This window comes from Chitinophaga sancti, from assembly GCF_034087045.1.
Taxonomy (GTDB): domain Bacteria; phylum Bacteroidota; class Bacteroidia; order Chitinophagales; family Chitinophagaceae; genus Chitinophaga; species Chitinophaga sancti_B.
In genome coordinates this window covers 1,614,110-1,844,795 of sequence record NZ_CP139247.1, presented here as the reverse complement: position 1 = coordinate 1,844,795, position 230,686 = coordinate 1,614,110, and the positions used below count along the sequence as shown (strand labels likewise).

The 230,686-nt window shown below is 44.6% G+C and carries 188 protein-coding genes and 3 tRNA genes (2 of these 191 cut by a window edge); 78 read left to right on the top strand and 113 right to left on the bottom strand.

Features of this window, described 5'->3' with window-relative positions; all coding sequences use genetic code 11:
* From SIO70_RS07760 to SIO70_RS07745, 4 genes are all read right to left on the bottom strand, one after another.
* Nucleotides 1–522 carry the start of a hypothetical protein gene (locus SIO70_RS07760; protein ID WP_320580369.1) on the bottom strand. Its footprint begins 1,497 nt before the window's first position, so the window shows 522 of its 2,019 coding nt (coding positions 1–522); the start codon lies at nucleotides 520–522; its stop codon lies beyond the left edge, outside the window.
* Nucleotides 523–546: 24 nt separating this feature from the next.
* Entirely contained in the window at nucleotides 547–2,280 is a 1,734-nt protein-coding gene (locus SIO70_RS07755; RefSeq protein WP_320580368.1) for an alpha-keto acid decarboxylase family protein, read from the bottom strand.
* Nucleotides 2,281–2,804: 524 nt separating this feature from the next.
* Entirely contained in the window at nucleotides 2,805–3,551 is a 747-nt protein-coding gene (locus SIO70_RS07750) for a response regulator transcription factor (protein ID WP_320580367.1), read from the bottom strand.
* On the bottom strand, nucleotides 3,523–5,247 hold the full coding sequence (locus SIO70_RS07745; protein ID WP_320580366.1) for a tetratricopeptide repeat-containing sensor histidine kinase: 1,725 nt from the start codon (nucleotides 5,245–5,247) through the stop codon (nucleotides 3,523–3,525). The genes SIO70_RS07750 and SIO70_RS07745 overlap by 29 nt, the downstream gene beginning before the upstream one ends.
* 591 nt (nucleotides 5,248–5,838) lie before the next feature.
* Here SIO70_RS07745 and SIO70_RS33380 point away from each other — a divergent pair.
* Complete coding sequence (locus tag SIO70_RS33380; protein WP_414017913.1) at nucleotides 5,839–5,991, top strand: DUF4372 domain-containing protein; 153 nt, start codon at nucleotides 5,839–5,841, stop codon at nucleotides 5,989–5,991.
* Between the two features lie 889 nt (nucleotides 5,992–6,880).
* Here the strand turns inward: SIO70_RS33380 and SIO70_RS07740 are convergent.
* The 3 genes from SIO70_RS07740 to SIO70_RS07730 all read right to left on the bottom strand — a co-directional run bounded on the left by SIO70_RS07740 (nucleotide 6,881) and on the right by SIO70_RS07730 (nucleotide 9,442).
* Nucleotides 6,881–6,954: transfer RNA gene (locus SIO70_RS07740), tRNA-Ala, on the bottom strand.
* Between the two features lie 77 nt (nucleotides 6,955–7,031).
* A complete protein-coding gene (locus SIO70_RS07735; RefSeq protein WP_320580365.1) occupies nucleotides 7,032–8,954 on the bottom strand; it encodes a gamma-glutamyltransferase family protein in 1,923 nt (640 codons plus the stop codon).
* Nucleotides 8,955–9,082: 128 nt separating this feature from the next.
* On the bottom strand, nucleotides 9,083–9,442 hold the full coding sequence (locus tag SIO70_RS07730) for a SnoaL-like domain-containing protein (protein WP_320580364.1): 360 nt from the start codon (nucleotides 9,440–9,442) through the stop codon (nucleotides 9,083–9,085).
* A 183-nt stretch (nucleotides 9,443–9,625) separates the two neighbouring features.
* Between SIO70_RS07730 and SIO70_RS07725 the strand changes: the two genes are divergently transcribed.
* The 8 genes from SIO70_RS07725 (at nucleotide 9,626) to SIO70_RS07690 (ending at nucleotide 17,164) form a co-directional block, all read left to right on the top strand.
* The gene (locus SIO70_RS07725) at nucleotides 9,626–10,630 is read left to right on the top strand and encodes an AraC family transcriptional regulator (RefSeq protein WP_320580363.1); all 1,005 of its coding nucleotides are present in this window, start codon (nucleotides 9,626–9,628) and stop codon (nucleotides 10,628–10,630) included.
* 28 nt (nucleotides 10,631–10,658) lie between these two features.
* Entirely contained in the window at nucleotides 10,659–11,831 is a 1,173-nt protein-coding gene (locus SIO70_RS07720; RefSeq protein WP_320580362.1) for a M20 family metallopeptidase, read from the top strand.
* Between the two features lie 64 nt (nucleotides 11,832–11,895).
* Nucleotides 11,896–13,080, top strand: coding sequence for an MFS transporter (locus SIO70_RS07715; protein WP_320580361.1), 1,185 nt, complete (start codon nucleotides 11,896–11,898; stop codon nucleotides 13,078–13,080).
* Nucleotides 13,081–13,180: 100 nt separating this feature from the next.
* Nucleotides 13,181–13,262, top strand: a tRNA-Leu gene (locus tag SIO70_RS07710).
* A gap of 173 nt (nucleotides 13,263–13,435) precedes the next feature.
* Nucleotides 13,436–14,818 carry a trigger factor gene (gene tig / locus SIO70_RS07705; RefSeq protein WP_320580360.1) on the top strand — a complete coding sequence of 461 codons (1,383 nt, stop codon included), beginning with the start codon at nucleotides 13,436–13,438 and terminating at the stop codon, nucleotides 14,816–14,818.
* Nucleotides 14,808–15,518 (top strand): ATP-dependent Clp endopeptidase proteolytic subunit ClpP, encoded by a 711-nt coding sequence (clpP, locus tag SIO70_RS07700; RefSeq protein ID WP_320580359.1) that lies wholly within the window; start codon nucleotides 14,808–14,810, stop codon nucleotides 15,516–15,518. Before tig ends, clpP begins: the two co-directional genes overlap by 11 nt.
* Before the next feature lie 131 nt (nucleotides 15,519–15,649).
* The gene (gene clpX, locus SIO70_RS07695; protein ID WP_320580358.1) at nucleotides 15,650–16,885 is read left to right on the top strand and encodes an ATP-dependent Clp protease ATP-binding subunit ClpX; all 1,236 of its coding nucleotides are present in this window, start codon (nucleotides 15,650–15,652) and stop codon (nucleotides 16,883–16,885) included.
* A gap of 75 nt (nucleotides 16,886–16,960) precedes the next feature.
* Nucleotides 16,961–17,164, top strand: coding sequence for a hypothetical protein (locus SIO70_RS07690; protein ID WP_083724144.1), 204 nt, complete (start codon nucleotides 16,961–16,963; stop codon nucleotides 17,162–17,164).
* A 297-nt stretch (nucleotides 17,165–17,461) separates the two neighbouring features.
* On the opposite strand, the gene SIO70_RS07685 is transcribed toward SIO70_RS07690, so the two are convergent.
* The 6 genes from SIO70_RS07685 to SIO70_RS07660 form a co-directional block, all read right to left on the bottom strand.
* Nucleotides 17,462–19,087, bottom strand: a complete 1,626-nt coding sequence (locus SIO70_RS07685; RefSeq protein WP_320580357.1) for an NADP-dependent glyceraldehyde-3-phosphate dehydrogenase — start codon at nucleotides 19,085–19,087, stop codon at nucleotides 17,462–17,464.
* 106 nt (nucleotides 19,088–19,193) lie between these two features.
* The gene (locus tag SIO70_RS07680) at nucleotides 19,194–20,333 is read right to left on the bottom strand and encodes an acyl-CoA dehydrogenase family protein (RefSeq protein WP_320580356.1); all 1,140 of its coding nucleotides are present in this window, start codon (nucleotides 20,331–20,333) and stop codon (nucleotides 19,194–19,196) included.
* Nucleotides 20,330–20,971, bottom strand: coding sequence for a helix-hairpin-helix domain-containing protein (locus tag SIO70_RS07675; RefSeq protein WP_320580355.1), 642 nt, complete (start codon nucleotides 20,969–20,971; stop codon nucleotides 20,330–20,332). Before SIO70_RS07675 ends, SIO70_RS07680 begins: the two co-directional genes overlap by 4 nt.
* A 27-nt stretch (nucleotides 20,972–20,998) precedes the next feature.
* Nucleotides 20,999–21,763, bottom strand: coding sequence for an MBL fold metallo-hydrolase (locus SIO70_RS07670; protein WP_320580354.1), 765 nt, complete (start codon nucleotides 21,761–21,763; stop codon nucleotides 20,999–21,001).
* Nucleotides 21,760–22,092: a hypothetical protein gene (locus SIO70_RS07665; RefSeq protein ID WP_320580353.1), complete on the bottom strand. Its 333-nt coding sequence runs from the start codon at nucleotides 22,090–22,092 to the stop codon at nucleotides 21,760–21,762. The genes SIO70_RS07670 and SIO70_RS07665 overlap by 4 nt, the downstream gene beginning before the upstream one ends.
* A 15-nt stretch (nucleotides 22,093–22,107) precedes the next feature.
* Complete coding sequence (locus SIO70_RS07660; protein WP_320580352.1) at nucleotides 22,108–23,661, bottom strand: response regulator; 1,554 nt, start codon at nucleotides 23,659–23,661, stop codon at nucleotides 22,108–22,110.
* A 293-nt stretch (nucleotides 23,662–23,954) separates the two neighbouring features.
* On the opposite strand from SIO70_RS07660, the gene SIO70_RS07655 reads away from it, so the two are divergent.
* The 10 genes from SIO70_RS07655 to SIO70_RS07610 all read left to right on the top strand — a co-directional run bounded on the left by SIO70_RS07655 (nucleotide 23,955) and on the right by SIO70_RS07610 (nucleotide 34,661).
* On the top strand, nucleotides 23,955–25,181 hold the full coding sequence (locus SIO70_RS07655) for an HD domain-containing protein (RefSeq protein ID WP_320580351.1): 1,227 nt from the start codon (nucleotides 23,955–23,957) through the stop codon (nucleotides 25,179–25,181).
* A 106-nt stretch (nucleotides 25,182–25,287) separates the two neighbouring features.
* Nucleotides 25,288–26,337: a UDP-3-O-(3-hydroxymyristoyl)glucosamine N-acyltransferase gene (gene lpxD, locus SIO70_RS07650; protein ID WP_320580350.1), complete on the top strand. Its 1,050-nt coding sequence runs from the start codon at nucleotides 25,288–25,290 to the stop codon at nucleotides 26,335–26,337.
* Nucleotides 26,338–26,418: 81 nt separating this feature from the next.
* The gene (locus tag SIO70_RS07645; protein WP_320580349.1) at nucleotides 26,419–27,834 is read left to right on the top strand and encodes a bifunctional UDP-3-O-[3-hydroxymyristoyl] N-acetylglucosamine deacetylase/3-hydroxyacyl-ACP dehydratase; all 1,416 of its coding nucleotides are present in this window, start codon (nucleotides 26,419–26,421) and stop codon (nucleotides 27,832–27,834) included.
* Between the two features lie 9 nt (nucleotides 27,835–27,843).
* Nucleotides 27,844–28,638 (top strand): acyl-ACP--UDP-N-acetylglucosamine O-acyltransferase, encoded by a 795-nt coding sequence (gene lpxA, locus SIO70_RS07640; RefSeq protein WP_083724126.1) that lies wholly within the window; start codon nucleotides 27,844–27,846, stop codon nucleotides 28,636–28,638.
* Nucleotides 28,639–28,712: 74 nt separating this feature from the next.
* On the top strand, nucleotides 28,713–29,330 hold the full coding sequence (locus SIO70_RS07635) for an ATP-binding cassette domain-containing protein (RefSeq protein WP_320580348.1): 618 nt from the start codon (nucleotides 28,713–28,715) through the stop codon (nucleotides 29,328–29,330).
* Nucleotides 29,331–29,382: 52 nt separating this feature from the next.
* Nucleotides 29,383–30,672, top strand: coding sequence for an MFS transporter (locus tag SIO70_RS07630; protein ID WP_320580347.1), 1,290 nt, complete (start codon nucleotides 29,383–29,385; stop codon nucleotides 30,670–30,672).
* A 13-nt stretch (nucleotides 30,673–30,685) separates the two neighbouring features.
* The gene (locus SIO70_RS07625; RefSeq protein ID WP_320580346.1) at nucleotides 30,686–31,525 is read left to right on the top strand and encodes an MBL fold metallo-hydrolase; all 840 of its coding nucleotides are present in this window, start codon (nucleotides 30,686–30,688) and stop codon (nucleotides 31,523–31,525) included.
* A gap of 57 nt (nucleotides 31,526–31,582) precedes the next feature.
* Nucleotides 31,583–31,963 (top strand): co-chaperone GroES family protein, encoded by a 381-nt coding sequence (locus tag SIO70_RS07620; protein WP_320580345.1) that lies wholly within the window; start codon nucleotides 31,583–31,585, stop codon nucleotides 31,961–31,963.
* 80 nt (nucleotides 31,964–32,043) lie between these two features.
* Nucleotides 32,044–33,597, top strand: coding sequence for a helicase HerA-like domain-containing protein (locus SIO70_RS07615; RefSeq protein WP_320580344.1), 1,554 nt, complete (start codon nucleotides 32,044–32,046; stop codon nucleotides 33,595–33,597).
* A 14-nt stretch (nucleotides 33,598–33,611) separates the two neighbouring features.
* A complete protein-coding gene (locus SIO70_RS07610; RefSeq protein WP_320580343.1) occupies nucleotides 33,612–34,661 on the top strand; it encodes a Gfo/Idh/MocA family oxidoreductase in 1,050 nt (349 codons plus the stop codon).
* Between the two features lie 16 nt (nucleotides 34,662–34,677).
* Here the strand turns inward: SIO70_RS07610 and SIO70_RS07605 are convergent, their stop codons facing one another.
* Both SIO70_RS07605 and SIO70_RS07600 read right to left on the bottom strand, forming a co-directional pair.
* Nucleotides 34,678–36,573 carry an ATP-dependent DNA helicase RecQ gene (locus SIO70_RS07605; RefSeq protein WP_320580342.1) on the bottom strand — a complete coding sequence of 632 codons (1,896 nt, stop codon included), beginning with the start codon at nucleotides 36,571–36,573 and terminating at the stop codon, nucleotides 34,678–34,680.
* Between the two features lie 13 nt (nucleotides 36,574–36,586).
* Nucleotides 36,587–38,695 (bottom strand): cation-translocating P-type ATPase, encoded by a 2,109-nt coding sequence (locus SIO70_RS07600; protein ID WP_320580341.1) that lies wholly within the window; start codon nucleotides 38,693–38,695, stop codon nucleotides 36,587–36,589.
* A gap of 178 nt (nucleotides 38,696–38,873) precedes the next feature.
* Between SIO70_RS07600 and tsaE the strand changes: the two genes are divergently transcribed.
* Together tsaE and SIO70_RS07590 are read left to right on the top strand one after the other, a co-directional pair.
* Nucleotides 38,874–39,299 carry a tRNA (adenosine(37)-N6)-threonylcarbamoyltransferase complex ATPase subunit type 1 TsaE gene (gene tsaE / locus SIO70_RS07595; protein ID WP_320580340.1) on the top strand — a complete coding sequence of 142 codons (426 nt, stop codon included), beginning with the start codon at nucleotides 38,874–38,876 and terminating at the stop codon, nucleotides 39,297–39,299.
* Nucleotides 39,300–39,371: 72 nt separating this feature from the next.
* On the top strand, nucleotides 39,372–40,589 hold the full coding sequence (locus SIO70_RS07590) for an alanine dehydrogenase (protein ID WP_083724108.1): 1,218 nt from the start codon (nucleotides 39,372–39,374) through the stop codon (nucleotides 40,587–40,589).
* 33 nt (nucleotides 40,590–40,622) lie between these two features.
* Here SIO70_RS07590 and SIO70_RS07585 read toward each other — a convergent pair whose 3' ends face one another.
* From SIO70_RS07585 to SIO70_RS07570, 4 genes are all read right to left on the bottom strand, one after another.
* A complete protein-coding gene (locus SIO70_RS07585) occupies nucleotides 40,623–41,870 on the bottom strand; it encodes a porin family protein (protein ID WP_320580339.1) in 1,248 nt (415 codons plus the stop codon).
* 26 nt (nucleotides 41,871–41,896) lie between these two features.
* Nucleotides 41,897–42,700: an undecaprenyl-diphosphate phosphatase gene (locus tag SIO70_RS07580; RefSeq protein ID WP_320580338.1), complete on the bottom strand. Its 804-nt coding sequence runs from the start codon at nucleotides 42,698–42,700 to the stop codon at nucleotides 41,897–41,899.
* Nucleotides 42,701–42,780: 80 nt separating this feature from the next.
* Nucleotides 42,781–43,044 carry a DUF3098 domain-containing protein gene (locus tag SIO70_RS07575; RefSeq protein ID WP_320580337.1) on the bottom strand — a complete coding sequence of 88 codons (264 nt, stop codon included), beginning with the start codon at nucleotides 43,042–43,044 and terminating at the stop codon, nucleotides 42,781–42,783.
* 20 nt (nucleotides 43,045–43,064) lie between these two features.
* Nucleotides 43,065–43,940: a cell division protein FtsX gene (locus SIO70_RS07570; RefSeq protein WP_320580336.1), complete on the bottom strand. Its 876-nt coding sequence runs from the start codon at nucleotides 43,938–43,940 to the stop codon at nucleotides 43,065–43,067.
* 121 nt (nucleotides 43,941–44,061) lie between these two features.
* On the opposite strand from SIO70_RS07570, the gene SIO70_RS07565 reads away from it, so the two are divergent.
* Together SIO70_RS07565 and SIO70_RS07560 are read left to right on the top strand one after the other, a co-directional pair.
* Nucleotides 44,062–46,971 carry a leucine--tRNA ligase gene (locus SIO70_RS07565; protein ID WP_320580335.1) on the top strand — a complete coding sequence of 970 codons (2,910 nt, stop codon included), beginning with the start codon at nucleotides 44,062–44,064 and terminating at the stop codon, nucleotides 46,969–46,971.
* Nucleotides 46,972–47,010: 39 nt separating this feature from the next.
* Nucleotides 47,011–47,679 (top strand): peptidoglycan DD-metalloendopeptidase family protein, encoded by a 669-nt coding sequence (locus SIO70_RS07560; protein ID WP_320580334.1) that lies wholly within the window; start codon nucleotides 47,011–47,013, stop codon nucleotides 47,677–47,679.
* On the opposite strand, the gene SIO70_RS07555 is transcribed toward SIO70_RS07560, so the two are convergent.
* A complete protein-coding gene (locus SIO70_RS07555; RefSeq protein ID WP_320580333.1) occupies nucleotides 47,668–48,960 on the bottom strand; it encodes a M28 family metallopeptidase in 1,293 nt (430 codons plus the stop codon). The two genes, SIO70_RS07560 and SIO70_RS07555, sit on opposite strands and share 12 nt — an antisense overlap.
* A gap of 92 nt (nucleotides 48,961–49,052) precedes the next feature.
* Here SIO70_RS07555 and ruvB point away from each other — a divergent pair, with 92 nt between their 5' ends.
* Nucleotides 49,053–50,069 (top strand): Holliday junction branch migration DNA helicase RuvB, encoded by a 1,017-nt coding sequence (gene ruvB, locus SIO70_RS07550; RefSeq protein ID WP_414017924.1) that lies wholly within the window; start codon nucleotides 49,053–49,055, stop codon nucleotides 50,067–50,069.
* A 151-nt stretch (nucleotides 50,070–50,220) separates the two neighbouring features.
* Here the strand turns inward: ruvB and SIO70_RS07545 are convergent, their stop codons facing one another.
* The 7 genes from SIO70_RS07545 to SIO70_RS07515 form a co-directional block, all read right to left on the bottom strand.
* Nucleotides 50,221–51,132 carry a bestrophin family protein gene (locus SIO70_RS07545; RefSeq protein WP_320580331.1) on the bottom strand — a complete coding sequence of 304 codons (912 nt, stop codon included), beginning with the start codon at nucleotides 51,130–51,132 and terminating at the stop codon, nucleotides 50,221–50,223.
* A gap of 80 nt (nucleotides 51,133–51,212) precedes the next feature.
* On the bottom strand, nucleotides 51,213–51,692 hold the full coding sequence (locus SIO70_RS07540) for a hypothetical protein (RefSeq protein WP_083724091.1): 480 nt from the start codon (nucleotides 51,690–51,692) through the stop codon (nucleotides 51,213–51,215).
* Between the two features lie 119 nt (nucleotides 51,693–51,811).
* The gene (locus tag SIO70_RS07535) at nucleotides 51,812–53,176 is read right to left on the bottom strand and encodes a HAMP domain-containing sensor histidine kinase (protein WP_320580330.1); all 1,365 of its coding nucleotides are present in this window, start codon (nucleotides 53,174–53,176) and stop codon (nucleotides 51,812–51,814) included.
* Nucleotides 53,173–53,865, bottom strand: a complete 693-nt coding sequence (locus SIO70_RS07530) for a response regulator transcription factor (protein ID WP_320580329.1) — start codon at nucleotides 53,863–53,865, stop codon at nucleotides 53,173–53,175. Before SIO70_RS07530 ends, SIO70_RS07535 begins: the two co-directional genes overlap by 4 nt.
* A gap of 71 nt (nucleotides 53,866–53,936) precedes the next feature.
* A complete protein-coding gene (locus SIO70_RS07525) occupies nucleotides 53,937–54,638 on the bottom strand; it encodes a response regulator transcription factor (RefSeq protein ID WP_320580328.1) in 702 nt (233 codons plus the stop codon).
* A gap of 77 nt (nucleotides 54,639–54,715) precedes the next feature.
* The gene (locus SIO70_RS07520; RefSeq protein ID WP_320580327.1) at nucleotides 54,716–55,507 is read right to left on the bottom strand and encodes a DUF3108 domain-containing protein; all 792 of its coding nucleotides are present in this window, start codon (nucleotides 55,505–55,507) and stop codon (nucleotides 54,716–54,718) included.
* Between the two features lie 8 nt (nucleotides 55,508–55,515).
* Nucleotides 55,516–56,385 carry a hypothetical protein gene (locus tag SIO70_RS07515; protein ID WP_414017912.1) on the bottom strand — a complete coding sequence of 290 codons (870 nt, stop codon included), beginning with the start codon at nucleotides 56,383–56,385 and terminating at the stop codon, nucleotides 55,516–55,518.
* A gap of 115 nt (nucleotides 56,386–56,500) precedes the next feature.
* Here SIO70_RS07515 and ruvC point away from each other — a divergent pair, with 115 nt between their 5' ends.
* Both ruvC and SIO70_RS07505 read left to right on the top strand, forming a co-directional pair.
* Entirely contained in the window at nucleotides 56,501–57,100 is a 600-nt protein-coding gene (ruvC, locus tag SIO70_RS07510; protein WP_320580326.1) for a crossover junction endodeoxyribonuclease RuvC, read from the top strand.
* Between the two features lie 143 nt (nucleotides 57,101–57,243).
* On the top strand, nucleotides 57,244–57,951 hold the full coding sequence (locus SIO70_RS07505; RefSeq protein WP_320580325.1) for a response regulator transcription factor: 708 nt from the start codon (nucleotides 57,244–57,246) through the stop codon (nucleotides 57,949–57,951).
* On the opposite strand, the gene SIO70_RS07500 is transcribed toward SIO70_RS07505, so the two are convergent.
* The 4 genes from SIO70_RS07500 to rsmA form a co-directional block, all read right to left on the bottom strand.
* Nucleotides 57,929–58,327 (bottom strand): HIT family protein, encoded by a 399-nt coding sequence (locus SIO70_RS07500; protein WP_320580324.1) that lies wholly within the window; start codon nucleotides 58,325–58,327, stop codon nucleotides 57,929–57,931. The two genes, SIO70_RS07505 and SIO70_RS07500, sit on opposite strands and share 23 nt — an antisense overlap.
* A gap of 83 nt (nucleotides 58,328–58,410) precedes the next feature.
* Entirely contained in the window at nucleotides 58,411–58,884 is a 474-nt protein-coding gene (gene greA, locus SIO70_RS07495) for a transcription elongation factor GreA (protein ID WP_320580323.1), read from the bottom strand.
* Between the two features lie 197 nt (nucleotides 58,885–59,081).
* Entirely contained in the window at nucleotides 59,082–60,011 is a 930-nt protein-coding gene (locus SIO70_RS07490) for an NAD(P)-dependent oxidoreductase (RefSeq protein WP_320580322.1), read from the bottom strand.
* Nucleotides 60,008–60,766 (bottom strand): 16S rRNA (adenine(1518)-N(6)/adenine(1519)-N(6))-dimethyltransferase RsmA, encoded by a 759-nt coding sequence (gene rsmA / locus SIO70_RS07485; protein WP_320580321.1) that lies wholly within the window; start codon nucleotides 60,764–60,766, stop codon nucleotides 60,008–60,010. Before rsmA ends, SIO70_RS07490 begins: the two co-directional genes overlap by 4 nt.
* 85 nt (nucleotides 60,767–60,851) lie before the next feature.
* On the opposite strand from rsmA, the gene pdxA reads away from it, so the two are divergent.
* Entirely contained in the window at nucleotides 60,852–61,916 is a 1,065-nt protein-coding gene (pdxA, locus tag SIO70_RS07480) for a 4-hydroxythreonine-4-phosphate dehydrogenase PdxA (protein WP_320580320.1), read from the top strand.
* A 168-nt stretch (nucleotides 61,917–62,084) separates the two neighbouring features.
* Here the strand turns inward: pdxA and SIO70_RS07475 are convergent, their stop codons facing one another.
* From SIO70_RS07475 to SIO70_RS07425, 11 genes are all read right to left on the bottom strand, one after another.
* Nucleotides 62,085–62,930: a class I SAM-dependent methyltransferase gene (locus tag SIO70_RS07475; RefSeq protein WP_320580319.1), complete on the bottom strand. Its 846-nt coding sequence runs from the start codon at nucleotides 62,928–62,930 to the stop codon at nucleotides 62,085–62,087.
* A gap of 154 nt (nucleotides 62,931–63,084) precedes the next feature.
* Nucleotides 63,085–63,678 carry a hypothetical protein gene (locus SIO70_RS07470; protein ID WP_320580318.1) on the bottom strand — a complete coding sequence of 198 codons (594 nt, stop codon included), beginning with the start codon at nucleotides 63,676–63,678 and terminating at the stop codon, nucleotides 63,085–63,087.
* Nucleotides 63,679–63,744: 66 nt separating this feature from the next.
* On the bottom strand, nucleotides 63,745–65,901 hold the full coding sequence (locus SIO70_RS07465) for a carboxypeptidase-like regulatory domain-containing protein (RefSeq protein ID WP_320580317.1): 2,157 nt from the start codon (nucleotides 65,899–65,901) through the stop codon (nucleotides 63,745–63,747).
* Nucleotides 65,902–66,069: 168 nt separating this feature from the next.
* Entirely contained in the window at nucleotides 66,070–67,647 is a 1,578-nt protein-coding gene (gene atpA / locus SIO70_RS07460; RefSeq protein WP_320580316.1) for a F0F1 ATP synthase subunit alpha, read from the bottom strand.
* 88 nt (nucleotides 67,648–67,735) lie between these two features.
* Nucleotides 67,736–68,296 carry an ATP synthase F1 subunit delta gene (gene atpH, locus SIO70_RS07455; RefSeq protein WP_320580315.1) on the bottom strand — a complete coding sequence of 187 codons (561 nt, stop codon included), beginning with the start codon at nucleotides 68,294–68,296 and terminating at the stop codon, nucleotides 67,736–67,738.
* 18 nt (nucleotides 68,297–68,314) lie between these two features.
* The gene (gene atpF / locus SIO70_RS07450) at nucleotides 68,315–68,809 is read right to left on the bottom strand and encodes a F0F1 ATP synthase subunit B (RefSeq protein ID WP_320580314.1); all 495 of its coding nucleotides are present in this window, start codon (nucleotides 68,807–68,809) and stop codon (nucleotides 68,315–68,317) included.
* Between the two features lie 173 nt (nucleotides 68,810–68,982).
* Nucleotides 68,983–69,255, bottom strand: a complete 273-nt coding sequence (atpE, locus tag SIO70_RS07445; protein WP_083724053.1) for an ATP synthase F0 subunit C — start codon at nucleotides 69,253–69,255, stop codon at nucleotides 68,983–68,985.
* Nucleotides 69,256–69,293: 38 nt separating this feature from the next.
* Nucleotides 69,294–70,424: a F0F1 ATP synthase subunit A gene (atpB, locus tag SIO70_RS07440; RefSeq protein WP_320580313.1), complete on the bottom strand. Its 1,131-nt coding sequence runs from the start codon at nucleotides 70,422–70,424 to the stop codon at nucleotides 69,294–69,296.
* A gap of 145 nt (nucleotides 70,425–70,569) precedes the next feature.
* Nucleotides 70,570–74,337, bottom strand: a complete 3,768-nt coding sequence (locus SIO70_RS07435) for a DUF3857 domain-containing protein (RefSeq protein ID WP_320580312.1) — start codon at nucleotides 74,335–74,337, stop codon at nucleotides 70,570–70,572.
* 54 nt (nucleotides 74,338–74,391) lie between these two features.
* Nucleotides 74,392–76,158 carry an ABC transporter ATP-binding protein gene (locus SIO70_RS07430; protein ID WP_320580311.1) on the bottom strand — a complete coding sequence of 589 codons (1,767 nt, stop codon included), beginning with the start codon at nucleotides 76,156–76,158 and terminating at the stop codon, nucleotides 74,392–74,394.
* A 145-nt stretch (nucleotides 76,159–76,303) separates the two neighbouring features.
* Nucleotides 76,304–78,478, bottom strand: coding sequence for a hypothetical protein (locus SIO70_RS07425; protein ID WP_320580310.1), 2,175 nt, complete (start codon nucleotides 78,476–78,478; stop codon nucleotides 76,304–76,306).
* Nucleotides 78,479–78,717: 239 nt separating this feature from the next.
* Here SIO70_RS07425 and SIO70_RS07420 point away from each other — a divergent pair, with 239 nt between their 5' ends.
* The 3 genes from SIO70_RS07420 to SIO70_RS07410 all read left to right on the top strand — a co-directional run bounded on the left by SIO70_RS07420 (nucleotide 78,718) and on the right by SIO70_RS07410 (nucleotide 81,520).
* Entirely contained in the window at nucleotides 78,718–79,473 is a 756-nt protein-coding gene (locus tag SIO70_RS07420; RefSeq protein ID WP_320580309.1) for a DUF1003 domain-containing protein, read from the top strand.
* 168 nt (nucleotides 79,474–79,641) lie between these two features.
* A complete protein-coding gene (locus SIO70_RS07415; protein ID WP_083724043.1) occupies nucleotides 79,642–80,325 on the top strand; it encodes a response regulator transcription factor in 684 nt (227 codons plus the stop codon).
* A gap of 88 nt (nucleotides 80,326–80,413) precedes the next feature.
* Nucleotides 80,414–81,520: a sensor histidine kinase gene (locus SIO70_RS07410; RefSeq protein ID WP_320580308.1), complete on the top strand. Its 1,107-nt coding sequence runs from the start codon at nucleotides 80,414–80,416 to the stop codon at nucleotides 81,518–81,520.
* Between the two features lie 90 nt (nucleotides 81,521–81,610).
* On the opposite strand, the gene SIO70_RS07405 is transcribed toward SIO70_RS07410, so the two are convergent.
* The 14 genes from SIO70_RS07405 to SIO70_RS07340 form a co-directional block, all read right to left on the bottom strand.
* Nucleotides 81,611–82,921 (bottom strand): porin, encoded by a 1,311-nt coding sequence (locus tag SIO70_RS07405; protein ID WP_320580307.1) that lies wholly within the window; start codon nucleotides 82,919–82,921, stop codon nucleotides 81,611–81,613.
* Between the two features lie 156 nt (nucleotides 82,922–83,077).
* Nucleotides 83,078–84,571, bottom strand: coding sequence for an MBOAT family O-acyltransferase (locus tag SIO70_RS07400; protein WP_320580306.1), 1,494 nt, complete (start codon nucleotides 84,569–84,571; stop codon nucleotides 83,078–83,080).
* Nucleotides 84,546–85,820, bottom strand: coding sequence for a GDSL-type esterase/lipase family protein (locus tag SIO70_RS07395; protein WP_320580305.1), 1,275 nt, complete (start codon nucleotides 85,818–85,820; stop codon nucleotides 84,546–84,548). Before SIO70_RS07395 ends, SIO70_RS07400 begins: the two co-directional genes overlap by 26 nt.
* Complete coding sequence (locus SIO70_RS07390) at nucleotides 85,792–87,243, bottom strand: hypothetical protein (RefSeq protein WP_320580304.1); 1,452 nt, start codon at nucleotides 87,241–87,243, stop codon at nucleotides 85,792–85,794. Before SIO70_RS07390 ends, SIO70_RS07395 begins: the two co-directional genes overlap by 29 nt.
* A 117-nt stretch (nucleotides 87,244–87,360) precedes the next feature.
* Nucleotides 87,361–87,888: a glucosaminidase domain-containing protein gene (locus SIO70_RS07385; protein WP_320580303.1), complete on the bottom strand. Its 528-nt coding sequence runs from the start codon at nucleotides 87,886–87,888 to the stop codon at nucleotides 87,361–87,363.
* A gap of 291 nt (nucleotides 87,889–88,179) precedes the next feature.
* Nucleotides 88,180–89,925: an aspartate--tRNA ligase gene (aspS, locus tag SIO70_RS07380; RefSeq protein ID WP_320580302.1), complete on the bottom strand. Its 1,746-nt coding sequence runs from the start codon at nucleotides 89,923–89,925 to the stop codon at nucleotides 88,180–88,182.
* Nucleotides 89,926–90,020: 95 nt separating this feature from the next.
* The gene (locus SIO70_RS07375; protein WP_320580301.1) at nucleotides 90,021–91,082 is read right to left on the bottom strand and encodes an FAD-binding oxidoreductase; all 1,062 of its coding nucleotides are present in this window, start codon (nucleotides 91,080–91,082) and stop codon (nucleotides 90,021–90,023) included.
* A gap of 145 nt (nucleotides 91,083–91,227) precedes the next feature.
* Complete coding sequence (locus SIO70_RS07370; protein ID WP_320580300.1) at nucleotides 91,228–92,580, bottom strand: alpha/beta hydrolase-fold protein; 1,353 nt, start codon at nucleotides 92,578–92,580, stop codon at nucleotides 91,228–91,230.
* A 177-nt stretch (nucleotides 92,581–92,757) separates the two neighbouring features.
* The gene (locus SIO70_RS07365) at nucleotides 92,758–98,853 is read right to left on the bottom strand and encodes an alpha-2-macroglobulin family protein (RefSeq protein ID WP_320580299.1); all 6,096 of its coding nucleotides are present in this window, start codon (nucleotides 98,851–98,853) and stop codon (nucleotides 92,758–92,760) included.
* A 250-nt stretch (nucleotides 98,854–99,103) separates the two neighbouring features.
* Nucleotides 99,104–99,985: a succinate--CoA ligase subunit alpha gene (gene sucD / locus SIO70_RS07360; protein WP_083729894.1), complete on the bottom strand. Its 882-nt coding sequence runs from the start codon at nucleotides 99,983–99,985 to the stop codon at nucleotides 99,104–99,106.
* 232 nt (nucleotides 99,986–100,217) lie between these two features.
* Nucleotides 100,218–101,021, bottom strand: coding sequence for an ABC transporter ATP-binding protein (locus SIO70_RS07355; protein ID WP_320580298.1), 804 nt, complete (start codon nucleotides 101,019–101,021; stop codon nucleotides 100,218–100,220).
* Nucleotides 101,022–101,031: 10 nt separating this feature from the next.
* Nucleotides 101,032–101,781, bottom strand: coding sequence for an ABC transporter permease (locus SIO70_RS07350; RefSeq protein WP_320580297.1), 750 nt, complete (start codon nucleotides 101,779–101,781; stop codon nucleotides 101,032–101,034).
* A gap of 177 nt (nucleotides 101,782–101,958) precedes the next feature.
* Nucleotides 101,959–102,990, bottom strand: a complete 1,032-nt coding sequence (locus tag SIO70_RS07345; protein WP_320580296.1) for a hypothetical protein — start codon at nucleotides 102,988–102,990, stop codon at nucleotides 101,959–101,961.
* A 56-nt stretch (nucleotides 102,991–103,046) separates the two neighbouring features.
* Nucleotides 103,047–105,323 (bottom strand): NADP-dependent malic enzyme, encoded by a 2,277-nt coding sequence (locus tag SIO70_RS07340; protein ID WP_320580295.1) that lies wholly within the window; start codon nucleotides 105,321–105,323, stop codon nucleotides 103,047–103,049.
* Between the two features lie 435 nt (nucleotides 105,324–105,758).
* On the opposite strand from SIO70_RS07340, the gene SIO70_RS07335 reads away from it, so the two are divergent.
* A complete protein-coding gene (locus tag SIO70_RS07335; protein WP_320580294.1) occupies nucleotides 105,759–106,202 on the top strand; it encodes a DUF4293 domain-containing protein in 444 nt (147 codons plus the stop codon).
* Nucleotides 106,203–106,260: 58 nt separating this feature from the next.
* Here the strand turns inward: SIO70_RS07335 and uvrA are convergent, their stop codons facing one another.
* Nucleotides 106,261–109,077, bottom strand: coding sequence for an excinuclease ABC subunit UvrA (gene uvrA / locus SIO70_RS07330; RefSeq protein WP_320580293.1), 2,817 nt, complete (start codon nucleotides 109,075–109,077; stop codon nucleotides 106,261–106,263).
* A gap of 398 nt (nucleotides 109,078–109,475) precedes the next feature.
* Here uvrA and SIO70_RS07325 point away from each other — a divergent pair, with 398 nt between their 5' ends.
* The gene (locus SIO70_RS07325) at nucleotides 109,476–110,048 is read left to right on the top strand and encodes an RNA polymerase sigma factor (RefSeq protein WP_414017911.1); all 573 of its coding nucleotides are present in this window, start codon (nucleotides 109,476–109,478) and stop codon (nucleotides 110,046–110,048) included.
* Nucleotides 110,049–110,113: 65 nt separating this feature from the next.
* Here SIO70_RS07325 and SIO70_RS07320 read toward each other — a convergent pair whose 3' ends face one another.
* Nucleotides 110,114–111,313 (bottom strand): acetyl-CoA C-acyltransferase, encoded by a 1,200-nt coding sequence (locus SIO70_RS07320; protein WP_320580291.1) that lies wholly within the window; start codon nucleotides 111,311–111,313, stop codon nucleotides 110,114–110,116.
* A 131-nt stretch (nucleotides 111,314–111,444) separates the two neighbouring features.
* On the opposite strand from SIO70_RS07320, the gene rlmN reads away from it, so the two are divergent.
* The 3 genes from rlmN to SIO70_RS07305 all read left to right on the top strand — a co-directional run bounded on the left by rlmN (nucleotide 111,445) and on the right by SIO70_RS07305 (nucleotide 115,035).
* A complete protein-coding gene (gene rlmN, locus SIO70_RS07315; protein WP_320580290.1) occupies nucleotides 111,445–112,488 on the top strand; it encodes a 23S rRNA (adenine(2503)-C(2))-methyltransferase RlmN in 1,044 nt (347 codons plus the stop codon).
* A gap of 32 nt (nucleotides 112,489–112,520) precedes the next feature.
* On the top strand, nucleotides 112,521–114,164 hold the full coding sequence (locus tag SIO70_RS07310; RefSeq protein ID WP_320580289.1) for a pseudouridine synthase: 1,644 nt from the start codon (nucleotides 112,521–112,523) through the stop codon (nucleotides 114,162–114,164).
* 124 nt (nucleotides 114,165–114,288) lie between these two features.
* Nucleotides 114,289–115,035, top strand: coding sequence for an RluA family pseudouridine synthase (locus SIO70_RS07305; protein WP_320580288.1), 747 nt, complete (start codon nucleotides 114,289–114,291; stop codon nucleotides 115,033–115,035).
* A 444-nt stretch (nucleotides 115,036–115,479) separates the two neighbouring features.
* On the opposite strand, the gene SIO70_RS07300 is transcribed toward SIO70_RS07305, so the two are convergent.
* Complete coding sequence (locus SIO70_RS07300; RefSeq protein WP_320580287.1) at nucleotides 115,480–116,115, bottom strand: peroxiredoxin; 636 nt, start codon at nucleotides 116,113–116,115, stop codon at nucleotides 115,480–115,482.
* Between the two features lie 392 nt (nucleotides 116,116–116,507).
* The gene (locus SIO70_RS07295) at nucleotides 116,508–117,095 is read right to left on the bottom strand and encodes a hypothetical protein (protein WP_320580286.1); all 588 of its coding nucleotides are present in this window, start codon (nucleotides 117,093–117,095) and stop codon (nucleotides 116,508–116,510) included.
* Between the two features lie 105 nt (nucleotides 117,096–117,200).
* On the opposite strand from SIO70_RS07295, the gene SIO70_RS07290 reads away from it, so the two are divergent.
* Nucleotides 117,201–118,202 carry a WYL domain-containing protein gene (locus tag SIO70_RS07290; RefSeq protein WP_320580285.1) on the top strand — a complete coding sequence of 334 codons (1,002 nt, stop codon included), beginning with the start codon at nucleotides 117,201–117,203 and terminating at the stop codon, nucleotides 118,200–118,202.
* Nucleotides 118,203–118,212: 10 nt separating this feature from the next.
* The gene (gene ade, locus SIO70_RS07285; RefSeq protein ID WP_320580284.1) at nucleotides 118,213–119,856 is read left to right on the top strand and encodes an adenine deaminase; all 1,644 of its coding nucleotides are present in this window, start codon (nucleotides 118,213–118,215) and stop codon (nucleotides 119,854–119,856) included.
* Nucleotides 119,857–119,982: 126 nt separating this feature from the next.
* Here the strand turns inward: ade and SIO70_RS07280 are convergent, their stop codons facing one another.
* Nucleotides 119,983–121,056: an anhydro-N-acetylmuramic acid kinase gene (locus tag SIO70_RS07280; RefSeq protein WP_320580283.1), complete on the bottom strand. Its 1,074-nt coding sequence runs from the start codon at nucleotides 121,054–121,056 to the stop codon at nucleotides 119,983–119,985.
* A 100-nt stretch (nucleotides 121,057–121,156) separates the two neighbouring features.
* Here SIO70_RS07280 and SIO70_RS07275 point away from each other — a divergent pair, with 100 nt between their 5' ends.
* The 5 genes from SIO70_RS07275 to SIO70_RS07255 all read left to right on the top strand — a co-directional run bounded on the left by SIO70_RS07275 (nucleotide 121,157) and on the right by SIO70_RS07255 (nucleotide 126,796).
* A complete protein-coding gene (locus SIO70_RS07275) occupies nucleotides 121,157–122,989 on the top strand; it encodes a vWA domain-containing protein (protein WP_320580282.1) in 1,833 nt (610 codons plus the stop codon).
* A gap of 144 nt (nucleotides 122,990–123,133) precedes the next feature.
* A complete protein-coding gene (gene upp / locus SIO70_RS07270; RefSeq protein ID WP_320580281.1) occupies nucleotides 123,134–123,787 on the top strand; it encodes a uracil phosphoribosyltransferase in 654 nt (217 codons plus the stop codon).
* 309 nt (nucleotides 123,788–124,096) lie between these two features.
* Nucleotides 124,097–125,116, top strand: a complete 1,020-nt coding sequence (locus SIO70_RS07265) for a PorP/SprF family type IX secretion system membrane protein (RefSeq protein WP_320580280.1) — start codon at nucleotides 124,097–124,099, stop codon at nucleotides 125,114–125,116.
* Nucleotides 125,117–125,325: 209 nt separating this feature from the next.
* Entirely contained in the window at nucleotides 125,326–126,105 is a 780-nt protein-coding gene (locus SIO70_RS07260; RefSeq protein WP_320580279.1) for an EI24 domain-containing protein, read from the top strand.
* Nucleotides 126,089–126,796, top strand: a complete 708-nt coding sequence (locus SIO70_RS07255) for an SAM-dependent methyltransferase (protein WP_320580278.1) — start codon at nucleotides 126,089–126,091, stop codon at nucleotides 126,794–126,796. Before SIO70_RS07260 ends, SIO70_RS07255 begins: the two co-directional genes overlap by 17 nt.
* Before the next feature lie 128 nt (nucleotides 126,797–126,924).
* On the opposite strand, the gene SIO70_RS07250 is transcribed toward SIO70_RS07255, so the two are convergent.
* Both SIO70_RS07250 and SIO70_RS07245 read right to left on the bottom strand, forming a co-directional pair.
* The gene (locus SIO70_RS07250; protein WP_320580277.1) at nucleotides 126,925–127,302 is read right to left on the bottom strand and encodes a hypothetical protein; all 378 of its coding nucleotides are present in this window, start codon (nucleotides 127,300–127,302) and stop codon (nucleotides 126,925–126,927) included.
* Nucleotides 127,303–127,316: 14 nt separating this feature from the next.
* A complete protein-coding gene (locus SIO70_RS07245) occupies nucleotides 127,317–128,693 on the bottom strand; it encodes a M20/M25/M40 family metallo-hydrolase (protein ID WP_320580276.1) in 1,377 nt (458 codons plus the stop codon).
* 249 nt (nucleotides 128,694–128,942) lie between these two features.
* Here SIO70_RS07245 and bshA point away from each other — a divergent pair, with 249 nt between their 5' ends.
* Nucleotides 128,943–130,091 carry an N-acetyl-alpha-D-glucosaminyl L-malate synthase BshA gene (gene bshA / locus SIO70_RS07240; protein WP_320580275.1) on the top strand — a complete coding sequence of 383 codons (1,149 nt, stop codon included), beginning with the start codon at nucleotides 128,943–128,945 and terminating at the stop codon, nucleotides 130,089–130,091.
* Nucleotides 130,092–130,199: 108 nt separating this feature from the next.
* On the opposite strand, the gene SIO70_RS07235 is transcribed toward bshA, so the two are convergent.
* The 7 genes from SIO70_RS07235 to porU all read right to left on the bottom strand — a co-directional run bounded on the left by SIO70_RS07235 (nucleotide 130,200) and on the right by porU (nucleotide 140,107).
* A complete protein-coding gene (locus SIO70_RS07235) occupies nucleotides 130,200–131,687 on the bottom strand; it encodes a murein hydrolase activator EnvC family protein (RefSeq protein WP_320580274.1) in 1,488 nt (495 codons plus the stop codon).
* A 22-nt stretch (nucleotides 131,688–131,709) separates the two neighbouring features.
* Nucleotides 131,710–132,540, bottom strand: a complete 831-nt coding sequence (locus SIO70_RS07230) for a DUF4292 domain-containing protein (RefSeq protein ID WP_320580273.1) — start codon at nucleotides 132,538–132,540, stop codon at nucleotides 131,710–131,712.
* A 16-nt stretch (nucleotides 132,541–132,556) separates the two neighbouring features.
* A complete protein-coding gene (locus SIO70_RS07225; RefSeq protein WP_320580272.1) occupies nucleotides 132,557–134,380 on the bottom strand; it encodes a tetratricopeptide repeat protein in 1,824 nt (607 codons plus the stop codon).
* A 2-nt stretch (nucleotides 134,381–134,382) separates the two neighbouring features.
* Nucleotides 134,383–134,826, bottom strand: a complete 444-nt coding sequence (gene dut / locus SIO70_RS07220) for a dUTP diphosphatase (RefSeq protein ID WP_320580271.1) — start codon at nucleotides 134,824–134,826, stop codon at nucleotides 134,383–134,385.
* A 28-nt stretch (nucleotides 134,827–134,854) separates the two neighbouring features.
* Nucleotides 134,855–135,355 carry a 2-C-methyl-D-erythritol 2,4-cyclodiphosphate synthase gene (gene ispF, locus SIO70_RS07215; RefSeq protein ID WP_320580270.1) on the bottom strand — a complete coding sequence of 167 codons (501 nt, stop codon included), beginning with the start codon at nucleotides 135,353–135,355 and terminating at the stop codon, nucleotides 134,855–134,857.
* A 108-nt stretch (nucleotides 135,356–135,463) separates the two neighbouring features.
* Nucleotides 135,464–136,651 carry a type IX secretion system outer membrane channel protein PorV gene (gene porV / locus SIO70_RS07210; protein WP_320580269.1) on the bottom strand — a complete coding sequence of 396 codons (1,188 nt, stop codon included), beginning with the start codon at nucleotides 136,649–136,651 and terminating at the stop codon, nucleotides 135,464–135,466.
* A 108-nt stretch (nucleotides 136,652–136,759) separates the two neighbouring features.
* A complete protein-coding gene (gene porU, locus SIO70_RS07205; RefSeq protein ID WP_320580268.1) occupies nucleotides 136,760–140,107 on the bottom strand; it encodes a type IX secretion system sortase PorU in 3,348 nt (1,115 codons plus the stop codon).
* Between the two features lie 350 nt (nucleotides 140,108–140,457).
* On the opposite strand from porU, the gene SIO70_RS07200 reads away from it, so the two are divergent.
* Nucleotides 140,458–142,008, top strand: a complete 1,551-nt coding sequence (locus SIO70_RS07200) for an SUMF1/EgtB/PvdO family nonheme iron enzyme (RefSeq protein WP_320580267.1) — start codon at nucleotides 140,458–140,460, stop codon at nucleotides 142,006–142,008.
* 142 nt (nucleotides 142,009–142,150) lie between these two features.
* Here SIO70_RS07200 and bcp read toward each other — a convergent pair whose 3' ends face one another.
* Both bcp and SIO70_RS07190 read right to left on the bottom strand, forming a co-directional pair.
* A complete protein-coding gene (bcp, locus tag SIO70_RS07195) occupies nucleotides 142,151–142,612 on the bottom strand; it encodes a thioredoxin-dependent thiol peroxidase (RefSeq protein WP_320580266.1) in 462 nt (153 codons plus the stop codon).
* Complete coding sequence (locus SIO70_RS07190; RefSeq protein WP_320580265.1) at nucleotides 142,609–144,297, bottom strand: peptidoglycan DD-metalloendopeptidase family protein; 1,689 nt, start codon at nucleotides 144,295–144,297, stop codon at nucleotides 142,609–142,611. Before SIO70_RS07190 ends, bcp begins: the two co-directional genes overlap by 4 nt.
* A gap of 85 nt (nucleotides 144,298–144,382) precedes the next feature.
* Here SIO70_RS07190 and SIO70_RS07185 point away from each other — a divergent pair, with 85 nt between their 5' ends.
* Complete coding sequence (locus SIO70_RS07185; protein ID WP_320580264.1) at nucleotides 144,383–145,459, top strand: histidine kinase; 1,077 nt, start codon at nucleotides 144,383–144,385, stop codon at nucleotides 145,457–145,459.
* On the top strand, nucleotides 145,456–146,148 hold the full coding sequence (locus SIO70_RS07180; protein ID WP_320580263.1) for a LytTR family DNA-binding domain-containing protein: 693 nt from the start codon (nucleotides 145,456–145,458) through the stop codon (nucleotides 146,146–146,148). The genes SIO70_RS07185 and SIO70_RS07180 overlap by 4 nt, the downstream gene beginning before the upstream one ends.
* A gap of 49 nt (nucleotides 146,149–146,197) precedes the next feature.
* On the opposite strand, the gene SIO70_RS07175 is transcribed toward SIO70_RS07180, so the two are convergent.
* The 4 genes from SIO70_RS07175 to SIO70_RS07160 form a co-directional block, all read right to left on the bottom strand.
* Nucleotides 146,198–146,995, bottom strand: a complete 798-nt coding sequence (locus SIO70_RS07175) for a TerC family protein (RefSeq protein ID WP_320580262.1) — start codon at nucleotides 146,993–146,995, stop codon at nucleotides 146,198–146,200.
* Between the two features lie 135 nt (nucleotides 146,996–147,130).
* Nucleotides 147,131–147,688, bottom strand: coding sequence for a TerD family protein (locus SIO70_RS07170; RefSeq protein WP_320580261.1), 558 nt, complete (start codon nucleotides 147,686–147,688; stop codon nucleotides 147,131–147,133).
* Nucleotides 147,689–147,696: 8 nt separating this feature from the next.
* On the bottom strand, nucleotides 147,697–148,422 hold the full coding sequence (locus SIO70_RS07165; RefSeq protein ID WP_320580260.1) for an HAD family hydrolase: 726 nt from the start codon (nucleotides 148,420–148,422) through the stop codon (nucleotides 147,697–147,699).
* Nucleotides 148,419–149,093 (bottom strand): TerD family protein, encoded by a 675-nt coding sequence (locus SIO70_RS07160; RefSeq protein ID WP_320580259.1) that lies wholly within the window; start codon nucleotides 149,091–149,093, stop codon nucleotides 148,419–148,421. Before SIO70_RS07160 ends, SIO70_RS07165 begins: the two co-directional genes overlap by 4 nt.
* A gap of 141 nt (nucleotides 149,094–149,234) precedes the next feature.
* On the opposite strand from SIO70_RS07160, the gene SIO70_RS07155 reads away from it, so the two are divergent.
* The 8 genes from SIO70_RS07155 (at nucleotide 149,235) to SIO70_RS07120 (ending at nucleotide 156,254) form a co-directional block, all read left to right on the top strand.
* Entirely contained in the window at nucleotides 149,235–150,152 is a 918-nt protein-coding gene (locus SIO70_RS07155) for an ATP-binding cassette domain-containing protein (protein ID WP_320580258.1), read from the top strand.
* A 14-nt stretch (nucleotides 150,153–150,166) separates the two neighbouring features.
* A complete protein-coding gene (gene eno / locus SIO70_RS07150; protein ID WP_320580257.1) occupies nucleotides 150,167–151,459 on the top strand; it encodes a phosphopyruvate hydratase in 1,293 nt (430 codons plus the stop codon).
* A gap of 184 nt (nucleotides 151,460–151,643) precedes the next feature.
* On the top strand, nucleotides 151,644–151,913 hold the full coding sequence (locus SIO70_RS07145) for an FtsB family cell division protein (RefSeq protein ID WP_320580256.1): 270 nt from the start codon (nucleotides 151,644–151,646) through the stop codon (nucleotides 151,911–151,913).
* Between the two features lie 231 nt (nucleotides 151,914–152,144).
* Nucleotides 152,145–152,294, top strand: coding sequence for a hypothetical protein (locus SIO70_RS07140; RefSeq protein WP_320580255.1), 150 nt, complete (start codon nucleotides 152,145–152,147; stop codon nucleotides 152,292–152,294).
* A 54-nt stretch (nucleotides 152,295–152,348) separates the two neighbouring features.
* Nucleotides 152,349–152,996: an endonuclease III gene (gene nth / locus SIO70_RS07135; RefSeq protein WP_320580254.1), complete on the top strand. Its 648-nt coding sequence runs from the start codon at nucleotides 152,349–152,351 to the stop codon at nucleotides 152,994–152,996.
* A gap of 3 nt (nucleotides 152,997–152,999) precedes the next feature.
* The gene (locus tag SIO70_RS07130; RefSeq protein WP_320580253.1) at nucleotides 153,000–153,713 is read left to right on the top strand and encodes a DUF2071 domain-containing protein; all 714 of its coding nucleotides are present in this window, start codon (nucleotides 153,000–153,002) and stop codon (nucleotides 153,711–153,713) included.
* A 118-nt stretch (nucleotides 153,714–153,831) separates the two neighbouring features.
* On the top strand, nucleotides 153,832–155,058 hold the full coding sequence (locus SIO70_RS07125) for an MFS transporter (protein WP_320580252.1): 1,227 nt from the start codon (nucleotides 153,832–153,834) through the stop codon (nucleotides 155,056–155,058).
* A gap of 2 nt (nucleotides 155,059–155,060) precedes the next feature.
* Nucleotides 155,061–156,254 carry a Gfo/Idh/MocA family oxidoreductase gene (locus tag SIO70_RS07120; protein ID WP_320580251.1) on the top strand — a complete coding sequence of 398 codons (1,194 nt, stop codon included), beginning with the start codon at nucleotides 155,061–155,063 and terminating at the stop codon, nucleotides 156,252–156,254.
* A gap of 74 nt (nucleotides 156,255–156,328) precedes the next feature.
* Here the strand turns inward: SIO70_RS07120 and SIO70_RS07115 are convergent, their stop codons facing one another.
* Entirely contained in the window at nucleotides 156,329–156,910 is a 582-nt protein-coding gene (locus SIO70_RS07115; RefSeq protein ID WP_320580250.1) for a DUF6134 family protein, read from the bottom strand.
* Nucleotides 156,911–156,997: 87 nt separating this feature from the next.
* Nucleotides 156,998–158,851, bottom strand: a complete 1,854-nt coding sequence (locus SIO70_RS07110) for a 2-oxoacid:acceptor oxidoreductase subunit alpha (RefSeq protein WP_320580249.1) — start codon at nucleotides 158,849–158,851, stop codon at nucleotides 156,998–157,000.
* A 275-nt stretch (nucleotides 158,852–159,126) separates the two neighbouring features.
* Between SIO70_RS07110 and SIO70_RS07105 the strand changes: the two genes are divergently transcribed.
* From SIO70_RS07105 to SIO70_RS07090, 4 genes are all read left to right on the top strand, one after another.
* Nucleotides 159,127–159,867 carry a Bax inhibitor-1/YccA family membrane protein gene (locus tag SIO70_RS07105; RefSeq protein WP_083723386.1) on the top strand — a complete coding sequence of 247 codons (741 nt, stop codon included), beginning with the start codon at nucleotides 159,127–159,129 and terminating at the stop codon, nucleotides 159,865–159,867.
* Between the two features lie 230 nt (nucleotides 159,868–160,097).
* Nucleotides 160,098–160,409 (top strand): carboxypeptidase-like regulatory domain-containing protein, encoded by a 312-nt coding sequence (locus SIO70_RS07100; protein ID WP_320580248.1) that lies wholly within the window; start codon nucleotides 160,098–160,100, stop codon nucleotides 160,407–160,409.
* A gap of 208 nt (nucleotides 160,410–160,617) precedes the next feature.
* Nucleotides 160,618–161,292 (top strand): RNA polymerase sigma-70 factor, encoded by a 675-nt coding sequence (locus SIO70_RS07095; RefSeq protein ID WP_320580247.1) that lies wholly within the window; start codon nucleotides 160,618–160,620, stop codon nucleotides 161,290–161,292.
* 5 nt (nucleotides 161,293–161,297) lie between these two features.
* Nucleotides 161,298–162,272: a FecR family protein gene (locus tag SIO70_RS07090; protein ID WP_320580246.1), complete on the top strand. Its 975-nt coding sequence runs from the start codon at nucleotides 161,298–161,300 to the stop codon at nucleotides 162,270–162,272.
* A gap of 156 nt (nucleotides 162,273–162,428) precedes the next feature.
* Here SIO70_RS07090 and SIO70_RS07085 read toward each other — a convergent pair whose 3' ends face one another.
* From SIO70_RS07085 to SIO70_RS07055, 7 genes are all read right to left on the bottom strand, one after another.
* Nucleotides 162,429–163,793: a 2'-5' RNA ligase family protein gene (locus tag SIO70_RS07085; protein WP_320580245.1), complete on the bottom strand. Its 1,365-nt coding sequence runs from the start codon at nucleotides 163,791–163,793 to the stop codon at nucleotides 162,429–162,431.
* An 18-nt stretch (nucleotides 163,794–163,811) separates the two neighbouring features.
* On the bottom strand, nucleotides 163,812–165,068 hold the full coding sequence (kynU, locus tag SIO70_RS07080; protein ID WP_320580244.1) for a kynureninase: 1,257 nt from the start codon (nucleotides 165,066–165,068) through the stop codon (nucleotides 163,812–163,814).
* A 593-nt stretch (nucleotides 165,069–165,661) separates the two neighbouring features.
* Nucleotides 165,662–166,447: a TIGR00266 family protein gene (locus SIO70_RS07075; RefSeq protein WP_320580243.1), complete on the bottom strand. Its 786-nt coding sequence runs from the start codon at nucleotides 166,445–166,447 to the stop codon at nucleotides 165,662–165,664.
* A 230-nt stretch (nucleotides 166,448–166,677) separates the two neighbouring features.
* Entirely contained in the window at nucleotides 166,678–170,217 is a 3,540-nt protein-coding gene (locus SIO70_RS07070; RefSeq protein WP_320580242.1) for an efflux RND transporter permease subunit, read from the bottom strand.
* Nucleotides 170,218–170,235: 18 nt separating this feature from the next.
* Complete coding sequence (locus tag SIO70_RS07065; protein WP_320580241.1) at nucleotides 170,236–171,342, bottom strand: efflux RND transporter periplasmic adaptor subunit; 1,107 nt, start codon at nucleotides 171,340–171,342, stop codon at nucleotides 170,236–170,238.
* A 34-nt stretch (nucleotides 171,343–171,376) separates the two neighbouring features.
* Nucleotides 171,377–172,741, bottom strand: coding sequence for a TolC family protein (locus SIO70_RS07060; RefSeq protein WP_320580240.1), 1,365 nt, complete (start codon nucleotides 172,739–172,741; stop codon nucleotides 171,377–171,379).
* A gap of 15 nt (nucleotides 172,742–172,756) precedes the next feature.
* The gene (locus tag SIO70_RS07055; protein WP_320580239.1) at nucleotides 172,757–173,365 is read right to left on the bottom strand and encodes a TetR/AcrR family transcriptional regulator; all 609 of its coding nucleotides are present in this window, start codon (nucleotides 173,363–173,365) and stop codon (nucleotides 172,757–172,759) included.
* A gap of 162 nt (nucleotides 173,366–173,527) precedes the next feature.
* Between SIO70_RS07055 and SIO70_RS07050 the strand changes: the two genes are divergently transcribed.
* The 7 genes from SIO70_RS07050 (at nucleotide 173,528) to SIO70_RS07020 (ending at nucleotide 181,362) form a co-directional block, all read left to right on the top strand.
* A complete protein-coding gene (locus SIO70_RS07050) occupies nucleotides 173,528–174,151 on the top strand; it encodes a DUF502 domain-containing protein (RefSeq protein ID WP_320580238.1) in 624 nt (207 codons plus the stop codon).
* A 2-nt stretch (nucleotides 174,152–174,153) separates the two neighbouring features.
* Nucleotides 174,154–175,098, top strand: coding sequence for a zinc dependent phospholipase C family protein (locus SIO70_RS07045; RefSeq protein WP_320580237.1), 945 nt, complete (start codon nucleotides 174,154–174,156; stop codon nucleotides 175,096–175,098).
* Between the two features lie 230 nt (nucleotides 175,099–175,328).
* Nucleotides 175,329–176,399, top strand: coding sequence for a 3-phosphoserine/phosphohydroxythreonine transaminase (gene serC, locus SIO70_RS07040; RefSeq protein WP_320580236.1), 1,071 nt, complete (start codon nucleotides 175,329–175,331; stop codon nucleotides 176,397–176,399).
* 165 nt (nucleotides 176,400–176,564) lie between these two features.
* Nucleotides 176,565–177,806 (top strand): DUF1015 domain-containing protein, encoded by a 1,242-nt coding sequence (locus SIO70_RS07035; protein ID WP_320580235.1) that lies wholly within the window; start codon nucleotides 176,565–176,567, stop codon nucleotides 177,804–177,806.
* Between the two features lie 57 nt (nucleotides 177,807–177,863).
* The gene (locus SIO70_RS07030; RefSeq protein WP_320580234.1) at nucleotides 177,864–178,937 is read left to right on the top strand and encodes a tetratricopeptide repeat protein; all 1,074 of its coding nucleotides are present in this window, start codon (nucleotides 177,864–177,866) and stop codon (nucleotides 178,935–178,937) included.
* Between the two features lie 84 nt (nucleotides 178,938–179,021).
* Nucleotides 179,022–180,680 carry a phenylacetic acid degradation protein PaaN gene (paaN, locus tag SIO70_RS07025; protein WP_320580233.1) on the top strand — a complete coding sequence of 553 codons (1,659 nt, stop codon included), beginning with the start codon at nucleotides 179,022–179,024 and terminating at the stop codon, nucleotides 180,678–180,680.
* Between the two features lie 19 nt (nucleotides 180,681–180,699).
* The gene (locus SIO70_RS07020) at nucleotides 180,700–181,362 is read left to right on the top strand and encodes a YceI family protein (RefSeq protein ID WP_320580232.1); all 663 of its coding nucleotides are present in this window, start codon (nucleotides 180,700–180,702) and stop codon (nucleotides 181,360–181,362) included.
* A 39-nt stretch (nucleotides 181,363–181,401) separates the two neighbouring features.
* On the opposite strand, the gene SIO70_RS07015 is transcribed toward SIO70_RS07020, so the two are convergent.
* Entirely contained in the window at nucleotides 181,402–182,919 is a 1,518-nt protein-coding gene (locus SIO70_RS07015; RefSeq protein WP_320580231.1) for a serine hydrolase, read from the bottom strand.
* Between the two features lie 71 nt (nucleotides 182,920–182,990).
* The gene (locus SIO70_RS07010) at nucleotides 182,991–183,359 is read right to left on the bottom strand and encodes a winged helix-turn-helix transcriptional regulator (RefSeq protein WP_083723420.1); all 369 of its coding nucleotides are present in this window, start codon (nucleotides 183,357–183,359) and stop codon (nucleotides 182,991–182,993) included.
* Between the two features lie 216 nt (nucleotides 183,360–183,575).
* Here SIO70_RS07010 and SIO70_RS07005 point away from each other — a divergent pair, with 216 nt between their 5' ends.
* The 7 genes from SIO70_RS07005 to SIO70_RS06975 all read left to right on the top strand — a co-directional run bounded on the left by SIO70_RS07005 (nucleotide 183,576) and on the right by SIO70_RS06975 (nucleotide 190,246).
* Nucleotides 183,576–183,911, top strand: coding sequence for a DUF1475 family protein (locus SIO70_RS07005; RefSeq protein WP_320580230.1), 336 nt, complete (start codon nucleotides 183,576–183,578; stop codon nucleotides 183,909–183,911).
* Nucleotides 183,904–184,686 (top strand): DUF1295 domain-containing protein, encoded by a 783-nt coding sequence (locus SIO70_RS07000; RefSeq protein WP_320580229.1) that lies wholly within the window; start codon nucleotides 183,904–183,906, stop codon nucleotides 184,684–184,686. The genes SIO70_RS07005 and SIO70_RS07000 overlap by 8 nt, the downstream gene beginning before the upstream one ends.
* A gap of 48 nt (nucleotides 184,687–184,734) precedes the next feature.
* The gene (locus SIO70_RS06995) at nucleotides 184,735–185,769 is read left to right on the top strand and encodes an SAM-dependent methyltransferase (RefSeq protein ID WP_320580228.1); all 1,035 of its coding nucleotides are present in this window, start codon (nucleotides 184,735–184,737) and stop codon (nucleotides 185,767–185,769) included.
* The gene (locus tag SIO70_RS06990; RefSeq protein WP_320580227.1) at nucleotides 185,766–186,884 is read left to right on the top strand and encodes an alpha/beta hydrolase; all 1,119 of its coding nucleotides are present in this window, start codon (nucleotides 185,766–185,768) and stop codon (nucleotides 186,882–186,884) included. The genes SIO70_RS06995 and SIO70_RS06990 overlap by 4 nt, the downstream gene beginning before the upstream one ends.
* Nucleotides 186,863–188,113 (top strand): NAD(P)/FAD-dependent oxidoreductase, encoded by a 1,251-nt coding sequence (locus tag SIO70_RS06985; RefSeq protein WP_320580226.1) that lies wholly within the window; start codon nucleotides 186,863–186,865, stop codon nucleotides 188,111–188,113. The genes SIO70_RS06990 and SIO70_RS06985 overlap by 22 nt, the downstream gene beginning before the upstream one ends.
* A gap of 77 nt (nucleotides 188,114–188,190) precedes the next feature.
* Nucleotides 188,191–188,943: a DUF1365 domain-containing protein gene (locus SIO70_RS06980; protein ID WP_320580225.1), complete on the top strand. Its 753-nt coding sequence runs from the start codon at nucleotides 188,191–188,193 to the stop codon at nucleotides 188,941–188,943.
* Between the two features lie 70 nt (nucleotides 188,944–189,013).
* The gene (locus SIO70_RS06975; RefSeq protein WP_320580224.1) at nucleotides 189,014–190,246 is read left to right on the top strand and encodes a cyclopropane-fatty-acyl-phospholipid synthase family protein; all 1,233 of its coding nucleotides are present in this window, start codon (nucleotides 189,014–189,016) and stop codon (nucleotides 190,244–190,246) included.
* A gap of 63 nt (nucleotides 190,247–190,309) precedes the next feature.
* Here SIO70_RS06975 and SIO70_RS06970 read toward each other — a convergent pair whose 3' ends face one another.
* The 20 genes from SIO70_RS06970 to SIO70_RS06875 all read right to left on the bottom strand — a co-directional run bounded on the left by SIO70_RS06970 (nucleotide 190,310) and on the right by SIO70_RS06875 (nucleotide 219,395).
* Entirely contained in the window at nucleotides 190,310–190,672 is a 363-nt protein-coding gene (locus SIO70_RS06970; protein ID WP_320580223.1) for a hypothetical protein, read from the bottom strand.
* A gap of 2 nt (nucleotides 190,673–190,674) precedes the next feature.
* Nucleotides 190,675–191,622, bottom strand: a complete 948-nt coding sequence (locus SIO70_RS06965) for a glycosyltransferase (RefSeq protein WP_320580222.1) — start codon at nucleotides 191,620–191,622, stop codon at nucleotides 190,675–190,677.
* Nucleotides 191,623–191,743: 121 nt separating this feature from the next.
* On the bottom strand, nucleotides 191,744–195,142 hold the full coding sequence (locus tag SIO70_RS06960) for an ATP-binding protein (protein ID WP_320580221.1): 3,399 nt from the start codon (nucleotides 195,140–195,142) through the stop codon (nucleotides 191,744–191,746).
* 18 nt (nucleotides 195,143–195,160) lie between these two features.
* Nucleotides 195,161–195,757 (bottom strand): DUF4194 domain-containing protein, encoded by a 597-nt coding sequence (locus SIO70_RS06955; protein WP_320580220.1) that lies wholly within the window; start codon nucleotides 195,755–195,757, stop codon nucleotides 195,161–195,163.
* A gap of 6 nt (nucleotides 195,758–195,763) precedes the next feature.
* Nucleotides 195,764–197,233 carry a DUF3375 domain-containing protein gene (locus SIO70_RS06950; RefSeq protein WP_320580219.1) on the bottom strand — a complete coding sequence of 490 codons (1,470 nt, stop codon included), beginning with the start codon at nucleotides 197,231–197,233 and terminating at the stop codon, nucleotides 195,764–195,766.
* Between the two features lie 54 nt (nucleotides 197,234–197,287).
* Nucleotides 197,288–197,533 carry an ADP-ribosylglycohydrolase family protein gene (locus tag SIO70_RS06945; protein WP_320580218.1) on the bottom strand — a complete coding sequence of 82 codons (246 nt, stop codon included), beginning with the start codon at nucleotides 197,531–197,533 and terminating at the stop codon, nucleotides 197,288–197,290.
* Between the two features lie 52 nt (nucleotides 197,534–197,585).
* The gene (locus tag SIO70_RS06940; protein ID WP_320580217.1) at nucleotides 197,586–198,674 is read right to left on the bottom strand and encodes a hypothetical protein; all 1,089 of its coding nucleotides are present in this window, start codon (nucleotides 198,672–198,674) and stop codon (nucleotides 197,586–197,588) included.
* A gap of 23 nt (nucleotides 198,675–198,697) precedes the next feature.
* Nucleotides 198,698–199,192: a class I SAM-dependent methyltransferase gene (locus tag SIO70_RS06935; RefSeq protein ID WP_320580216.1), complete on the bottom strand. Its 495-nt coding sequence runs from the start codon at nucleotides 199,190–199,192 to the stop codon at nucleotides 198,698–198,700.
* A gap of 2 nt (nucleotides 199,193–199,194) precedes the next feature.
* Nucleotides 199,195–200,157: a hypothetical protein gene (locus SIO70_RS06930; RefSeq protein ID WP_320580215.1), complete on the bottom strand. Its 963-nt coding sequence runs from the start codon at nucleotides 200,155–200,157 to the stop codon at nucleotides 199,195–199,197.
* 12 nt (nucleotides 200,158–200,169) lie between these two features.
* Nucleotides 200,170–201,270 (bottom strand): toxic anion resistance protein, encoded by a 1,101-nt coding sequence (locus tag SIO70_RS06925; RefSeq protein WP_320580214.1) that lies wholly within the window; start codon nucleotides 201,268–201,270, stop codon nucleotides 200,170–200,172.
* A 17-nt stretch (nucleotides 201,271–201,287) separates the two neighbouring features.
* Nucleotides 201,288–201,902, bottom strand: coding sequence for a TerD family protein (locus SIO70_RS06920; RefSeq protein WP_320580213.1), 615 nt, complete (start codon nucleotides 201,900–201,902; stop codon nucleotides 201,288–201,290).
* Nucleotides 201,903–201,907: 5 nt separating this feature from the next.
* Nucleotides 201,908–202,462, bottom strand: a complete 555-nt coding sequence (locus tag SIO70_RS06915) for a TerD family protein (RefSeq protein WP_320580212.1) — start codon at nucleotides 202,460–202,462, stop codon at nucleotides 201,908–201,910.
* Between the two features lie 3 nt (nucleotides 202,463–202,465).
* Nucleotides 202,466–203,299 (bottom strand): phosphoribosyltransferase family protein, encoded by an 834-nt coding sequence (locus SIO70_RS06910; protein WP_320580211.1) that lies wholly within the window; start codon nucleotides 203,297–203,299, stop codon nucleotides 202,466–202,468.
* A gap of 210 nt (nucleotides 203,300–203,509) precedes the next feature.
* A complete protein-coding gene (locus SIO70_RS06905) occupies nucleotides 203,510–205,948 on the bottom strand; it encodes a DUF4982 domain-containing protein (protein ID WP_320580210.1) in 2,439 nt (812 codons plus the stop codon).
* A gap of 9 nt (nucleotides 205,949–205,957) precedes the next feature.
* Entirely contained in the window at nucleotides 205,958–206,971 is a 1,014-nt protein-coding gene (locus SIO70_RS06900; RefSeq protein WP_320580209.1) for an arabinogalactan endo-beta-1,4-galactanase, read from the bottom strand.
* Nucleotides 206,968–208,029: a SusE domain-containing protein gene (locus SIO70_RS06895; RefSeq protein WP_320580208.1), complete on the bottom strand. Its 1,062-nt coding sequence runs from the start codon at nucleotides 208,027–208,029 to the stop codon at nucleotides 206,968–206,970. The genes SIO70_RS06900 and SIO70_RS06895 overlap by 4 nt, the downstream gene beginning before the upstream one ends.
* Before the next feature lie 17 nt (nucleotides 208,030–208,046).
* The gene (locus tag SIO70_RS06890) at nucleotides 208,047–209,618 is read right to left on the bottom strand and encodes a RagB/SusD family nutrient uptake outer membrane protein (protein WP_320580207.1); all 1,572 of its coding nucleotides are present in this window, start codon (nucleotides 209,616–209,618) and stop codon (nucleotides 208,047–208,049) included.
* 4 nt (nucleotides 209,619–209,622) lie between these two features.
* The gene (locus SIO70_RS06885) at nucleotides 209,623–212,565 is read right to left on the bottom strand and encodes a SusC/RagA family TonB-linked outer membrane protein (RefSeq protein ID WP_320580206.1); all 2,943 of its coding nucleotides are present in this window, start codon (nucleotides 212,563–212,565) and stop codon (nucleotides 209,623–209,625) included.
* A 31-nt stretch (nucleotides 212,566–212,596) separates the two neighbouring features.
* Entirely contained in the window at nucleotides 212,597–215,068 is a 2,472-nt protein-coding gene (locus SIO70_RS06880) for a cellulase family glycosylhydrolase (protein WP_320580205.1), read from the bottom strand.
* 142 nt (nucleotides 215,069–215,210) lie between these two features.
* A complete protein-coding gene (locus tag SIO70_RS06875; protein ID WP_320580204.1) occupies nucleotides 215,211–219,395 on the bottom strand; it encodes a two-component regulator propeller domain-containing protein in 4,185 nt (1,394 codons plus the stop codon).
* A 400-nt stretch (nucleotides 219,396–219,795) separates the two neighbouring features.
* Here SIO70_RS06875 and SIO70_RS06870 point away from each other — a divergent pair, with 400 nt between their 5' ends.
* The 4 genes from SIO70_RS06870 to SIO70_RS06855 all read left to right on the top strand — a co-directional run bounded on the left by SIO70_RS06870 (nucleotide 219,796) and on the right by SIO70_RS06855 (nucleotide 224,135).
* Nucleotides 219,796–221,073: an MBOAT family O-acyltransferase gene (locus SIO70_RS06870; protein WP_320580203.1), complete on the top strand. Its 1,278-nt coding sequence runs from the start codon at nucleotides 219,796–219,798 to the stop codon at nucleotides 221,071–221,073.
* Nucleotides 221,074–221,982: a DUF1574 family protein gene (locus tag SIO70_RS06865; protein WP_320580202.1), complete on the top strand. Its 909-nt coding sequence runs from the start codon at nucleotides 221,074–221,076 to the stop codon at nucleotides 221,980–221,982.
* Between the two features lie 456 nt (nucleotides 221,983–222,438).
* Entirely contained in the window at nucleotides 222,439–223,080 is a 642-nt protein-coding gene (locus tag SIO70_RS06860; protein WP_320580200.1) for a DUF4433 domain-containing protein, read from the top strand.
* Nucleotides 223,080–224,135 carry a macro domain-containing protein gene (locus tag SIO70_RS06855; protein WP_320580199.1) on the top strand — a complete coding sequence of 352 codons (1,056 nt, stop codon included), beginning with the start codon at nucleotides 223,080–223,082 and terminating at the stop codon, nucleotides 224,133–224,135. The genes SIO70_RS06860 and SIO70_RS06855 overlap by 1 nt, the downstream gene beginning before the upstream one ends.
* A gap of 449 nt (nucleotides 224,136–224,584) precedes the next feature.
* Here SIO70_RS06855 and SIO70_RS06850 read toward each other — a convergent pair whose 3' ends face one another.
* The 3 genes from SIO70_RS06850 to SIO70_RS06840 form a co-directional block, all read right to left on the bottom strand.
* A complete protein-coding gene (locus SIO70_RS06850) occupies nucleotides 224,585–225,940 on the bottom strand; it encodes a hypothetical protein (protein ID WP_320580198.1) in 1,356 nt (451 codons plus the stop codon).
* Nucleotides 225,900–226,385, bottom strand: a complete 486-nt coding sequence (locus tag SIO70_RS06845; RefSeq protein WP_320580197.1) for a hypothetical protein — start codon at nucleotides 226,383–226,385, stop codon at nucleotides 225,900–225,902. Before SIO70_RS06845 ends, SIO70_RS06850 begins: the two co-directional genes overlap by 41 nt.
* A 494-nt stretch (nucleotides 226,386–226,879) precedes the next feature.
* Nucleotides 226,880–227,458, bottom strand: a complete 579-nt coding sequence (locus SIO70_RS06840; RefSeq protein WP_320580196.1) for a type II toxin-antitoxin system antitoxin SocA domain-containing protein — start codon at nucleotides 227,456–227,458, stop codon at nucleotides 226,880–226,882.
* A gap of 266 nt (nucleotides 227,459–227,724) precedes the next feature.
* On the opposite strand from SIO70_RS06840, the gene SIO70_RS06835 reads away from it, so the two are divergent.
* Nucleotides 227,725–228,714 carry an agmatine deiminase family protein gene (locus SIO70_RS06835; RefSeq protein WP_320580195.1) on the top strand — a complete coding sequence of 330 codons (990 nt, stop codon included), beginning with the start codon at nucleotides 227,725–227,727 and terminating at the stop codon, nucleotides 228,712–228,714.
* A 183-nt stretch (nucleotides 228,715–228,897) separates the two neighbouring features.
* Here the strand turns inward: SIO70_RS06835 and SIO70_RS06830 are convergent.
* The 3 genes from SIO70_RS06830 to SIO70_RS06820 form a co-directional block, all read right to left on the bottom strand.
* Nucleotides 228,898–228,969, bottom strand: a tRNA-Arg gene (locus SIO70_RS06830).
* 65 nt (nucleotides 228,970–229,034) lie between these two features.
* Entirely contained in the window at nucleotides 229,035–229,646 is a 612-nt protein-coding gene (locus tag SIO70_RS06825) for a MarC family protein (RefSeq protein ID WP_320580194.1), read from the bottom strand.
* Nucleotides 229,647–229,840: 194 nt separating this feature from the next.
* Nucleotides 229,841–230,491, bottom strand: a complete 651-nt coding sequence (locus tag SIO70_RS06820) for a hypothetical protein (RefSeq protein ID WP_320580193.1) — start codon at nucleotides 230,489–230,491, stop codon at nucleotides 229,841–229,843.
* 89 nt (nucleotides 230,492–230,580) lie between these two features.
* Between SIO70_RS06820 and SIO70_RS06815 the strand changes: the two genes are divergently transcribed.
* Nucleotides 230,581–230,686, top strand: the beginning of a protein-coding gene (locus SIO70_RS06815) for a FadR/GntR family transcriptional regulator (protein WP_320580192.1). Its footprint extends 575 nt past the window's final position; only the first 106 of its 681 coding nucleotides appear in the window; its start codon is at nucleotides 230,581–230,583; its stop codon lies off the right edge, out of view.

Genomic DNA, 230,686 nt, shown 5'->3' with positions numbered 1-230,686 from the left:
AAGATTTTCAAGAATGGTAAAAGCCTGGTCAGGTGTGGCTCCAGCTCCAAAATTATTTATATTATAAGGGGCGGGATTGCTGGAAGTAATATCATTAATGTAAAAATTGCGTGAACGCAGATAAAATAATTGATTGTTGGTAACATTGAAAGGAACTGAATATTTGTCAAGTCCCAGATTTTCAATAGTTTTTGTTACCAGACGATGACCTGGTGCACGCCCATCATTTGCATGGGGAGATTTTTGATCCCAGAATGAATAACGCATTCCACCAAGTTCTACATAAGAGTTGTCCTTGTCATCTTTGTAATGCCAGGTGCAAATACGTGCCCCCGCAGCACGGGAACCAGGATGTGATTTTGAAAAATCGTACTTACCCCAGTCATATAGTTCAAGCACATCGCCTTTCGAGAGTTGCTTCGATTTGAATGTCGGGTCATTGGTCTTGCCTTCAAGCAAACGCCATGCGGTGTACAATCCTGCAGCTCCGGCTCCGAAAATGGAGTATGTTTTTGGGTTCATTGTATTATTGATTTAAAAGTTGAGTTATAAAGGCAGTGTTTCTTCTCCCAGGCGATTCATTTGTCCTGGCAGATCATTATATGGAATAATCACCTCAACCAATGCCGGTTTGTTCTTGAGGGCTTTCAGCTTAGGAAGTATTGATTTGAGATCGGAAACTGTTTCAGCACAAAAGCTTTCTGCACCAAATGCTTTAGCCAGTGCAGCATAATCCCATTTGGGAAGAATATCAAAGGCGTCGAATGGTACTCCCGAACTGGGTTGGAACGCTTTTACATCTACATACACCTGCTCGATCGCATAAACACCGTTGCTCATCACAAAGATGACCGCGTTTACATTGTTACGCGCAAGGGTTGATAACGATTGGCATACCATCATAAACCCTCCGTCTCCCGCAACAGTCCATGAACGCTTTCCGCTTCCGAGTTGGGCGCCAAGTGCTGCACCGGTTTCAAAACCTATGCATTGCCATGCTGCCGAACCGATGAAGCTACCTTGCTTTAATCCTGTTGCATTGGCAGCAACGTACAGCGAACAGCTTACACCAAACACCATGTTCACATCGTTCATCATTTTATTATCCTGCAGGAATTGCATCGTGTGCTGGAAGAACCTGTTGAAAGTGATCACTTCCGGTTTACTGTTGAATTTCGGATCGGAATTCGATTCCCATGGCTCAGGATATACTGGCCATTTGGGCGGGGTCATTTTGAGCGGATACTTCGGCTTCGCGCTTGTCTTGAATTTCCTGAGTAGTGCTTCCATGAAATCTTTCATCGTTATTTCCTGGTATTTAAAATATCCTGCACGAATCTGATCTGTGGACGCCAGTACCATGTATTCATATTTATTCTCCATGAACCAGAGGTAGTCATCCGTCAGAATTGTTCCGAGTGAAATGATACAGTCCGATTGCTCAACGATATCGAGTACGCTTTTTACTGAAGCCGCATCTGAATATGTACCAATGAAATTTTGGGGATCTTCATCCAGCACAGTTTTTCCAAGAGTAGTCGTCGTATAATAAATACCGCTTGCATCGATGATCTGCTGGAGCAAGCCTGTTAGTCCATGACGCAACACTTCCACGCCGGCCCAGATCAATGGATTTTTTGCATTGATAATAATCTGCCACGCCATATCAACTGCATTTTCAAGTGCAGCCGGTTCGCTTTTAATTAGCAATGGTTGCAACGGTTTTGCTGAAGGGCGTGGACAGGGCTGTTGCCACACTTCCTTGTAGCATGCAATATAAACCGGCCGCTTATGTGTAATTGCCTGAATTAGGAGATTGTCAATTTTTTCAGGTGCACCCACATTCGTACTCAATGTTTCCGCGGCCACTGTCACATTACTATACACATTCTGGTCAGCGAGCAGGTTCCCGGTGGAATGATGGAAGATCATTCCGTACCGATCTGTTTGGTTACGCATGTCCGCACCTGGAGCAGCACTAATCACTACTATCGGGCTTCTTTCCACATAAGCCCCCGCAATAGCATTAAGTGCACTGAATGTACTTACTCCATATTGCAGCGATACTGCTGCAAGACCCCTTGTTCTTGCATAAGCATCGGCGGCATAGGCGGCATCTAATTCATTTATTGCACCAATTGTATTTATTCCATTAAAGTACTCAAGAGCCTGGGTAAAATGCTTTACATAATCACCCGGAATCTGAAATACATCAGTGACATTTAATTGTTTAAGCCGTGTTAGCAAGTAATCGGCAACAGTGAATGTATTTGTAGACATATTACAAGTGCGTTAGTTTGATAATTATTGTTAAATAATGGCAACTAATTGGTATCAACCCAAACTCCTATCTGTGAGCCAATGTTTGTAGGTTCACCGCCAGTGGAAGCACTATTTGCTGCGGGGGGAAGATCCTGGCTATAGGGCACACCATCCTCATTCACAAAGTATAATACTTTGTTGGGGAGGCGTTCATAAATGCCAGCGAAAAAGGAACCCAATAATTTAAAGGGGATTGTAAGCGTTTTTCATCATAGCAATTATTTTTATATCGCTAATCGTAAGGCCATTCGGTTAATACCTCCCGCTGAATTAACTGAACGGAATCAGTTTTGTGGGGGGATATTTTTAATCATAAGGTTTGGAGATTTTTAAAAAATCCCATGTAATGTTATTGTGTAATTGGAATGTAAAGATAGGGAGGCTGCGAAGCCATTACGGGCATAATGACACAGAACCGGCTTTCATTGCCGGGAAGAGGCCAAAAAGAGGTATAAAAGGGGGCGAAGGGGGAACCGAATTGGCTATTTCAGGATATGAAATCGGCTTATAAAGTTCTTGTATGTATCACTTAACAGAACCTGATGATTGCCTTGTAAAAGGATAAGGTTATCGGCTGGAATGATTTCAATGATTTTTTCAGCATTTACAACATAATTCCGGTGGGTCTGGTAAAAGAGGGTGGTATCCACTAAGTCGAGGATTTTGGAAAGCGAAATCTGTACGAGAAATTTTTCTTTCTCTGTAATAATGTTACAGTATCTTTCTACTACTTCAATATAAATAATATCGCCTGTTTGTACTTTTTTCAGGGCACCTTTCTTTTTTATAAACAGGAAGTCTTTGCTCACTACTGCAGCTGGTTCTTCACTGGTAAATACCTGTTGTTGACCATAAAATTTCTCTACCGCTATTTCTATGGCATATAAGATTTCCAGCTCATTGAAAGGCTTTAATAAAAAACTAAAGGGATGGGCGAGTTTGGCTCTTTCGAAAATTTGCCGGTCCTTCGAGCTGGTTAAGAATACAAAGGGCCTGGCTGCGTTCGGAACGGTATTGATGGTTTCAGCAAACGTTATTCCATCGGGAATATCGTTTAAAAGTATATCAATAATTACCAAATCCACTTTGTTTTTATAAAACAAATGGATTGCTTCGGTATAACTGGCTGCTATTGCTGATATAATATAGTTGTGAGCTGTCAATACTTCTGCCAGTGTTTTACTTTGCTCCGGGTTATCCTCAACGATTAATATATGAATATTTTCCATGGGGCTGGTATGTAGGTAATGATACAAACACTTTGGTGCCTATTCCCTCCTGGCTTTCAATGGATACAGCGCCTCCGTTTTTTTCAGCCATAGATTTGCATAACTGTAATCCAAGGCCTGTTCCTGAATGCGGATGCCTGTTCTGGTGGGATAATGGATTCATGCCCGTTCCGTTGTCTTCAACTACCATGTTGTAAAAACCGCTTGCTGCTTCCTGCGACCATACTTTAATGATACCGCCTTCATGAGAGAATTTAATAGCATTGTCCAGTAAATTTCGTAAAATAACTTTTAAAGAATCCAGGTCGGCGAAAACAAAAATAACGGTATCGATAGTGCAGGTAAAGCTGATGCTTTTTTCTGTCATCAGGGGCCTGTAGTTATAAGCCACCTGCTCCACAATGGAATGCAGGTGAACAGATTCCTGGTGAAAATAAAGCTGTTTGGTTTGCAGTAATGCCCAGTTGAGCAAGTTGTCCAATAAGCTATAAGTGGCATTTGTAATAGCGCTGTTATTTCTCAATAATTGATCTAATGCGTTTATGTTTTTTGTTTCGAGACAGTCGATTAGTTTAGTATTGCTGACTTTCAGTGCGGCAACAGACGAGCGCAGGTCATGACTAACAATAGAAAATAATTTATCTTTTGCGGTGTTTAGTTCATCTACCTGTTGTTTTTGAGCAAGTATAATCTTATTGCTTTTAATTTTTTGTGTATAAAAGTAGCCTCCCGCTATCAGCAGAGACATGGATAATACCAATATGGCTAATAAAGTGTTCCGCTGGGCTGCTTTCAATTTGTTTTCCGCCGCCAGGAGATCCACTTCCTTCTGTTTTTGCATGACCGTCGCATTTTTCTCCATCTCGGCAATGGTCCATACTTTGTTCTGATCGTTAACAGAATCCTGCCATTGTTCAAATTCTTTCCTGTATTGCAAAGCTGCCAGAAAATCTTTCCTGTTCTCTTCCACTACTGCCATATTTTTAGCGGCCCTCCTTCTGAGCCCGAAATCGTTTGTTTTTTTTGACAACTGATATGCTTTTTGAAAATAAGGAATGGCTTGCTTATCCTTATATTGTTCGTAATAAACATTCGCAATATCCATGTAGCTGCCAACCATAAACAATGTGTCGTTTTGCTTCTGTTGCAATTTTACACTTTTAAAAAGGTAATCTTCTGCCCTGGCAAAATTCTTCAAATGCAGGTAACAGATCCCGATATCATGATAAACAGTACTTTTTTTTACATCATAGGAGCCCGTGTCTGGAAGATTTTCAATTTGCTGAAAGTAGGTTAATGCTTTGGAAAAGTTCTTGAGTTCTAATGCAATGGCGCCAAGTTTAAGTGTTACTTTATAAGCAAAAGCAAAGCGGGGAGAAATGAGACCAAGTTCTTTTTCTGCTTCCTTAAAAAGTTGTTTTTCCTTAAAGCTAATAGCCCGGCAGTAATGACTATAATCAATGATTTGGTGATCAGTATTTCCTTCGGCAATCACCTTCATGGAATAGATCAGGGTAGAATCCCAGTTATGTTGTAAAAAAAACACATAGGTTAAATAAAAATTCTCATTCGGTTTGGATTGCAGTGCCTTATTTTTTAGCGCAATAATAAATAAGCTATCCTGCTGACCCATCGAAAAAAGGGAAGAAGGTTGCCATGCTAACCATACAATAATGAAGATTTTTAGCCTGGTCATTTGTACTCAATTCTGTACAGTAGTTTCAGTGCCTCTTGATGTTTGCGGATCAGTGTTTGTTAGATATACCTGAACTGTATCGATAGGATTATCTGAATTTTGCATGAAAGTGAATTCAGAATAGTATAGATTAACAGTTTCGTTAGGGGAGGTTTCAGGGGGAGGCGTAAATTGGAATCGACAACTCATTATATTACCTGTGATTTCGGCATGTCCTGGCGAATATATTACATCGGAAGCCTGTACTGCGGTGTCTATTAATAAAGTGACTCTGACGAGTATAGTGTTTTCTGGACTAGTTAATAATTGGGCATTTATCAGTGGAGCGAATACGTAATACCTGTCTTTCGGGTCAGGGGATGGAGGGCTAGAGGGGGCAAGTGATTGCTGTGGAATGCATTGTAATGGCTGCAATCTTACATTTACTATACTCATTGTGTTTTAGATTTATTATATGAATGATAATAAAAGAAGGTATGACATGTTTAGCTAAAAGTAAGATATTTTGAAACAATCCAAGCTTTAAAATCACTATTGTCCGACTAAATAATCTTATAAACCTTTAAGCCGGTATTATCCCAAATATTAGATGTGATACCAGGTTCACTAATCAATGCAGCTGGAAGAAAACATACATCTAATCGATATTTTAAACGATTACCTCTACGGGTTCACTTGGTAAGCCTTTTATACGGTGTATTCAGCTATTGTAATGGGCTACGGGAGCTGAGTGATGGCTTTTAGCTTGTGAGACATAAAGAGCTTGATTTTGCAACTTTTAATATTAAGATAAATGCTGTTTCCAGCCAGATTTATGAGGCATAAAAAAGTAAGGGATGCATATGATTCAACCGTTATTACCAACAAGCCGACAACGGTTATTCCTCCTCCTACAGGTAAAGGCAAGTCAGACTCTGTAAAAATAAATGCTCCCAATATTGTAAACTTAGCTCTGGAGGTTTGGAAACCTAAGGCTAATTAAAACCCGTAAAAATCCAGCTAACACAACGTTATATAAAACGAAAAGCAGGCCGCGGGCAATCGGGGGCTTTGAAATCTACTATGCAGAATATAACAAGGTTTTAATCTCTTTGTTCAGTTGTAAGCTTTAAAAATCAAATTCTGACAGGTTGTAGTTTTCTAAATCGTACAGCTGTTTATTGTCTTTGACAAATGTACCCTGATCGAAAAATGGTCCTTTACGGTTATATCAACAAACCCAACCCAGATTGCAGAAATAGATAAAAGATTGAAAAGACTGCTGGAGCCTTATCCCATGGAGGAGTTAGACCGGGAAATGTATGAGGAATTTAAGTGGAAGCGATGAGAAGAACGTGCAACTTTGGCAAAAAATGGCTGAGATGAAGACAGGGTATCGAACCTTGAAGGCTGGTTAGATAAGATGATAAAATACGCTGCGAACCTTGCTGCTGTATGAGTTTCCAGCAATTACGCAGAAAAACAGAAGCTTCAATTCTCAGTATATCCGGAAGGAGTCTTGTATAACAGGGAAAACGACGAGTGTCGAACCCCAGGAAAAATGCAGTATTCCAGTGTATAGCCAAGCAGGCAAGGGTTTAAGTAGCAAAAGAAAGCGGGAACAATACATCTAACAGTAATGTTCCCGCTTTAGTGGAGAATACCGGAGTCGAACCGGTGACCTCTTGCATGCCATGCAAGCGCTCTAGCCAACTGAGCTAATTCCCCTGCAATCGAGGTTGCAAATGTAAAATATTATTTGAATTTGCCAACTTTTTTTTGCGATTGCCGACATGGCTGGAAATTTACCAGCCAATGCCATAATCCTCCCCATGGTTGCTGCTACCACCCCATAAACTACCATGTTCCCTATCAAGGAAAATAGCGTTTACCGGACCACTGGTACGCTCACCGTAAGTAGGCTTGTAACCCATATTGATCAGGGTCGTACGCACACTGTCAGGCGTGTTTTTATTCAGCAGGATCTCTCCTGGATGAGGGATACGATCTTTTGCCTGGGTACCACCGAGGGATAACCACAACTGGTTCGTATTGATATTCGCTGCTTCAGTCGCCTGTTGTACCGTCATACCAAATTCCACTATATCGAGGAAGAACTGTAGGAGGTTCTGATCCTGTGTGTCCCCACCCTGTACGGCGAAGGACAAAAACGGCTTACCATCTTTCAGTGCCATACTTGGTGTGAGGGTAACACGGGGACGCTTGCCGGGAGTCACCACATTGAACGGGCATACCGCAGAATCCAGCACAAATGATTGCATACGCTGACTCATACCTACCCCTGTATGACCAGCTATACATGCCGGTGTCCAGCCACCACTAGGGGTTATAGACACTACCCAGCCTTCGTCGTCGGCAGCTTCAACACTGGTAGTACCTCTCCATAATCTGTCCATATAAGCGCTATCATTTATCGCCATCATCTGATCGGTAACAGGAGTGTTTAAGATTGCAGCAGCATCATGCTTGGGCAGGAAACTTTTATTAAGATCAACAGACGTATCTGATAAGGCATTGTGCATATTCAGGAGGTCTGTAAACGGGTTCTTTTTGCCTTCGAAAGCATATGGATCACCCGGAGCCAATTTAGGCTCATTCCGGGCAGGATTAATCAGTTTTGCTCTTTCTTTTGCATAGGCTTTGCTTAGCAAACCATCCATTGGTAACTTAGGAGAAAAAGCAGGATCACCATAGTAGAAATCACGGTCTGCAAAGGCAAGACTCATGGTTTGGTATATGGTGTTGATGTATTGGGAAGAGTTGTAACCCATACTTTTCAAGTCGAAGTTTTCCAGGATATTCAGGCTTTGCAACATAGCAGGACCCTGTGTCCAGGCTTGTAATTTATATACTTCGATACCACGGTAATTGACATGTAAAGGTTCTTCTTCTACAGGCTTCCATTTTGCCAGATCATTCATGGTGATGAGGCCTCCCTGTTCCTGGCAACCTCTTACAAATTCCTTTGCAATATCTCCTTTGTAGAAACGGTCGTAAGCAGCCATGATCGCTTCCTTACGGCTTTTATGATTGCGCAGTGCTTCCTGTTCTGCTTCTACCATTTTGGTAAGCGTAGCCAGTAGATCTCTTTGTACAAAGATCTCACCTGCATCGGGTGCTTCTCTCTTTTCGCCAGGATGTGTAAGGAAAACAGCTTTGCTGTATGGCCAGCCTTTGATCCTTTCTTTTGCACGCTCAATGCTGTTGGCGGTCTGAGCTTCGATCGGGTAACCAGCCGCCATTTCCATAGCAGGTGCCAGTACTTCTTTCAGACTCAGTTTACCATAGTTCGCCAGCATGAGGCAAAGACCTCCGGGAGTACCAGGAGTAACAGCTGCCAGCGGACCATATTCAGGAGGGAAGTTGTAGCCTTTACCTTTGAAGAACGCTGGCGTGGCCCCGGTTGGCGCTACACCCAGCGAATTGATGGCAATGACTTTTTTTGTTTTTGGATTGTAGATGAGGGCCTGTGTTTCGCCACCCCAGCTAAGTACATCCCACATGGTACAGGTAGCAGCCAGCATAGCGCAGGCAGCATCTACTGCATTTCCTCCTTTCTGAAATATCATAGAACCAGCGGTAGCAGCCAGTGGCTTGCCGGTTACAGCCATCCAGTGTTTACCGTGCAAAGGTGGTTTTTGTGTTTGCTGTGCCAGCAAAGGCGAGGCAACAACAAAGAAGCATACCAGGAGGTATATTCGTTTCATAAGCAAATGCGATTTAGACAGTAGAACGGAAAGGTAATAAAAGAAAAAAGCCGAACCAATCGCTTTTATACCTGCGGTATAAAAGCGATTGGTTCGGCGTAATGGCTTGCAGCCGGCTGAAAAATTACTTAGAAGAAAAACTGTTCAGAAACAACCTTTCCATCTTTCACTTCATACACACAAATCTCTGCCATATTCATTCTTCCCTGTCCTTTCATATCCACATCCATGTCCATAGAAAAAGAAATAGCATTCGCCACGACCAATGGTTCAGACACTTTGATGCTATGCACTGCGTCTAATCCATCCATGAAAAATTTAATCTTTTTCTGTAACGCTGGCAAACCTTTAGTTTCCTTTGCAAAGTTAGGTGTAGAATAAGGTTCAATGCTTATGGCATTCTCGGCATACAGTTCAGTCTGAGCTTTCTCGAATTCTCCTTTAGCGCAATACGCCACCAGTTTCTGGGCGATCTCTTGTGTAGTCATAACGATTGGGGGTTTGGTTTCGTATAAAGCTAAGATAAGCATATTACCATAGTATTAAATGACCTGCCCGGCAGTGCTGCTACATAACAGGCTATAAGTATGCAGTGCCCCCGCAGTCATATTCGTTAATTTGCTGATACTAACCCAAGCTATTTACTCACAATCACACGTTAAACATTATACATGATGTCCAACCAATATCCCCCTGGGCTGCACTTCGGGATCCCTGAAAAAATGCAGCCGCATATCCGTATATCAACTCATCTGCCGGAGCAATTCAGGCAATATCTGCTATCACCTACCTCGGCCACCACTTATATAGAGGCCCCTTTCGGCAGCTATATTACCCAGGAAATAAAGGGACCAGACTGGATGATCAGCTGGCAACAATGTTTTATCCGGGAAAAAGTCCGGTTACGGCCTTCTACCCCATCGCCCATGCTGGCCATGTATTGCATACTGAAAGGTAATATCAGCTGTCGTCTTCAGGGACAAGGCAAACTAATGCTGATTGAAAAAGAATTTGGCATCTATTACATTCCGTCGCACTCTCAGAACACTGCCGATCTGCGGTCCGGAAATTATGAGATGATCTGTATTTCTTTTTCCCCCTCCTTTTTCAGCAGGTTCATTTCCCGTCACCCTTCGTTCGAAGACATCTATCAGCAACAGCAAAAACAGGCACGCAGAGGTACGACACTGCCCGCCATCAGAATGGAATCACCCGATCTGAAAGTACTGGACGACCTGCGGCAATGCCCCTTACAGGAAGAAGAAAAGCTAGCCTACATAGAAGAAAAACTGGAATCACTGCTCACGCTGTATTTCAATGCCCTTACGCCTAAATACCTACAAAACGGCGAACAGGCAGGCAAACTGAAACAGGTATGCCTGTACATTCAGCATCACTATCACCAACACCTTAACATTGCAGATCTGAGCAGGAAAGCAGATATGCATATCAACACTTTTGAACGGGCTTTCAAAGAGCTATTAGGGGTAAGTCCAAGAGGATATATCGAACACCTGCGTATGAAAAAAGCAGCCACGCTACTTTCTCAAACTACACTAAGCATCAAGGAAATTAGTTACAATACCGGCTACAGAGGGGCGAACTACTTCACGGCCGTGTTCCGGAAACGGTATCGCTGCTCTCCGAGAGAATATCGTAAAAACCGCTTATCTTGAGAGGATCATCTTAAGAAAAGTGGAATAAATGGACGAGCAATTATCAGCCAGACTTATACAGATCAGAAGACAGATTCATGCTAACCCTGAACTGGGTTATCAGGAAGAAAAAACATCTCAACTGGTAAAGCAGGAGCTTGACCAGCTTGGCATACCATATACTACCGGTGCTGCCCGTGGCACAGGTGTAATTGGAACCCTGCGTAAGGGTGATGGCCCTGTTGTAGCCATCCGTGCGGATATGGATGCCTTGCCTATGCAGGAGGAAACAGGTTTACCCTTTGCCTCCCTGACAGCCGGCAAAATGCATTCCTGTGGTCATGACCTGCATACGACTATGCTGATAGGCGCTGCGGCGCTTTTAAAGAATACAGACTTCCAGGGTACTGTCAGGTTCCTGTTCCAACCTTCAGAAGAAGGGCCAAATGGCGATCCTGAAGGAATGACAGGTGCACACAGAATAGTGGAAGAAGGTTACCTGGATGATGTACAGGCCGCTTTGGGGCTGCATGTAGATCCTTCATTACCCGTAGGTCAGATCACCTATGCACTGGGTCCTGCACTGGCATGTACCGGATTCTTTAGCATCGAAGTACTGGGCAAAGCGGCACATGCAGGTGCGGCACCCCAACTGGGTGTAGATGCGGTAGCTGTGGCGGCTCAACTGGTGACTTCTGCACAAATGATCGTAGCCAGGCATACTGCCCCTACAGAAACAGCCGTATTGTCCTTTACCAAAATCAATGGTGGCGTAGCCCCGAATGTGATTGCTGACAAAGTTGTGCTGGAAGGTACCATCCGGTCTCTGGACCTGGATACCTACAATGACATCATCAGCAGACTCAATAAGATCATTGAAGGACTGATGATAGCCTATGATGCAAAGATCAGGTTCGACCTCTACTATAACCTGCCAAGCGTACTGAACGACGGCAATGTACATGGCAAACTGGTACAAAGTCTCGATACCGTATTTGGTTCCGGCAATAGCAGGGAGGTTATACCGCTCCTGGCAGGTGAAGATTTTGCCCACTATTCCAGGAAAGTGCCTTCTATGTTTTACCTGCTGGGCGCACAGGATCCGACATGTGGCGGATACTATCTGCACCATCCCAAAGTAATCTTCAATGAAGGCGCTATTACCTATGGTGCTAAATTCCTTGCGACAGGGGCCATAGGTTTGTTGAATAATTACAGGTAATTATTGTCTAAATAAATACCGGGCCGGTTGGGTGTTGAATTAGTATAACTAATTTTACCCTGTCATGGAACAAAAGCACCTTGGAAAAGCAGACACCGCGTTTATGGCGGCCTGCACCGGATTGATCGTCGCTAATATATATTATTGTCAACCCCTGATCGTTCTGATCGCCAGAGAATGGGGGCTGAAAGAAAGCGCCGCCGGGCGTGTCACCTACCTTACCCAGATCGGATATGCACTGGGGTTATTACTCCTGGTACCGCTGGGCGATATCCTGGAACGTAAAAAACAGATACTGATCACCACACTGGTGGCGATAGGCGCCCTTTTGCTGGCGGCTACCGCACAGAACTTCTTTGTATTGCAGGCAGCGAGTTTGCTGATCGGCATTTCCTCTGTAGTACCACAATTGATATTACCACTGGCAGCTCACCTGGCAGCTGATCATAAAAGAGGGAGCATCATCGGTGCCATCATGGGTGGTTTGCTGGTAGGCATCCTGGCTTCCCGGTCAGTGAGTGGTACAGTGGGGGCCTTATTTGGCTGGCGGGAGATGTATTATATAGCGGCAGGCATCTGTACCGTGCTGATGGTATTGATGTACTACCGCTTTCCGGATAGTCAACCGACCCTGAAGAGTAACTATGGGGAACTGATGCGTACGGTGGTTCATTATGCCCGTACACATCCCCGGCTCAGAGAGGCTTCTGTAATGAACGCCCTTTCCTTTGCGGTGCTGAGCGCCTTCTGGGTGACCATGGTGTTGTTCCTTTCCAATGCTCCTTTTAAATATACCTCGGCACAGATTGGCTTATTTGGCATAGCGGGAGCAGCCGGGGCACTGGCGGCACCACTGGTAGGTAAGATGAGTGATGGCCGGGATCCGGGAAAGAACATTATTATCGGTCTAATACTGGAACTCCTTAGTTTTGGAGCATTTTACTTTACAGGGAGCAATATTATATTACTATTAGTCGGAATTGTGTTGGTAGACGTAGGTCATCAATCCATCATGGTAACGAATCAGACCATTATATACGCTTTGAAGCCGGAGGCGAGAAACCGTTTTAATACAGTTTATATGACCAGTACTTTTATTGGTGGGGCGGGCGGTTCTGCGATCGGTTTATGGCTCTGGAACCTTGGGCAGTGGCCGGTAGTATGCGCGGGCTGTACATTAATTATCCTGGTGAATGTAGCTTTATTTTATATGTTCAGGCCGGCTACCGTCAAAAAGGCACTGATTTAAGTGCAGACATTTTTTTTAAATTCATAAAAAACAATACCTTTGCCGTCCTTTCCACAGCATGTCAAGGCAGGGGGAAGTAGTTCTTTACACAATAGTGTATGCGGGTGTGGTGAAATTGGTAGACACGCCAGACTTAGGATCTGGTGCTTCACGGCATGGGGGTTCGAGTCCCTCCACCCGCACTTTTTTTATACATTTCGGCATACAGCTTATAAAAAATATTGCCATTAAGGCACTAAGTCACTTAGTAACTCCCACATAGCTGCCATTCCTTCGTGCCTTTGTGACTTCATGGCATATTCTTCGATTCAGGAATTATTATTGCTTCATACAAGAACATTTATTAAAATTAATTATGGCAACCGTTACCAGAGAAAACATCGGTTTATTGAATGATAAGATCACTGTGAAAGTGAGCCAGGAAGATTATCTTCCCAATTATGACAAAGCAGTAAAACAGCTTAGCAAAACCGCCAATATACCAGGCTTCCGTAAAGGTATGGTGCCAGCAGGGATGGTGAAAAAAATGCACGGTCCGGCAATCTTCGCGGATGAAATACTGAAAACTGTAGAGAAAGAACTCACTGGCTACCTTCAGAATGAGAAAGTTGAGATCTTCGCTCAGCCCCTTTCTCTGGAGAAGGAAGCTAAAAATTTTGATCATAACAATCCTACCGAATATAACTTCGATTTTGAAATTGGCCTGAAACCTGCTTTTGAAGTAACTCCACTGCAGGAAGGTAAAACTACCCTGAGCCGTTATAAAATTAAAGTGACCAGCGAAATGCTGGACAAAGAGGTTGACAACCTGCTCGAAAGAGGTGGCAAAAACGTAGAAACTGAAAAAGTATCTTCTGAGAATGATTTCCTGACTGTTAAGTTCGAAGAGAGCGATGAAGCAGGTAACGTACTGGAAGGTGGTATTCAGAAAGAAAACGCCATTAAGTTAAAGCAGTTCTCTGCTCCTATACAGGAACAGCTGAAGGGTAAAGGAAAAGGCGATAGCATCGTATTCTTCCTGGCTACTTCATTTGATGCAGCTGCTTTACACGACATCCTGCACGACCTTGGTTTCCATGGTCATAACGATGCGGATGCACAACGTTACTTCAAACTGACCATCGAGAAAGTTGAAGTAATTGAAAAGAGGGAACTGAATGAAGAATTCTTCAAAGAAGTATTCCCTAAGGATGAAGTAACCACTGAAGAAGCCTTCCGTGAGAAACTGAAATCTGAAATAGAAAAGTACTGGGATTCCGAGAGCCGTAATCACCTGCACAACGAACTGTTCGAGGTGCTGGTACACGAAACTCCTATTGAACTGCCCAAAGAATTTCTGAAGCGCTGGTTACAGCAGGGTGGCGAAAAGCCAAAGACTGCTGAAGAAGCCGAAAAAGAATATCCTGGATTTGATCATCAGTTACGCTGGACTTTGATCAGCGACAAACTGATCCGCGAAAATAAACTGGACGTATCCTTTGATGAACTGAAGGAAAGCGCCAAACAGAAAGTAATGGGCTATTTTGGTGGTGCAGCTGCTGCAGATGGTGCAGACTGGCTGGATAGCTACCTGGAACGCCTGCTGCAGGATGAAAAATTCGTAGATCAGACCTATCGTGAGATGGTGACTCAAAAACTGTTTGATTGGGCAGAACAAAAGGTAAATGTGAAGGAAGAGGAAGTAACAGCCGAAGAATTTGCTAAATTACCTAATAAACATCACCATCATGAACATTAATAACGAATTCAGGAAATATGCCATTCAGCATAGAGGGATCAGTAGCCTGGTAGTAGATAGCTATACCCGTCACCAAATCAATGCCTTAACTCCCAACATCATCGAGGAACGCCCGATGAACATGGCGATTATGGACGTGTTTTCCCGTTTGATGATGGACCGCATCATCTTCATGGGCGATCCGGTAAATGACTATGTAGCTAATATTATCACAGCACAGTTGCTGTTCCTCGAATCTACTGACCGTACCCGTGATATACAGATGTATATTAACAGTCCCGGTGGTAGCGTATATGCTGGTTTAGGTATCTATGACACCATGCAGATCATCGCTCCTGATGTAGCGACAATCTGTACAGGTATGGCCGCTTCTTTTGGCGCCGTACTGCTGGTGGCTGGTACTAAAGGCAAACGTACTGCGCTGAAGCACGCTCGTGTAATGATTCACCAGCCTCATGGCGGTGCTGAAGGACAGACCTCAGATATCGAGATCACTGCCCGCGAGTTCGTAAAGCTGAAAAAAGAGCTGAACGAAATCATTGCCGGACACTGCGGACAGCCTGTAAAGAAAGTTGAAAAGGATTCTGATCGTGACTACTGGATGACTGCCGATGAAGCAAAAGAATACGGTATCATCGATGACGTACTCACCAGAAATCCTAGAAAACAACAGCAGCAGGACGGTACTACGCCTCAATAATTAGTTGTAAATTCTATAGAAGCAAAATTTAGAAAGAGAACCCGTGTCTTCAAAACCGGTTTTTCTTTTTAACTTTTGCTTTTCTTTTTTAATGACACCCTTTCCCCCTTTAATTTGTACCTTTGTAAGCTATGAAAGAGTCCAAAATACGTTGTTCATTCTGTAATCGTTCGAAAGATGAAGTGCAGATATTGATAGCTGGTGCAGATGGCCATATTTGTGAGAACTGTGTGGCCAACGCACAGGAGATCATAGAACAGGAATTGTTTCAACAGCAGGGTAAAAAAGCCCCTTCCCACTTCGTTCCAAAAGTGGCCAAACCCCAGGAGATCAAGAAATTCCTTGATGAATATGTGATCGGACAGGATGATGCAAAAAAAATACTGGCAGTTGCCGTTTATAACCACTATAAAAGGCTGAACCAACAGGTAGGAGATGACGATGTGGAAATCGAGAAATCCAATATCATCATGGTAGGTGAAACCGGTACTGGCAAAACCCTGCTGGCTAAATCTATCGCCCGTCTGCTGAATGTTCCTTTTACTATCGTAGATGCAACCGTGTTTACCGAAGCCGGTTACGTAGGTGAAGATGTGGAAAGCATTCTGACACGCCTGCTACAGGTATGTAACTATGATGTAGAAGCTGCTGAAAGAGGTATCGTATATATTGACGAGATCGATAAAATCGCACGTAAGAGCGATAACCCTTCCATCACCCGCGATGTGAGTGGGGAAGGCGTACAGCAAGGTCTGCTAAAACTGCTGGAAGGTACCGAAGCACTCGTTCCTCCACAAGGTGGTCGTAAACACCCTGAGCAGAAACTGATCAAAGTGAATACACAGAATATACTGTTTATATGCGGTGGTGCATTTGATGGTGTTGATAAGATTATCAGCCGCAGAGTACAGACGCATTCTATCGGGTTCACGGTGAACAAAGAAAGAGAAGAAGAAAACAAGAAGCATATACTCCGTTACATCAACTCCCAGGACTTAAAAGCATTCGGTCTGATTCCTGAATTGCTGGGACGTCTGCCTGTTGTAACTTACCTGAATTCTCTGGACAACGAAGCGCTGAAAGCGATTCTGACAGAACCAAAGAATGCACTGATAAAACAATACAAGAAACTGTTCAAAGTAGAAGGTATTGACCTGGTAATAGAAGATGATGCAGTAGATTATATCGTAGAAAAAGCAATGGAGTACAAACTGGGTGCACGTGGTCTTCGCTCCATCTGTGAAGTAGTATTGAGCGATGCGATGTTTAACCTGCCTTCTTCCAACGAAAGCTCCTTTGTATTGACAAGAGCATATGCAGAAGAGAAATTAGATAAATCAACCCTGGTGCAGCTGAAAGTTGCGTAAGGTGTACATGATATTTTGAAAAGGGCGGACGATGATCGTTCGCCTTTTTTATTACCTTTAATTCAAATAATAAATATGGACCTCTTAAAAGAATTGAAAGAAAGAGCCGGTCTTAGCAACGAACAGGCTATCAAGACCTTTGAGATACTGAAAGAGTATGTAGGTGGAAAGGTGCCCGTATTCCTGGCAGGTACTGTCGAGAAATGGTTTAATGACATCGAAAAGAAAGCCGAAGCAGCTGGCAAAGAAGAAAAAGAAAACGATTTTCTGGAGCACTAAGCAAAAGACATTGGCACAATAAAAAAGGCATCCTCTGAGAGGATGCCTTTTTCTTTTGGTTGCGTAAAAGTTGTTTCGATTGTCTTTTCTTTTTGTAGGAGGTTGATAAATTGGTAAAGAGTGATGAATTAACCCAAATTTAACGTTCTTAATTCAAAAATCCAGCACCTTATTTAGTTTATACTCACTTTTTTATCAAAAAGTTTAGACAACATCAATACATTAAATTTTTAGCATATAGCTAAAAACCTTACAAATAATATTCTAACTCAAAAATCAACACTAATAGAATCTTGTTTAAAAGATATATTTTGTTGACAAAAAGTTTGAACGCTGCTCACTTACGATCTCATTCAGGAGAATTTTGTTCTCTTCCGTCACTTTAGTAGCCACCATTGTACGAATAGAGAATGCACGTAAAGCATCCGGAACACTCAATGTTCCTTCAGCAGAATCCTTCCTGCCTGTGAATGGGAAAATATCAGGGCCACGCTGACATTGACAATTCAGATTCACCCGGCTTACCTGGTTTACCAGCGGATCAATCAACGAAGCCAGTTCGTCTGCATCATTGCTGAAAAGACTCACCTGCTGTCCGTGAGATGATTCAATCAGATAATCGATCGGTGTTTCTATATTGTCAAATGGCAAAATTGGAATGACAGGACCAAATTGCTCCTCCCTATACAACTTCATTTGATTATTCACAGGGTATAACACCGCCGGGTATACAAATGATTCGAATGTAGTACCGCCATTTTCGTTCATCACCTTCGCACCATTAGTGATAGCATCTTCAATACATTCCTGCAGATAAGCCGGTTTCTGTGGCTCTGGCAGTGGTGTAAGGAATACATCCTTCTCCCATGGCATGCCTATTTTCAGTTTGCCTACAGCAGCACTAAACTTTTCAATGAATGCATCTGCTACGTCTTTATGCACATAAATGATCTTTATAGCCGTACAGCGCTGCCCATTGAATGAAAGTGAGCCCAACACACATTCTTTTACTGCGAGGTCTAAATCGGCTTTTTCTGTGATAATGGCGGCATTCTTTGCATCCAGCCCCAGAATAGCACGCAGGCGATTTACCTTCGGGTGCATCTTCTTCAGCTGGTTAGCTACTTTGCTGCTACCGATCAGGGTGAGTACATTGATCTTGCCAGACTCCATGAGCGGGGCTATGATCACATTTCCACGACCATAAATGGTATTCACCACGCCTTTTGGGAAACAACTTGCAAAAGCTTCCAGCAGTGGATAGTGCAATAACGTACCGTGCTTGGGAGGTTTGAACAACAAGGTGTTGCCCATGATGAGAGCTGGAATCAGGGTGGTAAAGGTTTCATTCAGCGGGTAGTTGAATGGTCCCATACAGAGTACTACACCTAATGGTGAACGGCGTATTTGTCCGATAATACCTTGTTCAATTTCGAAACGGCTGGAATTGCGATCAAGATCTTTCAGTGCATCGATCGTAGCGTTGATATACTCAATAGTACGATCAAATTCCTTTATAGAATCTGCATACGATTTCCCGATTTCCCACATGATCAGTTTTACAATCTCATCTTTCTTTGCAATCATCTTGCCAGTGAACTTATCCATGCAGGCGATCCTTTCAGCTACCGGCATGGTAGGCCATTCGCCACGACCATCATTGTACGCGAGTACTGCTGCATCGAGTGCAGCAAGGGCTTCTGTTTGTGTGCACAGCGGGTAAGAGCCAATTACTTTTCTTTTGAGGCCTTCTGGAGTCTGGACAGCTACCGGGGAAAGAACGGTGTGGACATCACCGTTCCAGGGTTTCATTTCACCGCCGGAGAGATATTCACGCTGGTGAATCTCCTCCGGTAGCAGGAATTGCGCCGGGATGGCGTCTGCTGTCGGGAACATTTGATGTAAGTGTTCTTCAAAGGTCATGACATAGTAGTTTATATAGATGAAAGATAGTAAATAGGTTATAAAAAAAAGACTGATCGCACTTCTGGAGCGGATCAGTCCTTTAGTATGTTTTTAGATAGTTGCGTTACTTCAGGGCCTCACGGGCAATGACGAGCTTCTGAATCTCGGAAGTCCCCTCTCCTATGGTACATAATTTCGCATCTCTATAAAACTTCTCTACAGGAAAATCCTTCGTGTATCCATAGCCACCAAATACCTGTACGGCTTCGTTCGCCGTTTTTACTGCTACTTCCGAAGCATAGTATTTGGCCATTGCCGCCTGCTGGGTCACCTTTTGTCCTTTACTCTTCCCCGAGGCAGCCTGCATGGTCAGCAGCTCAGCAGCCATAATCTCTGTAGCCATATCAGCCAGTTTAAAAGAGATACCCTGGAAGGCTGCAATAGGTTTATCAAACTGATGCCGTTCCTGTGCATATTTCAGGGCTGCTTCGTAAGCACCTTTGGCAATGCCTAAAGAAAGTGCGGCAATGGAGATACGACCTCCATCCAGTACTTTCATTGACTGAATGAAGCCTTCACCTTCATTACCCAGCATATTGGCAACCGGTATCCGGCAATTATCAAAGATCATTTCGGCAGTTTCCGAGGCACGCATACCCAGTTTATTTTCCTTTTTACCTCCGCTGAAACCGGGTGTACCGCGTTCTACCACAAAGGCGGTCATACCATGACTATCTCTTACATCGCCGGTACGGGCTATTACCACTGCCACGTCCCCGCTTTTACCATGGGTGATCCAACATTTGGTACCATTGAGCACCCATTCGTCACCGTCTTTCTTTGCCACACACTTCATGTTCATGGCATCAGAGCCGGTATTCGGTTCTGTGAGGCCCCAGGCACCGAGCCATTCGCCACTGGCGAGTTTAGGGAGGTAACGTTTCTTTTGTTCTTCAGATCCGAATTGTAAGATATGACCGGTACAAAGAGAATTGTGCGCTGCTACACTAAGGCCTATTGCGCCACAGAAGCGACTGATTTCGCTGACTACAGTAACGTATTCAAGATAACTGAGGCCACTGCCGCCATATTCCTGTGGAACTAACACCCCCATTAAGCCTAATTCGCCAAGTTGTTTAAAGAGTGGTGCCGGAAAGGTTTGGGTTTCATCCCATTCCATAACGTTTGGTTGAATGTGCGATTTACCGAAATCCCTGATCACCTGGGTAATCTGCTGCTGCATTTCTGTAGGTTCGAAGTTCATATTGGGGGGTTTTCTGTTTTGATGTAATGTTCAATTTTACGATAAATACTATCATCTACCAATGGTATGCCAAGAAGGTCAGATGGTTGCTGGAAAAGCCCGTTGTTGCTGCGATACAGGACAATTAACCGCGCCAGTTTGTACCTTATGTAAGGATGTTGGGCCAAAGTTTGCTCATCTGCGGTATTGAGGTCCAGTTTTTTTAGTGAAACTGCATTCAATCGCAGGTAAGGTTGAATTTTGTTAAATGTGCTATCCGGCAGGCCGTAAGTTTCCCTGATCTGGGAAATGGCATAAAAACCGCCTAGTTTCTCTCTAAAGCGGATAATTCGTGCAGCCAGCACAGGTCCTATTCCTTTCAATGACTCCCAGGCTGCAGAATCAGCCTTGTTGATGTCGATGTTGATTACTGATTGCCTGGAACGGGAAAAGGTAATATGTTTTTTAGGTGGAGGCGGAGCTTTTTTCAGAGAGGATTGAAAAGCCGCAATATCTTGTTGTAGTAATGTATCCCTGCTGGTTTGCAGTGGAAAATAGTGCGCGACTATCGCTGGTGTATACATGCTGATAGCAGTGAGCAGCAGCAATGCTATGATGCCTCTTCTTTCAAGCGCTGTGAATTGCCAGAATGGTTTCATAGGTTAACAAATAAATGGATGGATGAATTACAATGTCACTTCAAGCCCATCGTAGGCCAGCGCCATACCGGCAGGCAGCTCCTGCGATACTTCGGCATGTAGTCCCATCTGGTGACTGATATGCGTGAAGTATACCTGTGGAATAGCCAACTCCTGTGCCAGGGCAATCGCCTCATCCAGGGTGAAGTGAGAAATGTGTTTCTCCCTGCGCAGGGCATTAACTACCATTATGCGGGAGCCCACAATTTTTTCTTTTTCTTCAGGTGCGATAAAATTCGCATCTGTAATATACGTGAAGTCGCCAAAACGGAAGCCCAATACCGGCATTTTGTGGTGCATGACATTGATCGGCGTAAACAGCATTCCATTTACATCAAACGGATCATTGCCAATGGTAAGGAGATTCAGCTCCGGAATACCCGGATATTTATGCTCTGCAAAAGCATAGGCAAATTCACGCATAATACCTTCCTGTGTGAACGGTGTCGCATAAATATCGATCGCTCGCTGCTGAAAATAATTGAAAGCACGGATGTCGTCCATCCCTGCTATATGATCTTTATGAGAGTGGGTCACTAATACTGCTTCCAGGTGTTTCACTTCTGCTCTCAGCATCTGGTAGCGGAAGTCTGGTGTCGTATCGATAACGATATTGCCTGCAGGTGTATCAGAAATGAGGATACTGCTGCGCAGACGTTTATCATGCTTATCGGTAGAAGTACATACCCTACAGCCACAAGCTATAACGGGTACGCCCTGAGAGGTGCCTGTTCCTAAAAAAGTTACTTTCAAATCTCTGAAGGTGTTTCTGGTGAAGGAGGAGTGGATTCTTCGTCGGCCGCATCAGCAGCGGTATTCCTGTTTTCCACAATCTGCTTGTATAGCTTCAGGGATTCAGGAGTCAGCACACTTTCATCCAGTTCCATCGAGCCCAGGATATCAAGGAGCGTATTGATACGTCCTTCCAGGTTCAGGAATTTATTAACTACCACGACCTTTTTATGTTCGAGTACACAATAGCCTGAATTAAACGTTCCTTTTTCAAAACGCAACTCATACTTAGCCTCTCCAAAGATTTTTTCAAGGCGGGTCAGGTTATTGGGTGTCACTTTGAAGTTCATGACACAAAAGTAAGATTATTTACTCACCAACCTTGCGACAGGTACGATCACCTCCTCCAGCGAAATTCCACCATGCTGGAAGGTATTGCGGTAGAAATTGACAAAGTAGTTGTAATTATTCGGATAGCAGAGGTAGCCATCTTCTTTTGCAAAGATATAAGAGGAGTTTACATTGGGTTTGGGCAGGCCTGCTTCGCGGGGATCCCTGAAGGCCAGTACTTCCTTGGCATCATAGTTCAGGTTACGACCATGTTTATAACGCAGGTTGGTAGTGGTTTGCTTATCTCCTATCACCTTTACCGGTGTCTTCACCCTGACATTACCATGGTCAGTCGCGATGATCAGGTTGATCTTTCTGTCTGCCACTTTGCGCAGTGCCTGGTGCAAAGGTGAATGTTCAAACCAGCTGGCGGTGATAGAACGGTAAGAAGTTTCATCCCCTGCCAGTTCTTTCAGCACTTCCATTTCTGTACGGGCATGGCTGAGCATATCCACAAAGTTGTATACTATTACGTTCAGCGGATAGGCTAGCAGGTTATGTATGTTGTTCACCAGGTGCTGACCATCATTATGAGTGGTCACCTTAGTGTAAGAGAAACGGGTATCCAATTTCAGACGTTTGAGCTGATCAGCGAAGAATTCTTCTTCGTACAGATTCTTCCCTCCATCTTCATCGTCGTTTTTCCATTGTTGTGGAAAACGGCTTTCTATATCTATTGGCAACAGACCGGCAAAGATCGCATTGCGGCTATATTGAGTAGAAGTAGGGAGTATACTGTAAAAAGTATCTTCGGTGACCAGTCTGAAGGACTCCAGGAAGATAGGCAGGATCGCCTTCCACTGGTCCAGACGCAGGTTATCTATGATAATGAAGAAGTTAGGCACATCATTGTCCAGCTGAGGCACTACCTTTTCTTTAAATACGGAGTGCGACATCACAGGCGCGTCCTTCGCTTTCGGAGCTACCCAGCTGGAATAGTTGCGGGAGATGAATTTGGCAAACTCCGTATTGGCCTCCGCCTTTTGGGTGTTTAATACCTCCATCATCTCTGGATTGTTGGTTTTAGCCATTTCCATTTCCCAGTAAACCAGCTTCTTATAAATATCCATCCATTCATTGAAGTCCGGACCTGAGTTCAGGGCCATGAAGAGGGAACGGAAATCCTGCTGGTAACCGATGGTGGTCTTTTCGGCCACAAGCCTTTTATTATCAATGATTTTCTTCAGAGAAAGGAGTACCTGATTCGGGTTCACGGGTTTGATCAGGTAGTCGGTGATCTGGGAGCCAATAGCTTCGTCCATCACATTTTCCGCCTCATTCTTGGTGATCATGACCACAGGAATCTGCTGGTCGATCTCTTTGATCTTGGCAAGGGTTTCGAGTCCAGTTATACCCGGCATAGACTCATCCAGCAGCACAACATCTACCAACTGTTCCTTCAGAAATTCCAGGGCGTCATATCCATTGGTCAGAGCAGACACCTTGTATCCCTTGTTTTCAAGGAACATGATTTGCGATTTAAGTGATTCTATTTCGTCATCTACCCAGAGTATATTTATTTGACTCATGCAAGTATTAGTTAGGAGTAAAATTAATAAGTTTCACGCGGCAACTATTTGGCCAAGATACCATTCTCTACTGTCAAAAAATGTTCCCTATATGCGATATTGGCACAATAAATTGTTAAATAACAGTTGATTTGCTGTAAGTTGTCCAAATATTATCAATTTTTGCAATAAAAATAGGAAAATCGAGGCAGATATAGGGGAAGGAGGTTCAGGTGGCGTCTTATACATTAGAAAAAGTTAAAGATAATAATTCCTTAACGTAGCTTTGCCCAAGCTAAAGGGTAACGGTAAAAATGGCAGAACGCAAGAGAAAAATTGTAAATGATCCGGTGTATGGCTTCATAACGATAGATCATCCGCTGATCTTTGCCTTAATTTCCCATCCTTACTATCAGCGCCTACGTCGTATTCATCAGATGGCCCTGGCACATCTGGTCTATCCGGGAGCGATGCATACCCGTTTTCATCACAGTATGGGAGCTTTTCACCTGATGAGCTGCGCACTGGCAGAGTTGAAAGGGAAAGGGGTAGAAATTACGGACGAAGAGGAGATAGCCACTAAGATGGCTATTTTGCTGCATGATATAGGTCATGGACCTTATTCTCATGCCCTGGAAAATGGAATTATCGAAGGGGTATCCCACGAAAAGATCAGCCAGTGGCTGATGGAGGAGTTGAATAAGGAGCTGAACGGAGCCCTGAGCCTGACAATAGAAATCTTCAACGGGCGTTATCATAAAACGTTTCTTCATCAGCTGGTGTCGAGCCAGCTGGATGTAGACAGGATGGATTACCTGAATCGTGACAGCTTTTATACGGGGGTTTCTGAAGGAGTAATTGGTTATGACCGTATTATAAAAATGCTCACTGTGCAACGGAATGAGCTGATGGTGGAGGAGAAGGGGATTTATTCAATAGAAAAGTTTATTGTGGCCCGGCGATTGATGTACTGGCAGGTATACCTGCACAAGACAGTATTAAGTGCAGAGAATATGCTGGTCAAAATACTGAAACGGGCTAAAGAACTGGCACTGAGGGGAGTATCACTGTTTGCCTCGCCGGCATTAGAATATTTCCTGTACCATACTATTACAGCTGCCAACTTTGAACAGGAACCAGCTTGTCTGCAACAGTTTTGTCTGCTGGATGATTACGATATTTTAAGCGCGATAAAGGTATGGGCCACCCATACGGACCCAGTCCTTTCCTTGTTATGTAAATGGTTGACAAACAGGCATTTGTTTAAATGCCTGCTCAGTAATGAGGCTTTTGATACCTCGGCCATAACTTTATTGAAAACACAGGTGCAAGAAAGATATGGCATTTCTGGCCATGATCTTGATTACTTTGTCTTCACAGGAACAGCTAGTCTGAGCGCGTACAACATTAATAATGAAAGGATTAACATCCTTTTTAAAGACGGGACCGTCAAGGATATTTCGTCAATCGATAATGCACTGGTTAGTCATACACTGGCTATACCCGTAAAAAAATTCTACATTTGTCATCCAAAAATCTAAGCAACACAGGATTATGAATGATAGATTGTAGGTAATGTATAACTAGATGGCTGTCAATTAAATCATAAAACTGGTACCGCCTGGATAACTATATTAATTATTAACTATGCAGTTTAGCGCATTACAATTGGCTACCATGTTGGATGGTAAGCTGGAAGGCAACCCGGACGTAAAAGTGAATAACATCGCCAAGATCGAAGAGGCTGGTGAAGGGATGCTCAGTTTCATTGCCAATCCCAAATACGAAGAATTCATCTACACGACCAATGCTTCCATACTCATTGTGAACGAAAGCCTGGTGACAGAGCGTCCTGTAAAGTCTACCCTGATCAGGGTGAAAGATGCTTACAGCGCATTCGCCCAGCTGCTGGAGCAATACAAACAGCTGGTAGGTAACAAAACTGGTATTCAACAGCCATCTTTTGTACCTGCTTCTGTAAAAACAGGCACCAATGTATTCATTGGCGCATTTGCTTACCTGGGAGAAAATGTCGTACTGGGCAATAATGTGAAGATCTATCCGGGTGTATATCTGGGTGATAATGTAGTGGTGAGCGACGACACTGTGATATTCCCAGGTGTGAAAGTTTACGAGAACTGCGTGGTAGGCAAGCGGGTAATCCTGCATGCGAACTGCGTAATCGGTGGCGACGGCTTCGGCTTTGCCCCTCAGCCTGATGGTAAATACAAGAAAGTTCCTCAGATCGGCAACGTGGTGATCCACGACGATGTGGAAATCGGTGCAAATACGACTATCGACAGAGCGACAATGGGCTCCACTATCATTCGCCAGGGTGTAAAACTGGATAACCTGATCCAGATCGCGCACAATGTGGATATAGATACAAATACCGTAATCGCGGCACAGACTGGCATCTCCGGTAGTACCAAGATCGGAAAGAACTGCGTGATTGGCGGCCAGGTAGGGCTGGTAGGCCATATTCAGCTGGCAGACGGCACCAAGATCAACGCGCAGAGCGGTCTTTCCAAATCCATTACCGAGTCAAACACGGCTCTGATGGGCTCTCCTGCTTTTGACTACAAAAGTTCACTGAAAAGTCAGGCAATTTTTAGAAATTTGCCGGACCTGGAAAAACGTGTTAAGGAGCTGGAGGATATGGTAAAACAGTTACTTTCTGTAAGAGAAGGTGTTTAATATACCTGTAGTTTACTACGCCACAATCATTTGCGAAATCGTAGACCCTTACGAGACAACAGAAAAATTAGTTAATAAAATATGATGGAGAATCAACAGTCGCCCAATCAACACACGATAAAAACTCCTGCCACTATATCGGGTGTAGGTTTGCACACAGGTGCCAGCGTAAATATGACCCTCAAACCTGGTAATCCTGGATCGGGTATTAAGTTCAGACGTATTGATCTGCCCAACCAACCTGTAGTAAAAGCGGATGTGGATTATGTAGTAGATACTGCCAGAAGTACAACACTGGAACACAATGGTGCAAGAGTAAATACCATCGAACATATCATGGCTGCACTGGTAGGTACCGGTGTTGACAACGTAGAAATAGATATTGATGGTCCTGAAGTGCCTATCATGGACGGCAGCGCTATGTCTTTCATCGAACTGATCGAACAGGCAGGTGTAGCTGAACAGGATGCAAAGAAGGTATACTATACCATTGATACCAATATTACCTATTACGACGATAAAAAGAATGTGGAAATGGTAGCGCTGCCTGCAGTAGACTACCGTGTCACCTGTATGATCGACTTCAACTCGCCGGTACTGGGTACCCAGCACGCGAACCTGAACAGCCTGGCTGACTTCAGATCAGAGATCGCACCGTGCCGTACCTTCGTATTCCTGCATGAACTGGAGTACCTGATCAACAATAACCTGATCAAAGGTGGTGATATCAACAACGCAATCGTGATCGTTGATAAACCTGTAAGCGAAGAAGAACTGGCGCGTCTGGCGACCGTTTTCCAACGCAAAAATATCAGAGTAGAACAACGCGAAGGTATCCTGAACAATATTAAGCTGCGTTTCCCTAATGAACCTGCACGTCACAAACTGCTGGACATCATGGGCGACCTGGCACTGGTAGGTTATCCTATCAAGGCGCATATCATCGCCAACCGTCCGGGACATGCTTCCAACGTGGAGTTTGCCCGTCGCTTAAAACAATACATCAAGAAGAACAAGCATATTAAAGATGTGCCTGTATATGATCCTAATAAACCGGCTATATTTGACCTTCCACGTATAGAGCGGACCCTGCCACATCGTTTCCCAATGCTGCTGGTGGACAAGATCATTGATCTCACAGATACGCAGGTAGTCGGTATCAAGAATGTAACCTTCAACGAGCCCTTCTTCCAGGGCCACTTCCCGAACAATCCGGTAATGCCGGGTGTATTACAGGTAGAGGCATTGGCACAATGTGGAGGTATCCTCGCACTGAACACAGTTCCTGATCCTGAAAATTACGATACATACTTTATCAAGATCGACAACTGTAAGTTCAAGCAAAAGGTATTCCCAGGCGACACGATGATCCTGAAGATGGAGCTGCTGAGCCCTATCAGAAGAGGTATCGTGGAAATGCGGGGAACTGTATTTGTAGGTAACAAGATCGTTACAGAGGGCGACCTGACTGCTCAAATCATTAAAACAAGAGGCTAAAAAATAGCAATGATCCATCCGCTTACTTACATCCACCCTGACGCGAAGGTGGCACCAAACGTTAAAATCGATCCTTTCACTGTCATCCACAAGAATGTGGAGATTGGTGACGGTACCTGGATCGGGTCGAATGTCACTATCATGGAAGGGGCAAGGATTGGAAAGAACTGCCGTATCTTCCCTGGTTCCGTCATATCCGCTATACCACAGGACCTCAAATTTGACGGAGAAGACACCACCACTATTATTGGAGATAACACCACTATCCGCGAGTATGTAACCATCAACAGGGGTACTAAAGACAAATGGAAAACCGTAATCGGTTCTAACTGTCTGATCATGGCCTACAGCCATATCGCCCACGACTGTGAGGTAGGTAACTACTGCGTATTTTCTAACGACACGACCCTTGCTGGTCACATCACCGTGGGCGACCACGTAGTGCTGGCTGGTATGGTGGCTGTACAACAGTTTTGTAAAATCGGTGCACATGCTTTCGTAACCGGTGGTTCACTGGTAAGAAAAGATGTACCTCCTTACGTAAAAGCTGCACGTGAGCCACTGTCTTATGTAGGCGTGAACTCTATCGGTTTAAAAAGAAGAGGCTTCTCTCTGGAAAAGATCAATCATATCCTGGATATTTACCGCGTGATCTTCGTGAAAGGCTACAAACTGTCAAAAGCAGTAAGCATCATCGAAGCTGAATATCCTGCTACGGATGAAAGGGATGAAATCCTTGCATTTATCCGTGAGTCCGGTCGTGGTATCATGAAAGGGTATACGTCTCTCTCCAGTGACGAATGAAAATAAAATCTTTACAGGCAATACCATGTGTACGAAACTCGTGGTATTGCCTTTTCTATAAATAATGAGGACGAATGAAAATAACGCTGGACCAGACTGGTAAACGCTTTAACTACGATTGGATATTCCGTCGGGTCAACGCCACGTTTGAAGCGGGACAACGTTATGCCATACTTGGACCAAACGGTTCAGGTAAGTCTACATTATTGCAGGTGATCAGCGGACATTTGTTGCACAACGAAGGCACTGTCACCTACCACGATGTGAACACCCCCATCCCTGCCGATCGGTTTTTTGAATCCTGCGCTATCGCAGCCCCCTATCTCGAACTGATCGAAGAATTTACCCTTGCAGAAAGCATCAGTTTCCATCTGCAATTTAAGCAGTTCATACCTGGTATTACCCCGCAGAAAGCTGCGGAAACAGTCGGTCTGCAATCATCTATGCGTAAGCAGGTGAAGCACTTTTCTTCTGGTATGAAGCAAAGGCTGAAACTGGCGCTGGCCATCTTTTCAAATGTGCCTGTATTACTGCTGGATGAACCATGTACCAACCTGGATGCAGCTGGCGTAGAGCTTTACCAGGAGCTGATTACAACTTATGCAAGTAATCGAATGATCATTGTCAGTTCCAACGATGAGCAGGAGTATTTTATGTGTGAACAGCGTATGAGTATCTTGGACTACAAATGACGTGGGGATTAGTGCTTTAATCGTATATTGAACCCCATAATACGAGATGCATATGCAAAAAACTGCCAGTAAGAAAGTAATTAACGGGTGGGCCATGTATGACTGGGCTAACTCCGTTTACAATCTGGTAATTACTACTACCTTTTTCCCTATTTATTTTACAAGCGCTACAAAAGCGGCCTTCCACAGCGACCGCATTCCTTTCTTCGGAAAATATTTTATCAATTCTGCCCTGTATGACTACGCGATGGCAGCAGCGTTTCTGATTGCTGCGATTGCCTCTCCTATCCTGTCTTCTATTGCAGATACAAGAGGTAACAAAAAACGTTACCTGATGATGTTCACCTGGCTGGGTGGTATCAGCTGTAGTGCGTTGTACCTGTTCAACGGCGGCAATGTCGAATATGGTATCATCTTCTTTGTCCTCGCTACCCTCGGCTACTGCGGAGGACTGGTGTTTTACAACTCTTACTTACCAGAGATAGCAGCAGAGGAAGACCGTGACCGGGTGAGTGCCAAAGGCTTTGCCATGGGGTATATCGGTAGCGTACTGTTACAACTGGTTGGTTTTGCACTGGTAGCGCTGCTGCCATTTGGTATCACAGAAGGGCAGGCGGTGCTCATTACCTTCCTGCTGGTAGGTGTCTGGTGGATCGGCTTTGCCCAGATCACCTTTGCACGATTGCCTGCCTCCAAAGGAACAATTGCTGAACATAAAGCTGGTGTGTTCACAGAAGGCTTCTCTGAGCTGCGTAAAGTGTATGCCCAGGTAAAGACCATGCCTGTGCTGAAGCGCTTTCTGAGAGGCTTTTTCTTCTACAGCATGGGTGTGCAGACAGTCATGATGGCAGCAACCCTCTTTGGTGCACAGGAATTACACCTGCCTTCTACCACCCTCATCAGTGTAGTGGTAGTGATCCAGTTAGTAGCGATTGCCGGTGCTTCGGGCATGGCATGGCTCTCAGGCAAGTATGGCAACCTGCCTGTATTAATTGGAGTCATATTCGTATGGATAGGCATCTGCTTTGCTGGTTACCGTATGCAGACAGCTACCGACTTTTATATACTGGCCACAGCTGTAGGTCTGGTAATGGGAGGTGTTCAGTCCCTGAGCCGCTCCACCTACGCCAAGCTGATGCCGGAAACTGAGGATACCGCAAGTTTCTTCAGTTACTATGATGTGACTGAAAAGCTTTCTATCGTGATCGGTATGACCACCTTCGGGTATATCCATGAGCTGACAGGTAGTATGCGCAATTCTGTAATTGCACTGGCTGCCTTCTTTTTAATGGGCCTCGCTTGGCTGTTCTCCGCACGGAGAAAGCAAAAGGCACTACAATAGAAACCTCAATTGTATGAAACTATATACCGTAGACACAGGCTTTTTTAAACTGGATGGAGGTGCTATGTACGGCGTAGTACCAAAGAGTATTTGGAACAAACTAAGTCCATCAGACGAGAACAATTTATGCTCCTGGGCCATGCGCTGCCTGCTCATCGAAGATGGCAAGCGCCTGATCCTGGTAGATACAGGTATTGGTAACAAACAGGATGCAAAATGGCTTGGCCATTACCACCTGCATGGCGATGCAACCCTGGATAGCTCCCTGGCTAAACTGGGTTTTCACAAAGATGATATCACCGATGTGTTCCTGACTCACCTGCACTTTGACCATTGCGGTGGCTCCATTGTAAGACAGGGCGATAAACTCGTACCTGCGTTCAAAAATGCGACCTTCTGGAGCAATGAAGATCACTGGAACTGGGCGATAAAACCAAACGACAGGGAGAAAGCATCCTTCCTGAAAGAAAACATCCTGCCCATGCAGGAAAGTGGTCAGCTGAAATTTGTGGAAGTAAAGGAAGGCGTGAGCTTTACTGACAATATCAATATCCGGTTTGTAAACGGACATACAGATGCACAAATGCTGCCACAGATCAAATACAAGGATAAAACCATCCTGTATATGGCAGACCTGTTGCCTGGCATCGGACATATTCCACTGCCATACGTAATGGCATACGATATGTTCCCGCTGACAACCCTTCAGGAGAAAAAAAGTTACCTGACTGAAGCACTGGAGCAGCAGTATGTACTGTATTTAGAGCATGATCCGAAGGTAGAATGCCTCGTGCTGCAACAAACGGAGAAAGGCATCCGCGCAGGCGATACCTTCCCGTTGTCTGCGCTATAATGTATGCCATCTTGGCACGACACGTACCTGCTGCATACATTTTGTATTACATAGATCATGGCAACACACCTGACAATAGATAATAAATTGAAAAAGCTGATTGTTGTAGGCGACAGGGTACTGGTACAACCACTTACCCCCAATGAACGTACAGAAAGCGGGCTATTTTTGCCTCCCGGTATGCAGGAAAAGGAAAAGGTTCAATCTGGATATGTCATCAAAACAGGTCCTGGATATGCCCTTCCATTACCTTCTGAGGATGATGATGCCTGGAAGGGAGAAGATGAGAAAGTGAAGTATATTCCTTTACAGGTAAAGGAAGGCGATCTGGCTATCTTCCTGCTCAATGGCTCCACGGAAGTGTCATACCAGGGCGAAAAGTACTTTATCGTACCGCAGAGTGCGATACTGATGCTGGAAAGAGAAGAAGATCTCTAATGCTTTTTTCATAAAAATTTCAAAAAGGGCTGTAAGTGATTACAGCCCTTTTTTTATCTTCAGAGAAATTTTAATACCCCATGGCTGATAAAGAAGCATTTCTGTCGCATATCCAAAGTGGATATACCTTCAAGGGTGAACGATTTAAACTGGGCTGCGCCATGCTGGATGGCGATGTCGTGAGTGGTGCGGATGTGTTCCTGCCATTGAAAACGATGAACAGGCATGGATTGATAGCCGGCGCCACAGGTACAGGTAAAACCAAAACCCTGCAGGTGATTGCAGAAGGGCTGAGCGATGCCAGCGTACCTGTACTGCTCATGGATATTAAAGGTGACCTGAGTGGCGTTGCGGCCGCCGGCACTAACAGTGACAGGATCAAAGAGCGATATGAGAAAATCGGCGGCAGCTGGTCTCCTTCCGGCTACCCTGTAGAACTGCTTTCACTCAGTGATGAAAAAGGCGCGCGCCTGAGAGCAACGGTGAGTGAATTTGGCCCGATATTATTGTCCAGAATATTAGAACTGAACGATACACAGGAAGGCCTGGTGGCCATGATATTTAAATATTGTGATGAAAGTAAACTGCCCCTGCTGGACCTGAAAGATTTCAAGAAAGTATTGCAGTATGTGAGTGATGAAGGTAAGGCTGAACTGGAAAAAGATTATGGTAAGATCTCTACCACTTCAGCAGGTACTGTGCTCAGAAAAGTAATTGCGCTGGAACAACAGGGTGCTGATAAATTCTTTGGCGAAACCTCTTTTGAAGTAGATGACCTCCTACGCATCAGTGATGATGGCAGAGGAGTGATTTCCATCGTAAGAGTAGCGGATATCCAGGATAAACCAAAGCTGTTTTCCACATTCATGCTTAGCCTGCTGGCAGAGCTGTATGCTACATTGCCTGAAGAAGGTGATATGGATAAACCAAAGCTGGTACTGTTTATAGACGAAGCGCACCTGGTATTCCAGGAAGCCAGTTCTGCACTGTTGCAGCAGATCGAAACAATCATTAAACTGATCCGTTCAAAAGGTGTGGGTATCTTTTTCTGTACACAAAATCCAATGGATGTACCACCATCTATACTTGGACAACTGGGTATGAAAGTACAGCATGCACTGCGTGCATTTACTGCCAATGACCGTAAGACGATTAAGCAGACGGCCGAGAACTATCCGCTATCTGATTTCTATAAAACAGATGAACTACTCACACAGATTGGTATTGGTGAAGCATTGTTCACCTGTCTGAATGAGAAAGGTATACCTACGCCACTGGCTGCCACCATGCTGGTAACACCACGCTCCCGGATGGATATACTCTCTGCGGCAGAGATGGATGCACTGGTAAACAGCAGCAAAATCGCGCAGAAGTATAATCAGGAGATCGATCATGAAAGTGCATATGAAATCCTGACAGCAAAGCTGCAGGAAGCAGCAGAAAAAAGTGCCCCTGCAGCGAAAACTGCCGGAGGCAAAAAACAACCCGAAGAGAAGAGTATATTAGACACTGTACTAAGCAGTCCTATCGCCAAACAAGTGGGCCGAACAGCAACTACGATGATCACAAGGAGCCTGCTGGGCGCCCTGGGATTAGGCGGTAAGAGCAGCAAAAAAAGTAGTAGCTGGTTTTAATTAAAATCTAGGATATGGAGAAAATTATCAAAGCAGGGATTTGTTCCTATGGTATGTCAGGACATATCTTTCACGCACCGTTTATTCACACACATCCGGGGTTTACCTTCTATGCTGTAGTGGAGCGAAGTAAGAACCTCGCAAGACAGCGCTATCCCGATGTGAAAGTATATACCAGTGTAGCGGATATGATTCAGGATCCTGAACTGGATCTGATCGTAATCAATACACCTAACTATACCCATTACGAATACGCCAAGGCTGCGCTGGAAGCGGGAAAGAATGTAATAGTAGAAAAACCTTTTACAGTGCATGCTGCAGAAGGGGAAGAGCTGGCAGAACTGGCGGCTTCAAAAGGGTTGCTGTTAAGCGTGTACCATAACAGACGCTTTGATAGTGATTTTAAGATTGTAAAACAGGTGCTGAACAGTGGCGATCTGGGTGATTTGCTGGAAGCAGAGATTCATTATGATCGTTATCGTGAGGAGCTGAGTTATAAGAAACATAAGGAAGAGAAACTACCGGGTACTGGCGGGTTGTATGACCTGGGTTCACACCTGGTAGATCAGGCGCTGATACTGTTTGGAATGCCGGATGCAATATGGGCGGATATCAGGACGATCAGGAAGGAGTCACTGGTGGATGATTACTTTGAGCTGGTTTATTTTTATGAACATCTAAGAGTGAGGTTGAAATGCTCTTATCTCACCAGAGAACCGATTCCTTCTTATCAGTTTCATGGGCGGAAAGGTTCTTTTATAAAAACGAAAGCAGATACGCAGGAAACGATGTTGCAGCAGGGATTGATGCCGGGAGCGCCTGGATGGGGTGTGGAAGGGATTCATGAGTGGGGATTGCTGCATACAGAAAGAGATGGAAAGGTGGTGAGGGAATACCTGCCATCTCCAAAGGGAGACTACCTCGAATACTATGATGGCATATATGATGCACTCAATGGTAAAGGGCCGAATCCTGTACCTGCACAAGATGCGGTGAATGTGATCAGGATTATTGAGGCGGCATTTGAAAGTAGTGATGCAAAGAAAGTTATTGCTCTTAAATAATTTCGAAAGGCCGCTTTTACTTACGGTAAAAGCGGCCTTCTTCATCTCTTATAATAATTTCCTCACTGATCATAAATTGCGTCACCTCCATCAACTCCGCTTCATCCACCTCTTTTAGCTTATTCTGAATCACTTCCCATTCCATAGGAACCTCACTTAGCTCTGCCAATAACAACCCCGATATCGCCTTAAAATCTGCTGGCTTTTTCTTCTGCGCTATACATACATCACAGATTCCGCAAGGCTGTGCATCGTGTTCTCCAAAATACTGTACTAATAACTGTGTCCGACACTGCTTTTTATTCCGAACATATTCCAACATCGCATCCAGCCTATCCTTGTAAGCCTTCATTCTCGCCTTCACCCGTTCTGTATCTATCCTTAAATGTTGCGTAGATACCCGCTGCTCTACAAAAGATAACTGTGGTACTGTCTTACGTTGTTTATACCGGATTATCCCTCGCTGATGCAGCTGTTGTAATCCCAGTATCACCTCCTGCTCTTTGATACGCAGAATCCGCAGAAGCTGCCTTTCATACACCGGAACGGGATTATCAAAGATCCCTTCATAAGTGCGTAATAAAGTTTGCACCAGCGCAGACAACGCCGGTTGTGCGGCATCAAATGCAAACAACGTTTGCCTGTTAACAATAAATTCCACCATTGAAGGCATAAACACACTCTCACTCAGCTGCAAAATACCTTCCTGCTCCAATATGCGCAAGGCACTATATGCCACTGTTATATTCAGTTCGAATTTCTGTACGAAGTCATTGATATCAAAATCAAAGTACACACCTTCTCCTCCACCTACCGGTACCTGTAAATAATTCACCAGCGCCTGATACACACCTCTCACCTGATCCTGACCGGGAAACTGCAAGGCAATCATCTCCGTCATTCTATCCAGCTCTGAAGAATGGTACAACAATACAGCATATGCCTTCTGCTCATCTCTCCCACCTCTGCCAGCTTCCTGGTAATAACCCTCCAGGCTCTCCGGGGCATCTGCATGTATCACTACTCTTACATCCGGCTTATCGATCCCCATCCCAAATGCGTTGGTACACACCATCACCCTGATTTTGCCCTCTATCCACAATTCCTGACGGGCAGTGCGTTCCTCTCCTGTTAGTCCGGCATGATAATAACTGGCAGAAATCCCGTTCTGTTCCAGCATATCCGCCAGCTCACGGGTGCCTTTCCGATTGCGGCAATAGATGATGGCACTGCCTGGTACCCGCTGTAAGATGTGTAATAACCTGGGGTGCTTATCCCCTTCTTCAATCACGCTGTAGGAAAGATTGCTACGTACAAAGCTCTTGCTGAAAATAGCCGGCTTTTGCATGCGCAGCTTTTCGCAGATGTCCTGCTGTACCTTTGGGGTAGCCGATGCGGTGAGTGCTAATACCGGTACACCCGGAAACTGTGTTCTGATCTCTGCGATCTCCAGATAGGCAGGTCTGAAATCATACCCCCATTGAGAAATACAGTGTGCTTCATCTATCGCCAGCAGTGTAACCGGCAATCCATCGCAGTATTCTAAAAACCGGCGACTCTGTAATCGCTCAGGCGATACATAGAGAAACTTATACGTACCACGGCGTGCCTCTTCCAGCAACTTCTCCACATCCTGGTAATACATACCCGCATAGATAGCAGCAGCAGGAATATTCCGGCTACGCAAATTTGCCACCTGATCCTTCATCAATGCAATAAGGGGTGTGACCACCAGGCAAAGCCCTTCTTTCATGAGTGCCGGTACCTGGAAGCAGATGGATTTTCCACCTCCGGTGGGCATCAATGCCAGTGTATCCTGCCAATTGCAGACAGACTGAATAATGTCTTCCTGCAAAGGACGGAATTGGTCATAGCCCCAATATTTTTTCAGTATTTCTGTTGGAGTAGTCACACTGTAAATGTAACTATATTACTCTCTTGTACCGCAGGCGCACAGAATTCGCGGCCAGTACGATATCTGAAAGCGCCATCACACCCGCACCGGATATAGGGCTCAATACCCCAAAGGCAGCAAATGGAATGGCAATCACATTGTACAGGAATGCCCAGAAAAGATTCTGTTGTATAGTGAGAAAGGTATGTTTACCCAGCCCCAATGCTAGCGGCAGGGAAGACAATTTGCTATTTAATAAGATCACATTGGCACTCTGCATAGCAATATGCGTGGCATCACTTAGGGAGATACCAATCGTAGCCCTGGCCAATGCCGGTGCATCGTTGATACCATCGCCTACCATAGCTACCGGTGCGGCTTGCATAAGACGGTCTATTTGCTGTAATTTCTGTTCTGGTGTCTGGCTGGAGTATACTTCCCGGATGCCTGTCAACGCGGCCAGTTCACGACATTTACGTTCTGTATCTCCACTCAGCAGCACGGTTGTAATACCTCTGCTTTGCAACATGGCCACCATTTCTGCTGCATCAGGTCTTACTTCATCGATCAGGTCTATCCAGCCTGTCAGTTGACCATTCTTCAGCAGGTAGAGGTTATGGCTATCATCAGCAGTCGTATGTTTCGCCATTTCAAAGGAACCCAGCTGCCATTCATTGCCTGCGGAGTCTTTTGCCTGCATACCACGACCTTTTATTTCACGGATCTGTGTCAGCTTCACTTCTCCTTCTTTCTTCCAGATACTCACAAGTGAACGGGCAATAGGGTGAGAAGAGAATTTCTCCAGGCTATACACTGTCTGGGCAAATTCCCTTTCGGTCATACCTTCGTAGTGATAATTGCCCAGCTGCAGTTTGCCGGTAGTGAGGGTACCGGTTTTATCCAGTACTACGTATTTTATATCCTTAAAGGCTTCCAGGGTTTGGGCACCCTTGATGAGAATACCATTTTTTGCTGCTCTGCCCAATCCCACCATAACGGCTGCCGGCGTAGCGAGTCCCATGGCACATGGACAGGCGATGACCAGTACAGCGATACTCCGCATAATAGCGGCGCCAATGGTGATATGTCCAAATATCGCCCAACCTAAAAAGGTCAGTACTGCAATCCCTAATACCAATGGTACGAAGATGGCACTGATCTTATCAGCCAGTTTCTGCATGGGCGGTTTATTGCCCTGTGCCTGTTTTACGAGGTCGATGATGTAAGAGAGAACCGTATCTTTTCCGGTAGCGGTGATGAACATTTTGATACTACCTTCTTCCAGGATAGTGCCACCAATACCTTTATCTTTTTCGCCTTTACGTACAGGGGTGCTTTCACCAGTGATCATAGATTCATTGATGAGGCCACTCCCCCAGTAGATGGTGCCATCCATGGGAATCATATCGCCCGTGTTCACCAATACTTTATCACCAGTGCGCAGGGCCTGGTTGTCTACTACATGAATATGTTCATGATCACCGTGTTCTTCAATACGATTGGCGGTTGTTACCTGCATCTTTGCAAGGGCCGTAATTGCAGTAGTGGTTTGCTTTACAGAACGCTCTTCCAGCAGGTTGCCCAGGAATACCAGGGTGATGATGGCAGCAGCCGTTTCGTAAAACATATAGTCTGGCCCCAGGTGCAGGATTGTACCAGTAAGGCTATAGCCATAAGCAGCGATGGCACCCAAAGCAATCAGCACATCCATATTCGCCATCCCGTTTACAAGAGAGCGGATCGCACTCCGGCCAAAATGCCACATCCCCGTCAGAAAAACGGGTGTAGCAAGGCAAAGCTGTACAACAGGATCATGGAGCCATGCCCAGTGTACCCACATATGTAATAACAAAGGAGCTGTAAAGATGGCGCAGAAAATAAACTTAAATGTCAGTGTACGCAGAAAAGCCGCCTTGGGTTGAGGTTGGTTAGGTAATACCACCTGGTAGCCCAGCTGATCGATACCAGAGAGAATATCTTTGGGATTTGTCTCAATTCCTTCAGGCAGGGTAAAACTCAATTCCTCTGTGGCAAAACTAACATTCACATCCTGCATACCTTTGTGCTGAAGGTATTTTGATACCGTCAAGGCACAACTGGTACAGTTCATTCCTTTAACTTTACAACTGATCGTTTCCATTAGTGACTGATTAACGTTACAAAGGTATCCACCCCCGATTCATGTGAATAAAATATTAATGCAACGGAGTGGCAAGCCAATATGAAAGTAACAGAAAATCAATTGTTTCTGTAAAGTCTTTTATTAATGCAACGCAGTATCAACCAATAGATTACGGTTATTTAATTACATTTACGAGATGGAATGGACCTTTACTATTGAGGAGCTGCCCAAGGTAGCCCAAAGTTTCTGGGCACAATATGGAGCGCAACAGATTTTTACCCTTGAGGGAGCCATGGGTGCCGGCAAAACTACTTTTGTAAAGGCACTGTGTGCGGCAAAAGGCGTGGAGGATACAACTGCCAGTCCGACCTTCTCCATTATTAACCAGTACAACTATCGTACAAATGACGGTGTAACACGTAATATTTATCACCTGGATCTGTATCGGTTACGTGATGAGGAAGAGGCAATAGGCGCGGGTGTAGAGGATACCCTCTACCAGGAGGGCGCAATATGTTTTGTAGAATGGCCGGATATCATCCAGGAATTATTACCTGCAGACACCATTCGATTGCAATTGACAGTATTACCTGATCAGCGGAGACAGCTGCGGGTTTCCTGATACATTGCTTTGAACAAATAATGTATCTTTGATTACAAGGATAAATTCACCCGGATCAATTTTGACAACTATATGGAGCAAAGGCAAAAACCTGTTGTGAGTGCTGGCTTTACATATTCACCGCTGGAAGAAACGTTGGATATTCCGCAGAAAAATTCCCGTTTATTCATAGGTATTCCAAAAGAAACGTCCTTCCAGGAAAACCGCATAGCGCTTACACCCGATGCGGTAAGTATACTGGCCAGCAATGGTCATCATATCGTGGTAGAACATAAGGCAGGCGATGGCTCCCATTTTTATGACACAGATTTTTCAGAAGCCGGCGCCGAAATATTGTACGATAAGAAAGAAGTATACAAAGCGGAGATCATTGTAAAATCAGCCCCACTCAACGATGAGGAAATAGAGCTGCTGCATCCTCACCAGATCGTGATCTCTCCCATCCACCTGGCTGCCCTGAAAATAGAGCAGGTACAAAAGATGATGGAGAAGCGGATTACCCTGCTCTCGTTCGAAAATCTCAAAGACGATGCAGGCACCTACCCTATTGTAAGAGCTATGAGCGAGATAGCTGGTGGCGCTGTCATGCTGCTGGCCAGTCAGTACCTGAGCAACAGCAATAAAGGGAAAGGTATTCTGTTGGGCGGTGTAACGGGTATACCTCCTACCAAGGTAGTGATCATCGGCGCAGGCATTGTAGGCGAATTTGCAGCCCGTACTGCCATGGCCCTGGGTTCTTCTGTAAAAGTATTCGACAATAACATCTATAAACTGAAACGCCTGCAAAACAACATCGGCGTTCGTGTATTTACCTCCGTTATTCAGCCCAAAGTACTGGCAGAGCAGCTGCGGAATGCTGATGTAGCAGTCGGCGCTTTGTCTTCTCAGTCAGGCCGTACACCTATTGTAGTCTCCGAATCAATGGTGAGCAACATGAAAGCAGGATCTGTGATTGTAGATGTAAGTATAGACAGAGGCGGTTGTTTTGAAACATCAGAGATCACCAGTCATGAAAACCCGATATTCAAGAAGTACGATGTAATTCACTATTGCGTACCTAATATTCCATCAGGATTTGCACGCACAGCTTCTGAAGCTATCAGTAATGTACTGATGCCATTATTGCTGGAAGCAGCAGATGATGGTGGTTTTGAGAACCTGGTGTGGATCAAGAGAGGAGTGCGGAATGGGATCTATCTCTATAAAGGGGCATTGACCAACTATCACCTGAGTGAAAAGTTCAAACTAAAATATACTGACCTCGAGCTGCTACTGGCAGTGAAGGGATAATAAAAAAGCTTCTGCCCTGGCAGAAGCTTTTTATTATAATCTTACTCCGGCAATTATCTGTAATGAATTGACCGGCATAGAGACCATTGCCGTTGGCATCCAGCCAGTCGTAGTAGCACCCCGAACTTCCAGCTGGAAGCGGCTTACCTTCACACCAACTCCGCCAACAAGAGATTGTTCCAATTTGCGGATATCACTCACAGCGTCACTATGTTCATCCCTACTTGCATCATAGTAATCATTCTTTTTCTCATTAATAAGCAACGCATTGCCTACACCAATATGAACAAACGGCCTTACGAGTCCTCTGGGATATATATACTGTGCCATGATATTTATCTGCACATAATTCAATTTAAAAGTAGTCACGTCACCTTCAAGTAGTCTGGACATGTCCATCTTCGCATCCGTGCTGTATGACTTAAAGATCAGTTCATTGTACAATGAAAACTTCCTGGTAGCACCCCCAAATGGAATATCCAGGAATAATCCTGCTACAGGGCCAACAGAAGAACTATAATCGCCATGCCGGTTATAATCTTCTCCGTTCTTCATTTTGAAGCTATTGAATGACGGACCTGCTACTATCCCCCAATAGACTGGATTCTTTTTGTTTTGCTTCACAGCTACCTTTTCATCCGGGTGCTGCTTTTGATGATAAGCAACAAATAAAGCAATCAGCTTATCATCGCGGTATTCCACATTCCTTGCCTGTCTGGCTATCTTGCTGTCGTCCTTGAACAGGGTGGACAGTTGCTCCTGATATTCCCTCTTTTCATAGAGTTTGGATCCCTCAGGAGCAGGTACCAATGTCTTGATGTACTTGAGTTCCTGGATTTCCTGTCCTGGCACACCATACATAAAGTGTACGCGCTGGTATTTATCAGTATAAGTATACAGGTTATAATCGCCCACTACAAGTTGCTGAATAAATACGGTAGAATCCATCAATTCTGTTTCTGGTTGTGTCACCCTTTGTGTGGTAGAAACAATATATGGTGTTACATCCAGCAGCAAATGCTTCGACACGTATATAATTTCTCCATTCGACTGCATGGTAAAACCACTGATCTGGTCAGGAGTGTACTTAGTGACGGTTCCATTTTGAGTACTTTTGAAATGAATTTCTCCCGGGCTGCTCGTCCAGTTTTTGAAATCAATAAATCCTCTCAGGGAATCATCTTGTTGAGGAATAGCTACTGTCCCGGGAACATAATTTTGCTGTCCATAGGTGGCCATTGCCACCAGGCAGCCCATCAGGGGTAATAAAACCTTCTTCATGTTGGATATAGGAATAATTTACTTTCTTAGCCTACGGTCAGGTTGTATCCCATCGCCATAGCTGCCAGGATAGCACCTCCTACAAGTATGCGGTATACACCCCATACACGGAAACCATATCTTTTCAATACGCCGATAAAGAACTTGATGGCAACTAATGCTACGATAAATGCAATGACAAAACCAATGATCAGCAGCTGGAAATTGCCGGTATTGCTTGCCAGGGCATCTTTGCTTTTATACAGGTCATAGCAGGTTGCTGCGAACATGGTTGGTACGGCCAGGAAAAACGAAAATTCAGCAGCAGCATTGCGGGTCAGCTTTTGCTGCATACCACCTATGATGGATGCGGCACTGCGACTCACACCCGGAATCAACGCCAGGCACTGGAAAAAACCAATGCGGATAGCCCTGAAATTGTCCACCTGTTCATCCTTGTCAATGGTTGGATTCTTAAACCAGTTGTCCACAAACAATAATACAATACCACCCAGGAACAGGCTGGCCGCAACCACTGCAGGAGAACCCATCAGGTCCTTGATCTTGTGATGGAACAGGAAACCCAGGATCAGCGCAGGAATGGTAGCCAATACCAGTTTGAGATAAAAAGGAATGCGGTTCTTATCGAACACAAAGAATTTTTTCCAGTACAAAACCACGACAGCTAATATTGCCCCCAGCTGTATTACAATCTCAAACAATTTAGTAAACTCGTCGTCCCCGATACCCAGTATTGCACTGGTAATGACCATGTGACCAGTAGACGAAATGGGTAAAAACTCGGTTAATCCTTCAACAATAGCAATGATAATGGCATCCAGAATGCTCATGGAAATAGCTGATTTATCCGTTTAAATAAAAAAAAGCGATGAATCAGTATCATCGCCTGTATTATAATAAGTTGCAGGTATTATTGCTTTGGTTTACGCATTATCGCAAAAACCTCTACTGCCAGACCCAGCAGGATCACGATAGGCGCCAGGGTAATACGCTGGAAACTATACACTTCTTCTGGTTTGAATTTGGTAGCATCATCATTGTAACCACCAGTCATCAGCAGAAAGCCGATTACAGTGATCACCAGACCCGCTATCATCAATTTATAGTTATCTTTTGCAAAAACAGGGCGGCTATCAATGACTGCCTTATCTGCTTGTTTGGTTTCTTTAATCATATGATGTAGAAAATTATCAATCAATATAAATCATCCAGTTTCAGTCGCAGGTATTTCATTACCGAACGATGCGTACTCACCAGCGAGATAAAGATACCTATTACAATCATGCCTATAAAGAGGACAGATGTCATAAAGTAATCCCGCATGGCACTAAGCTCTGGAAGTAACTGGTCTGCAAAATAGAGAATCCCTATCAAACCGGCAATAGCCAATATGGCACTCAAGGCCCCATTGATGATACTACGCAGGTCGAAAGGCTTGGCTATGAACCACCTGGTGGCCCCTACCATCTGCATGGTCTTAATCAGGAAGCGGTTGCTGAACATGGCCAGACGTATCGTATTGTCTATCAGCACGATGACTACCAGCGCAAGCATAACTGAGATGCCGAGGATCACGAACCCGATCTTACGCACATTCTCATTCAGCTTGGATACCAGCCCTCTCTGGTAAGAAATTTCTCTTACTATACTCTGCTGACCCAGATTTGCCTCAATCACTGCCAGGCTGTCCGGATTTACATACCGGGCGTTACCTTTTACATTGATACTGGCATACAATGGGTTATATTGCAGCAGGGTGATAAAATCCTCTCCAAACTCCTTTTTAAAGCGCTCGGCCGCCATATCTTTGGATACATATTCGATCGACTTGACATAAGGCCTGCCTGCAATGGAATCACGAAGAGCGATCGCCTGCTCTTCTTTCACGTTGTCCCTAAGGATCACCTGAATTTCAATGCTTTCTTTAAAATATTCACTGAGCTTATTGGCATGGATCACTATGAGACCCAAGGTTCCCAGCAGGAACAGGACAAGTGCCACTCCAATAATGGAATACAAATAAGAAGGTTTGGATTTTTTTGAAGATGATTTCCCGGGTTGCTGCGCCATTAAACTACCGTTTATAGGCGAAAATAATAAAAATTAGCAGTTATGTTTACTTTTGTCATCCTTTAACGTTATTTTAAGTCAACTAGGGCGTAGCGTTACGTCCGGTTAATTCAACAATTATATGGAATATAATTTCAGGGCTATTGAGAAAAAGTGGCAGGACTCCTGGGGCAGCTCGAATGCTTACAGGGTTAGCATCAATAGCCAAAAGCCCAAGTGTTATGTACTTGATATGTTTCCTTATCCTTCAGGAGCGGGCCTCCATGTAGGCCATCCGCTGGGATATATTTCGTCTGATATCTATGCTCGTTATAAAAGACTAAAAGGCTTTAATGTGCTACATCCCATGGGCTGGGATGCCTTCGGTCTGCCGGCAGAACAGTATGCCCTGGAAACAGGTCAGCACCCCGCAGTGACTACTGCCGAAAATATTGCGGCCTTCCGTAAACAACTGGGGAACATCGGGTTTTGCTTTGACTGGGAAAGAGAGGTGAATACCAGTAATCCCGATTACTATAAATGGACACAATGGCTCTTCCTTCAGCTGTTCGATAGCTGGTTTGACCGTAACGCCCAGAAAGCCAAACGCATTCCAGAACTGACCGCCATCTTCGAAAAAGAAGGTAACAATGCCCACGAATGCCCTGGCGATCGTGCCCTCAACTTTACAGCTGAAGAGTGGAAAGGTTATGACGAGGCCCATCAGCGTGAGATCCTCATGCATTACCGCATCGCGTTCCTCGCTTATGCAGAGGTGAACTGGTGTGCCGCACTGGGTACCGTTCTGGCCAATGATGAAGTAGTAAATGGTGTAAGTGAACGTGGTGGTTTCCCTGTAGTAAAGAAGAAAATGCGCCAGTGGTTCCTCCGTATCACCGAGTATGCAAACCGCCTGCTCGAGGGTCTGGAAACTGTGAACTACAGCGAAGCTATGAAGGAAATGCAGCGTAACTGGATCGGAAAGAGCCAGGGTGCTGAAATCACCTTCAGGTTTGATGGTAACGAAAATGAAGGATTAAGAGTATATACCACCCGCCCCGATACCATTTTTGGTGTGGACTTCATGGTAGTAGCTCCTGAGCATGAGCTGGTAGCTAAGATCACAACTCCTGAGAATAAAGTAGCCGTAGATAAATACCTGGATTATGTCCAAAGCCGTTCTGAACGTGAACGTATGGCAGAGGTGAAACAAATCACCGGTTGCTTTACAGGTGCCTATGTACTGAATCCATTTAATGGCAAACGTATCCCGGTATGGATCTCTGAATACGTACTGGCAGGTTATGGTACAGGTGCGATCATGGCAGTACCATGCGGTGACCAGCGTGACTTTGGCTTCGCAAAACACTTTAATATTCCGATTACGAATATCATCGGTGATGCATTCAATGGTGCTGAAGCAAATCCAACCAAAGATGCAGTACTGCAGAACAGCGACTTCCTGAATGGCGTACCAATGAGGCAGGCAATGGAGCTGGTAGCTGATAAGGTAGAAGCCATGGGTATCGGTAAAAAGCAGACCAACTTCAGAATGCGTGATGCCGGCTTTAGCCGTCAGCGTTACTGGGGTGAGCCATTCCCGATCGTATACAAAAATGGTATCCCATATGCTGTAGACGAAAAGGATCTGCCTGTTGAATTACCACACGTAGACACCTACAAACCAGGTGAAGATGGTGAGGGCCCGCTGGCCAACATCACTGACTGGGTAAATATAGATGCAAATACCAAACGTGAAACCAACACCATGCCTGGCTATGCAGGTAGTAGCTGGTACTTCCTGCGCTATGCAGATCCTTCCAACAAGGAAGAGTTTGCAGGTCGTGCAGCAACCGACTACTGGAACCAGGTAGATGTGTATATCGGTGGTACAGAACATGCGGTAGGTCACCTGCTGTATTCACGTCTGTGGACGAAAGTACTGTTTGACCTGGGTTATATTGGTTTTGATGAGCCTTACAAAAAGCTGATCAACCAGGGTATGATTCAGGGTTCTTCCAGGTTTGTAAAACGTTTAAGATTCATCCACAGCGACCACCATGTAGGTGCTGATGAAATTGAACCTATCACACTGCCGGATAACAAACAGGTATATATCTCTAATAGTTTTGGCGATATCAAAATCAAAGAAATCATAGAGCTGATCAGGGCACAGGATACTTCGTTAGCCGAGTTCCTGGATTCTATGCATGTAAACTATGTGATCGAAAGCTATATACACGTGGATGTCAACTTCGTTGATGGTGTGATATTGGATATAGACGCAGCCAGAAAATGGAAAGCAGATTTTGCAAACGCAATCTTCTTAACACAGGATGGTCAGTTCACATGTAAATCTGAAATAGAGAAAATGAGTAAGAGCAAGTACAATACCGTCAACCCGGATGTACTTGTTGAAAAATACGGCGCCGATACCTTCCGCATGTACGAAATGTTCCTCGGGCCTGTAGAGCAGTCCAAACCATGGGATACCAAAGGTATCGAAGGTGTACACCGCTTCCTCAAAAAACTCTGGCGTCTCTTTGCTGATGAACAAAAAGGCCTGATCGTTAAAGATGGTGAAGCAACGCCTGAAGAACTGAAGATCCTGCACAAAACCATTCAGAAAATCGATAGCGATACTGAAAACTTCTCTTACAATACCGCTGTAAGCCAGTTTATGATCTGTGTAAATGAACTGAGCAGTCTCAAGTGCAACAAGCGTAGCGTACTGGAACCAGTACTCATACTGCTTACACCTTATGCACCGCATATCGCTGAAGAGCTGTGGCACCTGCTGGGTAACACAACCACTATCCTCGATGCACCATACCCTGTATTCGAAGAGAAGTATGTAAAGGAAGACGCATTCAACTACCCAATCGCAGTGAATGGTAAAACCCGCACAGAACTGAGCTTCCCGCTGGATACAGACAACGCAGCCCTCGAACAGACTGTACTGGCCAACGAGGTCGTACAAAAATGGATAGAAGGCAAACCTGTGAAGAAAGTAGTGATTGTAAAAGGAAGAATGATCAATATTGTTGTTTAATTAATAAGGGCTGGCGAAATGCCAGCCTTCTTTTTAACTATGTTAACCGAGATCTTACAACGCCATCAACCGTTTCAGCCGGTCGTACTCTTTGATCCCACACAGGATCACCTGTACCCAATGGATTTTACTGCCGCTAATACAGCGCTTACACCGGACATGCTGGACGATGAACACCGATTCAGTGACTACGTCTCCCAACTATTAGCCAAACACAATGCTATATTCGGTATAGGCGGATATAACGAACACAGAACCATCTATTCCCGTAGTGCACATTTCGATACAGAAGGCGAACCACGCCGCTTACACCTGGGTGTGGATATCTGGGGACCTGTAGGCACACCTGTATATGCACCACTAAATGGGCGTGTACATAGTTTTCAATTCAACAACCAATTGGGAGATTATGGGGCTACGATCATCTTACAACACGTGCTGGACAGTGTCACTTTTCATACCCTTTACGGGCACATGAGTGTAGCTGATCTGGAAGTATTAAAACCCGAGGCTCCAGTGGCGGCAGGTCAGATCATCGCCCACTTCGGGCCACTGACAGAGAATGGCCATTGGCCTCCACACCTCCACTTCCAGCTCATCATCGATATGGAAGGGAAGGCGGGAGACTATCCTGGCGTATGTCGTTATAGTGAAAGAGAAAGATACCTGGCTAATTGCCCTGATCCGAACCTCATCTTAGCGTTTTAAAACGCCTTCTTTATCTATTCTGGTTGGAGCATCTGTGCCATCTACAATGCTACGCGCACTGATGGCAATAGCCTGTATAGTTGAAGTGATATTCTTAATGTCCAATGAACTGACTTCATCACCTACACTATGATAGAGCTTATCTGTATCAATCTGGTCAGTAGAAATGGTATGCGCCGGTACGCCCTGTCTGGCTAGGGTTGCATTGTCTGAACGATAGAACAGTTGCTGGTCTGGATAAGGATCCGGGTAAAAATGGAAGGCGGAGTGCTGCAGGTTCTTTTCAAGGATCTTTCCAAAATCAGAGCGCTCATAACCGGTTATAAATGCACTGTTCTTACCGAACTTGGATTCCTTACCGATCATCTCAATATTGAACATCGCTACTACCTTTTCAGGATCCTGCTGCTGGGAGAAATACTTAGAACCATATCCGCCCATTTCTTCCGCCGTAAATGCAACAAAGATGATGGATCTGGCTGGCGGATGCTGTTTGTAATATTTCGCAAGCATGACCACCGCTGTTACTCCACTGGCATCATCATCTGCTCCATTGGCAATGCTATCCGTCCCCACTGGTTTTACAATACCCAGGTGATCGTAGTGACCGGAGAAGATAACATACTCATCTGGTTTTGTTTTCCCCTTGATCATTCCCACAATATTACTGAGGTATAAAGGAGTGACCTGCTGATTAGCTTTCACCTGCCAGTTTTTAATATCTTCTCCCTGTTTGAGTACTAATACTACCGTAGGCAGGCTATCCTGAAATTTACCGCCTCTTGACTGTACATTCTCATAGAACTTTTTAAAATCTTCTGTATGCGCAGAATCTACCCATACAATAGTATTCCTTTTTACATCTCTGACTTTTCTCAGCGATTCATAAAATTGTTCGGAAGCCGGCAGCGATACAGCTGCTACATCACTCTTTTCGTTCCAGTCAATATTCGTAGTTACACCAATTAGGATCACTCTGCCATCATGCGCTCTTGCTCCGTTCAGGTACAGTTCCTGTGTACCGGGAGTAGTATTGAAACGATGAAATGCCTGGCGGAAATTGGCAGCGCCTGTCAATGGTTGAAGACCGGCTTTACTATATTCTTTTTCAAGAAACTGAGCCGCTTTTTCAATACCGGGCTCGAAGGTTTTACGCCCCTGCATATCATCGGCGGCAAGAGTAGTAATAATACGTTTTACTTCCTGCTCCTTAATGTCCTGGGCGTATGTGGCAAGGGTGGAGACACTGAAAAGGAGGGTTAAAATGCGCGTGTGTTTCATATTGAGAGGTTGCTAATTATCAAATATAACCGAAAATTCGAAGCTGCCACAGGCGATTTTTTGGTAACTTTCACCCTGATATGTCGAATCCGATAAGACCAGATGAAGTCCGCCAAAGTGCGGCAGAAAAGGAGTTTGAAAACAGCATCCGGCCCAAAGAAATCGTCGATTTCTCGGGACAGGAGCAGATTATTGAGAACCTCAAGATCTTTATCAAGGCCGCCAAACTGAGAGGCGAAGCGCTGGACCATGTGCTCTTTCACGGCCCTCCCGGATTGGGTAAAACAACGCTGTCCCGGATTGTCTCCAACGAAATGGGGGTCAACATCCGTGAAACCTCCGGCCCTGTAATTGAGAAACCTGGTGATCTTGCCGGTCTGCTCACCAACCTCGAGCCAAAGGATGTGCTGTTCATAGATGAGATTCACCGGCTCAGTACCGTGGTGGAAGAATACCTTTATTCTGCCATGGAAGACTACCGCATCGATATCATGATCGATACCGGTCCAAGCGCCCGCGCCATCCAGATCTCATTACACCCGTTTACACTCATAGGGGCTACTACCCGTTCAGGGTTACTCACTGCTCCCCTGCTCTCCCGCTTTGGTATCAAGTCAAGGCTGGAATACTACAACTCCGCTACCCTGCAAAAGATCATCTGGCGAGCTGCCGGCCTGCTGGAGACAAAGATCACCAGCGAGGCTGCAATGGAAATAGCGCGGAGATCAAGAGGTACCCCCCGTATTGCCAATGGCTTGCTGAGAAGGGTAAGAGACTTTGCACAGGTAGTGGGTAATGGTACTATCGATATGGATATTGCTAAATTCAGCCTGAAAGCACTGAACGTAGATGAATACGGGCTGGACGAAATGGATAACCGTATCCTGCAGGTCATTATCGAAAACTTTAAAGGTGGCCCGGTGGGTATAACCACCATCGCTACGGCTGTAGGCGAAGAAGCCGGCACACTGGAAGAAGTATATGAACCATTCCTCATACAGGAAGGGTTTATCAAGCGTACCCCACGTGGAAGGGAAGTAACTGAGAAAGCATATGTACACCTCGGCAAAACACCCAGAAGTGGTGCCAGCGGTGGCTTACTATTTTAATTAAAATACTAAAGGGCTGACCATTGTATCGCTGGCCAGCCCTTCCTCCTCAAAACGGTGATCAGGGAGTTTGTTTAATCTTTAACCAAACTTTTCTTCTTAAATTTTACTCCCCCTCGTACCAATCAATCTTTACCAATATATATAACTACTACATCACATAATAACTGTACACGGGCGGTGTTTCCGGTACATGATTGTCATTCAGCATCTGCCGCAGATCCCTTTCAATAGTACGCGCAATGGCCGTCATTGGTGTATCAGTTGGTTTGTTGTCAAACGGATCCTGCAGGTGTATCGCCATCTTCTCAATCAACAGGAAAGACGCTGCAATCGCACCTACCAGCGGCACTGCCGCGTAACCAAAAAACTCTATCACTCCAAACGGTAATAACATGATAAAGAAGTTCAATGCAAAATGTATATACAAGCTGTAGGTTGAAGGAAATACTGTATTCTTAATACGCTCACACTTACCCATGCTATCACTGAACTTATTCAGTGTAGAATCTATCTGCACCTGCTGATAAGCATTGATCCAGTCACGTTGCAGCGCTATCTGCAAATCCTTTGCATGCAGCTCCAGCAATGCCATCGGCACATTTGCAAAGCGCGCTACATAAGCAACTTCTCTCTTAGGAATCAGTCGCTCCAATCCTTCTGTTGCAGACAATCCTCTCAGTTGCTGACCCAGAGAATAACACCATGCCATCTGTCTGCGGATCATTCTTTCACGCAACCGTTCTGCCTCTTCCGGAAATTCATTGCTATGTATAAAAGTGAGTACTTCTCTTGTAAAGGAGCGGGAATCGTTCACGATTGCGCCCCACACTGTACGTGCTTCCCACCAGCGGTCATACGCCTGGTTAGACCGGAATGCAAGCAGCAATGATATTACTGTACCCATAATCATTGGTACACTCAATGGGATGTTGATAGTTTCTTTCAGATTGAACCGGTCATGTATTAACACTATCACAAGAGTATATAATACAACCAACGCGATTTCATATTTTATCTTCCCAAACACATATCTAAAGGGTATATTTTTCTTGAGTAGCATAAGACCTGTAGTTTTAGAGTGATTTACAAATAGCGCTCCCCCCTCCTTAAAGGGAAAGAGCACTACTCAAACAGACACATCTATATTTCAAATAGTTCGGACATTGCCGACACCAGCATCCGCTCTTTCTTCTTCAGCGATACATGGTGTACGGGTAGGTTGCTCTTCCTGATCAGTGCTGCCGGATCATAACTGTTGGGTGATGCCTTGCGGAAATTAAATTCAGCAGGACATACAATCGCATCAATATTGTGGTACAACAAAAAGTTGCGAAACACACCATTGCTGCGGCCCATCAGAAACTCGGTTTTCAGCGACCGGATGGCTGAGCCATATTTATTCTTTAATATTTCACTGGCCTCCTTATAATCTTCGGTGATCAGATCATAGTGTGATGACCTCCTTGACAACATCATCAGATCCATGATAGAACCCGGCATCTGCAGTGCATGCATCATCACAATATTCAAGGGTTCACCAGCCCCAAAGCGATCTACAACATGATGAACTACACGAAGAGACCTGATGGAAAAATCTGTAGGGATCAAAATATGTTTCATGTGCTTTGATTTATAACACAAAGCTATTTCCACGAGATTAGGAACCCGTAAACAGAAGATAAAAGAAGATTAAAAATGTGGTAAGAATCCGGTAAAATGGGGTAAGAATCCGGTAAGAACTACGCTACCGGCAGGGTGATCCGTATCTCTGTTCCCTTGCCTTGCTGGCTGTTTACAATGATATTGCCCCCGTGCAGACGGATGATATTACGGGATAATGGCAACCCGATACCATATCCTTTATAACCACTAGTATTAGACGCGCGGAAGAAAGGATCATAGATAAATGGCAATTCAGATGCAGGAATACCTATCCCCTGATCCTGGATCAACAGGATAATATTGGTATCAGTAGCGGCCAAAGCCACACTCACCGGGTGGTTATCAGAATACTTGCAGGCATTCTGTACAATATTGCTGAATGCCAGGTGCAATAACTGCGCATCTCCCAGGATGAAAAGCTTTGCCTCATCTTCCGGCAACATGGAATAATCTATTTCTACTTGATTTTCAGGATTGATCTGGTCGATGGTATCTTTTACAGAGAAGATCAGTTCATCCACCCGTATCCGTTCGCGTTGTTGGCCTTTACCACCAAACCCTGTCTGGGCAAGGCGCAGCAAGCTCTTCGTAATGTGTTCCAGGCGTTCAGCTTCTCCCAGTATTACTTGTATAGACTGCCTGTATTCCGCATCTGAGCGTTGCTTATTCAGTGCCAGTTCCGCTTCTCCAATGATAGCGGTGAGCGGTGTTCCCAGTTCATGAGAGGCATTACTTACAAAGTTGTTCTGTGTTTCGAAAGCCGTTTCCAGCCTGTCCAGCATGTTATTGAACGTCTGTGCCAGTTCGAACATCTCATCGTTACTATCAGGCGGATCCAGCCGCAGGTGAAGGTTATGGGCCCTGATATTTTTTACCTGGGCAGTCATGACCCTTACGGGTTGCAGAATGTATCTTGAAAAGAAGAACCCCGCTGCCAGCACCAGTATACCGGCAGTACCCAGGCAAATGGTCAGTACGTGCTTCAGATCCGCCATGTAACGGCGGCCAAAGTCATTGCGGGCAGAGACAATCACGATATAGCGGTCAGGATCTGAGCCAAATTCAACACCAGTAAAGAACATATCACCACTACGATGATTCGCTTTCCCCTGCAACTGTACCATTTCAAAGAAGGAACCGGGCAGGGAAGCCAATGAAGTGGGGCGGTTAAAATGCCCTTCCTTATCCAGTTTCAGGAAGTATTCTTTTTCATATGGCATACGTTCCAGGTGCTCATTACGGATTTCCGTATAGGTAGCACTGTTATCTCTGTCTTTGATCAGGGCAGCACGCGCAGCAACGATGGCGCGTATTTCAAGACGTTTATAAAAGTCAGTAAAAGAGTATTGATTGGCGAGAAAGTAAGCACCACCAGCTATCAGCGTGATAATAAAAACTGTCAGCGCAGTAAAAAGGATCAGTATTTTGACACGTATACTCATGCTTCTTCTTTCAGCATATAACCCATACCAACCACAGTCTGGATAAGGGCTGGCAGGTCTTTGCGGTTTACTTTCTTGCGGAGGTAATTCACATATACATCCACTACTTTGGTATTCATATTAAAGTCGATGCCCCACACATTTTCCAGGATCTCCATTCTTGACAACACACGACGGGGATTGCGCAGAAAATATTCCAGCAACCGGTATTCTGTAGCAGTGAGCGTGATACTTTCCCCGCTACGGCTGGCGCTTTTAGTATCTGTATTCAGTTCCAGGTCAGCGAGTTTAAGCAGGTTGGCAGCAGGTAGAACGGCGACAGTATTGTCCGGTTGTCTTCTTAATAAGGAGCGGATCCGGGCCAGCAGTTCCGCCTGTTTGAAGGGTTTGATCAGGTAATCATCTGCCCCGCTATCCAGTCCGGATACTACATTCTCCGTAGAACCCAGTGCGGTGAGCATCAGGATGGGGGTCTTATTTTGTTGGGTGCGCAGCTCCTTGCACACGGCAATTCCACTCATGCCCGGTAGCATCACATCGAGTATGATGAGCTGAAACGGATGTTCTAAGGCCATTTGCAGACCGGTAGGCCCATCCATGGCTACAGTCACATCATATCCTGCTTCGGTAAGATATCGGTGTATGAAGGATACAACTGCCGGTTCGTCCTCTATTAACAATAATTTCATGCGCTATCAAAAATAAGGCTGACTGAAAAGATACGAATCTTTTCAGTCAGCCTCAGAGCTATTTTAAAGTCTTAATCTTTCACCACCAGGCGGAAACCATTACCATGAATGTTCACGATTTCAATATTCGAATCTTCCTTCAGGTATTTGCGCAGCTTGGCGATATACACGTCCATACTACGACCGTTGAAATAAGTATCGCTGCCCCATATCTTTTTCAGCGCCAGTTCACGCGGCAGCAGGTCATTCTTATGCTCGCACAGCATGCGTAACAGTTCGTTCTCTTTTGGAGAGAGCGTATGTGTTTCGCCATCGCGGGTCAGGGTACGCAGGCGGGCATTGAATTCGTAACGGCCTATTTTAAATTCGTGTACCTCTTCCTCTTTGCTGTTCAGTTCCTGGTTTCTTTTCAGGATCGCTTTGATCTTCAACAGGAGTAGTTCGCTGTCAAATGGCTTGGCAATATAGTCATCAGCACCCAGCTTATAACCCTGGATGATGTCTTCTTTCATTGTTTTGGCAGAGAGGAAGAATAAAGGAATATCCGGATCTACATCCCGGATTTCCTCGGCTAGTTTAAAACCATCCATATTAGGCATCATGATATCCAGCAGGCAAATGTCAAATTTCTCCCTTCTGAAGGCAGCCAGCGCCAGAATGCCATCACGGCACAGCTCCACGTCATAATCGTTCAGTTCAAGATAATTTTTGAGCACCATACCCAGGTTGGTATCATCTTCTGCCAGTAATATCTTTGGTTTACGTTCTTCCATATATAATAAAGTATTAATGTACAAACAAATATAGTTAGTCAGATGTTCACATAAAGTTAAAATAAGCCCAAATGGGATTATTTTGAGATGAGAGAGGAAAATGGATAGCGAATATTCTTGTACCCGATCATATCTACCTTAATACTACCCACGGAAATGGGACTATCAATACGGAGGGGGATCTTATTGCCATCGTCACTTACCCATACGCTCATTTTCTCTCCGCCTTCGAACATGGAACCTTGCAGCAGCAGGGGGGCGAACCGGATAGCCCGGAACTTACCGAACTTGGTTTCGACGATTTCCTTACCAATATAGCGTACATAGATGTTGTACACCTTGTCATCGAGGAACATATTGAAAGGGATCTTATCGCCTGGCTTATATTTATTAAAATCAATATTACGGGCGTAGTAGATAGCGCTGATCACGTCCTGCACACAGGGGGGCACCTTGTAACTGCCTTTGGTGCTGACTGCGGTATGCTGTGCCTGATAAAAGGTTACATCATTGTGGAGCCGGTACCCGCCTTCCTCTACATCGCGGAGGAACTTCATGGGCATCATATTGGCAGTATCTATAAAGCTCTGGTATCTGTCGCGGACCTTAAAGAACCAGTCGTAGGTTCTGTAAGTCTTACCTTCTGCGGAGATGTGGTAAACGTCTTTGCCGTTGAACTTTTCTAGATTACAGTTAAACGTAGCTTCACCTGCACCAATATATACTCTTCCCAGGGTATAGAAAACTTTGAACGTGATACTCTCGCCTGCTTTAAAGCTGGTATTCGTGATACCGCAAAAATCGTTTTGGGCATACAGGGGGCGGATAATGGCCAGACTAAAAACAACTGTGAGTAGAATGAACCGCATTGACGAAGCTATTTTTCCTTAAAAATCTTAATTCCCAGCAACAGCACACTACCTAAAACGGCCGGCAGCACAAGGTTGACCAGCCAGATAATGACGGTTGCAGCTATGATAGCAGGACTGTTCATACTGAGGAATCCCATGAAATACAGGCTTATTTTGCCTCTCAGACCCAGTTCCGCGATGGCGATGGTTGGAACCATAGCCATAACGAGATAAATGACAGCGTTCATCAAAAATCCTTGCCACCACAGCATTTCAACGCCCAATGTGTTTAGCAAAATCAAATACTGTGCCGAGAAGACCACATACCGTAAGGCCGAGAGGAGCAATAAGTGTTCGAGGTCTGTATTGGAGTAACGAACAATTATTTGGACAAAAATCCGGGCCTTCCTTAACAATGGTATTCTTTCAAAGATTGATAGAATAATCTGCAGCCGAAAATATAACAATATGATCAAGCCACAAATTATCAGGAGCACTCCAAACGATATTTTTTCCCATATGGAATAGCCAGTACTATGCTCAGCCCTGACTGGCGTGAAGTTAGCCACAAAGTAAATAAAGCCAGTTAACCCAAAGATAATAGTAACTATGAGCTGGCTAAAGCTGCCCACCATTGTTGCAGCAATTGCCTTTAATTTGCTTCTATTATTACGGACATAGAGTACCCGCCCCCCATATTCTCCGATTCGGTTAGGTGTGTTGATGGAAAATGAGACTCCGGAAAGTATAGCCCTGAACGCACGAAGGAACGACATGGGTTGAAGAGGTTTGATCAGCATTTGCCACTTGCGGGCTTCCAGCCCCCAGTTGACCAGCATGCCTACCAATACCACCAGCATGGCCACAACGCCTTTACGCTCAAGGGTATCTACCATTTGCTGAAGAGAACTCTTTAAATTAGGTTGGTGGAGCAGTTGGTTATAAATGGACCAGGCTAACCAGGTAAAAAGGACTGCCCCCAGCAGGTAATTGAGAATTATTTTGGTATTTTTGTTCAGACATCAAGATTTTGGCAAAAATAAACTGTGGTTGGCAAACAAGTCGAAAATAATTCTCGGTATTGATCCGGGTACATTGGTAATGGGCTACGGGCTCATTCTGGTGGAAGGGACGAAAGCCAGCCTGCTGGAAATGGATGTGTTAAAACTATCCCGTCACAAAGATCACTACGAACGGTTGCAATTGATACACGCCCGTGTAAATGAACTGATACGCTTGCATAAACCGGCTACCTGCGCAATCGAGGCCCCTTTCTTTGGTAAGAACGTACAAAGTATGCTCAAACTGGGCAGGGCACAGGGGGTGGCTATCGCTACTGCCATGCAGGCCGGCGTACAAGTAACTGAGTATTCACCCAAAAAAATAAAACAGTCCATTACCGGCAACGGTAATGCTGGTAAAGAACAAATCTGGCAAATGCTCCAAAGAATCCTGAAATTTTCGGAACGCCCTGATTATCTGGATGCTACAGATGCTGTCGCAGTGGCCGTCTGCCATTTTTTCCAGGAGTCCAGCGTCATGCCCGATACCAGCAAGGCAAAGGGTTGGGACGCGTTTCTACAAAAAAATCCTGGTCGGATAGTCGGTTAATTATAGGGATTAGCGTATAGGTTTTTCCAGAAGTTAATAAATTGTATTTACTTTGAATCAAAATCTTCATAACTCGCTCCCCCTGACGACACATGGAGCTATACACCATAAACTATGGTATTTTATATAATCAGCATCAAGCTATGAAAGCAAGAATCCTATTGGTGGAAGATGATCAAAATGTTGGTGCGGTAACAAAGAAGCGGTTAGAAGAAGCAGGCTACGATGTGGTACATAGCACAGACGGACAAATGGCCTGGGAGCAGTTCCAGTTACGAACCTTTGACATATGTTTACTGGATGTGGTAATGCCCAAAAAAGACGGTTTCACACTGGCAGAACAAATCCGGAGAAAAAACGACTTCATTCCTATCCTCTTTCTCACCTCGAAAGCAATGGATGAAGATAAAATTAAAGGATTTAAAACAGGAGCTGACGACTATATTACCAAACCATTCAGCATGCAGGAACTCTTGCTGCGCATTGAAGTATTCCTGAAAAGAACCAAGAGTGCCGTAAACACTACGACAGAGAAACGCACGCAGTATAACATCGGCAAACTCACCTTTGACTATAATGACCTCATTCTTCGCGAAAAGAACGGAGAGGTTTCCAGCACGCTTACACAAAAAGAAGCTGACCTGCTCAAATACCTTTGCGATAATGCTAACAAAACGCTGAAAAGAGAAGAGATCCTCTTCCACGTTTGGGGCAAAGATGACTATTTCCTGGGCCGAAGTATGGACGTGTTCATTACCAAGCTGAGGAAACATTTCAGAACAGATCCCGCTGTAAAGCTGGAAACCCTCCATGGTGTAGGCTTCCGCTTTAACGTGCCAGGACAGCTGTAATCTGCTCCTGAATAGCCTTGAACGCTGCTTCTGACAGCTTGAGCTTAGGACGCTGGAAGTTCATGTCGTCAATTGAATTAATAGGTATCAGATGCATATGCGCATGCGGTACTTCCAAACCAACCACACTCATACCTACACGATTGCATGGAAATGCATGCTCTATCGCCTGCGCAATTGGCTTAGCAAACAACAACCACTCGCCCAGCAAATCATCCGTCACATCGAAGAATTTGTCTATCTCCACCTTTGGAACAATCAATGTATGCCCCTTCACTAATGGAAAAATATCCAGGAAAGCATAAAAACTATCATTCTCAGCTATACGGTAGCTGGGAATTTCACCGTTGATGATTTTCGTAAAAACAGATGACATAATGCGGGTTTTTAAAGAACCTTAAAGGTAAAAAAAAAGCCTTCCGCATGATTCGGAAGGCCCTGATATCTTCAGAGAGATAATTATATTGTAATATCCTCTACTTTGAATTTAATGACACCATTAGGAGTAGAGATTTCTGCAACATCACCTATCACTTTGCCTAGCAATCCCTTCCCAATGGGAGAAGTCACTGAGATCTTGTTCGCTTTCAGGTCCGCCTCTTTCTCCGAAACCAACTGATAGGTCACGGTTTTCTTAGTACCTACATTTGTAATAGTCACTTTACATAAAATAGATACTTTGGAGGTATCAATGGATTCTGCGTCTACTATTCTGGCAGTAGCGATCGCATTCTCTAGTGTGGCCAGCTTGGCCTCATGTAAACCCTGCGCCTCTTTTGCTGCGTCATACTCCGCATTTTCCTTCAAGTCACCTTTCTCTCTGGCCTCCGAAATAGCCCTGGCAATTTCTGCCCGGCCTTTTGTTTTTAGGAAATTGAGCTCTTCACGCATCTGGTCCAGGGTCTCCTTGGTAACGTAGTTAATACCAGACATAACGTTATTTAGTTTAAGAATAAAGAAAAAAAATCAACGCCCCCGTTTGCACAGAAGCGTTGTAAATTTGTATTAAAGCAAATATAACGAAAAAATGCTGAATCCCCTAAAGAATGTCACATATAGGGTAATCCTAATACATGAATCTGCCACCCCTGAATTGTAAGCATTCCTAATGACAAATTCTCCCTGCAGGCCTATATCACATGCAATTTCTCTAACACAATCCTGGCCATATTAATGCTCGCCTCATGCGTATATCCCGCTATGTGCGGAGTCATCACTACATTCGGGTTATTCAGCAGTTTTTGCAGCTGATCTTTCTCTTCCTGACTGTAAGTAGCCAGCTTTTCATTCTCCTGTACATCCAGTGCCGCCCCTCTCAGCAACCCCTCTTCCAGCGCCTGGATCAGATCCGGTGTGTGCACGATCTTCCCCCTCGCCGCATTCAGGAACCAGATAGGTTTGTGGAAGGAACGGAAAAAGGCAAGGTTCGCAAGGTGTTTGGTTTCCGCTGTCAGTGGCAAGTGCACACTCACAATCTCAGCTTCGGCAAACAGTTGCTCCATTGTCGCTTCCTGTACATAATCGTTGCTGAAACCGGTTTTATATTTATCATAAGCCAGGATCTTTGGCTCAAAGCCTCTCAGCTTGCGTGCATAAGCACTGCCAGTATTACCATACCCAATAATGCCTACCGTGCGGCCTCCTATTTCAAAACCCCTGTTCCCATCTCTTTCATAAATGCCCTGGCGCAATTCCAGGTTACTCTTCAGCACATTGTTCATCATACACAACAGCATACCAACCATCTGCTCACCTACCGCTTCCCTGTTTCCTTCCGGACTGCTCGCACAATGAATACCCTTGCTCTCCGCATACGCTACATCGATCAGTTCCATACCGCTGCCCAGTCGCCCGATCCATTGCAATTGCGATGCACGGTTTATAACAGGCTGGTCTATCTTCATGCGGGTGGTTACAATCAATCCTACGTATTCGTGAATAGCTCCAAGTAGCTCCTCGTATGTAATGGCAGGCTGGTAGCTGACCTCAAATCCCTTCTCTTCCAACCTGTCAATTAAGTAATTGTGCGCTTTAGCTGTAATTAATACTTTCCTGCTCATATCATCTTGTGGGATAATGCTACAAAATCTGCTACGGTCAGCTCTTCTGCCCGTTTGGTAAAGATGCTGTCCTGTAGTACTTCCTTATCAAATAATGTTTTTAATGGATTCCGTAATTGCTTACGACGCTGGCCAAAGGCAGTTTTTACCAGGTTCTTAAATTTCCGTTCATTCTGAATATCATAATTCTCATTTTCTTCCAGCCTGTGCAATCGAATCACTGCCGACTTCACCTTCGGAGGCGGATTGAAACAGCTCTCACTCACCTCAAACAGGTATTCTACCCTGTAATAAGCCTGAATGAGCACACTCAAAATGCCATAGTCCTTATTCCCATGCTTTGCAGCTATACGCAAAGCCACCTCTTTCTGAAACATTCCGACCACACAGGGTACCTGTTCCTTCCAGTCCAGTATGCGAAACATGATCTGGGAAGAAATGTTGTACGGGAAGTTGCCAATAACATTGAATTTCCCCTCAAAAGGCGGCTTCATATCCAGAAAACTCTCATTAATGAGCTTTCCCTGAATAGCCGGATAAGTCTTCTGGAGGTATTCTACCTTTTCAGTGTCCAGCTCTACAGCCCTGAAAGATGTATCTGGTAGTTCAAGAAGGTATTTTGTGATGGCGCCCGCACCAGGCCCCACTTCCAGCACTTGCTGATCCGGAATTACAGGTAGTGAATCAACAATCTTTCTGCAAATGTTATCGTCCTTGAGAAAGTGCTGCCCAAGCGATTTTTTAAGTGTATACATGTTCAGGTGTCAAAATTACGGAAATCAGTTTGAATAAGTTTCTCCCTTAATTCTTGTTATATTTGCCCATTATTCTCAAAAACGCATGAGTAGCAACGCCCAGACAAACAAGCCGGTAATTGGTATCACCGTTGGTGATATTAACAGCATTGGCGCCGAATTGATTATCAAGACCTTTGCGGATAACAGAATGCTGGAGTTTTGTACCCCGGTGATATTTGCTTCCAACAAGACGATCAACTTCTATCGCAAGTTGATGAATGAGAACAACTTCAACTATCAGAGTCTGAAAGAATTCTCCAGGCTGAACCACAAGCAGGTGAATGTATTCAACTGCTGGGAAGAAGAAGTACAGATCACACCAGGTATACTGAATGAAACAGGCGGTAAATACGCTGCCCGTTCCCTCGCAGTCGCCATCGAATGCCTGAAAAATGGTGAAATAGATGGTCTGGTGACCGCTCCCATCCACAAAAAGAACATACAGAGCGAGCAATTCAATTACACTGGTCACACACCTTACCTCAGAGATGCCTTTGAAGCAAAAGATGTGCTCATGTTCATGACTGCCGATAATATGCGTGTAGGATTGCTCACCGAGCATGTACCTATCCGTGATGTAGCAAAATATGTGACCCGCGAAAACATCCTGGCTAAACTGGCTATGATGAAAGATAGCCTGATCAGAGACTTTGGGATCGACCAGCCACGCATTGCAGTACTGGGTCTGAACCCACATGCCGGCGATGATGGCCTGATCGGTGACGAAGAACTGAGAGAGATCATCCCTGCTATTGACCATGCAAAGAACCATGGTATACTTTGCTTTGGTCCTTATAGCGCCGATGCCTTCTTCGCAAGGAACATGCACGCCTCCTTCGATGGCGTACTGGCTATGTACCACGACCAGGGACTGATCCCATTCAAGTCACTGGCTACCGGCGAAGGAATCAACTTCACCGCAGGTCTGCCTATCGTACGCACCTCTCCTGACCATGGTACTGCATTTGATATTGCAGGTAAAAACCTGGCAGATCACTTCTCTTTCCGCCAGGCAATCTTCTCCTGTCTGGATATTATTGAGAAGAGAGAACAGTATGCGGAGAACACGCAGAACCCACTCAAGAAAATAGAATTAGCTTCTGAATAACATAATAAACGGAGGGCGTATCTTACTTAAGATACGCCCTCCGTTTATTCAGATGCCTAATTGAGATAGATAGTCCTTACTTCTGAGGAGGTTTATTTGTGTTTGATACACTCCCTTTTCTTTCTGACACCTGGTGATGCCCTGTCATTTTATTTTTGGAATGCTTCCTTAAATATGAAAGGCTGCCATTTCCAGCAACCCCTCTCCCCTGCTCCTGAACCACTTGTTATACCCATACAATACATATTCCGTTGCCTGCATGTCATAAACACCCGTTATTTCCGCTTCTAACAGTGAGAGCAGATTCATTACCTTTTTACGGCTATAGGCCCGTGTATAAGCCCCAATATTGTTTTCCATAATATCTGACAATGCCCTTGCCCGGGAAATAAAAGAAGCCGGCATCTCCTCCTCAGGAATCGTATAATCCATAATCACCGCATTGTTCCGCCCCCTGGAACAGAAACAACGCATCACTCTCAGAAAATGCTCTTCAGGAATATAATGCATGATACCTTCAAATACGATAAGGGTAGGCTCATGTGGCCTGTAGCCTGCGGCTATCAGTAGCTCCATCATTTGCTGTGTGTGGGTAATGTCTGCATGTAAAGTATGCAGGCGTGCGTCATTGTAGGATACGGCGGCATAGAGCGCCTGTTTTTCCTGCATATGGCAGGTATCTACTTCATAAATGCTGGTAAGCTGTTCGGGAAAGTATTCTGCGATCTGCAACCCCAGGGGGTCCAGACCTGCTGCTAATATGCATACCTGCTGATAGGGATGTTCTATCATGAGCTGTTTGATCAGGTAGCGCACCATCTGTTTGCGCAGCAATAATATCTCACTGAATAAAGGCGTGATCCTTGACAGCTCTTCTGCCGGTTTTTCTACAGCACTGAAATCGATGTGTGATAAGTATTCATGTCCCCAGCCATCCGTGTACAGGCTTTTTACTACAGAGAGTAATAAGGCGGAAGAAGAAGCCACGGAGAGTTTATTTTCCACGGTTTTCATGGGGTTCAGTTTTAAGTTAACGTGTGTTTTAAAGTTAACTGTAAAGACTGAAATGTAATAACAGGGAAACAGCCAAACAGGGAGGAATGGCTTGGCCATTCCTCCCTGTTTACATTCATCATGCAGCGGCGTTCACCGCTGCATGATGAATGATCTATTTTGCTAACAACTGCCTGGTATACTCCTCTCCCCAATGTGGCGCAATCCCGCTTGCCGGCTTGAATGCTGCAAACTTCTTCAGCGCTACTGTAAATTTCTCTTTCGCTTTCTCTTTACTACCACCAAACTGTTCTGGTGTGTAGTACAAAGACTGTCCCTGCAGCATATCTACACGTGGATTATCTTTATTGATCTGCGCAGCCTGTTCCAGCCAGGTAGCTGCCTCCGTACCATACTGCATACCTCTTGTTTGCGGATCCACACCAATACGTGCAGTAGCAATCAGTGACCTGATGCAATAGATCTCATCATTCTTAGGACTCAGCGCGTCTGCCTGCAGAATAGCAGTCTGCGCCTTATCATCGATCACATCTACCTTGCTCTTATCTTTCTCCATCAGTGCATTCATTACATAGCAATAAGCTGCATAGTAATAAGGTAACCATTGTGTCTTTTCAGCAGCAGCAATACGCTCAAATGTGTTGGCAATTTCCTGCATCTTCTCTGGCCCGCGGTTGGCTGGATCATCGAGCAGTGCAATCTGTTTGTTCATGGCTGACTCATATTGCGCGCTCTGCGCAAAAGTCATAGAAAATGTAGTTACTAAAAGGCAGAAGGAGAGAACAAAAGTTTTCATCATATACAAGTTTAGGTTTTATAAGTTATCAATCGTTTCCTGACGCCTGTCTATACCAAAGCTCATAAACATACCCAGGTAAATAAAGCTGGGAATATTCGGTGTGATCGCTTCCCTGCGCAACCCATCTGTTGAATAATGATAGCCATATACCTGTTTGAAATTACCCAGGTTATTCACAGATAATACCAGGATGGTAAAGGCTTTGTGAATAGATGTCAGATAACTGACACTCAATCCGACTGAATTATAATCGATGGTCTTTTGCGACATAAACTGGCTCACTGGCAGGTTCGGATTATAATAAGGACGACCTGTAGCAAAGGTGTATGTCAAACCAATATTAGTAGTGATAGAAGAAATATAGTATTTGGTCACTACGCTGAAAGTATGCTTCGCTGCGAAATCCGGCTGTACTTCATATGGGTAAGTGAGATAGTTACGCTTGGTATCGAGATAAGAATAAGACACCCAATAGTCAAGGTTCTTCACACTCTTACGATCACGCCAGAAGAGTTCAATACCTTTTGCATAACCAGTACCATTAGTAGCTGTATCCGGACTTGTCTTCACAAGGTGATGATACTTTTTATAGAACGCTTCCACACGCAGTGTATAGTTATTGGCTACCCGCTGAAAACTGGCAATGTAATGCGTAGCCTTCATGTAATCCAGGTCTGGTTTGAATCGCAGGTATTGCTGCTCCGGCTTTTGATAGTAATCACCATAAGCTAATGACACCTGGCTATTCTGATCTAACTTATATGCTAATGATACACGCGGTGCCAGATTCATTTTACCAATCTTCGATGAGTATTCCATACGCCCCCCTAAACGACCTACGAATTGTGGTGTGAAGTAGATATCACCTTCTGCAAATGCAGCAGAATAATTATCTGTATAGTTCGCCTTGTACCCATTGTATTCAGCGTTTTCCACGGCATACTGATACTCACCACCAAAGCGCAGTGCGGAGAAATTACCAATGTTCTTTGTAAGCATCCCTCTACCCTGTGCCAGTTGTGAAAGGTTATGGATCTTCATCGGGTCGGGGTTCTTCGGCATCGTATCTAAAGTGATCCTATCTGTATTCGTACTAAATGATACCCCTGCATTTATCTTCCAGTCATTATTTAATAACTCCTTATAGCTTAGATTCGTATACACATTCTGATTTTTCATTTCAAACAACTCCTTATCACCTGCATATTCAAAGCTGGGACGAATACTCCCCATATGTGTCCAGTTGCTATATCCATAAAACTTGAGCATACCTGTAGCAGATGTTTTCCTTCTGAAATTAGCAGAAGTACCAATGATCTCAGGATTCACACTCGGCTCAAACTTAGGCTTAATCACATTCAGATAAGGACCCAGGTTGGTGTAGTCTGCTTCTATACCAAAAGAGCCTTTCTTATCTTTTGCCAGTTCATTCAATCCACCACTCACACCAATCGGAGATACACCCAGTGTATAGGAAGACCGTTCCGGCAGATCCTGTGATTCCAATACCAGTGCAGAAGATAAACCCTGTCCATACTGAGCAGAATACCCTCCACTGCTAAAGGTCGTTCCTTTAAACAGGAACGGTGAAAAACGGCCTCTGCCCGGCATATCAGGCAATCCTGAATAAAAAGGATTACGCACCAGCAATCCGTCTATAAATGTCTGTGTTTCGTAACCGGTACCACCACGTACAAAGAGGCCTTCCTTATCATTGGTTTGCTGTGTACCCGGCAATGTCTTTAATGCACTCACAATATCTGCCATCGCACCACCAGTGGTCACGATATCCAGGGGTTTCAGTACCGTATTATTCTTCTCGCTGCTGGCTTCAATACTACCAGCGGAGATGGTCACGATTTTGAGCTGGCTGATATCATTTCTTAAAATGATATTCAGTGTCACGGGACTTAAGAGATTTACTTTTTGTTCCTGTGTCTGATAAGTGGCTAAACTGAAAATAACACTTTGTTCGCCGGTGGCGTCGGTAGTAAATGAGAAGGTACCGTCGGCGGCACTGGTAGCGCCGTCGTAAGCGTCTTTAATGGAGATATTCACTCCCTGTAATGGATGATTTTTCTTGTCGGTGATCTTTCCACTGATGCTTGTTTGCGCCTGCAGAACAGCCGTCGGGATGGTTGATAAAAACAGAATTAGGTAAAACTTACACATAGGGGGTGATGAATTTTTAACAAAGCTACATCGGGGCCGGGGGGCTATCAATCCATAAAAGGCAAATGTAGGGAGTATTGCCGGTAAAAGCGGGTGAACAGTCGGTAAAAAAAGAACGGCCTCACCCAAAGGGAGAGGCCGTTCTTTTATATTCTTACCTTGACAGGCTTATGCAAATCTTGGTTTCAGTTCACTAGCCAGCGCAACCATTTTCTTCAGACCTTCTTCAGGCAGGTTACCTTTCTTGAACTCAGCCATTACATCTGGCAGACGAACGTCCATTTCATTCAGGAAAGCCTCTTCAAAAGCCCTCACATTCTTAACCGGAACTTCACGCAGCAGACCGTTTGTACCCAGATAGATCATTGCTACCTGTTTTTCTACGGTGTACGGAGAGAACTGAGGTTGTTTCAGGATTTCCACGTTGCGGGCACCTTTATCAAGTACCTGCTTGGTAGCAGCATCCAGGTCACCACCGAATTTAGAGAACGCTTCCATTTCACGGTATTGCGCCTGGTCCAGTTTCAGGGTACCAGCTACCTTCTTCATGGATTTGATCTGAGCGTTACCACCCACACGGCTTACGGAGATACCTACGTTGATAGCCGGACGGATACCAGCGTTGAACAGGTTAGACTCCAGGAAGATCTGACCGTCAGTGATGGAGATTACGTTGGTTGGGATGTATGCAGATACATCCGCAGCCTGCGTTTCGATGATTGGCAATGCTGTCAGGGAACCACCACCTTTTACCAGGTGCCTGATTGATTCTGGCAGGTCATTCATCTGCTGAGCGATTTCATCCTTGCTGATGATTTTCGCTGCACGCTCGAGGAGACGGCTATGCAGGTAGAATACGTCACCAGGATAAGCTTCACGTCCAGGAGGACGACGGAGCAGCAGAGATACCTCACGGTAAGCAACCGCCTGTTTAGACAGATCATCGTATACGATCAGTGCAGGACGACCGCTATCGCGGAAGAACTCACCGATAGCAGCACCAGCAAATGGCGCGTAGAACTGCAAAGGAGCAGGATCAGCAGCAGAAGCAGCTACGATAACAGTGTAAGCCAAAGCACCTGCATCCTGCAGGGTTTTCATTACACCTGCGATTGTAGAGGCTTTCTGACCGATCGCTACATAAATACAATATACTGGCTTGCCAGCTTCATAAAATTCTTTCTGATTGATGATGGTATCGATACAGATGGCAGTTTTACCAGTCTGACGGTCACCGATCACCAGCTCACGCTGACCACGACCTACAGGGATCATCGCATCGATCGCTTTGATACCAGTCTGCAGTGGTTCTTTTACCGGCTCACGGAACAATACACCCGGAGCTTTACGTTCCAGTGGCATTTCATACAGTTCGCCAGTAATTGGGCCCTTACCATCGATAGGAGCACCCAGGGTATTTACTACACGACCTACCATGCCTTCACCTACATTGATAGAGGCGATCTTACCGGTACGACGTACTTTATTACCTTCTTTAATGTCACCCGATTCACCCATCAATACCACACCCACGTTATCTTCTTCCAGGTTCAGCGCGATCGCCTGAACACCATTTTCGAATTCTACCAGTTCACCGGAACGAACGTTGTTCAAACCATAAACACGTGCGATACCATCTCCCACCTGCAATACGGTACCAACCTCTTCGAGGTCAGCAGCAGCATTGAAGTTGCTTAGTTGCTGGCGTAATATCGCCGAAATTTCATCTGGTTTTATCTCCACCATAGTGATATACTTTTAGAAAGAGTCGTTAAATAAATTGATGTATAACGACAACAGCTTTGCGGGTACGCAGCGGCTGCTGTAAATTGTTTTATTTCAGTTCAGGAACATAGATGTTACCTGCAAATTGCTTTTTGATGTCATTCAGATCACGCAGTATTGATGCATCAAACAGTTTGTCCTCTGTTTCCAGTACAAAACCACCGATCAGGTCAGCATCTACTGCTGATTCCAGTTCGATCTTCTTGTCTGAACCTGCTTCTGCTTTCTGCCTGATCACATTCAGTACGCTTGCATCTACTGGTACAGCAGTGGTGATTTTCACCTTACTGATACCTTTCAGTGTATTGTACTGACGCAGATATTCACCTGCGATCTCAGGCAGATTGCTTTCCCTGCCCTTGATTACCAGCAACTTCACAAAAGCGGAAGTCATGGCGCTCACACGGCTGTCGAAGATGGCAGCGAGGATCTGTTGTTTTTTATCAGGCTTGATGATGGGACTTTTCAGCAAATTCACCACATCAGGATTTGTTTTTGAGAGCTGCTGCAGGAAGAGCATATCTGCCTGTACAGCCTCCAGCTGTCCTTTTTCAGCGGACAGATCTATCAAAGATTTTGCATACCTGGATGCTAAACGAGGATTCCGCATATATGTAGCGATTAGCTCTTAGTTTAATTTAATGTCTCCTGCCAGTTCTTTAATATAACCTTCCTGAGCTTTTTTGTCAGACAGTTCTTTACGCAGCACTTTCTCAGCTACTTCAATAACCAGTTTACCAACCTGATTTTTAACATCAGTCAGGGCAGCCATTTTCTGGTTGTCGATAGCAGTGTAAGCTTCGCTGATGATCTTCTTAGCTTCAGCCTGAGCTTGTGTCTTAGCTTCAGCAATGATGTGATCTTTAGCGTCTTTAGCTTCTTTCAGGATTTTGCTCCTTTCAGCTTTAGCTTCTGCCAGTACGTGCTCATGTTCAGCTTTCATCTGAGCCATTTCCTCTTTTACTCTTTCAGCAGCTGCGATTGAGTCAGTTATGGAGGTTTCTCTTTCCTTCAGGATAGAGAGGATCGGTTTCCATGCAAACTTCTTCAGGATGATGAATAGAATGATGAATATAACTAATGAGAAGGTAAACAAGCCTAACGCGGGCTGCAACAGATCCATGATTATTAGAATTTATTTGGTTCGCATTATTTTTTTCTTGCTGATGATGCCAGTGTACCAATGCAATACACAAACATTTTTACCGGTATACTGCCAGATCAGCGATCCTTTTTAAAGATAGAGATTACTGCATCCATTGCCCTGTGCGCCGGATGCAGTAATAAGTTTTGGCCTTACAGCACTACTGCCAGCAGACCTGCGATAACGCCGAACAGGGCAACACCCTCTACCAGCGCCGCTGCCAGGATCATGTTAGCACGGATGTCATTTGCAGCTTCAGGCTGACGAGCGATAGATTCCAGCGCGCTCTTACCGATGTTACCAACACCGATACCAGCTGCGATAGCAGCGATACCAGCACCAACAGCACCACCAGCTTTTGCCAGACCAGCAGCAGAAGCAGCTGCTTCAGTAGAAGCCTGCAATAAAACAGTTAAAATTGCCATGATAAATGTGTATTTATTGTTTAATACGAATTTTGATCTTAGTGGTGTTTTGCCTCATGGTGATCATCATGACCGCCTTCCATTGCCTGACCGATGAATACAGCTGTCAGGTTAGCGAAGATGAAAGCCTGGATAAAAGCAACCAGCAATTCCAGCATCATCATTACGATATTGAATATAATCGTAATCGGTGCAAAACCGAAACCAGCAAGTGGCTGCAGTGAACCAAAGATGAATACCAGGGAAATAATGCTCAGGATGATGATGTGACCTGCCAGGATGTTCGCAAAAAGACGAATCATCAGAGACACCGGCTTAGTGAAGATACCGATGATTTCTACTGGCACCAGGATTGGTTTTACCCATCCCGGAACAGGAGGATTCAGGGTGTGAGCCCAGAAATGCTTGTTAGAACTGAACATCGTTGCCAGGAAGCTAATCAGTGCCAGCGCAGCTGTTACTGCCAGGTTACCGGTTACATTCGCACCTCCGGGTAACAGCCCCAACAAGTTGTTGATCAGGATAAAGAAGAAGATTGTGAGAATGAAAGGAGTATATCTTTCATAAGCACCTGGAATATTTGGCTTGGCAACTTCGTCTCGCATAAAGATGATCACAGGCTCCAGCAGGCTTTGCATACCCTTTGGCGCTTGCTTGGAACCCCTGACACGATAAGCTTTCGCTACACTTGTCATAATCCAGATCAGCAGAATAGCACCGATCAGCATAGAAGTCAGGTTCTTGGTAATCGACCAGTCATAGATCTCTTCATTCGTTGGATTGTCATTTGCATCTACTGCAATGACTTTACCAGGAACGTACTTGTTAGCAGCCAGACCCTTTTCTTCCAGGTAGTGCTCGTTTACCAGGCGGTAACCGTCGTGCGAAGCATGTCCATGGTGGAATTGCGAGCTCGAGAAAGTGGATAACCCTCTTTCCTTGCTATAAATGATAACAGGTAAAGGGATCGTTACAGGAGTGCCTGCAATGTCCAACAGATGCCAATCATGGGCATCCTTAACGTGGCCAAGGATCACCTCTTTGGCATTAAACCCTTTCTTTTCATGAGGCTCGCCCTCAGTCGGGTTTGCAAACGTACTATACCCACTCATGCAGAAAACTGCAATAAGTGCTACCAGCTTAAGTTTAAACAGTTTGGAGGAAATCACCGCTTTCTGAAATTTTGCGCAAAGATAACCAGAATTATAATTAAACAAAGGGGACGACGAAAAAAGGAAAGCCGGGAAAACAATGTCACATTACATATTAATGCAATAATACATTGCCAACCCGACTTTCGTCATACCGTTTATCCTATTTAAAGGAAATATATTTTTGTTCTGCGTTGACTATCAAGTTGAAAAAATCTTTCATCTGACCAACCTCAGATGCCGGAATGTTGTCCATGATGTTCGTCATGAACGACCTGTTTATGATCAGTTTGCCCGGTGCTACCTTATGGTAGGTGAGCTCATATTTCATATCCTTGAAAGTCGCTTTTACATCCGAAGGTATCTGGTCGAAGGTTTTTCCCGCTGGCAGGTCCAGCTCTATCTCACCTGTGTAACGATCTGTATTTTCGTACAACCAGTACTCAAACGGATACTGGCGTACCTCATTGTTGAATACATCGCTGGTAGCCACCACATCCATGAACGGTGGCTTGATCATGTTGATATCTCCTACCCCAATCACCTCATTCTTAACGGTATAGGCCGTACTGATCGTTACGGAATCCTCCAGGTTATCCAGGTTCGCCACTTCAAAACTATCCAGGGTCACCGGGTTCTTATAATGGCTGGCGGCACTCTGTTGCAGGGCCTTCCTCATTTCCTCCTCATCCTTGTCCCCAAAGCGGCCACGCATATTGGAAGCCAGCTCTCCATTCACAGTCATAGATGTCTTTACCTTCAGATCCGTAGCACCCACGGCTATTTTTGTCTGGCGGTTCAGCTTCACATCATATTTATCAGTAGGCTTTAGCAGACTAATCGTCTCCTTCGTATCGTAATTGAATGGAATATTCAGGATCTGCGCGCTGATATCATTCTGAGGTAGCGCATGATAAGGTAACTGGTTATCGGTCAGTTCCAGGTAGCGATAACTCTCCCCATCCTTAAACCGGGCTATACAGTGGTTGAACTCCATAGATGGAAGCACCATACCCTGCTGACCATTGCGACGGGTACTCACCAGCACCAGGTTGGCATCCAACCCTACTTTGCGGGCCAGGGATACAAAAAGGGTGCTCACATCCTTACAGTCTCCCAAACGGGTGGCAAGGGTCTTACTTGCCCGCTGTGGGATATATGCCCCCTGCCTGAAAGCCACAGAGCTATAACTGATATTCTGCTCAATAAAATTGTAAATACGTTTTGCCTTCTCATCATTGCTCAGCTTCTTTTCTTCACCGTTCGGGAAGATCTGTTGCAACGTCTTTAGCACATCGAAGTTCTCTTTGGATTGCTGACGGGTCACATCACTATACCACTCCGCAATCACATCCCAGGATTTTACAGTTGATACATGCAGCACCTTTCCGATATCACCCAGTGAGGGACTGTAAGATTCGTCTTTGAAAGCAGGCACGTTCTTAATCTCCCAGGTATACATGTGGAAATCTTCGTGCTGACTTTCTACAGGTTTCACATCATCTGCATTCTTCATCACGTAGTTGATGCTGAGCGGCGCTGCCACCATCAGGCTATAACGAGCAAGCCTGGTAGGCACAGTCGCCTGGAAGTAAAACTTATCCCAGTACTCACGTCCTAAACGACCAATCCCAAAGTTGGCCACCTTGTAGTTATAGTAAATCACATCACCTGGTTCCAGACGGGTGAACACAATATCATTGTCGTAAGTTTCTGCAGATATCTTGGTACCATTCGCTTTTACCACTTCTGCTTTGATAATGGTCAGGTCTGAATAAGTACTGTTGTAAGGAATGGAAATTTCTTTCCACTGATCAATCGCATCTTTCTTGTTGATGTAGATAGCGGTATTCGTCACCTGCTCGCTGGCGCCTTCTGCATAGAGTACTACATTCTCTTCATCGAAGATGTAGTAATAGCTCTTCGCTGTATCCTGCGGCGCTTTCAGGTCCTTGTTGATAGCTGCGTAATAATCCATTTTGGGGAAGTAACTGAATACATCCGGCTTATTCTCCAGCTCACGAATCTTCTCTCTGTAAGTCGTACCACCTGCAAAGAGGGCCAGTGCCTGTTTGTAATAATCCAATGCTTTTTCTTTATTTCCCTTTTGCAGATAACAGGCAGCTATAGTGCCAAGTGGACTTGAATTGTATGGGCTGATAGCATGTTCTGTTTCCAGGTAGTGAATGGCAGAATCATATTGCTGTGCGGCAAAGAAGTGCGTGATAATTGGTGAATACACATACAGTTCATACGGCGCCGTCCTGATGATATTACGTAATACAGCCAGCCCTTTCTCAGGTTCTTTCTGCTGAAAGTAATCCTCTGCCAGTTGTTCCTGCACCTTGGTATTGTTGTGGCCAGCTACGTACTTCTCCAGTATTCTCATGGCTTCTGCCGGGTCTCTCACCATCTTCTGGTTGTATGCATATATGCCACTTACCACATCATATTCATCCGGGTACAGTTCATATGCTTTCTTCAACATGGCCACCATGCTGTCTACGTGTTGCAGATTTGCATGCAGGTACATTTTCTTGGAGATCGTCCACAGACTTTGTCCTTCGCGGGCTTCAAGTTTATTCACTACTTCCAGTGCATCATTCCATTTCTTTTCATCTTCCAGTTCTGACTCATGTCCCTGCAATACGAGCGTGTTTTCAGGATCTATCTGTTTCAGCATTTCTACCAGTGCAGAGATGTCAGTTCTATCGTATTTGGATGACAGGCATTCCAGGTATTGATAAGCCAGCAGTGGGTCCTGCGGATCCTTTTCAAAAAATTTAAACAATGCATCTTTTGCTTTATCATACTGCTGGTTACGGTTGTACACTTTAGCCAACAGAATAGCATAAATAGGATCGTTCGGATATTTCTCTACCTGCTTTTTGAAATATGCTTCGGCAAAGTGTGGCAGCAATTCCGGTATATCCGTACTTTTATCTATAGGGTAAGTTTCTACCTTATCGGTTGTGGTAAGTCCTTTCAGGGTTTCGTACTTATCATCAGTAAGACGAACGATAAAGTTGGAACCTGGATTCGTAAAGCCTATCTGCACCAGTACACGGTTGTAACCTTTCTTCAGGTGTACACGTACATTGAATTTATCCAGCTCTGTGGCAATTTCATCTTCCTGTGCAATCAGCAATTTATCATTCAGCCAGGCCTTCAGACTACCATTGCCACCCAGGCAAAGGATCGCATCCTGATCTACCGGCGAATTCACAAAAGTCTGTGCATACCCAACTGAGTTGGCAGCAGGAAATAGTGTGCCTACGAACAGCCAGCCGGCACTATCCGTCACTGCTGGTTTGAACCAGTCTATATGTGTGTTATTGTAAGAGGTAAAGCCTTTTCCGGTATTAGGTTCTTTCAGCGGACCGTAGTCTTTGTTAAAACCACTGCCGCTGATGTTGTCAAAAGAACCAACGAACTGCCAGTTGCCTAAGGCGCCGATCTGGCTGTACATATTACCGGATTCCTTTAGCTGCATACCTATCAGGTGATGGAGCCCTTTGTAATACTTAGCCGCAGCATGTAGCGAACCGTTAAAGCGGTTGTCGGTAATAACCGTGTTCAGGTTATCCAGTTGCTTTCCCTTCTTGATGCCATAAGCGCCGAAGATGCCGTCAGTGAACCATAAAGCGTAGGTATACGGGTTAAGGTCGGTGATCACTGTAAAAGGCGAAGGATACCTGTCGAGGAATGTATCCCCTCGCCCATCATAGCTTTCCAGCAGAATCAGGGCGGCAATAGCGTTTTGTTTGTGGGCCGGGTCACTCTTCAGTACTTTCCGGAACAGTTCATAAGCATGTACTTTGTCGTTTTTGTGCAGTGCCTCCCACGCTTTTTCATAATCGCCAGCATGGGTTTGGGTGGTGACAGCTACGAACGCAATACAGCATAATAGCACTCTCATCGTACTTCTCATAAATAGGTAGGGGAGTTTATTTAACTAAAAATAACAAAAAACGGGGTTAATTCTTTATATCGTATCCGGCTGTTTAAACTGCATACTATGCAGTTTAAAATAGAACCCTTCCAGCTTCAGCAACTCTTCATGTGAACCCATTTCCTTCACCACTCCTTTGTCCAGCACAATGATCTTGTCTGCCTTGCTGATGGTAGACAAACGGTGTGCAATCACAATAGAAGTACGGTCGGAAATCAATTTATCGATAGCACGCTGGATCAACATTTCAGACTCCGTATCTACTGATGACGTGGCTTCATCCAGTATCAGAATAGCAGGGTCATATAATAATGCTCTTACAAATGATATCAACTGACGTTGTCCCAGTGAAAGGGTACTTCCCCTTTCCATCACCTGATAATCATACCCTCCCGGCAACTGCATAATGAACTCATGCATACCGATGAGGCGGGCAGCCTGCTCTACCTGCTCCCTTGAAATGTCGGGGTTACGGAGTGTAATGTTTTCATAAATGGACCCGGCAAAGAGAAATACATCCTGTAGTACTACCCCAATCTTGCTGCGCAACGACTGCAGGCCATACTCCCTGATGTCTGTCCCGTCTATGCGGATAGCTCCCTGCTGAATCTCGTACAAACGATTCAGGATACTGATGATGGTCGTCTTCCCTGAACCCGTATGCCCTACAATGGCAATTGTCTCACCCGGTTCTGCGTGGAAGTTGATATCCTTCAATACATATTCCTGGTCCTTGTAAGCAAAATAGACATGATCAAACGTGATCGCACCGCGCATCTTCGCAGCACTCTCCTGTCCATTATCAGGAATATAGTCGTCGCTATCCATGATCCTGAACACACGTTCACTGGCTACCATCCCCATCTGCAAGGTATTGAACTTATCTGCCAGCATACGCAATGGACGGAACAGCATGTTCAGGTACATAATAAAGGCAATCATCACCCCCTGTGTCACTTCGTAATTCAGTACCTTATTTGCACCCCACCACACCATTAATCCAAGGGAGATGGCGAGGATAATTTCTACTACCGGAAAGAAAACCGAATAGGCGAAGATCGCATCTACGTTGGCCTGTCTATGTTCTTTATTGATCTGTTTGAACCGTGCAAACTCTCTTTTCTCTGCGAAAAATGCCTGTACTATCACAATCCCTGTCAGGTGCTCCTGCACATATGCATTCAATGCTGCCACCGCATTTCGAACACGGAAGAATGACTTGTTCACGCTTTCCTTGAAGATATATGTGGCAATGATCAGGATCGGGAATGGAGACAGACTGATCAGCGTGAGACGCCAGTCTTCGTAAAACATCACACCCAGGATAGCTACGATCATGAGCATATCTGCGATGATGGAAATCAATCCTTCGGAAAATACATCGTTGATGGCTTCAATATCGTTGATGGTGCGGGTGGTAAGCGTGCCGATGGGGGTCTTGTCGAAGAAGGCGAGGTTAAGATGAACGATCTTTTTGTACACTGCTACACGCATATCTTTCACCACCGATTGTCCCAGCCAGTTGGTCAGGTACGAAAAGTAGAAACGAAATACGGTTTCCAACAACAATAAACCAACCTGGATGATGGAGATGGTAATCAACATTTGCATCATCTGATTGGCAATGTACTTATCGACAGTAAGCTGGATCAGGTAGGGTCGCATAGGCGAGATCACTGCCAGTAATACCGTCAAAAACATTGAAATGTAAAAGGAACGTCTGTAAGGAAATGTGAAACTGAATATGCGCCTTAATAGACTGACATCGAATACTTTCTTCTTTTCCGCTGATTTTTCCACCCTGATATCGCTTTACAGTAAGCAAACCTACAGCTTTTTTAAGGAATAATCTACCATGAACGGTTCTGCAGCAGCAGAAGCGTTCATGGTAGCCCCACAAAAGAAAAGCTCCTGCCGGCGGCAGGAGCTTTTCTTTTGCATTCTATTATAATTTCTCGTATTTCATTATCTGCTTATACGCCTTTATGAATATCGCCCCCAGGTTCTTATGGGGCGGCACATAATCACTAAACAACTCCTTATTCCTCGCATCGCCTGCAAACTTCTTAGCCAATACACTCCACATATCCACCCAATCCACATTCTTTCCTACTCTCAGCGTTTCATCCAACTGACGAATGATCGGCTCATTCACAAACCTGGTACCCACCTGCTTGGAAGAAATAATATGCGCCTCAGGTGACTTCTCCAACACGATAGCCAGGTTATGATAACCACCACAAGACCCCAATACCACTATCTTAGCAGTCGCCTGCAAATTATCCAGCGTAGTATTCACATGATAACTATGCCCACGGTGAATGAACACAGTCGGATGAATATCATTTTCATCCAGGTACTCACTCAGCTTTTCAATCGCTTCCTTATCCGCCGGCTCTTCCAGTGGCAGGTTCGCATAGATAGTAATTGGCTTTCCCTTGATAGAAGTGATCACTGTCCAGTATTTACCCTTAGTCACTCTCCACTCACCGGATGGGAAGTTGCCCATAAAGCTTACATAAGAGTCATGACCATCTTTATCTCCATAGAAAAATACCTGTTGTATAATTCTGCCGCTGTCATTGAGCAGACTATTATAAGTCACGAAGTTAATGGGAGGCAGTTTCAGCTTGGTCGCCATTTCAGACGCTTTGGAAGAATCACTGGTCTTCTCTGTTTCAGTGTCGAACAGACTACCCAGCAGTTCATAGATCACCATCCCTCTTCTATCTTTTTTCTTAGACAGGTAAGCATAGTTCTTAGCAACCTCTTCGCGCAGGAAAGCCAGCAGCTTTGTATCTCTGATACTACCGAATGAGTTAGCCACATCCACTGCATCTTCCAGGTCTTCTGTTTTCTCCAGGCTGCTCACATATTTCTTCATCAGGTAGTTGGCATTTGCCGGATCCATGGATTTCAGGAAGTTATCCAGGGTGTTATAACCAGCCGCCATAGCGATGAATTTCTTAAAGCGGTCAAATTCTACCAGCATCAGCAAACTATCACCACGCGGCGGTTTCATACGCGCCATCATCTGGTCGTACAGACCTGCGTTGTTATGGTTGGTGTAACTGGAAGTATATAACTCTTCCTGACCGTTTATGATCAGGTAATACAGTTCTTCTGGTGTAAAGTTCTTAACGATGGCAAAACGTACATTAGCAGGCTCTTCATGCAGGTCATCCACTTCGCGGATATAGCGGAGGGACTTGGCTTGCAGGTTCTCCATCATCGCTTTCAGACCCAGTACCTGTTCTCCGTTGTTACGGCGGTGTTGCAAAGCGATGGCGCTCTTCACCAGTTGTTTGAAGTAAAGGTCTTCGTTACTGATTACAGTCGTGAGTTTATCCACGGTAGTAGTACCGGCCATCAGTTCATCGATGAATGGCAGGATCAGGGTAGGCTGACTCGTTTTACCGATGGCTACGATCTGCTGTACAATCGGATCCGGGTTCTTACGAATGCTGGCTGCTATCGGTGTGTACGAAGTAGCGTAAGTCAATACCTGGTTAGGATATTTACGTGCTACTGCTGCAATCACGGAGTCGGTGATAGGGTATTCCAGGTAACCGGAAATCTCTGTCATCACAGTTTCAAGGTGATTGAAGGCATATTTACCAAAAAGTATTTCCCTGGCGTCTTTATAACCAGGGTTATCCTTGAATACTTCGATCATTTTCTCACCTGCGTCGAACGAAAGGTCCTGCAGGTAAGGTTTGATGCTCTGCCCTTTGATATCGGCAGCCATCATATTCCTGTAAGCTTCTACCATAACAGGGGCTTCTTCAGCCTGTATTTTATGGTAAGCACGTTTCACATTATAATCGTGCAGCATAACATATAGCCCTGACAGGTACTTGATTTTCAAACGATGATCGAGTGAAGAATCCAGTTCTATCTGGGTTTGCATATCATCCACCTGCCTGATCAGGGCATTGGTTACCTGTAGGTTGATCGTTTGATCATCCGACACCTTTACCAGGTCGTCCGCCTTGCCATCAAATTTTAGTGCTGCTGCCTGTTCTTTGTCGATATTATCATGGAATCCGATACGTCCGATAGGGATGTCTATCTTCTTAGTACTTTGTGCATGAACCAGACTGCCTTGACAGACAATCATTAACAGGACTATTATAATTTTTTTCATCAATACAACTATGCTTAATAAAGGCTAGTATAGCAAATTTACTACCAATTTCCTACAATGAGGGAGTTCTGCGCATTGGCCCCCTCGGATTGAGCCACCAATCGCTCCTGAGATACTTCTGCCTACAGCAATAGTATCTCAGGGGGGAATTCACCCCGGTGGAGGATGCTATTGTAATTTTAGTACCTTCATTCCGGAAATCCGCTTTGTTTATGCAAAACTTCATCAGCGATCTTTCAGGCAAAGAATTCCCAGCCAATGAAAAGATCCATTGCCGTAATGTTCGTAAGTCAGTCCTCGACCTGATCCGCAAGGACCATCCCAACCTCAGCATTAAATCAAAGATCTCCCTCTCTGAGCTCAACAAATACAGGCAACACTATTTCGAGCACCTCTTCGCCAAGGAAATCGGAGAACTTACCGAAATGGAGAAAACCGTCATCGAAAAGCTTCGTGACCACGACACACTTACAGACAAACTGGAGGACGGCGATGGCAAACCACTCACCTTCGGTCAGCGGATAGCCGATAAAATTGCCGAATTCGGTGGAAGCTGGACCTTTATTATTTCATTTCTCGTCTTTATCCTCCTCTGGATGGCGTTCAACGTTTTCTGGCTTTTCAACAAAGGCTTTGACCCCTATCCTTTTATCCTTCTCAACCTCATCCTCTCCTGCCTGGCGGCCTTACAGGCCCCTGTCATCATGATGAGCCAGAACCGTACGGAAGAAAAGGACAGGATCAGGGCAAAAAATGACTATATGATCAACCTGAAGTCCGAGCTGGAAGTCAGGATCTTACATGAAAAAATCGATCACCTCATCATTCACCAGCAGCAGGATATGATGGAAATGCAGCAAACACAGATCGAAATGCTGTCCGAAATGTCGCAGGCAATCAAAAAACTCAGTGGCGAATGGAATGGTAATCACAGGGAAGGAAATGCCAATATCAAAAAAACAGAATAGGCTGCCATCCGAATCCCCTGAAAATGACGTAAATTCATATGTCTTAATTTTCCCGTATACCGGCTATGGGTGTGCCATACGTCCGAATTAACAATTAGATAATATTAACTTTTCATTAATAGCGGGGCCGGCGATATAATTTTGTGCCGTCTAAAAAAGTCAAACTATATGATGGACCAAGCGGTAGCAGGTAAGATTTTAGTGGTGGATGATGAGCTCGATATCCTTGAGATTATCAGTTATAATCTTAAGTCTGCAGGATATGATACAGTAACTGCCAAAGACGGTATCGAGGCGATTCAGAAGGCGAAAGTGTTCCGTCCGGACCTGATTATGCTGGACATAATGATGCCTAATAAAAACGGTATCGACACTTGTCGCGAGATCAGAAAAATTCCTGAATTTAAAGACACCATGGTGCTCTTTTTGACTGCCCTCAATGATGAAAAATCGGAGGTAGACGGACTGAACATGGGTGCCGACGACTATATTGCAAAACCAATCAAGCCAAAGTTGCTCGTAAGCCGTATCAATGCATTGTTCCGCCGTCTGCACAAGACCGAAGAAATGCAGGTACACCTGGGTGACCTGATCATCGACAGAGAGAAGTTTACAGTGACATACAAAGGACAGGAGATTATCCTGGCTAAGAAAGAATTTGAATTACTGCAACTGCTGGCTTCTAAACCAGGCCGCGTATTCCTTCGCAACGAGATCCTTAATCAGGTATGGGGTACTGAAGTCATCGTAGGCGACCGTACCATAGATGTGCATATCCGTAAGATCCGCCAGAAAATTGGTATCGATCTCATTACCACTGTAAAAGGCGTTGGCTATAAGTTCGAAATGTAAATTGTGTTGATAACGGCAGCAGGCCGAACCTGGCCGGATAGCTCATGCAATCATAGGTTGCAACAGCTATCCGGAGGAATTCCTTTGTATGGCAAGTGAAAAAATTGGATTAATTTCCCGGTATTATAATCATTACTCATTGTGGAGTATGTTCAAAGCCAAAAACCTTTCCCCGCAAAAATTAGCGGGTTTTACCGCACTGATTCTCGCAACGGTCATCACGTTGGGAACTGTATTAATTGATAGTAACTGGAAGATCATTGCCACGGCTTTCGTGCTCACCTTCCTCACGTCTTACTATCTCTATCTGTATACCTTACAGAACTTTATCTACAGAAAGATCAAGCTGATTTATAAATTCATTTACCAGACCAAAGCGTCTAAGAGAGAAGAGTTCTTCAACAAGAACATTCTTCCCCTAAAAACGATTGAAGAGGTGAGTGAAGATGTGGAGAAGTGGGCCAGTCAAAAGAAAGAAGAGTTGGATAGCCTGCGTAGAAACGAGGCATACCGTAAAGAATTCCTGTTGAACCTGAGCCATGAGCTGAAGACACCGATCTTCGCTGTACAGGGGTATATTCATACGCTGCTGGATGGTGCCATGGATGATCCTAAAGTGAATAAGCTGTTCCTGAAGAATTCTACAAAGAATATTGAACGCCTTTGCCGTTTGATTGATGACCTGGATGAGATCTCTAAACTGGAAAGTGGAGAAATGACGATTAATGCGGAGAACTTTGTGATACAGGAGCTGATCAGGGATGTATTCGACACCCTTTCGCTAAAAGCGAATACCAAAGGGATTAAGTTCAATGTGAAGAAAGGCTGTGAAGCACCAATACATGTGTTGGCAGATAAAGAAAAAGTAAGACAGGTGCTGATTAACCTAATTGACAACTCAATCAAATACGGTCGTACCGATGGACATACGGTAGCGAGTATCTACATTATGGATGATAAGCGCGTGCTGGTAGAGATCTCTGATGATGGGATTGGGATGGCTGAAGAGCATTTGCCACGTGTGTTTGAAAGGTTCTATCGTACAGATAGAGCACGGTCAAGAGATATTGGAGGTACCGGCCTTGGATTAGCAATTGTGAAGCATATTATAGAAGCCCATGGACAAACGATCAACATCCGCAGTAAGCCGGAAATTGGTAGTACGTTTGGATTTACATTAGAATCAGGAGAGTAATACACAACTACAAATACAATCAAACAAAAAAGCTTTTGCCTGCGGCAAAAGCTTTTTTGTTTGCAAACGGGCCTGCGGCCAGCTTGAATATTAAAACCTATATTGGATCCTGCACGTAAACACATTATCCTTCACATCCTCCGTATACCCGCTCAAAGCAGTCGTTTCATTCTTCACCCAATCATAATAAAACATCAGCTTTGTATTCGCATCAAAATAATGCACATAACCGGCGCCGAAAGTATTATACTTAATATCAGCTTTGGTAAAACCGGCATCTGTAGCACCAATCTGCGTGCCTTTCACGTCCCTGTTAGGATCATACCAGTCATATTTCAATACTATCAGGTCCTTGGGCGAACCTAAATTCTGCAGAAAGTAAAAGTAAGCTCCATCAAAGTTGCGAACGTATAACGGCGCATTGACTGTTCCATTCACAGGAATCGCATACAGGGATTCAGAAGAACTGAGCGTTGCTGTCTGTACCCCACGAATATATTCTGCCCTGAGCTCTGTAAATCCTCTTTTCTTCCCGTTAGGGATCTTCAATTGTGCATCTGCGCCATAATAGTGGCGGGGAGCGATCTTGCCTACATTGGCAGCAGATGAATCTACTTTGAACACATCGCCACCTACTTTATATATGTAGCTCGTGAACTGTTCATACCCTCCGTACAGGCACGAAATACTACCCGATAAAAGCCAGTTGGCTGCATTCAATCGCTGTGGTTTGACAGATACACGGGCAATGAGATCTTTATGGCTATCAAAGTCACTGCTGGCATTTAAACCCTGCCCATTGAAAACACCGGCATCTATACGCATAAAGCGGAAAGGATGATCCTGGCGGCGGGGTTCAAAAGTGACCATGGCACCCAGGTCTCTTTCCGTTTTCATGAGGATTTGAGACATACGCCCACGTTCCGGCGTTTCACGATCGCTGGAAGCGAGGTTGATTTCATACCCGAACGGGCGGGCGAACATACCGGTGGTAACAGAAAATACATCCCAGCGGTTTTCGAACAACCGCCCAAAGAAGTCCCGAATAAATACCCCTCTTTCTGTTCCGTCAAACTGAAAGGCGAACTGTACCACGGGCATGTGATTGGCATTGTATCGCTGGTAGTCAAGGCGGAAACGGCCACGACGAACCATGAAACGATTGTTTACATGATCCGGGAAATTACCAGCGGCGTAGGTTTCAATACCTTTGCCCTGGGCCAGCTGAAATTGAGGCTGGATGTAGCCGCTGAAACGCATGGCGTCGTATTTCTCGTAGAGAGAGAACATACCTTTGCCAAGGTTCTTGGTGGTATCAATCATGTCCATAAGGAACTGAGCCTTTGCAAGACTGGAAAGGAGAAGGAACACACCGACAATCGGCAGGAGCTTAAGCCGCATTCAAGTTGAAATTTGCGGCAAAGAAAGCAAAAATTTAACAATTTCTTAAATAAGCGAAGAGTTCTGGATTTTTCCTTCGGAAAAATCCAGAACTCTTCGCGGCGGTCGCATTTAGGGGCGCCGGAAAGGCGCCCCTAAATGCGACTAAAACTTAAACTAGAATTGCAGATATATCGGCAGCATCGTCTGTGAACTCTTCACCTGCGCCAACAACCAAATAAAAACCACCATAATCACCACATTCCCCACAACCGGCACCTTACTCAGCAAATTCTCTGTCCCCAACTCCATCTTCTTCGGCAGAAAATGCAGGAACATCCCCAGCAACATCACCCAGAACACTGCCGTATACCCATTGTACAACTCCAACCACACCTCCGGCTGGAAATCATACACTAACTGGTGTATCAACGCCCACGCATCTGAGAATGTGGAAGCCTTAAAGAATATCCAGCAGAAACACACAAAATTAAACGTCACCAATACCCCCACGACCTTCAACACACCTCCCCAAAAACCGGAAGGCCCGCCGCCTTTCTTCTTCAAATAATCAATCCTCACCTTATCTACCGCCAGCGCAGTACCATGCAACCCTCCCCAGAATATAAAATTCCAGCTCGCTCCATGCCAGAACCCACCAATCAACATCGTCAGGAACAAATTCACAAACTGCCTCACCTTCCCCTTACGATTACCCCCCAAAGGAATGTACAGGTAATCCCTCAGCCAGGAAGACAACGAAATATGCCACCTGCGCCAGAACTCTGTAATACTACTACTCTGGTAGGGAGAATCGAAGTTCGGCGGAATCTTAAACCCGGTCCACCGGGCTATACCTAACGCCATATCTGAATAACCAGAAAAATCACAATATATGATCAGCGCATATCCATACACCCCCAATAAACACTCTAATCCCGTATGCTTACTTGGATCATCGAATATATACTGCACAAAGTTCTGGTTTATAAAATCCGATATTACCACCTTCTTAAACAACCCACTCACAATCAGGTACATCCCTTTCCCAATATCCTCCCTATCCAACACATATGGCTTTTCTATCTGCGGGATAAAATCCGCCGCCCTTACAATTGGCCCCATCATCAGTTTAGGAAAGAAAGAGAGGAAGAACAGGTAGTCCATGAAATCGTCTACAGGCTTAAATTCCCGCTTGTACACATCGACGGTATAACTCAGGTTCTCGAATGTATAGAAGGAAATACCTATCGGCAGCAACAACTTCAAAGGATGTATATGCCCAAGTTCCAGGTCATTGATCATCCCGATAAAGAAGTCGGTATACTTAAAGTAAAACAGCAATCCCAGGTTCAACACGATACTCAATATAAGCAACCGCTTCCTGAACCCGGCTTTCTCTGACTTGTATATCCACCTGGACAAATTGAAATCCACAACCGCCGACAACAATACCAACCCTACATACATGCCGCAGGCCATGTAAAAGAAGTACAATGAAAATACGGTGAACACTGCCACCCTGGCCCGTTTATTACTACTCGCCGCCAGGTAAAACAGCAGGAACACGGCAAAGTAATACATGAAAAAGGCACTGTTAAACAGGATAGGATTATCCTTATTATACGTCAGTAGACTTATGATTTTATTCAGCTCTATCGTCATCTTCATTCACGTTGTAGTGTGCGGTAGCGTACTTTTTATATTTTAAATAACTCTGGTGTAATGCTTCGTACAGTAATTTCCCCTGCAACTGGTATCCACGTACATTGAAGTGGATATGATCCCCCGACCAACCGCCTGCGAATTCTGCATTTCTGAACCTGTTCTCCGCATTAAAGTTCCAGCAGGCTATCCCTTTCTCTTTACCATAACTCATGATCTGTTGGGTCACGACCGCTATGTAAGGATTAGGATAATAGGAGATCTTATAAAAGGTTTTATACTTTTTCCCGACTTTCCTTTTGAAGGCACGCTTACTCACCTTCTTACACTCCGGTGGCGTTGTCAGCAAAATACTCGCTCCTGGCTGATACCGGCGGATCACCGCCACTGTACTATCTATCTGATCCCTGAAATTGGTAGCATTCAACGAACTGTAAGCCTCATTTGTACCCAGAGAGATGATCACCAGTTGTGGTTTCAATACATCCATCTGTGCGATCAGGGTATTGTTGGCATCATTGTACTGGCTATACATGGCGCCGTTTATGCCAATAGCATTGTACTGTACCCCCGGCTTACCATTGAACAACAAAGCGCCGTAAAAATGAAAAGGCTGACTGCCCTTATCCTCCCAGCGAACCTGGAAGTTCTGTACCGGCTTTTCAAAATTCAGGGTGGCCACCTTCACCGTAGAACTTGCATTCCTGAAGGGAGGTCCGAAGATATTGATATCTGCTCCCGGCGCTACAACCGTAGCTTCTTCAGGTCCTGCGTCATAAAATAACTCTGCCTGGCTGATATCATTTTCCTTACTATCTTCTCTCCTGTTATAAGCCAGTGCCGGTGAGGACTGTGTAGAACTGATCACGATGGCACCCGGTCCTAATACAGAAGGTTTGTACTTGTCAATAATACGGTCAGCAGACCATCTGGCCGTGCTGTTCCAACGATAATCGGCAGGACCGTTGGTATTGGCCAGGTTCCAGGGAAAAACCCATCCCCTGCCGGCATCTCCGAAATCCCGCTGTAGCAGGGAGGCGGTCGCCTCAGGGAAAAATCCGGCCTGAATATGAGAGTCACCCAGGTGCAGTATGGATACCACCATACTATCGGACCTGTCCAGCGAAGCAAAGAACTTAAAAAGTGCGGAATCCTGTGCTATCCGGTTTGCCTGACCTGAGGCCAGACTGGCGGTTAACATAAGTATTCCTGCAAAGAATGTTGTTTTATTGAATTTCCACCTGCTTAAATTCATCCATCATAGCTTTATACAGCAGCGCCGCTACTTTGGCTGCCCCCTGTCTGTTAAAATGCGTATGGTCTTTCTGGGCTAACACCTGGTCACCGTCTACCCACTTCGCCATGGTACCCTCACCACCCATCGCAGCATACAGGTTCCAGTAAGCAGTACCATGCTGCTTAGCCAGCTCATGCTGTTCTTTGAGTAAGGCCATTACACCCGGCGCAGTCACCCAGTCACCACCATTTTTATATGATTTATCAGCTGTGCTTACAACCAGGAATGAAGTACCAGGCATCTCTTTTCTCAAAGAATCAATCACCTTCTTCATGGGTCGCGCATACCAGCTGTAGTCAGTCAACTTTGGTTTGAACAATATATTAGCGCCATACTGAAGTATGACAAGGTCATAAGGATGTTCACTCTGCATCTCCTGCACCAGTGATTTTGACAACTTGCCCAGTTCAATCCCGCTGATACCACGGAAAGAGAAGTTGTCTACATACACTCCACTATCGCCTTCAAAAGACACGCCATAAAATGGTGTAGTCGTACCCCCCGCCCACTTGATCGTCACATTGTTCTGTGCCGGATCCTGTGACCATACAAAACGGTTAAGCGTATTCTGCTCTTTCAATGTATATGCCTTATCGTTGATGGTGATATTCGCATCGCCGGCAGGACCATAGAAAAGCGTGACGCGCTCAAACTTGTCCAGGCGTTTTTTATGTACCGGCGTGTAGCGTACATAACTGTTGCTACCGGGTACAAATGTGTGTCCTGAAATACCGAGTTTGATATTGGCAGGTGGCTGTTGTTTATAACTGTAATCTTTCCAGTCTTTGGAAAAAGTATGTGTGATTGTGGTTCTGAAACCCGCTACTACCGAAGTGATCGGCACAAATCCTACCCCACTGCCACCGAATGTTTTTTGCAGACTATCGCGCAGGTCTTCTGTAAGCAGGTCGCCTTCGATCATGGAGTCGCCAAAGTAGGCGATACGTACTTTCTTACGTTTGCCTTGTTTCAGCTGGGCCAGTGCATCGAGGAAATGCTGGAGCCCGGCAGCTGCCGTATCGGCAGTCGGAGGCAGGTTATAGCTGATAATGCCTTTATAATCAGTAAAATCGAGGTGATTGTCAGGATCCGGAACGTCTGCCATCGCTGTAGCTAGGGTAGAATCAGCAACCTGTTCAGCAGCAGTTTCTGTGGAGTCTCCTTCGTCAGGGATCTGGGGTATCATGGAACTATCGACTGGTGCATCCTCATCTTGTTGTTTCCGTAAAGAATCAGGTCGCAGATCCGCCAGCATATCCAGCGAACGGGTTTTGAACCCTGCGTAAGACACAATGTTGTCAAACTGTGATAATGCTACCAGACACACTAAAGCCCCCGTAATGATATAAAAAGGATAGGCAGATTTGTTATTGCCAGACATGAATTACTCTGATTATTGGATTGGTCTACTAAAGCTAATAAAGATAGCGCTATTCCTTAACATAACTAAACGCATCTACCAGAGGCAGATGCGTTTAATTCGTCTTTTTAACAAAATTTATTTCTTTGAATAAGCCATTTGCTCATCCAGTTTGTACAGCTTATATCGGCTGATCATGCCTGCTACTCTTCTCTCCCATTCATGCCCTGCTGCAGAGTATCCGCTATTGTTCATATGCTTCAGCCAGTCCTTATATTTCGTATCCCCCTTCATTTTGGAGTAATACTTCTTCTTCATGACCATTTTGGCAAAGTACTGGAAAGACGCATCGTCAGATGCAAATTCCCTGTACCGGGACCGATAGGTCACTCCCTTCTTCTTATGCAACTTGTTGCTGCCCACAATACCAAAATGGTTGTGGAGCATACGGGCATTTTTGCTGGTTCCCATACCTGATTCCAGCATCGCAATCCCTAAGATCACACTGGCAGGGATACCGGTCTCGTTCATCAATGCAATCGCCGTCTCACTGTATTTTGATACATAACGGTTCTTGCTTTGGGAGTATGCACTGTTGCCAAACAGTAAGAGCATGCATAGCACTGCACAAAACCAACGGCTGCTGAACATCTTGTTCAATGTCATGGCAGTAATTTTTCTTGTACTGAATAATGTATGTGTTATCAATCTCATCATTATCGGGCGCCAGAAACATTCCTTCTTACCGGCAATATAGTTTAAAAGATTCTATAATGTGATTTTTATATGTTAAAATATTGTAGGAATGAGGGGCCATACTTACATAAGTCTTTGGGATTCAGTAAATAATGTGCCTCTGATAGTTTGCAACAATCCCCCTTGATACCGCATTTTTCACAGTTTCAAGGGGGATTTTAGTTGTTTAACTGCATGCTGCCTTTGGCAAATACCATGCCATTACTTCAGGGCTATCTGCAGCTCGTCCAGTTGTTTCTGGTCGATTGAGCTTGGGGCATCCAGCATAACATCGCGTCCGGAGTTGTTTTTCGGGAAGGCGATAAAGTCACGAATGCTCTCACTACCACCCAGTAAAGCACAAAGCCTGTCAAAGCCCCATGCCATACCACCATGTGGTGGTGCACCATATTCAAAGGCACCCAGCAGGAAGCCAAATTTGTGATTGAATTCTTCTTCGTCCATACCCAGCGCAGCGAACATCTTCTCTTGCAGGTCACGTTGGAAGATACGGATAGAACCACCACCTACTTCGGTACCGTTCAGTACGATGTCGTAAGCATTGGCCTTAATATCCGCGTATTTAGACAGATCGTTCATCCAGCTGATCTGTTCTGGTTTTGGAGAGGTAAACGGATGGTGTTTAGCTACCCAACGTTTATCTTCCTCATCATATTCAAAGAGCGGGAAGTCTACCACCCATAACGGTGCATATACATTTTTATTACGTAGCCCCAGCCGCTCACCCATTTCCAGGCGGAGCTCGCTCATCGCTTTGCGGGTACGCTCTTCTTTGCCAGCCAGCACCAGGATCAGGTCTCCCGGTTGTGCACCGGTTTTCTCTGCCCAAACTTTCAGCTTGCTTTCGTCAAAGAATTTATCTACAGAACTCTTGATGGAGCCATCTGCTCCATATCTGGCGTAGATCAGTCCGGTCATGCCGATTTGCGGACGTTTTACCCACTCTGTCAGTTCATCCAGTTGCTTACGGGTATATTCAGCACAACCTTTTGCACAGATCGCTACGACCAACTCAGCTTCGTCAAATACTTTGAAGCCATTGCTTTTTACTGTATCGTTCATGTTCACCAGTTTCATTTCGAAACGGATGTCCGGCTTGTCATTACCATAATATTCCATCGCATAGTCGTAAGTCATGCGTGGGAATGCTTCGTTGAACTCGATGCCCTTGATCTCTTTGAAGATGTACTTCAGCATCTCTTCAAAGTTGCTCAGGATATCTTCCTGGTCTACAAAGCTCATTTCACAGTCGATCTGTGTAAATTCCGGCTGACGGTCAGCACGGAGATCCTCATCTCTGAAGCACTTTACGATCTGGTAGTACCTGTCGTAACCACTCACCATCAGCAGCTGTTTGAAGGTTTGCGGAGACTGTGGCAGCGCGTAAAACTCGTTAGGGTTCATGCGGCTTGGTACCACGAAGTCGCGGGCACCCTCAGGTGTAGACTTGATCAGGAAAGGCGTTTCTATATCCATGAAGCCTTTGCTGTCAAGGAAGTTACGTGCTGCTCTATTAACACGATAACGCAGCTCAAGGTTCTGTCTTACTATATTACGGCGCAGGTCGAGGTAGCGGTATTTCATACGCAGCTCATCTCCACCGTCAGTATCATCCTGGATGGTGAAAGGAGGCGTTTGCGCCTTGTTCAGGATGGTGAATTTGCCTACTGTGATCTCTATATCACCGGTAGGAATGTTTTTATTTTTATTAGAACGCTCAGTTACGGTACCTTCTGCCTGTATAACGAATTCACGGCCCAGGGGCTGCTCATCCAGTTGTGGATTGAGGGCTTCGCTAAACAACAATTGCGTGATACCATAGCGGTCACGCAGATCCACGAAAGTAATGCTTCCGAATTTCCGGACTGTCTGTACCCAACCGGCCAGGGTTACGGGTGATCCTATATTCTCCAGTCGTAACTCGCCACAGGTGTGCGTTCTGTACATATACTATACCTTATGTGTTGCTCTTAAATATCTTTTCAACCGACCCGGCAGTTCGCTGGGACGGTCGGCAAAGATAACGTTTGCCGCCAGCATTTCTAACCTTTATACCTGTTAAAAAACCGTTTTATATCGGTTTCCTGCCACAGTGGGGCATTGCGTAGCAAATGAGCCGTCATTTGGGCCGCCATGGCTGGTGCCAGGCTGGACCCTTTGGTTCCCAGGCCGTTGAATAAGCCGAGAGAAGGCATTTCAGGGTGCATACCCAACATAGGACGGCGATCTGTGCCGCTTGGCCTTACTGCCGCCTGGTGATCCAGCACCTCATAGGGAACTTTTAATAATTGTCGGAGTCCATTTTCGAGAAAAGCCCGCTTTTCGGCTGTTGGGTTTTCATCCGGATAGTCCCAGGCAAATGTGGCACCTACCCAATAGATGTCGTTTTGACCAGGTATGGGCACCATTGATATACTTCTCTTTACGATATCTGCTGTTTCAAATCCGGGTACCCGCACTGTCAGTACCTCACCTTTATTCAGGAGAAAAGGGATTGAACTGAACCAGGGATTATGGGTAGTCTGGGCCCCGTCGCAAAAGATCATTGCCCTGGCGTGAATGTCGCCATAAGTGACACTGGTTGACTTTGCCTGTAACCGGGAAGGCAGGAAACGCTCTTCCAGCAGGGAATTATGTTTCTTCAGGTATTCTCTCCAGATGGGCAATAACTGTTGCAGCAGCACCGTACCCCCCTTTATAATGGCTGCGCCAAAAGGCTGATCCAACCACTGGTCATAATGGGCTATAGCAGCGTCCGATGGCCGTCGCATATAATCCAGACCTGTCGTTCTGTCAAAGAATGCCGTCTTCAGCTGTTCTGTAGGCAATACTGTCCACAGATCCCGTTCTTTATATACTGGCAACCCCAGCAAACCCTCCATTTCACGGTAAGTGCGCAGGGCTATCGGGTAGATCTCGTCGTACAACCACGCCACTGTAAAACGTCTGCCCGAAACCGGATTTACCACACCTGCCGCCACACGGGAAGAACTGTTTTCCTTGTATTCGTCTATGACGAGTACAGAAGCTCCAGCCTGCATCAGGCTGTAACTTAGCATCGTACCTGCGATGCCCTGACCTACTACCAGATAATCTACATTCATTTGATATGCAAAATAATACGAAAATCGCTAGCTCGTAATGATAGTGGTCAATGGAAGAAATGACTTATTCTGCACGCAGACTCCTGACAAGGCCCGGCAGTACCGCAATAGCCAACAATTTTAAAAAATCTTTTTGCTCAAAACTTCAATGATGAGGGTACAGTACGGCAGCTGGCAGTGGGCCTGAATCAGGGCTTGCAGGCGTGATCCATTCTATACGGGGTGCTGCACCTTTGTAAGAAATTTTCAACGGATAATATCCCTTTTGTAAGGGCACGATAAAACTTTGCTTATCAAAAGTTACATTACTCATTGCATTGCCCAGAGATATTTTCACACTGTCTTCTGTATCGATAAAAAATACATAATAACCATCTGTATCAATCCTGATCCCGCCTTTTAATAATCCCGGCAAAGTATCCAGGCCACCGGATTTCAACTGCTTTGGCAATGGTTCAGATTTCAATGTCGTTCCTACTTTAAAACTACCACGTATCGTATCACTATATTCATCTCTCACACATATAGACTTGATGGTAAATTGTACAGGTATCGTCAGATCCAGTTTACCGGTAATGCGTGGTGATGCTGCTGTAGGCACCGTACCATCTGTGGTATAATGCCAGTCAGACCTTTCGTCCGGCCAGATGTAGAGCGGGAATGATTTATCTTTCAGCACAATACCCGTCATGGGATGGTATCTTGGTTGATCTGTAGTATACCCTGCCCACGTAAATTTCAGTCCATCGAACACGGTTTTAAAGATCATACTATTATGCGTCTCTCCTGCATAGGGTGTTACTTTCCAGTGTAATGAAGCCGGTGCTTTTCCCCTGAAAATAGAATCCAGCTGAGATACCCCCATATCACGCATCGCTGCTCCTTCCCTGCCGGTAATGTATAGCGATGCATGTACCTGGCTCATACCCGCCAGTTTCTCCCCTGTTTCTTTAAGCAGCAAACCATTGTCCCACCACATCGCAGGGTCTGAAATAAGGTAAGACTCAAACAACATCGGGGCATGCAGAAAAGCGTAGATCCCAAATAAGCCAGCCAGCGATGAGCCTACATATACCCTGTTGTCCGCACGGGCAGGGTATTTTTTTTCAATGTAGGGCATCAGTTCAGTCTTCATAAAGGCGAGGAATTTATCGGCTCCGCCTGAGCGGGAATTGCCTTGCAAACGGCTGGGTGTAAAATCCCGGTCACGCACTCCCATGTTTTTCATACTGACTACGATACAGGGAGGTACAAATTGAATTTGTACAAAACGCTGCATGTGTGCAACGATGTCATTGTTCCATTCGCCATCCGTCACATAGATCACTTCATACTTTTTTCCTGAAGCGGGATCATAATCATCCGGTAGTTCTACTTCAATCTGACGCATCTCTTTCAGGTTGTCAGAGTAAAGGGAATCACTGATGATCTTCATTTGTTGTGCGGTGACATTGGCCGCCAGAAACATGACAAGGAGAATACTGATGGTTTGCTTCATGACCCGGAAATCTTGGTGTGGACTAAAAAATACCACTTTGTGATAAAATTGATTTTCAATAGTTTAGACAATTCTGGAAATTCAATATTGTCCCGATTTTGTACATGGGATGTTCACTAACGAAAAACGGCTGTCTTAATATAAAGACAGCCGTCTGGCAAAAAGGTTGCATTCTTTTTACTCTATTACTTTCACCCGGATTCCTTCACTATGTGCACTGAATTCAGGCGCATACATACACTGTACAGTACTGATACCGTTACTGAAGTCTCCATTGTGTGTTACGAACATGCTGTATTCAAACACATAAGTACCTTTTGGTAAACGGCTGAAGAAGAAATTAGTAGACGCATCTTTCGTGCTCTGGTAATAACTTACTCCATTCTGCCACCCACTCTGACTAATCACATTCGTAGGTTCAAAACATGCGGCACGCATATCTTTCAGGTGTACATATTCCATGTCACGGTCTACCTTCATCACGATACGTGCTTTTACCTTATCGCCTACTTTCAGTTGATTCCCATCTTCGATAGCTGTCAGCACAGGACCATTGTCATTTGTCTTCTCGATGAAGAGCTGTTTCTGCAGGGTCATTGGTGTAGCAGCAGAGGTGATTTTGTCCAGCTGCTCAAAGTATTGCCAGTACACAGCGCCCCATGAAGGCTGACCATTACTGCCATCTACTTTTACTTCAATTTTACCCATCGCAGGTTTTACTTCTTCATTGTTGAATTGTTTTTTGAAATAACCGGTACCTGCTTCTTTCTTTTCTTCCTTCACAGTTGTTTTGCCCAGCTGGATGGTGATTTCAGGATTTGCAGTCAACCAGTTGCCCCCACCTAAGAGCATTGCATAACACGCGTCGGCAGTTGCTTTGGTGGTATGCCAGTTATTGGTCTGCTTGTTCTTCAGCAACCATGTTTTCATATCGCCTACGGCTCCAGAATCATGACTTACACGCTGGAATGCTTCTATGAGCATGGCCTGTGTTTCAATCGGCGCCTGGTACCACCAGTAGCCAGCAGTTACACTCTTCCAGTACATGCCCATCTCTGCATTGTTGGTGGCGTTTTCTTTCAATGATTGGATAATGCCCTTATCATTTAATACAATCGCCAGCATTGCCTGCGTATAAGTGCTCTGTTGCAACCAGAATTTCTTAGCCTGTGCCAGGTAGAACTGGTAGGATTCTTTGTACTTATCTTCTACTGGTTTGTTCAGCAGACTACGCATATACAGGTAGTGCGATTCGATGTAACCAATATGTTGTTTGTTCAGATCAGCTTTGTTACGTTTCAGCTCATGGTACCAGTCGTCCATCTTCTTGTCTACATATGCTAAGCCTTTGGTCACAATCGCATCCGCATCCGGGCTATTCACAGCACCTACCTGTTGTAAGCGACCTACACCAGCCAGAATATACTGTGTTACAAACTGATCTTCCCACATACCATTGAACCATGGGAAAGCACCATTTGGCAGCTGTTTCTGACGCAGTTGCTCCAATGCCTTCTGTTGTTCAGCACTCATCTTGTTCAGATCGAAGAGCAGGGCAATATTGCGTTTTTGTTCTGCTTCATTTTTAGCAGCCAGCACCCACGGTGTTTCCTGTAGTAATACACTCTTCAGTTCTTCATTCTTTTGCAGGTTGCTTTGCAGTGCAGCGGTATCAGTTGTCTTCCATTTTTCGAACATGCTTTTTACACCGGGCAGTTTATTCACGATGTAGGTAGCCAATGTATTTGCATAATAACGGTTGAATACCTGTTCGGAACATTCGTATGGAAACTCCATCAGGTAAGGCAATGCCTGTACTGCGTACCAGGTAGGATTACCGGTGTATTCAACTGTCAGAGCATGCTGCTGTAAAGTTTCTGAAGCATCGCTCTTCAGTAATTTTTCGAAAGTAAATTCTTTCTTTCCATCACCTCGCATCGTCAGTGGCAGTGTTTCTGTCACCAGCATAGCGTTGGTCAATACAGGTACGGCGTTTTCTTCGCCATCGCTGAATTTGCCGGCAGTTGCCACTACGCGATACAACAGGGAGCTACCAAATTTATATGGTATCTGTAATGGGAAGGTAACAGCGGTGCTTTGTCCTTTTGATACAGTGAAGTGCTGTGCAGGATAAACATTCTGGAACCAGCCGTCTACAGGTTTCATGGTAGTTGCATCCAGCAGTTCAAGACGTGCTTCGCCAGTCAATGCACTATCAGCAAGGTTGCTGATCTTAGCAGAGAAGATGATCTTATCGCCTTCTCTCATAAACCGGGGGGCATTGGGCTGTACCATCAATGGTTTCTGTGTGATTACACTGCTTTCAGCATAACCAAATGCAGCGTCTTTTGTATGAGCAAGGCTCATGAAGCGCCAGCGGGTAAGGGCTTCCGGCACGGTAAAGCTGAAGGTGATGTTGCCATTTTCATCAGTGCGAAGGTCAGGGAAGAAGAAAGCGGTTTCGTTGAAGTTGGTGCGGGGGGCGACTTTCTCAACGCTTTGCGCTGGTTCAGCAGTTGCTGCATTTTGGTTTACCATAAGACCAGCAACTCTTCCTTGTAAGGCAAAGAACCCGTTACTGTCCGACACCTTGTCTGCTTCCATCATTGGTGCTGCAAGTGCTACTGATGGCGCTGGCGCAGCCACTCCTTTTTTCATTTCCCTTGCCTTACCTCCGGGCGCTGAGTCCCTGTACAGCATAAACCTATAATTGTAAGACTGTCCATAACCCGTCAATTTCACTACCTGCACACCACGCCCCTCTCCAAAATCAATCACAGTTACACCAAACTGCTGTGCACTAAACCAATTCAGATCATCATAAGAAACATTCACATCATCATAATGCGTATCATTCTCAACGAAGTTGTAAGTCTCTGCATTTACCTGCTTAAAGTTTGTATGACCATCCCAGTTTGCAGGTCTTGATGCACTTGGATATAAATCAGGCAGTCTCCACTGGTTTGCCCTGAATGCATCCAGCGATGCATCGTACATGGCAGCCAGCAACTCCGCACCTATCTTATCACGTTTTTCACCTTTGATCTGTATGCGCCATTCTTCTTTTGCACCAGGTAAGATCTTATCACGATGTGACTGAATAGTTACATCCAGTTCCTTATTACTCCATGGAACAACGATGGTTCTTTCTTCAGTAAAAACACGATTATCTTTTACAAATGCATACTGCACATTCACATTCCCCCTGTCCGCTTCTTTCACATCATACTTTCTGTTAATAACACTATTATTGAAAGAGAAATCACTACTTAAAGAAGACTGAAGGTTGGTACTGATCGTTTCAATTATATGCAGATCTGTAGCAGAAGAACCTAGCAGGAAATGCGCTGTCTCTCCCGGTTTCACTGTTTTATTGTCTGTATAAGACCAGCTATAAACAGGATACGATAAGCGGGTTGCTTTTGCATCCACCAGTTCAAAGGTTTTCTTCTGAATCACCTTCTCACCGAATTTATCAGTCGTGCTTACTTCCAGTTCATACCAGCCCGGCGCCAATGATTTAGCATCGAGTTGCACATTGGTATTTGCTTCTGTTTTGAGTTGTTTACTGAAAACAGTATTACCTCTTTTCCAGGTATCCTGCTCATCTTCTTCATTGTAGATATCATGCGGGAATGCCTTTTCATATTCTTCACGGGACAGAATGAATTGATCAGGTTTCTCCCAATAACGACTACGCAGTAAGCGACCCGGGTGTTGTAATGGTTTCAGGGTAATCGCTACATCAGCAGGTTCAAATACACCATTCAGGTTCTCAGTCACAATATTTACCTTTTGCAGGTCCTGTGGCAATACACGGTCTGTCAGCCCAATGCTGATTTCCATAGCCTGGTAGCCTACACTCACACTTTGATTACCGGTACGGGTTTCGCCATTCACATCGGTGATATCCGCTTCGATAGAATAAGTAAAGACTGGTTTCTGCGAAGCAGCAATGCTCAGGTCAGGCAATGCAGGGAAACTTACTTTAAAGCTACCGTCTGCTGCTGTTTCTGTAGTACCTGTTGCGATCTGACGTGCAGGGCTATAAGCAGGCGCTTTCCTTGACATCCACCAGTAAGGGAAACGGGCTTGTCTCATCACACGGTAAGTCACCTTCGCACCATCGATATTATTACCAGCATAAGCCAGTGCATTACCTTTTACAGTAATCGTATCATTCAGGCGATAAGTACCACGCAACGTATCAAATTCTACATAGAATTTAGGACGTTTGTATTCTTCCACGCTGAATGAAACACTGCCACCATTGTTATTTTCATCGATACGGAATACACCGTTCAGCTGGTTTTCCGGTAGTCTGAATTTACCGGCATAAGCACCATATTCATTGGTCGTTAATTCCATTGAATCGACCTTCTGACTATTGCGGTCTACCAGGCGTACAGTTACTTTATAATTGCCCAATACCTTTCTGTCGGTATCTACGCCCGCCTTGTGGCTGACTACAATCCCTTTGAAGTATACCAGCTGACCCGGACGGTAAATACCCCTGTCTGTGAAGAGGAATGTCTGGTGATCAGGAGTATTTGTGTTGTTATTAGAATAGTCGTATCTGTATAAGTAATTGTAATCATCCGGAGCCAGTGTATCGGCATTCAGTATCAGCTCATACCTGTTAGTACTGTATTGCTTTTCAGCCTTCAGGGCTACGGAACCATCGTTTGCTGAAATGGCTGATTGCGTCATCTTCAGTTTGCCATTGTTCTGCTGTTCATGCACATTGAATTTCACACCCTGTAATGGTGCCCCCGTTTTCCTGTGCAATACAAACAATTCCTTTCCGTCACCAGCATCATAAGAAGAGCGGGCGATGTAGCTTAAGTTGGAAACGTGTATGAACTGTAGCGCGAGAAGGTTCTGTTCTTTTGAAAAGGTACTGTTCATACTACCGACCAACATATACAGACCTAACGGCAACGCCTCTATTTTTGCTTCAACAGTATGTTGCCTGTAATCCTCTGTACCTGGCAAGGCAATGTCCCATGTACGGTCAGCTTTCTTACCCAGGATCTGGTTCCAGTACTTTTTATTACGCTCTTCATATGCCTCATTTGATTCCAGCTGTGCCTTTAATTTAGTGCGGAAGCTCTCATCAATTTTCACCAGTCTGAAGTACAGTTTATTCACGTTTTTATAGCCGATCAGTGCGCGGAAAGGTTCATCTGGCAGGTTCACCTGTTCAGTAGTGACTTCGATAGATTTTTCCTGTATGCTTTGCAGCAGTCCCCTGCAATTGTTTGCACCAACGGAAACAGGCACTTGTTTGATGGCCTGCTCACACAAAGCCACAGCTTGTTTCATAGCGGCAGAAGGTGTCAGTTCGCCAACATTCTCTTTGCCGTTTCCTACCCCCTGGTAGTAAAGTGCTACCAGGTACATCACCTGAGTCACACCTTTTTCACCAGCATAGGTTTGCTGCATTGCTTTGATCTGCTTTACATACAGCTCCTCTTTGTCGGGCATCACAGCTACATCCTTCATATAGGCGATACGTTCGAGGTCTACATCCAGCAGGGCAGCTTTGTCATTTGCATGAAAGCGGATCAGGTCCTGCAGCAGTAAAAGGGCTTTATACTGATAAGAAGTAGTATCAGCTGATGTAAATGTGTGTGCAGCAAAAGTAGCAGCAGGTGCAAAAGCAGCGGGGTCCAGCAGTTCGAACTGTTTGGCAGCCTGTCTGAAATTGTACTCTCCTGACTTGAAATAATCTAATGCGCGGTGTGCAAGCAGATCATATAATGTAGGGCGAAGATTTTCGCTGTTCTGGCCCTTTTCGATGATGACTGCAAAATCTTTAACATTCACTTTTTTGAGCAGTTCCACATCTTTCAGGGAAGAGAGGTAAGCTGCTGCAATCTCTTTATTAAGCCGGTCTGAGGTCCAGGTACTGATATCAGTAGAAGTGTCGCTTTCTATAGCAGTACGGCTATAGAGTTTACTCCTGTTATTCTCCAGGTAATTGTGGAGCAGTTCCGCCCGCATACTTTGCAGGATGGCGCGGATAGCTGGGGTAAAAACGACGTTTTGTTCATCTACTACCTTGAAGTTATCGTCGGTAGCAGGGTTTTCGTTCTTTACGTTTACATACTTAATGCGGAAGATCAGGGTTTTTAGCAGCTGACCTTCATGTTTTTGTTGCAGTGCATTCTTATAGATTACATTGACTTCTTCCAGGGCTGATTTGGGGAGGCCCTTGTCATCTAACTCCTGGACTTTTTTCCAGTGGATGTCATAGTTAAACTGAGCCATGGTACTATTTGTACTAATGAAAAATAGAATGAATAAAGCTACGATCAGGCGCATATGTGGATAGCATTTATATGAATAACTGGTGTATTTCCGTCACAGATAGGATGCAGGTGAGGGGTCCTATTCCATAAAGGTAATTATAAAAATATAGGTCTTATGCTGGCAAGAGCCACGGGCTTCGGGCCAAAAAAAAATCCTCCTGCTGGCCACAGCCCGACAGGAGGATAATTATTATACAGTTAGTTAATTATTAAGCTTTTACAGCTTTCAGCACTTCTGCCATTGTTTTACCAATGTTTGCAGGGCTTTCTACTACGTGCACACCACACTCTGCCATGATCTTCATCTTAGCAGCAGCAGTATCGTCAGCACCACCGATGATTGCACCAGCGTGACCCATACGACGGCCCGGAGGCGCTGTCTGGCCAGCGATGAAACCAACTACTGGTTTAGTACCGTTTTCTTTAATCCATTTTGCAGCGTCAGCTTCCATGCTACCACCGATTTCACCAATCATGATGATACCTACGGTTTCAGGATCGTTCATCAGCAGTTCAACCGCATCTTTGGTAGGGGTACCAATGATTGGGTCGCCACCGATACCGATAGCTGTAGATACGCCCAGACCAGCTTTTACTACCTGATCAGCCGCTTCGTATGTCAGCGTACCGGATTTGGATACGATACCAATGTTACCTTTCTTGAAGATAAAACCTGGCATGATGCCTACTTTAGCTTCTTCAGCAGTGATTACACCAGGACAGTTAGGACCGATCAGGCGGGAAGAACGACCTACCAGGAAGTTCTTTGCACGAACCATATCCTGTACGGGAATACCTTCTGTAATACAAACTATCAGTTCTATACCTGCTTCAGCAGCTTCCATGATCGCATCTGCAGCAAATCCTGGTGGTACAAAAATGATGGATACATTGGCGCCGGTTGCTTTTACGGCATCATCTACCGTATTAAAAACCGGACGATCCAGGTGCTTGGTGCCGCCTTTCCCCGGCGTAACGCCGCCTACTACCTGCGTGCCATACTCTATCATCTGTGTGGCATGGAATGTGCCTTCTGTACCGGTGAAACCCTGTACAATCACTTTGCTGTTCTTATTAACTAAAACACTCATCGCGCTTGGTTTATGTGTTTGTAATGTTATTGGCAAAAATAACCCGCTAATCCCACATTCCCAATCAATAATTTACTGATTGTGGTCGTGTTCACGTTTTTTTAATGTCCGTCGTCATGTTTTGGCAACTTTTATCTCAGGGCGGGTCAAATTGCCCGGTCTGGCATCGGCCATTCTTCCTTTTCAACATTCACACTGTTCAATTTTCTGCCTACCCTGTTCAGTTCCAGCCCTACTCCTTCTTCAGTTTACTTCTCCAATCTTTCTCCTGGAACATCTCCATTTGCCTCATTTCCTTCGCATCACGCAGGAAGTCAGATGCAAAAATGAAGTCATTCAGCCGCTCATCTTTACTGAAAATGATGTCTCTATTGCTGCCTTCCCACTGTTTTTTACCCTGGTACATGTATACGATGTGATCTCCACTTTCCATTACCGTATTCATGTCGTGTGTATTGATGACCGTGGTCATGTTAAATTCGTGTGTGATTTCCTTAATCAGCTTATCGATGAGCAGGGAAGTTTGCGGATCCAGCCCGGAGTTGGGCTCATCACAGAATAAGTACTTGGGATTCAAAACGATAGCACGTGCAATACCTACCCTTTTCTTCATACCTCCACTGATCTCTGCCGGAAATTTCTTAGCGGCCTCCTTCAATTGTACCCTTTCGAGGCACTCCATCACACGGGCTTTCTTTTCCTTTATTGATTCTTTAGAGAACATATCGAGCGGGAACATCACGTTTTGCTCTACTGTCATACTATCAAATAGTGCAGATCCCTGGAAAAGCATCCCGATCTGGCGGCGGATATTTTTTCGTTCATTTTCAGGCATATTAGTGAAATCCTGTCCATCGTACAGGACCTTGCCACTGTCTATTTCCATCAAGCCTACCATGCACTTCATCATTACCGTCTTACCACTGCCACTGGAGCCGATGATCAGGTTCACCTTGCCCGTCTCCATAATTGCCGACACATCTGGCAGGATCACCTTTTCCCCAAAGCCTTTCTTTATATTAACTATTTCGATCATGTTGTCCAGGTTAATTTTGCAGCAATATTGCCGCCAGTATGTAGTCCATGAATAATATCAATACACAGGTTACCACCACGGCACGGGTACTTGCCTTACCAATTTCGAGCGCACCACCCTGTACATAATATCCATAATATGATGGTACACTGGATATGATGAACGCGAATACGAATGATTTAAATAGTGCGAAGAAGATATTATAAGGTTTCCATTCCTGTCTTAAACCCTGCCAGAATTGTTCTGCAGAAAGAATACCGCCCATTTCACCGGCTTTGAGACCACCCCATATACCCAGGAAACCAGCGATACAGATCAGACATGGTATCATGATCAGTGAAGCGATGATCTTTGGCATGATGAGGTAACCACGGGTGTTGATACCCATAATCTCCTGTGCATCAATCTGCTCAGATACACGCATGTTACCCAGCTCAGAGGCAATTTTGGAACCGACTACACCGGCCAGTACGATACAGGTCAATGTAGGGGCGAATTCGAGGATGATGGTATCCCTCACCACCTGGGCTATTGTAGCTTTGGGAATGATAGGGCTCACCAGCTGGTAGGCAATCTGTACAGTGGTTACAGCTCCCATAAAGAGGGAGATGATGAATACAATACCCAATGAACCAATACCGATATCCACACACTGCCTGATGAACTCTTTCCAATACATCTTCATGTTTTCCGGGCGGGAAAACATTCCTTTGAGCATAAGCAGGTAGCTTCCGAAATGATGAAAGAATCTAAATTCCATAACGGGCCAAAGATAATGTATCCATTTAAATAATAATTAAATCATTAAGGAGCCAAAAAACGGCGGTAAGGCCTGCGGCAGCTAAAGAAAACGGTTTTTGCAAAGAACGCTTTTGCTTACGGCCGGCTAAAGATATTGCTCTTTTCAAAGAACGCTATTACCTGCTGCCGGCTGATTTTATTTCAAACTCTTTACCAATAATCTTTTCAAACTCCGCTCAATGATCTCCCCCATCGTCTTACACCTCCCAAATACCGCATCATCATAATACAGCGCCAGCTCCTCTCCCAATTGCGTAATCTTCTCAGGAAACGACACCTTATCCGTCATGATCACATCCCTCAGGTCCTTGATCCGATGTCTGTGCGCCTTTATCCTGCGGGCTATCAGCGATCGCTCCTCCTGCTGATACTGCTTTACTACCTCGGCATTTAAATGTTTGATGGCCAGCTCTACGAAAATCCTGTTCTCCTTAAAGTACTGCGGCATGTACAATGTGCGCTTTCCCTCGTAAAACTGCTGATCAAAATCAATCGCCCTGATCCTGAATTGTACATCATCAAAATCAGGTGTGATATCAAATACAAAATTGTACGATCGCATATCACCCAACAAGCGGACAAAACACCGTTCATTGAACTTTACAAACTCCTTTGCTATACGCTTAGGGTTAAACTCCGGCCGCTGTAAATACTGGTCTATAAACTGATCGCCCGGTACCCCCGCAATATGCTCCTCTACCAGTGTATTGCCATCTACAATGTAACTCATCCAGTAAGGAGACAAAATATGTTCCAGTTCTAAGCCGTAAATGCGAGAAGCATCGGCCGTCTTGATATAAAAATAATCGTAAACTTCGTTGTAAGTATTGACAATCCTGATACGGAAAGGGTGTGAATTCCCAAATGTGCAGTAATCAATCCGTTCTACCTGCAAATGCTCTTCTGCAGCCTGGTCACCACCCGCCTTGAGGATGGAGTAAATTCTTTTGAGGCCCGCTTTTAGCTGACCATACATACTATCAGGATAAAATACAGATTCCCAGAGGGTGTCCTTCCCGTCTTTGTCATACACAGGAATGGAGGAATCATAATAGCGGAGCTCTTCGTAAGATATCGGCAACCGGATCTCCCGCTCGTACAATTTGAGGTACCCGCGAAATGCAGGATTCAGTGGAAAGAAGGTCTTTTTCCGGGAGATGTGCTGCATGCTTTTTACTATAAAGATACAGATCTCTGTCCGTGGACAAAGACCTGTAAATTATATTATTTGCAGCATTTATGTTGTGCTTCTACTACAGCGATATTCACCATGTTCACTATCTGCCTTACGGTACTACCCAATTGCAGAATATGTACTGGTTTTTTGATACCCAGCAGGATAGGCCCGATAGCATCAAAGCCCGCAACTTCCTGCAACAGGTTGTATGCTACGTTGCCCGCAGTAAGGTTCGGGAAGATCAGGGTATTTACTTCCTGGTCTATCAGCTCACTGAACGGATAACTATCCTTCAGGATTTCTCTATTGAACGCCATCGCCGCCTGGATTTCACCATCTACGATCAGTGACGGTTCCTTCATTTTCACGATCTCTCTTGCCTTAGCTACCAGCTGCGCCTCAGGGGTTGGACTGGAACCAAAGTTGGAATAAGATACCATCGCAATGCGAGGAGTGATATTGAATTGTCTTACTTCCTCAGCAACCAGCAGTGTGATTTCGGCCAGCTCTTCGGCAGTAGGATTAAAGTTGACAGTCGTATCGGCCAGGAACAGCGGACCACGCTTGGTATTGATGATGTACATACCTGCCACTCGCTTTACGTTGGGCGCAGTACCAATTACATGCAATGCCGGACGGATGGTATCCGGATAGTTACGTGTCAGACCAGAGATCAATGCATCTGCCTCACCAGTTTCCACCATCATACAGCCGAAGTAGTTACGCTCACGCATTACCTTCTTCGCTTCGTACTGGTTAAAGCCTTTACGCTGACGTTTCTGGAAGAACAATTCACCATATTCATGGCGTTTCTCTGTCATCTCATCGCTCTTAGGATCGATGATCACAGTATCTTCCAGTTCGATACCATTTTCTGCAGCGAGGTTCCTGATCCTTTGTTCATTACCCAGCAGGATCGGGTAAGCGATACCTTCGTCTCTTACTACCTGTGAAGCTTTTAGTACCTTCAGGTTATCTGCTTCTGCAAATACCACCTTGCGTGGATCCTGACGGGCTTTGGTACCGATCACGCGGAAGAGCTGGTTGTCCAGTCCAAGGCGTTTGTTTAGTACATTCGTATACTCTTCCCAGTTTGCTATTGGTTGCTGCGCAACACCACTTTCCATCGCTGCTTTTGCCACTGCAGGTGCTACATGACTGAGCAGGCGAGGATCCAGGGGTTTTGGAATGATATAACGGGGGCCGAAATAGATATTTTTTTCATTGTAAGCCAGGTTCACGATATCTGGTACCGGTTCCTTCGCCAGTTCTGCCAGTGCGTTGACAGCAGCAAGTTTCATGGCTTCGTTGATCTGTGTGGCACGTACATCCAGCGCACCACGGAAGATGTATGGGAAACCCAATACATTGTTCACCTGGTTAGGATGATCGGAACGACCTGTCGCCATGATCACATCAGGACGGGAGGCAATCGCCAGCTCATAAGCAATCTCAGGATCGGGGTTCGCCATCGCGAATACGACCGGATTTTCAGCCATTGACTTGATCATTTCCGGTGTTACCACATTACCTACTGATAAACCTACAAATACATCTGCCCCTTTCAGCGCATCTGCCAGAGAGTTTACATTCGCTGTTGTTGCAAACTGGCGGTGCAGTTCTGACAAACCTTCGCGACTGGTGCTAATCACACCATCCTTGTCGAACATGATGATGTTCTCTTTTCTTGCACCCAGGGATACGTACAATTTTACGCAGGCCATCGCTGCCGCACCGGCGCCATTGAAAACAATCTTTACTTTCGTAATATCCTTCTTCACAAGGTCCATGGAGTTCAGCAAAGCAGCACTCGAGATGATGGCAGTACCATGCTGGTCATCGTGCATGATCGGGATCTTCAGTTCCTTTTTCAGGCGGTCCTCGATTTCAAAACACTCAGGGCTCTTAATATCTTCCAGGTTGATCCCACCGAAGGTAGGTTCCATGGCCTTTACCACGTTCACGAATTCATCTACATTCTTGGTATTCAATTCAATATCAAACACATCAATATCTGCGAAGATCTTGAACAATACCGCCTTTCCTTCCATCACCGGCTTACCTGCCTCAGGGCCGATATCGCCCAGACCCAGTACAGCAGTTCCATTGCTGATCACTGCTACCAGGTTGCCCTTGGCAGTATATTTATAAACATTTTCTACGTCTTTGTGAATTTCCTTGCAGGGCTCTGCTACTCCAGGAGAATAAGCGAGTGAGAGGTCCCATTGTGTTTTGGTGTTTTTAGTAGGTATTACTTCGATCTTCCCAGGCCGACCTAAAGCATGATAGTCTAAAGCATCCTGCTTGTTCTGTTTTCTTGCCATAATTCAAAATGAGATTGTTCTTGGGCGTCAAATATACAAAGTATTGGAGGAAAGGATGCTGTAATATGTCAGTATTATATGTATGGATGACACTTTTAACAACATTATTATACCGGTCGGTATTTTATAAATATGGCCACATCCCTATTTCCCATTAATCACCTGCTTTGAAAACCCTTATCCTGACTACATCCTATCGGGCTATCCCAGCTATACCACGACTATAGGCATTTTCCGGGGATATCCCGCCTATAACCCGCATATAAGCCGCCCATAACCCGCCAATAACCCGCATTTATAAAGAGGCGGGATATGTACGGGTTATTGATGGGTTATGAACGGGTTATCCATATTTTCATCCTATGGTTGCCCGGGCTCGCCAGCATAAATGAAATATTTACTTACTTTTACCGCGTATTAATCTGCCTGAATAACATGATACAACGCATTCAAAGTCTTTACCTTCTGGTAGCTGCCGGAGCTGCTGTAGGAACATGGTTTCTGGATATCTTCAAAGTGACCCTGAGTAATGATCAGGTACCTAAGTATTTCAATGCCCAGTCAAATTTTATGATATTTGTAGTCTACATGCTGATTGTAGCGCTATCCGTGTTCTGCATTTTCCTGTTTAAAAACCGGAAACTACAGTTCAGACTGACGGTGTTGGATATTTTTCTGGCGATAGTGGCGATCGCGTTGCAGTACTTTAAAGTGCAGGATTTTGTAAATGCATTCGAAACAGCAGGCAAAACGATTGCTTCGTCTAATTACCTGCCAGGTGCGTTTTTGCCGGTGTTGATCCTGATCTTCCTGATCATGGCAGCGAGAGGTATATATAAGGATGAAAAACTGATTAAATCTCTGGATAGATTGAGATAACATAAAAAACGGCAGACCATCTGGTCCGCCGTTTTCTTTTACTAGTATTGTCTTTCTTTTATAAATATTGCCCGGTATAACTTTCTTTTACTTTTTTGAGTCCGTCCGGTACTCCTGCATATAGCAATTGCCCGCCACCGGCCCCGCCTTCAGGTCCCAGGTCTATGACCCAGTCAGCACTTTTTATCACATCTGTATTGTGTTCGATCACTATGACTGAATGCCCCTGTTCGATCAATGCATTGAATGATCCCAACAGCTTCTTGATATCATGAAAGTGCAGACCAGTGGTCGGTTCATCGAATATAAAAAGGATGTGCCCCTGTGCCTTGCCCTTACCCAGGAAGGATGCCAGTTTTACACGCTGTGCCTCACCACCACTCAGGGTATCGCTACTCTGGCCCAGTTTTACATAACCTAAACCTACATTGCTGAGCGGACGGATTTTATTCACTACATCCTTCTCATCTTTGAAGAAATCCAGCGCTTCGTCCACTCCCATTTCCAATACGTCGTAGATGTTCTTTCCCTTGTACGTCACTTCCAATACTTCGTCCTTGAACTTACGACCACCACAGCTTTCGCATTGCAGGTGCACGTCTGCCAGGAATTGCATTTCTACTACTACTTCCCCTTCCCCTTTACAAGCATCACAACGGCCACCGTCTACGTTGAATGAGAAATGTTTTGGCTGAAAACCACGCATCTTACTCAGTGGCTGACGGGAGAAGAGATCACGGATCTCATCGTAGGCTTTGATATAGGTAACCGGGTTGGAGCGGGATGACTTACCGATCGGGTTCTGATCGATCATTTCGATCTGAGTGATATCGTCCAGTGCACCTTTCAGCGCACGGTGCTGTCCTACCCTTTCTGCAAATTCGCCTTTCAGTTTCATGAGGGCCGGATACAGGATCTGCTTTACCAGCGTGGTCTTGCCGGAGCCACTCACACCACTTACTACACACAATACTTCCAGGGGGAAATCCACATCTATGTTCTTCAGGTTGTTTTGTTTACAACCTTCGAGGGTGATAGATTTCTTCCACTTGCGGATACGGGCAGGTGGTTCTATAGAAAGCTGCCCGCTCAGGTACTTGCCGGTCAGGCTGTTCGCATCTTTTAGAATAGATGGATAGTCACCGGCAAAGATCACTTCTCCCCCCAGGTGACTGGCCAGCGGTCCCATATCGATGATATAGTCCGCTTCTTCCATCATCTGTTCGTCGTGTTCTACCACCACTACGGTGTTGCCCAGATCACGCAGTTCCTTGAGTACACCGATCAAGCGGTGGGTATCGCGGGCATGCAGACCTATGCTGGGTTCATCCAGTATATACATGGAGTTGGTAAGGTTACTACCCAGGGAGCGGGTCAGCTGTATACGCTGGCTTTCGCCACCACTGAGGGTATTGGCCACACGGTTCAGGGTGAGGTAACCAAGCCCTACGTCAAGCAGGGTTTTGATGCGGTGGTGAATTTCAAGCAGGATACGTTTACCCACCTGTTGGTCGAATTCGTTAAGTTGTAGCTGGTTGAACCAGCCGTACAGGTTTTCCACCGGCATCTCTACCAGGTTGGCGATGTTGGCACCGTTTATTTTGATGTACAGCGCTTCCTTACGGAGGCGGCCACCGCCACATTCAGGGCAGGTAGTACGCCCACGGTAGCGGGATTGTAGTACACGGTATTGAACTTTATAGAGGTTTTGCTCCACCATTTTGAAGAACTCATTGAGCCCGTAGAAGTGCTCATTGCCTGTCCAGAGCAGGTTATACTGATCTTCAGTGAGGTCGGTGACCGGTTTGTGGATGGGGAAGTTGAACTTGCGGGCCGCCTTGATGAGGGCTTCTTTGTATTCACCCATCTTTTCGCCTCTCCATGGAGCGATTGCACCTTCGAATACACTGAGGCGCTTGTCTGGAATGACAAGGTCAGCATCGATACCCAATGTCTGACCAAAACCTTCGCATACAGGGCAAGCCCCGTATGGGTTATTGAAGGAGAAGAGGTTCGGTACCGGCTCTTCGAATTGCAGCCCATCCAGTTCAAAACGGTTGGAGAAGTGCTGTATATCGCCACCGTCTGTCTCTACGAGGCAGTCGCCTTCGCTTTCGTAAAAGGCCGTCTGCACAGAATCCGCGATGCGGTGCAGGTCGTCTTCTTCGAAGTCTTTGGCTACAAGGCGGTCTATAAGCAGGTAAGTTTCTTTGGGCAAGGCTGGCTTTTTTTCTTCCAGCAGTTCTTCAATACGGAGGAGTTTTCCCCCTTGCTTGTCTTTCGCATAAAGACGGGAGAACCCTTTCTGCATCAGGATCTGCAGCTCTTCTTTTACGTCCCTTTTTTCGTGACGGCGGAAGACGACCAGTATCTGGATCTTAGTGCCATCAGGTAATTTATTGATATAGTCAGTGACGTCGCTTACTTCGTGTTTCTTTACCAATTCGCCGGAGATCGGTGAATAAGTTTTACCGATACGGGCGAACAGGAGACGGAGGTAATCGTAGAGTTCTGTCATGGAGCCTACGGTAGAACGGGGGGTACGGGTAATGACCTTTTGTTCTATGGCGATGGCCGGGCAGATACCTTTGATATAGTCTACGTCTGGTTTGTTCATACGCATCAGGAACTGGCGGGCGTATGCAGAAAGGCTTTCCGCGTAGCGGCGCTGGCCTTCGGCGTAGAGGGTATCCATGGTCAGGGAAGATTTGCCTGATCCGGATACGCCGGTTACGACTACGAGTTTATTGCGGGGAATGCCTACACTTACATTTTTTAGGTTGTGAACCCTGGCTCCTTTTATATATATCTGATCTTGCGTATTGATGGGGGCATCGTCGGCAATAATTTCCGGTTTCTTTGATTTTGTAGCCATATTCCAGCGAGTTGTTATTTTGCCAAAAATTTTAGCATTACGAAGGTAAGGGATTTGAAACAAATGAAAATCTTCAGCTTGTTATGGTAATTTAAAATGGCCTGCGGCGGCATGAAACAAGGGATTTTTTCTTTTTTTAAAGTACCCATTTTATTTCCGCCTTGATACTCAATATTAAATCTTTCAATAATGACAAATCACTGATGTCAGGGGGTTGTTTAATTCAACTTTAACATTATATTTGCATTACTACCAGAATAGTGAGCATAGGCTGAAATAACTATCACACATAAAAACTTCCTATTATAGCATAAACTCTACACATTTTTACCTACAGCAGACTTGAATAAGTCGGTTTCTTTATTATAAACCCGCTATTGTAGACGTTTATGCAAATAATGTACAAACTCAGCGACGAGCAATTAATTACCCTATTTAAGAAAGGGCATGCCAATGCATTGGAAGAACTGGTGCATAGACATAAAGACAAGCTCTATACCTCTATCTTTTTATTAGTCAAGGACTCATTCCTGGCTGAAGACATTTTTCAAGACACTTTTATTAAGATCATCGATACTATCCGGGCTGAACGCTATACGGAGAAGGGTAAATTCCTTCCCTGGGCAATGCGTATCGCACACAACCTGTGTGTAGATTACTTCCGTAAGATCAAGCGTACACCGATCATCAAAACCAGCGACGACAAAGACATTTTCAATGTCCTGAGCTTTAGCGAAAGCAGTGCAGAAGAAAAGATGATCACCCGTCAGAGCCACGACCGGGTGCGTCGTATGCTCGACATGTTGCCTGAGGAACAACGCGAAGTCATCATCCTGCGTCACTATGCGGATCTTAGCTTTAAAGAGATTGCTGATCTCACGCAGGTGAGTATCAATACAGCATTAGGCCGTATGCGTTATGGCCTGATAAACCTCCGGAAGATGATGACGGAGAAACAAATTTGTTTGTAATCCTTTCTTGCTTGCCATAAAACGGGCGACCGATTATTATGATCGACCGCCCGTTATTTTTGCATTTACAGATTTTCGAAGATCATAGCGGCTCCCTGTCCTACCCCCACACACATGGTGGTCAAACCGTATTTCACTCCCTGCAGGCGTTTCATTTCGTGCCCCAGGGTGCCTACTATCCTTGCGCCCGTACATCCCAGCGGATGGCCCATAGCAATGGATCCACCATTTACATTAATCTTTGACGGATCCAGCCCTAAGTCCTGTATACAAGCCAAGGCCTGTACGGCAAAAGCTTCATTCAGTTCTATCAGATCCAGCTGACTGGCAGTAATGCCTGCGCGCTTCAGTGCTTTTTCTGTAGCCGGTACCGGGCCTATGCCCATTATAGCCGGGTCCACACCCGCTACTGCCATGGATTTTACCTGCATGAGGGGCTTGAGGTTATATTGCTTCAAAGCCTGTTCGGATACTATCAATACAAGGGCAGCGCCATCGTTGATACCGGCACTGTTACCCGCTGTGACACTACCTTCTTTTGCAAAGGCAGGACGTAACCCGGCTAATTTTTCTAATGAAGTTTCCCTTGGATGTTCGTCATTGGTGATCACCACCTGTTCCTGCTTATTGGGAGTAATGGGTACGGGAATGATTTCTCTTGGCCAGATACCTGCATCCAGTGCGGCTTTGTACTTTATCTGGCTGGCAAGGGCAAATTCATCCTGGGCTTCGCGGGAGATCTTCCAGCGGGTAGCAATATTTTCCGCAGTTTCGCCCATAGAATAGGGATAATACATATCCGCCAGCTTCTTGTTGGTAAAACGCCAGCCTATGGTAGAATCTACTATTTCTGTTTTACGGCTGTAGGCGGCATCGGGTTTGGGCATCACAAGGGGAGCACGGGTCATGCTTTCGACCCCACCAGCCAGGTACACATCTCCTTCTCCACACATAATCGCCCTGGCAGCATCCATCACCGCCTGCATACCGGAGGCACAAAGCCTGTTCACGGTATTGCCTGCTACTGATACCGGCAATCCTGCCAGTAGTGCAGACATTCTGGCCACATCCCTGTTATCTTCCCCTGCCTGGTTGGTAGCCCCGGCTATCACATCTTCGATGCTGTTGGGGTCCAGGGTGGGATTTCGTTCCATCATCGATCGGATAAGGAGGGCCAGCATATCGTCGGGCCTAATAGTGCTTAACACCCCGCCATAGCGGCCAATTGGGGTACGCACTGCGTCTACTATATAAGCAGCTTGCATTGCTTGGAGGATTGCTTTGGTTAATAAAAGGTTGTAAATGTAGGGGATTTTTGGACGATAAAAATTTACGTATCTTCGCAGATTAATACCGACTGCCGTAAGGCAGACATTATATCACATAAAGGTCAGGAATGAAATTGGGCAAAACGAATATCCGGCAGCTGAGTCTGTCAGAGATACAGGAATACTTCGGGTCTATTGGGGAAAAGCCCTTCAGGGCCAAACAGGTGTATGAGTGGCTGTGGCTCAAACATGCAACCAGTTTTGACGGAATGACCAACCTTTCCAGAGAGCTACGCGCCAAGCTGGAAGAACACTTCACTTTACCTGCCGTACAGGTCGATACCACCCAACATAGCGAAGACGGCACTATCAAAAGTCGATTCAAATTACATGACGGTCACCTTGTAGAAGGCGTACTGATACCTACTGATACCAGGCAAACTGCCTGCGTATCCTCACAGGTAGGTTGCAGCCTGAGCTGTAAATTCTGTGCTACAGGGTATATGGATCGTAAACGTAACCTCGAATTCGATGAAATCTTCGATGAGGTAGCCCTTCTGAACGACCAGGCCATGAGTGCCTACGGCAAGAAACTGAGCAATATCGTATTTATGGGTATGGGTGAACCCCTGCTCAACTACAAAAATGTACTGGCGAGCATCGAGCGCATCACCAGTCCGGATGGATTGGGGATGTCTCCAAAGAGGATCACCGTATCCACTGCCGGCGTATCCAAGATGATCCGTCAGCTGGGAGACGACAAGGTGAAATTCAACCTCGCCCTGTCCCTGCACGCCGCCAATGATCAGAAGCGCAGCCAGATCATGCCTATCAACGAAACAAATAACCTCAAAGTACTGATAGAGGCGCTCAACTACTTCTACAAACAAACACAAAGCCAGATCTCCTTCGAATATATATTGTTCAAAGACTTCAACGACTCCTTACAGGATGCCGATGAGCTGATCCGCATCTACAGACAGGTGCCGGCCGATCTGGTAAATATTATAGAATACAATCCCATCTCCAATGCGCGCTTCCAGAAACCGGAAGAAGAAGTGGCAGATGCTTTTATGGAATACCTGGGTAAAAACCGGGTCAATGCCCGTCTCCGCCGCAGCCGTGGTAAAGATATTGACGCGGCTTGTGGTCAGCTGGCAAATAAAGGCTGATCTCCTCTTTTTTTAAATTTTAATACTAACAGATGAAGAAAAATACACCTGCTAAAAAAGGATTCTCTCCTTTCAAGGAAAATAAATCCAGGGCAAAGGGAAATGATTCCCGCCCGGCGAAACGTAGTGCTGCTGGCGGACGTCCGCCACGCAAAGAGAATGATGGAGAATTTCGTCCGCGCAAGAATGATGGAGAGGGTTTCCGTCCACGTAAGAATGAGGGAGAAGGTTTCCGCCCTCGTAAGAACGATGGAGAAGGTTTCCAGGCACGTAAGAACGATGGAGAAGGTTTTCGTCCTCGTAAGAACGATGGAGAAGGTTTTCGCCCTCGTAAGAACGATGGAGAAGGTTTCCGTGGTCGTAAGAGTGATGATGGAGAAGGTTTCCGTGGCCGTAAGAGTGATGGAGAAGGTTTTCGCCCTCGTAAGAACGATGGAGAAGGTTTCCGTGGTCGTAAGAGTGATGATGGAGAAGGTTTCCGTGGCCGTAAGAGTGATGATGGAGAAGGTTTCCGTGGTCGTAAGAGTAATGATGGAGAAGGTTTCCGTGGCCGTAAAAGCGATGAGCGTCCTGCACGCCGCCCCGCTGGCAAAGACGAAAATGGTGAACCACTTCCTGCATTTAAAAAGAAAGATCAAACTGATGGCGAGGATGCTTCCCGCCGTAACAGAATAAAACCAGCGCTAAAAACTGCCAATGGCAGAACACCTTTCAAACCTAAACCAGGTGCGAAACGTGATGACAGCGCCTTCCATGGTACTGATCGTAGTGACAGAAAAGGTAAAGATGAGCGTGAAACCCCAAGTGGTTTCAACCGCAAGAAATATTTCGACAATACCAATGAGCGTTTTGCGGCCAGACAGGAACGTAAAACTGCTGCAAGACGCGACCGTCAAGGATCTTCCACAGGTTCTTTCGGCAAAAAAAGCGACAGAGAAGAATCTGGTGTAGCGATCGAAGGCGAAATGCCACTGAACAAATACATCGCTCATTGCGGCCTTTGCTCCCGTCGTAAAGCTGTAGACTATGTAAAAGAAGGTAAGATCACTGTAAATGGTACCGTCATCACCGAACCTGCCTTCAAAGTCACTAAGAGAGACGAAGTAACCATCCTTGGTAAGAAAATGCACATCCAGAAAAACCTGGTGTACATTCTCCTGAACAAACCAAAAGGCTACATCACCACTACTGACGACCCTGAAGGCCGTAAGACGGTGATGGAACTGATCCAGGATGCTACCGAAGAAGAAAGAGTATACCCTGTAGGTCGCCTGGACCGTAACACCTCTGGTTTGCTCCTGCTCACCAACGATGGTGAACTGGCACAGAAACTCTCACATCCTAAGCACAACATCCGTAAGATCTATCACGTGGGACTGAACAAACCCCTTACCAAAGCACACTTTGAAGCCATCCTGGCAGGTGTGACCCTGGAAGATGGTGTGGCGAATGTAGATGTACTGGGATATGTAGACAACGCTGATAAAACACAGATAGGTATCGAAATTCATAGCGGCAAGAACCGTATCGTTCGCCGTATTTTCGAACACCTGGAATATGAAGTGGAGAAACTGGATCGTGTGACTTACGCGGGATTAACAAAGAAGAACATCAACAGGGGCCACTGGCGCTACCTGACCGAAAAGGAAATCATCCTGCTTAAGCATTTTAAATAAGGTTCCGCTGCGGTGTTTGCCTGAAAAGGAGTTCACTCTGCCCAGGCATTACAAATAACGAACTGCTGCGATACCTGACTTAAAAAGAATTCATTCGGCTCAAGCATTGCATTTTAAATAAACTATGCGCATTAACGACCTGATTATAAAAGAAACGCCGGACTATGTGATCATCAACAAACCGGCAGGTGTGCTGACCATTCCGGACAGGCACGACAACCAGCTGTCTTCTATTCAGGGACTGCTGAAAAAGCACTATGGTAATATCTTTACCGTACACAGACTGGACAAGGATACAAGTGGAGTGATCCTCTTTGCTAAAAACGAAGTGGCACACAAGTATTACTCCCAGGCATTCGAAGGCAGAAATGTTCAGAAGTTCTACCTGGGGCTGGTGAACGGTCAGCTGACGCCAGCTACCGGCACCATCGAGGAAGCCATTGCTGAACACCCGATCACAAAGGGTAAGATGGTGACCGCTAAAAAGGGTAAAAACGCCCACACGGATTATGAAGTACTGGAAGCATTTGGCCTGTATAGCCTCGTAAAACTTCAGATTCATACCGGCCGTACCCACCAGATCAGGGTACACATGAAGCATATAGGCCACCCGATAGCAGTAGATGAGATGTATGGTACCAATACTCCTATCCTACTGTCTGCTATCAAAAAGACCTATAAGCTGGGTAAGCATGATGTGGAAGAACGCCCATTGCTGAGCAGATTAGCCTTGCATTCCTTCCAGCTGCACTTTACTGATCAGCAGGGAGAAAAACAGGTAGCAGAGGCGCCATTGGCCAAGGATATCCAGGCGGTGGTGACACAGCTGCGCAAGAATAGCAGCGGGTATGTGCCTAAGCTGGTGTTGTAAGTGTTTTGATGTTTTGATCTTCAGATCTTTTGATATTGAGGCTGCTCTGACCAGGGGCAGCCTTTTTTTATGAAATGTGATTCATGCCTGTTGGTAAATCCCCCCATTTCATGAATGTTTTTCCTGAAAATTGGGTTCATCCTCGTTGGTGAATTACCTCTTTCATAAATTTTTTTCCTAAAAATGGGGGTTTATCCTCGTTAGTGAACTTCCTCTTTGATGAATGTTTTTTTCTAAAAATGGAGTTCCTGCCCGTGATGAATTCCCTCTTTATGAATGTTTTATGAATATATATGGGTACATGAGGGCATATATGGGCATAAAAAAACGGGGAGAAATCCCCGTTTCGTAAAAATCAAAAACCAACCATTAAAAATTCTTATCAATAAAAACCTGTCCCACAGTGTGGGCAGGTTTTAAAAGTTTCTTATGTATGTTCCTGCCTTATTTGTTTGGCTGAGGTGTTGTTCTCAGATAAGGCTTGATGATCTTGTGGCCTTTAGGGAAACGGGCAGGAATGTCTTCCGTTTTCACTGCGGCTGTTACGATCACATCTTCACCATCCTGCCAGTTTGCTGGTGTAGCTACCTGATAGTTAGCTGTCAGCTGCAGGGAGTCAATTACGCGCAATACTTCGTGGAAGTTTCTTCCTGTAGAAGCCGGGTAAGTGATGATGAGTTTTACTTTCTTGTCCGGGCCAATGATAAACAGTGACCTAACGGTGAAAGTTTCAGAAGCATTTGGGTGGATCATATCGTACAGGTTAGACACTTTCCTGTCTTCGTCTGCTATGATAGGGAACTCCACTTTGGTGTTCTGGGTTTCGTTTATATCATTGATCCAGCCGAGGTGTTTATCCACGGGGTCAACACTGAGTGCAAGCACTTTAACGTTACGTTTAGCGAATTCATCTTTCAAAGCCGCGGTTCTACCTAATTCGGTAGTACATACCGGGGTATAATCAGCTGGATGAGAGAACAATACTCCCCAGCTATCGCCCAGGTATTCGTAAAAATCAATTTCGCCTATCGATGTTTTAGCCTGAAAGTTTGGTGCTATATCTCCGAGTCTTAAGCTCATATTTTATTCTTTTTACGGTTACGTTACCAAAAATAGTTATTTCCTACAAATATTATAGACTTTGCTGTTAAATTTTTGAAAATAAAGGGGTGCGGCACTTTTTGGGGGATAAACGGCACGCTCCGGCGATTGCCTTGGCTATTATCTACCGCGTCGTGGTAAAGGTACCGATGGATATTGAGAGATACCGCCAGCTACAGGGTGTATAATTACAAATCTGAAGGAAAAATTTACCAGAATAGCTCCGCAAAAAAATCCCTGCCTGGGAAACAGGCAGGGCTGAGGTCAAAACAAACAACTGAGAACAAAGGTATTAGGGATAACACGCTTGAACGATTGCAACAATCATAGGGGTCAGGATCGGGTTTTTAGAGGGTAGTTTAGAGAATAGCTTATATCGTTCTTTCCTTCCATGCGTAGTAAGCAAGGGTATATTTGAGATCATCACACAGATCAGCTTTCTGACGGGCGCCATCCTCGTCGAAATCCAGTTCCAGATAGCCCAGATACAGTTCATAGTTCATATAGAGCATGTCCATGCACTGTCCTATCTTCATTTCATACTGGTGATTCTTAACGGGGATGGCCGGGGTTACCTGCTCAATATAGTAGCATTCCCCGTCAGTATATTCTATCCACTCTCCCTGCTCACGAAAGCCGGGGCGGGTTAACAAAAAGTTCATATTGTCAAATACAACAACACTGCCCAGTTCCGCCTCCAGATCGATGATTTCCGGTATTTGCTGCATATCTTCCAGCTTCTTTACAATGGTCATCTGAACAGCATCATTCCTGTCCTGAACGTAGCGTAGCATGGTATTCAGCACTTCGTAAGTGGTCACAAAATCGCATCGGGTCCAGTCGTCACCCTGCTGCAGATTGCCCCACATAGTGATATAGTTAGAGTCATCCAGGATGATCTGTCCTACTGATATTGCGGGGCATGTATTTACTGAAGGCGTTGTTTTAAACTGTTTCATATACATCTCGTGTTATTGACTATACAAAAGTAGATGCACTACGCGCAGAGGATTTGCGTACCGTTAAAATCAATTTCATTAATTTTAGCACCTAAATAATATTGCATGCCGAAGAATAAGGATGCTGTTTCCCGTTATCGCTGGATTGATGAGCGGTTACGAAATAAACGTCTGAAAAAACCCACCCTCGATGACCTTATTGAGTTTGTCTCCCGAAAAATGGACAAAAGCATCTCTGTACGTACTATCCAAAAGGATATACAGGATATGCGCCATGACCCGGAACTGAATTACCACGCCCCTATTGTATATGATAGGTCGAGTGGTACGTATGCGTATGAAGATGAGACTTACTCTATCAACAATATTCCCATCGAGGAAGCAGACCTGGAAGGCCTGGAAATCGCTATTGGTATATTGGAGCAGTTTCGCAGTCTGCCTGTGATAGAGCAGTTTGAAGATGCGATCCTGAAAATAGCCGCCAGTCTGAAACAAAACCGTGAAGTGCTGGAACACAAAGGCATGATCCGCTTTTCGCGCGCTACACAATACAAAGGAGCATCGCATATTCCTTCGATTGTAGATGCTATTAAGAACCTGGATGTGATCAGGATATCGTACCAGAGCTTTGACCGCAATGAGCCGAAAGAGCACTGGGTAGAGCCCTATCATGTACGTGAATATCAATCCCGCTTTTACCTCGTGGGTAAGAGTCAGAAAGCAAAGGGCGGTACGCTGCTTACCTTTGCACTGGATCGTATCATGGATCTATGGCCGACTGACAAGAAATTTGATGCAAAGAACTTTGATGATGCCAGTTATTTCCAGCATGCTATTGGTGTGACGGTACCACAGGGAGAACCTGAAAAAGTGCTCCTTTCTTTTACACCTCACCAGGGTAAGTATATCAAGACACAACCCATCCATCCTTCACAACAGATTGAATCTGATACGGCAGAAGAATGTCTTATCTCTATCAATGTAGTGATCAATAAGGAGCTGACGATGCTGCTGATGAGTTACGGTGCAAATGTAAAGGTGCTACAGCCTGCACCACTGGCGGAACAAATAGCAGCAGAAGCAAAAGCAATGTTAGAACGTTACTAAAATCAGAACCATGGCACAAAACTTCCAGATATCTGGCAATATCATAGACATTTCTGCACAACGTATATATCCGGGTACCATCACTGTAACGGATGGAAAGATCACTGGTATCAGTGAGGATCACGGTACGTATCAGCAATATATTTTACCAGGGTTTGTAGATGCACATGTGCATGTGGAAAGCTCTATGCTCACGCCTTCGGAATTTGCGAGACTGGCGGTGGTACATGGTACGATTGCGACAGTATCTGATCCGCATGAGATTGCGAATGTATGTGGTGTTGAAGGGGTGAAATATATGCTGGATAACGGGAAAACAGTGCCTTTCAAATTCTGTTTTGGTGCGCCTTCCTGTGTGCCTGCTACTGTATTTGAAACTGCGGGTGCTACGGTAACGGTGAGCGATGTGGAAGCATTGCTTGCATTGCCTGAAGTATTATATCTCACAGAGATGATGAACTTCCCGGGTGTGTTGCACAATGATCCGGATGTGATGGCAAAGATTGCGGCGGCAAAGAAAGTGAATAAGCCTGTAGATGGCCATGCACCGGGGCTGAGAGGCGATGCAGCGAAGCAGTATATTGATGCGGGAATCAGTACGGATCATGAGTGTTTTACTGCCGAAGAAGCGTTGGATAAATTGAAGTATGGGATGAAGATCCTTATCAGGGAAGGAAGTGCCGCGAGGAATTTTGATGCACTGGTAGGATTGCTGCATGCTCATGCAGATAACATGATGTTTTGTAGTGATGATAAGCATCCGGATAATTTAGTAGAAGGACATATCAATGTGTTGGTGCGAAGAGCATTGGCGTATGGTGTGGACCTGTTTAAAGTATTGCGGGCGGCGTGTATTAACCCGGTGGAGCATTACAAGATTCCTGCTGGGTTGCTGAGAGTAGGTGATGCAGCGGATTTTATTGTAACGAATGAGATTACGGAGTTCAATATACAGGCGACTTATGTGAATGGCGAGAAAGTAGCGGAGGGTGGAAAGACGCTGATCACGGCACCGGTGGCGCCGGTGATTAATAACTTTGATTGTAAGCCGGTATCGGTTGATGATTTACGTATAGTGGCAGACGGTAGTACTGCTACGGTGAAGGTGATTGAGGCGCTGGATGGTCAGCTGATCACGAATACATTGATAGAAGAGTTGCCGGTGGTGGATGGTGCATTGCATAGTAATGTGGAGAGTGACGTATTGAAATTAGTGGTGGTAAATAGATATCATGCCGCACCGGTTGCCCTGGCGTTTATTAAGCGGTTTGGATTTAAGCGGGGGGCGATAGCGTCTTCTGTGGCGCATGATAGTCATAATATTATTGCAGTGGGTGTGGATGATGAGAGTATTGTAAAGGCTATAAATGCGGTGATTGCATCACAGGGTGGAGTGAGTGTGGTGGATGGTGGCGAGGCAAGGGTGTTGCCGCTGCCGGTGGCGGGGTTGATGAGTAACCTGGATGGGTATGAAGTAGCGGAGCAATATAGTCAGTTGGATAAGGCGGCGAAGGGATTGGGGAGTGAGTTGGGAGCGCCGTTTATGACGTTGTCATTTATGGCGTTGTTGGTAATACCGCATTTGAAATTGAGTGATAAGGGGTTGTTTGATGGGGATAGTTTTAGTTTTACTTCGTTAATAGAAAATAAATAAACGCAATTCCAATGACTTTTGCCGAAGGCAAAAGTCATTGGAATTGCCAGTCTGCGTTTTGGCTTGCGCTTGAAGGCGCAAGCCAAAACGCAGACTGGCAAAAGCAAAGACCGACCAGGAAAGTTCTTAGTTGCTCCAAAGTGCACCGCCTACACTGTCGTGGTCTGCACCCGTTACGGAAGCGAATGCATTTGTTTCCTGTCTCCAACGCAATGCGCCTAATAATGCAATCATTAAAGCGGTACGGAATGTTAGTGTCTGTGCATCTGGTTGAGTAACCTTAAGCCCTGATTCTTTTATTGATTCTACGAGAAAGCTGTTATGCGCACCACCGCCGGTGAGTAATACTTCACCCACTTCGCCTTCTACCCCACCAATCAATTTTACTGCATTTGCAATCTGTATAGCAATATGTTTTGTGTATGTATTCAGCTTTCCCTGGGTAGACAGCTGATGCCCCTGCAACATTGGTAACACCGTACCGGTACCGAATTTATTCGTCAGCGTTTTTGGATAAGGCTGTGCATAATATGCCAACTCATTCAGCGCATCCAGCAATTTCGGATCTGTTACCCCACCAGCAGCCAATTGACCATTTTCATCATATACACGACCCAATGACTCTGCCAGACTATCCAACACATAATTGCAGGGACACACATCAAACGCTACCAACTCTCCCTCTTTCTGTGCAGAAACAGTCGCATTCTCACCCAGATTCACCCTATAAGCTACATTCGGGAACAGCAACTGCTCCGCCACCGGCAATAAAGGCGCACCCTTACCACCTAAGGCAATATCCATGGCCCGCAGATCACTGATCACAGACAACCCTGTTACCGCAGTAATCGCCGCCCCATCTCCCAACTGTGCCGTCATCTTTTGCGATGGCATATGGAACACAGTATGTCCATGGGTCGTAATAAAATGTACCTGGTGATCAAAACCATGGGTAGCAATAAAATCCTTTACCGCATGCCCGATATAATGTCCATATTCACTGTGTAGCAAAAAATAATCTCTTGCAGGCAGGTTCGCTGCACCTGACAGTTTTTCCTTCCAGTCTTCTGTATATGCTTTACGCTCAGCAGCCCTGATCTCGTACGTCCACTTACCCCTTACCTCTGTCAAAGCTACAAACACCAGGTCCAGCCCATCCAGTGAGCTCCCTGAAGTGACTCCTATTACATTGTATACCATGCCCTAAAATTTGTGCAAATGTATTCGATATTTTTTTTTCATTGGATTATGGAATCAATACCCTGACCAGCATCATATAGCCAGAATAAACTCAATGACTATGCTAAAGTACCTATTCCTGTTGCTGGCAGGGCTGATTACCCTTAATACACAGGCCCAGCGAACACTGACTGGTATTATCACTGATACAGACAACCACCAGCCATTACCCAGCGTTTCTGTACTGATAAAAGGTACCAGTATGGGCACCATTACGAATGCAAATGGTGAATTCCACCTCAAGGCACCGGCAGGGAACCTTACTTTAGTGATCAGTTTTATAGGTTATCAAACAAAGGAAGTCCTCGTTACTGGCAACCAATCAAAGATTTCTGCTTCTCTGGCGCCTGATAATAAACAGTTGAGTGAGGTAGTAGTAACCGGTTATGGTATCAGAAAAGATATGAGGTCTATGGGCTGCAGCTACTCTACCGTCAATAGTGAAGAGCTGGAAACCTACGCTCCTATTCACGACAACCGTTTCCTGGCGGTGAACCTGCACCCCCTCAGCACTTTCGCTGCCGATGTAGACAGGGCCGCCTACTCCAATGTACGTCGTTTCCTGAATGATGGAGAACTCCCTCCTGCCGATGCTGTAAGGGTGGAAGAAATGATCAATTATTTTGACTATCAATACAAACCTCCTACCGGCAATGACCCGGTAGCTATCTATACCGATATGACCGAATGCCCCTGGGAGCCTACTCACCAGCTGGTGAGAATCGGCCTGAAAGCAATGGAAGTATCTAATGAAAAATTACCCCCGGCTAACCTCGTTTTCCTCATCGACGTATCAGGGTCTATGAGTGCAGAAAACAAGCTGCCACTGGTGATCAAATCACTGAAAGTACTTACCCGGCAATTACGTCCTATCGACCATGTAGCCATCGTGGTGTATGCAGGTGCTGCAGGTGTGGTATTGCCATCCACCCCGGGTAGTGAAAAGATGGCGATCATGGATGCGCTGGATAAACTGGAAGCTGGTGGTTCCACAGCTGGTGGGGCAGGCATTCAACTGGCCTATAATACTGCCGCTGCCAACTATCTTGAAGATGGCAACAACCGGGTAATTATCGCAACTGACGGTGATTTTAATGTAGGTGTTTCCAGCGAAAGCGACCTGGAAAAGCTCGTTTCTGCCAAAAAAGAAAAGGGCATTTTCCTCTCCGTTCTTGGATTTGGAATGGGTAATCTCAAAGACAATAAACTGGAAATCCTGGCTGACAAGGGAAATGGTAACTATGCCTACATCGATACTTACGAAGAAGCCCGTCGCACGCTGGTGACAGAGTTTGGCGGCACTCTTTTTACCATAGCCAAAGATGTGAAACTGCAGGTAGAATTTAACCCTCATTTTATTGAATCTTATCGCCTGATCGGTTATGAAAACAGGATGCTGGCAGCAGAAGATTTTAAGGATGATAAAAAGGATGCGGGTGAAATGGGGGCAGGTCACACTGTTACTGCGCTTTACGAAGTGGTGCCTTCCAAAGACGACGATGCTACCTATCCATTGAAGTATTACCAGATGAATCCATCCAATGCTTATTACAACGAAGAAGCGCTGACAGTGAATGTTCGTTATAAAAAGCCAAAATCCAACAGTAGTAAGGTTTTTACACAAACCATGCGCTGGAATTCGCAAAAGGTAACCCGGATACCAGACGACTTCAAAATGGCTACTGCTGTTGCAGCATTTGGTATGCTGCTCAGGAACTCAGAATTTAAGGGGAAAGCCACTTATGAACAGGTGCTAACCCTTGCTGAAAGCGCCAAAGGAGCAGATAAGGAAGGCTATCGGGCAGAATTTATTCAGCTGGTTAAAAAAGCGCAATTATTGAACAACGGAACCCCTGCTTATTCCAATGTGATGGCAGATGACGACAATCAGTAGCTGGCCTTTCATCCGTTGTTAACCAAAGTATTACTGCAAGGGGGAAATATTTTAAGCTCGAAAGTGCGCCTTATACCTATCGGGGCCGGTGTTTTTCCATCGGCCCCTTCTTTTTTGGATTGAAAAAATTGGTAATTTGCAGCCATGATAGTAAATCTGAGTAGTACCAATTCACTCGTAGGCGAATGGCTGAGTGAAATCAGAAGCATGGAAATTCAGCAGGACAGAATGCGTTTCAGAAGAAATTTGGAGCGAGTGGGAGAAATTGCAGCCTACGAGATCAGCAAAACATTGGAGTACGAGGAAAGGGAAGTGCAAACCCCTTTGGGTATTGCTAATTGCCGGGTATTGAAACAGCAGCCAGTACTGGCTACCATCCTGAGAGCAGGCCTCGCGCTGCACCAGGGTTTGGTTCATTACTTTGACAAGGCGGACCACGCTTTTATATCGGCTTACCGTAAACACAATCATGACGGATCGTTCGATATCAACCTGGAATATGTATCCAGCCCTACTATCGAAGATCAGGTAGTAATCATATCCGATCCTATGCTGGCTACAGGTGCATCACTGGTTAAAACCATCGAACACCTGCAGAGCATTGGAAAACCTAAACACATTCACCTGGTGGTAGCCATTGCTTGTACAGTAGGTATCGAATATGTACAACGAAATGCTGACAACAATATGACCATTTGGGCTGGAGATATTGATGATGAGCTCACCGCAAAAGGTTACATTGTACCTGGTTTGGGTGATGCAGGTGACCTTGCCTTTGGAAATAAATTGCAAAACTAAGAACTTACTAAAACGAGTATAGAGAGTGACCGGACCTGTATTAACCAGGTCTGGTTCGCATTGATTCGAACGGCGCCAGGAAAGGATTCCAGGCCATCATGACAGGACGTGCAACAATACAGCCAAAATAAGTAAACTACCCCGTTAATCGGTAGTTCTGTAAGGGAAAAATATAGTTAATAAACCAATAATTCTGAATGACTTAGAGGTTTCTCAGTGTTAAAGTTATATAATTTTAATTTGAGATATGACGAGCTTTGTGTACCTTCACATGTAGGCACGAGAAACCCTATACATAAGTATTGCTCTATGAAAAAAGTGTTGCTGTTTTTAACGACCACCCTTTATCTGATGAACCCCGCCAGGGCGCAGGATCCCCACTTTTCGCAGTTTTTTGCGTCTCCAATGACGTTGAATCCTGCTATGACGGGACTGTTCTCAGGTGACTACAGAGTATCCGGTAATTACCGTGAACAATGGAGAAGCATCTCTACCCCTTTCACTACCGGTACTGCAGCGATAGACTTCGGCATCCTCAAAAATGTCATTTCTTATACCGATATCTGGGGCGTAGGTCTGATGGCTATGTATGACAGGACAGGCGGCGGTGCACTCACCTCTACCTACCTGAGCTTTAGTACTGCTTACCACAAAGGTCTGGATCCGGAAGGAAACCATACCCTCGCTGTAGGTGTACAGGCTACATACGTTTCCAAAAGACTTGATCAAAGCAAACTGGTATTCGAAAACCAGATAGACAATAATGGTTACAACCCTGCTATCCCTAGCGGCGAAACCATTTCAAATCCGAACATTTCTTACCTGGATCCAAACATCGGTATCCTGTATAACGGTCTGGTCGGTGAATCTTCCAACATTTACGCAGGTGTTTCCTTATACCATATCACTCAGCCTACTGAAACGTTCATGCAACAGAACAATAACAGGCTCACATCCCGCGTAACTGTACATGGAGGTGGTTCATTCCCTGTAAATGGTACAAACCGTATCCACGCCAGTGCATTGTACATGAAACAGAGCACTGCCAGCGAGTTTACTTTTGGTGGTGCCTATGGCTTTGACCTGAGTGGCGGTATGGACGAAAATCCTACTGTATTCTACCTGGGTAGCTGGTACCGTCTGAAAGATGCGATCAATCCTTATGTAGGCCTGGAAATCGGTGGTTTTACCGTAGGTCTTACTTACGATATGAACGTATCTACACTGAAACCTGCTTCTAACTACCGTGGTGGTATGGAACTCTCAGTGATCTACATTCACAGAAGGAATGACAACAACAAGTATAAAACAAACTGTCCAAGATTCTAGTCTGACATAAACGAATATAAAAAGACCTGCCTGCCACAAACAGGCAGGTCTTTTATTTTACAGCCATACCTATTTTCAGGGATTTTATCACAAAAGGGGCCCGCAATTCCCGCTCAGCTCAATTTTTTAGGGTTTTTACAGTGATTTTTAGTTACTTACAATCCGATCAATGCGAAAAATGCTATAACTAATTCAAAAACACGAGAATTTTGTTTTCATTCAGAGAAGTACTGGCGGCCGTACAGGCCTATGGGAAAGCACATCAGTTTATAATGCAGCACAAGTTATGGAAGTGGATACTGATACCAGGCATTGTGTACTGCATACTGTTCATGACCGGGATCTATTTTGTATGGGGATATTCCGGGGACTTTGTTGAATATCTTTTTAACCTGCTCCCGGTAAAAGTATGGATCCAGGATCTCGAAAGCAGCTGGATCAGTTTCTTTTTTATCCTGCTGGGACTCTCCATCCGTATCATGATCCTGCTACTTTATTTTTCTTACTATAAATATCTGTTCCTGGTATTGGGCTCGCCCCTGTTTTCGTACCTGTCGGAAAAGACAGAAGCACTCATGGACAGGAAGGAATATCCTTTCAGCTGGCAACAGTTCTTTAAGGATATGATGAGAGGGATCAGGATGTCAATACGCAATAGTCTGAACCAGACACTGTGTGTGATTGCACTGATCGTACTGTCGTTTATACCAATAGTAGGATGGATCACACCCCTGTTTGCCTTTTTTATTGAGGCTTATTTCTATGGCTTTTCTATGGTAGATTATAGCTGTGAAAGACATAAACTGAGCACGAAGCAAAGTATTCAATTTATACGCGCACACAGAGGTATTGCCCTCGGCAATGGTATGGTGTTTTATTTAATGATGTTCATTCCTGTTTTAGGATGGATCATGGCTCCTTCCTATGCGGTAATTGCTGCAACTATTCATTTATCTGATAAACGCCTGTTACATGGAGCAACCTGGTAAAGTATACCTGATTCCTACTGTGCTGAGTCCTGAGGCACTGCACACCATTCCGCCTTATATAACGGCGGCTGTACAAAAGATCAGCGTATTCTTTGTGGAGAATGAACGGACAGCCAGAAGGTACTTAAAAGCGCTGGACCGTAGTATTAATATCGATAGCTTACAGCTATTGCTCATGCATGGAAATCATCCACCGGATACTAAACTGGCTAAGAAGCTGCTGCTGGAAGGGAAAGACATTGGTATCATGAGTGAGGCCGGATGTCCTGCCATTGCAGATCCCGGGCACCTGGTCGTAATGGCGGCACATACTGTGGATGCACCGGTCATACCTATGGTGGGACCGAATTCAATGCTGCTGGCATTGATCGCATCGGGTATGAACGGACAGAACTTTCAGTTTGTAGGATACCTGCCGGTGAGGCCACCTGAGCGCGTGAAAGCGATTAAAGAGCTGGAACTCGAATCGATAAAGAAACAACAAACACAGTTGTTTATAGAGACGCCTTACCGCAATAATCACTTGTTGAAAGATATTATCACTACCTGTAAAGAAACGACCCTGGTATGTGTAGCAGCGGATATTACAGGGCCGGAGGAGTATATTAAAACGAAAACGGTTAAAGAGTGGAAAAAGCAACTGCCGGAATTGCATAAGAAACCGGCAATATTTCTGCTGTTAGCACAATAAATTTAAAACGAGCGTATATCAAAAATAAATAAACCTCCCAGAAGTGCTTAAAGGACTTCCTATCTCCATTAGGTACCCGAAAATAAAACGAGGCCGTATCTTCTTGATATGGCCTCGTTTTAAATTTATTAATACACCGGATCTTTTATTGATAGCACACTATCTACGATAAAATTGCTAAACCCTCTCCAAGGCAGCGCACCGAGATATTCCCTGTAATGTAATTCTACAAACTTACCACTGCTACGCATCAACTGCTCCGCTACTCTATCGTTGGTCACTGAAAACCTGAACTCGTTGGATTGTAGCGCACCTGGCTGCCTGGAACGATAGCCACTCTGTATAAGCCTGCCTTCGTACGTCTTGAAGACATAACCTTTCTCTACAAAGTAGTTCAGCTCACCGGCTTTTACACCACGGCCAAACACGAAAAAATACCTGTAACCTACTACCCCCGCTATCAGCAACACCACCACTGCAATTACAGTAAAAAGGAACCTGCCCATAGTATGTGTTTTTATTAAAGTCCGTATTGGTCTATCAGGTACAATAAACCTGCCATGCTAAATGCTCCCAGTTCCAGCTCACGTTTGTTTACCTGTGAAAATACATCGTTCGCTGCATGATGCAGGTCGAAATATCTTTGTGAATCCGGCAACAGTTCTCCCATTGGAATACCCATTGCTTCTGCAATCTGGCCTACATCTACACCACCACCTTCTTCTGTGAAATCAGTCACATCGTAAGGGCGGAATAATGGCGCCCATGACAGGATCTTTGCTCTCTTTTCTGCAGGCATGGTAAATGCAAATCCACGGGGAGTAAAGCCACCTGCATCGCTCTCTAAAGCGAAGATATGCTGTTCATTTTTTGCTTTGGCTACTTCTGCATATTTTTTACCTCCACGGGTACCATTTTCTTCGTTTGCAAACAGTACGATCCTCAGAGTATGCTTTGGACGAATGCCCAGCGCCTTGAAAGTTCTCAGTATTTCGATGGACTGTACACAACCGGTACCATCATCATGCGCACCTTCATTTACATCCCATGAATCCAGGTGACCACCTACGGTGATGATCTGCTCAGGATGCTCACTACCTCTCAACTCAGCGATCACGTTGTGACCAATGGTATCAGGCAGCATCTTCGCATTAGTACGGAGATATACTTTCAGGTCCTTTTCATCTTTCAGGCGGTTGCTCAGCAGGTCAGCATCTTCCAGACCGATGGCTACTGCCGGGATCTTTGGGTACGCCTCGTCATAACTCATGGCACCGGTGTGCGGAAAGTTGTTAGCACCGTGCGACATAGAGCGAACGATCACCGCCGTTGCACCATATTTAGCCGCAGCGCTGGCGCCATGACCTCTGTACTTCACCGCATCGCCATATGATTGAAAGGTATGAATGAAGGTCGGATTGAAATGGTAGTTATAAAATACGATCTTTCCTTTTACCAGGTCTTTCTTTGCTTCCAGGTCTTCGAAAGAACTGACTTCTATTACAGGAGCTGTTACACCAGCAGGACCACTGCCTACAGAATTTCCAAGGGCCAGTACAGCCAGCGGTGGTATGTAGTCACGGCGACGGCTGATAATGCGGGCTTCTTCTTTTGCACCTCTTACCCAGTGAGGCACCATACATTCCTGTAAGTATACGGTATCAGCACCGGCTTCTTTCAGGGCCATTACCCCCCATTTTTCGGCCTTGACCATACCAGGTGAACCTGCCAGACGACCTCCTATTTCGGTTGTCAGTACTTTCAGGTTAGCATATGCCTTACTATTGGTCAGGATTTCGTTGGCAATATGACGGAAGGCCAGGGAATCGTCCTCTTTTTGTTGTGCTAAAGCCGGCAGTGTGCATGTAAGCAAAACCGGCAGGATGTATCTTCTCATAAACATATATACACTGTCAATTTAAGGGCTAAAACTAATCATTAGTACCTGTTAATTCAAAATTAACATAGATGGGCGGCTGTTTCCATGGAAGGAATACCCTATTTTGGATGCCGGCTGAAGCCGTTAATCCCAAATTCCCGATATGTCATCTTAAAATGTTATAATTTTGTGGTACCTGTAATGATGTAAGCCGTGTTCTGCAAGAAGCGTCCTGCAATCGGTGTTATCCATTCTAAAAAAATAAACATGCGTATAGGAATAGTATGTTACCCTACTTATGGGGGTAGTGGCGTACTGGCAACAGAACTTGGAAAGGCCCTGGCGGACAAAGGGCATATGGTACATTTTATTACGTATCAGCAACCTGTAAGGCTGAATGCTTTCCATGCCAATATATATTACCACGAGGTGCAGGTACCTACCTACCCTCTTTTTGACTTCCCTCCCTACGAATCAGCGTTGAGTAGTACCATGGTAGATGTAATTCTCAACCAGCAGCTGGATCTGCTGCATGTGCATTATGCGATCCCACATGCGTCTACCGCTTACCTCGCTAAACAGATTGTGAGTAAAACGGGTCGTGTGGTACCGTTTATCACGACACTTCATGGTACGGATATTACCCTGGTGGGCAAGGATAAGACCTATGCACCGGTGGTGACGTTCTCAATTAACGAGTCTGATGCGATTACGGCGGTGTCTAATAATCTAAGGGAGGAGACGTATAAATATTTTCAGATAGAGAAAGATATCGAGGTGATTTACAACTTTGTTGATACTGAGCGGTTTAAGCGTCGGGAAGCGGAGTTGAAGCACTTCAGGGATGCCATTGCGCCGAATGGGGAGAAAATATTGCTGCATGTGTCGAACTTCAGGAAGGTGAAGAGGGTGCCGGATGTGATCAAGGTGTTTGCACAGGTGAGAGAGCAGGTACCTGCTAAATTATTGTTGGTGGGGGATGGTCCTGACAGACCGGCGATTGAGTGTATGTGCAGGGAGATGGGATTGTGTAATGATGTGAGGTTTGTGGGCAAACAGGAGCAATTGGAGGATGTGATGTCGATTTCAGACCTGTTTTTGCTGCCTTCGGACTATGAGAGTTTTGGGCTGGCGGCGCTGGAGGCGATGGCAGCAGAGGTGCCGGTGATTTCTTCTGATGCGGGAGGGCTGCCGGAGGTAAATATACATGGGGAAACGGGGTATTTGAGTGCTGTGGGGGATGTGGATAGTATGGCGAAGCATGCGATTGAGTTGCTGAAGGATGAGAAGGAGTTGGCGAGATTGAGACGGGGGGCGTTGAAACAGGCGCAGCGGTTTCATATTAGTAATGTGATACCGCAGTATGAGGCGTTGTATGAGGAGGTGATAAACAGGTCGCTGGTAGAAGCAAAATAAATAGCTAAAAAAAGTGGTCAAAAGCGAGCTTTTGACCACTTTTTTTGGGAGCAAAAAGGAAGGAGGCAGTCTAATGACCGCCTCCTTCCTTTTTATTTGTTATATTTTTTACTTTCTGCGGATCCAGGATTCAGGGTTTTGTCTTACTACCCCTTTATAGATCTGTAATTCTACTTCACCTAAGTTTTCAAGTTCATTTGTACCGGCGGTACCTATCAACTGTCCTGTGGTTACTTTATCACCTGATTTTACGTTTACGGATTGCAGACGTGCATAGTTGGTAAAATACTGACCATGTCGGATGATGACGAGCGATCCACCACCAGGAATGACAGCCACCTTTCTGACTTCGCCGGTAAAGATTGCTTTGACAGGTGCGCCTTTGGCTGTACCGATGATCACCCCATCATTCTCTACTGTGATCCTTTCCATTACAGCGTGTTGCTGGCGGCCAAAGTGACCAATTACGTTTCCGGAGGCTACGGGCCATGGTAGTTTACCACGGTTACTTTCAAAGCTTTCTGACAATGCCAGGGCTTCTGGTGTCGCTTCGAGGACGTTTTCAGTACGTACTGGTTTATCGTCTTCTGCCGGTACCGGCGGCGGGGTCTTCACCACTTCTGGCTTAGGCTCTGGTGCCGCAGGCTTTGGTTCAGGTGTATTTTTAGCTGTATTATCGGCGGCCTTGTTGGCAGCCGCAGCTGCTGCGGCCGCAGCGGCTGCTTTACGGGCAGCTTCTTCCCGACGTTTCTTCTCTTCGGCTGCTTTACGTTTTGCCAGGGCTTCCTCTTCTGCCTTTTTACGTTCCAGTTCTATTTCACGACGGATTACCGCCTGGATAGCAGCCTGTACTTTCTGGGCATCCTTTTTATTCTTGTTGATATCCGCTACCAGTTCCTTTTCCCTTCCTTTCAGGCCGGTGAGCACCTCATCCTTTTCCTTTTTATCGGCTTCGAGAATGGTGCGCTGCTCCTGTTCTGTCTTCAGGGTACCAGAGCGTTTTTCTTTCTGTACACGGAGACTTTCAATCTTCTTGTTCAGCAGTACCTGGGTAGACAGGATATTGTCTGCCTGACGGCGACGATAATCACGGTATTGTTTCAGGTATTGATAGCGCTTGATCGCATCGTTGAAAGTCTGAGCAGAGAAAATAAAGTTCAGCATGTCGTAAGTGCTACGGTTTTTGTAGGCATATACGACCAGCTTTGAGTATTGTGACTTCAGGGTATCCAGGTCTTTTTCCAGGGTCTTGATGTCACGATAAGCTGTATTGATATCTCCATTAATGAAGTTGATCTCTTCGTTGATACTATTGATGAGGCGTGAGCGAAGGGTAATCTTTTCTTTCAGTGCTCTCAGCTGGCTTACGCTTTCCCTGGTAGACTTTTTAGTTTCTTTCAGGGCCTGGTTCGCTTCATCGATCTCTCTCTGCAACTCTCTTTTTTTATGCTCAAGTTCTTCCCGCGATTGAGTGGGCGCCTGTGCGTAGAGCAAGGCCGGTAGTAATCCTATTGCTAATACTAATGGGAGAAACTTCTTCAGATTTAGCATGATGATTTTAAAGATAGCTGCAAAATGGCAATTTACAAATTTCATGTACAATACAGCACATTACTGACTATTCCTTTGAATAAGAAGCAGGGATTGTGAACGGATAGCTAACAGGTACGTCAAAATCAACCTTGTTAAATTCCATATTGATCTTTGTCACACCTTTGGCTTCTACAAAAACGCGGCGGCGGGTTGCAAACTTATGCCCACCCATTGTTTTGTATTCACCATAGGTCAGTTCGCAGGAACGTCCCTTCTGCTTGTCTTTATCCATTACCTTGCTCTGTTGCAACACATAGTCGTCTGCAAATACGTTGAACAGACTGGTAAATACTTCGCTTTCACAGCTGAACGAAATCACTGCCGGGGTCTTGACTACCTGGAAGATGGAATCTGTCAGGAAGATCGGATTGCCGACAATCATGTCCTGCAAAGTTTTGAAATCGAATGGAATATTGAGAAGATCCTGTGCGTTTTTTATATCGCGCAGGTACACCTTTTTATCCAGTTTGTTCACTGCCCTGAGGCTATCCGGTGTGATGATAGCGCGTGCTACTTCACCGATGATAGGTGCGGATACTGAGATCCAGATCACGCTATCCCTGGTCATGCGGATATTAGCTGTTACTTCAGGAGGTGATTTGGTATCGGATTCATAATCCACTTTCAGTTTGGCTGAAAAGGTGTTATAAGCAATAACATTGCTGTGGAGCTTATTCAGCAAATCTTTATTAAAAGCTGTGGCCTCTGCGTTGCTTGCGCTATCAGCTACAGTAGTATGTTTTGAAGTATCTGTGACAGGAAAAGACGTACTCGCTATCTGTCGGGTATGCCTGCATGAAAATAGTCCCGTGCTTACAATACCTAATGTTATCAATGCTAATGTTTGCTTCATCATGATCTTTTGTTATCCCTTATTCACGTTCTGTTGCCAGTATGTACCGCTTCTCTGCTATTTTGCGGGCCAGGCCTGTAGAGTTAGCGCCTTTTTCCTTTGCCAGGCGCCAGTATTCCAGGGCTTTGTCCACATCGTGGAGGTTGAACAGTATATCGCCATAGTGTTCCAGCATACCCGGATTGTCTTTTGCCTGCGGCGATTGCAGGGCCTTTTCCATCCATTGCTTTGCCAGTTCGTATCTGCCCATTCGGAACATCACCCAGGCATATGTATCCATGTAATTGATACTTGTTGGTTCCAGTTCCAGCGAATGACGGGACATCGATTCTGCTTTTTGCAATTGTTCACCTCTCAGTGACAGGTAATAGCTGTAGTTGTTCAAAACGGTGGCATCATTCGGTTTCAGCAACAGAGAGCGGTCGTAACTGCTGTCTGAATCTTCGTGCTGCCCCGTGGCATGATATGCATCTCCCAGCAGGGAATATACATCGGCCTTCATACTCTTGTCTACATTTCCGTTTATCAAAGCCTCATTGAGTGCTTCGATGCTTGCCGGATAATTCTGTAGCAAAAAGTTGGCCACCCCTTGAAAATAGTGCCCCATAAATTCCTTAGGGAAACGCTGAGCGACTACGTTACTCACTTTCAGTAAGTTAGCTGCATCATCTTTACGGCTATAAATCCACATCAGCTGGTACCATACGCTATAACGTGTGGAATCGAGTGACACTGCTTTCCTGTAATCATACAGTGCGCTATCCAGCATATTGGCCTGTGAGTACATATCGGCCTGCAGTGCATAGGCTTTAGCCTCTTCAGGGTGTGCTTCTATAACCAGCTGCGCAAGTTGTAATCCTTCTCTTAGCTTGGTAGTATCTGTTCCCTGCATTTGCAGGTATGGGTATACGTATGAAACCTTTTCGTCAATGCTGTAATCCGGATTGGCAAACGCCCTGGTGAGATAGCTCCAGTACTGCATGTGGTCCCCGTTCTTTTTTGCAGTGTTGGCCAGTGCGATCAGTGCTCTGGGGTTAGAAGAGTCCAGCTGCAGACTGCTTTTATACAGGGCAACTGCCTCCTCCTGCCGGTCATTGGCGTTATAAATATCCGCCAGCAGCAGGTAGTACCTTACTTCGCCGGGGTATTGGTTGACTAATTTGTGAATTTCTTCTGCGGCATCATCTACCCTGTCCAGCTTAAGTAACAACCGCTCTTTCTGAATAGCCAGCTCTTCTACGAGCCCTACTTTCTTTTCCAGTTGGTCAAAGACAGCAAGGGCAGCTTCAGGTTGTTCCGCTTTGGTGAGAAACATCCCTTTGTTGTAAAGATATTCATCATTATCAGGGTATTGAACAGACAGCTTACCGTATACGGCAGCTGCACTATCAAACTGACCGGCTATACCAAATGCATCGGCCAGGGTGATCTGGAACCACTTGTTGGTAGTATCCATACTGGCAGCACGCCTGGCAAAACCCAGCGCATACCCAGGATTACGGACTTCGATGAACAGTCTTGACAGCTCGTAATAAGCGGTGGGATTGGTTTTGATAAGGCGGAGGTAATCGGAGAACTGGGTAATAGCAGTACGGTAATCACCTAAGATTTTGGAGCGTTCGGCTGCAAAAAACAAACTGTCTGCACGCTGCTGCAGGATCGTAGGATCCTTGATATATACAGTTCCACTATTCCTTGCTGTAGTGGACTTGCTACTTTTGCAGGCACTTAAAAAGCCGGCTGCCAACAGTAAATATAACAACGCACCTGCAAAACGACTCTTGTTTAGCAAGTGGATTGTGCAGTGAGTGGCAGTTTCATTCTTTTTAAAAGACCTGTGCATTATTAAGATTTTCCGGTGTGTCCAAAACCACCGGCTCCGCGGTCGGTTTCGTTGAGCAGCTCTACGGCTTCCAGTGCGACCTGGATATAAGGTGCAATGATCATTTGTGCGATCCTATCTCCAGGTGCAACCACCTGAGGCTCGTTGGACAAATTGATCAGGATGATCTTTATTTCTCCTCTATAATCGGCATCTATTGTACCAGGTGTATTCAGAATAGTCAGGCCCTGCTTGAAAGCCAGACCACTGCGGGGTCTGATCTGTGCTTCGTAACCAGCAGGCAATTCCATAAACAGGCCGGTAGGCACCAGTACCCTTTCGAGGGGTTGCAGGGTGATGGCTGTTTCAAGATTTGCTCTCAGGTCCATACCAGCCGCTTCAGCTGTGGCATATGAAGGGAGTGGATTCGCAGATTTGTTAATTATTTTGACTGTAATAGCTGCCATGGAACAAAGATATTATTAATTATCTGGTTTAACGAGTATAAGGCACCTCCTCCTTCTCCAACAATACGGTCGCATAAGCGACTACGCCTTCTTCACGGCCTACGAATCCCAGCTTTTCAGTGGTAGTAGCTTTGATAGATACCTCTTCGGTAGTTAGTTTCAGGATATTGGCAATTACTTCCTGCATTTGCGGTACATAAGGTTTGATCTTAGGCGCCTGCAGGCAAAGTGTGCTGTCAATGTTTACCACCTGGTAGCCTTTCTCAGCAATGAGCTGCTGGGTACGCTGTAACAGGATCTTACTGTCAATATCTTTGTATGTATTGTCTGTATCGGGGAAATGAACACCAATATCACCCAGGCTGGCAGCTCCCAGCATCGCATCGCAGATGGCGTGCAGCAGCACATCGGCATCGCTATGGCCCAGGGCTCCCTGGTGGTGAGGCACAAGTACGCCTCCGAGCCAGAAATCTCTTCCTTCCGTCAATTGGTGAAAATCAACACCTAATCCAATTCTCAGTTTGCTCATAGTTGTCTTTATAATAAGTGGTTCTGGGTGCAAATTAAAAATCCCCCGGAAATATCCGAGGGATTTATATATTTTAAAAAAATATTAACTATTTCAGGATCAGCTATCTTACCATGTAGCCTCGTTCCTGTCGGCCTTGAAGCCAAGGTCAAACACAAGCGAGAAGCGGAGTGTATTGGATAACGGATTACGCTGGATACCATTTCCGGAAGGAACCAGGTAAGAAAAGTTCAGACCGAACATATTGTATTTAACACCTATACCGGCAGTTACATACTTACGGTTACCCTTGTTTTTGTTTTCGTAGAAGTAACCGGTACGTACAAAGAACTGATCGTTGTAGGAGTATTCACCACCGGCAGACACACTTACTTCCTGCAATTCTTCAGACATACCACCGGGTGCATCGCCAAAGGAGGAGAAGATACCGGAGATGACGCTCTTGTTCCTGTAATCGCCACTGCTGTCTGGCGTAGGTACCAGCAGTTTGTTGAGGTCCAGGGCCAGCATGATCTTGTTCATCTGATCCAGACCAAAGGTGTACGAAGTACCCAGGCCCATGTTGGTAGGAATAAAGTCCTTATTGGTAGCTGAGGATGTATAGGAGATCTTGGTACCTATATTGGTAAAGGCCGCACCTACATTCCAGGTATTTTTCACCCCGTCATCCTTTTCAAAATCTTTGGTATAGTACAGGGACAGATCCGTAGCGAAGGCTGTACCTGGTTTGATCACCTGACCGTTTACGTCGCCGCTGGCCAGGTTCGAATAGATGTAACGCGCTGCGATGGCCACGGAGAAGTTGTCAGACAACTTGCGGGAGTAACCTGCATCGAGGGCATACTCACGTGGACGGAAATCGGAGGTTGGTGTACCGTTGATGTCCGTAAAATTGATGGTACCGAGGGAGAAGTACCGCAGTGAACCAGACACAGTCTGGAACTCATCCAATTGGTAATAACCTGCTAACGTGGCAAGAAATACATCGTTCACCAGTTCTTTTAACCAGGGAGTGTAGGTAACAGAGATGGCAGATCTTGTAGTCGCAAAAGGCAGTTTAGCCTGGTTCCAGTAGATAGAGTTAGCATCAGGAGACGTGGCAACACCGACATCGCCCATAGCACCAGCCCTGGCATCGGGGGAGATACGCAGGAACGGCACCGCTGTGTTGATGGTGTTGGTACGACCATCCAACTGGCCGGTAGAAATTTGTGCTGCGGTTGATAAGCTAAAAAACAGGCAACAGATGAAAATCAGATTTTTTACTGTTACCGTCTTGTTCATGCAATTATACATGCAATAGTGTTTAGAACGAAATGTAAAAATAATTCCAAATTTAGAATAATCATTAACAGGGGCCTGGCTAGGGATTTGCGAATCTAGTCTATTCTTTTGATGCATAGGTCAATATAAGATCACTTTTCCACCTAAAATCTTCGTCTTGCCATTAGCATTTACCATGATATTATAGAAATAGATCCCAGGCGGCATTTTGGCTCCGGCATCGTTCCTGCCGTCCCAATTCGCCCCTAGATAACGGCTACCCGCTGTATTTATTGTATGGCGGATAGTTTTTATTTGCTGCCCTGCCAGGGTAAAGATCCTGATTGTTACATCAAGGTCTTCGCCCTGCTGATTATGCTCAAGCGTAAATGATGTCTGGTCATGAAAGGGGTTTGGATAGCACCCGGCACTCTGAAAAAGTACCTGCGATGATTGGACCACTTTGAACCGCAACGTGTAAGTACTGGAATTGTTGTAGGTATCCCATACTTTAATTGTTAGTGTATGCGACCCGGCGGTTAATCCATACAGCGGGTAGGTGACTGCACCCGACTGGTAGCTATCCGACGAAGCCTCAAAAAAGTTGTTCAGTATATAATACTGGTTGTTGTCTTCATCAAGGGTGGCTACTATATCATGGCCAATTCCATTTCCCGTGGTATTTATGCCATGAAGGTCGTAAAGCTGTAGGTATAATACCGGGTTTTCACTGGTAATATCTCCGTTGACAAATCCACTTCCATTGAGATAACCACTTATTGTAGGACCTTGGGTATCAGTATCCGTTTCCGTAGCACTGCCTGTAACCTGGAATGCAGCATACAGGCCTCCTGCTGTAGTCACACTATCTGTACCGAAGTAGCTGATGCTACCTGCTCCCGTGGTATAGTCAATATCCAGTGGAACTATAAAGGTACCGGAAATCTGGCCATTTTTTATCGTTTGCTGTCCGCTAAATAAAACATGTTGCTGCAAATAATAACTGGTTTTCGTACTTCCCGCATCATTAGCAAGGGTATATTGCCGTGCAGGTTTATCGTATACGGTAGTATACATTTTGCCGTTGTAATCGCTTACTACATTGCCCTGGGCGTCTTCCACATGTGCTTTAAATGTGTATTTTCCCATAGCCTTCATCGTATCGGCCACATTACCATTTGCATCCAGCAAAGAGTCTGTCACAACATGATATTGTGGAAAGGCAAGTGTGAGTGCAGGATCGCCCAGGAGCTGAAACTTCCTGTTATTGGGAATATCACTGTAAGTGCTGTAGGTCAGGTTCTTGGCCTCCATGGCTGCAGTGCCGAGGGTAGGCATTCTGCCATCGATACCGGGTGTAAGCAGTTTCGTCAGGTAGTTGGCATTCAATACTTTGTTTGAAGCCGCAAATACAGCCCTGGTAGTTGTCATCAGTGCAATACCACCACCGTTCTCCTGTAGTAATACCTGCTCTCCCAGCGAATTGTAGGCCGGATTGTCGAAAGGTGCAAAGTCGCAGGTAGCGGTGATGAATAATGGTAATTTCGTACTGTTCTTCCACGAGGCAAGGGAGGAAGCATCCATGATCACTTCTTCTGCCAGACGGGAATAATTGCCGTGACCTGTGTAATTCCAGATCAGTGTACCATCATACATATCTTCCGCAATGGCTGTATTCACAGATGGATAACGGCTACCACCAGCATCGGATACTTTTGTATAGGCATCCAGGTATATCTTATTGATCCTGCCTGCAGGCCATTGTTGTGTGGTAATGTCGCTCATGCTTTCTGCATCCTGTAAATGCAGGTTATCATCCCCATCGTCTGCCACAAAAGTGATGTGTTGTTGCCAGCGACCAAACCTGGAAGCGTTGTGGTAATTAATTATTTTATCAACTACAACATTGGCTTCGGTGGTGTTCTTAACCGGTAAGCGTCCCACTCCTACTACCATCTGATTCGCCATACCTGCATCATTAATATCATCGGCATCTGAGAGGAAACCAAAGAAATCGTCGGAAGGATACGCGTAAATAGGGTCTATAGAAATGGTGGTTTGCCATGTAGGGACCAGATTAGTATTGCCGTTAATACGATATTTATAATCATATGAAGCATCGCCAAATAATAATACGTATTGCAGCCCTCCCCTGTCATAACACATTTTAATAAAATCCCGGATAGCAACAGGATCACGATTTCCGGAGGCAAACTCTGTATAGATCTGAGACACATCTACCACCTGTACAGACAGACCATCATGCGATGTATGCCAGGTAGCCAATCGCTGTGCCTGAGCAGACAAGGTATTGGTTGTGACAATCAGCATATTCACACTACCGATGCCGTGTAAATCCTGGTTGGCGACTGTACCCATGTACACGGGTGTGAGTACCCCCTGATCTTCAAAGGCAACATATTCATGTAGAGAAGTCGCTGCACGTGTGAATGATAATGTGCTGCCACTCAGGCTGGTAGTAAGTTGTATAGGGGTTATGGGATCGGTAATATCCCAGATCTTTGTTTGTGCACTGGCGCTTTGCAGTAAAAACTTTGCGGTTTGACCAATTGAGCTGGCTTCTCTGAAGAAAAGCGGAGTATTCGTGGTTAATTGCAAAGGCATTCGTGCATTCAGGTTGATATTATCTAACCAACCAGTAGCACCACTGGCTCCCGGGGTAAAGGTAAATTTTACTGCCGCACTGGTACCCGCGGGGGTTGCGGTAAATGTATCGGAAGTAGTGGTGGCAAATGCTTCGAAGATATTGCCGGTGATGGCGCTGAGTGATAATGAGCCGGCAGTATTGCCATTGATAGCGATATCGAATTTGCTGGTGCCTCCACTACGCGCTCCTACTCTTGTATTGATACTGAAGGAGGTAGCTATAAAGGGCAGTGTAAAAGGAATGGTTATCGTAGTTTGGGTAGTGCTGAAAGCAGGTCCCCACCATTGTTTGCCACTCTGCAACAGGTTCAGACTATCATTTTCATAATAGTCGTGATAGTCAAAGCTCTGAATGGTACTTGTCGCCGTCGGTGTGGCAGCATCTGTGGCAATACGTTTTCCACCGCCGCCTACCTGTAAATAATAATAAGCGGTATCGCTATAAAGATTTAATGTATGCGCGTAGGTGCTACCCTGGTAGCTCCAGCTATGAGGGCCGGGGGCATAAAACAGCAGATAATTATCTGCCTGCATCAGGGCGACCTCGGGGAGGTCATCATATCGGGTACTGCCGACAGCCTCTGGTAGCATACGGCCACCGGTGCCATACAGGCGAATTTCTGCAGAAGGGTTGATACCCATGCTGTTCAGCAGCGTTTTATCGATCTTATAGATCCCCTCCGCTGGGATAGCCAGTTTGTACCATGTGCCGGAGGCAAGTACAGAATGGTCTGCATGGGGTAATGCACGGGCTGAAGAATGCACCGGCAAAAGCCAGGTCACCATACCTAACAGTATGTAATACAGTCCATAAAATTTCATGCAGGGAATTTGCGCAAACATAACAAAATTACTCTATATTTATTCCCTGAATCGACCAACCAGTAGATACTGGAAATAGGAAAAATTGCTTACCATATCACAGCATATCCTGAAAACCGTATATTAGTATACCAAAAGGGGAAAACCTTGTGAACAAAAGCAAATCATGGGACGCAGATAATATTAAATTAATACGTATGCCATGCCGCCTTAGAAAATACAAAGCATTGATTTAAAACATTATACGTCTAACTAGAACGCAAAGGTTTACAGATTAATTATTTTTACTATAAAATAAAATGTGCTAAATTTGCGTTTACCATAAATATCAAATAATAAAGTTGAATCGCATGCATAGATTAACCTCTGTCTCATTCCTCTTAGGCGCCAGTGTCATGCTGTCAATGACTGCCTGTAATAAGAATGGCGGCGGGGCCTTCAGTAAAAAGAAGGATAAATCCACCGCTACCGGCTGGAACTATAATGACCCAAAAATGGGTGGTTTCAGTGTGGCAAAAAATAAAGATCAGCAAACTGGCCCTGGTCTTGTATTCGTACAGGGTGGTACCTTTGCCATGGGTGCAACCGAACAGGACGTAATGGCTGACTGGAATAACATTCCACGTCGTATCACTGTATCATCTTTCTATATAGATGAATCAGAGGTAGCCAACGTACACTATCGTGAGTATCTGCACTGGTTACGTCGCATGTACAATGAGTCTTTCCCTGCTGTTTATCGTCAGGCACTGCCAGATACCCTGGTATGGCGTAGCGAGCTGGCTTACAACGAGCCGCTGGTAGAGTATTACTTCCGTCACCCGGCCTACAACGATTATCCGGTAGTAGGTGTGAACTGGAAACAAGCTGTTGACTACTGTAAATGGCGTTCTAACCGTGTGAATGAAAAGTTGCTGATCGAAAAAGGACTGCTGTCTAAAACAGATATGAACAATCAGGCCGATGACAATACATTCGATACCAAGTCTTACACGGCTGGTCTGTACGAAGGTATTCCCGGCAAGATGACAAAACAAACCAAAGAACAGTTCAGAAACTCGGATGGTTCTCCGCGTACTGCTCAGTTCGAGGATGGTGTAATGTTACCAAACTACCGTCTCCCAACAGAAGCTGAGTGGGAATATGCGGCACTGGGTTACATTGGCCAGAACCCTGGTCCTTCCAAGAAAGAAGGTAAACGTGGTGAAGAGTTGATCATGAACAAACAGGTGTATTCCTGGGGTACCAACAACAGCGGTTTGAGAGATATCCGCCGTGGTGCATGGCAAGGTCAGTTCCTGGCTAACTTCAAACGTGGTTCTGGTGATAACATGGGTATGGCCGGTGGTCTGAATGACCGTGCGTCTATTCCTGGTCCGATCACTGCTTACTTCCCGAATACTTTCGGTATCTATAATATGTCTGGTAACGTGAGCGAGTGGGTATTAGACGTTTATCGTCCGCTGAACCCAATCGACGGTGATGACTTCAACTACTTCCGTGGTAACAAGTTCCAGACTACTTATATGAATGGTGAGAATGAGCCTGAAAAGGATAGCCTGGGTCACCTGAAAATGCGTGATGTAACTGATGAGGAAAGTGCTAACCGTCTGAACTACCAGAAAGGTGATGTAATCAACTACCTGGATGGTGATACCCTGTCACAGGTTGAGTATGGTTATGGTGTAACTTCCCTGATCAATGATAAATCTCACGTGGTGAAAGGTGGTAGCTGGAATGACAGAGCTTATTGGTTGTCTCCTGGTACACGTCGTTACATGCAGGAAGATATGGCGACTAATACAGTAGGTTTCCGTTGTGCAATGGACCGTGTAGGTAGCCCTGAAGGTAATAAGTTTAAGACAGGTAACCTGTTTAAGAAACAACGTCAGAAGAGATAGTTTCAACTTATAAATAAATAAAAGAGGCGCGGTCGTATGACCGCGCCTCTTTTATTTACGCCCCAAAAAGACCCTGATCGCATAGCGATCAGGGTCTTTTTGGGGTATGCGGCTCCTGCGGAGGGCCCTTCATGCAAATTATTTATTTCCAGATTTCGAGGATTTCTTCTGTGTGATTCTTTGTATCTGGTTTGGAAATGATCTTATCAATCACACCGTTTTCATTAATGAGGAAAGTAGTTCTATGCGTTCCATCATATACCTTTCCCATAAACTTTTTCTCCCCCCACACACCATACTGCTCCACAATCTTCTTATCCTCATCTGCTAATAAAGGAAACGGCAGTTCATACTTCTCTGCAAATTTCTGATGGCTCTTTTCACCATCTGTACTTACACCGACCACTGCATATCCTTTCTGCAATAAAGCAGTATAATTATCACGGAGGTTGCAGGCCTGTGCCGTACATCCCGGTGTCATATCTTTTGGATAGAAATACAGTATTACTTTCTTTCCTTTCAGGTCAGACAGTGAAACCTTATTCCCTGACTGATCTACCCCTTTAAATACCGGGGCTTTATCTCCTTCTTTCAAATGTGTCATCTTGTAAATTTAAATGTATACACCGATGCATTACCGGCCAAATCTGTAACAGTTAATGTAAGCGTATGGTTGCCTGCAGGGCAGTGATTATCGAAGTTATATGTCAGTACATTGCTACGACGGGAGAACATCAGCCATTTGCCATCCAGTTCAGCACGGTAGCTCTTAATGCCATTTGCATCGCTCATAGCAAAAGACAGTTTAGTTACTGCAGACAGTTTTGCTCCACTCTTTAACCCACCAATGATCGTAATCTTAGGTGCAATTGTATCTACTGCCAGACGGAAGGTACCGAACTCCCTGAACTTACCTACATACCAGCCATTATCCATGGTCGTACCTGTGATGGTTTGACCCAAACCTTCTCTTACCATTACCACTTTGTTCGCCAGGTTGGCAGGCAGTGGTTTTTCTGGTTTCAGACGGAGGTTAAAAGGTGTGTGTACAGGCACCAGTGGCGTGTGCAGGCGGTAAGAAGAGAAGTCACTCTTACCATCCAGTTCTGCATAGTTGAAGCAGATCTTGTCGTACAGTGCTGTTTCATCCAGGTAGAATTCCACCTGGTTATTTTCAAAGATATTCCTCGATTCCGCATACATGGTGTTTGCACAGGAAGATTCCTTATCTGACTCACCACTCTGCTGGAGCGTTACTTTTACTACACTGGTATTGCCATAGGCATCCTTTACCTGCAGCTTTACAGGGTGTGGCTTGCCATCGGACAGGTCCAGTACTCCATCTCCCTGCATATCCTTGTAAATGCTTAGTTTATTGCCAGGCAGGGTGAATAACAGCTGTACCCAAGGGCCCCCGATTTTCCTCGTTTTGTAGTCTATATGTGCATTGATGTACAGCGACTCGTCAAAACCGATATTATCGATGGTGAAGCTGGTATTGGGTACATCCTCGTCGAATAATACCACCTGGTAAATACCATAGGTATTCGGCGCTGTAGGACTCATCTTATCCACCGCAGTCAAACCCAATCCTATGCTGGCGGCTTTTACTTTTACCACCGGGGCAGTAGTCACATATTCACCGCCTACTTTCTTTACAGGCAGTATAATGGGGGATTGATCATAGATACTCCGTTCCATATCGTAAATCGCAATGCGGGATACGACAGGTGCGGTGGCATCTGCTATGTCGAAACCGAATAATAACGGATTCAGTCCGTGTTCTGTCTGGGTGCTTCTGATCTCGAAATGCACATGTGGACCTGCGGAACCACCGGTATTACCACTCCATGCAATCAAATCCCCTTTCTTTACAGGAAACTTGCCAGCGGGGATCTTCAGATCCTGTACCCAGCTTTCTGCCGAATATTGCTGCTGCTTTACATATTCTTCCAGGGCGGGGAAGAAACGGTTCAGGTGACCATATACGGTAGTATACCCATTTGGGTGGGTGATATAGACTACATTGCCATACCCGGTGTGAGATACGCCTATGCGGCTTACATAACCATCTGCAGCGGCATGTACCAGCAGGTTTTCCCTTTGCTGGGTTTTGATGTCAAGACCCGCGTGGAAGTGGTTAGGGCGGAGCTCGCCAAAATTACCTGCCAGTTGGATAGGTATATCCAGTGGGTTGCGGAAGTACCCACGAGGATAGTTCTTCTCTGGTAATTGCGCATGTAACAACTGCGGCAGGAGGAAACAAAGTCCAAGGATTCGTTTGATCATGCTACAAAAATAAGGAGTCTGCGAAAAGAATGGCCTTTAGCTGGCCTATCCCAATGAAAAAAGTAAAAGTTTATATTTGTAATACATGACTTCAGTACTTACAGGCGATAAAATTAGACAGCTATTGATCCACATAGCCGGCTGCGTTACCTTCCTGGCGCTGCCCATTGTTTTTTCTCCTGATGCCAACAATCTATACGACCTGTTGCTGTTTCCGCCAGCTATGAAGGACTTTATCATATATGTGTTGCTACTGCTATTCTTTTACTTCAATTTCTTCTGGCTCATACCTACCTTTTACTTCCGCAGGAAGTATGTTAGCTTTTTTGCACTGGCTATTATTTGCTTTGGGTTGATTGTATTACTGCCCAATGCACTGATAGTGGGTGATAATGTATTTCATCAACGACCACCCGGCATGCCCCCTCCCCCGCCGGCATTCAGCCATTTCAGTGATCGTCCTGAGCCTCATAAACATTCCTTATTGATAGACATGGGGCACCAGATCTTCCTTTTTCTGGCCGTCTTCTTTTTCTCCCTGATCCTGAAAATCCGCAACCGCTGGAAACAGGCAGAACAGGAGAAACTCAATGCGGAACTATCTTACCTCAAAGCACAGATCAATCCACATTTTCTCTTTAATGTGCTCAATAGCATCTACTCACTGGCTGTGGTAAAATCTGATGAAACACCGACTGCCGTGATCAAACTATCCGGCATGATGCGGTATGTGCTCAATGATGCCAGTCATCACATGGTACCTCTTTCAAGAGAGATTGATTATATCCGCGACTATATTGAGTTACAGCGTATCCGTTTCGGCACTTCCCTGCCACTTGCATTTACCGTGAATGGTGCACCTTCCGGCCAGCTGATTGCGCCGCTGATACTAATTTCATTTTTGGAAAATGCCTTCAAATATGGCATCAATGCCTCTGAAAATGCGGATATAAAAATCGACATCTTCATTGGGGAACAACTATTGAAATTTCATGTATTCAACAAAAAAGTTAATTTCAATGACATCCCTGCTGCCAGCAGCGGACTGGGTATAGAAAATACAAAGAAACGCCTGGAACTCCTGTATCCCGGCAGGCATACACTGGATATCACTGATGCTGCCGATCACTTTTCCGTTTCACTTTCATTGCAACTCTTATGATCATACAAGCTATTGCCATAGATGATGAATTGCCGGCACTGACCCTGATCTCAAACTTCTGTGAGCGCATCGATTTTCTGCGTCTGCAACACACGTTCAACAAACCGGAAGAAGCCCTGCAATACATTTCTCAATCTCATGTAGATCTGTTATTTCTTGATATCAACATGCCTTCCATTCCAGGCACTGATCTATATAAATCTATTACCCAGCAACCCATGGTGATCTTCACCACTGCACATAGTGAATATGCGGTAGAGGGGTTTAACCTGAATGCTGTGGATTACCTGCTGAAACCCTTTACTTTCGAGCGATTTCAACAGGCCGTACAAAAAGCACAGGCCCAGCTGCAATACCAGCAAAGCCTGCAGAAAAATGATCAGCAACAACTGGTATTACGTGTGGATTATGGGTTAACAAGAATTGACCTGAAGGATATATTGTTTATTGAAGGTTTGGATGACTATCTGAAAATTCATCTCCTCAATCAGCCAGCACTTGTAATCCGAATGACAATGAAAGTTATGCTGGAAAAACTACCTGCACATGCCTTTGTAAGGGTACACCGATCGTACATTGTATCCTTATCAAAAATTGACCAGGTCAGGAATAAAACGATATTGATCGGCACCCAGGAAATCCCCATTGGCAGCAGTTACGAAGCGAACTTTCACACCCGGTTTAAATAGAAAAAGGCGCATCATCCGACACGCCTTTTCAATTTTTTCTATATACAGATTATTTAGTTTCTCCTAATGTATGTGGCTTAGGATATTTAAATAAAATACTTGTCAGAATTGGTACTAAGAAGATGCTTACTGTGATGATAGAAGTAGCCCAGTCAGCTTCGTGACTACCCAGGAAAGTTGCAAATGCATTGCCTTCGAAGAAGTGCTCATACACTGCCAGCAACAGTTTGATACCCAGTACGCCGATCACGAGGAAAGCGGCAGTTTCCAGGAAAGGATATTTCTCCATCAGTCGTACAAAACCCTGTGCTACAAATCGCATAGCCAGGATACCGATAAATACACCAGTCCATACCAGAACGATATTTTTGCTGAATGCCACAGCGGCAAATACGTTGTCGAGGGAGAAAGCCAGGTCCATTACTTCTACAACAGCCACAGTCGCCCAGAATGGGCCCATCCAGCCGATAGTATGTTTGTAAAACCAGTTTTGTGTTTTATCTACAGCTTCAGGTTCTTCATTTGATTCAGCCTGTTTTTTCTTAGCTGCTTTTTCTCTAAAATAATTAATAGTCAGGTACAACAGGTACAAACCACCTATTGGTTTCAGCCACCAGAACTGAATGAGGAAAGCGGCAAATGCCAGGCAGATACCACGGAATACGTAAGCACCTATAATACCATATTTTAATGCTCTGTTACGATCATCTTTAGGGAGGTCCATTACCATAGTCGCCAGTACTGCAGCGTTATCCACAGATAGCAGGCTTTCGATAATGATAAGGTTCCCGATAACTAATAAGGAAGGGATGGGATTATTAATGATCTCCTGGATAAATTCAGTCATGTTGCAAGTCGGTTTAAAGTTTCGCTTTAGGCTTGTAAAACTAACAGGTTTCTGCCATCCGTACAAGTGTTCCAAAAAAATCGCTGATACCAGCGCGGCATCAGCGATTATTCTAAATATTATATGATCCGGTTATTATCCGGCATATCGGTCTACGTATTCCTGCAGGCCGCCGCGCTGACCAGCGCCAACAGCTTCGAAACGCCATTTATTTTCACGTTTATAAATGCGGCCGAACTCTACTGCTGTTTCTATAGAGAAATCTTCTCCCAGCTCATAGCGCAGGATCTCCTGGTTGGTGTTTGCATCAAATATCCTGATAAAGCTGTTGCGTACCTGTCCGAAGTTTTGCTTGCGGCTGGCAGCATCGTGGATAGTTACTACTACACACAGTTCCTTGATAGCAGGGTTGATGATAGAAAGGTCTACCGTCAGTGTTTCGTCATCTCCATCGCCAGCACCGGTACGATTGTCTCCGGAGTGCTTTACCGACTTATCCGGCGATTCCAGGTTATTATAAAATACAAAATATTCATCAGCAGGTATCTTCCTGTTATCTCCCAGCATGAATACGGAAGCATCCAGGTCAAACTCAGCCCCGGAGTGCGATTCATTTACATCCCAGCCCAGTCCGATGGTGAACTTCGGTAATGCCAGGTCTGCTCTTTCACCTTTTTGCAGATTGATTGCCATAGTGCATTTTATTTTGCATGATCAAAGGCCGCCAGTTGTAATAGCTGATCCAGCGGCTGCTTTTCAATTGTTGTCAACGAGGCCGTCATTCCAGCGGTTGTAGCCCCTTCCACATCTGCCAGTGGATTATCGCCCAGGTGCCAGATATGGGCAGGCGATAACCCTGCACCATGCAGGTAGCGGGCCTTTTCCAGCAGTTGTGCAAAGAACTGTGGCGCTGGTTTGGAATGCCCGATTTCATCTGAATACAACTGGAAGGAGAAATATTGCTCCCATCCCAACTGCTGCATAACCCTGCGCAATGCCGGCCCCTGTATAAAACCGGTATTGCTAAGTAAGCTGATGGTTCGGCCAGTGGCCCTGATACCTTCGAACAGTGTATGCAGATTATTGTATAACGGTACGGGCGGATAATGAAAGAACAATTCTTCCAGCGCTGTATAGCAATCTAATAATTGTTTTTCTGTGATCCCTTTTATCTCTCTGCCCAGTTTATGCAGGCATAACAGGTATATTTCAAAGGTGTGCACATTCCTGCCCGTCACTTCATTCATATTATTTACCAGCACATCTACTTCCCGCATCGCGGATTGGACGGTAGCCGGGGAATGCTCGTCCAGCCGGAAATATTTACGGAATCCGGCAGCCCGCAATTCCTTGTAAGCAGGATTAGAACGGATGAGGGTCATCCATACATCCAGCGAGATATGTCTGATATTTTCTATCGCGATCAATACACGTAATTTTTCAGGATTTCCACAAAGCTATCATTCGGCTTTGGTTCACCCAGTGCCCTGAACTTCCAGGTACCGTCTTTACGATATACTTCGGCGAAGATCATTCCCTGCATATTATTATAAGCAGCATCACCCGAAAGGCTGAAGCGGGCAATCTCTTTACCGTTTTTGTCTACCGCGCGGATGAATGCGTTTTCTACCATACCGAAGTGCTGATTGCGCTGACGGCCCTGATAGATGGTAACGAGGAAAAGGATCTTGTCATACTTCTGATCCAGGCTGTCCAGTTTTACGATGATCTGTTCATCATCTCCATCCCCGGCGCCGGTACGGTTATCGCCAGTGAGCCAGATATGTCCCGAAGGGTGCTGCTGGCTGTTGAAGAAGATCACATCGCCCTGGTGGAGGCTGATGTTGCGACCATCATTTGTTTTCATTGTCCTGCCAAGATCTGCTACTTTTCCGTTCTTATCGAGCAGAAATGCGATTGCATCCAGATCATATTCGGCTTCTTTACTACCACCTAATAATTTCCCCAGAAATCCGCCACTGCTGGATTTGCGGATATCCCATCCCAATCCGATTGTTACAGCAGACAGATCGAAGCTTTCACCTTTGTCATTCTTGCGCAGGTCAATGGTTTGTCCCTTTACTAAATTTATTGCCATTTTAAATCCGGGTTGTTAGATTATACAATGTGCCCGTGAATATAAAGCATTCGCAGGTATTTTATGTTTATGTTAGGTTAAAATGGGGTGATACAAATTATTAAATTCCGTACTTTAGCCCCGCCAAACCGGAAAAACCTAATGTCAATCACAGTCAAACAACTCAGCAAAGTCTACGGAGAGCAACAAGCAGTCAGCGATATTTCCTTTACGCTGGGTAAGGGAGAGGTAGTTGGTTTTCTGGGACCCAATGGTGCGGGCAAAAGTACGACCATGAAGATGCTTACTGGTTATGTACCCATCACCAGTGGTGAAGCTACTGTATGTGGGTTCAATGTGGCTACGCATCCGCTGGAAGTTCGTAAACGGGTAGGTTACCTGCCAGAATCCAATCCTGTATACCTGGATATGTATGTCCGGGAGTTCCTGGGTTTTATGGCGCAGGTACACAATCTGGGCAGCAATAGCAAGCGCAGGATTGAAGAAATCATTGAGCTGACGGGATTGACACCGGAAGTAAGTAAAAAAATACAGTCACTTTCCAAAGGATACAAGCAGCGTGTGGGCCTGGCCCAGGCACTGATCCATGATCCGGAGGTGCTGATCCTGGACGAACCTACTAACGGTTTTGATCCCAACCAGCTGGATGTGATCCGGGATGTGGTAAGAAACCTGGGAAAAGAAAAGACCATCGTACTCAGTACCCACATCATGCAGGAAGTAGAGGCAATGTGTAACAGGGTCATCATTATCAATAAGGGGAAAATAGTGGCTGACGATTCATTGACCAATTTACAACAAGGTGGTGACGATAATGGTTATATACAAGTGAGCTTTGGTGGCCAGGGGCCGGATGAGCCAGAGCTATTGTCAATCGGCGGTGTGACTCACGTCAGGCAGGTAGATGCCCAAAGCTGGCAGTTGTATACCAATGATCTGGAAATTGTGCGAAAAAACCTACTACAATTTGCTTTGATAAATAACAGGAACATACTTTCTTTGCAGAGCAATTCTCAAAGTCTGGAAACTATCTTCAGGGAATTGACGAATAAAATTTAAAACAACTTATAACAATGAGTACCATTTCAGCAATCCATGCCAGGCAAATTCTTGATAGCCGTGGTAATCCGACAGTAGAGGTAGATGTAACAACAGAAGACGGTAACTTTGGCCGTGCCGCTGTACCTTCAGGTGCTTCCACTGGTAAGCACGAAGCGGTAGAGCTGCGTGACAATGATAAATCGGTTTATATGGGTAAGGGCGTTTTGCAGGCTGTAGCCAACATCAACGACATTATCGCTGAAGAACTGATAGGATGGGAAGTATCTGACCAGGCCGGTATCGATAAATATCTGATCGAACTGGATGGTACTGAAAATAAAGGTAAACTGGGTGCAAATGCTACCCTGGCTGTATCTATGGCTGTTGCGAAAGCTGCTGCTGAACAGGCTGAACTGCCTTTGTACCGTTACCTGGGTGGTGTAAATGCTGTTACCCTGCCAGTTCCTCTGATGAACATCATCAACGGTGGTGTACACGCTGACAATAAGATTGATTTCCAGGAGTTTATGATCGTTCCTTTCGGCGCACCTTCTTTCTCTGAAGCACTGCGTTGGGGTACTGAAATCTTCCACCACCTGAAATCTGTACTGAAAAAGAAAGGTTACAGCACTAACGTAGGTGATGAAGGTGGTTTTGCTCCGGATATCCAGAGCAACGAAGAAGCTATCGAAACTGTACTGCTGGCTATCGAAGCTGCTGGTTACAAACCAGGTGAGCAGATCGGTATCGCACTAGATGCTGCAAGCAGCGAAATGTTTAACGACGCTGACAAAACTTACAAATTCTACAAGAGCTCCGGCAAGGTGATCACCAGCGATGAAATGGTTGCTTTCTGGGCTGAATGGTGCAAGAAATATCCAATCGTTTCTATCGAAGACGGTATGGCGGAAGATGATTGGGAAGGTTGGAAAAAACTGACTGAAGCTGTAGGTGCTAACGTACAGCTGGTTGGTGACGACCTGTTCGTAACTAACGTAAAACGTCTGAAAACAGGTATCGACGAGTCTATCGCTAACAGCATCCTGATCAAGGTAAACCAGATCGGTACTGTTACTGAAACTATCGATGCAGTAAACATGGCACATAAAGCTGGTTTCACTTCTATCATGAGCCACCGTTCCGGCGAAACTGAAGACGTTACCATCGCTGACCTGGCTGTTGCCCTGAACTGCGGTCAGATCAAAACCGGTTCTGCTTCCCGTACTGACCGTATGGCAAAATACAACCAGTTACTGCGTATCGAAGAAGAGTTGGATACTACGGCTTATTTTCCGGGAAAATCCATTAAATTTGGTAAGAAGTAATCATTCACAAATTGGAGTTCGTGCAAGTGAATAATTTATTTTAACTGCCGAGTTTTCATTAGTGGTCAATATTCCGGGTTTTGATTTACGTCAAAACCCGGATTTTTTTTGGGTATGGCATGAATTCTGTACCTTTCCGCCCGATATGTTATCTAAATTAAAGTCCATAAAGATCCCTGCGTATATGCGAAATAAATACTTCGTATCAGCAGCGGCATTTGTAATATGGCTGGCATTTATTGATAGCAAGAACTTCATCTCCCAGTACGAACTCACTTCCGAAGTGAATAAGCTGGAAGAGCAGAAGGCTTTCTTCAGCGAAGAAATTATTAAAACCCGCAAAGAACAGGAAGAATTACTGTCCAGTCCTGATAAACTGGAAAAGTTTGCCCGTGAGAAATACCTGATGAAAAAGGATGATGAGGACCTTTTCATCTTCACTGAGGAAAAATAACAGCCCCTTCTGTTCAAATCCCCATTTATCAAGCATTTCTCTCCTACCGCCCATCCTTTCCTTATCATATCTTTCGAAATATTTCGTTTATTTTGACAATACATTTTGCATAATCTCCGTTATACTGTTATGAATTAATCATTTGTATTAAAACTTATTTGCATGGGGAATTCTACACATCTATTTTCTACTTTTCTTTCTGTAACTGATAGCGCAAATAAATTGCACAAAATGGATAATCAAGATCCTGAACTTTCCCGCGAAGAACAAAACTGCCTGAACCAAACCCGCAAAGCGCTGGACACTATTATTTATTCACCAAGGCCTGAGACTATCAGAGCGATTGCAGAATACGCGAAGAAGACCCAGCCGACTAAGTAAGAGGCCCTTTTAGCACTCACATTTTTGAGAACTTTTTGCCCTACCTTTACAGGTATGACAAAGAAAGAACGCTTTGCCTTTGTATTAAATTATTTTGAGCAACATGCTCCCAATGCGGAGACTGAACTGCTCTACGATAATCCTTATCAATTACTGGTGGCCGTCATCCTGTCTGCGCAATGCACAGATAAAAGGGTGAATATGACCACACCGGCTATCTTTAAAAAGTACCCGGATGCGGAAAGTATGAGCCACGCCACATTTGATGAGCTATTCCCGCTGATCCGCAGTATCAGCTATCCCAATAACAAGACGAAACATCTGATCGGGATGGCACAGATGCTTATGGAAGACTTCAATGGGGAGATACCTGATTCAGTATCAGAACTGGTCAAGCTACCAGGGGTGGGACGAAAGACAGCCAATGTCATTACTTCTGTTATACATCATCAGCCTAATATGGCTGTTGATACCCATGTGTTCCGTGTATCTGCACGTATCGGGTTGACGACGAATGCCAAAACACCTTTGCAGACAGAGCTGCAATTGCTGAAATATATTCCTGAAGAGAAAGTTCATATCGCTCATCACTGGCTCATTCTGCATGGCCGGTACATCTGCGTGGCCAGAAGCCCCAGGTGTGGGGAATGTGGCATCAGGCCTGCCTGTAAGTACTACAAGACGCTGGTAAAAGCACAATAATCTATGCAAAATCCTTTTCTATCCGCTGAATGGCGCAACCTGCTCATGATCAATTTTCAGGCAGATCCGGCTGTGTTGCAGCGCTATGTACCTTATCGTACCGAACTGGATACATGGAATGACACACATTATGTGAGTCTCGTGGGGTTTATGTTTCAAAATACGAAAGTGCTCGGCTTGTCAATTCCATTTCACAGGCATTTTGAAGAGGTGAATCTACGGTTTTATGTGAGGTATAAGGATGGGCAGGAATGGAAGAGAGGCGTGGTTTTTATTAAGGAACTGGTGCCTAAGCATGCGATCCCTTTTGTAGCTAATACTATTTATAAAGAGAAATATGCCACACATGCCATGCGGCATAGATGGAAACATGCTGAAAAGGAGCTGGAGGTGAGTTATGAATGGAAGGTGGGTGCACACTGGAATCATCTCACAGCAAAAGCAGATGCGGCGCCGTTGCCTATTACCCCGGGTAGCGAAGCAGCATTCATTACTGATCATTACTGGGGATATACCCATATGGGCGCTGAAAAGACCGGTGAATACCAGGTGACGCATCCACAGTGGAGAACGCATAGCATGATTGATTATAGTTATCAGGTGGATACAGCGGCATTGTATGGGGATGAGTTTGTGCCTATGCTGAGTCAGCAGCCGATATCGGCTTTGCTGGCGGAAGGGTCGGGAATTACAGTGCTCCCTAAAAGGATTTTATAATTAAGTTAACCGGGGGCGCATCTAAAAAGCCCGTTTTTCATACCCTATTGGAATTTCGGTTTTATTTTACTTATCTTATACGGGCAAAGTTATCGTCATTGTTAAGTATAAAATCGTTATGAAAGTAAGTACCAGTATCCGGCTATCCGTTATGATGTTCCTTGAGTTTTTTATCTGGGGGGCATGGTTTGTTACATTAGGAACATATTTGAGCGCGAACCTTCATGCAGATGGTATCGCCACAGCCAATGTATTCTCCACACAGTCATACGGCGCTATTATCGCTCCTTTTATCATCGGTATGATTGCCGATAAGTTCTTTAATGCTGAGCGCATCCTTGGCGTACTGCACCTTGCAGGCGCTGTGTTGATGTTCCAGATGTTTCGTGCCGAAGATGTAAGCGTATTCTATCCTTATGTGTTTGCTTACATGGTACTCTTTATGCCAACTCTAGCATTGGTGAATTCCGTTTCTTTCCGCCAGATGAAAAATCCTGAAAAGGAATTCTCTGTGATCCGCATGTTCGGGACCATCGGCTGGATTATAGCAGGTGTGCTGGTTTCTGCTTTTGCATGGGATAGTGAAGCTGGTGTAGCTGCAGGATTCATGAAAAACACCTTTGCTATGGCAGGTATAGCGTCTGTGATCCTGGGTATCTACAGCTTTAGTCTGCCAAAGACACCACCGATAAAGGACAAAAACCAGAAAGAAAGTATTGGTGAAATTTTAGGTCTTGACGCCATTCGCTTATTGAAGAATGGTAACTTCCTCATTTTCTTTATTTCCTCTATCCTCATCTGTATTCCGCTGGCGTTCTATTACCAGAATGCACACCGTTTCTTCGAAGAAATGAAAATGCCACATGTAACGGTGATGATGACCATTGGTCAGTTGTCAGAAACTTTCCTGATCCTCCTGATCCCCGTATTCTTCAAGAAATATGGTTTCAAAAAGACGATCATGGCTGGTATGCTGGCATGGGCCATCCGTTATGCATTGTTCGCATATGGTGATGCAAATGATCTGTTGTTTATGCTGATTATCGGTATTGCACTGCATGGTATCTGTTACGACTTCTTCTTCGTGTCTGGTCAGATCTATACAGATGCCCAGGCAGGTGAAAAATATAAGAGTGCCGCACAGGGTCTGATCACGCTTGCTACCTATGGTGTAGGTATGCTGATCGGTTTCTGGGTAGCAGGTCTTATTTCTGATCATTACAAGGATCTGCCTTTAGCTGAATTCTGGCGCCGGGTGTGGATCATTCCTGCAGGTATTGCACTGGTGGTATGCTTCCTCTTCCTCGTACTCTTCAAGGAAAAACAAACCAAAACAGCTCTGTAAGTATGCAACGTATTTCCATGTTAGGCTCAGGCTTCATAGGCCGATTTTATGCTGACTCGTTACAGGGGCAGCGTAGCCGTGATAAGATTGTAAGTATTTATTCCCGCAGGGAAGAAAGTGCACAAAAGTTCGCAGCAGACTACCAGGTAGCACACTGGACGACCGATATGGAGGCATCTATTGCCCATCCTGATGTGGATGTAGTATGTATTGCACTGCCCAACAATCTACATGAGGCAGCGGTATTGCTCTGTTGTAAACATAAAAAAGGCGTGATCTGTACCAAGCCCCTGGGCCGTAATGCAGAAGAAGCCAAACGTATGCTGGAAGCCGTAGAAAAGGCAGGCATCTTCAATGGTTATCTCGAAGATCTGGTATATACACCCAAGTTCCTGAAAGCACTTGATAGCGTGAAGAACGGAGCATTGGGCAAAATACTCTGGGCAAAATCCAGAGAAACACATCCCGGCCCGCACAGCGAATGGTTCTGGGATAAGGAACAAGCCGGCGGAGGCTGTATGCTGGACCTGGGTTGTCACTGCGTGGAAATAGCCCGTTCATTTATCGGCAAAGACATAAAACCTGTAGAGGTGATGTGCTGGGCCGATACACAGGTAAAACCTATCGATGCCGAAGACCATGCCATCGGGTTAGTGAAGTATGAAAATGGCGCTATCGGGCAGTTTGAAGTCAGCTGGACTTTCAGAGGTGGTTTGGACCTGCGTGATGAAGTGATGGGTACAGAAGGTACTATCTGGATCAACAATTTCCTGCGTACAGGTTTTGATATGTTCACCACCGGAAAGGGGGCAGACTATGTAGCTGAAAAAGCGGAAAGCAACAGCGGATGGTTATTCCCTGTAGGCGATGAACTGAATGACCTGGGCTACAATCACATGTTCACCGATATGTTCGCAGCCATGGAGCAGCAACGTGCACCACAGGAAACGTTTTACGACGGGTATGTGGTGAATGCTATTCTGGATGCCGCTTATCGCAGTGCAGCTTCTAAATTGTGGGAGCCGGTAAAACTGGAGATATGGAGAGGTCGTGAAAATGTAGGTAAAGACGTTACTCAGCAGGATTACGATTCACAGTATTATCTTGTCAAGGAAGAAATGACGCATTATGGTACGAAGAAAGTGATCCTGAAGGATAAGGTGAGTGGGCAGATCATTGAAAAGGTGATAGACTAAATTTTAGACTGAATTATAGACTAAAACAATCACTGAGGGTAGCGCAAGCTATCCTCAGCTTATTTAAACCCATTCTAAGTTATTTTAACCACCAGCGCTTTTCCAAATGCCTGTGGTATCTCTACTTGTACCAATGTGCCTTTTTCGTATTTATACACGTTTTTTTTGCCCTCTGGCAGGGTCAGCTCATATAATCCATTCCCCAATGACCTGAGTGGCAGGAAGGCGCCTTGCAGCTCTGAAAATATACTGGTGATATGATGAGGTTCGAAGAAGTATAACTCCGCTACCGTATGTACGATATCTGTATTGTTCAGCACTGACCGTTCCCCATTGTGATTGATGCTGTAATTCTTTCCATCTCTTTTAGTAATGCTGTACTTATCGTCTCCCTCCTTTCCGGTAGTACGTTTTGCATTGGCAAGCAACAGGACATTGTCGTCGTAATCACAGTTAATATTAAGGTTAAACTTAGCAAGGGGTTTCATATCAACGTTGCTCTGGATAGCAATCTTTCTGGCGGTTCCTGTTACTTTCTGCACAGCGGTAATGTTGCCAATCACATGACTACCATAGCGAATTTCATAGCTATGCGTTTGTGCGGCTATTTCCAGCATCAGGAATGAAAATAATAAAGACAGTACGAGGCTTTTCATAATAGACATTTGGCGATAAATGAATATACAAAAAAAATCCTGCCCCGGGGGACAGGATCTTTTGCCTATATATTAGTTAGCTGATTATCATGCCTGCAGCATCTCCCTGATCTTAATCACCAATTCGCCTTTTGTGATAGGCACACCCATGATCTTGTTATAACCCTGTGCATCGATCAGGAATTGCTCACGAATGATCTTGATGAGCTGACCGTTGTTGATTTCAGGAATCAATACTTTATCATAGTTGTGCAGGATCTCACCCAGGTTTTTAGGGAATGGGCGCAGGTAGCGGATATGTGCATGTGCTACTTCGTGTCCCTCTGCCAGCAGTTCCAGTACGGCAGTCTTGATTGAACCATAGGTAGAACCCCAGCCCAGTACCAGTACCTTACCTTTTTCAGGACCCAGTTCTATAGTCTGAGGAGGAATATGATCTGCGATCTTATCTACTTTTTCCTGGCGGATGCGTACCATTACCTGGTGGTTTTCAGGATCGTAGCTCACGTTACCAGTGATGTTCTGTTTTTCCAGACCACCGATACGGTGTTCCAGACCAGGTGTACCAGGTACTGCCCAGGGGCGCACCAGGTTTTCATCACGATGATAAGGGAGATAAGTGTCTTCACCTTCTTCCAGTGCTGTTTTGAACTTAACCGGAATTGGCTTCAGGTCGTCTGACTTAGGGAAACGCCATGGCTCAGCACCATTTGCGATATACCCATCACTCAGCAGGATCACGGGTGTCATATGTGCGATGGAAAGACGGAAAGCTTCGTAAGCCACATCAAAACAGTCTGATGGGGTGGATGCGGAGATTACCGGCAACGGACACTCCCCGTTACGGCCATAATATGCCTGTAAAAGGTCAGATTGTTCCGTTTTGGTAGGTAAACCTGTAGAAGGACCGCCACGCTGAATGTTTATGATCAGCAGCGGAATTTCCAGCATTACTGCCAGACCGATGGCTTCACCTTTCAGTGCCATACCCGGACCGGAGGTAGTAGTTACCCCCATGTGGCCACCGTAGGACGCACCGATTGCGGAAGCGATACCTGCGATTTCATCTTCTGCCTGGAAAGTGCGGATACCGAAGTTTTTATAACGGCTCAGCTCATGCAGGATATCAGATGCCGGTGTAATAGGGTAAGTACCCAGGAACAGGGGCAGGTTTGCCTTCTGACTGGCGGCGATGAGGCCGTAAGAGAGGGCAGTGTTACCTGTAATGCTGCGGTAAGTACCGGGCTCCATTCTTGCTTTTTCCACACGGTAGCGGGTGGTAAAGGCTTCTACGGTATCGCCCAGGTTATAACCTGCTTTCAGCACTTTCAGGTTGCTATCTAAGATTTCAGGTTTCTTTCCGAATTTGTCGTTGAGGAAGTTTTCGGTGCTTTCCAGGCTACGGTCGTACAACCAGTAGAGGAATCCAAGCACGAACATATTCTTGGCCCTGTCTTTCTCTTTCATACCGAGGGTGCTTTCCTTGAGCGCTTCACGCGTCATCTTGGTTACGTCCATGGTATGGAGCTGGAAGTTCACCAGGGAACCATCTTCTAGTGGGTTTACACCATCAGGGTAATTGGCGAGGCGCAGGTTTTTTGCATCAAAACCGTCAGTATTTGCGATGATGATACCGCCTTTTTTCAGGGATTTGAGGTTGGCCTTCAACGCTGCTGCGTTCATAGCCACCAGTACATCACAGGCATCACCAGGGGTAAATATACGGTTGGAGGAGAAGTGGAGCTGGAAGCCGCTCACACCGGCCAGGGTACCCTGAGGGGCACGGATTTCGGCCGGGAAGTCAGGGAAAGTGCTGAGGTCATTACCTACCAGGGCGGTATTATTGGAGAACTGAGTTCCCGTCAACTGCATACCGTCACCACTATCCCCAGCGAACTTGATCACCACATCTTCTATCTGTTGAACCGAAGTATTTGACATTTAAGATCTTATTTAACGACTGATATTTTTTCAGGCTGTAAATTTAACGATTCGGAGGGTAGTATTTACTGTTTTAAATCATATACTTTCCGGAAGGCTGAATTTTAACAAAAGTACACAAAGTCGGTAGACTTTGTCTTTCCGCCAGCATAGCTAAAAGTTATGGCTCATAACTTTTAGTAATAGTTACGGAGTTTAACAGGGAATTCGCAATTGGTTTACGATATTTATGAGTGAAAATCGTAATTTAGCTGACAAATAATTATTATAACATCATGGCATTATTCCAACCCAATAATCCCGTCCTGAATGAAAAGACATTTCAGCAGGCTGCCCTGAAGTCTACGGACAATTCAATGACAGTAAAGGGTACTGCCAACAAGACTGCTTTCCTCTTAGCGCTGGTGATCTGTGCTGCTGTTTACTCATGGGGTATCCTCGCAAGAGAGGGTAACTATATTCCTTTCCTGATGATAGGTGGTATCGGTGGTTTTGTACTGGCAATCGTTATTAGTTTTAAGAAAGAATGGGCGCCTTATTTGTCACCTGCTTATGCACTGGCAGAAGGTTTGTTCCTCGGCGTTATTTCCGCAATGTATTCCTCATTATATGATGGTATTGTACTGCAGGCTGTAGGTCTGACTTTTGGTACTGCTGTCGCAATGCTGGTGCTTTATAGATTGGGTGTGCTGCGTGCGACTGAGAAGTTCCGTGCGATTGTGTATACAGCGACTGCAGGTATTGCAGTATTTTATCTGATTGCGTTGGTACTGCGTCTGTTCTCTGTAGACATTCCTTTTCTGCATGAGGGTAGCATGATTGGTATTATCTTTTCATTGGTGGTAGTAGCGATTGCTGCGCTGAATCTGATTCTGAATTTTGATATGATTGAGCAGGGTGCAGCACAAGGTATGCCTAAGTGGTTTGAGTGGTATGCAGCGTTTGGTTTGCTGGTGGTGCTGGTGTGGTTGTATCTTGAGATACTGCGACTGCTGTCTAAGTTGAATAGAAGATAGTTTAAAATAAAACAATCGAAAAGAAAACGCTTTTGCCTTCGGCAAAAGCGTTTTCTTTTCGGGGAGTCGAAGGAGGTTTGCCTGATGGCAAACCTCCTTCGATGTTTATAGCAACCTCTTGCAGCTGAGTATAAAGGAATGTTAAACCTGATATTACATGATTTGATTTCTACCCCGTTGGCATGCTAATTGATTTTATTACTGCATTAACCATATCAATTGAAACGACCATGAAAAAAATAATGTTAGTCCTTGCGGTTGCTGTATTCTGTGCGTATGCATTCAGGACAAGTGATGAAGGAAGTATCTCAGGAAAAGTAACTCCTGCAGATGGTGCAAACAATGCATGGGCGATTATGGGAACAGATACTTTGAAGGCGACTGTTAATGATGGAACCTTTTCCTTACAACAGGCCAAAGCCGGCACATATACCGTGATAGTTTCTGCCAAAAGTCCATTCCAGGATGTGACGATTGCAAATGTGAGAGTAGAAGATGGCAAAGCAACAGATCTCGGAGAAATTAAACTGGCAGAGAAATAATTTAAGATAGCAATAGTTGGTTTTCATAGGGGTTAATCAAAAAGCCGGTTCCATACTTCAGTATGGCCGGCTTCATTTTTTTTAAGGGGCACCTGCCCTGGTCATGGTCGGAAGAAATAATCTTCCGACTTTTTTATTTTCCCATCACATAGGGGTATCAGCTGTGACAACCGTTATCTATTATATCACAGCAAATTAATTGTCACATATGCAAGCTGTACTCAGGACATTTTCCAGTACTGCCCCTACCTATGCTAGCGGGAATACGGACAAAGGTTATTTTTGTACCATGCCGGAAAATGCTGCATTGCAAAAATTATTACAGGAGAATGAGCAGTTGTTCATGGAAACACTGTTCAGGAACTGGTTTCCGTTTGTCTGCAAGACAATCTACCGCATTGTACAGGACACTGCCACTGCGGAAGACCTTGCACAGGACGTATTTATTAAGATATGGAACCGTCGGGCTGAACTACAGGAAGTTTACTTTAAAGCTTACCTGCACAAAGCCGCGATCAATATGGCATTGGATTATGTTGATAAAAAAAAGCGTAGAGGCGTACATATGGAACTAGGTGAACAGCATGAACCAGTACAGGCGGAAAATCCAGGCGCTGGTATGAACCTGCAACAAACTACCCAACATATTCAGCAAGCTGTAGACCGGCTGCCGGAAAAGTGCAGAGAGATCTTTATACTTAGCCGATATGAAGAACTATCATACAAGGAGATTGCCGCTACCCTGAATATCTCTGTAAAAACAGTAGAGAACCAGATGGTGACGGCCCTGAAAAAATTACGAATTTCCCTGCAGGATTATCTGCAGGTCACTATCCTGTTTATAGCAGGAGCGGCGCTTTATCCTTTACTTTTACAATTTTGACATATATGTCTGAGCAAATTGAAAATATTGATACGCTGATTGTACGCTCGCTGGAGAATTCACTCTCCCCTTCTGAGCGAACCATGTTGCAAAAATGGCTGGATGAAGATGCTACGCATCGTCGCTACTTCGATGAGATCAGGCGTACGTGGACAATCACCGGTGATCACGACACCACATTTATCCCTGATACCGAAGCTAACTGGCAGCGCTTCAAAGAGCGTGTATATACAACTGACACATCAGCATTGCAGGTGGTGAGCAACAGGAAAATGTACCTGCGTATCGCAGCCAGTATTACTGGTATTGCAGTAGCGACCCTACTCTACTTCACGCTGCGTGGACCGAATGAAATCACGACGCTCACAGCGGCTAATGAAAAGACGACTATTACCCTGCCTGATGGTAGTAAGGTATATATGAATCAAAACAGTCGTTTACGTTATGACAAACAACTGGCTGGTGCAGAAAGAGCGATTCACCTGGAAGGGGAAGCATTTTTTGAGGTAGCGAACCAACCGGGAAGACCATTTGTGGTATATGCGAATGAAACACAGACGCAGGTATTGGGGACTTCTTTTGACGTTAGGGCATATGCTGCCACACCTGTGGAAGTTACAGTGGTAACTGGAAAGGTGGCAGTGTCACATGATACGCATAAACTAGTGGTGACACCGGGTCGTAAAGTAACTTTTGCAGCAGGGAAACAGCCTGAAGAGAATGCAAATAATGATGCGAATTTTATAGCGTGGAAGGAGAATAAATTTGTGTTTGATGGTACAGAAATTCATGATATACTCAAAACGCTGGAGAATTATTATGGGGTGAAGATTGTAGCAGAAAGAGCGATAGACACCTTCCATCTAAATAGAATGTTTGTCCGGATCCCACCATTACCGAAGGTATTGGATTCAATTACAGACATGACCAACTCGGGCTGGTTAAAAGACGGAGATACTTACAGGATATACAAGAAGTAAAGATCTACAGGAAATCAGATTTACAAAAAATAAGATTCACGGAAAATAATGATCCAAGAAAAATAATGATCCACGGAAAATAATGATCCACGGAAAATAAAAAAAAGAGGAAGGCAATCGCCTTCCTCTTTTTCATTAGTGTTAATCTCATTCCGATCACGCACCACCCAGTTTGCACTTCTGCAGTACTTCCCAGGATTTACCGTTATGACGGAGGAAATACAGGTTGTTCACTTTGAATGAAGCAGTGTATTCCTTGTTTTCGTATTCAGGCCAAGCCTTTTCGAACTGTGCATCTTCGAGGTCTTTGAAGGCCACGGTTACGTGAGGGGTGAAACCTGTACGAGCCAGCATGGTACTGAAGCCAAATTCCTTACGCAGGAAGTTGATCAGTTGTCTGTGCAGGGCGCTCATAGTTTCGCTCTTCTCAACATTGATGAACAGTACGCGGTTCTGCTTGTTTGGGAATGTACCAAAACCATTCAGGGACACTTCGAAAGGCGCCTGTGTTTTAGCAAATTCAGCCAGTTCATCGCAGAAAGCTTTTTCCAGTGCCGGATCAGCTGTGAAAGGAACCTGGAGTGTGATATGCGGCAATACTTTCAGCGCATACACAGGACCGAAGTTTTCAGCGAAATCCTGCTTTATTTTGATGATCTCTTTACCTACCTCTGCTGTAGGCAGCAAGGCGATAAAGTAGATTTTGTTATCTGGTTTAGGAGTGAACGGACGTCTTGCGCCACCGCCACCTGGTCTTGGACGGAATCCACCGCCGCCACCGCCGCCGAAGCCGCCACCACCGCCACGGTTGTAGCCACCGCCACCGCCGCCACGATCGTAACCACCACCACCGCCGCCGCGATTGTAACCACCGCCGCCACCGCCGCGATCGTAACCACCACCGCCGCCGCCGCGATTGTAACCACCGCCGCCACCGCCGCGATCGTAACCACCGCCGCCACCGCCGCGATTGTAACCACCACCGCCGCCGCCGCGATCGTAACCACCACCGCCGCTACCGCCGCGATCGTAACCACCACCACCGCCGCCGCGATTGTAACCACCGCCGCCACCGCCGCGATCGTAACCACCACCACCACTGCCGCCGCGATCATAACCACCGCCGCCGCCACGATTGTAGCCGCCACCACCGCCTTCGCGGTTATAGCCACCACCACCGCCTTCACGGTTGAAGTCACGGTCTCCGCCGCCACCGTAGCCACCACTGCCGCCGCGATCGTAACCGCCGCCACCTCCATAGCCACCGTTGTCGCGTGGACGATATCCACCGCCGCCACCATCGCGATCACCGCGATTATAGCCACCGCCGCCTTCGCCGCGGTCACGGTTAAAATTAGGTCTGTCATTGTCCTGGTTGTAACCACCAGGTTTGCCCTCCCTTTCATTGTTAAAATCGGGTTTGAAGTAACCGCCTGGTCTCTCCTTATTGGGATCTTGGTCTTTGTCTGCACCAGGAGGAGAGTAGGGCCTGCGGGGGCGTTCGTTTCTCTCAAAATTCATCGTACTTAATTAAGCGTTTTAAGCAATATTTGCTATGATTTCATAAAAATGAAATACGTCTCCATAAGAGTTATATAAGGGCGCCGGTGAAATCCGAATGACTCCGGGCTCTCGCCAGTCCACTATGATACCGGCTTCCGTCATCTTTTGTTGGATTTCTTTACCTCTGTCATGGAAAAGCAAAGATAATTGGGCGCCGCGTTCCTTACAATTTTTAGGCGTAATTATTTCAAATTTTATGTTTTCTATATGTTTTAACAGGAATTCAAGATAATTGGTAAGTTGTATACTTTTATCTCTCAAAGCTGCCATACCAGCTGATTCAAACAGTTCCAGCGAGGCTTTCAATGCTACCATGTTAAATACCTGTGCCGTGCTTATTTGCCAGCCTTCTGCACGGTTTTTAGGCTCAAAGCCTTTTTCCATTTTAAAACGGATGGTTTCTTCGTTGCCCCACCAGCCGCCTAACCTTGGCTGGTTCCTGTCTCGGGCATGTCTTTCATGTATAAATGCTCCTCCAACTGCGCCGGGGCCTCCATTTAGATACTTATATGAGCACCACACGGCAAAATCTACTTCCCAGTCGTGTAACTTCACAGGTACGTTTCCTACTACGTGTGCCAGGTCGAACCCGACTACAGCCCCTGCTTTATGGGCCGCTTCCGTAATGGACTGCATATTAAACAATTGGCCGGTATAATAGTTTATTCCCCCCAATAATATAAGCGCTAAGCTACTACTTTCCTGATCAATTATCTGAAAAATATCTTCCTCGCGTATTAAAAATTCTCCTTCACGGGGCGCTACTTCTATTATTGCCGTTGCCGGATCCAGGCCATGCAGTTTCACCTGGGTCTCCACAGCGTATTGATCGCTGGGAAACGCACCTGCTTCCATTAATATCTTGAATTTTTCCTTTGTCGGTTTGTAAAATGTCATCATCATCAAGTGAAGATTGACAGTTAGTGTATTCATTACTGTCAGTTCCTCCTGGCTGGCACCTACTATTTCCACCATCGGCCGGCTGCAATATTGCTGATAATACAACCACGGATTCCTGGCTCCCCAATAACCCTCTACCGCACATTGCTGCCAGTCCTCTAACTCCTGCATTACTGCCGGTTGTACATTCTTCGGTTGCAGACCTAACGAATTACCACAAAAATATATCGCATCCTTTCCATTCCGCTGTGGGAAATAAAACTGATTCCTATAGTTTTTCAATGTGTCTTTTCGGTCCTGCTCTTCGGCAAATGCCCATGATAGATCAAACATAATTCAATTTCCATTGTTTCCGGGGAGATTCTGCTTTTAACGAAGACTCTACTTAAAAAAATTGAGTATTCAATGGCCCTTTTGGTGTTACAGAATCCTTAACGTGTACAATTATTTTAATAGTCCATAATGCCCGTCACTATCATGCAGGACTCAATACCGCCATGCAATAGCGCCAGTTATTCTAGTATGTATAGTTTGCTAATTTTTCTTTCTGTTAATTGCTAATACTGCTTATCAATAATATCAGTTTATATAAAAATTACCGGTTAGTCAATATTCCTTTCTGTCTGTATAGTATTCCGTTTGATAATCTTGTTTTCAATAAATAAATCTTATGATCATAGGTCTTCTTCTTTAGGAAGGTACCACTTTGTTTCACTGTTAATCAGTAATGACCGGTTTATCAATTTTTTCCTCTGCCAGTTACAACAGTTATTTGACTCTTTGTCTGTTTAATGATGTCAATTCTATAAAATACCTGCTAATAACGGTTATTCAATAAGGCGGTTTTCAAAGATACCAGTTTTTTAATACGTCTGATTATTTCCAGTTATAACAGTTTATTTCTGTTTCAGTTTAATTATTATTTATCAATCTCCATCCAGTAAATTTCCCAATCCGCCCAGTATACTACCTTCTTCTTTTCGGCGAACTGTTCCATATGATATGATCCTGCTTGCTAATCGGCTAATAGGCAACGACTGTACCCATACCTTGCCGGGTCCTCTCAATGTAGCGAAAAATAAACCCTCGCCACCAAATACCATATTCTTTATTCCCCGTACAAATTCAACGTCAAAATCTATTCCTGAAGTATAGGCGACCAGACATCCTGTATCTATTTTTAATACCTGCCCAGGCAGTAATTCTTTCTCTAATACCAACCCTCCTGCGTGCACAAAAGCCATACCATCACCTTCCAGCTTTTCCATGATGAAACCCTCACCTCCAAAGATCCCCGTTCCCAGCTTACGCTGCCACTCTATTCCGATACTCACCCCCTTCGCCGCACATAGGAACGCATCCTTCTGGCAAATCACCTTGCCACCCATCAGGGACAAATCCATGGGGATTATCTTACCCGGGTAAGGTGCCGCAAAACTTACACGTTTCTTTCCATTCCCCACATTCGTAAATGCAGTCATGAAAAGACTCTCCCCAGTCAGCATTCGCTTACCGGCAGACATTAACTTTCCTAAAATACCTTGATTAGACTGTGAACCGTCACCAAACATGGTTTGCATCTGTATCTCCTGGTCCATCATCATAAAACTACCACTCTCGGCCACGGCAGTCTCCTGTGGATCGAGTTCTATTTCGACAATCTGTATTTCTTCACCATAGATACGGTAATCTATTTCATGGTTGCGTCGCATAGCGTTATTGTTACCCGGATTAACAAAAATGGCGCTTAAGGCCCAAAAATAATGATTTGCTGCAGTAGTATTTGTTAAAGTTTGTTAAGATACATAAAAAAGTAGGAATATGGCTAAGTTTAATATAAAAAACCGTCCCGGACGAAACGGGACGGTATCCTGTTAAACCTACAACTGTTACACTGTAATTGTGTACACTTACTTAAAGTTATCTACTACAAGCTCTTCACTTACTTCACTGCTACCCCATTTCCATGTGGCACCTCCTCTTCCTCTTTACCACTGAAGAACCTATATGGCATGTCTGATACATAATCCGGCGCATGCAGTTTTCGCACCGTCTCCTTCTTCATAAACAGTTTCACAAAAACTACAAAGAATGGAATATACTTCAATCCCCTCGGCCATCCTTTATAATCCAGCACATCTATCGACCGCTTATTCATCGCATACATCACCGGCACAAGGACCAGGGTCAGGAATGTAGCAAAGACTAACCCATACACCATGGTCCAGGCCAATGGGCCCCAGAACGCCACATTGTCTCCACCAAAGAAAATATGTGGCTGGAAATGAGAGAACAAGGTTTCAAAGTCTATATTGAATCCCACTGCCAGCGGAATCAAACCAAGGATCGCTGCTATTGCCGTGAGTAACACCGGGGTCATACGGGTTCTGCCCGCTTCTACCACCGCTTCATACACTGGCATATTTTGTTGCACCAACAGATCTGTAAACTCTACGAGTACGATACCATTACGTACTACGATACCCGCCAGCGCCATGATACCTACTCCCGTCATTACGATGGAGATATCCATTCCAAAAACGGAGAACCCAAGGAATACCCCTATGATACTAAACAGGATTTCCATAAAGATGATCAGCGGACGACCAACGGAATTAAACTGCGTTACCATGATCATCAGGATCAATCCAAATGCACCAATCATCGCAAGCATCAGGAAGTTCATTGTCTCTGCCTGATCTTCCTGCTCACCCGTCATCTTTACCTGAATACCTGCCGGCTTTGCAAAATCACTCACTGCTGTTTGTATTTGCTGTACTACTTCGTTCGTATTATAACCGTTGAGTACATTTGAATACAATGTCACCACACGCTTCTGATCTATACGCTTGATACTTGCATAAGTATTGGAGTAATGAATATTTGCCACTGCACTCAGCGGCACCTGCCTGATCATACCTCCCATATTCATATCCCTATATACCAAGTTCAGGTTCATGAGTGTGTTGATATTGTTACGCTGCGTTTCCCTGAACCGGACCATGATCGGATAATCATCTTCCGGATCCCTGAACTTAGAGGCTTCATATCCATACAAAGCAGTGCGCAATGCCATACCAATAGTTGTGGTGGAAATACCTTCCCTGTTTGCACGCTCACGATCTATATCCACCACAATTTCAGGTTTGTTGCTCTGAAAGTCTGAACGCAATTCCTCTACGCCACCGATCTCCAGTGAATCAAGGTAACGCTTCAGTTTAGTGGCTGTAGATGTCAGTTCTTCAAATTCATCACCAGCTATTTCGATGTTGATGGGCTTTCCTGTTGGCGGACCGCCCTGCTCCTGCTCTACTGTAATGTCTGTACCCGGTATACCTTTTACAGCCTGCCTGATCTTATCAAGATATTGTTTGGTATCATGACCATCACGCTTTCCAAACTCCACAAATGCAACTGTCACTTTACCTTTATGAGGCTGCGTACTCAAATCCGTCTGCGATGGATCACCCGCCCCCACTGCTACGTTGGAGATGATAGATTCTACTATCGGATTGTTCGCACCCACAACTTTTGTGATCCTGTCTTCTACAATGTGTGTGATGCTATCAGTGTACTTCTGATCTGTACCCATTGGCAACTCTATATAAGCATAGATGAAGTTAGGATCTGCCTGCGGGAAGAATACTACTTTCGGATTCCTGATGGCCGTGAGCATAATGCTGAATATGAGCAAACCAAATGTGCCGATCAATATCCATATTGGTCTCCATCCAATAAGGCACCATTGTAATATACGCTTGTAACGCTCCTGTACCTTTGGCCAGAAATTGCTCTGGAAGCGGCGTGCCACACCCCCCAAATAAAATTTCTCCAATAGTATGAGCAGGAATAAAAAGATGACAAAGTTACCCAGTCCCACACTGCCATTTGCATATCCTATCAGCGCAATTACACCAAACACGATCGCCATGTAAGTGAACTTTCTATTCCATACAGGCTTTGGATGGTTTTCTCCTTCATGCCTGTCCATAAAATCCACGGCAAACACAGGATTGATAATATAAGCTACTACCAGCGATGCCCCGAGTGTCGTAATCAACGTCAATGGCAGGAAGAACATAAACTTACCGATGATACCCGGCCAGAACAGCAAGGGCACGAATGGCGCCAACACCGTCAGTGTACCTGAAAATACCGGTAGAAACACCTCCCCTGCCGCTATCTTAGCCGCCTTCACTATTCCGAGGTCTTTGCGTTCATAGAAGATACGATGCACGTTTTCTATCACCACGATCGCATCGTCCACCACAATCCCCAATGCCAGCAGGAACGAGAACAACACCATCATATTCAGTGTGAAATGATAAGCCGGCAATATCAGGAAGGCGATGAACATTGAGATCGGTACAGACATGGCCACGAAGATCGCATTCACCGCTCCCATGAAGAACATGAGAATCACCGTCACCAGCAGGAATCCGATGATGATGGTATTGATCAGGTCATGTAGTGTTACACGCGTAGCGTTTGACTGATCGCCCGTGATCACTACATTCAATCCTTTAGGGAGATAATCTTTTTTCATGTCCTCTATGATCACCCTGATCTTGTCAGAAGCATCGATCAGGTTCTTGCCACTCTGCTTGATCACGTTCAACGTGATCACATTCTTACCGCCCAGACGCGCATAGCTTTCCTGCTCCTCAAATCCATCTACCACATCGGCAATATCACGCAGGTATACGGTTGAGCCAGATGCACTGCGGATTATGATATTGCGCAATTTAGTGGGATCTTTATATTCACCCTTTACACTCAGTGTACGCTTTTGTCCATCCATGGACACCTGACCGCCAGAGATGGTTCTGTTTTCAGCAGCCACCGCATTAGCTATATCATCAAAACTCACCTGTGCTGCATCCATCTTGTATTTATCTACATTGATCTGGATTTCACGATCAAGTGCACCCACGATATCTACACGGGTGATCTCGTTCAGCGCTTCGATCCTATCCTGCATTTCATCTGCATACTTCTTCAGTGATTGCAGATCGAAATCACCAGACAGGTTGATGTTCATTATAGGGATCTGCGATACATCGATCTTGATGATCTGCGGTTCCTGTGTAAGATTATTCGGCAGGTCTTTCTTCGCATCGTCTACTTTCTCTCTCACTTCCTGACGTGCCGATTCCATGTTCTCTCCTGCTTCGAACTCAATAGTGATTGCAGAGTAATCCTGCATACTTGTACTCTTGATAGATTTGACACCAGACAGACCACCCAGCTGCTTTTCAATGGGCTTGGTCACGAGTGTTTCCATATCTTCAGGAGATGTACCACTATTGATAGTACTGATATAAAACTGAGGAAACACAACCTCCGGATATTGCTCCTTCGGTAGATTTTGATAGGATAGTATACCTGCTATGGCTATGATAATAGTAGCGACATACACGCTCACTTTATTATCAATGGCCCAGCTGGTAGGCTTAAATTCTTTATTCAGATTATCTTGCATACAACAGTATTTTTAAGATCATAACTGGATCAGGTCATTGTCATTCAATCCCTGATAACCTGTTGTTACTACATTATCTCCTGCCTGTAATCCGCTTTTGATTTCAGCTTTGTCATTGTAGGTGCGACCTACTTCCACTTCTCTTCTTTTTGCAATCCACCCATCTTTGGATTTCTCAGCGACGATTACATAAGATTTACCCAATGCATACTGGATGATATTAACAGGTATCACCAGTGCATGAGGTGTAGCATAGTCTATGATCTTGATCTGTGCAATCATGTTTGGTCTCAATGCAGGATCGCTGGTTAGCGGCACTTCTACTTTGATAGTACGGCTTACAGGATCGATAGTTCTGGCCGCAAATCCGATTTTAGTACGGATCTGTTTGTCGATATCCGGGAATCTTACTACTACCTGATCACCTGTTTTTACCACGCCGGCGTAAGCTTCTGCAACATTGGCCAGTACACGTAAGTTCACATTGTTCACCACTCTGAATGAAGTGGAACCCGGTGCTGCATTGTCGCCCAGTTTGGAAACCACCGCATCGATAGTACCAGTGATAGGAGATATGATCTTAGCCTGAGAGAGTTGATCATTCAGGGTAGCCATTTTCCGTTCCAGTGATTCTTTCTGGTTTTTGGCATTGAGGTATTGTACTTCAGAGCCAATCTGCTGTTTCCAGAGGTTCTGTTGTTTTTCGTAGAGTGTAGTGGCCAGGTCCAGCTGGGTGCGGAGTTCCGCCACATTGGCTCTCAGTATCTGATCGTCTACCTGTGCCAGTGTCTGACCTTTGGATACGTTCTGTCCTTCTTTTACATAAATGGCGGTGATCACACCTGGTACTTTGGAACTGACATTCACATTTTCACGTGCATCTACAGCGCCCTGTATATCTATATAATGTTCGAATACGGAGTCCTTTACAGCAGTGACGATCACTGCCTTCATCTTTTTGTCGGCAGTATCCGTTTTATTCACTTGTTTTTCCAGCTGTGCAATCTCTTTTTTCAGGTCCGCTTCCTGTTGTTTCAGCTTGTTGAGTTTTTCTTCAGCTGTAGGTTGACCGCATGCCATGAAGACGAGCAGGAACAGTAATGCGGAGTGATGTTTGTAAGACATATAGAATGAATTAGAATGAGAAATAATGCAGCAACTACAACTTGCCATACGCTTTCAGGTAATCGATCCTGGATACACTTGCGTTGTAGAGTGCTGTGAAATAATTGTTCTGGGCAGTGAGCAGGTCATTCTCCGCATTACTCATTTCCACGCTGGAACCTACGCCCTCCTTGTATTTGATCTGTGTGGTATTATATACTTCCTGTGCCAGTTGCATATTGCTTTCCTGGGCTTCGAGCGCTACGATGTTGTTGCGCAGGTTGGAAGTAGATTGTGCTTGTTCCAGATCGATACCGAGTTTTGCATCTTCTATGCTCACTTCTGTTTTCTTTACCTGCAGAAAAGCCTGGTCTACCTTGCGTTTGCGCTGGAAGCCGGTGAAAATATTGAAGCTCAGGTTCACACCATAGCCTACATAGCCGTACCACGTTTGCTTATCAAAGTAGTTGAACACATCGCTCGCGCGGCTCACACCACCTGTACCAAAGAGAGAGAGTATTGGCAGGGCATTGTATTTATAGCGCTTGAGATCGTATTCGTATGCTTTCTTTTGTGATTCCAGTAACTGGTATTCTATACGCTGGGAGTAGTCGAACTTTTCTACGGCTACTGCTGATTTTATTTCTGCTATAGAGAGCGTGTCGGTAAGTGTCAGCTCCTGCTGCATGGGCATGCCCATGGAATATTTGAGGGCAGCCAGGCCTACTTCGGAAAGGTTCTGTAATTTGGTCTCTTCCGTGCGAAGGTTGGTTACCTGTACGACAAGCCTGTCTACATCCAGTTTTTCCACGAGACCGTTCTTGTAGGTTTCTCTTGTTTCTCCAAGCAGTTTTTCAAGTGTGGTGAGGTTGCCCCTGAGTATGGTCAGGGCTTTACGTGCGGAAAGCACGTTGTAATAAGATTTGTAAACATTCACTTTGACATCGATCTCTGCTTTCTGTACCCCCCTGTGGGAGAGTTCTTCCAGGGTTTTGCGGGCCTGTAGGGCGACGAGTACACTGGGATCGAAGAGTACCTGGTTAAATTTCACTTCGCCGAGCACGTTGAATTTGAGGCCAAAAGCGAATGGTACGAGGGTACCTTTGGGCACAGTGTCGGAAAAGTTGGAAGCATCGATCAGCTGTTTCTGGACGATTGGATTGTGCTGGAAGGAGCCTGCGCCGCTCAATTGTGGCAGGGCCATTCCGCTGACTTCTTTGTTTTTCGCCAGCTGGATGAGTTCATCCAGTTTTGCGTTTCGCACAGTGGCCTGGTTAGCCAGGGCATAGTCAACCGCTTCTTTCGCAGTGAGCGACATGGGCGCTAACGGCGTATTGGCGGGAGACTGGGCCATTCCCGTGTGAAAGATCAGCAGCAGTAAGGCTCCTATCCATCCTGTCCGCTTTTTGTTCGCTTGCATATAGGTCATTTGGTTTTACGATAGTTGTGGTTTATAGGCTTCAATCCTTTGAAATCCCTTACTGGAAACAAGTCCATAGAGAAAATGTTCCAATAAAATGCGTTGTACTTTACTCATTTCGTACAACCCGGGTGCGAATACATCTGGTTGAAAACAGAGCATGGCAGTAGCCAGGCGATACCTGGTGAGTACATCCACATCCAGGTCAGCGCGATAGAGCCCTTCCCGGATACCCCTCTGCAGGTTTTCGCGGATGATGCTTTGCATGCTGGTATCTCTGTAAGAGAGGAAGGCCTGGTAGGCGGTGGAGTGATATCTTTGCAGGTCGAGGAGGACAAATGGCTTCATGTTCCTGAACTGTTTGTCCAGCATTTCCATGACGAGGAATAGCTCATCTATTGCATTGACGGCCTGGATTTGGTTTGCTTTGCAGTCGGCGTCTACCGCGTGGAGGAAGCGCGTAATCGCATGGGTGACCAATTCGTCTTTGTCGGCGAAATGGGCGTAAAGGGTCTTTTTGGAGACACCCATTTTCTGGGCAATGTCATCCATAGTAATAGATCTGGTGCCGAATTGGCTGAACAGATTGAAGGCGGTATCCAGAATACGTGATTGTATTTCCATTGGATAGTGTATTTGGAGCCAGAATTAGGTTAACCTAAAACTATGGAAACTTTTTAAACTTTTAAAGTTTCCAGAAGGATTTTATTTAATGTAGATAAGTTGAAGTTAAAAAACACATTGCCCCTTTATATAGTACCTTTGCCCCAGTTTACAACAACTATTATGTCTCCAAGAATCCGTCTTAAAGTTCTGGCATCGAAGATATTAAGGTATTTCTTCCAGGGTCTGCTGATCCTGGCACCTATCGGTGTGACCGCCTTTACTTTGTATTACCTGTTTGTAACCATCGACAACATCTTCCCGAAGGATCTTATCTCTCAGGAGGCTCCTTTTAGCTACCTCCGGTTCAAGGGGGTGGGTTTTGCGCTGGTATTACTCCTGGTTGTGACAGTAGGTTACCTGAGTTCTTCCTTTATTCTGGGAAGGATCTTCGCCCTATTTGACGGCATCCTGGAAAAGACACCTTTCATCAAATATATTTACTCATCTGTCAAAGACGTTTTCGACGCCTTTGTAGGGGAAAAGAAGAAGTTCGATCATCCTGTACTTGTCCAGATCTATGGTGTGGACGTATGGGAAATGGGCTTCATCACCCAGCCGGACGTAACCATCCTGGGCCTGGAAGGCTACATGGCGGTTTACGTGCCACATGCTTACGCCATCACGGGTAAAGTATTCATGGTGCCTGCTAAAAAGGTAAAACCCCTTACGAATATTTCTGCAGGGGAAGCGATGAAGTTTGCCGTGAGTGGTGGGGTGACCTCCCTGGAACACCACCATAAATAATCATGTTTTTTAAAAGACTGTTTTCCATTGTTGTTTGCATCCTCCTCCCATTCACTTCTGTGGGCTGGGGGTTCTTTGCCCATCAGCGTATCAATGAGCTGGCGGTATTCTCTCTGCCACCCGCCATGCTCGCACTCTACAAGCCGCAGCAGGCCTACCTGAAAGCGCATGCTACAGATGCTGATAAAAGAAGATATATCGTAGCTGCCGAAGGCCCCCGCCATTACATAGATATTGATCATTATGGCCCACCACCTTACGATTGGATACCCCGTAGCTGGCAGGCCGCCCTGCTACAGTTTGGGGAAGATAGCCTGCTACAATATGGGATTGTACCCTGGTACATTCCGCTCATGATGGCACGCCTATCCAAAGCCTTCCAGGAAAAAGACCCTGACAAAATACTCCGGCTCAGCGCTGACCTGGGCCATTATGTGGCAGATGCACATGTGCCCCTGCATGCCTGTTCTAATCACAACGGTCAGTTCACCGGGCAGGAAGGTATTCATGGTTTATGGGAATCCCGCATCCCCGAACTGCTGGCGGATGGCAGTTTCAACTACTGGTGTGGAAAGGCCGTTTATATCCGTGATGTACCAACCTTTATATGGCAGGTAGTGAGTAGTAGTGCCAGCGCTGCAGACACTGTATTAAAACAGGAAAAAACCCTGAGTCAACGTACACCGCCAGACACAAAATATGCTTATGAAAACAGGAAAGGAAAACTGGTACGTACTTACGCTACTTCCTATACGAAAGCGTATCAGCAATTGCTGGGCAATATGGTAGAAAGGCGTATGCGGGCAGCCATTCATGCGGTGGCCAGTTGCTGGTATACTGCCTGGGTCGATGCTGGCCAGCCACCACTCAATAATATTAACAAAAAACTGAAAGAATATACGCCCCTGCCAGATACAGGCAAAATGATCGGTCGTGTGGAGGAATAGCTGGCATACGCTTTGTGCAAAAAAGAAAACTGAGTACCCAAGGGCTTTTCAATTAATTTCGATTTTAAAAAAATATAAATTATCTTTGTTAATACTATCTTTTTAGCCTTATCCTACACAACATCAGCATCTGATTTGAAATGCCATTATCTATTTTTTAATCCATTCCTCTGACAAAACCAAGAAGCAAAGTGGAACAAGCTAACAATTTATTTAATTTAGATCGACCTATGAAGGTGCACAATTTTAACGCGGGACCTTCCGTATTACCAAATGAGGTTCTGTACAAGGCTAGTAAAGCTTTGATTGACTTTGAGGGGTCAGGAATGTCCATATTGGAAATAGGGCACAGGACTCCACTGTTTCAGGCTGTAATTGATGAGGCACGTAATCTCGTACGCGAACTGATGCAACTGGAAGACGACTTCGAAGTACTCTACCTTCATGGTGGTGCTACGCAGCAATTCCTGCAGGTTCCGATGAACTTACTTGAAAACGATGGAACGGCATCTTACATAGATACCGGAGTATGGAGCAATAAGGCGATTAAAGAAGCAAAGCAGTTTGGTTTCGTAGACGTAGCTGGTAGTTCAAAAGAAAGTAACTACACTTACATTCCCAAACAATTTAATGTTTCCCCAAAATCAACTTACCTGCATATCACAACCAACAATACCATCTATGGTACGCAATGGCAGCACATTCCAGAGACAGAAGTGCCTCTGATTGGCGACATGAGCAGTGATATCCTGAGCAGACAAATGGACTTCAATAAGTTCTCCCTCATCTATGCCGGTGTACAGAAAAACATGGGCGCCGCTGGCGTAACTATGGTAGCTGTGCGCAAGAGTATTCTTGGTAAGGTAACCCGCAAGCTTCCAACGATATTGGATTATCGTAATCACATTGAGAATGGATCAATGTTGAACACCCCTCCCGTATTTTCAATTTACATTTCCATGCTCACACTACGCTGGTTGAGAGACCAGGGCGGTGCTGCAGGAATTGAAAAATTAAATGAGAAGAAAGCAGCGTTTCTGTATGATGAAATCGATCACAACCCGTTATTCCGTGGTACTGTGGCGAAGGAAGACCGTAGCCGCATGAACGTTTGCTTTATCATGGATAAACCTGAACTGGAAGATGAGTTCCTGAAATTTACAAAGAAGGAAGACATCGTAGGTATCAAAGGTCACCGCAGTGTAGGTGGTTTCCGTGCTTCTCTTTACAATGCATTGCCATATGAAAGTGTGGAAGTGCTGGTAGAGGCGATGAAATATTTTAGCCTGAAGAAAGCGTAATCTTACTTACTATAAAAGCAAAAAGCTCTCACCTGCGGTGGGAGCTTTTTGCTTTCAGGTCAACGCCTGAAGTGGGCATTTTTCATGCAAACACCATTGTGGCCTTGTATTTGCTCATCTGCCTATTTGCAGTTACATTTACCTGACTAACAATTACCTTTCAATATGGCAATCATCAGACCGTTCAAAGGATTAAGACCCACACCCGCACTGGCTGAAAAAGTTGCAGCCAGACCATACGATGTGTTAAGCGCTCCAGAAGCTAAGTTAGAAGCCGCCGGCAACCCCTACTCTTTTTACCACGTTTCAAAATCAGAAATCGACTTGCCAGATGGCACCGACGTATATAGCCAGTCTGTATATGATAAAGCTGCAGAAAACCTGCAACGCTTTATCAAAGATGGCACCCTCTTCCAGGACGACGCCCCCGCCTATTACATCTACCGCCTGATCATGAATGGCCGCAGTCAGACAGGTCTTGTCTGTATCTCGTCTATCTCCGATTACAATAGCGGGATTATCAAAAAACACGAATTCACCCGTCCTGACAAAGAGAAGGACAGGATCAACAATATCAAAACTACCAACGCACAAACAGGCAATGTATTCCTTGCCTACAATGATGTTCCTGCCATCAATTCACTCATTGATCAATGGACAGCGCATCATGCTCCTGCGTACGACTTCACAGCTGCCGACGGCATTCAACACACCCTCTGGGTGGTGGATGACAAAGCCACCAACGACGAGATCACTGCGCTCTTCGAAACCAAAGTACCACATACATACATCGCAGATGGGCATCATCGTGCCGCATCCGCATCCCTGGTACAAAAGGAATTGGAAGAACAACAACGCATTGGCCTCGATGATCCGGCCAATTATTTCCTGACCACCATCTTCCCCGCCAGCCAACTGGTGATCCTTGATTACAACAGAGTCGTCAAAGACCTGAACGGCCTGAGCAAAGAAGATCTGCTCTCCAAACTGGAATACGACTTTGTAGTAGAACCCATCGGTCACCTGCCACAAGCCCCTTCTATGCTCCATGAATTCAGTATGTACCTGGATGGCAGCTGGTATCGCCTGGTCGCACAGGAAGGCACCTTTAGCTATGATCCCATTGGAATACTGGATGTCACCATCCTCTCCAACAACTTGCTGGATAAACTGCTCGGTATAAAAGACCAACGCACTGACAAACGTATCGACTTCGTAGGCGGCATCCGGGGATTACAGGAACTGGTGAAACGCGTAGATAGCGGAGAATACAAAGTTGCTTTTGCGCTGTACCCGGTCACCATTCAACAATTATTTGACATTGCAGATAGTGGTAATGTAATGCCTCCTAAAAGTACCTGGTTCGAACCCAAATTAAGAGACGGACTCGTATCCCATGTGCTATAAGCAGGTTTGGCATATTTTTTACCTATTTTTACACCAAACGAAAGATCAAGGATGTACATGAGGGCTTCTTTATTGAAAATAGCTATATGTATTGGCTTCTTTTTCGCGACCTTACCGGTTTTCGCACAGGATGCCAACGAATTATTTAACACCGCCACCGGCTTCCTCCGCAGCGGAGATTATTCCAATGCCATATTGGTACTGAACCAGGCCATTACCATGGACCCTGACAATACCCAATATAAAAAGCAACTGGGATTTGCCTATTTCCTTCAGGGCAATATGAGCAAAGCCAAAAGCACCATCGAACCACTGCTGAGTAAAAAGGACGCTGATCCACAACTCTACCAGATAGCCGGTAATATTTACCAGGCAAACCAGGAATGGAAAACAGCCCAGAAATTGTACGAAAAAGGACTGAAGCGCTTCCCTGAAAGCGGAGAACTATATAATGACAACGGACAACTGCTGATGTTCCTGAAAGTATATGAAGGTGGTATGGCCAACTGGCTGAAAGGGATTGAAAAAGATCCTACTTTCCCCGGCAACTACTACAATGCCTGCAGGGCGTATTCTTACGTAAAAGATCCTTCCTGGATCATCATTTACGGTGAGATCTTTATCAACCTGGAGAGCTATACAGACCGCACAGCTGAGGTACGTACCATGCTGATAGATGCGTATAAAAAATTATACAACGATCCATCCCTCATGACCCAGGCCCTCGAGGATATGGAAAATGAGCGGAAGAGCAAAAAGCACTCAGCCTCCGAATTTGCTGACAGCTATAAAGCCTCTATGGGCAAACAGACATCCGTAGTCATGACAGGTATTGACCCTGAGACCCTGGTGATGGTAAGGACCCGTTTCCTGCTGGACTGGTTCAATTTCTCAGGTGTAAAGTTCCCCTACGCATTATTTGACTACCAGCGCAGCCTGCTGAAAGAAGGTTTATTCGACGCTTACACCCAGTGGATCTTTGGTCCCGTGAGCAACCAATCTGCTTTCAAAGCCTGGACAAATATGCATAAAGCTGAATACGACGCGTTTTTACAATACCAGCGCAGCCATCCCCTGAAGGTGAGGGCTGATGAGTACTATAACGATAACCGTTTCTCATTGGCAAGATGATGACTGAAGGATGGTAAAGAGATCAACCGGGGCTTGTGTGGGCACAAGCCCCGGCATGAAAAGCTAATTATTCAAATTCCACATATGCTTACCATCAAACACCAAAACACGATTGACAAAGCCGTGAAGGCTAATCACGAGCGTGCATTCTACTCGCAATATCCTGAGCACCCCAAAGCTTATGGCGAGCAAGCCCCCGAAGAAGGTCACAACAGGTACAAGGCACAACTCAACACCCCTTTTTCACAACTTTTACAAACCGGTGAATCCGGATGGGCAGGTGAGGAAGTATCTCCATATACCATGGAACCACTTGGTATTACCTATCCCCTCTTCACTGCGGACGATCTTGTAGAAAAAGCTGTTGCCGCGGCTCCCCAATGGCGCAATACAACTGTTGACATCCGGGCCGATATCCTGGTAGAAACCCTGGAGCGTATACAGACGTATTTTTTTGACATCGCCTACGCCACCCAGCATACCACCGGGCAGAGCTTTATGATGAGCTTTCAGGCATCCGGACCACATGCAAATGACCGCGCACTGGAAGCAATTGCCATGGGCTACCATGAACTGAACCGCTACCCTGCCGAACAGTTGTGGGAAAAACCTATGGGGAAATTCGCCCTCCAACTCAAAAAGAATTTCAGGGCTATGCCCAAAGGGCCGGGGCTTGTAATCGGTTGCTCTACATTCCCGGTATGGAATTCGCTACCTGGAATATATGCAGACCTGGTAACAGGTAACCCTGTGATCGTGAAACCTCACCCCAGGGCCATTCTGCCTATCGCGATTGCGATAAGTGCTATCCAACAGGTGTTGCAGGAGAAAGGCTTTAGCCCTAACCTGTGCCAACTGGCCACCGATACCACCGCAGCGCCGATCACTAAAACTTTGTGTGAACATCCTGGTATTAAACTGATTGATTATACAGGGGGCAGCCAGTTTGGGAACTATGTAGAATCCCTGTCCGGTAAAACTGTTTTTACTGAAAAAGCAGGCGTCAACTCTGTAATCCTGGATAGCGTAGCTGATATAGACGCGGTGATGCAGAATCTGGCATTCTCCGTCTCCCTGTACTCCGGGCAGATGTGTACCGCGCCACAGAACTTCTTCATACCTGCGGGAGGCGTACAAACCCCTAACGGCACACTTTCTTTTGATGACGTAGTAGAGAAATTCAAAAATGCGGTGACCGCCCTTGTCAGCAATCCTAAAATGGGCGCCGGTACCCTGGGTGCATTACAGAACGATACAACCCTGCAGCGGGCACACAACGCCGGTAAACTGGGTGCGAAGGTAGTACTGGAAGGCCAGCCACTGGTAAACGAGGAGTTTGCACACGCCAGGGGCTTTACACCTGCCATCCTGCAGGTGGAAAGTACTGACAAACACATTTTTGAGCAGGAATTATTTGGCCCGGTTTTGTTATTAGTAAAAACAAAAGATACGGACGAGTCTATTCAACTGGCCCGTCAGATGGCAGAACAACATGGGGCGATTACCTGTGCAGCATATGCCATAAACCCGGACACAAAGGAAAAGATCACGGAAGCGATGAACAGCGTATTCACCCCGGTTTCTTTCAATTTAACCGGCTTTATCTGGGTGAACCAACATGCAGCTTTCTCTGATTTTCATGTGACCGGCGGCAACCCTGCCGGAAATGCAAGCTTTACTAACCCGGAATTTATTCTCAGACGCTTTGTCTGGGTGGGCAACCGGGAAATAGCTGGCAGCTGAGATGAGAATAATGTAGTTTATGAAATATATAGTTCCAATCATTTTGCTAACGTTCATGGCAGCCTGTGAGCAGGCGCCAAAGGCCGACAAAGCAACGATACAAGATGCCCAGTCCGTAAAGGAAGGAGAAGGGAGGTCATATCATGTAGATACTACAGTAAGTGTGGTACAATTCATCGGTACAAAGCCTACGGGTAAACATACCGGCATTTTCAGACTGCTGGAAAGCAAATTGTACGTGCAGGATACACTGGTTACCGGTGGTAGTATTAAGATCAATATGAGTACACTGGAAGATAAAGATCTGGCACCTACTGATTCCATGCTGCAACATAAGCTGGAAGCAGAGCTGAAAGGACCTATGTTCTTTGATATTGAGAAATACCCGGTGGCAATTTTTGAGATTACAGGTGTGAGCAATTTTAAACCTTCTGTAGGGAAAGAGGTATTGATGAAAGATGCGAACTATACGGTGCAGGGAAATCTGACAATCAAGGATTCAACAAAGAACATTTCATTTCCCGCCTTTATTACAAGAGAAAAAGGTGTGATCAGGGCGGAAGCGAATTTTAATATTGACAGAACACTGTGGGGCATGACTTATAGATCAGATCAGTCCATGCAGGATAAGTTGATTAATTCGCAGGTGAATATCCAGTTTAAACTCGTCGCAAAACAATAGAAAAAAGCGCTTCTGCCACAAAGCAGAAGCGCTTTTTCTTTATTTACGTTTTACAAACACCGCCGGTGTATCATCATCCAGTCTTACATTCAGACTATTGATGTCTCCATTATCATCCATGAGGAAATGGATTGTAGTCATACTACCTGCTGTGGGATCAGTCGTACTGTTTGCATCGAATATATCATACCCACGATGTTTTAAATACACCGTTTCTACAGGGAACCGCGCAAACAGTGAATCATTTCGCTGGAATACTTCAAAATTACCATACAGGTTATTGCCAAAGGTGCCAGTCAACTCCGCGAGTGGACGGATAACGGTAGTTCCCTTTATTATTATGGTATCCTCTCTTTTATCGGCCACAGGTTTCTTTGTATGTACAGCCTTATCTGCCTCTCCGTTCCAGTCTATTTTACTTAGTTTCAGCGCCCTGTCTGCAAGGATATTATGCACGATATCCGGTACTTTAGAACCCGACTGATTGCTCAATACTATGATACTTATACTATCTGTAGGGAATATACAGGTAAGTGCAGAAAAGCCATCTATATTTCCCCCATGCTCCGCCTGGTAGTGACCTCTGTAAGAACGTAAAAACCACCCCAGCCCATAGCCGTTGAAGTGCAGGTCAGGATGCATTTTGTCTGGCTGATCGTACCCTATAGCCATCTGCAAACCTGTAGCTTCGCGCACATAGGGTTCCGGCAGCACGATTTTTCCTTTGTATTTCCCGCCATTGATCCACATACTTGCCCAGTGCGCCATATCCAGCACACTGCTGTTGATACTACCTGCCGGGGCGATTACATCGATATTATGGTATTTCAGTTTTTTGATAATGCTATCCTGGGCTACGCTATATGGCAGGGCTACATCTTCCTGCTTCACCATTTCTGTGACGGAGCAATCGGAATGCAACATGTCGAGTGGTTCAAAAAAGTAGTGGCGGATATTGTCTTCCCAACTTTTGCCGGTAAGCTTCTCCGCTACTTTGCCCTGTGCCAGGTACATAAAGTTATTGTACTCCCACCGGGAACGCAAAGGTGTGTGGGGTTGAAAATAACGTATACGCCATAAGAGGGAATCCCTGCATGTAGGTGGAAAGAAGAACCATGAATAGTCGTAACGTTGCACCCCGGTACGATGCGTCATCATATCTCTGAGGGTCACCTGCTCATTCAGTTCTGGTGTGGCAAACTCCAGCTCGGGCAGGAAACGGCGAACCGGCTGTTCGAAATCCACTTTCCCTTCTCCCCTGAGTATGCCTAACAAACCTGCTGTAAAGGCTTTCGTGTTGGAACCTATGGCAAACAGCGTATTCGGAGTTACGGGCAACTTGTGTTCATAATCCCGGTAACCAAAGCCTTTGGCATATACAATTTTATCCTTCTCTACTACGGCTACAGCAAAACCGGCTACATGCCAGGTATGAAGGATACTATTAAATTCTTTGTCTAATCCGGCAAACCGGGGATCTTCTTTTGTAGGGGTTTGGGCATGTGCGTGAGAGAAAACCAGCGCAGACATACAAAACCATTGGGTCAATTTCTTCATGGTGTGAGTAGTATCTCAGTAAGATACTCAAAATACAGAGTTTTTCACAACGTGAAATGCTCAAGGCAATACTATACTGCGACAGCTTTCTCGTCGTAGATAATGCTGGAAAACTCACACAGTTTTTCCAGTAAGCCACAAAGTTCTACTCCATTTTCTGTGAGTGAGTAAACAACTTTAGGCGGCATGCCGGGAAATTGCTGACGGGTTATCAGGCCAGTCTTTTCCAGCGTTTTCAGCCGGTCTGACAGTATATGATCTGTAATGTAGGTCAGCTCTTCCCTGATTCCTGAAAATCTATTATTGCCAGCCTCTATACAGAATAAAATATCTGTCGTCCAGCGACGGCTCATAGAAAACAACAACTCATTCAACGGACACTTGCTCTCCAGGAACGATTGATTCTGATAATTAGACGAATTGGTCTTTCTTTCTGCCATAGTGCTCTAAAATTCAAAGTTTACGATCGGGTTCGTCCTTGTTAAAAGTGACAGGTATAGAAAAGATACTGCTATTATAGAAATTAGGCAAACTAAATTATCGTTAATTGATGAATGGCAGCAGCCTGAACCGGACTATTCCCTGTTGCGTGAAACCAAAGGTATTTATTCTTACGTATGTTATCATACCGTCATTAGCAAATCTGCCGGCAGCACATGATCACTTTTTTAAAACTACTATTCAGCGCATTATTGATCTGGATGTGTTATGTGGTGATCACAACCAGTATAGCAAGCAACCTGTTCAAAGAATGGGATTTCTTAAGCGGTATACCCTGGATGCGCGCCACGCTCTGGGATTTTTATACCAATGTGCTGGTCATTTTTGTATGGATCTGTTACAAGGAAAAAACGATCTTCAGCAAAGGAATCTGGCTTGTATTATTAGTTACACTGGGTAGCATTGCCAGTTGTATATATATGCTGGTGCAGCTTTTCCGTCTCCCGCCTGGAGAAGGTCTTAAAGAATTATTCGGGAAACAACATGGATAACCTTACAATCATCTTACTACTTATCATGGTTTGCGCTATGATCATGGCCATGGCATGGGGATGGGCACGCGCTATCAAAAATGCCAGCGTAGTAGATATATTCTGGTCTTACAACTTTCCTGTCATCAGCATATTATTGCTATTACTGGCAGATGGTTATAGCCTGCGCAAATTCCTGATCTGCTTTATGGTAATCGTTGCAGGCATCAGGCTAGGTACGCATTTACTGATCAGGATCTCTCATCATTTAGATATCGAAGATGGCCGCTATCAGCAACTGAGAAAGGAATGGGCGCCACATGCTGACAAGAAATTTTTCTGGTTCTTCCAGTTTCAGGGATTGTCAAATGTGTTGTTGTCCATACCATTTATCATCAGTGCCCTGAATAAAGAAACCACATTAGGCATTGCAGAATATACAGGTATCATACTCTGGTTCATCAGTGTAACAGGCGAAGCTATTGCTGACAGGCAATTACATACATTCAAAATTAAAAATAAAGGGTTAGTATGCAATACAGGATTATGGCGATATTCACGACATCCTAATTACTTTTTCGAATGGATGATGTGGGTATCTTACAGCATCTTTGCAATCGGTTCGCCGTCTGGATATCTCGGCGTGATCAGTCCACTGATCATACTTTACCTGCTACTGAAAGTGACAGGTATACCAGCTACAGAAGAGCAATCATTGCGTTCCAAAGGAGAAGCCTATAAAGCCTATCAGCGCAGCACCAGCGCCTTCATTCCCTGGTTCCCTGCCAGATCCTGAAATTCCGTTTTTTACATATTGTGTTTATCATTTTCAATCATATTCAACATGTGGTACGATACCCTCATTGAAAAAAATTCTGTTCCTGATGTATTGTTGCGCAAAGGCATCAGAAAACTGCTGAAGCAAAGACTGGACGATGAGAACAAAGGTGATGCGGAAGCACAACAGGCACACCTCATGTCGCTGATCGATCAGCTAAAAGCGTCTCCTATCGCTGTGAATACTCCTGAAGCCAATGCACAACACTATGAAGTACCTACTGCATTTTATCAATATTGCCTGGGTAAACACCTGAAGTATTCCTGCGGATACTGGCAGCCAGGTGTGCAGGAGCTGGATATAGCAGAAAGAGATATGCTGGAACTAACCTGTCAGAGAGCGGAACTAACCAATGATATGAACGTACTGGAACTGGGTTGCGGCTGGGGATCACTGTCTCTCTTCATGTCTGCAAAATTCCCCGGGAGCCGGTTTACAGTGGTATCTAATTCACGTACACAAAAAGAATATATCGATACACAAGCCGCTGCACGCGGCATCACCAACCTCACGGTGATCACTGCAGACATGAATATATTTCATACAGATCATCAGTTCGACAGAGTCGTATCTGTAGAAATGTTTGAACATATGCGCAACTATCAGAAACTGCTGAAAAAGGTAGCTTCATTTTTAAAAGCAGACGGAAAGCTGTTCATTCATATCTTTACACACAAAGAGTATACTTACCTGTTTGAAGTGAAAGATGAAAGCGATTGGATGAGCCAATATTTCTTTACGGGGGGAGTGATGCCGGGCGATGACCTGATGTTCTACTTTAACGAACATCTAACTGTCAGTAAACACTGGCATGTAACAGGTACACATTACGGCAAGACAGCAGAAGCATGGCTGCGCAATATGGATGATCATAAAGCGGAAATAATGCCACTGTTCGAAACTACCTACGGAAAAGATCAGGCACTGAAATGGTGGGTATACTGGCGCCTGTTCTATATGGCCTGCGCTGAACTATGGAATTATAACAACGGGAATGAATGGATAGTCAGTCATTACCTGTTTCGAAAAAACGCTGTATGATCCGTCTTATTTTAATTGTCCTTTTACTGCTGACTTCTTTACTCACAGTTATCAAAGCACCAACTTACAACCTGTGGAAGCTCGCTATCGCCGCAGCTGAATTCGCGTGGGTTTTTATTGCTATTACGATAGTGGTTTTATTGAGTGGTTTCCTGGCGCAACGCTACACTACGACTGGAACAGTATTAGGCCTGATTGCCATCGTACTTTTTTTATCCCCATTCTTCAGAGCATATGATGTAGCCAGTCACCTGCCCAAAGCAATGGACAAGGCCCTCGGCGATCAGTCAGACACTACTCCTTTGAACCTGTCTGTCATATTCTCCGGTTACAAAGAAGCGCCTGTTGCTTATAAAAGCCTGCCTTACTGTGGCAATCTGCACCTGGACTTCTACCCTGCTATTCACCCGGGCAATCATCCCTGTGTAGTAGTGGTACATGGCGGATCATGGAGCAGTGGGAACAGTCAGGATCTGCCTGAACTGAATACATATCTGGCGAATCATGGCTATCATGTAGCTGCTATCAATTACAGACTGGCACCGCAAAACATCTGCCCTGCACCGGTGGAAGATGTGTATCAGGCCATGGATTACCTGCGTGCACATGCGGAAGAATTAAGAATTGATACAAACAATTTCGTACTGATGGGTCGCTCTGCAGGCGCACAGATTGCACTACTGGCAGCCTACAAACAGCATGTGCAGGGTTTAAAAGGTGTAGTAGATTTCTATGGTCCTGCTGATATGGTATGGGGATATTCACTACCTGCAAGTCCATTGGTAATGGATTCCAGGAAAGTCATGGAAAACTACCTGGGAGGCACTTACAGCGCTGTACCCAATAATTATTCAGCCAGTTCCCCCGTTGAATTCGTGAACAGAAACACAGTGCCTACGTTAATCATTCATGGTGAACATGATGTACTCGTAGCGTATGAACATAGCATCAGACTGGAAAAGAAACTACAGGACAACGGTATTAAATATTTCTTTCTCTCACTACCCTGGGCCACACACGGATTTGATTACAACCTGAAAGGCCCGGGCGGACAATTATCCACCTACTCGGTATTAAGATTTTTACAAAATATATGTTACGAACAGCAATCATAGGCACCGGCATAGCCGGTATGGGATGCGGACATTTCCTACACCCTACTGACGACATCACGTTTTATGAACAACTCGATTATGTAGGTGGTCATACAAACACTGTGACTGTAGATGAAGATGGAAAGCCGGTGTACATTGATACCGGGTTTATGGTTTTTAATTACCAAACGTATCCCAACCTTTGTAAACTGTTTGAACAGATTAAAGCACCTGTGAAAAAGACAGACATGTCTTTCAGTGTGCAGCACATTCCCTCCGGGCTTGAATACAGCGGTTCCGGTATCAATCATCTCTTTGCACAACGCAAAAACATTTTCAATCCTTCTTACATCAGGATGCTCATGCAGATTGGCCGCTTCAATAAAGAGAGCGTACGTATTCTGGATGATCCTAGATATGCGAATCATACAATCGGACAATTTATACGCGAAGGTGGTTATGGTGAAGACATGTTGTGGAAATACCTCGTACCCATGAGCTCCGCTGTGTGGTCTACCCCTATGCAACAGATGCTGGACTTCCCTGCGGTGACACTCATCCGTTTCTTTTACAACCATGGTTTTCTCGGCCTGCATACACAACACCAGTGGTATACACTGAACAAAGGGAGTCAGTCATACAGAGAGATCTTAATTGCGCCTTTCAGAAACCGTATTCACATCAATAGAAAAGCAGTGAAAGTAACGCGCACGCCTGACGGAAAAGCTACCATACATGCAGCAGATGGCACAGCACAGGAATATGACAGGGTGATACTGGCCTGCCATGCCGACCAGGCACTGGCATTGCTTTCAGAACCAACTAATAAAGAACAGCAACTACTTTCTGCTTTCAAATATCAATACAACAAAGCTGTATTACATACAGATGAGAAGACCATGCCAGTTAAAAAGCTGGCATGGAGCAGCTGGAACTATCGTATAGAAAACGAGCAACCCAGCACCATTTACTGGATGAATAAGTTACAAGGCGTATCCGACAAGAAAAACTATTTTGTATCTATCAATCCCCATGCACAGCTGGATGCCAGCAAGATCATCAAAGAGATAGACTACGAGCATCCGCTATTTGACCTGGCTGCTATTGAAGCCCAGTCTGCTTTACCTCAATTGAATGCCGATGGTCCTGTCTACTATTGTGGTAGTTACTTTAAGTATGGATTCCATGAAGATGCATTTACCAGCGCAGTGAATCTCTGTTCTCATTTGTTAAAGAGACGCGTTATTTAATCCATACGGCTCTTTATTCCGTAGATATTTTCATGAACGGGACCTTTATTCATTCATGTTTATACAGGGCACGGGTAATGCACCACAGGCTGTCGCCAAAGCGGCACCAGTTCAACTACCAGGTGTTTATGTTTTACATCGACCTGGATGAAATAGATTATCTGTCAAGGCACCTGCGCTTTCTGAGCAGGAACCGTTTTAACCTGTTTAATTTTCGCGAAAAAGATCATTTGCAAATAACAGATAGTCAGAACACCCGTGAACAGATCCTTGCTTACCTGCAACAGCAGGGCGTTACAACGCCTATCGGACGCGTCATGTTACTGACTAATTTATGTACGTTAGGGTATCAGTTCAATCCTGTTTCATTCTATTACTGTTATGATATGCAGGGGCATCCTGTTTGTTCTGTAGTAGAAGTATGCAATACATTCGGAGAATTGAAACCTTATTTGCTGAACGATACCACACGTACCTATAAAGGATTCAGGCTGTATACAGGTAAATACTTTTATGTGTCTCCTTTTTCCGACATGGATACACAATTTGATTTTGATCTGAATATACCGGGCGAACGATTGGATATACGCATCGATGATTGTCATAAGAGTGGAGAACGATTTTTAATCAGTACACTAAAAGGAGAAAGAAAACCACTGACGGATGGAATGCTGCTCTATTACTTTTTCAGCTTTCCGTTGATTACGTTCAAAGTGATCTGGATGATTCACTGGCAGGCACTTCGCTTATGGTTGAAGAAGTTGCCCTTTCACGCAAAAGCAGCCAACAAGCACCTGCAGCGTGATCTATATCGACCTTACAAATCATAATTATATTTTCTCACAGGGGAAACTATTAACATCAGTTAATGGTAACAGCATTCCCATATATATACTTGACATGCAAACATCCACACTTCCATATGCAAAAAAGAGTAAAAGTATCTACCAGGATATTGTACTGAAAGTGATGGCGGGTATGAACCAGGGATTGCTACACCTGACCTTGCAGGATGGTGAACAGCTCACTATCGGAAATGGAGAAGGTAATATCAGGGCGAATATCCGTATCAATGATGCCGCGTTTTATAGCAGGATACTGTTGTATGGAGATGTAGGATTTGGAGAAGCATATGTAGATGGGCTGTGGGATACAGACAATATTACGAATGTGATAAAGTGGGCGTTACATAATGTAGAGAACACACCGGGATTATCAGGTAGTAAAACAAAACAATTTGCTTTTAACCTGTTTAGCTGGTTTAATAGATTGTACCATAACAGGAGAGCGAATACACTGAAAGGGTCGCGGAAAAATATCTCTGCCCATTACGATCTGGACAATGATTTCTTTGCCAGCTTCCTGGATCCGACTATGACATATTCAAGTGCTTATTATTATAAAGAAGACCTGACGCTGGAAGAAGCACAGCTGGCAAAATATGAGCGGTTGTGTCAGCAACTACATTTAAAAACGGATGATCATGTGCTGGAAATAGGCAGTGGCTGGGGTGGAAATGCTATTTATATGGCAAAGACATATGGCTGTAAAATAACGTCACTGACTATTTCACAGGAACAGTATAAGCTGGCTGTAGAGCGTGTTTCAGCTGCAGGCCTGCAAGACAGGGTGAATATCCAGCTAAGAGATTACAGGATGATGGAAGGCAGCTTTGATAAGATTGTATCTATCGAAATGCTGGAAGCTGTAGGACATGATTATTTGCCGATGTACTTTACAAAATGCCATGAACTGTTGAAAAAAGATGGCATACTGGCCATACAGGTGATCACTGCTCCTGATTCAAGGTATGATAGTTTAAGAAAAGGTGTGGATTGGATTCAGAAACATATCTTCCCGGGGTCATTGTTACCATCAGTAGCAGCTATCAACAATGCAGTGAACAGAACCGGAGATATGACAATGGTAGACCTAAAAGATTTAGGACCTGACTATGCCAGAACATTGAAGGCATGGTTTGATGCCTTCAATGAAAACCTGCAGCCTGATATGAGTACTGCATTTATCCGCAAGTGGAATTACTACCTATGCTATTGCGAGGCAGCATTTGCTATGCGGAATATCAATGTCATGCAGCTGGTATATACCAGACCCAATAATTTGAACCGATAGTTATTGAAGCCTACATAGATGTACATGGAGAAGAAGGCAACCTGTAATGGGTTGCTTTTCTTATTATACTACGTTAGGTACGAAGTTGATCTCAGCCTCGTCTTTAAAGGCAACATATACTCTCTTCCATGGCTGATCATCTATCAGTTGCCACTTGTGGCCACTGCCAGTCGTATCCATAGCTATCAGTATATCTCCGGGCTGAAGTATGAAGGTTTCGCCCGGACCGGTTTCAAACAACAAGGTGCCTGAAAGCGTGATCACATATTGTGTAGTGGGTGCCGGATGCCAGTCATAAAAACTATGCGCCGGTGTTTCGTTGAACATTATTGATGCGGCAGGATTTACCTGCAAATTCGAGACTGTACCTACCTGTACATAAGAATGGCCGTCATTGCCTGTGTATAACTTGTACGCCCTGATCATAACTATTTAAACATTTTCCTGAATGATTCCAGCCATCTCACCGGCAGTGACTTTGCACGGGAGAAAGCCTGTTCCGATGCCTTACGTTCCTGTAGTATTTCTGTACTGATCACAGGATCTAATTTTATATAGCGCGAAAGACGCCTGACTAATCTAACTCTTTTTCTTCTTACATGTATAAGCTGTATCAGTTCTTCATCACCAATCTCTACTCTTAACTCTTTCAATTGCAACGCTGGCACAGGATGACTGTTTTTTATTTTTTCCATATACCCATACCCTACCTGTTGCTTACTATGCACACGGTAACGGATCAATGGCTCTTCTATATATCCCAGCATCTTTGCATTTGCAGCCACCAGCGCGATCCAGGCATCATGCCAGATCTTGTGCATCAGGCGGAAAGGCAGGATCTGTGACAGGCTCTCTTTTTTGAGCGCCAGCGTAGCCCCTGTTACAATACGACCGTGTTTCAACAGGTAGCGGAGCAGGTCATCCTTTGTTTGTGTATATGCTCTTACTTCGGCAGTAAAGCCCACTACATCCCACAAGGTAGAAGGTAATGCAGCACTGTTTTCATCCATGAACACACCATTGGTAAACACAACTTTGTCCTGCGGATGCGCGGCAAAATGCGCAACTACCTTTGCCACCTTCTCAGGCAACCAGCAATCATCATGATCACTCAGAAAGATGATGTCTCCCTTGCTCTCAGCCAATGCACGTTCGAAATTCTTACGCGCACCTTTGTTCTTTTCATTGCGGATAATGCGGAAAAGACCCGGGTAGCGGCTGGCATAATCATGTAATATCCGGATAGTCTGATCTGTAGAAGCGTCGTCGATCACCACGATTTCATTCACACGAAGCGTTTGGTGAATGATGGTTTCCAGCTGTTCCGGAAGGTATTTTTCACTGTTGTAGGTGCAGATGCCGACGGATATGATCAATGTTCTTCGATTTTACTGCAATATATAAAAAAAGGGACCGTATCATAAGTTAAGATACGGCCTCCTTTTATTCGGGTACCGATAGAGATAGTTATTATTTTTTATACAATTCCGGTATTGATCAGGCAACTTCTACATCAGAAATCTTATCCTGCAATTCTTTTACCGTCATATTGTAGAGCACACTGTGCCTGTTATTCACTCTTTGTACCAGATGTACATGGGCAATGAACTGTTGTACCACGGCAATCTTATCACTTGGCGTTACCACCAGCAATTGTAAGTGCAGCTGCTTACAGAGTTCCATCAGGTAAGTCGCCTTTTCCTCATCCTGGTTGCTGAAGCTCTCATCCACCGCAATGAAGCGGAGGCTGCGGGTATTCTTACCTTCTCTTGTAATACCAAACTGGTACGCAATGGCACTACAGAGTATGGTGTAGGTCAATTGTGCTTTTTCACCACCTGACAGCTGTCCCATCTGGCGGTAGATCTTCTTGGATTCATTGGTATTGCGATACCTTTCATCCGCCCAGAATTCAAACCAGTTACGGGCATCCATTACCCTGTTACGGTAAGTTTCACTTTCATCCAGTGCGGTGATCAATGGCATCACTCTTTCACGGAAGTGCATAGCTTTTTCTTCGAAAGTGCTCTGTTGCCAGTTAGCCGCCTGTGGCAGGGCATCGAGTAAGCGGCTTTTGAATTCCCTTACTTCTGTACCGGTAGGCACGGGTCGCTTCACCAGCTGGATATAAGTATCCGGCAAACGGTTGAAGTTGATACCACTCAGGGATTGATTTAGCTTGTGGATCGTGTTGGTGATATCCCGCTCCCACTTTTCCATCTCCTCATTCAGCCCACCGATCTTGTAAGTGATGGTGACGTTGATATAGCTTTCGAAATCCTTTTTGAAACGGGGCAGGTTATCATTGCTCAGTTTATCCAGCCATTCGATGTATTCGCCCGCATTTTTCGCCTCTTCTGACATGGCATGTACATCTGCACTCCAATCAGGGAAACGCGCTAATAACTCAGGAGAAGGGTTTTTAAGACGATTGATACTGCGGTTCAGCAATACTTCTTCTTTATGGCTGGCATCTTCTGCCTGCTTCAGGTTTTGTTCTTTACTATCACGCAGCGACTTGTACACGCTGCCGATATTATCCAGCGTCACCTCACTCAGCTCCTGACTATGCTGCTGCTGGAATTGCAACAGCTGGTCTTTGTCTGTATCTGTAATGTGCTGTAACAGGGCCTGCAGGTTTTCCTGCTCTGTTTCCATATCAGAGATGGTACGTTGTGCCAGCGCTTCGTTCCTGATCAGGGTTGCCTGTGATTCCTGTACTTGCTGCTTTTGTTTTTCTACATCCTGCAACTGTTCTGTCAGTGCATCCAGCTCCATATTTTCATCACGCATGGAAGCAATCTGCTCTTCTGCTTTGTGAATGTTCTTTTGGAGCTTAGGGATGTTCAGCTCTTCAAAACCCTTGTGTTCCTTTAAGCGGCCGGCAGCATAGAATTGCTTTTGCAACCGTGCAGAACGGGTTTTGCAGGTTTGCAATATTTCGGTGCTGGACGTAATGGCTTCATTCAGCTTATTACGTTTAGCAATCAATGCTTCTTTTTTCCTGTCGTTGTTCCAACCCATTACATAACGGGCTTCGTCATTCCTGCCGGAGCGGTCATCCTTTTCATGGCGATCCCTGTTCTTGATCAGCCCTTCGATGGTGATGGCCATATCATACCGATGCAGGGACTTTTCGTTTTCTACACAGGTGTAGTTGAAATTCTGGATGATCTGCTGTTCTACCCACTCTGTGAGTTTGTGATCAGGATGGAAATCCAGTTTTTCATAGACTGTGTTTTCATCCGGATACAGGGTAAGTGCAGATTCCTTGATCTGGTAGTAGACCAGGCGGGTACGCATGTTATTGTTGTTCACATAACTGGTCACCTTCTTGTAGTGCTTATCCGGTACCAGCAGGCGTAGTGAAAAGGAATGCAGTAATTTTTCGATAGCTGGCTGCCAGTGCAGTTCTTCCGGTTTTACCTGGATCAGTTCACCTGCAAAGAGGATTTCGCCTTCATCTATCTTCAGGTAATTGCACATGTCTTTGCGCAACTGGATGAGGTGAGAAGGGATGTTGTTCTTTGACTGGTGCAGGAGTTCTATTTCCTTTTCCAGGCTATCTTTTTCCCCATCCGCTTTTTCCTTTACACGCTTGGCGCTGTACTCATCTTCTTCATTGAGGCGCTGCTCTGTTTCCAGTTTCAGCGCAGCACGGCCAGCTTCTTTCAGGAGACGTGTATAGGTAGCTTCGTCATTGATTTCGTTATCCTTTATGTGCAGTGCTTCGCACCAGTTCATAAACTCCTGCAGGTTTGTCTCGGCCGCTACTTTCTTCTGGCGCAGTTCTTCGATGGTCTTTTCCAGTTGTTGCAGGCGCTGACCAGCTTTGTTCTGTTCCAGCATATTGCGGGTAGTACGCTCCTGTTCCAGCAGTTCATTCATCTGTGTTTTAGACTCTTCTATCTTGCGGAGCAGGATGGTCACTTCCTGACGTTTCTCTTGCAAAGCCTGGCCCAGTAACTGGCTACGGGTAAAACTATTCCAGATGGTAGCCGTATTCAGGTCCTGCTTGTAACCGGAGATCTTTGCAGAAAGGTTGGCAAAGTTTGCATGGTGCTCCTTGATAGGTTCCAGCATGCGGATCTGCTCTTCTGCCTTTTCGATATTGCGTTGTGCATCCAGCAACGTGGTCAGGTGTTTTTTCAGTTCCTGAAACTGCTCTTCCATATTGCGGGGTTCCAACATGTTGGTACGGATAAAATCATCCAGGTTACCCAACACCTTGATACCTACAGTCTGGTTAAAGAGCTGTAATGCCTGTATACTCTGCATACCCAGGGCATCTACCAGTCGTTGTGCATATTTGCTGGCGGCGTCAAACCATTCTACCTGTTTACGCGCACCTTTGTTAAAGAGCTGATCGATACGTTTTTTCCACTGACCACCCAGATCGAACGGACGGAAATCGTCTGCAATGTGCATGGCTCTGTGTGCGACACCAAATATCTTGCGCATGTCGCCATTCACGAAGTACCTCACCTGGAAGATGGTCACAAACTGTTCTGCTTCGTTGGCAAAGTTGGCCAGCAGAATGCTGTAGGCTTCTTCTTTGTTCTCGCGCAGGTACAGGGTTTTGGTCACGCCGGTGGCTTCATTGTTCACCATACCATAACCTCCCATTACATAGGAATCTTCGGTTCGGTCACCTTTCTTTTCACTACCACTACTCTGGTTATAAAAGCGGTATTTCTTTTCCGGCACCATCAGGGTGAGCAGGGCATCGATAAAGGTAGTCTTGCCACTGCCATTAGCGCCGGTGAGCAGACTGGTCTCCCCTTCTGGCTTAATTGTATGAATGTGTTCATCAAAGGTCCCCCAGTTGAACACTTCCATATATTGCAGGCGGAAGCCGGTCTTTTGACTATCTGTGCTGAATACGTTTAATTGCATTGGATGAGTTGGTTTTGCTTACTCTGCCTCCACAGGGGTTTCCTGGTGAGCGAGCAGTTGTTGCTGGAATTGTTCCAGCGCTTCGCCGTCTACTTTAGCTTTGATGATCTTCCTGATGCGGAACTTCTGTTCATCGATCAGGTCGTTGTTCTCTATTTTTTGCAGGAAACCGTTTTCTTCCACTTTGTCGATCAGCCTGTCTATATCTTTCAGAAAGCGGATACGGCTGGCGCCTTCTTTGAAGAACAGTTCTGCATATTCCTTGATCTCCCTTCTCTTCTTGATCAGCTCACGGGAAGAGGAATCACTGATTTCGAATTCTGCCATCATCTCGCGCAGCAACACCAGCATGATGCTTTCCTCGTAAGAGAAAGAGCGGCGTTGTACCCAGCTCACATAGGCTTCTTCGTCTTCTGACATGGCATGCTTTACAAATGCATAGCCATCCTGTTCATCCAGTACCAGTGTGAGGCCCAGTTGCTGAAGAAAGATGATCAGTTCCACCTTGTATTGCAACAGTTTCTCCCAGGCACTTTTTTCTACATATTCTACGGGTCCTTTGAGCAACTTGACTACTAAGGAAGCGTAGGGTAATATTTTGACAGGTGTACTCATACTTGTTTATTTTCCGAATAAAAGATAAGGTACTTCCAAAAAGCGGGTTTGCTCCGCATTGAGAGGTATCAGTTCTGTGGTATTCTGTACGGTGTATGCTTTGCCGCCTTTTTCCCTTACAAAGTCGTAATAGCTGATGATCTCTGCAAGGCCATATTCCAGCGGCGAAGCTTCCAGTACTTCTTTGAGCGTAGCGGTCTGCTTGTCTTTCAGCACCCCTTCTACTTTTGTCCACAGGTATTTTTTGTTGATATGAGAGGTATTGAGCAGGCGGCTGAAGCGTGTCATATCCTCTATTTTTTCAGTGGCGGTACCCGGTTGTTTTACCTCTGTAATAGTTTTTTTCTGTTCCAGGGTAAGCTTACGTTCCAGGATCATCCTGATTTCGGCACTGTCGTCAATGCTGATCCCGGCTTCCACATCGTCTTCTTCTTCCTTGAAACCGAATACCAGTTCCTTGATGCTGTTGATCTGCTTGCGCAGGCGGCGGTGACGTGCAATCTCTTTTTCGGAGATGATACGACTTAGTTTTTCCGCCATCTTATCGTTGGCATCGTATACGTTTTTCCCTTGCTCCAACAGCAGGGATTTGATGTTTGTAAGGAAAGACTCATCAGCCTGTATACCTCTTTCGTCTACCAGGTGCATGAGCTGTTCGGTAAGTTCCCGCCATTCTTCCTGGCCGGCACGGGAGATGAGGAAGTCCCAGAAAGCATAGAAGCTCTTACCCTGGTTACTGTTGCGCAGGGAGTCGTAGGCTTCGAATGCAAAACCGATGATGGCACCTTTACTTTGTTCAGCGCGGGTATGCTGTTCCACGATCGTGCGGTGGATCTGCTTGAAGTTATCCTCTACCTCACGGAAATCGCTGATCAGTTCGTAGCATAGACGGGTAAAGAGTTCCAGTCGTTCCTCTACCTGGGCATTGTTATACCTGTCGGGGGTGATGCCCAGTTCCAGTGCTTTGATCTCTTTATCAATTTCGGCGCGCTTATTCTTGAGTATTTCCAGTTTCTTACCCCTGTCATCTTCTGTATTCTCTACAATATCGCGGAGGGAATTGAAGAGGAGTTTGAAGCGGCTTTCTGTACCTACGTGTTGCCGCAACTGCAGGGTCTGCATCCACTGGAATACTTTTTCAGTATAAGCGCTTAGCTGATAGCGGGTATTGCCTTCGGCATCCGGCAGATCCTGCAGAATGCGTTTTTGTACCCAGCTAAGTATATATTTTCGGCTACGTGTTTCTTCATCTTCACCAAAGTTGATCCTTGCTTCTTCCAGGTCTTCCACGCCGTCTTCCTGTAGGCTGAGCGTTTCCGCCAGCATTTGTACCAGTTGTGACTCAGGGATAGAGAAACGGTTCTCTTCCTTGAACACGCTGTACAGGAATGGAAGTATCCAATGAGTGTTGCGCAGGCGCAGCATCTGGATAGCAGGTGAAGAGGAAATGAGCCAGAATAAATCGTCTTTGTTCATAGAGGGTGCAAATTGTAGAAAAAAAAGGTTCGAACAAAGAAGGAGTTTCCCCCATTAGATGTTGAAAAAAAGCCAAGGCTTTTGCTGGTCGATCTTTCCCTCCAGTGCGAGGATGTTGTGAATGCCTATTGCCATGACGGTATCGTCAGTGACATTCCAGTTGCCTGGTTTTAATTCCTTGTAAATTAGTCTTTTGGTGATGAGATCCTCATTGCCAAAGAAGGTTTCTCTAAAGGCGTCTCCGATTGAGAGACCGAATAGAGAAGTGCTGGCGAGGCGTAGTTTTTCGTCTATGGTCATAAAGCATAAAGATACTAATATATGCCTTTTGCACATATTAGTATCTTTACTATTATTGCTTTTCTACAGCTTTTAATCTCGCGTCCATCGCATCCATTTGCTTTTGCTGCTGAATAATATAAAGTGTGAGTTCTTCCACCTTTTGCAACAGGGCTTCGTTGATGGCTCCCAGATCCTGTCCTTCTTTTCCTACTTCTGCTGCACCAGGTATCGCTGGCAGGTGCTTATTGGCTTTGATATAGCTTTCTACTTCCTGGAGAGTAGGCAGCTGGTATTGTTCATCGAATACAAAGTCAGGCCATCCAGTAGCAGTTACTTTTATTTTTGTAGCAGTGATTGTACCATTTACAGCGAGTTGAGACTGAGGAGTCTTTGTACCAATACCCACATTACCTCCCATCAGGTAACTATCTCCATAAGAGCTTAGGTATACCTGCTTTGTACCCTGATGGCTGATTGCAAAGCCATGTTCTCCGGCATTATTGTTTGTGTACCATTCCAATGTACCATCTGCAGGGGAATATAATTTTTTATCAGAAGAAGTCCCATCAAAACCAATACCTCCACCTTTGATGGTCAATACCTGATCAGGGCTTGCAGTTCCAATACCTACTTTACCGCCATTGGGATTTAACAACAAACTACCATCCATAGCAGAAGAGGAATATGCCTGAATCAAACCACTGTTATTCTGCCCGATACTCATAGCCAAACCACCTGTATACCGGGAGTTGTGGAGTTCCAGATGACTACCATATGTGAAAACATTATTCCCTTCAATAGCAACATCAATGTAGAGTTTTTTTGTAAGGGAAGCCCCACCATTTACCTGAAGTGCAGTGCTGCCATCATCTGTAGCGCCATTAATGAGAGTACGGGTACTGGTTGTAATGGTCGATCCCCTCAGGGTCAGTGGCAGCCAGGCACCACTGGATCTGTGAAACGTCTGCACAAAACCTGTAGCATTCTGGTATCCCATTTCCAGACCGGGTCCAGTGAGTGTGATTGGCATGTTAGCACCTGTAATACGGATTAAATTTGTAGTCGTGTCGCCTGAGTTAGTAACAGTTTGAAGGGTCTGCCCCTGGGTCAGAGTAACAAAAACAAAGCAGGCTATTGCTGCCAGGAAAATTCTTTTCATGGTATTATTGTTTAAATTAAAAATTACGAACTAATAAATGCTGCATACATATTTCCCTGCCCATAAGCAGAGGGTCTTTCATTCAATTTTTTGATCTGATTACCAGGGAAAAATGTAGTAAGCTGACGAAAACTGAGGGGAAAAGGCACCCATGTAGGCACTGGTTTTTCTATATCGTACTCGATAACTAACAAGGTTGAACTATATCTTTTCAGCTTTTGTACAAATGCAGGTTTATCCTTCACATAATGCAATGAATTGGCCATCAATATACCATCCACAGCACCAAACGGAAATGGATCAAACACAAAATCCAGCTCTACTATCTCTATCCCATGCCCGGGAATCCGCGTAGCCGGTTTATGATCCACTGCATAAATAGTACTTCCTTCAGGCAGGTAATGCGCCAGTGCCATAGAAAACAAACCACTACCGCAGCCCAGATCAGCCCATTTGCTAACGGGAGCATACTGTAATATATCACATTGTATAAACTGGATGGCTTCGGATAACTGCATGGTTAAAGACTATCCGTATTCAACATGGCTTTTAGAATATTGGCCTCTATATCCACATCACTGAGGTTCTGCAGGAAATCCACATCATCAATCTTATTATGATAATCTGATATCAACCTTTTTATATCAGGCGGTATCTGCGTCTTTACCACACTGGCAGTGCTTTGCAGCTGATCGTTCTTATCTGCTATTTCCTGTACGATCTTCGCTTTTTTAGAGATATTGTTATGCAGGTCTATGCCTGACAGCTCTGCCATATCAAGGAAGAGAAATAAATTGCGGGAGGGCACAAACACAAAATACCTGTCCAGGCCTGTAATACTATATACTTCCAGTATCAGACTACCGGCTGTCAATCCACAATAGAATTCACTCCTGAATTCTACCTTGTTCAGAATGCCCAGGAGCCTTCTGTGTATAGTAGCATAAGCATTCCGGTATACTTCTGCAGGATTATAGTCGGTGAGTTTTTCTACGAGACTGAATGGAATATCGAAGAAGAAATCTGCCGCAAAGCGGGCGCTAAAGGCATTGATGTTTTTTGAGAAAGGCGATTCATCTTTCTCTTCTGATAATAACCGGAAAAGCCGACGCAGAGACTGGTTTACTTTCAGCGCCTGTCGCTGCTTTTCCAGGTTATAACTTTGTTCTGTGTATACGTTGCTATTCAGCTTGTCAATAAGGTCTCTGTTCAGCTGCATCTCATCATGGAGAATGAGTACATTCCGCTCGTTGGCAATTTTGATTTTCCTGAGCAGTTCTATAATGGTCAACGAATATTGAACATGAAAGAGTTCCAGTTTATTCACATCCAGGTCCGTATTGTTCTCAAATAATTTATGGATCACCTGTGTACGCAGGTAGATCTTATAGATTATTTCATCTTCAAAAAAGACGGACAGCAGTTGTAGTTTGCTGATCGTTCTTTGTGACTCACTTAATATGATAGCCCGGTTCTCCTCCATTTCTAGCGTTCCTTATACGTTGGTTACATTCTTTCTCAGTTCTGTTTCAAGTGACTGCAATTCTGTATTCAGTTGTTTCCTGTTTTCAGTACCCTGGTCATGAATACGTTTCACTTCGGCCAGTGTTTCGATCAGGGACGATGTAGTACGTTTCAGCGTTTCGATAGATACGACTGTACTTTCATTCTGCTTCGCTACTTCAATACTGTTTTGTTTCAGCATGTCAGCATTCTTCTGCAGGATGGTATTGGTGGTATCTGCTACTTTCTTCTGCATTTCCACATTCGCCTTTTGTCTTTGCAGGGCAACGGCGATGGTCAGCTGGTTCTTCCACACCGGAATGGTGGTAGATACGATGGACTGCGCTTTTTCGGCGATAGCAGTGTTGTTGTTCTGCACGACCCTGATCTGTGCCAGGGACTGCATCATGATGAAGCGTACGATCTTCATATCGGCCAGGCGCTTGTCCAGACGGTGCAGGAACTCGCGCATATCAGAGATTTCGTAATCCTGGTATGCAGTCGGGTTACCTTCCATTTCCGCCAGCTTTATGCTCAGCTGATTGTATTTGTACTGACCGGAGATGATCAGTTCTTCCATCTGCTTGATGTAGTTCACATTGTTGTCGAACATCGTCTGCAGGGCAGTGTTGTCCTTCAGTGAGTTGATACGACCCGCTTTGATCTTATTGGTGATTTTGTCCACATTCGCGATCACGGTATCGTACTTCTGGAACATTGCTTTCACATCCACTACCAGCTTCTTGAAGAAAGGTATTTTAGACATGAAGGATTTGAATCCGCCCTGTTCCAGTTCATCTACATCTATATAGTTCAGTTCTGTCAGCAGGTCATTGATGTGACCACCTACTTCACCGGAGTTGAAGGTACGTACGGAGGTCAGGAAGTCGTTGCTGTACTTGTCCATGGATTTCTCCACTTCGGCACCATAGTTCAGGATGGCGTTCACATCACCTGGTACGAGAGATTTGCTGACTTCATCGTACTTTTTACTTTCCTCCGAAGAGACAGTGGTGAGGTCTACATTGCCTTCCCTGTCTATGTGAGGACTGGCAATGACTACATCAGTTGTTGTATTTGCGTTGATATCCATTAGCAAATTTTTTAGTCTTATAAGTATTGGCGGGTCACTGTATCAACAGTTTCCTGCAGTTTTCTGTCTTTGGTAGCTTCTCCGATGGCATTGAATTTCCATTCACCATTCTTTTTGTAGAATACTCCCATGACCATGGATACGTGTCCGGCAAAGGCGGCATCGTGTGCAATATCGTACTTGGCAAATACTTCAGTAACTCTGCTTGGAGTACCTTCGTAAATGCGGATGGATGCAAATGGGATGGTACCGAAATCCTGCCCCCTGAAGCTGTTGAGTACAAAAGCTACATAGGTGACGTTAGGACTGAGGATGGAGAAATCCAGTGTGATTACTTCATTATCCAGTCCGTCGTTACCATTTACATCGCCGGTGAGGTCATCACCACTATGTTTTACCGCCCTATCCTTGGATTGCAAGTTACCAAAATAGACAACTTCCAGGGCTTGTTTGTTTTCGTTGTACAATACGCAGCTACCATCCAGGTCCACGGCCTCTTTGGTTTTGCCGAGTCCGAATAATCCTTTCTTTTCAATAGCGCCCCAGTTGATACCCACACATACTCTTTCCAGTTTGGTGCCATTGCTCTTTTCGAGGGAGATGCGTTGTCCTTTCTGTAAGTTGATAGCCATGTCGATTAGTTGTATTTATTCAGATAATCCTGTAAACCGCCTTTCATACCGGCACCTACAGCTTCAAATTTCCATTCGTTGTTTCTCTTGTAGATACGGCCAAACTCAACGGCAGTTTCGATAGAGAAGTCTTCTTCCAGCTCATACTTGAGCAGTACCTGGTTGGTGGAAGAATCAACGATGCGAACATAGCTGTTTCTTACCTGGCCAAAATTCTGGCGCCTTTGCTCTGCTTCATGAATAGTCACTACCACACAAAGTTCGGATACATTCGGATCGATTTTAGACAGGTCTACATGGATCTGCTCATCATCGCCGGCACCTTCACCAGTCAGGTTATCGCCGGAATGCTCTACAGCACTATCAGGTGATTTCTTGTTGTTATAGAATACAAAATGCGAATCTGATAAGATCTTTTTATTTTCTCCGAGAATGAAAACTGATGCATCCAGGTCAAAACCGGAGCCCGTGGAAGAGCTATTGGTATCCCAACCAAGCCCTATTGTGAATTTAGGCGCATTGATTGCCTCTCTCTGTCCTTTTTGAAGGTTAATTGCCATTTTCTAAGCTTTTATATTATTTGTCGGATATATGTATGTATTGATGAAGCCGAGGTTACGGGCGTAAGCGTCGATGGTGTGATACCCGTTGCCCAGGGCCATGTTATATAGCAAATTGACAAAGTTTTCCGTTTGATTCTGTAAAAAGATACAAAATGAATCGTAATCGTAATTCAGGATATACTTTACAATCCTCGTATTGATCTGGAAACTATCCCCTTGTATAATCTTTTCAAGATCGAAGATAGACTTCACACAGTGATAATTTAAATAATTTTCGATATTCGGATGAATTGAATGATTTGCCAGCTCTGCAAAGTATAACATGCAAATATCGTTCTTCAGTTCATATTCTTCCACCATACGCAGGATCATCCTTTCATGACTGCCTGTAATACGGATATCATCCAGGAAAATTACGGTTTTTCCTTCCAGGAACGCCTTATCGACATGAAAAGAATCGTTGCCAATCAGTTTAAGCCTTTCAGACGCATTCAACTCTCCGTAGTCTTCCTTGTAGGTAATAGTGCGGTGCACCTTGGCCTCCTGCACTACGGGATAACCTTCTTCGGCCAGCCACCGGTTCAGGCGGAATACAAAGTGGTTCTTCATCGCAAATGTAGCCGTAGGAATGAATGCATATGGACTGGAAATAACAACCAGTTGTTTTTCCGGCGGCACATAATGCAGGTGATTCCTGATATACCCTTCGGCAAGGGCTATACCAAAATCCCTTGCTACTACATCATCTCCAAATTTAAAGCGGCTATAGTCATCCGGTGAAAAACCGAAGCTGTCCGAATGGTGGATTTTATGTAATGAATAGGTGAATGTCATTCGTTTAACAAACTTTTAAAGTTCCATAAGTTGATTACTATACAATCAATGCCTGGTTTTGGGTCTATAAAGCTCTTGTCCCTCAGTCAATATTTTAAAAATAACGAGATTTTCCGGGTTCCGGGGGTTTGAAGTTTAAATATTTATTAAAATTTACCTATTTTAAATAAAAAAGGCGCCGGTTTGACCGGCGCCTGCGTATTTTAATGATCAAAACCCGCTTTTGAGCAATATCCTGCCGGGACTTAGCCCTTTGGCTTTTGCCTCCACAATAATCTCTCCTGCCTGTTCTTTTGACTGAACAATGGTGGTCAGCTCTCCGTTAAACGCATGCATCCGGGGAAGATGAAATAAATCAAGCGAAGTCGGATCTCCATTGGCAGCCGCTCTATAACGACCTGCACCTGAAACGGTGAAGGTGATCAACCGCTGATCTGCCGGACACAAATTTCCATCCTTATCTACTATTTTTACACGTATATAAGCCAGGTCGCTCCCATCGGCAGCTATTGTATCTCTATTGGCTTCCAGTACTATATGATGTGGTTTACCCGCAGTACGAACGATCTTTTCTTCCGCCGCTTTTCCATTTTCATCATAAGCCACTACCTTTATTTCACCCTTTTCATATACTGCATTCATCCACATTAAACGGTAACGGTTTTGTGTAGTAGAATCATTTTTGAACCGTTTGCCATAGCTTGTACCATTGATGAATAACTCGGCTGAAGGGTAATTAGTGTAAGCAAATACAGGCGTTATCTGCCCTTCACGACCCGGCCAGGTCCAATGCGGGAGTACATGTAATGTAGCTACCTTTTTATTCCAGACACTCCTGTACAGGTAATAACGATCTTTGGGAATACTTGCCAGATCAATGATGCCGAACATGGAACTATGATTTGGCCAGCCATCCACATCGTATGGAGAAGGCTCTCCCAAATAGTCAAACCCCGTCCATACAAACTGGCCAATAGACCATTCATTATCTTCCGCCATCGCCAGATCTTCATCTGGCAGATTGGACCAGGAGCAATATTCAAAGTCGTAAGATGATGACTGGTGATCTTTATACACCGCATCGCCCTTTCTTACTACAGGGAACTGGTATACTCCCCTGGAACTTACCGTAGAAGAAGTTTCTGTACCTAACACCAGATTTTGTGGCAGCTTACCATAAGCTTCTTTATATCTGTGTACCCTGTAATTGAATCCCGGGATATCGATCATGGATGCAAAACCATTGTTTAACACACAACTTACCTGATCCATACCACAGGTAACCGGCCTGGTAGGATCTTCACGATGACAAATGTCCTGTAGGAAAGAAGCTACTTTGTATCCATCAGGGCTACATTGTGTAGGCACTTCGTTACCGATACTCCAAAGCACCACAGCCGGATCATTGCGATAATGACGTAACATATTCACCATGTCTTTCTCTGCCCATTCTGCAAAGAAACGATGATACCCGTTTTCACATTTAGCAATATCCCATTCGTCAAATGGTTCTATCATCATCATAAAACCCATTTCATTACACAGGTCAACCAGTTCAGGTGCAGGCATATTGTGCGAAGTCCGGATAGCATCACACCCCATCTCTTTTAAAAGCGTGAGTTGATAACGCAATGCAGCTACATTGATCGCTGCACCCAGTGGACCAAGGTCATGGTGATTACATACTCCCTGGAACTTGCGCAACTTCCCGTTTAAATAGAATCCTTTATCTGCTACAAAGCGGATATCACGGATACCAAACCGGGTAGTGTAAGTATCTATCTGCGCCCCATTCATATAGATCACAGACTTTGCCGTATACAGATCAGGCGTTTCGGGAGACCATAATGCCGGCTGATTCACAATGAAATTCTGTTCAAACGGTTTGCCATGCGTGACCTTTTGTATGTTCTCTTTTACTGCAACCTTCTCTCCTTTTGCATTCAGTATTTCTGTGATGACTTTGACATCCGCATCTCCTGTATTGTCGATGGTTGTTTTCAGATTCACAGCAGCATATGCATCGGATACGTAAGGTGTAGTCACATATGTACCCCATACAGGTACATGTGCTTTTCGTGTGGCTATCACATGTACATTCCTGTACAAGCCTGCACCAGGATACCACCTGGAAGATTGTGGCTTATTTTCTAAACGAACGGCTAACAGGTTATGCTGACCATCAGCCGTTAAATAAGGGGTCACATCTACTGAAAATGAGTTGTATCCATTGGGCCAGAAACAAGCTTCTTTACCATTCACATATACTTTCGCTTCGCTCATAGCACCATCAAATAACAGCGATACGGTCGTACCTGCAGGTACATCAAAATGGTTACGATACCAACCAATACCTGTATAAGGCAGGCCTCCCGTTCTGCCAGTTTTCGTGCTGGCAGTAGTTTCACCATTCTGTTTTACCGCCACCTTCTGCAGGTCATTATTGCGATCGAAAGGACCATATATTGCCCAGTCATGTGGTACGGAAACAGTTTTCCAGTCTTTATCATTGAAGTTTGGTTCCATTGCGCCCGATGGATCGCTTTGGATAAACTGCCAGTTTTTTTGCAGCAAATATTCCTGCCGGTCCTGTGCCTGTAAGCAATTTGAGATCAGCACAAATAGCAGGCACCATCTTTTCATCATCATATCGTCTGTTTATTTAAATGCATCCAGCGCTTCAGTGGGTTTTCCTGAGTCGTCGAATGCGCCCATTGTGTAGTTTTTCCAGGCGCCATACGCCTCGGGTTCCCAGTAAAATACACCCAATACTTTGTTATTGGAAATAGACTTTGATTTTGCAATCAGATCAGCCAGGAAACTTTTAGCTGTGGCTGCCTGTTCCTGATCCATACCCACTTCACAGATCATGACATCAGAACCATACCGGGATATCATATCCTGCATGTTCGCATAACAAGCAGTGTTCAATGACTCCCAATTATCTTTGGTGGGATACAACGACATACCGATCACATCCCATTTTGCACCATTCGATTTCAAACCGTCAAACAGCCATCTGAACAAAGAATTATCATTGCCATTTTGCAGGTGTACAATTACTTTGGCAGCAGGAAACACCGCTTTGACAGCATCATATCCTGCATTGGTCAATGCAGCATAATTGGCCATATTCGTGGATGCTTTTCCTTCTTCCCACAGCATGCCATTGCCTGTTTCATTGCCTACCTGTACCCATTCTGGCGTGATCCCCTCTTCTTTTAACAGGGTCAGCACTTCTGTAGTATGATCAGCGACGGCAGTTTTAAGTTCATCAACACTCATGCCGGACCATGCCGCAGGTTTGGTTTGCTGACTGGGATCCGCCCAGCTGTCACTATAGTGAAAATCGATCAGGATACGCAGCCCCAGGCTATGTGCACGATATGCTTTTACCAGCAGATCATTCTTATTACACCAGCCATCTGTAGGATTGACCCATACACGCAGGCGTACTGCATTTACACCCAGCGTTTGTAATAATCTGATACCATCCATTTCTATGCCCCCGGCATTGTAGAATTTTTTGCCGGACGCTTCCATTTCTGTAAGCCAGCTTATATCTGCACCTTTGGCGAATCCCGAGGTATCTGTGGTCGTTGTTGTAGCGCCATTGTCCTTACCACATGCAAACAATAACAACATTGCTACCAGTATCTTGAAGTTCCTCATTCTACAGAATATTTAAAGTTTTTTGGATCGCTCAGATCCAGTTTCAATGTGTAGGTACCTACTTTTGTATACGGAAATCCATTTGCATCGGCAGTGTACAATGTACATACACCTGCTTCCTCACTGGTACCAAAGAACCAGCTCCAGCTTTGATTGATCAGTACTTTGATACCCCATTGCTCTGCAGCAGTGGTGGTGATGCTGGCTGTCCATATCTTGCTGGCAGCATCGTACGTCATGGGGGTGGCAGTAGTACTCCAGCTATTAAAGTCGCCTACTACACTGAGAGAGTTGATCACGGTTTCACTCCATGTGAGTGCATTTGTATTGGCTGTAATGTAGAGGTATCCGCCATTCGCCGTCCAGCAGTTCCAACGGTCACTACCGGCATATAATACATATTGATTATCATTAGCAGGATAACCACCGTATATTACGGAAGCACTGTTGCTTTCTTCATTCGTGAGCAGGAAATTGTACCACTGGTCTACTTTTACAAAGCCGTCATATTTTCCGTCTTTATTCCGGGCACAAAGTTTCCAGGGGAAAGAGGTGAGATCGGTGCTCGCCATGTATAAATAAGCCGCATCGTTCCCTGATACGTAAGGCGTGATGCTGAGCGCTAATACATTGCTGTAATTGGAGGATGTATTTGCAGTGAGGGTGGATTTTACACGCACGTACACTGTACCACTTTCACCAGCCGTCAGGCCAAATCCAAGTACTAAAGTATTCAAAGTAGCGGTGGTGTAAGAGAGGGAAGAGCTGGTCACTGCTACTTCTTTTTTGATGCTGCTAAAATTGGCATCCAGTGCATACTGCACAGTCGTTGTGATCAATGACTCTTCTACTGCATAACCATTAGATACGCTTAAGGTGCCGGCATTCCACATCAGCTGTAGCACCACACTATCTTTTGCAGACTGTGACAATGCTAATTGTGTAGCCGTAGCAGTCAGGGTCGCATCTTCAAAACCCGTTAATACTGCCTCTGCTCCTTCCTTTTTACAACTGGCAAAAAGGAATATGCTTAGTATATAGCAAACTATTTTTTTCATGGAACGTGTATTTGAGATTAGTAGCCTGAATTTTGGATCAGGTTAGGATTTGAAGCCAGGTCAGTTGATGGAATCGGATACAGGTTATATTTTGTATCTACGGATTGTCCGTTCACGGAACCTCCTTTCCATTGCCATAAATAATCGCCACCTGTAAACTTACCAAAGCGGATCAGGTCTGTACGACGACTACATTCCCAGAAAAGTTCACGGCCACGTTCTGCCAGGATGAAATCGAGCGTTAAGGCAGACGCGTTTATATCACCTGAAGAATTCAGGTAAGCTCGTTCGCGGATCAGGTTCACATAATTCACAGCTTGGCCAACAGAGCCACCGGTGCCTCCTCTCAATACAGCTTCTGCATACATCAGGTATACATCTGCCAAACGGAACATTGGGAAATCAGTATTTACCAATCCACCATCTGTAGTATAACTACCATCATCATTCAGGTTCGTGAACTTAACGATAGAGAGTCCCTGGCTGGAAGAAGATGGATCATCTACATTCAGGGTTTGTCCATCTGTCCAGAAATCACCACGGATATCTGTCTGGCCTGTTGTATCAGGGAAAGAGTTTACAAACTCCCTGAGCGTGCGAATGCTGGCCCATCCTGACACTACGCCATAGTCAGCAGCTTTCATGCTGCCTACGATCGGACCATTCACCAGGTAGGTAGTGGAGCCCCAGGTAGTAGTATTTGTTGCATCTGCTTCTATAGGGAAGATGATCTCATTTGCTGTACGTTTGTCATTATCGCCATTGAACAGTTTTTTATAGGTTGCCTCCAAAGAATAACCACCGGTGATCACCTTGTTACAATAAGTCACACAGTTAGTATAATCGGCCGTACCTGTGTATACAGCGGCATTCAGGTAGTTCCTGGCCAATAACGTCCATGCAGCAGCCCTGCTTACCCTGCCATATTCATTTTGCAAAGGAGCAGGCAATACTTCTTCTATATCTTTCAACTCAGACTGGATATAATCATACAGGTCTGCTCTTTTGATACGTGGTGGGGTGAAGGCGCCTACTTCATCGTTTTCAGTTACAAAGGGCACATTGCCATACAGGTCCATGGCATGTGTATAGGCCAGTGCACGCAGAAAACGGGCTTCGGCCCTGAACACCTTCAGCGTGGTCTGATCAGATTCAGAGAAGGAAGCGATTTTTGCATCTGTCGCATTTCTCAGGAACTCATTGCAGAGTGCAACGGTATAATAGATACGATAATACATCGCACTCACCCAGGTGTCAGAAGCACCCCATGTCATGTATTGTATATTCGTGAGGTTATCGCCACCGGCCCAGGTATACACTACTTCGTCAGTGGGTACTTCCTGCAGGTTGAAATATACTCTCAGGTATCCCCATGATGCAGTGCTACTTGCCATATCCGCATTGCCATCACCCTTTTCAATACCCGCTACTGCAAAGGCGGAGTAGAGTTTGGCCAGTACGGATTTATAATTAGCAAGAGAAGTGTATACGGATTCGGATGTCTCTTCCACACTGGGTACCTGGTTCAAATCCTTTGTACAGGCGGCCAGCATGGTGATCATTAATATGCAGGATAATATCTTTTTCATAAACTTAGAACTCAAGGTTAATATTGATGGAATAAGTACGTGGACGAGGATAGAATGCGCTTTCAAATCCATTGGTCACCTCAGGATCCTGTCCGGTGTATTTGGTGATGGTGAATACATTCTGCGCAATAGCGCCGATACGCATATTCACGTGCTTTGCTACTTTTCCAAAGTTATAAGCGACTGATAGATTATCCATTCTCAGGAAAGAGGCATTCTCTACATAATAGTCTGAGTAATATTGGCGGGTCTGGAAACCTGTTTTCAGATAATCTTTATGCAGGTTGTTCAGCGCCGAATTTACATACTGTACGGTTTCCCATGCGCTCAGACTCATCTTGGTATTGTTGTATACATAGTTGCCGATGTTTGCACGCAGGGTAAATCCACCGGACCATTTCTTATAAGTAGCTTGTGTGTTGAAGCCCAGCAACCAGGTGGCGGCAGGAGAATGATAGCGGTACAGGTCACTTTCGTTGATCACGCCATCTTTGTTCAGATCAGCATATACACCTTCCAGCGGTTTGCCTGATGCATCGTAAACCTGTTTGTATACATAGAACATATTGGGTTGGTAACCGGCTGTAAGTATCTGGATGCCTCTTCCACCCACAGAAGTACCAGTATAAGTACCTACTGTATTGGAGCCCTGTACCAGGGAAATATTGGTCACTTTGGTATACTGGTTGGTGGCATTGAAATTCACATCCAGTTTGAAATCACGCTTACTGATCGGCGTGGTATTCAGCTGAAATTCAAAACCATGGCTTTCAATATTACCCACATTGGTAGTCGCTGTCTGGTCAAAGTTGGTACCCGCTGCCACAGATACGTCGGCCAGCAGATCGTAGGTTTTACGGTTGTAATATTCAATTGAACCGGAGATCCTGTTGTTTAAAAAGCCAAAGTCCAGGCCATAGTTGAATGCCTTTGTTGTTTCCCATTTCAGATCGTATACATAGACAGATGGTCTGTATACATATAAATATTCATCCCCAAAGCGATAATTTGCGTAACTGTTCCCCTTTTGATACACGGATAGGTAGCTATAGTTGCCGATGCCATCCTGTTGTCCCGTTACACCATAACTGGCCCTTAATTTTAAGTTATTAAGTACCTTATTGTATTTCAGAAAATTTTCGTCTGTTACATTCCAGGCCACAGCTACAGAAGGGAAAGTACCCCATCTGTTTTCAGGGCTGAAGCGGGAGGTACCATCTCTTCTGACGGTTCCTGTGATCATGTATTTGGATAATAACGTGTAGTTCACTCTTCCATAATAAGACAACAATACATGTCGCTCATCGGATGCTTTGGCGGTAGACTGCAATTCACCTTTTTCATTATAATAATTGATAGCAGGGCTTTTGGCGCTCCAATGCTGGTAATCATAACCGACAGTTGCATCAAAGCGGTGTGTGTTATGAATGTTCTTTGCGTAGTTCAGATACCCTGTGAACAATTTGTTCTTCATCGTCTGGGAATACGTATTATTAGATCCTCCCACACTATAACCATCTGCAGAAGCAGCAGGTATATATACAGAACCTTCACCCTTACTATAGTCGTAACCTAAGGTAACGTGCGCTTTCAGATCAGGCAGGAAATGGAATCTATAATCCGCATCAAAGTTGCCGATACTCCTGTACACATCACTTTTCCGTTTTTCCTGTTCTAATAATCCTACAGGGTTCCTGTTGGCACCAGTAGCAGGTACGCCGCTGTTGTCAAGGCTTTCATAAAAACCACCAAAAGCAGCATTACCGGAATATACAGGTTGTGTTGGATTGAATGCTATAGAAGACCAGATGGCATCTGTATTGGCAAAACGGTTATTGTTCGCAGCACCTTTCAGGTTGAAGGTCAGGTTTAAATGTTTGTCAAATAGGCTGGGTGTGATGACCAGTGAACCTGTGAAACGTTGTGTGTTATCTGTCTGCAGGTTACCGTTCTGGTTGTAGTAGCCAACAGAAGCACGGAAAGGCACTGTTTTCGCTATCTTCCCGGTTACACCCAGGTTATTGTCCGTACCCATTGCATTCTTAAACACCTCTTTCTGCCAGTCGGTATTACTACTGCCCAGGAGGGCTTTTTGAGCATCGGTGCCTTGTGAATTGATTACATCTCTGAACTGTGATGGCGACATCATATCGGCTACATTCTTTCTTTGCTGCAGGGTAACTACAGAAGAGAAGTTGAGCTTGAGCTGATCGCCTTTGCCTTTTTTAGTAGTGATCATCAATACCCCGTTTGAAGCCCTGGAACCGTAGATGGCTGTAGATGCAGCATCTTTTAGTACGGTAATGCTTTCAATATCATTAGGGTTGATCATACTTAAAAAGTTGTCAGAATTCCCGCTGATACCACCTGTTTCCAGTGGCACACCATCCAATACGATCAGCGGTGCATTGCTGGCACTTAAAGAGGCGCCACCACGTATGCGGATGGTACTACCAGCGGTGGGAGAACCACTATTGGTCATGATCTGCACACCTGAAGCCTTACCACTGATCAGCTGTTCAGAAGAACCGACTAATCCCGGGTTAAAGTCTTTGGTACTGATGCTGACAGCGGAACCTGTCATATCTTTTTTAGTTTTGGTACCATAGCCGATCACGACTATTTCTTCCAGTTTTTTGTCTTCGAAAGACATTACCACCTGCAGGGTGTCGCCTGCTACTTTTACCACTTTTTTAGCAGCGCCTACGTAGGTAAATTCCAGTACATCTTTTCCTGAAGGCATTAGCACGGTAAACGCTCCGGAAGCATCGGTCAGGGTACTGGTGGTGGTACCGCTTACAAGCACGGACACTCTTTCAAGTGCTTTCCCGCCTTCATCGGTCACAGTACCTTTTACGGTACGACTTTGCCCCTGGGCATGCACTCCCAGAAAGCTAACCGCCATGCATAGGCAGAATAGAAATTTGCGGAAAATTGATTTCTTCATATTGTGGAATTAAAAATTTTATACGATCTGTTTATTCAAGCCAGATGGCTCCAATGTCTATCGAAGCGTTGTCTGGCACCTTGTCTGATGTGGAAATGTTTAGTGTTTCAATTTTATGAATGTTAAAGTCAATGTTGGTTTTTGGTATGAAATACTGATTCATGAATGCCGGGTATGGACGAGGCAATAAAGCTGTACTATCCTGTGCTAAAGCTGCAATAGGTATCTTATAAATATGCTGGTCATTGTTTAATGAAATTTGTTGTGAATAGGTGTACCCGTCTGAAGTAATAAAGCCAATATTTAGTGCTGTTAAGGTAGATGTAGGGATGTATATGCATAAGAATTTTGTTGCTTGTAATTGCTCTTCTCTATTGATGAATTGGATGTTCTTTCTCCAAAAGAAGCGTGCATTATCGTCTTTTACATGCATTGTATATCGCTGTACAGCGGGGCTCCATGGCCGATCTCTGTAAGTAGAGGATTGAATAAAAGATCTTTCAGACAGAGAGAGATATTCCATTTCTTCATCAAATACAATCGGAGCTTTTGGATCCTTAATAGCGGTTTCCCAATACCGCGTCACAGTGAAATCCCAATCAAGCGGAGCACCCTTTTCGTTTTGAGGAAATGTATAGCTATGACCGTTACTATATACAGTGATGGTGTATTTTAAACTTTTGCTTCTTATCATACTGGCAGGAATGGTTCCCTGATAGGTATAACCGTGTGTTCTTTCTAAACGGATATAAGGATTGTGATCAGACCAGAAAGAAACATGATCTGTTTGCAATATCACGGAATCGGGAAATGAAGGTCCTGCTATATCTGCCTGAACTATTATATCCTTATCTGTTTCCGCAGCAGCCAATGGCGTATGGACAACTTCGAACTGCTGTTTTAACTGAGCAGGTGGCGCTACAAATTCACCCAATTTAATATGCCCCCATTCAGTGGCAGCAGACCATCGCCGGGCATCGTCCTTCATCAGCAAATAAACACCAGGAGTGATGTAAAAAGCACCATTTTCGACGATGGTGTCTCTTTCTGAGTGGAGGTTCCTGACAATAAAATGGGTGCCAAGATCAGGCAATTGCAATTGCATCGGCCATTTGTTCCATGCAATGGTTACGACCTCCTTATCAGGAGCAGGGCGTGCAAAAGGATCTGACAACTGTATCGCATCAGGCATCAACTCTAATCTCCATACTCCGTTTTCCAGTTTATCCAGAAAATATGCACCTGTGCCTTCATACCTTACAACAGGTGAGTTGCCATAACCTGCGATGGTGGTAAGTTGTGAAGGTGCAACTGGTTGAACGGTGGTATTGTTAGAATAAAAATATTGTTGTGGATTATTGAGCAGACTAAGATCTTCCTGATAACTGACCCTGAAATTACCGAAAACGGTATCTGCCGGATAGGCAGGAAATTGTTCTCCCCGTTTTACCTCTTTCGCCACTGCTGCCGCTATTTTCATACTCAGCGCTTTCCGGGGTGTATAGGCCAGGTTTAAATAATGTGTCTGGTATTCTGTATTATAAGCAGCGATATCGATGGGATCATACGCAAACTGGGTGATCCACTGAAAACCCTGTGAACGGAATGTTCGCGTCATAGCCGGGTACATATAACTATAGGTGATATCTGCCGGATCGAATTCATAGATAGCTTTGGCCTTTGTGGCAAACCCTTTTTCGTTGGAGAAGGGGATGTTGTACTGATCTACATAAGGCAGAAAATTCCCTGTTCTTGTATGTCCGGCTACCAGGCCAATAGGATACCACTGGTAGGTAGTGCCTTGAATATCAGAAGCATAGTAAGCAGGTACGTGCTCCCGGTTATGGCTTACATTATAGAATATTGGTTTCTTATTCCCTGTCGATCTGATGGCGGCCACCATGGTGCCGATGTACTTTTTAGTATCTAAAGGGTCTCCTGCATGGCAAGGCTCATTATTGATCTCAAAGCCTACGATGGCAGGATCCTCTTTGTAAGCCTTTCCTGTATAAGGATTGACATGTGTGAGCAATTGTTTGATATAGGTTTCCTGGGCAGCAATAGCTTTGGGATTCTTATGCACATCACATTTGTCATATAAATAGGAAAAACCACCTGTTGGCTGGTTCCTTTCCGGGTAGCCATTTCCAAAATTGGTCATACAGGTGATTAACACCCTGATTCCCCGTTGCTGCACCCTGGAAATCAGGTAATCGAGGAGATCAAGGTGTTCATTCTGTTGTAACCTTCCGATGGAATCGGTAATTTCTACATCCCATATATGTATTCTGTAAGCATTGAACCCAAGACGGGAAAAATGGTATGCGTCTTTGTCAATAGCTGCTTTGTGATCTTTGACTGAACGATATGCATGTGCAAAAGGGAGGGTATAATTCACTCCATAAAAGGAGGCCTCTTTTTTACTGTCCGACCAGCGCATCACGCCAGATTTATCAACGTAGATAGTCTGTTGAGCGAACGTGGCCGTAAAATACAAGCACATGCAAAGGAGTGGAATTGCCTTTAGGGACATAAATAACCGTATCAGTTTTTCGTACGGTTCGAAACTATTTAAGATTCATTTTTAAGTGCGGCTGATATCGGACATAATAGGATAAAATTTAGACAACGGACACATATATTGATTATATATTATTTTTAATATACTGAGAAGGTGTAACTCCGAATTCTGACTGGAAACATTTGGAGAAATAGGAGGCTTCGGAAAACCCGACCATATACATGACCTCTGCCACGGTAAATTTATTCTGTTGTAAGAGAACGGCAGCTTTTTTCATCCTGATGGAGCGGATGTATTCTACCGGGGTGAGGCTGGTGAGTTGCTTTACTTTGCGGTAGAGTTGTTTGGAATTGGTAAAGCTCAGCTCACTGAGTACCTGAACATTGAACTGGGGATCATCCATTTTTTCCTCTATGATCTGGGTGATGTCGGAGAGAAACTGCTCATCCCTGGATAGGGTCTTATCTTCTTTGGGGTCAGTGAGTGAGGAGATCCGGAGTTGGTGCTCCATGTCTTCCCGGCGTTTGAGTAGTTGCTCCATCCTGGAGAGCAGGATAGAAATATCAAAAGGTTTGGACATAAAGGCATCGGCGCCAAGGTCGATGCTGTTTAGTTCGGTTTGCCGGTCGTCTTTTGCAGTTAATAATATAATAGGTATGGTGGCGGTCATGACTTGTTTTTTGAGTCGTTTACTCATTTCAAGGCCGTCCATTACAGGCATCATGACATCTACGATGATGAGGTCAGGCTGCCATTCCAGGCTGAGGGATTCCCCTTTTTTGCCGTCGTGGGCGATTTTGATCTGGTATTGTGGGGTGAGGGCATGGTGTAGGAAATCTGTTATTTCATGGTTGTCGTCTACGATGAGGATCTTTTTCTTGGGGGAGGGATGCTTGCCGGGTTGCCCAGGCAGGGTGTGTTGGGGTGCTGAAAGGTTGTTATCGTCTTTTGAAAGGGGGGGCTGGTTCCCTGAAAGGTCGCTTTGTTCTCCTGAAAGGGTGTTCTGGCTCTTTGAAAGAGGGTCAGGTTCCCCTGAAAGGTCGCCCTGTTCTCCAGAAAGGGGGTCCTGGTTCTTTGAAAGGATGTTATGCTTCCCTGAAAGGTTGCTCTGTCCTCCTGAAAGGTCCTGGTTCTTTGAAAGGATGCTATGTTCCTCCATAATGGGAACAGCCACTCTTTCCGGAATAGGTAAACTGACTGTCACCGTAGTCCCCTCTCCTTCTACAGATGTTATCGTTACATACCCGCCTAGTTGTTCCGTATAGTTCTTCACCAGGTAAAGCCCTATACCAGAACCTTCCTTATTCCTCGCCGTAATGGAAGATTTGAAAAATCGCTCAAATACATATGGCAGATCAGCAGCAGGAATGCCGATACCAGTATCGGTTACTTTGATTGCCACAACATTGTTTTGCTGGGTGATTTCCAAATGTATAGTCCCACCATGAGGTGTATACCGACAGGCATTAGACAGCAGGTTAGTGATAATCGCCTCGGTTCTGATCACATCTGTATCCATATAAATCTCTTCCCTGTTGCAGGAGAAAGTAAAAGATACCTGCTGGTTGCTAAAGGAGTCATACAGCTTTCGGGCGAAAGTCACCAGTTCCAGCTTTGATAATACCAAGGAGGAAAGCGCACTACTATCAGCCCTGTTGAAGTTTAGTACCCTATGAATTAAAGCATTCAGTTTCAGTGCATTTTGCTGTATCCCTTCGAGTTGCTTCTTTTTCAGCGGACTTCTGCTTTCTGCCAGCATCTGGCTCACAGGTGCCAGGATCAGACTCAGGGGCGTTTTTAGCTCATGAGAGATATCGGTGAAAAAGTTGAGTTTCAGGTTGGTCAGCTCTACTGTCTTTTGTTTTTCGATACGTTCGATCTTGAGATTATGCCTTACCCTGAAGAAGTTGATCGCCCAGAGCACGAGTCCGACCACGATCAAAAAATAAATCGCTTTCGCCAGATTGGTATAGTACCATGGCGGAATAATGGTGATCGACAGTTTTAACGGGTTGGCAAATGGTTTTCCATATGCATCGAGTTTACTCACCAGCAGGGTATAATGCCCATAACTCAGGTTTGTATAGTTGATCAGGTTATTATTGAGTGGCAAGGTATTCCAGTCATCATCTATTTGCGTGATCCTATATACATACCGGGTGCCTTCAGGATCTGAATAACTGAGGTCAGAAACGGCGAAAGCAAGGTTGTTCTGCTCATGACTCAGGCGGATATCGTTCTTATATCTTATAGATCCGGATAGTTTCCCATTGATGTACATGGCGGTGAGATACAGCTGATTGCCGGCACCAGTGGCAGGTTGTATAACCGATGCGGCGATCCCTAATTCATCAGCACCTCCCAGGTATACGGCATGCTGGTCTTTATCATAATACATGGAGGTAAAGGCAGATTGCCCACTGTTGAATCGCTGTACCGTAGTAGTATTTCTGTCCATCATCAAGATACCTTCACTGGTGGAGATCCAGATATTGGCATCTACCTGTTCCATGCTTAATATCTGGTCAGCTTTAAATGGGATGATCTTTTGCTGGCCATCCTTTATTCTGACGATATTGCCGGGGCAACCGATCCAGATTACACCAGCATCGTCTGCGAACATATAAGAGGGATGCTTTGATCCATCCATCAGGGTTTCTACCTGGAAGGTATGTGGGTTGATCTTATGCACGGCCCTGTTATAAATTAATGCCCAGATATTTCCCTGCCGGTCTTTTGTAAGCTGGTTCACGGAATTACCGGCCAGGCCATTGTGAGCAGCGAAGTTGTGCATGGCTATAATCGGAGCAGGGGTTAGTCTTGATCTGTCTACAACATAATCAGGAGCCGCAGTTTGCCGTGATTTGTCAACTACAAAACCAGGAGTTGTAGTTTGCCGTGATACATCAGGAACTGCCGTGAGCCGGGACCTATCTACTACAAAAATACCTCCCAGGTAGGTGGCGATCCATAACCTTTGCTGATCATCCTCCTGAATGTTATAGGCCCAGTTAGCATTACGTGACTGAGAGCTATCGATAATATTATAATTGACGAATGCTTTTGTTTGACGATCGTATCGATTGATGCCACCATCTGTAGCTACCCATACATTGTTGTTTGTATCTTCAAAAATGTCCCTGATACGGTTGTGCGAAATAGGCAGGGACTTATCTCCCATCTTATACCATGCAGATGATATTTCATGGCCTCCCGGAGAAGTGCTGCGGATAATTCCATTTGTACCACCCAGCCAGTAATCGCCGTAGTGATCTTTATAGATATTATAAAACCGGTTTCCATCCTTTTCATGAGTGATATCAAAGATGGGGATCACCTGCAGGCTGTTGTGGTTTTGTAACAGGGAGATGCCGTAGTCGGTACCCAGCCAAATATTGGCTTCTTTGTCGGCAAACAGGCTCCAGATGATATTATTGACGATAGAGCCTTTATTGCGGGCGTCATGTACAATATGCTCCAATTGTTCAGAGGCGGGGTCGTATATGTAAAAACCGGCATCGGTACCTATCAGCAGGTTATTCCTGTTGTCCGTCATCAATGACTTTACAGAATGGTCCTGTAGGATGGGGAGTTTGACAGCGAGGTTTTTAACCAGGTCGTAATAATAGATCCCCCCTTCTGTACCTACCCAGATCAGGTTACGGACTGTGTCTTCAAATAAAGCGTTGACAAAAAGGTTGCTGCGTTTATGAAGGTCTGCTAAAGGGATCTGGCGGATCTGTGGTTTATCTGCCGAAAGGCAATAAAGGCCGTTATAAGTGCCGATCAGAATATCCCCGCCACTGGTACGGGTCAGTGAATAAATGGTGTGGTTGGATAGTCCTTTATAGCCGACGCTTTCCAGTTTTTTATGGGTGAAGTTGTATTTAAACAGGCCTTTGAAAGAGCCTATCCATAGATTATCATTTTCAAGCAGCAGGGTGCGTACATCGGTTGGGAATTGTACAGGCACTGGTTCATATTCATCTTTCTGGTAGTTATAAAAGAAGATGCCATTTTCCATAGCCAGGCACATCAATTCTTTATTGACGACGATGATGTTGTAGACGAATGTTTTATGTGAGGTATCCTTACCAAGGTGAGATTGTACAGAAAAGCCGTCATAGCTATAGAGGCCATTGTTGGTACCCAGCCACATGAGGCCGAGACTATCCTGAGCGAAAGCGTTAATAGTGGTAGCTTCAGGCCCGATAGCAATATTCCTGAATGTATGGTATTGATAGTTCTGGCCCCAAAGTAATTGTACTGATAATATGAAGATGGCAGTACAAATAAGTCGCTTCAACATACGGTACAAATGTAGGGGGAAAATGGTCAGGAGTGTTATTTTTTGGGTCCTGCTGTTTGTTTTTTTTCCCTATTTAGTTGTATCTTATGAGGTTAAAGGTAAACCCCATTCCCAAAATACAGCGAATACCTTAGGGGGGGACATGCTCATGAAGTTAATGGATGATCATGTGCAAATTGTCATAAAACACTGTCCCGAATGCTTCGAGGTAAATTTTGTCTGCATAAATTAGTAAAAGCTAATGTTATTTAATTCCATTGAATTTGCTATATTCTTACCAATAGTGTTTATTTTATATTGGTTTGTAGCGAACAAAAATCTAAAAGCCCAAAACATTTTACTGTTAATCTCCAGTTATTTCTTCTATGCCTGTTGGGATTGGCGTTTTATGTTCCTGCTCATGTTTTCTACATTTTTAGATTATTTCACTGGATTAAAGATGCAGGATCAGGATAATCAAAATGCTAAAAAGGGATGGTTCTGGCTAAGCATAATTATCAATCTCGGCTTTTTGGGCGTATTCAAATACTATAATTTTTTCGCAGCTTCTTTTGCTGTTGCACTTTCGCACCTTGGGGTACGGGTCAATCCCGGAACATTGAACATTCTGCTTCCTGTAGGGATCTCTTTTTACACGTTTCACGGGCTATCTTATGTGATAGATATTTATAAAGGCAGAATTAAAGCGGAGAGAAACTGGGTGGATTACTCTCTTTTTGTAAGTTTTTTTCCTCTTTTGGTGGCCGGTCCTATTGAAAGAGCGACCCATCTGTTACCACAGGTTAAACAGGAGCGGACTTTTGATTACAAAAAAGCTGCAGATGGCTTAAGGCAGATACTCTGGGGATTGTTTAAAAAAATGGTGATTGCTGATAATTGTGCTATTTATGCGAACGAAATATTTAATAATTCGGCGCATCAATCGGGAAGTACACTGGTACTGGGAGCGATTATGTTTGCTTTCCAGATTTATGGAGACTTTTCCGGGTACTCGGATATAGCATTGGGTACTGCCAGACTTTTTGGATTTGAGCTTTTACAGAATTTTGCTTTCCCTTATTTCTCCAGAGACATTGCTGAGTTCTGGAGGAGGTGGCATATCTCCTTATCCACCTGGTTTAGGGATTATTTATATATCCCATTAGGTGGCAGTAAAGGGGGAACCTGGATGAGGATTCGTAATACAATGATCATTTTTATCGTGAGCGGTTTCTGGCATGGAGCTAATTGGACGTTCCTCGTCTGGGGAGCCTTAAATGGATTATATTTTCTGCCATTGCTCGTGACAAGCAAAAACAGGAATAACCTGGGTATAGTCGCGCAAGGCAAGCTGTTACCTTCATTGAAAGATATATTCAATATTGCATTGACCTTCGCATTAACAGTGCTGGCATGGGTATTTTTCAGATCTGCGGATATTGGGCATGCTATGTCCTATTTGTCAGGCATACTTTCTCCTTCATTATTTTCCATGCCTGAGATACTGCCATGGAAAATAATTGGTCTGGTCATTATTTTCATGATGATTGAATGGTTAGGGCGAGAGAATAAATATGCAATTGAAAGCCTTGGACTGAAGTGGAAAAAGCCGGTACGATACGCATTTTATTATACATTAATAATTGCCATTTTGGTATTTGCCCCACAAGAGCAGGCGTTTATTTATTTCCAATTTTAAATGATGAAGCATTTTTTACAAACACTTTTTATATTCCTGATTCCCGCTTTGCTGTACTGTGTTTTTGGGGTATTTATATTGCCACATCGGCTTGTTATCCGCAATGGCCCTAATACACAACAACAGATTGATCGCTCTTTTGAGGGTGTAGTAAAGGAAGATTATGAACTGCTGATATTGGGAAACAGCAGGTGCTACAGGGGTATAAATCCTGCTATATTATCTGTCAAGGCATATAATTTCTCCCATGATAATGATTCTTACAATCAGCAATATTATAAGTTGCAATACCTACTCAATAAAAGAAAGAAGATAGCATATCTGGTATTGGGTGTTGATTATTTTGAGTTTAATGTATTGTCAAATTCACGTAATTATGCTTATGCAGATTATTTAGGAAAAGATTATGAAAGAGACTACAAGGATATGGTTTGGGAGCTAAAGCTGAAGCATTTATTGGAAAATCTAAATCCCAAGCAGCTAAGTCTATTGAAGAAGTCCAGTGTGAAACTACCATTTCAGCGGGAAAATGGCCAGTATATCAGGTATGGAACAGCGCAGGAAAGCGACACTATCCAAAGGAATATAACGAGGTTGAAAATTCAGGAGGATTACTTTCATAAGATAATTTCACTTTGCCGGGAAAACGGGATAATGGTTTTTCTTGTGATGCCACCTGTTCGGCAGAATGAATTAAAGTCCTATACAAATAATGAGATAAACGAATTCAATGCTTTTATCAATAGATCCATTGATCATAAAACGGCTGTTTACTGGAATTTTAGTGAGGATAGTAGCTACACAACAAAGGATTATACGGATATTACCCACTTAAATGAAAGTGCAGCTGACCGGTTTTCAAAAATGCTGGACGATTCTATAAAGAGTTATATAACAGGTTTCAAGTGATTGACCTTCGGGTAAAACAAAAAGGGGTAGTATCATTGATACTACCCCTTTTTGTTTAATATGTAGCCTCGACAGGAATACATTTATACTTATCAAGCACCTGAAAATCAATATAAAAAAATTGCTGGGGTACATTTAGGGGTACAAATTGTCTTGCTGACTTTCTGGTATGTTGACATTAAAGGGTATAAACATTCTGAGTAATCGCTCACATTCTGTCGGCCAAGTAAAGCGATAACTATTGACTCTTTCATGACATACAACCTAATTCATAAAATCTCTACATATAAATAAGGATTCATATCAAACTCTCAATCCCCATCAACCTCTACGGCTATTTTGAATCTATACCAGCTTTTTTATGATATAATTCTGGTTCATTATTAAATAACCAGTTTTCATGAATTAATAAGGTTTTACTATTTTTAAGTAGATAAATCTAGCAATGTAGACTGTATGGGAGAAAACGGAGTTATGAATCCCTTATTATTCAGGATTATACATTTAAACAATTTAGAGTATGTACTCAAAAATGGAATGTTTACCAGAGGGCATATAAATGCCGACCCCAATTACATAAATATTGGGGACAGCACCTTAATTACACAACGACAAGCTCATCCTGTAGGTATAGTCCCTCCAGGAGGCTCTCTTGGTGATTATGTCCCTTTTTATTTTGGGCCATTGTCACCGATGCTTCTAAATATAAAAACGGGTTACAGAGGGATTGTTAAACGCCCTCAGACAGATATAGTCTATATTTGCTGCCGATTTGCTAATATTACAAAAAGCTGTAAGGAATGGTGTTTTACTGATGGACACGCGAAAGACAGATTAACAGCGTTCTATAATAATAAAGACCAGTTAGAGGCTGTTGATTGGAATATGGTTGGACAGCGTTATTGGCGAGCAAATGAAGAGGATATTGATAGAATGAGAAGAAAACAGGCAGAATTTTTGGTTAAGAACCAAGTTCCGGTTGAATGCATATCAGGTATTATAGTTTATGATTCAACAACCGAAGGAATTGTAAAAAAATTGATAACTGAGTTAAGGTTATCAATCCCGGTCATTGTAAAATCAGAATATTATTACTGATGGAATTTATAGTTGGAAATCTCTTAGATTCGAATACTCAAGCTTTAGTGAATACCGTCAATACTGTTGGGGTAATGGGGAAAGGCATTGCTTTACAGTTCAAAGAAGCATTTCCTCATAATTTTAAGATATATGTAGAAGATTGCAAAAAGGGGCTGCTCAAGCCAGGCAAGCTACTAGTGGTAAAAGAAAATACATTACATGGGGAAAAAGTAATAATAAACTTCCCTACTAAGGTAGAGTGGTATCAGAAGTCCAAATATGAATATATTGAAGAGGGCTTAAAAGATTTGGTAAAGGTAATTCGTGATTATAAAATAGAAAGTATTGCCATTCCCCCTTTAGGCTGTGGTAATGGCGGACTTAAATGGGACAAGGTAAAACAAATAATAATCCAATATTTATCTGGCATAGAAGGAGTTTCAATCAAGATATATGAGCCCAATGAAGAGGTAAAAAAGATTTTGAAAAAACAAAATCCTAACAAGGAAGTCTCATTAACACCTGCAAAAGCAATGTTGCTTTATGCCATGTTTTTCTATGAAACATTAGGAGAAAATAGTAGTCTATTTGTTGCAAATAAGCTTGCATACTTCCTTAAAAGATTAGGAGAAAGTTCATTTAATAAATTAAAATTTGAACGTAGTCACTATGGTCCTTATAGTGTTCAAGTAGCACATTTACTTCACAACATGAATGGCAAATACATTAAGGGATTAGAGCAAATGGATGCTAAAGCTTTTGAAGTATTGGAATTACAATATGATAAGTTTGATGAATTAAAAGATTATATTAATCGTGAGTTGTCTGCAGATCAAGTAAACCGTATAAGAAGCCTTATAACGTTAATTCAAGGATTTCAATCAGCATTCTCATTAGAAGTACTTGCTACAGTGGACTATATACTTGCCGAATATCCAAGTATAGATCAAAATAAATTAGTGGAAAGTATTCATAATTGGTCTAAGCGTAAGAAAGATTTGTTCCAAGAAAGATATATTCAAATTGCTCATGAACATCTTCAGAATTATAGCGATACTTTTCAATTAGCTTAGATCTTAGCTTAATTAGTTATTGCTTTATTACTTAAACTACTCTGAGTAATCTACAATATTTTAGACAGTTAATACACTCACAAATAATTAACATATTTAACTTGATAGAGAATAGCCTTACTGACTATTCTCTATTTTATTATTGTAAAAAAGGTTAGAGATATGCATTATTCTACTTTCCTTAGAATGGTGCAGCAAGGCAACATACTACATATTGTAATCGAAAATGTGAGGAAAACTTATTATTTGAAGTAACTGAAATGGTACGTGAATAAAATTTCACTAAGCATTCAATGGTATTCCAATTCAGTTAAGAAATCTATTGGAAATTTAATGTTTTGCGATTTATAATAAGAGTTCAAATCCAATATTTTGCTGAGGGCAAAATATTATCGATTATACCGCAAACCTTACAATTTAATAAGGTTTATAAATTCCATTCGTTAAAATCAGTATAACGACAATACATTAATCCAGGTTTGCAAGTAAGATAGATAATCCATACCAGTAATGTCAATATACTCATCAATGCCTTTCTGCAAATTACTAAGTAGCTCGGTTCTATTTGTATTTGAAGCAAATTGATATTCTGCCTTCTTAATTTGCAAATAATGTCTTAAACAATGTTCTTTAGTTTCTTTTGTCGGATAATCTATTGTAACAAAACCATTACCTCTCATCACTGGTTTTGAATCAGTAATCCCATACAATCTAAAATTAGATATGTTATTACCTATAACAGATTGACATTCGTTACAATTGCATACATTTTCATAAAAAGTTGAAGCATCCTTAAGCCAACCTTTATATGAAAAGAAAGTCAGTGCATCATTGTATTTTACCCTGTTATGAAGATTTGGAATATAAAATTTAGCAATAGGTATTCCTCCGCCTACTGGCACCACAGCGCGAGTCTCTCCAAATTCTGGGCCATGAGCAACACCAGTAAGGTAGGAGTTCTTAAATTGTCCACCACCAGCTAAAATCGAAAAATAACCTCCATGCAAGTTAATAACCTCTCTTGAAAAATTATTTCTTAAACCTGTAGATAGTTCTAATAATCCTACTAATTCAATTCTGCCAGCATTGAACTCTTCAAGCCCATCCACCCACAAAAGAAACCCATCAACAGGAGCAGCTTGAAATCGCGTTATAATAGTATCTATAATGTCTTTATCTAAAAGAACACCTTGACTTACAACAATAGATGAGAATATCTTGCATGAGCTAAATTCTTCAAACTCTCTACTAATTTTCAAAGCGTCCTCCATTAAAGGCAGCCAATATTTATAAGTACTTTCCGTCATATAGAAATATGGCGCTACTAAACAATATGGTTTTAAGTCCTCCTCAGTATGTTCAAGATATTTTTTATTTACATCGCTATCCGACATTATTTTTGAAAGATATTCTTTTTGAAATTTTAAGACGCTATAGACAAAAGTCTTTAAAACATTTCTGTCCGCGAAGTCTTTAGGCTGAACAGGCTTGGTTCCTACATAAGCTTCGATAGGACCTCCATATACATTTGCAAGATTTCTTATTGGGGATTTTACTTCTACAGTACCATCTTTTTTCTTTGCAGTAATTACAGATGGATCATGTTGAAAAGCATGTGTTAAGGGATCAATGATATAGGGCATCTTTTCCCTAGTCTTTTCCATTAAAAAAGCTGCTAACCCTCCTGGGGCATGCATAACCATATTTGCGTTAAAAATGATGCCGTCATATGTATTTTTATCGGGGTATATAAAATATCTCTGTTCAGCAAATGTTCCAAACGTCATCCAGTGTTGGACAGCCATACTTTTTAATGTTTTGAATTTTTGACAATAGAATTTCACGTTGTGGAAGCCATATTTTCTTATTCAATGATGGCTTAATTATAAATTCACATAAGTTATTATTGGGATTAAAGTGTATTATGCCATATCCTTTCTCTTTAGCTTTGATTTTTAATTGCTCTGATACTTTCTTTGTGGCTATACCTATAAATATAAAATCAGCAACAAGCTCATGAGTTTTACACTGGTCAAATGCTCGATTCCAATTATTAATTTTAACTTCAATAAAAGTCAGCCACCTCCCTTTCTGTCCAACTATATCAACACTTTGTCCCATATTAGGCACCTCATGCAAGATATCATAGTCAAGTTCTTTCAAATAGGTACTAATATGTTTTACCACAGAATATTCTAAGAGTTTATTCCCAATCTTCTCGTCTTCAGACTTAATTTGAACTTTGCTCATATGCTTCGAGTTTCTCTACATTCTTATACATAGAAATTATGATCACTATTTGAAGTGCAATAAATAGAACGCTGACAGCAAATATATATACACTTAGACCTTTTAGACAATTTAATATTAATAAAATTAGCCCTAGAACGGTAGTTATTAAGAGCATCCTATCTAGGAATCTATATTTGAGATTTATTATTCTCAATTCAGTTATTTGCTTATTATGCAAGATTATGGCCCTATGGTAATTATGCATAATGTCCGGATGCTGAGGTGGTTGACCTCGTAATGGAATTGAGCTATTGATTGCCCTATCAAAAATTAATGCTAATTGGTCAGTTAACTCTTCGGTTAATTTTTCCATCTTAAAAGTGGCACGTCGATTAAAATCTTGTTTATCAATAAACCACCTTTTGAATACGTTCGCCAGACCTCCAATTACCAACTGTACAATTGGAGTAACAATTGCTGCTTGGCTAACGGAATCAAATAAATTAGAAAAATTAGCCTCCAAGAATATCATTTTTTATAACAGAATTAGACGTGAAATCATCGTATTGCTTATATACGTACCTTAAGAGCGCTCTTAAAGGCATTAAAGTAATTCTGGACTTGAATTCTTTTAAAATTTCTTGTTGATTGCTACTCAATGAGCCATATAGATCTTTTGTAAAATCAACTCCTTTATCTGTTAATCTAAATTCCTCTTCTTGATATTCCTTAACGCCTTCAAAGTCTTCCTGTCCATATTTTTCTTGATAAAAATTCCATTCTTCAACGGATTCAACTATAGCTTCTTGGGATGTAAAATTAATTTCTATAAAACCCCGTAAACTAAAAAATGTGACATCGTCGTAAACCTCTGAAGAAAAGGGTCCATAATTCCATGGGAAAAATGAATACATATTTTCTTCAGTAAGTTGCGTATTAGATTTAAATTTTTTCCATACCTCATTTTTAAATAGAAAAAGCATTTTAATTAATCTCGTCCTACCAATAATACTTTCATTTATAATAGTATTACTTCCCGGAGAATATAAAAGAAGTAATAATATATCTTTTCGATTATCTATCTTTTTCATAATAGTAATATTAGTAAATTTTTAATGGTTAAGAGCATTTTAAAATTACTAAAAATATTAGTAATTGAAAAGCTCATTTTTAACTATTAAAAACGGCTTTGCCAATATCATGAATTAAAAATTAATTTATCTAAAACATGATAATTGATTTATAATTAATTAATAACACATAGTTAAATAGGATCAATTTTTTTCAAATTCTTTGCCTTTTTTCCTTAGAACCTCTTTTACCTTCGCCACGAAATTTTAAAAAATCTCCAATAAGTATGGTAAAAGCAGATTTTGACAAGGTAAATCACCTCTTCTTATCTTATCCAGACGGGTTTAATAACGAATATGATGAACTAGTGCCTTTCTTTGATAAGTTAATCACCAAAGTCCCGCCTGAAATACATTTACATATTATCGTTAGTAACATCCGAGCTAAACAAAAGTTGGAATTTAAGTTCCCCAGACGAATGATGGATGTAGTAATAGAGGAAAGCTGGAATGAAATATGGTTACGGGACGTAATGGGCATTTCAAATGGTGAAAACATTTACAAACCAATCTATGAGCCAAATTACTGTAACTACCAGATCAGAAGTATGAATTACCGTAACCTCAATAACATTTCCATTAATATAATCAAAGACCATCTCCAAAGAGGGATTATCCATATCCCATTAAAATTAGATGGCGGTAATTTTATAGCTAATCATCGTTTTGCCTTCATGACAGAAAAAATCTTGCGAGATAATGACCTGCCGGAGCAAGAAATAATTGCTATTATAAAAGATAAAATGGGAGTTACTCCTATCCTCATTCCAACCAATAAAGGTGATGTGGTTGGACATTCAGATGGTTATATGGGATTTATAGATGATGACATTATTTGCATAAGTGAATACCCCAAGTTGGACAGCCTTAAGGATGATTACAAGTATTTGGAATCATTGAAAGGTATTTGCAATGATTTAAACCTTCGTATACAAGTCATTCAAGAAAGGCCACTAGGTTATTCTATTCCTTGCGAATGCGAAGCTAAAAAGAAATGCTGTACATATACTGCAAATGGCTGTTATGTGAATTTCTTGCGCTTAAATAATGCCATTATTCTACCAGAATACACTTTGACAACCTTAAAAGAAACGATCTATTATAATAATGTGAATGAAGAAGCACTGTCTAGATATGGTTATCAGGTAATCAAGATCAATTGTGACATGCTGGCGCAACATGGAGGATCATTAAGATGTCTAAGTATTACCTGCTAGATTCGAATAAAGGCCCAAGATTTCCGGCTTAATTAATAATATGAAAGGAAAATAATAAATCAAGAAATGGAAGAATTCGATATAATACCTCTGAAAAAGCTACGATCAACCAATAGGACAACCAAGCAAGCAGGTGAAAACGGCGAAGGCGCCGGTAAAATCGGCGCCTTCGCGAAAAATTTGTAGCCTCGACAGGAATCGAACCTGTATCTGGAGCTTCGGAAACTCTTATACTATCCATTGTACTACGAGGCCAAAACACCTTCTCTGTTTCGAGCAAGGAAGGCAAAACTAATCTTTTTGATCTCAATTACAAAAAACTACAGGTTAAGATTGCTCTTAAATATCTTCACAGCTATCGCCAGGAGGATGACACCGAAAAACTTACGCACCACCATCAACCCTGCTTTACCCAGTATTCTTTCGATAAAACTAAGGGAACGAAGCACTACATAGATGATAATAAGGTTGATGAGGATACCTGCAAAGATGTTCCACTGATCGAAGTTGGCCTTCAGTGACATAATGGTGGTCAGGGTACCGGAACCCGCGATCAGCGGAAATGCGATGGGAATGAGGCTTCCTGTCTTTGTATCCTTCTCACTCTTGAAGAACTCTACCCCAAGAATCATTTCAAGACCGATTACAAAGATCACGATCGAACCAGCTACGGCAAATGAGTGTACGTCTACGCTCAATAATTTCAGGAACGGTTCACCTACCAGTAAGAAAAGGATCATCAGTACACCAGAAGCAAGCGTCGCCTTGCCCGAATCGATGTGACCGAGTTTTTCTTTCATGGAAATGAGAACGGGTATTGAACCAACAATATCAATTACCGCAAAGAGTGTAAAGGTTATGGCTAAGATCTGGTCAAAATGAAACATGCAGGGTTCGTATTTTCTGCAAATGTAATATTTAATTGGTTCCATGAGACATCCTTAGTAAAGGAAGATCGCAACCGAAACCATTGCTTTTACCTTCGGTAAAAGCAATGGTTTCGGGGCTGGGCCTGCGGCCGGCTGGAAGCGGGAAATAATGGGTGGGGCGATTCGATATTGAATTTCATAAAAAGAAAAAGGGTGCTCCGATCAGGAGTACCCTTTTTTGAAGCTTGTAGCCAGCATCAACCTGGCATACGGGAAATATATTTATCCATTTCCTTGATCTGACTTACGATCTGAGCAGTAGTCGGCTTTTGTGCCTTCGCCCTGCGGAAAAAGTCTTTTGCAGTTTTGAAATCGCGGCGGCTCATCGCTATAGAAGCCAGCGTCAGCAGTGCAGCAGCAGTATTCTCTTTATCAGGCAATCCCATTCTTACCGCCTTTTTCAGGTTGCTATCCGCTTCCTTCAGGTCATTCTTCTGATAAGCAATGGTACCCAGCTGGAAGTACTGCATCCCTTCATACTCCTTCATCGGACTACCAGACTTGATACTCTGGCGGATAGATGCCTCTGCCTTATCCAGGTCCTTATTATACATGGCCAGGTTACTCTGCATGAAATAATAAACAGACTGAATAGGTTTATATAACAACTTAGGGAATTTAATGGTATTCATCATCGCCATAGCGGTTTCAATATCACCAGCTTCAACAGCTTCCTGTACCAGGCGCATAGGGCCAAACATGAAATGGGTAACCAGGCAGATGATAGCCAGTACCAGTAAGATGGTAGCTTCCCACCAACCCACTGAAGCACCCAGCGCGATCCCGCCTAACAAAAGAATGATACCCAGTGGTAACCTATAACGAATAAATAAGTTTAATGCTTTCATCTGTCAAATCTATTACAAGAGGCGCAAAGATAAATAAAAAAAGATGTGCCGATTTAAAAGGAATTACTACCTTCGAATCATCAGATGATATGATGAATAAACAGACCTTACCAATTAAGCGAAACAGCCTTGCAGACGAGGTTGCGCAGCGGCTACAGGAGCAGATCTCCCTGGGAACCTACAAAACCGGGGAAA

Bases quoted from the DNA above. Each gene is read 5' to 3' on its own strand.
- SIO70_RS07755 (WP_320580368.1), bottom strand. From the start codon at position 2,280: ATGTCTACAAATACATTCACTGTTGCCGATTACTTGCTAACACGGCTT.
- SIO70_RS07750 (WP_320580367.1), bottom strand. From the start codon at position 3,551: ATGGAAAATATTCATATATTAATCGTTGAGGATAACCCGGAGCAAAGT.
- SIO70_RS07745 (WP_320580366.1), bottom strand. From the start codon at position 5,247: ATGACCAGGCTAAAAATCTTCATTATTGTATGGTTAGCATGGCAACCT.
- SIO70_RS07735 (WP_320580365.1), bottom strand. From the start codon at position 8,954: ATGAAACGAATATACCTCCTGGTATGCTTCTTTGTTGTTGCCTCGCCT.
- SIO70_RS07730 (WP_320580364.1), bottom strand. From the start codon at position 9,442: ATGACTACACAAGAGATCGCCCAGAAACTGGTGGCGTATTGCGCTAAA.
- SIO70_RS07725 (WP_320580363.1), top strand. From the start codon at position 9,626: ATGATGTCCAACCAATATCCCCCTGGGCTGCACTTCGGGATCCCTGAA.
- SIO70_RS07720 (WP_320580362.1), top strand. From the start codon at position 10,659: ATGGACGAGCAATTATCAGCCAGACTTATACAGATCAGAAGACAGATT.
- SIO70_RS07715 (WP_320580361.1), top strand. From the start codon at position 11,896: ATGGAACAAAAGCACCTTGGAAAAGCAGACACCGCGTTTATGGCGGCC.
- tig (WP_320580360.1), top strand. From the start codon at position 13,436: ATGGCAACCGTTACCAGAGAAAACATCGGTTTATTGAATGATAAGATC.
- clpP (WP_320580359.1), top strand. From the start codon at position 14,808: ATGAACATTAATAACGAATTCAGGAAATATGCCATTCAGCATAGAGGG.
- clpX (WP_320580358.1), top strand. From the start codon at position 15,650: ATGAAAGAGTCCAAAATACGTTGTTCATTCTGTAATCGTTCGAAAGAT.
- SIO70_RS07690 (WP_083724144.1), top strand. From the start codon at position 16,961: ATGGACCTCTTAAAAGAATTGAAAGAAAGAGCCGGTCTTAGCAACGAA.
- SIO70_RS07685 (WP_320580357.1), bottom strand. From the start codon at position 19,087: ATGACCTTTGAAGAACACTTACATCAAATGTTCCCGACAGCAGACGCC.
- SIO70_RS07680 (WP_320580356.1), bottom strand. From the start codon at position 20,333: ATGAACTTCGAACCTACAGAAATGCAGCAGCAGATTACCCAGGTGATC.
- SIO70_RS07675 (WP_320580355.1), bottom strand. From the start codon at position 20,971: ATGAAACCATTCTGGCAATTCACAGCGCTTGAAAGAAGAGGCATCATA.
- SIO70_RS07665 (WP_320580353.1), bottom strand. From the start codon at position 22,092: ATGAACTTCAAAGTGACACCCAATAACCTGACCCGCCTTGAAAAAATC.
- SIO70_RS07660 (WP_320580352.1), bottom strand. From the start codon at position 23,661: ATGAGTCAAATAAATATACTCTGGGTAGATGACGAAATAGAATCACTT.
- SIO70_RS07655 (WP_320580351.1), top strand. From the start codon at position 23,955: ATGGCAGAACGCAAGAGAAAAATTGTAAATGATCCGGTGTATGGCTTC.
- lpxD (WP_320580350.1), top strand. From the start codon at position 25,288: ATGCAGTTTAGCGCATTACAATTGGCTACCATGTTGGATGGTAAGCTG.
- SIO70_RS07645 (WP_320580349.1), top strand. From the start codon at position 26,419: ATGATGGAGAATCAACAGTCGCCCAATCAACACACGATAAAAACTCCT.
- lpxA (WP_083724126.1), top strand. From the start codon at position 27,844: ATGATCCATCCGCTTACTTACATCCACCCTGACGCGAAGGTGGCACCA.
- SIO70_RS07635 (WP_320580348.1), top strand. From the start codon at position 28,713: ATGAAAATAACGCTGGACCAGACTGGTAAACGCTTTAACTACGATTGG.
- SIO70_RS07630 (WP_320580347.1), top strand. From the start codon at position 29,383: ATGCAAAAAACTGCCAGTAAGAAAGTAATTAACGGGTGGGCCATGTAT.
- SIO70_RS07625 (WP_320580346.1), top strand. From the start codon at position 30,686: ATGAAACTATATACCGTAGACACAGGCTTTTTTAAACTGGATGGAGGT.
- SIO70_RS07620 (WP_320580345.1), top strand. From the start codon at position 31,583: ATGGCAACACACCTGACAATAGATAATAAATTGAAAAAGCTGATTGTT.
- SIO70_RS07615 (WP_320580344.1), top strand. From the start codon at position 32,044: ATGGCTGATAAAGAAGCATTTCTGTCGCATATCCAAAGTGGATATACC.
- SIO70_RS07610 (WP_320580343.1), top strand. From the start codon at position 33,612: ATGGAGAAAATTATCAAAGCAGGGATTTGTTCCTATGGTATGTCAGGA.
- SIO70_RS07600 (WP_320580341.1), bottom strand. From the start codon at position 38,695: ATGGAAACGATCAGTTGTAAAGTTAAAGGAATGAACTGTACCAGTTGT.
- tsaE (WP_320580340.1), top strand. From the start codon at position 38,874: ATGGAATGGACCTTTACTATTGAGGAGCTGCCCAAGGTAGCCCAAAGT.
- SIO70_RS07590 (WP_083724108.1), top strand. From the start codon at position 39,372: ATGGAGCAAAGGCAAAAACCTGTTGTGAGTGCTGGCTTTACATATTCA.
- SIO70_RS07585 (WP_320580339.1), bottom strand. From the start codon at position 41,870: ATGAAGAAGGTTTTATTACCCCTGATGGGCTGCCTGGTGGCAATGGCC.
- SIO70_RS07580 (WP_320580338.1), bottom strand. From the start codon at position 42,700: ATGAGCATTCTGGATGCCATTATCATTGCTATTGTTGAAGGATTAACC.
- SIO70_RS07575 (WP_320580337.1), bottom strand. From the start codon at position 43,044: ATGATTAAAGAAACCAAACAAGCAGATAAGGCAGTCATTGATAGCCGC.
- SIO70_RS07570 (WP_320580336.1), bottom strand. From the start codon at position 43,940: ATGGCGCAGCAACCCGGGAAATCATCTTCAAAAAAATCCAAACCTTCT.
- SIO70_RS07565 (WP_320580335.1), top strand. From the start codon at position 44,062: ATGGAATATAATTTCAGGGCTATTGAGAAAAAGTGGCAGGACTCCTGG.
- SIO70_RS07560 (WP_320580334.1), top strand. From the start codon at position 47,011: ATGTTAACCGAGATCTTACAACGCCATCAACCGTTTCAGCCGGTCGTA.
- SIO70_RS07555 (WP_320580333.1), bottom strand. From the start codon at position 48,960: ATGAAACACACGCGCATTTTAACCCTCCTTTTCAGTGTCTCCACCCTT.
- SIO70_RS07545 (WP_320580331.1), bottom strand. From the start codon at position 51,132: ATGCTACTCAAGAAAAATATACCCTTTAGATATGTGTTTGGGAAGATA.
- SIO70_RS07540 (WP_083724091.1), bottom strand. From the start codon at position 51,692: ATGAAACATATTTTGATCCCTACAGATTTTTCCATCAGGTCTCTTCGT.
- SIO70_RS07535 (WP_320580330.1), bottom strand. From the start codon at position 53,176: ATGAGTATACGTGTCAAAATACTGATCCTTTTTACTGCGCTGACAGTT.
- SIO70_RS07530 (WP_320580329.1), bottom strand. From the start codon at position 53,865: ATGAAATTATTGTTAATAGAGGACGAACCGGCAGTTGTATCCTTCATA.
- SIO70_RS07525 (WP_320580328.1), bottom strand. From the start codon at position 54,638: ATGGAAGAACGTAAACCAAAGATATTACTGGCAGAAGATGATACCAAC.
- SIO70_RS07520 (WP_320580327.1), bottom strand. From the start codon at position 55,507: ATGCGGTTCATTCTACTCACAGTTGTTTTTAGTCTGGCCATTATCCGC.
- SIO70_RS07515 (WP_414017912.1), bottom strand. From the start codon at position 56,385: ATGGTAGATACCCTTGAGCGTAAAGGCGTTGTGGCCATGCTGGTGGTA.
- SIO70_RS07505 (WP_320580325.1), top strand. From the start codon at position 57,244: ATGAAAGCAAGAATCCTATTGGTGGAAGATGATCAAAATGTTGGTGCG.
- SIO70_RS07500 (WP_320580324.1), bottom strand. From the start codon at position 58,327: ATGTCATCTGTTTTTACGAAAATCATCAACGGTGAAATTCCCAGCTAC.
- greA (WP_320580323.1), bottom strand. From the start codon at position 58,884: ATGTCTGGTATTAACTACGTTACCAAGGAGACCCTGGACCAGATGCGT.
- SIO70_RS07490 (WP_320580322.1), bottom strand. From the start codon at position 60,011: ATGAGCAGGAAAGTATTAATTACAGCTAAAGCGCACAATTACTTAATT.
- rsmA (WP_320580321.1), bottom strand. From the start codon at position 60,766: ATGTATACACTTAAAAAATCGCTTGGGCAGCACTTTCTCAAGGACGAT.
- pdxA (WP_320580320.1), top strand. From the start codon at position 60,852: ATGAGTAGCAACGCCCAGACAAACAAGCCGGTAATTGGTATCACCGTT.
- SIO70_RS07475 (WP_320580319.1), bottom strand. From the start codon at position 62,930: ATGAAAACCGTGGAAAATAAACTCTCCGTGGCTTCTTCTTCCGCCTTA.
- SIO70_RS07470 (WP_320580318.1), bottom strand. From the start codon at position 63,678: ATGACTTTTGCGCAGAGCGCGCAATATGAGTCAGCCATGAACAAACAG.
- SIO70_RS07465 (WP_320580317.1), bottom strand. From the start codon at position 65,901: ATGTGTAAGTTTTACCTAATTCTGTTTTTATCAACCATCCCGACGGCT.
- atpA (WP_320580316.1), bottom strand. From the start codon at position 67,647: ATGGTGGAGATAAAACCAGATGAAATTTCGGCGATATTACGCCAGCAA.
- atpH (WP_320580315.1), bottom strand. From the start codon at position 68,296: ATGCGGAATCCTCGTTTAGCATCCAGGTATGCAAAATCTTTGATAGAT.
- atpF (WP_320580314.1), bottom strand. From the start codon at position 68,809: ATGGATCTGTTGCAGCCCGCGTTAGGCTTGTTTACCTTCTCATTAGTT.
- atpE (WP_083724053.1), bottom strand. From the start codon at position 69,255: ATGGCAATTTTAACTGTTTTATTGCAGGCTTCTACTGAAGCAGCTGCT.
- SIO70_RS07435 (WP_320580312.1), bottom strand. From the start codon at position 74,337: ATGAGAAGTACGATGAGAGTGCTATTATGCTGTATTGCGTTCGTAGCT.
- SIO70_RS07425 (WP_320580310.1), bottom strand. From the start codon at position 78,478: ATGATTGTCTGTCAAGGCAGTCTGGTTCATGCACAAAGTACTAAGAAG.
- SIO70_RS07420 (WP_320580309.1), top strand. From the start codon at position 78,718: ATGCAAAACTTCATCAGCGATCTTTCAGGCAAAGAATTCCCAGCCAAT.
- SIO70_RS07415 (WP_083724043.1), top strand. From the start codon at position 79,642: ATGATGGACCAAGCGGTAGCAGGTAAGATTTTAGTGGTGGATGATGAG.
- SIO70_RS07410 (WP_320580308.1), top strand. From the start codon at position 80,414: ATGGCAAGTGAAAAAATTGGATTAATTTCCCGGTATTATAATCATTAC.
- SIO70_RS07405 (WP_320580307.1), bottom strand. From the start codon at position 82,921: ATGCGGCTTAAGCTCCTGCCGATTGTCGGTGTGTTCCTTCTCCTTTCC.
- SIO70_RS07400 (WP_320580306.1), bottom strand. From the start codon at position 84,571: ATGAAGATGACGATAGAGCTGAATAAAATCATAAGTCTACTGACGTAT.
- SIO70_RS07395 (WP_320580305.1), bottom strand. From the start codon at position 85,820: ATGAATTTAAGCAGGTGGAAATTCAATAAAACAACATTCTTTGCAGGA.
- SIO70_RS07390 (WP_320580304.1), bottom strand. From the start codon at position 87,243: ATGTCTGGCAATAACAAATCTGCCTATCCTTTTTATATCATTACGGGG.
- SIO70_RS07385 (WP_320580303.1), bottom strand. From the start codon at position 87,888: ATGACATTGAACAAGATGTTCAGCAGCCGTTGGTTTTGTGCAGTGCTA.
- aspS (WP_320580302.1), bottom strand. From the start codon at position 89,925: ATGTACAGAACGCACACCTGTGGCGAGTTACGACTGGAGAATATAGGA.
- SIO70_RS07375 (WP_320580301.1), bottom strand. From the start codon at position 91,082: ATGAATGTAGATTATCTGGTAGTAGGTCAGGGCATCGCAGGTACGATG.
- SIO70_RS07370 (WP_320580300.1), bottom strand. From the start codon at position 92,580: ATGAAGCAAACCATCAGTATTCTCCTTGTCATGTTTCTGGCGGCCAAT.
- SIO70_RS07365 (WP_320580299.1), bottom strand. From the start codon at position 98,853: ATGGCTCAGTTTAACTATGACATCCACTGGAAAAAAGTCCAGGAGTTA.
- sucD (WP_083729894.1), bottom strand. From the start codon at position 99,985: ATGAGTGTTTTAGTTAATAAGAACAGCAAAGTGATTGTACAGGGTTTC.
- SIO70_RS07355 (WP_320580298.1), bottom strand. From the start codon at position 101,021: ATGATCGAAATAGTTAATATAAAGAAAGGCTTTGGGGAAAAGGTGATC.
- SIO70_RS07350 (WP_320580297.1), bottom strand. From the start codon at position 101,781: ATGGAATTTAGATTCTTTCATCATTTCGGAAGCTACCTGCTTATGCTC.
- SIO70_RS07345 (WP_320580296.1), bottom strand. From the start codon at position 102,990: ATGCAGCACATCTCCCGGAAAAAGACCTTCTTTCCACTGAATCCTGCA.
- SIO70_RS07340 (WP_320580295.1), bottom strand. From the start codon at position 105,323: ATGGCAAGAAAACAGAACAAGCAGGATGCTTTAGACTATCATGCTTTA.
- SIO70_RS07335 (WP_320580294.1), top strand. From the start codon at position 105,759: ATGATACAACGCATTCAAAGTCTTTACCTTCTGGTAGCTGCCGGAGCT.
- uvrA (WP_320580293.1), bottom strand. From the start codon at position 109,077: ATGGCTACAAAATCAAAGAAACCGGAAATTATTGCCGACGATGCCCCC.
- SIO70_RS07325 (WP_414017911.1), top strand. From the start codon at position 109,476: ATGTACAAACTCAGCGACGAGCAATTAATTACCCTATTTAAGAAAGGG.
- SIO70_RS07320 (WP_320580291.1), bottom strand. From the start codon at position 111,313: ATGCAAGCTGCTTATATAGTAGACGCAGTGCGTACCCCAATTGGCCGC.
- rlmN (WP_320580290.1), top strand. From the start codon at position 111,445: ATGAAATTGGGCAAAACGAATATCCGGCAGCTGAGTCTGTCAGAGATA.
- SIO70_RS07310 (WP_320580289.1), top strand. From the start codon at position 112,521: ATGAAGAAAAATACACCTGCTAAAAAAGGATTCTCTCCTTTCAAGGAA.
- SIO70_RS07305 (WP_320580288.1), top strand. From the start codon at position 114,289: ATGCGCATTAACGACCTGATTATAAAAGAAACGCCGGACTATGTGATC.
- SIO70_RS07300 (WP_320580287.1), bottom strand. From the start codon at position 116,115: ATGAGCTTAAGACTCGGAGATATAGCACCAAACTTTCAGGCTAAAACA.
- SIO70_RS07295 (WP_320580286.1), bottom strand. From the start codon at position 117,095: ATGAAACAGTTTAAAACAACGCCTTCAGTAAATACATGCCCCGCAATA.
- SIO70_RS07290 (WP_320580285.1), top strand. From the start codon at position 117,201: ATGCCGAAGAATAAGGATGCTGTTTCCCGTTATCGCTGGATTGATGAG.
- ade (WP_320580284.1), top strand. From the start codon at position 118,213: ATGGCACAAAACTTCCAGATATCTGGCAATATCATAGACATTTCTGCA.
- SIO70_RS07280 (WP_320580283.1), bottom strand. From the start codon at position 121,056: ATGGTATACAATGTAATAGGAGTCACTTCAGGGAGCTCACTGGATGGG.
- SIO70_RS07275 (WP_320580282.1), top strand. From the start codon at position 121,157: ATGCTAAAGTACCTATTCCTGTTGCTGGCAGGGCTGATTACCCTTAAT.
- upp (WP_320580281.1), top strand. From the start codon at position 123,134: ATGATAGTAAATCTGAGTAGTACCAATTCACTCGTAGGCGAATGGCTG.
- SIO70_RS07265 (WP_320580280.1), top strand. From the start codon at position 124,097: ATGAAAAAAGTGTTGCTGTTTTTAACGACCACCCTTTATCTGATGAAC.
- SIO70_RS07255 (WP_320580278.1), top strand. From the start codon at position 126,089: ATGGAGCAACCTGGTAAAGTATACCTGATTCCTACTGTGCTGAGTCCT.
- SIO70_RS07250 (WP_320580277.1), bottom strand. From the start codon at position 127,302: ATGGGCAGGTTCCTTTTTACTGTAATTGCAGTGGTGGTGTTGCTGATA.
- SIO70_RS07245 (WP_320580276.1), bottom strand. From the start codon at position 128,693: ATGAGAAGATACATCCTGCCGGTTTTGCTTACATGCACACTGCCGGCT.
- bshA (WP_320580275.1), top strand. From the start codon at position 128,943: ATGCGTATAGGAATAGTATGTTACCCTACTTATGGGGGTAGTGGCGTA.
- SIO70_RS07235 (WP_320580274.1), bottom strand. From the start codon at position 131,687: ATGAAATTTGTAAATTGCCATTTTGCAGCTATCTTTAAAATCATCATG.
- SIO70_RS07230 (WP_320580273.1), bottom strand. From the start codon at position 132,540: ATGATGAAGCAAACATTAGCATTGATAACATTAGGTATTGTAAGCACG.
- SIO70_RS07225 (WP_320580272.1), bottom strand. From the start codon at position 134,380: ATGCACAGGTCTTTTAAAAAGAATGAAACTGCCACTCACTGCACAATC.
- dut (WP_320580271.1), bottom strand. From the start codon at position 134,826: ATGGCAGCTATTACAGTCAAAATAATTAACAAATCTGCGAATCCACTC.
- ispF (WP_320580270.1), bottom strand. From the start codon at position 135,355: ATGAGCAAACTGAGAATTGGATTAGGTGTTGATTTTCACCAATTGACG.
- porV (WP_320580269.1), bottom strand. From the start codon at position 136,651: ATGTATAATTGCATGAACAAGACGGTAACAGTAAAAAATCTGATTTTC.
- porU (WP_320580268.1), bottom strand. From the start codon at position 140,107: ATGAAATTTTATGGACTGTATTACATACTGTTAGGTATGGTGACCTGG.
- SIO70_RS07200 (WP_320580267.1), top strand. From the start codon at position 140,458: ATGCATAGATTAACCTCTGTCTCATTCCTCTTAGGCGCCAGTGTCATG.
- bcp (WP_320580266.1), bottom strand. From the start codon at position 142,612: ATGACACATTTGAAAGAAGGAGATAAAGCCCCGGTATTTAAAGGGGTA.
- SIO70_RS07190 (WP_320580265.1), bottom strand. From the start codon at position 144,297: ATGATCAAACGAATCCTTGGACTTTGTTTCCTCCTGCCGCAGTTGTTA.
- SIO70_RS07185 (WP_320580264.1), top strand. From the start codon at position 144,383: ATGACTTCAGTACTTACAGGCGATAAAATTAGACAGCTATTGATCCAC.
- SIO70_RS07180 (WP_320580263.1), top strand. From the start codon at position 145,456: ATGATCATACAAGCTATTGCCATAGATGATGAATTGCCGGCACTGACC.
- SIO70_RS07175 (WP_320580262.1), bottom strand. From the start codon at position 146,995: ATGACTGAATTTATCCAGGAGATCATTAATAATCCCATCCCTTCCTTA.
- SIO70_RS07170 (WP_320580261.1), bottom strand. From the start codon at position 147,688: ATGGCAATCAATCTGCAAAAAGGTGAAAGAGCAGACCTGGCATTACCG.
- SIO70_RS07160 (WP_320580259.1), bottom strand. From the start codon at position 149,093: ATGGCAATAAATTTAGTAAAGGGACAAACCATTGACCTGCGCAAGAAT.
- SIO70_RS07155 (WP_320580258.1), top strand. From the start codon at position 149,235: ATGTCAATCACAGTCAAACAACTCAGCAAAGTCTACGGAGAGCAACAA.
- eno (WP_320580257.1), top strand. From the start codon at position 150,167: ATGAGTACCATTTCAGCAATCCATGCCAGGCAAATTCTTGATAGCCGT.
- SIO70_RS07145 (WP_320580256.1), top strand. From the start codon at position 151,644: ATGCGAAATAAATACTTCGTATCAGCAGCGGCATTTGTAATATGGCTG.
- SIO70_RS07140 (WP_320580255.1), top strand. From the start codon at position 152,145: ATGGATAATCAAGATCCTGAACTTTCCCGCGAAGAACAAAACTGCCTG.
- nth (WP_320580254.1), top strand. From the start codon at position 152,349: ATGACAAAGAAAGAACGCTTTGCCTTTGTATTAAATTATTTTGAGCAA.
- SIO70_RS07130 (WP_320580253.1), top strand. From the start codon at position 153,000: ATGCAAAATCCTTTTCTATCCGCTGAATGGCGCAACCTGCTCATGATC.
- SIO70_RS07125 (WP_320580252.1), top strand. From the start codon at position 153,832: ATGAAAGTAAGTACCAGTATCCGGCTATCCGTTATGATGTTCCTTGAG.
- SIO70_RS07120 (WP_320580251.1), top strand. From the start codon at position 155,061: ATGCAACGTATTTCCATGTTAGGCTCAGGCTTCATAGGCCGATTTTAT.
- SIO70_RS07115 (WP_320580250.1), bottom strand. From the start codon at position 156,910: ATGAAAAGCCTCGTACTGTCTTTATTATTTTCATTCCTGATGCTGGAA.
- SIO70_RS07110 (WP_320580249.1), bottom strand. From the start codon at position 158,851: ATGTCAAATACTTCGGTTCAACAGATAGAAGATGTGGTGATCAAGTTC.
- SIO70_RS07105 (WP_083723386.1), top strand. From the start codon at position 159,127: ATGGCATTATTCCAACCCAATAATCCCGTCCTGAATGAAAAGACATTT.
- SIO70_RS07100 (WP_320580248.1), top strand. From the start codon at position 160,098: ATGAAAAAAATAATGTTAGTCCTTGCGGTTGCTGTATTCTGTGCGTAT.
- SIO70_RS07095 (WP_320580247.1), top strand. From the start codon at position 160,618: ATGCAAGCTGTACTCAGGACATTTTCCAGTACTGCCCCTACCTATGCT.
- SIO70_RS07090 (WP_320580246.1), top strand. From the start codon at position 161,298: ATGTCTGAGCAAATTGAAAATATTGATACGCTGATTGTACGCTCGCTG.
- SIO70_RS07085 (WP_320580245.1), bottom strand. From the start codon at position 163,793: ATGAATTTTGAGAGAAACGAACGCCCCCGCAGGCCCTACTCTCCTCCT.
- kynU (WP_320580244.1), bottom strand. From the start codon at position 165,068: ATGTTTGATCTATCATGGGCATTTGCCGAAGAGCAGGACCGAAAAGAC.
- SIO70_RS07075 (WP_320580243.1), bottom strand. From the start codon at position 166,447: ATGCGACGCAACCATGAAATAGATTACCGTATCTATGGTGAAGAAATA.
- SIO70_RS07070 (WP_320580242.1), bottom strand. From the start codon at position 170,217: ATGCAAGATAATCTGAATAAAGAATTTAAGCCTACCAGCTGGGCCATT.
- SIO70_RS07065 (WP_320580241.1), bottom strand. From the start codon at position 171,342: ATGTCTTACAAACATCACTCCGCATTACTGTTCCTGCTCGTCTTCATG.
- SIO70_RS07060 (WP_320580240.1), bottom strand. From the start codon at position 172,741: ATGCAAGCGAACAAAAAGCGGACAGGATGGATAGGAGCCTTACTGCTG.
- SIO70_RS07055 (WP_320580239.1), bottom strand. From the start codon at position 173,365: ATGGAAATACAATCACGTATTCTGGATACCGCCTTCAATCTGTTCAGC.
- SIO70_RS07050 (WP_320580238.1), top strand. From the start codon at position 173,528: ATGTCTCCAAGAATCCGTCTTAAAGTTCTGGCATCGAAGATATTAAGG.
- SIO70_RS07045 (WP_320580237.1), top strand. From the start codon at position 174,154: ATGTTTTTTAAAAGACTGTTTTCCATTGTTGTTTGCATCCTCCTCCCA.
- serC (WP_320580236.1), top strand. From the start codon at position 175,329: ATGAAGGTGCACAATTTTAACGCGGGACCTTCCGTATTACCAAATGAG.
- SIO70_RS07035 (WP_320580235.1), top strand. From the start codon at position 176,565: ATGGCAATCATCAGACCGTTCAAAGGATTAAGACCCACACCCGCACTG.
- SIO70_RS07030 (WP_320580234.1), top strand. From the start codon at position 177,864: ATGAGGGCTTCTTTATTGAAAATAGCTATATGTATTGGCTTCTTTTTC.
- paaN (WP_320580233.1), top strand. From the start codon at position 179,022: ATGCTTACCATCAAACACCAAAACACGATTGACAAAGCCGTGAAGGCT.
- SIO70_RS07020 (WP_320580232.1), top strand. From the start codon at position 180,700: ATGAAATATATAGTTCCAATCATTTTGCTAACGTTCATGGCAGCCTGT.
- SIO70_RS07015 (WP_320580231.1), bottom strand. From the start codon at position 182,919: ATGAAGAAATTGACCCAATGGTTTTGTATGTCTGCGCTGGTTTTCTCT.
- SIO70_RS07010 (WP_083723420.1), bottom strand. From the start codon at position 183,359: ATGGCAGAAAGAAAGACCAATTCGTCTAATTATCAGAATCAATCGTTC.
- SIO70_RS07005 (WP_320580230.1), top strand. From the start codon at position 183,576: ATGATCACTTTTTTAAAACTACTATTCAGCGCATTATTGATCTGGATG.
- SIO70_RS07000 (WP_320580229.1), top strand. From the start codon at position 183,904: ATGGATAACCTTACAATCATCTTACTACTTATCATGGTTTGCGCTATG.
- SIO70_RS06995 (WP_320580228.1), top strand. From the start codon at position 184,735: ATGTGGTACGATACCCTCATTGAAAAAAATTCTGTTCCTGATGTATTG.
- SIO70_RS06990 (WP_320580227.1), top strand. From the start codon at position 185,766: ATGATCCGTCTTATTTTAATTGTCCTTTTACTGCTGACTTCTTTACTC.
- SIO70_RS06985 (WP_320580226.1), top strand. From the start codon at position 186,863: ATGTTACGAACAGCAATCATAGGCACCGGCATAGCCGGTATGGGATGC.
- SIO70_RS06980 (WP_320580225.1), top strand. From the start codon at position 188,191: ATGCACCACAGGCTGTCGCCAAAGCGGCACCAGTTCAACTACCAGGTG.
- SIO70_RS06975 (WP_320580224.1), top strand. From the start codon at position 189,014: ATGCAAACATCCACACTTCCATATGCAAAAAAGAGTAAAAGTATCTAC.
- SIO70_RS06970 (WP_320580223.1), bottom strand. From the start codon at position 190,672: ATGATCAGGGCGTACAAGTTATACACAGGCAATGACGGCCATTCTTAT.
- SIO70_RS06960 (WP_320580221.1), bottom strand. From the start codon at position 195,142: ATGCAATTAAACGTATTCAGCACAGATAGTCAAAAGACCGGCTTCCGC.
- SIO70_RS06955 (WP_320580220.1), bottom strand. From the start codon at position 195,757: ATGAGTACACCTGTCAAAATATTACCCTACGCTTCCTTAGTAGTCAAG.
- SIO70_RS06950 (WP_320580219.1), bottom strand. From the start codon at position 197,233: ATGAACAAAGACGATTTATTCTGGCTCATTTCCTCTTCACCTGCTATC.
- SIO70_RS06945 (WP_320580218.1), bottom strand. From the start codon at position 197,533: ATGACCATAGACGAAAAACTACGCCTCGCCAGCACTTCTCTATTCGGT.
- SIO70_RS06940 (WP_320580217.1), bottom strand. From the start codon at position 198,674: ATGAAAAGAATTTTCCTGGCAGCAATAGCCTGCTTTGTTTTTGTTACT.
- SIO70_RS06935 (WP_320580216.1), bottom strand. From the start codon at position 199,192: ATGCAGTTATCCGAAGCCATCCAGTTTATACAATGTGATATATTACAG.
- SIO70_RS06930 (WP_320580215.1), bottom strand. From the start codon at position 200,157: ATGGAGGAGAACCGGGCTATCATATTAAGTGAGTCACAAAGAACGATC.
- SIO70_RS06925 (WP_320580214.1), bottom strand. From the start codon at position 201,270: ATGGATATCAACGCAAATACAACAACTGATGTAGTCATTGCCAGTCCT.
- SIO70_RS06920 (WP_320580213.1), bottom strand. From the start codon at position 201,902: ATGGCTATCAACTTACAGAAAGGACAACGCATCTCCCTCGAAAAGAGC.
- SIO70_RS06915 (WP_320580212.1), bottom strand. From the start codon at position 202,462: ATGGCAATTAACCTTCAAAAAGGACAGAGAGAGGCAATCAATGCGCCT.
- SIO70_RS06910 (WP_320580211.1), bottom strand. From the start codon at position 203,299: ATGACATTCACCTATTCATTACATAAAATCCACCATTCGGACAGCTTC.
- SIO70_RS06905 (WP_320580210.1), bottom strand. From the start codon at position 205,948: ATGATGATGAAAAGATGGTGCCTGCTATTTGTGCTGATCTCAAATTGC.
- SIO70_RS06900 (WP_320580209.1), bottom strand. From the start codon at position 206,971: ATGAGGAACTTCAAGATACTGGTAGCAATGTTGTTATTGTTTGCATGT.
- SIO70_RS06895 (WP_320580208.1), bottom strand. From the start codon at position 208,029: ATGAAAAAAATAGTTTGCTATATACTAAGCATATTCCTTTTTGCCAGT.
- SIO70_RS06890 (WP_320580207.1), bottom strand. From the start codon at position 209,618: ATGAAAAAGATATTATCCTGCATATTAATGATCACCATGCTGGCCGCC.
- SIO70_RS06885 (WP_320580206.1), bottom strand. From the start codon at position 212,565: ATGAAGAAATCAATTTTCCGCAAATTTCTATTCTGCCTATGCATGGCG.
- SIO70_RS06880 (WP_320580205.1), bottom strand. From the start codon at position 215,068: ATGTGCTTGTATTTTACGGCCACGTTCGCTCAACAGACTATCTACGTT.
- SIO70_RS06875 (WP_320580204.1), bottom strand. From the start codon at position 219,395: ATGTTGAAGCGACTTATTTGTACTGCCATCTTCATATTATCAGTACAA.
- SIO70_RS06870 (WP_320580203.1), top strand. From the start codon at position 219,796: ATGTTTTCTACATTTTTAGATTATTTCACTGGATTAAAGATGCAGGAT.
- SIO70_RS06865 (WP_320580202.1), top strand. From the start codon at position 221,074: ATGATGAAGCATTTTTTACAAACACTTTTTATATTCCTGATTCCCGCT.
- SIO70_RS06860 (WP_320580200.1), top strand. From the start codon at position 222,439: ATGGGAGAAAACGGAGTTATGAATCCCTTATTATTCAGGATTATACAT.
- SIO70_RS06855 (WP_320580199.1), top strand. From the start codon at position 223,080: ATGGAATTTATAGTTGGAAATCTCTTAGATTCGAATACTCAAGCTTTA.
- SIO70_RS06850 (WP_320580198.1), bottom strand. From the start codon at position 225,940: ATGGCTGTCCAACACTGGATGACGTTTGGAACATTTGCTGAACAGAGA.
- SIO70_RS06845 (WP_320580197.1), bottom strand. From the start codon at position 226,385: ATGAGCAAAGTTCAAATTAAGTCTGAAGACGAGAAGATTGGGAATAAA.
- SIO70_RS06840 (WP_320580196.1), bottom strand. From the start codon at position 227,458: ATGAAAAAGATAGATAATCGAAAAGATATATTATTACTTCTTTTATAT.
- SIO70_RS06835 (WP_320580195.1), top strand. From the start codon at position 227,725: ATGGTAAAAGCAGATTTTGACAAGGTAAATCACCTCTTCTTATCTTAT.
- SIO70_RS06825 (WP_320580194.1), bottom strand. From the start codon at position 229,646: ATGGAACCAATTAAATATTACATTTGCAGAAAATACGAACCCTGCATG.
- SIO70_RS06820 (WP_320580193.1), bottom strand. From the start codon at position 230,491: ATGAAAGCATTAAACTTATTTATTCGTTATAGGTTACCACTGGGTATC.